The organism is Mitsuokella multacida DSM 20544, from assembly GCF_000155955.1.
Classification (GTDB): domain Bacteria; phylum Bacillota; class Negativicutes; order Selenomonadales; family Selenomonadaceae; genus Mitsuokella; species Mitsuokella multacida.
Genome location: NZ_GG697142.2, coordinates 33,646 through 264,331 on the forward strand (window position 1 = coordinate 33,646; position 230,686 = coordinate 264,331).

Here is a 230,686-nt window from a genome sequence, read left to right on the forward strand (position 1 = left end):
ACGTTTGTGTCAGCTTTTTTGGTGAAGAGGGGAATGCCTCAGTGCATGGTCTTGGCGTTCGTTGCATTCTTAGCCTGGCATTCCGGGCAGACGCCGAAGAAGTAGAGCTGGTGATCCGAGAGGGCGTAGCCCGTCTCATCCTTGACCTGCTCATAGACGCTTTCCGTGTTGAGTGCCGGGACATCATCGACGCGGCCGCAGCAGGTGCAGCGGATGTGCGGATGATGGCTCGTGTCGGCATCGTAGCGAAAGGCTTCCTCACCGACATTGAGTTCCTGGGCGAGGCCGAGGTCGCAGAGGATGGCCAGCGCCTTGTAGACCGTGGCGAGGCTCATCGTCGGGTAGAGCGGCTGCAGCTCCTTGTAGATCGTATCGGCATTGGGATGCGCTTTCGTGTGGGAAAGCATGTTGTAGACGGCAAGGCGCTGCGGTGTTACCTTGAAACCGGCTTCGCGCAGACGACTCGTCAATTCGGTAGAAGTCAGCATATCATCACCTATCTCTTTCTCTTGATATCCACCTGACAGCTTAATCGGGTACAATAATGGATAATAAGTATTTGTAAGATTATTTTACCTGTTGTTTGCTATATTGTCAACTAGTAATCGTTCTTTTCTATGGATAGGTCTTAGAGGAGAAGATGCGCAGGCGAAAAAAATGCTTTACATTTAGGAGAATGTATGATATCATACTTTATGTTCTTCAGCGAACGCGGAGGAACACGGAGAGGTGTCCGAGTGGTCGAAGGTGCTTGACTCGAAATCAAGTGTGGTTAATAGCCACCGTGGGTTCGAATCCCACCCTCTCTGCCATTTGCAAATCAGTCCCTGCAGGCTTGCGGGGACTTTTTTAATGCCCGCATCGCCGCAGCGCATGCAAAAAGAGCCAGGCATCCGATGGGGATGTCTGGCTCTCTTGCCTCATTCTGCTGCCTTGACGACCTCTTTGCCGTCGTAGTAACCGCACTCCGGGCAAACGTGATGCGGCATCTTCGGCTCGTGGCACTGCGGGCAGGCAACGAAACCGGGAGCATTGAGCTTCCAGTTGGCGCGGCGCTGATCGCGGCGTGCCTTGGAAGTCTTGCGCTTTGGTACTGCCATTTGATTTTCACCTCCGAGGTTATGCGTTCCTTCAGTGAAATCCATGCAATGGGTTGATGCTGGATGGATTCATTTCACGTGAATTATGTGATTTGACACATATATCTATGATAGCTGTTTTTGGCGCAGCTGGCAAGTGAAATTTTCTTTTTTCACGATTTTTTCTCGTGCGGGAGGATTTTTGGAAATATATTTGAAATTTTTGTGGAAATAGAGGTGTTTTCTCTTGCGCCGCGAATTATAATAGAAGTAACAGTCCTGTTTTGGCAAAGCCAGGGCAGCAAAAAGAAACGGGTGTGATGAACATGACAGGAAATAGAGAGGTAATCACGGGCAGTGACTTCAAGCGCATGGTATCGGGCGCTTACAGTGAATTCCTGCTGGAATATGAGGAGATCAATGCGCTGAAGGGCGCGGGCCACATGCCGGGCACGCACATCCTGCGCACGATGGGCGCGGCGGTCATGCCGCTTTCGGATACGAAGGACGACAGCATCGGCGGCTTGGCCCGCCGCATCGCGACGGCGGCAGTCTTCGGTGCGCGCGGCAGCGCGGGCGTCGTGCTCGCGCAGATGTTCCGCGGGCTCGGCAAGGGGCTCTCGGGCAAGTACAACGCGACGTCGTCAGAGTTCGGCAAGGCGTTCCAGTACGGCATCCTCTATGCACAGCGCGCGGTGCCGGAGGAGCCGGAGCAGCCGCTGATCATGGTGGCCAAGGCCGTGGCCAAGGGCGCGTACCATGCCGTGCGCGCGAACCTGCCGATCTCGGAGATCCTGCAGGCGGCCATCGAGGCGGGTAAGCAGGCCCTGGCGCAGATCGGGCAGGAGGATGCTGGTGCGCGCATTATGTTCACCTTCCTGACGGGCTGCCTCAAGGGACTCGACGGTAATTTCGTCTCGCCGACGGTCAGCCTCTCGCTCGGACTCGAGGCCGGCCAGCTCGGCCTACCGGATCCGCGCCAGGACCTCGTGCGCCCGTATTGCGTGCGCTTCACGGTCTGCAACACGCGCGTGGATGTGCCGGAGTTTGAGCGTCATCTGCGCGAGTACTCGAGCTTTGCGCTCGTCGAGCGCCACGAGAAGGGCATCGAGGTCCACCTGCACACGGACCACGTCGGCAAGGTCGTGGAGCAGGCGGTCGGCTGGGGGCCCATCAAGAACCTCCACATCACGAACATGAGTGAGGGACATGTGCTCAGTGCGCACGGCGCGCTGATGCGCGTCGCCCTGCTGGCTGTTGCCGAGAACAAGGTGCAGGCGCGCGAGATGCAGGAAGCCGGCGTCCACATCATCGTGAGCGGCGGCGAGAGCAGCTGCCCGTCGGTCGGGGAGCTCGTCAATGCGGCGCACAGCGACCTCGCCTCGTCGTACGTCATGCTGTCGTGGAGCCGCGACTTCCGCCTGGCCTTCCGTCAGGCCAAGCGCCTCCTCGGCGATCGCGTCGAGCTCGTCCTCTGCCAGGACAAGATGCAGCAGGCCAAGGCCATCAAGGCATTCGATCCGGAGAAGGACGCTGCTGAGAACAGCCGCATCATGCAGCAGGCGGCCGGCGTTGCCGAAAGCTGATGGCGTGCAAGTACTGGCATACTGACATACACAGAGAAAGCAAAGACCTGAGACATGAAGTCTCAGGTCTTTTTTCATCTGTATGCTGTTAGATGTGCTGCAACAGGAAGAGCTCGAATTCCTCTTCAGGCATTGGCTTGCCATAGAGGTAGCCCTGCCCCTGATCGCAGCCGCAGCTGCGCAGCATGTCCTCCTGCTCGCGCGTCTCGATGCCCTCGCAGATGACGGTCATGCTGAGTGCGTGGCCGAGGTCGATCATGCGCGCGAGGACGGCCTGCATGCGCTTAGTGCCCTGTGAGGCGAGTAGCAGCGAGCGGTCAATCTTCATGACGTCGAGCGGGATGGCGTTGAGCAGCGTGAGGTCGGAGTAGCCGCTGCCGAAATCGTCGAGGGACAGGCGGAAGCCCATCTCGTGCAGTGCACGCATGACGTGGAGCGCGTGCTGGCGGAGTTCCGGCGTGTTGAGGTCGAAGGCCGTCTCCGTGAGCTCGAGCTCGATGTCCCTGGCCTCGTAGTAAGTCTTGAGCCGCTGCATGTAGGTGAGGTAGTTCTTCTCCTGCATGTGCAGGCGCGACTGGTTGACCGAGATCGTCACGACGGGGACGCCCGTCGCGTGGCGCCGCTTCTGAAACTCCATGACGCGGCTCAGCATGTAGAAGTCGAGCTGTGTGATGAAGCCGTTGCTCTCGAAGCGCGGGATGAATTGGCCCGGCGCAAGGAAGCCGAGCTCGCGGCTGCGCCAGCGCACGAGTACCTCGGCACCGATACATTTCCGCGTCACAAGGTCGTACTTTGGCTGGTACCAAACCTCAAATTCTTTGCGGGCAAGTGCCCTCTGCTGCAGGCTGTCGATGCGGCTCTGGAATTCGGCTTTCTGTTGCAGCTCGGCATTGTAGAAGCAGATGGGATGCGCCTCGTGCAGGGCGAGGTCGGCGTGGTTCATCGCGTCGGCGATGGGAAGGCCTGGCCTCAGCGGGCAGATGCCGACGTGGAAGGTGATGTGCACGACGAGGTGGCCGATGCTGATGTATTCATTCAGGTGCATCAGTTGCGTGAGAGCCTCCTGGACCTGCTCCTGGCTCGCAAAGGCATCCGTGCGCATGAGGAACAGGACCTTGCCCGTGCTGGTGTGTACGGCGGGCAGCTTGGCCCATTCGGTCTGCTGGAGCGTCGCCTCCATGCGGCGCAGCAGTTCGGTGATGACATCCTGACCGTACGTCTCGACGAGGATGTCGCGGCGGCTGATGGCAATCTTGACGATGGCGAGCCGGCTGTCCGTGCTGTGTTCCTTGAGATAGTGGCCAGCCTCATCCCGGAACCAGCTGCGGTTGTGGAGCCCTGTCTGGAGGTCTGTGTCGATGATGCGCTGCATCTCCCTGAGGTGGCTGTTGCGCATCTGGGACTGTCGCCCTACAAGGAGAAGCAGCGTAAAGAACAGGAGCAGCAGGCCCGTGATGAAGTACTGCGGATAGGCGTAGAACAGCGACTGGATGCTCCGGCGCTGGTCGAGCTTCTGCTCGTAGAACGTCGTGTAGTCGAAGATGCCATTGGGACCGATGAAGCGGATCTCCTTGTCGAGGATGGTCAAGAGCTCTGGCTCCATGCGACTCGCGACGCCGATGGCGACATCTTGCGAGAATGTGAGGACACCGCTGGTGACGAGCTCTGGGAAATCACCCTGCCAGATGTTCTGCTATGCCGTCTCCTGCCGCAGGAAGGCGATGTCGGCATCGCCGCTGCTGACGGCGCGCAGGCATTCCTCAGCCGTCGCATAGTGGCGAATCTGGTCTTTGCCGTAGCGCTGCAGCAGGACGTAGTCGGTCGTCTGCTTGGGCAGGCAGGCGATGCGCGGCTTTCTATCGAGCTTGCCGCGCCGCGTGACCGTCGTGTAGTAAGAAGTCAGGTAGACGGCCGAGAGGTCCATATCGTGGGCGGCCGCCCAGCCGACATCCCAGTCGGCATTGAGCAGGATCTGTGCCTCGCCGGTGCCGAGGTCCTTGTAGGCTGACGCGTAATCCTGCTCGATGACGAGGTGCAGCTCGATGCCGAGGTCATGCTCGAGCCGGTCGACGAGCTTCCGCATCGTGCCCTGCAGCTCGCCGTGTTCATCGACGTAGGCAAAGGGCGCCTCGCGCGCGACGACGACTGCCGAGATGACGGGGTGGCGCTTGAGGAAGCGCTGTTCTTTTTCCGTCAGGCGCAGTTCGGAAGCGCCCCTCTGTCCGTAATAGATCTGGTAGAGATGACTGACGAAGTACGGCCGGTTGGCGATGAGCTGATCGGCCGCGAGGTCGAGCTCGCGCATGAGCTCGGGATTGTCCCGTCGCACGGCGAAGTGGAGCTGGTTGACGCGATAGGGCATCAGCTCACCATGGAAGTTGGCCTCATCGCTGGCCCTGCCCATCATCAGGCGCGAGAAGAGCATGGTCTCTGCTCGCTTTTGCGTCTTGATGACGCCGGCCAGGACATCGATATCACCTGCTTCCAGGCGCTGCTGGCATTCCTCCCAAGTGCCCGGCACGAAGATGACCTCGCGGCCCGCATAACTGCCGAGTGCCTGCATGAAATCCGTCTCCATGCCGTGGAAATTGCCGGATGAATCCTCTGTGATATCCGAGCCGAATTGATGGATTCCCACGCGCAGCAGCGGCCTCGCTTCTGCGCGCGCTGCCGCGAGCAAAAGGCTGAGGTTGCAGGCTATGGAAATGAAAACGATGATGATGGAACGAGCGTATCTTCTCTTCAAGAGATCTCTCCACATTGTCCGGTTATCCTCTCTCAAATGGCACCTGGCTTCACGGTGACCGTTTCATCGCGCTTGACCGTGACCATCTGCACGAGGCAGCTGCGCGGTCCGACATTGAAGAGCTCGAAGGACTCCCAGTTGGGCAGCTTCTGGCGAAGCTGCTGCTTGTCGTCGAGCTCGGTGAGATTCTGCGCCGCATCGCGGCCGTAGCTGTCGAGGATAACGAGGAAATACGTCCCCTCGGGGATACCGTGGAATTCGTATTTGCCGGTCTTCTTGTCGGTCATCGTATGGTAGACCGGCGCATTGGCAGGGATCTTCCCGAAGCGGTACCAATCGTCGATTTCCTTGCTGCTGAGTTCATCGTAGGTGAAGTCCTTGCCGATCAGCCAGACATCGGCCTCTTTGTCGTGGAACTTGTTCTTGGGCGCAGCGAGGTCCCAGCTGATGCCACCAGCCGAGGCGTCGGGCGCCGAGGCAATCTTCATGCCTCGCTCGGACCCGTGCGTGTAGACAGAGCCGGTCACCGTGCCGACTGCCGGTGCGGCAGAGGCTACCGGCAAGGATGCAGCTGCGCTCAGCGCGAGGGCGAGGCCGATGACAAGGCACTGATAGAATTGTCTCATGATGAATCCCCTTCTGTTCAAATCAATATGATGTAATGAATCCTATCCTATTCTACAGCAGGGAACCGTTCCTTGGCAATCCTATCCATCACATCTTTAGCAACCCATCGCGAAGGATTTTGTGCATAGACAGGTGCAGAAATGAAAGAAATCCGCTATAATATGAAATAGGATTTTTACTGAGATTCCTGCGGTAATGGGGAGGGGCTCTCATGCAAAACATAACGAAGTGGTTCAATGTCTTGATCCAATCATGGAATACGATATTCTTTGGCTTTCTGGCCTTTGGCGGATTCTATCTCTTGATGCAGGGAAGCTTCCTGGCTGGCGCACTGCTCCTGCTCATCGGCTTTGCCGGTGCGTGGTTCTGTCTGCAGCAGGCGCAGAAGTGGAATGATGTCAAAAAAGAGGATATCCCCGATATCAAGCAGAATCTCTGGAAACGAAAAAAGAAATAATTTTTTCTTGAGCAAAAGTGTGTTTTTGGCGTATAATAAAAAAAGAAATTTTCATTTTTTGAGAAAGGGAGATTCGATTATGGCAAGAAAAGCAAATTATGAGGAAAAGATTGCAACCCTGCAGGCAAAGATCACGAAGAAGCAGGAAGAGCTCAAAACGCTGAAGGCTCAGCTGGATGAAGTCAAGACGAAGAAGGCCCAGCAGGATTACAAAGTGCTCGTCGAGTACATGGAGCAGAACAACCTGACGGCTGAGGACGTCCTCGGCGCAATCAAGGAGTAAGTCTCGGACTCCACTCGGCCCACAGGGAACTGTGGGCCTTTTTGGTTGACGGGGAGAATCTTTTTTACAATCTTTCCCATGTGGACGCGGCGCATAGCATGTTCACTTAGGTCTATGCTATAATGAAAAATAATTGAACACAATTGTACTGAATAAAGAAAAATTTCATTCTACTATAGTGAGGAACTCTTATGACACAACATTCTCTGCGCCCACGCGATGTCAGCGGCATCAAGGAAAAGCGCGATCCCGTCTACCAGATCTCGACGCTCCAGTCGCTGATCCTCGGCAACTACTACGGCTGCCTCTACATCGAAGACCTGCTGAAGCACGGCGATACGGGCATCGGCACATTCCACGCTGTCGCGGGTGAGCTCATCGTCATCGACGGCCACTGCTACCGTATCCTCGCGGACGGCTCGGTCATCGAGGCGCAGCCGCTCGATACGACGCCTTTTGCGAGCATCGCGTACCTCGAGGAAGGCCATACCATAAAGTTCGGTGCGATGGCGACGGCAGAGGCCCTGCGCAATGCGCTCGACGACAGCATCGAACTGCTCGGACCGAACAGCATGTACGTCGTGCGCATCGACGGATACTTCAACCGCGTGGCCGCGCGCACGGAGCTCTACCAGCATGAACCCTACAAGCCGTTTGCCGAGGTGCTCGAGACGGATGAGCGCCGCTTCGCCTTCGAGAATGTCGAGGGCTCGCTCGTCTGCTTCTACTTCCCGCCGTTCATGGACGGCGTCAACACGCCGGGCTGGCACTTCCACTTCATCAATACGGCGCGCACGTTCGGCGGCCACGTCTTTGACGTCGACATGGTGCACGGCACGGCGACACTCAATAAGACGGACCGCTTCATCCTCGACCTACCGAGCAATCAGGCCTTCCAGTATGCGGACCTCGCGAACGCCTCAAAGGATGACATCCACAAGGTCGAGCAGGGCGGTGGTGACTGATGCGCTGGCGCGACTTCTCGCTGCGCAAGCGCCTCTGGCTGGCGAATCTCCTGATGATCGTCGTCCCGCTCTGCGCGCTCCTGGGGCTTGGCTCGCTGCTCATCGGCATCCTGCACCTGGCGGATGCCGACCACCTCGGGCCACTCTCGCTGCTCTGGCCGGAGCGGGGTCCCTCGCTCTCGATCGAGTACCTCGTCAGCGACATGCGCGCGCGGGCCGATGACCACAAGCGCCCCACATCCGGCAAGCAAGAGGCGCTCAAGCAGAAATTCCTGGAAGACTGCCGCCTCCTGGAACAGCAGGGCGTCAGCCTCGCCATGCTGCGCGACGGCCAGCTGCTCTACGTCACGCAGGGCAGTGATGCGGCGCGCCTGCAGGCGGAGACGCAGCGGCTGTTTGGCCAGAGCCGCAGAGCGGAGCTCTGGACGGAGGACGTCTTTGCCATGCGCTACGTCTCGCCGAAGAGTGGCCTGACAATCGTCGCGCTGGGCAAGATTCCGCCGCGCCTGCCAGAGGCCTCGCGGGGCATCCCGTGGAAGACCGTGCTCGAAATCGTACTGGGAATCGTCCTGCTGACTTTGGTCGCCATCATCCTGTGCCTCGGCCGCTATCTGTCGCAGCTGCTCGACAAGCAGGTGCTGGCGCCGCTCGCTGAATTGCGCGCGGCATCGGCGGCCATCCGTCAGGGCAATCTCGAACAGCCCCTGCAGGTGAAGGCCAAAGACGAGATCGGCATGGCCTGTGCGGATTTTGAGCGCATGCGGCAGGAGCTCTCTCATGCGCGCGATGAGCGCATCCGCTACGAGAACAATCGCAAGGAGCTCATTGCGGGCATCTCCCACGACTTGCGCACGCCGCTGACGGCCGTGCGCGGTTACGTCAGTGCGCTGCGCGATGGCATCGCGCGGACGCCGGAAAAGAAGCAGCACTACCTCGACATGCTCTACGACAGCGTCCTGCTGCTCGAGCGTCTCGTCAACAACCTGTTCCTGTTCTCCAAGCTGGACCTCGGCAAAGTGGACTTCCAGATGGAACCCGTCGGCATAAAGGCGTATCTGTCGGAGTACCTGGCTTCGGTTGCCGCGGAGCGCGAGGTAGACTGCCATCTCACTGTGCCAGAAGGGCTGGCAGGCGATGCGGTCTGCATCGACCGGCTGCAGTTCCAGCGCGTCCTCGACAACCTGCTGAGCAACAGCAGGAAGTACAGCCAGCCTCAGCGCGCCGTCATCGACATCGCACTCCGGGAGCAGGGCGGCGGACTGGAGATCGCTTGGCAGGACCACGGCTGCGGCGTCGCGCCGCCGCAGCTGCCGCGCCTCTTTGACAGCTTTTACCGCACGGATGCGGCGCGCTCGCATGTCGCTGACGGCAGCGGCCTCGGGCTCGCAATCGTCAAGGAAATCGTCACAGGCATGAAGGGGCGCTGCTCGGCAGAGACGACGCCGGGCGGCGGCCTGACAATCGTCCTCTGGCTGCCATTGTTTCGTGAAGAAGAGGAGAAATGGAAAGGGTAAGGCCCGATGAAGAAGATATTGATTGTAGAAGATGACGATAAGATCGCGGAGATCGAACAGGACTACCTGCTGGCCAACGGCTTCGAGGTGGAGCGCGCGGCCGACGGGCGCTCCGGCCTCGCCATGGCCCGCCAGGACCAGTACGACCTCATCCTTCTAGACATCATGCTGCCCGGTCTCGACGGCTTTGCCGTCTGCCGGGAACTGCGCCGCTACAAGGAGGTCCCCGTGCTCATGGTGACGGCGCGGCAGGAAGAGGTCGATGTCCTGCGCGGGCTCGGCGTGGGCGCCGACGACTACATCATGAAGCCGTTCAATCCCAATGAACTCGTGGCGCGCGTGCGCTCGCACATCGCGCGCTACGAGCGCATCCTGGCCAGCGTCAAACCGGAGCAGCACGTCGTGAAGAGCGGTGCTCTCGAGATCCAGCTCGACGCGTACCGCGTGTTCCTGGACAAGAAGGAAGTCCCGTTCACGCGGCGCGAGTTTGAGCTGCTCGCCTTCCTTGCGGAGCATCCGAACATCGTCTTCAGCCGGGAGGCGCTCTTCGAGCGGGTCTGGGGCGCAGAGGCACTCGGCGACTCAGCGACGGTCATGGTGCATATCAACCGCATCCGAGAGAAGATCGAAGAGGACCCTGCGCATCCGCGCTACCTCGAGACCATCCGCGGCGCGGGGTACCGCTTCCGCCTCGCGACGCCGGCATGAAAGAAAAGCAAAAAGCCGTGGGATCCATCTCGGGGGATGGAGTCCACGGCTTTTCCTTTTGAGAGGTTCTCGTTAAACCGAAGCGCGGAGAACCTTGCCGGATACGGCATCGATCTCGACGCGATAGCGCACGTCGCCGACATTGCAGTTGACGCGATAGACCGGGCGGAAGTCAGGCGCATGCGTCGCCTGCTGCGGCGCCTGGGCATCCGGTCCCTGCGGTGCACGCGCATCAGCGGGGGCGCTGCCATCTGGCTGCTGGCGCGCTTCAGGTCCTTGTGGCCCCTGCGGCTCCTGCCCACGCTGCTCATCCCTGGGCTGGCCCTTCTCATGCTTGTCGCGGCGCTCGCCGTCCTTCTTGTCTCTCTCCTTGTCCTTCTTGCCGCCATCACGCGCATCTGCAGCGTTCATCAGGGCAATCTGCTTGAAGGTGATGGCCGTCTCATCCTGGCCGATGGCCTCGGCCGTGATGGAGCGGATGGCGCTTTCGTCGAGCAAGGTCAGGGAACGCGACGATGCCTGTGCCGTGACGAGTGCTGTGCGCGCCTGCTGCTGCAGATGTATGGCCTTTTCCTGCGAGTGATGGTACCAGGCTCCGGCCCCGCCGAGCACGGCGATGATGACGGCGGCGATGCCGGCTTTCTTGGCAGCGGCTTTATAGTTGATGTGAAATTCCATGATGATGACCTCCTTGTATGTGTCGGTTATGATTCCTCTTGTGTTTTGATCTGCTTATAGTCTAAGGGATGGAGCTAAACGCCAGCTAAAGCCAGATGGAACCCTCCCTAAAATCGATCCTGCCATGACAATCGCGTGCGAGCCCTTGAGATGGAGCAGAGCACTTGCACGATGGGCTGCCTGTATGATAAAATAATATTGTTGCGGTTGTAGCTCAGTTGGATAGAGCGTCCGCCTCCTAAGCGGCAGGTCGTGAGTTCGACTCTCACCAATCGCACCAGAATGAAAAGACATCCCGTCCCGTTCATCCGAATGGGACGGGATTTTCTATTGTAACAATCGTTACAGAAATCCACCCCGCCTTTCTGCTATGATAAGGTCAATGAAACAAGAGAGTCCAATGTGTGTTTGATATAAGGAGAGTTGATCATGGAAAACAAGATGTTTTGCTTTCAGTGTCAGGAAACGGCCGGCTGCAAGGGCTGCACGCAGGTCGGTGTCTGCGGCAAGAAGCCGGAAGTCGCTGCGATGCAGGACCTGCTCATCTATGTGACGAAGGGCCTGTCCGCTGTCACGACGCGCCTGCGCGCTGAGGGCAAGCCGGTCTCGCGCGAGGTCAACCACCTCGTGACGGAGAACCTCTTCATCACGATCACGAATGCGAACTTCGACCGCGAGGCCATCATCAAGGCCATCGAGACGACGCTCACGGTCAAGGCTGAGTGCCTGGCAAAGCTTGCGAGCCGCGAGAACCTGCCGGAAGCAGCGCTCTACAATGACGGCCGCGATGGCTTCGATGAGAAGGCCAAGAAGGTCGGTGTCCTCGCCACGGAGAATGAGGATGTACGCAGCCTGCGCGAGCTCACGACGTACGGCCTCAAGGGTCTCGCCGCTTATGTCAAGCACGCTAACGCCCTCAATCAGGAGAACGAAGCAGTCGATGCATTCATCCAGTCGGCTCTCGCGCGCCTGCTCGACGACAGCCAGACGGCAGAGCAGCTGACGGCGCTCGCGCTCGAGACGGGCAAGTACGGCGTTGACGGCATGGCCCTGCTCGATACGGCCAACACGCAGGCTTACGGCAATCCGGAAGTCACGACGGTTGACCTCGGCGTTCGCCAGAACCCGGGCATCCTGATCTCGGGCCACGATCTGCGCGACCTCGAGATGCTGCTTGAGCAGACGGAAGGTACGGGCGTCGATGTCTACACGCACGGCGAGATGTTGCCGGCTCACTACTATCCGAAGTTCAAGCACTACAAGCATTTCGCTGGCAACTACGGCAACGCTTGGTGGAAGCAGAAGGAAGAGTTCGAGGCATTCAACGGCCCGGTCCTCCTGACGACGAACTGCCTCGTCCCGCCGAAGGATTCCTATAAAGACCGCATCTTCACGACGGGTGCTGTCGGCTTCCCGGGCTGCACGCACATCGAGGCAAAGGCAGACGGCACGAAGGACTTCAGCGCTGTCATCGAGATGGCCAAGAAGTGCCAGGCTCCGAAGGAGCTCGAGAAGGGCCAGATTGTCGGCGGTTTCGCACACGAGCAGGTCTTCGCTGTGGCCGACAAGGTCGTCGAGGCAGTCAAGAGTGGTGCCATCAAGAAGTTCGTCGTCATGGCTGGCTGCGATGGCCGCATGAAGAGCCGCGAGTACTACGCAGAATTCGCCAAGGCTCTGCCGAAGGACACGGTCATCCTGACGGCTGGCTGCGCGAAGTACAAGTACATCAAGATGAACCTCGGCGATATCGGTGGCATCCCGCGCGTCCTCGATGCCGGCCAGTGCAATGACTCCTACAGCCTCGCCCTCATCGCGCTCAAGCTCAAGGAAGTCTTCGGCCTCGATGATATCAACAAGCTGCCGCTCGTCTTCAACATCGCTTGGTACGAGCAGAAGGCTGTCATCGTCCTCCTCGCCCTGCTGCACCTCGGCGTCAAGAACATCCACCTCGGACCGACGCTGCCGGCATTCCTCTCTCCGAATGTCGCCAAGGTCCTCGTCGAGAACTTCGGCATCGGCGGCATCACGACCGTCGAAGACGACATCAAGACGATGATCGGCTGATCCCATCCACGTATTCTCTCAAATCCATATACACCTGCAAAGAGCTGCCGCATGGCAGCTCTTTTTACATGTTGCTCTTTCTTAGAAAGCTTGTCTATTTTTAATCATCTTGATGTTGCTCCTGCAACATCAAGATGATTTCTTTGTTGCTATAATACAGATAAATGAAATGATTTATACAATTCAAGAGAATGGGGGAGGGGACACGATGGGAATCTATGATCTGGACCTGCAGGAATTGCCTCTCTTTGAAGGGCTCAAGGCCGATGAGGTGGAGCAGTTCATCCAGGCCACGGGAGCCAAGGTCAAGCGCTACGGCAAGGAGGTACGCATCCTCAAGGCGTACGAGACGAACAGCCGGATCGGCATCATCGTCGAGGGAGAGGCACTCGTCCTTGCGGAGGACCGCTTCGGCAATGAGACCATCGGCCACCGCCTGGAGCGCGGCGCACTATTCGGCTCGACGACGGCCATCCTGCCGGGGTATGCGAGTCCGACGGCCATCGAGGCCGTCTCAGATGTCCTCGTGCTCTGGGTGCCCTATACGGCACTTCTCGTGGCCGGCCCGAGACTCGGCCGCATCCACGCATCGTCATGCGCAACCTGCTCGTGGCCTTCTGCCGCAAGAATGTCCTGATGATGCAGAAGCTCGAGGTGCTCTCGCAGAAGACGCTGCGCGAGCGGCTGATCCTCTACCTGCTGCAGCAGGCGGGCCGCCAGAAGACGGATTGCGTCAAAGTGCCGGGGCGCGTGCAGCTCGCCAAGGAACTCGAGTGCAACAGGAGCGCCCTGACCCGCGAGATCGGCCTGATGAAGGAGAAGGGGCTCTTAGAATGCGGCCCGGACTGGATGCGTCTCGACGAGGCGCGCCTTCGCGAGGAGAGGTGATCGTATGGTCAGCCTGACTTTTTCGGATGTGACGAAGCGCTTTGCCGGCCGCACCGTCATCGAACATCTCTCGGCTGAGCTCGCGGGCGGCACGGTCACAGCTGTCACGGGCGAGAATGGCAGCGGCAAATCGACGCTCCTGAAGATGGCAGCGAAGCTGCTGCTGCCGGATGAGGGAAAGATCGTGGCCAGAGATGGCGGGCAGGAGCTCAGCAAGGCGGCCTACCGCGCGCGCATCGGGCTCGTCACGCCGGAGTTCCACGCCTATCCGAAGCTCACGGCGCGGGAGAATCTCGACTTCTTCCTGGGATTCCGCCGCGCGGCGCCGCTCTCGCCTGTGCAGTACGAGCAGCTGCTCGCGCGCGTGGGCCTCGCCTCCGATCAGGTGGCCGGCAAGTTTGTCGAGCACTTTTCGACGGGCATGCGGAAGCGGCTCCATCTCGCAATCCTGCTGGCCTCGGAGGCCGACATCTGGCTGCTCGATGAGCCCGGGGCCAACCTCGATGATGCCGGGCGCAGCATGGTGCGCCGGGAGGCGCGCAGGGCCGCGGATGCGGGGAAGCTCGTGCTGCTCGCGACGAATGACAGAGAAGAGGAGGCGGTGGCAGATGCATGCATCTCTCTATCGGGCCATTGAGTCAGTCTTCCGCAAGGAAGCCCGCATCTCTCTGCGCTCGCGGTCGTCGTGGCTCGTCGTGCTGATGTTCGCGCTGACGACGCTCTCGTGCGTGAGCCTGCTGATGCAGGGCGACATCCTCGCACCGCGGCTCGCGGCCTCGATGCTCTGGATCATCCTGTTCTTCTCGCTGCTCGCGGGCGCCGGACGCGGCTTTGCCGATGAGGAGCAGGCGGGGACCTTGATGGCCCTGCAAGTCTACGGCAGTTCGCAAGCCGTGCTCTTCGGCAAGGGGCTCTTCATGGCAGTCCTGCTGTTTGTGCTCTCGCTGCTCATCGTGCCGATGTACCTCGTGCTCATGGACATTGCGGTCGCTTCGTGGCCGGCATTCCTCCTGACCCTGCTCGGCGGGACGTACGGCATGGCGATGGCAGGCACACTGCTCTCGGCCTTGATGTTCGGCGCGAAAGTGCAGAGCGGACTGCTCTCCATCCTGATGCTGCCCGTGCTGCTGCCCATCCTGCTGCCGGCCATCGTGCTGACCGCCTCGTGCTTTGCGGGCGAGGCGGTACATGGCTCGTATCTCGTCGGCATCGCGCTCTACGATGCCATCATGACACTGGCCGCTTCTCTGCTCTTTGATTTCCTCTGGTATGAGGATTGATGCGATAAGCTGAAACGATAAGGAGATGATTTGATGAGGTCCTATGAGAAGGGACTGTGGCTGCTCATCCTGCTGCTCACAGCCGCTGTCGTCTATGCCGTATTCTTCCTTGTGCCGCCGGCCATGGGGCTTGGCAGCCTCGTGCGCATCGCGTTCTTCCACATCCCGGTGGCCTGGGTCGCGGTGCTCGCGTTCCTCGTTAGCGCCTGGTACGCCGTGCGCTACCTGCGTCGGCCGAGCGCCCGCTTCGATGCCTTCAGCGCAGAATCCGCCCGCCTCGGACTCATCTTCGTCGTGCTCGCGACCCTGAGCGGCGCCGTCTTCTCGAAGCTGACCTGGGGCTCCTATTGGAATTGGGACCCGAGGCAGACGACGATCTTCGTGCTGCTGCTCATTTACGCGGCGTACCTGACCCTGCGCTCGGTCATCCCCGATGCGCACAGGCGGGCGCGCGTCGCGGCCATCTACGCGCTGTTCTCGTTCCTGACCGTGCCGTTCCTCGTCTTCATCATCCCGCGGTTCTACTTCTCGCTGCATCCGGCACCTGTCATCAACGGCAGCGGCTCCATCGACATGGACCCCGTCATGCTCAAGACGCTCCTGGCGTCGTTGCTGGACATGACGCTGATCTACATCGCCGTGCTCTACCATCGCGTGAACTCTGAAAGAGGTGTGCATCATGAAACGTAAGATCCTGCTCATCGTGCTCCTGCTAGCCTTCGTCGGTTATGCCGGCTGGAGCTTTGCCGATTCGGTCACGCCGTACGTCGGCATCAAGGAGGCGAAGGCGGCGACTTCGTCGAATGTCCAGGTCAAGGGACTGCTCGCACAGGATGCGCCGGCGCCGCACATGGAGGGCGACGACTTCGTCTTCACCCTGCAGGACGAGGAGACGGGGGAGCAGCTTCTCGTGCACTATCACGGCACAAAGCCGGACCAGTTCGATGAAGCGCATCACATCGTGGCCATCGGCAGGATGCAGGATGGCGTCTTCTCTTCGGACAAGCTGCTGATCAAGTGCCCGTCGAAGTACGAGCAGCAGAAGTGAGTACAATTCATGGGGGACTCATTATGATTGGAACAATTTCTCTGGCAACATCGCTATTTTTCTCACTGCTGGCTGTGATGGCATACGGCTATGCGATGCAGGTGAAGGCGGAGCAGGAGCGGGCTGAGCGCTGGGGCCGCGTCTCGCTCTTCGGCTCGTGCCTGGCCGCTGTCATCGCCTCGATCTACCTCTGGGTGATGATCCTCGGCGACCACTTCGAGATTGCCTATGTGGCGAGCTATTCCTCGAAGGAACTGCCGCTCATGTACAAGATTTCGGCCTTCTGGGCCGGTCAGCAGGGCTCGCTGCTCTTATGGCTGCTCATTCACGCGCTGGCCTCGCTCTACCTCTGCTGCCGGCAGCACATGAAGGCGGCGGGGCTCCTGGTCTACGCGCTCATTGAGTCGCTGCTCGTCATCCTCGTGCTGGCCAAGAGCCCGTTCGTCGCATCGGTGACGGCCGTGCAGGACGGCGTCGGTCTCAATCCGCTGCTGCAGGATCCATGGATGGCGGTGCATCCGCCCGTCATCTTCATCGGCTACGCCCTGCTCGCCGTGCCGTTCGCCTACGCGATGGGGGCGCTGCTCAAGGATGAGGATCAGAAGAGCTGGCTGGAGCCGACGCGCAGGTGGGCGCTATTTGCCTGGGGCTTCCTCGGCGCGGGCGTCTTCATCGGCGGCTACTGGGCCTATAAGGTGCTCGGCTGGGGCGGCTACTGGGGCTGGGACCCTGTCGAGAACTCCTCGCTCGTGCCGTGGCTGCTCGCTGGCGCTTTCGTCCACATCCTGCACGTCGCCAAGCGGCGGCCGGCGGCGCTCTCCGTGCTGCACCTCTCGGTCATCTTCACGTTCGCGCTCGTCATCTACGGCACGTTCCTGACGCGCAGCGGCATCCTCGGCGACTTCTCAGTGCACTCCTTCAGCGGCACGAGCATCGGCATGACATTGGCCGTCGTCAATGCGATTGTGCTCATCGGCGGCCTGGCGCTGCTTGCCATCAAGGCGGGCAATCTGCCTCAGGGAAAACTCTATGAGGCGCATGCGAGCCGCGAGTTCTGTCTGCTCTTGGGCGCGCTCGTGCTCGTGTTTATCTCTGCCATCATCTTCATCGGCATGTCGATGCCGCTCTTTACGCAGCTCATCGGCAAGCCGGCCGCCGTCGACACGGACTTCTATGTGCGCACGACGCTGCCATTGGCCATCGCTATGTGCCTCATCATGGCGGCGGCGGGCTGCCTGCGCTACGGCCGTCAGGCAGAGAAGCTCGGCAAGATCCTGCCCGCTGCCCTGCTCGCAATCGGCATCGCGCTCGCGTTCGTGGCGGGTGTGCACGCCCCAGGGCTGCTCGTGCTTGCGGCCGTCGCCATCCTGCTGCTCGGCGCGACCTTCGTCGGCTGGCACCGCGGGATGCTGCGCCTCGGCGCCGTGATTGCGCACGGCGGCGTCGCCCTGGCACTCTTTGCGATGGTGCTCTCGGGCGGTGCCAGCCAGTCGCTCTCGCAGGAGTTCAAGCCCGGCGAGAGTGTGACGATCGGCGGCTATGCGGTCACATATGAGGGCCAGCTCTTCGCCGAAGACGGCACGATGAAGTTCTACCGCTACCTCGTCGACGGCAGTGAGGTGCGGGCGATGACGAAGCTCCACAAGAACGGTGAGGATGCTGCGCGCGAGCCGGCCATCGCCCACACGCTCTTCGGCGACATCTACATCGCGCCGACGCCACCGAGGGGCGCGGACCGCATGGAACTCATCCTCAAGCGCGGCCGCATGGAGATGGGCGACCTGTTCGCCTACCGCTACGACGATGTCACGATGGAGGGACAACCAGACGGCACGACGCTCGTGACGGCCTCGATTGCTGTGACGGACGGCGAGAAGGTCGAGCACGTGCAGCCGACCATCATCGCGACGCGCGACGGCGGCACATCTTCGCCAATCCCTGTCTTCGGCGGTCAGAAGCGCATCCGCCTGACGGGCATCTCCGGCAACGACTCGCAGGCGCGCATCGAGCTCCTGCCATCCGCTGAGGAAGAAGCGCAGGCTGCCGTGACTGCCTCCGTCAGCACGAAGCCCTTCATCTACCTGCTCTGGATTGGGGCAGTCGCCGCATCGGTCGGCTGCTTCGTGGCCATGCGCCGCTGAGCCTCGAGAATATCTCTCCATACGAACAGGAGCTGCTGCTCCCATGGAATACCCTTTGGGACATCCGTGAGAGCAGCAGCTCCTGTTTTTTTGATGCGTGTTCAGTGCTCTGGCGGCAGGCTCAGGCGGTGCAGCCGGTCCGTCAGGTAAGTGAGCGTCGCGAAGCGGTCCTCGATGAGCGCGCAGAGATTGCCATCGTCCGTCCCTTCTAGCGGGCAGTCGGAGACCGCGTCTGCATCTGATGCTGTCGTATTGCCAATCTGCTGTTTGATGGCCTCGAGCGAAGCGCGCTGGAGTAGGCACGTGATGCCCTCAATCTTGCGGGCGAGGGCGAGCAGGCGCTTCGGCGTTTGCTCAGCCGTGGTGTGCAGCGCCTGATACTCGTTCTTCAGATGTAGCTGATGATACTCGGCCAGGCCCGTCAGTAACTGGCAGGCAGAGGTGACAGAGGCTGTGCGACGCCCCGGGATGATGGTGAGGTCAGGGCGCAGATGCTCGCGATAGGGCGGTGCTAGCAGAAGGTCTTTGCCGACGAAAGGCTCGACACCGATGAGCCAGCGGGCCTGCTCGAGCTCGTCTAGCAAGGCAGGCAGGGGCATCTCCTCAAATGCCAGTGGGCGGAAGTGCAGCTCATTTATGCCGAGTTCATGGCACTCTTTAATCAACAGCTCTGTATATGGATAGAGGTTGTTGAAGACATAGACCGTTTCGCCTGCGGGAATCTTGGCGATGTCGAGGAAGAACCGCGTCGTCGGGTGCAGGTCGAAGACATAGAGCTGCGCGGCAGGCAATACCCTGCGCAGACGGTCTTCCTGTGTGACGGCGCAAATATAGAACGTATCCGGCGCTGGCGCCTCAATCTCGGTGGTCAGCATGGTCTCAATCGACAGAGATCGTCCCAGCAAGGCCGATGTGATGCCGGCGATTTCGTGGGCCACGAGTGCACTGCTGCCCACAGCAATCAGACGGGGCTTATTCATGGGATGAGCCTCCTTTTTTGAACAGGTTGAGAAATGCCTCAGCGGCATGTGAGAGATGGTGATTTGTCTTCCAGAAGATGCGGTTCGTAAGGCGAAGTGGCGGTTCCAGCGGGATGGAGGCAAGCGCAGTGTCGTCTTCCACGAGGCTTTCCGGCAGGATTGAGACGCCGCAGCCGGCCGCGACGAGGCCCTTGATGGTCTGCACGCTCTGGGATTCAAAGGCAATGCGGGGCAGGCTGCCGGTCTCCTCGAATGCATCGATGAGCTCTTGGCGGTAGAGACAGTCTTTCTTGAGCAGGATCAGCTGTTCGGCGGAGAGCTCCTTGAGCTCCAGCGTATTGCGGCGGTGCAGGGGATGGCTGCGGCTGCAGCAGATGACGAGTTCCTCTGGTGTGAAGCTCAGGCTGGAGAGCGCGGGATTATCTTTGGGGGCTGGCAGGATGGCGAGGTCGAGCTTGTCCTCCAGCAGAGCTTGCTGCAGGCGGCTCGTGTCCTCTTCGCGCAGGGCTATCTGGATGTCGGGGAAAGCCAGGTGGTATTCTCTGAGTTGATGGACAATGGCGCGCATGGCGCCAAGCGGGGTGAGACCGAGCGTCAGTACACCGCTCGTCAGATTCTTGAGCGCGTGGATTTCCTCGACGGTCGTCGTGATGCCGTGCATGATTTTCTCGACGTGGCTGGCAAAGATGCGGCCCTCGGCCGTCAGCGTGACCAGCTTCTGACTGCGGTCAAAGAGTTGGATGCCGAGTTCCTCCTCGAGGCTGCGGACGGCGTTGGTCACAGCAGGCTGAGAGACATAGAGGCGCTCCGCCGCGCGAGTGAAGCTGCCGGCTTCGCGTACCATGAGAAAGTATTCGAGTTGTCGGATTTCCAAAATATACCTCCTTTACGGTCTTTACGGTTCAAATCCACTTGTTGGGAGCTGTTAACACAGGATTCGTCATATCCGCGCGAGACACCTTCTGGCGGGGTATAAGAAATCTGCTGGAAAAGATAAGAAAAACTTATAGGATAATCTGAGATGATGATAGACGAAGAACCTGATAATCTGTACTTATCCAAAATAGCAGAGAAAACGCGGGATGCCATCAATTCAGCTCTGAAGCAGGCCATCTGCCTTATCCTTGGATAAGGGGCCGGTATTTCCCTTGGCAGGGCATCTGATGGTACGATAGAGCCAGATAAGGAAAGGGCAGGTGCGCGAGAGCCTGCCGTCAGAGATAAGAAAGGGGTTTTTCACATGTCAGCAACGGTCATCGACAGCCAGATTCACGGTTTCCTGTTCGGTACGGAGGAAATGAATGAAGTCTTCTCGGAGAAGTCCTGGGTGCAGAAATGGCTGGATACGGAAGCAGCTCTGGCACAGGCTCAGGGTGAGCTCGGCGTCATCCCGAAGGAGAAGGCCGATATCATCGTGAAGTATGCGAAGGCCGACCTCATCGACATTCCGTCCATCGGTGAGGGCTACAAGAGCTCCATCACGATTGTGCCGCTCCTCAATGCCTTCAAGAAAATCCTGCCGGAGCATGCCGGCGAGTACGTGCACTGGGGTGCTACGAGCCAGGACATTGTCGACACGGGCATGGTTCTCCTGGAGCGCGATGCCTATGATATCATCCTGCGCGATGCTAAGGCATGCCTCAAGGCCATCCTCAAGCTCGTCAAGAAATACCGTGATACGCCGGAAGCCGGCCGCACGCATGTCGTCCATGCCATCCCCATCACATTCGGCTACAAGGCAGCCGTCTGGGCCGATGAACTGGGCCGCCAGATCGAGCGCTTCGAGGGCATGAAGAAACGCGTCTTCGTCGGCGAGATGGCCGGCGCCGTCGGCACGCTCGCCTCGCAGCCGGAGAAAGGGCTTGAGACGCAGCAGCGCATGTTCGAGATCCTGGGCCTCGAGGTCCCGACGATTGCCTGGCATGTCGCGCGCGACAATCAGGCGGAATTTGCCAGCATGCTCGCGCTGCTCGCCGGCACGCTCGGCCGCATCGCGCATGAGATCTTCACGCTGCAGCGCACGGAAATCCTGGAGCTCGAGGAACCGTTCTTCATGGGCAAGGTCGGTTCCTCGACGATGCCGCACAAGCGCAATCCAGCCGTGCTCGAGAATGTCCTGGCACTTCTGCGCAATGTCCGCGGCATCGCGCCGACGGTCGTCGAGAGCATGGTCTCGGAGAATGAGCGCGACTGGGGCTGCTTCATCTCTGAGTGGGAAGCCATCCCGCGCGCCTGCGAGCTCATGGCCACGGCTCTGCACAAGACGAAGTACATCCTCGAGAACCTCATCGTCTACGAGAAGCACATGGAGCGCAATCTCTTCGTGCAGAAGGGCCTCATGATGAGTGAGTGCGTCATGATGCACCTGGCACGCAAGCTCGGTCGCCTGACCTCGCATCACATCGTCTACAATGCCTGCATGGAAGCCTATGAGAAGGAAATCCCTCTGAAGGACGTGCTCATGAAGACGAAGGAAGTCGAGGATGCCTTCACGGAAGAAGAGATCGACTACATGCTCAATCCGCACAACTACCTCGGCCTCGCGCCAGTCTTCTGCGACCGCGTGCTCGCCAAGTACGCTGCCTACGCAGAAGCCTGAGCACTCGTAAGAGGTGAATGAAAATGGATGCAAGTCAAAAGAAAAAGCTGGTTGGCGTCATCCTGCTCGGCGCGGTGATCTGGTTCCTGCCGCATCCTGATGCGATCACGCCGATTGCCTGGCACCTGTTTGCTGTCTTTGCGGCGACTATCGCAGGATTTATCCTGCAGCCATTGCCAATCGGCGCTGTCGCCTTCATCGGCGTCTCAGTGGCCGCGCTGCTGGGTGTCGTCAGCGTCAAAGTCGCGATCTCTGGCTACGGCAACAGCACGATCTGGCTCATCGTCTGCGCATTCTTGCTGGCCCGAGCCTTCATCAAGAGTGGCCTCGGCAGCCGCATCGCGTATCTCATTATCAAGGCTATCGGCAAGTCGAGCCTGACACTCGGCTATGCCATCACGCTCTCGGATTTTGTCATCTCGCCGGCCACGCCTTCGAGCACAGCCCGTGCGGGCGGCATCATCTACCCAATCATCCGCAGTCTGTCGTCCGCGCTCCACTCGGAGCCGGATGATGGTACGGCGCGGAAGTTTGGCGCCTACATCATGCAGATTGAATATCAGGCCAATGCCATCACCTGCGCGATGTTCATGACGGCGATGGCCGGCAACCCGATGGCTGTTGAGCTTGCTGCCAAGACCATCGGCGTCGAGATTACCTGGAGCGCCTGGGCCACGGCCGCCATTGTGCCGGGGCTGCTCTCGCTCCTGCTGATGCCGTATCTACTCTACAAGCTCTACCCGCCCGAGATCCACGAGATGCCGCACGCCAAGCAGATGGCGGTGGAGGCACTCGAGAAGATGGGGCCGATGAGCTGGATGGAGAAAGTCGTGCTCGCTGTCTTCGTCGGCTCGCTGGCACTCTGGGCCACGTCGTCGCTGACGCACATGAATGCGACGGGCGTCGGTATGCTGGCCGTCACGGTCCTGCTGCTGACGAATGTGCTGACCTGGCAGGATGTCCTGCAGGAGAAGGGCGCCTGGAACACGATGTTCTGGATGGGCTCCCTGATTGCCTTGGCCGGTGCGCTCTCGAGCTCGGGCTTCATCAAGGTGGTAGCCGATATGGCCGGTGCGGCAATCCAGAGCGCAGGCCTGAGCTGGCTTGCAGCCTTCATCATCCTCGTGCTCATCTACGTCTATTCGCACTATGCGTTTGCGAGTGTCTCGGCTCATATCGGTGCGATGTATGCGGCCTTCCTCGCCGTGGCCGTGGCTGTCGGCACGCCGCCGCTCCTCGCCGCGATCTCCTTCGCTGCGCTATCGAACATCATGATTCCGCTGACGCATTACGGCGGAGGTGCGGCCCCAATCCTCTACGGTGCCGGTTACGTGCCGCAGGGGACCTGGTGGAAACTCGGCTTCATCATCGTCACGGTCAATCTCGTCATCTGGCTCGGCATCGGCTCGCTCTGGTGGCATGTCATTGGCCTCTGGTAAATCGTAAGACTGTTGTTCCATAAATATTAAATATGAAAAGATTCTGAAAGGTGTTGCGTCAGCAACACCTTTTTCTCTTGTTGAATGATATAATGAGAACAAACAAGGCGGAATAAGAGAGGAGGGAGTCCAGAGTGGAGTTCAAGGAATTATTTCAGAAGCATACGCTGGCTTGCCTGGCGGGCGGCTTCGTCATCGGCGTAGCGGTCTGTGGCATCGGCTCAGCGGCAATGGCCTTCTCGGGATCGCCGGCGTTCTGCGGATCGTGCCATGCGATGAAGAGTGAGGCGGCGACCTTCGCGATGTCCTCGCATCGCGCGCTGGAATGCACGGACTGCCACCTGCCGCACGACAATGCCGTGCACTACATGTTTGAGAAGGGCCGCACGGGCATGATTGATACGTATCATGAAGTGCTCCGCGACTATCCGGCGAACATCAAGATATCGGCAGATGGGCGGCAGACGGTCAACGACAACTGCCTGCGCTGCCATCAGACGACGATGGGCAATGTCCACGCCGATGTCGGTGTCAGCATGGATACGGGCGGTGACTGCCTCAAGTGCCACAGCAGTATCGCACATGGTTCGAATCATCTCGAAGGGGGGATAAAAGTTGAGTAAGCTGCAGAAGATATTGACGGGAATCATAGCAGTCTGCGTTGTATTCTTTGGCTTTGTCGTCGTCCGCATCGTCGCGGCACCGAACGACACGAGTGTCAAGCTCGCTAAGATTCCCCAGGAAAAACAGCTCGGCAAGGAAGCGTATAAAGATGCTTACCCGCTGGAGTACAATTCATTCATGAAGAACAACGACACATCACCGTCACCGACGGGGTACGGCGGTGCGCAGGAGGGCAACTCCCACCTGACGGAACAGCCGGAGATGGTTGAGAACTTCAAGGGCTACAAGTTCGCCATCCAGTACGATGACGATCGCGGCCACACCTATGCGGGCGTGGACTTCAAGAACACGAAACGCCTGCCGGGCCAGAAGGGCAACTGCATTACCTGCAAGAGCTCCTACATGTACGATGTCTACTACAAGCAGAGCGGTTGGGATTATGCGTCCAAGCCAATCGAAGAGGCCATGGGCCCGATCGAGGACGACCAGTGGTTTGGCTGCTCGACCTGCCATGATCCGGAGACCATGGAGCTCCGCGTCTACCAGCAGGGCTTCATCGACTCGATGGCCCGCCGCGGCATCGATGTCAACAATGCCTCGCATAACGATAAGCGCGCTTACGTCTGCGCACAGTGCCACAACGAGTACTACTTCATGAAGGAAGACGGCCGCGTCAATCATCCGTTCGACAACGGACTCGATGCGGAATCCGAGTACCAGTTCTATCAGTCCGGTCAGGCCGGCGGCTTCACGCAGGACTGGATCCATGCAGACTCCAAGGCTCCGATGCTCAAGGCGCAGCATCCGGACTTCGAGACCTGGGCAACGAGCGTCCACGCTGACGCTGGCGTCACCTGCGTTGACTGCCATATGCCGTACATGAGAGAGAATGGCCAGAAGTACACGTCGCACTGGATGACGAACCCGCTGAAGACGACGGAAGAGTCCTGCCTTAAGTGCCACGATGAGAGTGCAGAGACGCTCAAGGCACGTGTCCAGACGATTGGCGACAACACCTTCAAGCTCCAGCGCATCGCTGGCCAGACCGTCGCACAGGCTCACAAGACCATCAAGGCCGCCATGGATGCCGGTGCAACGGATGAGCAGCTCGCAGAGTCGCGCCAGCTCGTTCGCGAAGCGCAGTGGTACTGGGATTGGGTCGCTGCTGAGAATGGCATGGGCTTCCACAACCCGGACAAGATCATGCGCACGCTTGGTCTCTCCATCGATAAAGCACATCAGTGCATTGAGAAGACGAACGCTGTCGTGAAAGGCAGCCTCTGATCCTTGATAGCACTTCTACCACATCATGAGAAAGCCAGCTTGATGAAAAACATCGAGCTGGCTTTCTTGTTGCGCCATCTTATGATACAATAAGGTTCAAATATAGAATGTAAGTACGAATATGAGTGTGTTAGAGATGATAGCAAGATGATAGTGAATGGATAAGATCAAATTTGCGGCAATGCCAACAGAACATGAGAACCGGCTTTATCTGACAACGATCGGAGAGGCGGAAATGATGCCGGGCCAGGTCTGCGGCCCCCGGGTGCGCTCGTACTGCCTGCTGCATTACATCACGAAAGGCAAATGTAAGTTCCAGGTCAATGGCATGACGTACCATCTGCAGGCAGGGCAGGGCTTCTTCATCGCGCCCGATTTCGAGACGCGGTATGAGACCGACGGCGACGAGCCCTGGAATTATATCTGGGTCGGTGCGGCCGGTGAGGAGATGAAGCACCTCATGCACGTGCTGGGCCTGAGTCAGGCGAATCCAATCTTCTCCTGCCATCAGGGAGACCGCCTCGTTCACTGCGTCCGCGACATGCTGCAGCATCGCCAGATGACGATGACGGACCACTACTTCCGCATGAGCACCCTCTACCGCTTCATCGCCATCCTCAGCGAGGAGCGGCAGGTCAACCAGCCACTGGCGAGTGTCAACTCCTACATCGCGAATGTCATGACCTACGTGCGCCACCACCTTCACGAGCACATGAGCACGGCAGAGATCGCCGCGACGATGAACCTCAACCGCAGCTACCTCAGCAGCTTGTTCCGCAGCCAGACGGGCATGACGCTGCGCAGCTACATCCAGCTCTGCCGCATGACGCGCGCCAAGTACCTGCTCGAGAGCACGCACCTCTCGATTGCGAGCATCGCCGAGTCCTGCGGCTACGAGAAGAGCGATTCACTCAACCGGACTTTCCGCAAGACGTATGGCATCAGCCCGGCAGACTATCGCAAATCATTCCTCGCGGACCAGACGCAGTCGAGCCGTAAGCCACACGAGTCGTGAGGCTTACGGCTCAAAACGCGCAAAAAAAGAGAGCCTGCACATCGCATGCGGACTCGAATGAGGGAAAAATATAAGGGGAGATGGATGAGGGGGGAGCTGCTTTTGCAACTCATTCAATCCATCTACGCCTTATGATATAGTGTTTCGAATGAAAGGGCAATCCAATCTTGTTGGGAGAATCACTCCGTTTGTTGGGTTGCTCTTTCTTTTTTGTCTGTTTTGCTTGATTCGGGGCGCAGGTAGATGCCGCTCTTGCCGCCGGTCTTCTTGTCGAGATGGATGCACTCAATCTCCATGCCCTTGTCGAGCGCCTTGCACATGTCGTAGATGGTCAAGAGCGCGACGCTGACGGAGTGGAGCGCCTCCATCTCGACGCCCGTCTGCCCTGTGACCTTGACGGTCGCGCGCGCTTCAACGGCGGATTCCTCAGGCAGCATCGTGAAGTCGACGCTGCACTTGGCGATCGGCAGGGGGTGGCAGAGCGGGATGACCGCGCTCGTGTTCTTGGCCGCCATGATGCCGGCGATGCGGGCCGTGCCGAGCACATCGCCCTTCTTGGCCGTGCCCTGCTCGATGGCCTCATAGACCGCGCGGTTCACGCGGATGCGCCCCGAGGCGATGGCCGTGCGGCTCGTCTCTTTCTTCTCACTGACGTCGACCATGATGGCTTGGCCGCTCTTGTCGAAATGTGTGAGTCCGTTCTCGTATGCCATAGGATCAAATCACCTTTCTTTTCGTTTTGCTTCTTTCTTGCATTTTACCACAAAAACAGGGATGAAAATGTGAAAAATAGGCTGTCCATGGATGGACAGCCTGCTTTCTATCTGGGGGTAAAGTGCATCAGCACTTGATGCCGGAGCCTTTTCTCGCGTAGAAGAACCACGTGATGATGATCGTCAGCACCGTGAAGGCGATGAGGATGTAGAAGGCCGGGGCGACATTCTGGAAGTTGGCGTAAGACCAGCCGAAGATCTTCGGGATCAGGAACGCGCCGTAGGCGGCAATCGCTGCCGTGAAGCCCGTGACGAGCGAAGCGTGGAACGGGTTGTCGAAGATGTAGGGAATCATGCGGAACGAAGCGCCGTTGATGAAGCCCGTCGTCAGGAAGAGCAGCAGGAACGAGCCGAAGAACAGGGCGAAGGCATGCGTCTGGATGCCGAAGAGCACGACGATGCTTGCGGCGAGCATGATGAAGAGCGAGACGAGCGTGACCTTCGAGCCGCTGTCGAGGCGGTCAGCGAGCCAGCCGCCGACCGGGCGGATGCCGGCGCCGATGAACGGTCCGAGGAACGCGGCCATCGAGAAGGAGACCTCTGGGAATTCCTTCGAGACGAGCAGGCCGAGTGCAGCGGAGAAGCCGATGAAAGAGCCGAAGCCGCAGGTGTAGATCCAGCACATGAGCCAGGTGTGCTTGTTGCCGAAAATAGAGAGCATGCTCTTTGGGCTCTGCTTCGGCAGCGGCAGGTTGTCCATGAACATCCAGATGAGCACGAGCGTCAGGGCCGTCGGCACAGTCCAGAAGTAGCAGACGTTCTGGACGTACATCATGCCATTCGGCGTCTCGACGCCCGGGCCGAAGAACGAGGAGAGGTTCCAGCCGAGGAGCAGCGGTGCCGTCAGGTAGATCAGCGAGACGCCGAGGTTGCCGACGCCGGCGTTGATGCCGAGCGCGAGGCCTTTGTGCGCCTTCGGGAAGAAGAAGCCGATGTTGGCCATCGAAGCGGAGAAGTTGGCGCCGGCGATGCCGATGAAGGAGACGAGCAGCACAAACGTGTCATACGACGTCGTCGGGTCCTGCAGCGCGCGGCCGAGGCCGAAGAGCGGCAGGAGCAGCAGGGCCGTCGTGATGAAGGCCGAGTTGCGGCCGCCAATCAGGCCCGGCAGGTACGTGTAGAAGAGGCGGCCCGTCGCGCCGACGAGGCCCGGCAGCGCTGCAAGCGTGAAGAGCTGTTCATCGGTGAAGTGGAAGCCCACCATGTTGAGCTTCGCCGCAATCGTTGCCCAGAGCGTCCAGACGACGAAGGACAGCACGAGTGCCCATGTCGAGGTGTAGAGGTTCTGCTTTGCGATCTTCTCGCCGAACTTTTTCCAGAAGACGGGGTCCTCCGGCGTCCAGTTCGCCAGGATCTCTTTGCGCGTGGGGTTCGGCCCCAGCTTTTTTGTCACAGTTGATTCTGCCATACGTTAGACTCTCCTTTGAATTGATATGAATCCTTGTTAAGCAATAAGGAACGATAAACTCTTTGTCACATTATAGAGGAGATACATCAAATAATCTGTAAAAAAATCACGCTTCATGTAACAAATATCACGGCGAATCGAAAAACTTTCCCGTATGCTGAACAGGAATACATAAGTGTGACCGCGAATCTAATTAAAATAAAGAATATCCGGGAATAGAAAAGGGGATTGGGATCATGGAAGAACGGAAGCTGAAGCAGCAGGATCAGATGGAGTCGCTCGTGCGCCACTTTTATGAGATACCGGGCAAGGTCGTCATGCTCCACGACGGTGAGTATCTCTTCCACGAGGGAGATACGGCGCGCTACTTCTACATCGTGCGCTCGGGACAGATCTTCATCACGAAGTACGCGATGTCGGGGCGCGTGCTCTCGCTGCGCCTCGCTTCGCGCGGCAGCCTCATCGGTGAGCTGCCGCTCTACGAGAAGGATCCAGTCTACATCTTCAATGCCGTGGCGCAGAGCGCCGCAGAGGTCTACGCGATCGAGTTCCCCGTCCTGCAGAGTTACCTCGAGAAGAAGCCGTCACTTGCCATCAACCTGCTCAAGATCATGGGCGCGCACATGCGCAAGCAGCATTCGAAATTCCGCGACCTCCTGCTCTACGGCAAGAAGGGCGCGCTCTACTCGACGCTTATCCGCCTGGCCAACAGCTACGGCAAGGAGACAGACGGCGGCATCCTGATTTCCGTGCCGCTGACGAACCAGGAATTAGCTAACTACTCGGCGACGGCGCGCGAGAGCCTCAACCGCATGCTCAGCGAGCTGCGCAAGAACGGCATCATCGAATACCGCGGGCACCTGATCTTCATCAAGGACATCGACTACCTCAAGGAGGCCATCCAGTGTGAGAACTGCGGTCGTGAGATCTGCAACATCGAATGATATAAAATGATAAAGAATAAGACTGCTGAGGCGCGAAAAATCGCTTCGGCAGAATTTTTTTATCTAGATTGAACCGGGCGTGATGTTTGTCACATGAGTGAGAGAATAAATCGGATAGAATGAGATACAACAGGAGGGTGATGACGTGAGCAATATCTTTACAAAATGGAAGCATCTCATCCCGGTCGAGAAATCGGTATCGGGACATCAGCAGCTCTTTGAAGGCGGCCGCGAGTGGGAAGACACCTATCGTGACCGCTGGTCTTTTGATAAGTGCGTGCATTCGACGCATGGCGTCAACTGCACGGGTTCGTGCTGCTGGAATATCTATGTCAAGAACGGGCTCGTGGCCTGGGAGAACCAGGAGCACAATTATCCGGAGACGAGCCCGGACATGCCGGACTTCGAGCCGCGCGGCTGCCCGCGTGGAGCGACGTTCTCGTGGTATCTCTACAGCCCGCACCGCGTCAAGTATCCGTATCTGCGCGGTGAGCTCGCCGCGCTCTGGCGCGAGGCGCGCAAGGAGCACAAGACGGCCCTTGAGGCATGGCAGAGCATTGCCAATGACCCTGCTAAGACGAAGCGCTACAAAGAGGCGCGCGGCAAGGGCGGCTTCGTGCGCTCGAACTGGGACGAGGTATCGGAGCTCGTCGCCTCGTCTCTCTTGCACACGGCGATGAAGTACGGACCGGACCGCAACTTCGCCTTTGCCGTCATCCCGGCAAAGTCCATGCTGTCGTACGCTGCTGGCGCGCGCTTCATGCAGCTCATGGGCGGCGCGTCGCTCTCGTTCTACGACTGGTATGCTGATCTGCCGCCGGCGAGCCCGCAGGTCTGGGGCGACCAGACGGACGTGCCGGAGTCCTCGGACTGGTTCAACTCGGGCTACATCATGACCTGGGGATCGAACATCCCGCTGACGCGCACGCCGGATTCCCACTTTCTCATCGAGGCGCGTTACAAGGGCACGAAGGTCGTCTCGATTGCACCGGATTACGCAGAGTCGACGGCTGTGGCCGACACGTGGATCTCGCTCAAGGTCGGCAGCGATGCCGCCTTTGCCATGGCGATGGGCCACGTCATCCTCAACGAGTATTACTGGGGCGAGCCGGCGGAGTTCTTCACGGATTACACGCGCCATTACACGGATTTCCCGTTCCTCGTCCAGCTCGACAAGCGCGCCGACGGCAGCTACGAGTCGGGCCGCTTCCTCAACGGCAAGGACATGGGCCGCGAGGACAAGCACGCGGAGTTCAAGTACTACGTCATCGATGAGCTCACGGGCAAGCTCGTCGTGCCGAATGGCACGATGGGCGACCGCTGGGACAACGAGAAGAAGTGGAACCTGCACGAAGAGGACCGCGACACGGGCGCGAAGATCCTGCCGCAGCTCTCGGTGCTCGGCCAGTTCGACGAGGTCGTCGAGGTCGAGTTCCCGTACTTCGGCAACGAGCGCAGTGAGCGCGTCATGCGCCGCATGGTCCCGGCCAAACGCGTCAAGACGAAGGATGGCGAAGTCCTCGTCGCGACGGTCTACGACCTGACGCTTGCCAACTACGCGGTCGACCGTGGCCTCGGCGGCGAGTGCGCTTCCTCGTACGACGAGGATGTGCCGTACACGCCGAAATGGCAGGAGAAGTACACGGGTGTACCGGCTGAGACCTGCATCCACACGGCCCGCGAATTCGCTGACAATGCCATCAAGACGAAGGGCCGGACGATGGTCATCATGGGCGGCGGCATCAACCACTGGTACCACGCCGACATCGTCTACCGCACAATCCTCAACCTCCTGCTCTTCACGGGCTCGGAGGGCCGCAACGGCGGCGGCTGGGCGCACTACGTCGGCCAGGAGAAGCTGCGTCCGGCAGAGGGCTGGGCGCGCATCATGACGGCCACGGACTGGCAGGCACCGCCGCGCCTGCAGAACTCGACGTCCTTCTACTACTTCGCGACGGATCAGTGGCGCAGCGACGAGATCGACATGCAGGATCTCGTCTCGCCGATGGCGAACCCGCGCTACCGCCATGCGGCCGACTACAATGTCATGGCCGCGCGCCTCGGCTGGCTGCCGTCCTACCCGACGTTCAACAAGGGTGGCCAGCAGCTCACGGATGAGGCCAAGGCGAAGGGCGAAGACCTCAAGAAGTACGTCGTGAATTCCCTCAAGGACAAGAGCCTGCAGTTTGCTGTAGAAGATCCGGATGCACCGGAGAACTTCCCGCGCAACCTCTTCGTCTGGACGGCAAACCTGCTCGGCTCCTCGGCGAAGGGCAACGATTTCTTCAACAAATACTTGCTCGGCACGGAACACACAGTCTTTGCCGAGGAAGAGGGCCCGACGCGCCCGACGGAGATCAAGTGGCGTGACCAGGAAGAGCTTCATAAGCCGGGCGGCGCCGCTGAGGGCAAGCTCGACCTGCTCATCGACATCGACTTCCGCATGGCGGGCACGGCGCTCTACTCCGACGTCGTGCTGCCGACCGCTACGTGGTACGAGAAGGATGACATCTCCTCGACGGACATGCATCCGTTCGTCCACCCGTTCCAGGCCGCAGTCGACCCGCTCTGGGAGGCCAAGAGCGACTGGGATGTCTTCCGCACGCTCGCGGCAGCCGTCTCGAAGGTCGCGAAAGAAGCCGACCTCAAGCCGTATGAAGACCTTGTCGCCGTACCAATCGGCCACGACAGCGAGAGCGAGACGGCACAGCCAGAGGGCCGCATCTGCGACTGGAGCAAGGGCGAGTGCGAGCCCATCCCGGGCAAGACGATGCCGGGCCTCGTGCCGGTCAAGCGCGACTACACGAAGACGTACGAGAAGTGGATTGCGCTCGGACCGAATGTCTCGAAGAAGATGGGCTCGCTTGCGATGACCTGGGATTCCTCGGACGAGTACGAGGAAATCCGCCAGCGCAACGGCGTCATCGAGAACAAGGACTTTGTCTCGTACGGCATGCCGTCCATCTACGATGCGCGCCAGGCTGTTGAGGCCGTCATGGGCCTCTCGACGACGACGAACGGCAAAGTGGCCGTCAAGGCCTTCAAGAGCCTCAACGAGAAGACGGGCCTCAAGAACCTCGAGCACCTGGCCAAGGACCGCGAAAGCGAGCGCTTCACGTTCGACGAGATTGCGGCACAGCCGAAGGAGACCATCACGTCGCCGACGTTCACGGGCAGCAACCAGGGCCGCCGCTACACGCCGTTCACGACGAACATCGAGGAACTCGTGCCGTTCCGCACGGTGACGGGACGTCAGTCCTTCTACCTCGACCATGAGATGATCCGCGAGTACGGCGAGGCAATGGCGACCTTCAAGCCGATCCTCGACTACCGCCCGATCAAGAACCTCTTGGGCGGCGCGAAGGAGATCACGCTCAAGTACCTGACGCCGCACAACAAGTGGTCCATCCATTCGATGTACTTCGACAGCCAGCAGATGCTGACGCTGTTCCGCGGCGGCCAGACGGTCTGGATGAGCGAGAAGGACGCCCGCGAGATTGGCGTGCGCGACAACGACTGGATCGAGCTCTACAACCACAACGGCGTCGTGACGTCCCGCGTGGCCGTCTCGCCGCGCATCCCGCAGGGTACGGTCTTCATGCACCATGCCCAGGACCGCCACATCAACGTGCCGGCCTCGAAGATCACGGGCACGCGTAGCGGCACGCACAACACGCCGACGCGCATCCACATGAAGCCGACGCATATGATCGGCGGCTATGGCCAGCTCAGCTATGGCTTCAATTACTATGGACCGACGGGCAACCAGCGCGATATGTATGTCGTCGCGCGCAAGATGCAGGGGGAGGTTGACTGGCTTGAAGATTAAAGCACAGATTTCCATGGTCATGAATCTTGACAAGTGCATTGGCTGCCACACGTGCTCCATCACTTGCAAGAATGTCTGGACCAACCGCGAAGGCGCGGAATACATGTATTTCAACAATGTCGAGACGAAGCCGGGCATCGGCTATCCGAAGAACTGGGAAGACCAGGAGAAGTGGAAGGGCGGCTGGAAGCTCGGCAAGGATGGCAAGCTCTCACTGCGCACGGGCTCGAAGCCGGAGCGCCTGCTGAAGCTCTTCTACCATCCGGACCAGCCGGAGATGGACGACTACTACGAGCCGTGGACGTACGACTACGAGACGCTCATCCACTCCAAGCGCCGCAACCACCAGCCGATCGCCCGCCCACGCTCGCTCGTCACGGGTGAACGCATGGAGATCAAGTGGGGCCCGAACTGGGAGGACGACCTCGCCAACGGCGAGTCGGCCCGCCAGGACATCAACCTCAAGAAGATGGCCGCGGATATCACGCTCGAATTCCATGACCTGTTCATGAAGTACCTGCCGCGCATCTGCAACCACTGCCTGAATCCGGCCTGCGTCGCAGCCTGCCCGTCGGGTGCCATCTACAAGCGTGAGGAGGACGGCGTCGTGCTCGTCTCGCAGGATGGCTGCCGTAGCTGGCGCCACTGCGTGCCGGCCTGCCCCTACAAGAAAGTCTTCTTCAACTGGAAGACGAACAAGGCCGAGAAGTGCATCTTCTGCTTCCCGCGCCTCGAGAACGGCCTGCCGACGATCTGCGCCGACACGTGCGTCGGCCGCCTGCGCTACATGGGCGTGCTGCTCTACGACATGGACAAGGTCGTACCGGCTGCCTCGACGCGCGACAAGGGGGAGATCTACCATCAGGTGCTCGACGTCATCGCCGACCCCAATGACCCCGAGGTCATCGAGGCCGCGCGCAAGGAGGGCATCTCCGAGAACTGGATCAAGGCGGCTCAGGACTCCCCGGTCTACAAGATCGTCAAGGACTGGCAGCTCGCGCTGCCGCTCCATCCGGAGTTCCGCACGCTGCCGATGGTCTGGTACGTGCCGCCTCTCTCGCCGATCACGCGCCGCGCAGAGGCCAACTGCTATCTGCCGGATGTCGACGAGATGCGCATCCCCATCGCGTACCTCGCGGAGATCCTCGCAGCCGGCAACACGGCCGTCATGACGCGCACGCTGCAGCGCCTCCTGGACATGCGCGCCGTCATGCGCGCCAAGACGACGGGCGACGATGTGCCTTCGCACCTCGAATTTGCGCCGGAGGTCTACGAGAAGATGTTCCGTCTGCTCGGCATCGCCAAGTACAAGGACCGCTTCAACATCCCGGCCGGCATCCAGGGCAAGACCAATGCCGAGATGCACACGGCACAGGGCGGCGGCCTCTTCACCTGCCCGGGCGGGGGGTGCTGATATGGCTGATGTAGCTGAAATGAAGGACTATCAGAAGGTCCTGCTGCTGACGTCACATCTCTTCGAGTATCCCGACGCTGCCTGGTGGAGGGACCTGCCGGATTGCCGTCAGGCTGTGCGGGAGATCGAGGCCAAGCAGCCCGACGCCGTCTTCGGCGATTTCCTCGACTTCGTTGAAGAGACGGGGGCGAAGGAGTACGAGGATCTCTACGTGCGGTCCTTCGACTTCTCGCAGAACACGAATCTCTATCTGACGACGCAGGAGCGCACGGACTTCGGCAAGCAGTCGGAGGAGATGCACCACTACAAGGAGCTCTTCCTCGCGAATGGCCTCGATGTGCCGAACCAGCTGCCGGATTACCTGCCGGCCCTCTTGGAGCTCGCAGCATCGCTGCCGCCCGAGCGGGCGGGCAAGGTGCTCGGCGCCATCCGGCCGCGCATCGAGCTCTTGCGCAAGCGCTTCATCGATGCAAAGCTGCCGCATGCGTTCTTGCTCGACATCGTCTTGACAGAAACGGCAGGATTGGAGGTTAAGCCATGAATACATTTTTCTACGGCGTCCTGCCGTACATTGCCCTGACCATCTTCATCGGCGGCACGATCATCCGCTACACCTTCTTCGAGAGGGGCTGGACGACGAAGTCCAGCGAGTTCCTCGCGAAGAAGAGTCTCAAGTGGGCCAACCCGATTTTCCACCTCGGCCTCTTGATGGCTTTCGGCGGCCACGTCATCGGCATCCTCGTGCCGAAGTTCGTCACGGAGGCGGCGGGAACGGACGAAGCGACGTATCACATGATCTCGCTCGCGGGCGGCCTGCCGGCTGCTGTCCTGTTCCTCGGCGGCTTCCTCTGGCTCATGAAGCGCCGCTTCTTTGGCAGCGCGCGCATGAAGGCCAATACGAGCTCGATGGACAAGCTGCTCTACCTTGTGCTGCTCCTGACCATCCTCTCGGGCACGGCTGGCACGCTCTCGAACATCACGGCCGGCTTTGACTACCGCGAGAGCATCTCGCCGTGGTTCCGCTCCGTGCTCATGCTCTCACCGGACGTCAGCCTCATGAAGGATGTCCCGGCCATCTTCCAGTTCCACATGTTCATGTGGATGATGACGGCCATCCTCTTCCCGTTCACGCGACTCGTGCACTGCCTGAGCCTGCCGTTCGAGTACCTCATGCGCAGTGATATCGTCTACCGCCGCAAGTAATCCATTGACAAGACACTGTAAAAGCGAAGTCCGTTCGGGCTTCGCTTTTTGCTTTTCTTTGTAAACCTGTGCAGCGGCCTTGGATAATGGTATAATGGAACCATCTTTTTGTTGGGAGATGAAACATATGGAAAATACAGAGATGAAGCGGGGCCTCAAGAACCGCCACCTGCAGATGATCGCGCTTGGCGGCGCGATCGGCACGGGGCTGTTCTACGGCTCGGCTTCGACAATCGCGCTCGCAGGACCGGCGGTGATGCTCTCGTACCTGATCGGCGGCATCGTGATCTTCCTGATCATGCGCATGCTCGGCGAGATGGCCGTCGATGAGCCGGTGTCGGGTTCGTTCAGCCACTACGCGACGAAGTACTGGGGGCGCTTCCCGGGATTCCTCTCGGGCTGGAATTATTGGTTCAATTACGTGCTTGTCTCGATGGCGGAGCTTACGGCTGTCGGCATCTACATGAACTTCTGGTTCCCTGACCTGCCGCAGTGGATCTCGTCGCTCGTCTGCCTCGTGGCCATCACGGCGCTCAACCTCGTCAACGTCAAGGCGTACGGCGAGGCGGAGTTCTGGATGGCGCTCATTAAGATCGCGGCCATCGTCAGCATGATTCTCTTGGGCCTCGGCCTGATTTTCACGAACGGCCAGCCGTTCCCCGAGAACTTCAGCAACATCTGGGAGAACGGCGGCTTCCTGCCGAACGGCCTCTGGGGACTTGCGCTCTCGATTGCCGTTGTCATGTTCTCGTTCGGCGGCATCGAGCTCATCGGCATCACGGCCGGCGAGGCAGAGGACCCGGACCGCACGATTCCGCGGGCCATCAACCAGGTCATCTGGCGCATCCTGATCTTCTACGTCGGCACGATGGTCGTGCTCATGGCACTTTGGCCGTGGAACAAGGTCGGTATGGAGGCGAGCCCGTTCGTCCAGATCTTCAACAACGTCGGCATTCCGGCCGCCGCGCACATCCTGAATTTCGTCGTGCTGACCGCGGCCATCTCGGTCTACAACTCGGCCATCTACAGCAACAGCCGCATGCTCTACGGTCTGGCCGGCACGGGTGAGGCACCGGCGTTCTTCCGCAAGCTCTCGCCGCACGGCGTGCCCGTGCGCGGCATCCTCGTCTCGTCGGGCATCACGCTGATCGTTGTCGCACTCAACTACTTCCTGCAGGGCCATGTCTTCATGTACCTCATGATGATCGCGACGTGCGCCGCCGTCATCAGCTGGGTCGTCATCTGCGTCACCCATCTGAAGTTCCGCGCTTACTGCCGCATGCACAACAAAGAGACGAAGTTCAAGTCCATCCTCTATCCATGGACCAACTATCTCTCGCTGCTATTCCTCGCGGGCGTCATCTTCTTCATGGCGCAGATCCCCGACATGCAGCTTGCCGTGCTGTTCCTGCCCATTTGGCTGCTCGTGCTCTGGCTCGGCTACTGCCAGTACCGCAAGCATCGGAGATGATTTCAGGATTTTAGATAAGAAATGCCGCCTGTCAGGCTTCATCTGCCTGACGGGCGGCTTTTTTGCCCATTTTACCCGTGATGAGAACGAGAACATGACCGTCATGAATGGGCACGTTGTTGTTTCCTCTGCGCGGCCCGCCAGGTGCGGCGGAAGGTGCCGGGCGGCATGCCGATGACTTGGCGGAAGACGCGGCTGAAGTAGTTGGGGTCGTCGAAGCCGACGCGCGAGGCGACTTCGGTCAGGGAAAGGTCGGTGTCGATGAGCAGGGTCTGTGCCTTGCCGATGCGCCAGCGGCGCAGGTACTGGAGCGGCGCGTAGTTGGTCGTGTGCTTGAAGGCGTGGGCGATGTAGTCGCGGCTCGCATGGAACTCCTGGGCGATGTCGCGGATGGAGAGCGCTTCGGCGTAATGCTGTTCGATGTACGAGCGGACGCGCTCCATGAGCATGTTCTCCTGTCCAGCGGCGCGGACGGCCCGTTCGGAGATCTGCTGCCAGACCAGATGAACGATGGTCTGTGCGGCGGCGTTGGCCGCGGGGTAGCCGTGCGGTTTGGCGAGGCTCCGCTCAATGATGTGGTAGAGAGTGCAGAGCTCCTGGGCAATGGATTGGCAAGGAATGCACGGATGGAGGCCGGGCGGCAGCAGTGCATTGGGGCGCGCGCCAGGCCGCTTGAGCCCGGTGACGGCGATGCAGCAGGCATCCGTCAGGGAGTCGAGCATGAGGCTCTCGTCGTGCATGACCTTGCTGTCGTAGATGATGATGTCGCCGGGCTGTGTATGGCAGATCTCGTTGCCGACGATGTGCGTGCCGTTGCCGGAAATCATGAAGTTGAGCTCGATGCAGTTTTCATGCTGGTGCATCGTGCGGATGCTGCGGTTCCAGTGATAGAAGCCGGTGAGCCGGGGCTCCAGCTCGAAGGGGGAGGCTTCCTGCTGGTCGATGTCGATGGAGACAGGCATGGTGGTAGTTCCTTTCTGATAAAAAAAGCTCCCTTGCGTATGGGAAAGTGGCAAGGGAGCGGAGGGGGCGAGTTCACTGCAGGCCGTTGCGCCGCAGGAGCGGCGTGTTGACGTGCTGGTTGAAGAAATTGATCAAGGGGCCCATGCCCAGCGCCATAACGACGGTGCCGATACCAACGAGACTGCCGAGCAGGAAGCCGATGATGACAGCGGTGCTGTCGAGCAGGATGCGCGCGTAGCGGAAGGGCAGGCGCCCATGTGTCATGTCGTTGATGATGCAGCTGGCGGCATCGTACGGGCCCATGCCGAAGTCCAGGCACATGTAGAGCGAAACGCCGAAGCAGGAGACGGCCATACCGCCCAGCAACAGCAGGACGCGGGGGATGAGGTCATCGGCCGGCACTGCGAGGAACGGCGCAAAGAGGCTGTAACTCAGGTCGGAGACTGGCCCCAAGAGTACGAGGTAGATGAAGGTGCCGATGCGCAGGTAGCGGCGGCCACAGGTCATCATCGGGATGAACAACAGGATGTTGAAGATGGAGACGCAGCTGCCGAAGCTCAGCCCTGTCAGCAGGCTGTAGCCGAGGTTCATGCACGAGTACGGGTCATTGCCGAACAGGCTCAGGCGCAGCAGGCTCGTCGAGCAGGCCATGCAGCTGATGGCCGCTGCGAAGAAGAGCGAGCGCTTCCAGAGCGTGCGCGTATACTCTGGATGGATATCTGCCGGCCCAATGATGAGCTTCTGGTAGAGCGCGAATGGGGATGTCATATGGAAACCTCCTTACTTAAGGGAAGAGCTGTTCTCGATACTGACTCCATGATACCCGTTTTTCTGGAGAAATTCCTTCACAATCCCGCCAAATGTAAAATCCGCAAAGCCTTGTCTTATCTGGTTTTATGAATGGATTCGCGCTTGAAACTGGACATTCCTGCTATTGGTCGTTTGCAACAAACAAAAAACGGACCAAAAAACGGACAGGAAAAATCCTGTCCGCTATATCTAAGGGGGCCAGCTGGCTTATTTTGCGCGCAGCTGCGTGTAGAGATTGACGATCTCTACGGCCATGTCCTTCATGGCCATGCCCGTCATGACGTAGTCCTGCGCGTGCGAGATCAGCACGTTGAAGGGACCCTGCAGCTCGCCGCTGGCCTCTTTCTGCAGGAGCTCCTCGGTCTGGAGCTTGTGCGCCTTCAAGAGGTGCTCGTCGGCATCCTTAAGGCATTCCTCTGCCTCGCCGAAATTCCCGCGGCGGGCCTGCTTGAGCGCCTCCGCTACTTTCGCGCGCCCGTCACCGGCCGCCGAGATAATCGCAAATGCGACGTCTTCTGTCTTTGCCATATTATTTCCTCCTTATAGCCTTCCCCCTCTGGGAAAGGTGTCTGCGAAGCATGAGCAGACGGAAGAGGTATGTGACATCATTCCGTCCGGCTTCTAGATTATTTCTTCAAGAGCTCATTCTCGATGCGCTCACGTGCCTCTGGTGCCCACTCGTTCATCTTCTCGGGGAAGCCGAAGATGGAGACGCAGGCGATGTTGTCGCCGCCGACCTTCGGGGCATCCGGCTTGAGCTGCTTGTTGGCGAAGTCCATCTCGCGCAGCGTCTCGAAGATGCCGTCGAAGTCGACGTCGCCCATGCCGAGGTTGAGGTGCTGGTGAACGCTGACGTCCTCGCGGCCGCGCTGATTGAGGGAAGGCGGGTTGAGGATGTAGCGGCAGTCGAGCGTCTGATTGAATGTGTCGGCGAACAGGACGTGCGTGAGCTCATCGCCGGCATACTTGAGCATGTGGCGGACATCGCCCTTGCCCTGGTCATAGAAGAAGCCGTGCGGGGAGGAGTAGACGTAGCCGAGGTTCTTGGAGCGGAAGGACTTGACCATATCGCAAGCCTCATCGTTGAGCTCGCAGAAGTCGTACGGATGCGACTGGATCTCGACGCGCAGGCCCTCGCGCTCGATGATCGGCAGCAGTTCTTCCATCGAGCGGAACCACATGCCGTTGCAGATCTCCTGCTGGTTCGGGTCGCCGGAGAGCTCTGTGTTGATGACGGGGACGCCCATGTTGACGGCAATCTCGATCATCTTCTTCCAGTTGGCGACAGCCATCTTGCGCTGCTCTTCGGTCGGACCGGACCAACGGTAGACGCAGATGAAGGACGAGATCTCGACGCCCGTCTCCTTGAGGGCCTTGCGGTACTCTTCCTCGCACTCCTTGGAGAACAGCGGATGTTTATAGAAGGGGTTGATGCGCGGATGCGGGGACTGCTCGATGTACTTGTAGCCCCAGTCAGCGACCTGATGGACGAGGTCGTTGATGCTCATCTGTTTGGAAAGAACGTCAACATCAAATGCGATTTTCATGGTAAGCCCTCCAGTCACAAAACGAGATAAAACAATATCCATACATAGCGCAACTTATTTCGAGCTGTGCTGTTTTTTTGCTGTGCTTACAAAATACCATGCTCGAAAACGGTTGTCAAGAATGTTCCGAATACGCTGCGAGCCCAGTAACGGCGCGATTTTAGCAGGATTGTACAAGTATCGGAGATGGATGGTTGACGGAAGGGAGTTCTACAGCAGGATTGTGCAAGTTTGTCCGAGAAAAATTTTTTAAAATAATTTTCAAGACGAAACAATAAAAATAAATAATAAGGAAGCAGGACAAGATTGTGCCATTTTGGCGGGCTGCCTGTGCATTTTTGCCCGCAACAAAGGCAACATGGTGGAATTAATCGGCGTCATTTCGCCGTATAATGACAGCACAAGGTCAAACAAGACGACCGCCAGAAGGCAAAGGGAAATGAGAAAAGGAGGATTCATCCATGGCTATCCATATTACAGGCGCACCGTGCTGCTGGGGCGTCGATGATGTCAAGAACCCTTATCTGCCACCTTGGCAGAAGGTGCTCTATGAAGCGGGGCAGGCCGGCTACAAGGCCATTGAGCTCGGACCTTACGGGTATCTGCCGCTCGATATCGATGTCGTGAGCAAGGAGCTCGAGAAGAACCACATCGGCATCGTGGCAGGGACTATCTTCGATGATCTGCTGGCCGAGGACAATTATCCGAACGTCCTCAAGCAGGTCGATGACATCTGCGGCATCATCACGAAGCTGCCGAAGCTGCCGACAGAGCCAGGCCAGCGCTATCCGGCGCCGTACCTGACGGTCATGGACTGGGGCCACGATGAGCGCGACTACAACGCTGGCCATAGCGACAGGGCTCCGCGCCTCAGCGATGAGGACTGGGCCCGCATGATGGGGCACATCAAGGGCATTGCCGAGAAGGCCGCTTCATGGGGTGTCCGGGCTGTCGTCCACCCGCATGCCGGCGGCTACATCGAATTTGCCGATGAGATCGACAAGCTCGCGCGGGATATCCCGAAGGATGTCGCAGGCCTCTGCCTCGATACGGGCCATCTGCGGTATTCGGGCATGGATCCGGTCACCTGGCTGCGCAAGTATGCGGACCGGCTCGACTACATCCACTTCAAGGATATCAACGAGAAGGTCTACAAGGAAGTGCTCTCTGAGCACATCCGCTTCTTCGAGGGCTGCGGCAAGGGATCGATGTGCCCAATCGGCACGGGCATGCTCGACTATCCGGCCATCTACAAGGTGCTGACCGAGGAGATCCACTACAACGGCTACATCACGGTCGAGCAGGAACGCGACCCGCGCAATGTCGCGACGAGCCTGCGCGATGTCAAGGCCAGCTGCGATTACCTGCACAGCCTCGGCTTTGCATGAGCGCATCTTGGATCGCGCATACCGGTCTGCGCAGTCATGGCGTTGCGAAGACACCAGACATATAGATAGAGATTGACCGGAACCATGAATTCATGAGATGGGTTTATCAAGAGTTTGCTTGGACAAAGAGAAAGAGAAAAGGAGAGTTTATCATGATTAACGGTGAAAAAGTACTCGATCATCCGATTCGCTGGGCTATGGTCGGCGGTGGCCGCGGCAGTCAGATTGGCTACATCCATCGCAGTGCAGCGCTGCGCGACCGCTCCTTTGAACTCGTCGCCGGTGCCTTCGACATCAACCCGGAGCGCGGCAAGGACTTCGGCATCCAGCTCGGCGTCAATCCGGACCGCTGCTATCCGGACTACAAGACGATGCTCGCCGAGGAGGCAAAGCGCGGTGATGATAAGATCGAGGCCGTGACGATTGCCGTCCCGAACGGCCTTCACTACGAAGTCTGCAAGGCTGTTCTCGAAGCTGGATTCCACGCTGTCTGCGAGAAGCCGCTTTGCTTCACGACGGAGCAGGCAGAGGAGCTCGTCCACTTGGCTGACAGCAAGGGCCTCGTCGTCGGTGTGACGTACGGCTATTCTGGCCATCAGCTCATCGAGCAGGCGCGCCAGATGGTCCTGCACGGCGATCTCGGCGAGATCCGCCTCGTCAAGATGCAGTTCCCGTTCGGCGCCTACAACACGCCGGTCGAGGAAACGAATTCTGCTGCACGCTGGCGCATGGACCCGACGAAAGCCGGCCCATCGTTTGTGCTCGGCGATGTCGGCACGCATCCGCTCTTCCTCGCTGAGACGATGGTCCCGGATTTTGAGATCGAGAGCCTCATGTGCACGACGAAATCCTTCATCCCGACGCGCAAGCTCGAGGACAATGCCTTCGTCATCATGAACCTCAAGGGTGGCGCACAGGCGACGTGCTGGGCTTCGGCCATCAACTGCGGTGCCCTGCACGGCCAGAAAGTCCGCATTGTCGGCTCGAAGGCTTCGGTCGAGTGGTACGATGAGCGCCCGAATCAGCTGACGTATGAGATCGAGGGCGAGCCGGTCCGCATCCTCGAGCGCGGCGGTGCTTATCTCTATCCGTCGGCACGTGCCGAAGACCGCATCAGCGGCGGCCATACGGAAGGTCTCTTCGATGCGTGGTCGAACCTCTACCGCCGCTTCGCCATCGCCATGGAGAAGGCGAACAAGGGCGAGAAGGTCGACTTCTGGTATCCGGATGTCCATGCCGGTGCGGAAGGCGTCAAGTGGGTCGAGAAATGCGTGGAGTCGGCCAAGAAGGGCGCCGTCTGGGTCAAGTACTGAGCTCTCCTGAGTTCCAGCTTTGACCGCCAATCATCCCCAAAAATCAATTTGCTATGCATTGAAAATGCCGCTCATACGAGCGGCATCTTTTTTGCGTCATATCTTGCGGTATGTCTTGCGGTAATCGCGCGGGGACATGCCGGTAATCTTGTGGAAGGCCTTGTTGAAGTAGCTGGAACTGTTGTAGCCCGTGCGGATGGCAATCTCAGTGATGGGCAGGGCCGTATCGATCAGCAGGGTCTGCGCCTCGCCGATGCGGCGCCGCGTGATGTATTGGAGCGGTGCGTAGCCGTAAGCGGCCTTGAACGCATGCGCGAGGTGGAAGGTGCTGACGTGGAACTCCTGTGCGAGCCCCGCCAGGGTGATGGTCTCGTCGTAGGCCGCATCGAGGCGGCTGCGCACGCCTGCCAGGAGATGATGCTCCTCGGGCGGCAGCACGACGCTGCGGCTCGTCACTTCCATGACCAGGAGCAGCAGAGCACAGAGCAGGTGGTTGATGCTCTCTTCGGGATGGCAGCCCTTACCCTGCGCGCCACGGTACATGAACTCGAGCAGATGGCAGAAATCCGGGAAGAGTCCTTCTGTCTTCAGGACGGGCAGCACGTCTGGTGGCAGGAATTTCCCCGCGGGCAGGTTCGGCAGCTGCAGGCCGCGGATGGCACCGGAGTAGATAGATAGATTGCGGTTTGCCGGAGAGGACTCATCGTGCACGACGTCCTGCCCAATCAGCAGCAGGTCGCCCTTCTGCGTGTAGTAGCGCTGGCCGTCGATAATGTGGATGCCGCTGCCCTCCGTGATCAGGATGAACTCCGCGACATCGCCGTGGCGATGCATCGTGCGCGGCATGGAGGTGTAGGGCGTCTCCGCGCGGTAGAGCGTCACGAGCCGGGGCATGGCCTCGCTCGTGAAGACGGGCTTGTAATTTGATGAGATGAATGCCATAGACAACCCTCCTTCTCGAATCTTCTTTCTTTAGTTTAACAGCAATTCCAAGATTCTGGAAGAACAACTGCAGGGGCATTTGAGATTCTCTTTATTCTGTATCTTGTTGCATTGTCTTGGGGGATATGATGCAGAATAATATAAAAGAAGCTCAAAGATAACGTTTTCAGATAGAAAACGAGACAGAAATCATAAAGTATAATTCTGAAAATTCATCTATAATAAAGCATGTCAAGCAAAAGAGCGATGTTCCTGCGATGCGGGAACGACAAATATGACGAATATAGTGGAATGGTTTGAATTGAGAGGGGAATGTAACATGGCGGAATCATCTCATCAGAAGTATCTCAAGCGTGTCACGGTAGTCTCGACATTCGGCGGACTGCTCTTTGGTTATGACACGGGTGTCATCAATGGCGCGCTCGCCTTCATGGCCCGTCCGGACCAGCTGAATCTGACGCCGGCAGTCGAGGGCTTTGTCGCCAGTGGCCTGCTCTTCGGCGCGGCCATCGGTTCGTTCTTCGGCGGCCGTCTCTCAGATGCCGAGGGGCGCCGCAAGATGCTGCTCTGCCTCGCGGTGATCTTCTTCTTTGCGGCCATCGGCTGCTCCCTGTCGCCGACAGCAGGCATTCTCATCGCCTGCCGCTTCGTGCTCGGCCTGGCCGTCGGTGGTGCTTCGGTCACCGTGCCGGCGTATCTCGCGGAGATGGCGCCAGCTGACCGCCGCGGCCGCATGGTCACGCAGAACGAGCTCATGATCGTCTCGGGCCAGCTGCTCGCCTTCATCCTCAACGCCATCCTCGGCGTCACGTTCGGCGAGGTCGGCCACATCTGGCGCTACATGCTCGCCCTCGCATCGATCCCGGCTGTCGTGCTCTGGTTCGGCATGCTCGTGATGCCGGAGAGCCCGCGCTGGCTCCTGCTGCAGGGCCGCGTCAGCGATGCGATGCAGGTTCTCAAGAAGATCCGCGATGAGCGCATGGCCATTGCGGAGCTCAATGAGATCCAGGACAGCATCGACTCCGAGAGACACCTCGACAAGGCTGGTTACAAGGATCTGGCGACGCCCTGGATCCGCCGCATCGTCTTCATCGGCATGGGCGTCTCCATCTGCCAGCAGATTTCTGGCGTCAACTCCATCATGTATTATGGCACGCAGATCCTGACGCAGGCAGGCTTCTCGACGGAAGCCGCCCTGATCGGCAACATCGCCAACGGCACCATCTCTGTCGCGGCCACGATTTTCGGCATGTGGCTCATGACGCGCCATGGCCGCCGTCCGCTCATCATGACGGGCCAGATCGGCACGATGGCCTGCCTCTGCGCGATCGGCCTGCTCTCGAACCTGCTCGCCGGCACGGAGATCCTGCCGTTTGTTGTCCTCTCGCTGACGGTCACCTTCCTGTTCTTCCAGCAGGGCTTCCTGTCGCCCGTCACCTGGCTGCTGCTCTCGGAGCTCTTCCCACTGCGCATCCGCGGCATGGGCATGGGCTGCGCCGTCCTCTGCCTCTGGCTGACGAACTTCTGCATCGGCTCCGCATTCCCGAGCCTGCTTTACTCGTTCGGTCTCTCGGCCACATTCTTCATCTTCGCGGCCATCGGCCTGCTCGGTCTCGGCTTCGTTTACAAGTTCGTGCCGGAAACGCGTGGCCGCACGCTCGAGCAGATAGAGCGTGACTTCCGCCATCACGGTGAGACGGATGTAGCGCACTGCGAGGAAAAGGCCTGAGCAAGACGAATCCAGAATCCAAAAGCATCTCAAAGAATCTCATAATCTCATAATGCGGAGAGCCGGTCTGTTCCACGATGCTGGAGCAGGCCGGCTCTGTTTTGCAGGATAATTCTTGTAAAGCAAGAGAAAATCCTGTTAAAATAGAGGAAATAAGTGTAATGGGGGCAATGTGCTATGGGCGTCGTTTACTACAAGCAGAACAAGAACATCCTTGAGCCACATCTTTCCTGGGACGAGATGCGGCTCGTCTACGTGAGCTTCAATGACCGCCAGGAGACCTTGACGCCGACGGCCGTCCATTGCCACGAGAAGAATCTCGAGCTGCAGTACATCTGCGGTGGCCGCGGCAACCTGCGGATCGGTAGCCGCCTCTATGAGGTGCAGGAAGGTGACCTGCTCGTCTACAATCAGGGCGAGCTCCACGACGAGAGCGCCGACCCGGAGCAGGGGCTCTGGTTCTACAACTGTGGCGTGACGGGACTGAATCTACCGGGAAGGCCGGAGGGCGAGCTCATTGCCCCTGAGACATCGCCGCGCATCCATGCCGGTGAGACGGCCGGCGTCGTAGAATCGCTCTTCAAGCTGCTCTATGCAGAGGTGGAACGCGACCTGCCAAAGAATGAGCAGATCACGCATGACATCCTGCGCGTGCTCATCAGCATGATCCTCTACCAGCTGCCGAAGGAACGCCAGCTGCCGTCGCGGGAGAAGGACCGCCTGCTCATTGCGTGCAAGGACTACATCGACGGTCATTTCATGGAGGAGCTCACGGTGGAAAAACTGGCGGAGCGCTCGCACATGAGCATCTCGGGTTTTGCGCATCAGTTCAAGAAGCTCAACAAGCTGCTGTTGCATCATCCAATTTGAGCCAGTGGCCAGCGAGCTTCCTGCTTTTGCAGAAACGTGCAAGTCATCGGACTTGCACGTTTTTTTTGTGGGCAAAGCGAGCAGGAACGAGAAAGTAATATTCTGAAAACAGAGCTATACTAAAACCATCAAGTGAGAGCAAATCATCCTGAAGAATAAAGAAAGGGAGCATGAACGCGATGAAACTCAGCATGAATCAGGCAACCTGCCTGGAAAAATCCAGCCTGGAAAAAGATCTCGAACTCTGCGAGAAATACGGCTACGATATGATCGAGCCGCGCACGATGGACGGCATCCCCAACTATCTCAAGAACCACACGATTGATGAGCTGGCAGCCTGGTTCAAGAACCACAAGGTGAAGCCACTGGCCTTCAACACGCTTTGCTTCTTCAATAACCGCACGCCGGAGGATTACCAGAAGGTCCTGCAGGAACTTCGTCAGATGTGCGAATGGGGCAAGAAGATCGGCTGCAAGACGGTCATCACGGTGCCGACGGTCGACCTCAAGAAGGTCACGCGCCAGGAAATCCACAAATCGGCGGTCAAATGCCTCAAGGAGATGGGTGCGATTGCAGCAGAATACGGCATGCGCATCTCGGTAGAGTTCATCGGCCATCCGGCAGCTTCCATCAATACGTTCGGTGAGGCTTGGTCGATCATCGAGGAAGTCGACATGGACAATGTCGGCATCACGCTCGACTGCTTCCACTTCCACGGCATGGGCTCGAAGCTCGAGGACCTCGCCAAGGCCGACGGCAAGAAAATCTTCATCGTGCATCTCAACGACACGGAGGACTTCCCGATTGGCTCGCTGCTCGATGAAGACCGCGTCTGGCCGGGCGATGGCTGCATCGACCTCGATGCGATCTTCCAAACGCTCAAGAAGATCGGCTGGCAGGAAGATGTCGTCTCGCTCGAGCTCTTCCGTCCCGAGTACTACAAGATGGACCCGGACGATGTTTACCGCATCGGCAAGGAGAAGTCGGAAGCCGTCATCAAGCGCAATTTTTAATAGACATATAGATAGGGAGGAATCATCATGTTACATGTAGGTGTCATCGGTTGCGGTGGTATGGGCAGAAGCCATATTGATCGTCTGACGAATCGTACGCAGGGCGCAGAGGTTGTCGCTGTTGCGGATATGGTCGACGCACTCGTCGAGAAGGGGGCCGCTATCGCTGGCCCGAACTGCAAGAAGTACAAGAGCGAAGCCGACCTCATCAACGATCCGGCTGTCGACGCTGTCTTCATCGTCACGCCGGGCTTTGCCCACAAAGAAGCACTGCTCTTGGCCATCAAGGCTGGCAAGCGCATCTTCTGCGAGAAGCCGCTCTGCACGACGGCGGAGGACTGCCTCGAGGTCATCGATGCCGAAGTCAAGTCGGGCAAGCATCTGATCCAGCTCGGTTTCATGCGCCGCTATGATAAGGGGTATAATGAGGTCAAAGCAGCACTGGATTCTGGCGAATACGGCTCACCGCTGCTGCTGCACTGCACGCACCGCAATCCGGAAGTGCCGGACAGCTACACGACGGCGATGGCGGTCCACGATACGGCCATCCATGAGATTGACGTCACGCATTGGCTTGTCAACGATGACTTCGTCTCGGCACAGGTCATCATGCCGAAGGTCACGAAGTACGCGCATGCAGAGCTCGCTGACCCACAGCTCATGATCCTGCAGACGAAGAGCGGCATCGTCGTCGAGGATGAGGTCTTCGTCAACTGCAAGTTCGGTTACGATATCAACTGCCATGTGGTCTGCGAGGACGGCGTCATCGAGATGCCGCAGCCGCTCTACCCGACCTACCGCAAGAACGCTCAGATCACGCAGACGATCGATACGGACTGCTTCGTTCGCTTCCACGATGCGTACGACGATGAGGTCCAGAACTGGGTCAACGATGCGGCAGAAGGCATCATCGGCGGCCCGAATGCCTGGGATGGCTATCTCGCGGCCATCACGGCCGACGCACTGGTCCGCGCTCAGACGAGCGGCAAAGTCGAGACCATCAAGCCGGCTCAGGAGAAACCAGCTTTCTACGACTGAACTGGGATATCACTCATAAAACCCCTTGTTCCTCTTTGACTCGTTGTTCTTGTTTCCTAACTTCCCTTCCAAGGTCCGCTGCCCGCCGTGGCTGCGGATCTTTTTTTGCTCCGCGTCTCGTTCGTCTCAACCTTTCTCGATTTTGCAGGCAGAAGCCAGTAGAATTTTTTAGGCGGTTGTAGTATAGTGTAATTGAATCAAGAAACCGAAAGAACCCCTTTTACGCATGTGCCTTAGGCACGATTCAGGCTTATCTCAAGCTTATCATGGAGGAAATGAAGATGGAAAAACATACGTTGATCACGATTTCGCGTCAGTTCGGCAGCGGCGGCCGTGAGGTCGCGGAGATCCTGGCCAAGAAGCTCGGCGTGCGCCGCTACGACAAGAAGATCGTCGAGATGGCAGCCGACAACATCGAGGAAGGCATGGACCCGAGGGAAGCTGTCGAGCTTTCCTACAACACGCCATCCAACTGCCTCGGCAACCTCGGCGATTATGGCTATGAGCGCGTCGCGCGCCACAACCGCATGTACATCGAGCAGGCCAAGGTCATCCTCGGCGTGGCGGAGAAGGAGAGCGCCGTCTTCCTCGGACGCTGCGCTGACTATATCCTGAAGGACAAGCCGAATTGCTATTCATTCTTTATCTACGCGGATGACGACTTCCGCGCACAGCGCGCTAAGACGGATTACGATGGCGCGACGCTTGAGCAGCTCAACAAGGAAGAGAAGCGCCGTAAGCAGTACTATGAGTTCTACACGGGCCAGACCTGGGGAGCTCCGGAGCACTATGACCTCATGATCAACACGTCGAACATGCCGCTCGAAGATGTGGCGGATTTCATCCTCGACTACATCAAGAAAAATCCGAGAGGCTGATAGATCCTCTTTTGAGACTGCCGCAAGTTGCGGCAGTTTTTTTGTGTAGCAAGGCACGGGGGGCGTTCGCTTTTCTTTCGGATTGATACGGAAACCGGCACGCAGAGGGGCAAACCTAATTAATAAATTTTGATTATGACAATGACTTTTCAGAATAAATTTATTTTAGGAGAATTTGTTGGAAATGGTTTTACTTCTACGTTTAAACAGTGTAGAATAGGGGTAGATGAGGGCTCAGGAGCCCTCTTGAAACAGGCCGAGACATGATGTAGCAGCGAATCGGTGCGCGGCGGCATCTGTCTGAATAGATAGTAGGGTACTAAAAGAATAGGTGGGGATTATCACATGTTAAAGAAGACGAAAATTATCTGCACGCAGGGTCCCGCTACGGAGAGACCGGGCGTAGTTGATGCACTGATCGCAAATGGCATGAACTGTGCACGCTTCAACTTCTCCCATGGTGATCATGCAGAGCACCTGAACCGCATCAACATGGTGCGCGAGGCTGCTAAGAAGGCTGGCAAGGTCATTTCCCTGATCCTCGATACGAAGGGCCCGGAGATGCGTCTTGGCGAGTTCAAGGACGGCAAGGTCATGCTCGAGAAGGGCAACAAGTTCACGCTGACGTATGAGGATATCCCGGGCGATGAGACGCATGTCTCCGTCAACCACAAGGGCCTCTACACGGAAGTGAAGCCGGGCGACACGCTGCTCCTCTCCGATGGCCTCGTCGCTCTGAAGGTTGATGAGATCCGCGGTAAGGACATCATCACGACGATTCAGAACAGCGGCAAGATGAGCACGAAGAAGCGCGTCGCTGCTCCGGGCGTATCCCTTGGCCTGCCGCCAATCTCGGAGCAGGATGCGAAGGATATCGTCTTCGGCTGCGAGCAGGACATGGATTTCGTCGCTGCTTCATTCATCCAGCGTCCGGAGGATGTCCTGGCCATCCGCAAGCTCATCGAGGAGCACAATGGCCACATGGAGATCCTGCCGAAGATCGAGAACCTCGAAGGCGTCAAGAACTTCGATGCAATCCTCGAAGTCTCCGACGGCATCATGGTCGCTCGTGGTGACCTCGGCGTTGAGGTCCCGGCAGAGGATGTCCCGCTGATTCAGAAAGAGATCATCCGTAAGTGCAATAAGGCCGGCAAGCCGGTCATCGTCGCAACGCAGATGCTCGATTCCATGGAGCGCAACCCGCGTCCGACGCGTGCTGAGGTCTCCGATGTCGGCAACGCCATCCTCGATGGTACGGATGCCATCATGCTCTCCGGCGAGACGGCTTCCGGTGACTATCCGATTGAGGCTGTTTCCACGATGAACCGCATCGCAATGCGCATCGAGGAATCCCTCGAGTACAAGAACCTCTTCGTTGAGCGCGGCTTCGAGCACAGCCAGAGCCGTACGCGCGCCGTCGCACATGCTACGGTCCAGATGGCTTACGAGCTCGATGTCCCGGCTATCATCACGCCGACCGACAGCGGCTACACGACGAAGATCGTATCCCGTTACCGTCCGAAAGCAGCTATCATTGCTTACACGCCGCATGAGAAGGTTGTCCGTCAGCTCAACCTCCGTTGGGGCGTATACCCGATCCTCGGCACGCAGTGGAAGGACGTCGATGAGATGATCGCGAACGCGGTTTCCGCAGCTGTCAAGGATGGCTTCGTGAAGCGCGGCGACACGACGATCATCACGTCCGGCATCAAGCTCCAGAGCAAGACGAGCGTCGGCAACAACACGAACATGATCCGCGTCTACAAGATCTGATTGCAGGATACAGCGTATCCTGGTCCATCTTGCTGACCGGCAAGAGACCACTGGGCATGGCCCGGTGGTCTCTTTTTCTTTTTGAATGCAGATGTTCTGTTTTCAGGAGACAAGCTGTACAAAATAAAAAAATTTTCATAACCCGATTGAGAATTCTGTTACAATGTGATATGATAAAGATAGAATTGGAATAAATAAAAGGAGGAGTATCTATGGGTTGGCTGGATACGATGATGCCGAAGCGCGAGAGTAATCCTCGCGGCAGCGATGACTACATGTACATGGTACATGGCTCGTATACCGTAGCTGAAGCAGATGACAAGACCGTTTATTTTTCCGCAAAATATTCTAGCAAGTGCTATAATGGCATCCCACTCTCCCGCCAGAAGAGCGAGACTTCGACCGATTTTCGGGAGAACTGAGCTCTGTTGGTACAGGGGATGAGGCAGACGACGCAGCAGCGAACGCACAACAATAAAAACGGAAGATGGCTGAGACCTTTATATAGAGGGTTTCAGCCATTTTTATTGCGGAAGGAACGCATTGTATGGTATGATAAAGAAGTAATTTATTCCGCATTTTTAAGGGGGCCAATCTTTTGCTTACCATTTTAATGATACTCGATGCGATTGTCTGCATCATCCTGATCGCGTCGATCCTCGGACAGGAAGCCAAGTCTGCCGGCATGGGCGGCATGGGTGGCGGTGCCGATACCGTCTTCTCGAGCAAGGCGCGCGGCATGGACGCGCTGCTCGCGCGCGTGACGGTTGTCTTTGCCATCCTGTTTGCGGTCATCACCATCGTGATTGCACGTATGACGAACTGATATGATGATGATCCTCCCCTGCTCTGCGGCAGGGGAAATTTTCTTGCACAGGGGGTGTCAGGGATGATCATGGAAGGGGCTGAGCCCTTTTTCCTTCCGGGAGGCAGCACGGGAGTCCTGCTCATTCATGGCTTCACTGGACTGCCGGCCGAACTCGTGATGATGGGCCGGTACCTGCAGCAGCGGGGGTGCACGGTCCTCGGCGTGCGGCTGGCCGGTCATGGCACGACGGTCGAGGACATGAGCCACATGACGGCGGAGGACTGGCTCGACTCGGTCCGCGATGGCTATGCCGTGCTGCGCGGCTCATGCGAACACATCTTTGTCGCAGGCCATTCGATGGGCGGCCTGCTCGCCCTGCTGCTGGCGGCGGAGAAGGGACAGGAACAGGCATTGGAGGGCGTCATCTCGATGTCGGCGCCCATCTATATCGCCGAGGAGCGCGGCATCGCGGCGCTGCCGCCGCGCGAGGTATGCCGCGGCAAATTTGTCCCCAAGGCGAGGCGCCGTCTCCGCGATGTGCCGCCGGCCGTCAACCACACGTACCGCTTCATGCCGCTCGAGGGCGTACATGAGATGCTCACGCTGATTGAGCGCGTGAAGGAAGTTCTGCCGGCCATCCAGATCCCGGCGCTCATCCTGCACAGCCTCAACGACAGGACGGCGGACGCAGAGAGTGCCATCTACATCCGCAAGGCACTGGGCAGTGAGAAGAAACGACTGTTTTGGCTCAAGTCATCGGGCCATCTGATTCCCGTCGGTGAGGAGCGGGAAACCGTCTTTGTGCAGACGGCTGCGTTCATTGCGGAAATCATGGGGGATGCTTGGCCCGAGGGCAGAGCCAATGCCATCTGATGCCGTGCGGCCGGCGAGGCGACGGCATAGTGGATTGAGAAGAAACGGATAGACAGATAGTTGGAGAAAAGAGTATGGATTTAAAAGAACGAATTTTAGCGTATATGCACGAGGAGGCATACCGTCCGCTGCTGGCTGAGGACCTGGCGGAAGGGATGCAGCTGACGCAGGAAGAGCTCGTGCAGTTCGATGCGGTGCTCGAGGAATTGGAGAAAGAGGGCGCAATCATCAAGAACCGCAGCGACCTCTACGGCATCCCGAGCCGCATGCACCTCGTCGTTGGCCGCCTCTCGATGACGGCCAAGGGCTTCGGCTTCATCATCCCGGATGTGCGCGAGTCGGAAGAGGAGACGGATGTCTTCGTGCCGGGTGCGGACCTCAATACGGCCATGCATGGCGACCGCGTCGTCGCACGCGTGACGCCGGCACAGGAAGAAGGCCGTTCGCGCGAGGGCGAGATCATCCGCATCCTCGAGCGCGCGAACGAGAAGATTGTCGGCACGTTCGAGAGCAGCAAGACGTTCGGCTTCGTGACGCCGGACAATACGAAGCTCAGCCAGGACATCTTCGTGCCGAAGAAGGCGTTCCACGGCGCGAAGACGGGCAGCAAGGTCGTCGTCGAGATCACGAAGTGGCCGGACCGCCGCCGCAATGCAGAGGGCAAGGTCATCGAGGTACTCGGCAAGGTCGGCGACCCGGGCGTCGACGTCCTCTCCGTCATGCGCCAGTATGACCTCGCGGAGACGTTCCCTGAGGACGTGCAGGAAGCAGCCGATAACGTAGAGCAGGAGCCTGCACCGGAGGAGTACAGAGGGCGCCGCGACCGCCGCGACCTGCCAATCGTCACGGTCGACGGTGAGGACTCGAAGGATCTCGATGACGGCGTCTTTGCGCGCCGCAATCCGGACGGCTCCTTCTTCCTCGGCGTCTACATCGCCGATGTCAGCTGGTACGTGCGCGAAGGCCAGCCGCTCGACCGCGAGGCGCGCGAGCGCGGCACGAGCGTTTACCTCGTGGACCGCGTCATCCCGATGCTGCCGAAGGAGCTCAGCAACGGCATCTGCAGCCTCAACGCCGGCGTTGACCGCCTCTCGATGGCCTGCGAGATGCAGATCTCGCCGGAGGGCGAGGTCACGAGCTACGAGATCATCCCGACGGTCATCCACGTTTACCGCCGCCTGACCTACAACATCGTCAACAAGGTGCTCGTCGACAAGGCGGAGCCGTTCGTCTCGGACAACCAGGACATCCGCGAGATGCTCGAGACGCTCGAAGCGCTGCGCCATGTCCTCAAGGCCAAGCGCCATCGCCGTGGCTCGATTGACTTCGACGTGCCGGAGGTCAAGGTCAAACTCGATGACAAAGGACATCCTGTCGCCCTCATTAAGCGCGAGGGTTCTCTGGCGGAGTCCATCATCGAAGAGTGCATGCTGATTGCGAACGAGACGGTGGCGCGTCACATGGACACGAAGCATCAGCCGTTCATGTACCGCGTGCATGAGCAGCCGTCGGACGAGAAGATCGAGCGCCTCAACAACCTGCTCGGCGCCTTCGGCCTCTTCGTCCACCAGTCGGAGACGGGCGACATCAAGCCGATGGACGTCCAGCAGGTGCTCGAGAAGGTCAAGGGCAAGCCGGAGGAGCGCATCATCAGCACGGTGGCGCTGCGCTCGATGCAGCAGGCGCGCTACAGCGACATGAGCCTTGGCCACTTCGGCCTGGCCGCACGCTACTACACGCACTTCACCTCGCCGATTCGCCGCTATCCGGACCTCATCGTGCACCGCCTGTTGCGCGAGACGTTTGCGACGGGCAGCATCCCGGCAGAGCGCCAGGCGAAGCTGCGCACGATGCTGCCGGAAATCGCGGATCACGCTTCGGAGCGCGAACGCATCGCCATCGAGGCAGAGCGCGAGACGACGGACATGAAGAAGATCGAGTACATGGCGCAGTTCGTCGGCGAGGAATTCTCCGGCATCATCAGCGGCGTCACGGCCTTCGGTATCTTCGTCGAGCTCGACAATGGCGTCGAGGGCCTCGTCCACGTCTCGACAATGGTCGACGATTTCTACGAGTACCGCGAGGAGCAGTTCGCGATGGTCGGCGAGCGCACGAATAAGGCGTACCGCCTCGGCGATGAGGTCGAGATCCTGCTCGTGCGCGCGAACGTCGAGGAGCGCAACCTCGATTTCGTGCTCAAGGACAACGGCGCCTACGACCCGCTGGCCATGAAGAACGCCGTGCGCGGCGGCCGCAATAAGGGACCGAAGCCGGCAAAGAGCGATAAGAACGACAAGAGCGATAAGGCCAAGGGCGGCAAACAGGATGCCAAGAAGCGCCCGGCACGCCGTCCCATCGATGACATCATTGCCGACCTGCCGACGTCTGAGGGCGAGGAGAAGCCAGCGAAGAAGAAACGCAGCCACGGCAAGAAGAACCGCGGTGCCTCGGGTGAGAAGCTTTCCCGTCCAGAGCATAATTCGCGTGCGCCGCATGAGAAGCGCGAGAGGAGAGAGCGTCGCGAGAGTCGGGGCGGCGAGCGCTCCGGCAACCGCCAGGAGCGCCGTGACCGCGAGAATGGCCGCGGCGAGCGCGATTACCACCGCGTCACGGTCACGGGCCTCAACAGCGCCGTCTGGCCGGACCCGCCGGGATACCATGAGCGCAAGCTGCGCGAGGAATCGCGTGCCGAGAAGGCAAAGGCTGCGCCAAAGCATCGCCCGCGCCCGCACCGCAAGACGGAGGGCGGCACGTCTTCGAATAAATAAGACCAATAAGACCACTCAGGTGAGATAAATGGGAAGAAAGAATGCAGGGATCAAGACGGTCTGCGAGAACCGCAAGGCGCGTCACGATTACTTCATACATGAGACATACGAGGCGGGCATCGCGCTGCAGGGTACGGAGGTCAAGTCCCTGCGCGCAGGCCGCGCCAATCTCAAGGACAGCTATGCGAGCATCCAGAACGGCGAGATCTTCGTCGAGAACCTCCATATCAGCCCTTACGACCAGGGCAATATCTTCAACCACGATCCCCTGCGCCGCAGGAAGCTCCTGATGCACAAGGCCGAGATCGTCAAGCTCTTCGCTAAGACGCGCGAGAAGGGCTTCACGCTCGTGCCGCTCAAGATCTACTTCAAGCAGGGTCGTGCCAAGATGGAGATCGCACTGGCCTCTGGCAAGCACAACTACGACAAGCGCCAGGACCTCCACGAGAAGGCCGCCAAGCGCGAGATCGAGCGCGCACTCAAGGATCGCCAGCGCTACTGAAAAAACTCCTGTCACCCCGCATGAGCGGGGCTGGCAGGAGTTTTTTGCATGGAACGCGAATTACCTCAGTGAGAAGATAGGGAAAATATGATCTTGAAAAGAGGTGACTTTGATGAAACATCTTGGGAAAAATCTCGGCCGCACACTGGCCGTCGCCCTGCTCGTCGGCGCGGGCAGCGTGATCTCGGCGGTCAGCGCGCTGCCGGACTATCTGCAGGCCGCAGAAACTGCCTCGGCAGCGGACAAGAGACAGGAGCACATCCAGGAAGTTACCGGGAGTGATCCTGTGACAGTGCGCCAGCATGAGGTGGTGCTCAAGGATCATCAGGGCAGGGAGCTCTACACGGGTAAATACCTTGAACTCGCTGCAAAAAACGGAGCAGGCCATGATGTGCGCCGGGCGCTCGCGCGGTGGAACGATGCGGAGCGCACGCGCTGGGCAGGCGACGAGAAGATGCTCAGCGATGCCGTGCACTTTACCGAGGAGAACGGCCTCCCGATGTATGCGCCTTATTACATGGGCCATGTCATCGCAGATTGGGGGCGTGTCGACGCGGAGGTGCTTAGCTTCTGCACGCGCACGGAGTCCTATACGGGCGGCGCGCATCCGAATCACGCCTACCAGAGCTGGACTCTGGACCTCCGGACAGGCGAGCCCATCGCGCTGCGCGACATCGTCGCGAGCCGCCGGGACTTCCTGACGGCTGTAGCGGCGGCGTTCCGCGCGCAGTACCCGGGGCGCGAGGATGAGACGTTCCGGCGCACGATCGACGCGCAGCTCGAGTCCATCTACCCGTACCTCGACTGGGATAAGTCCACGGTCTGGACCATGCTGCCCGAGGGCGGCATCCGCGTCTACTTCAGCGCCTACGAGCTTGCACCGTACGCTGCCGGCGACTTTATCCTGACGTTGACGCCCGAGGCAAATCCGGGCCTCTTCAAAGTGCGCTGATACTGCGGCATAAAAAAACCATCCATCAGATTACCTGATGGATGGTTTTTTAGCGGGCTCAGGCTTCGACGGTCTCGCCGCGGGAATCTTCGATCTTGCCCTGCAGGTCATGGTCGGTCATCGCGCAGACGGCGGAGTCGGACCAGACGTTCTCAGCTGTCTCGATCATGTCGATGATCGTGTAGATCGGCAGGATGACACCCATGAGGCCGAGCGGTGCGCCGAGGGAGCTCATGAGCGAGAGGGTCAGGAAGTAGCAGCCCATCGGGACACCGGCATTGCCGATGGCGGCGAGGACGGCGACGAAGAGCCAGGTGATCATGGTGCCGAGCGAGAGGTCAAAGCCGGCGTTCTGCATGACGAACAGCGAGGTCACGAGGATGAAGGCCGCGCAGCCGTTCATGTTGATCGTCGTGCAGATCGGCAGGACGAAGCGCGAGACGCGCGGGTTGACCTTGAGGCGTGCCTCAGCAGAGGCGAGCGTGACGGGCAGCGTGCCGGCCGAGCTCTTCGTGAAGAGCGCGACGGCGATGGCCGGTGCCATCTTGCGGAAGACATAGAGCGGGTTGAGGCCGCGCGCGAGCAGGAAGAGCGGGATGACGAGGAAGAACTGGATGAAGTTGCCGCCGAGCACGACGAGCGTGTACTTGCCGAGTGCGCCGACGATGACGCCTGCCTCAATCTGCGAGGAGAGCTGTGCGGCAAAGGCGAGGATGCCGGCCGGCAGAGCCCAGAGCAGGGCGCGGATCAGCGTGAAGAGCAGCTCCTGCAGGCCGTAGATGCCCTTGAGGAGCACGGCGCGGTTTTCCGTCTTCGGCATGAAGGCGAGCGCGAGGCCGACGGCTGCGGCAATCAGCATGACCGACAGGACGTTACCAGCGAGGAACGGCTGCAGCATGTTGTTCGGGATGACGGAGAGGAAGTGATCGTAGTAGGAGAGGGATCCGAGCTTCTGCATCGGGACATCCGAGGCACCGGCCCCGATGAGGTCAGCCGGCAGATTGCCCGGCGCAATCCAGAGGTAGAGGACGAGGCCGATGGCAGCTGCGGAAATCGTCGTCAGCAGCGTGTAGGTGACGGCGTGCGCGAAGATGCGGCCCGTGTCCTTCTTGGCACCGAGCGCCGAGAGCGTCGTGATGACAGCGAGGGCGATGGTTGGCACGGCGATGAACTGGAACAGGCGCGTGAAGACCGTGGCGACGAAGTTGAAGAGCTCGTTGAGGGCGGGGACTTGCATCCAGCCGAGGATGGCGCCGACGATCAGCGCGGCGAACCACAGGATCATTTGCTTCGCCTGGCCGCCCTTGCGCTGGCGCAGGGCCTCGTCCTTGGCGAGGTCGACGGAGTCTTTATTGGGATTGGACATAGTATACCTTCTTTCTTGGAAATGAACCGGATGATGAATGATGGCTTTTGAAAGCATATATGATTAATATGAAATACATTATAGAGGGATTATGGAGGACTGTCAAGAGATAAAATGCACACCTTGGCAGACATTTTTTTGACAGCGGGGAAACGGCGTTGCTATACTACTATAGTAAAACTAGGACAGATGAAAGAGAGAGGCATGATTATGGAACGTCATGATGAACAGCAGCAGGAGAAGCCGCATAAGCGGCGCATCCATTACAGCGGCCGTTACCCGCGCCATTTCGCGGAGAAGTACAAGGAGCTCAATCCGGAGAAGTACGGGGAGGAGATTGCCCATGTGCGCGCCAAGGGCAACACGCCGGCCGGCACGCACATCCCCATCATGGTCAAGGAGATCCTCGAGGTTCTCGCGATAAAGCCGGGCGAGCGCGGCTTCGATGCGACGCTCGGCTACGGCGGCCACACGCTCGCGATGCTCGAGAAGCTCGAGGGCAAAGGTCATCTCTACGGCGGCGACGTCGACCCCATTGAGTCTGAAAAGACGGAGGCGCGCATCCGCGCGAAGGGCTTTGGCCCGGATATCTGGGAGCGCCGCCAGATGAACTTCTGCGAGATCGACAAGCTGGCAGAAGAAGTCGGCCCGTTCGATTTCGTGCTCGCGGACCTCGGCGTCTCGTCCATGCAGATCGACAATCCAGAGCGCGGCTTCACCTACAAGTCGGATGGCCCGCTCGACCTGCGGCTCAATCCGCAGGCGGGCATCTCGGCGGCGGACCGCCTGCGCCAGCTCGACTATGAAGAGCTCGTCGGCATGATGCAGGAGAACGCCGACGAGCCGTACGCCGAGGCCATCGCGCGCCAGATCGTCCGCGCAGAGAAGCACCGGCCCATCCGCACGACGCGCGAGCTCTACGCGGTCATCGAGGCTGCCCTCGAGAAGGTGCACCTGCCGCGCGATGCAGCGGGCAAGATACCGGACCGCCGCGATGTCATCCGCAAGAGCAGTGCACGCGTCTTCCAGGCGCTGCGCATCGACGTCAACCACGAGTACGAGGTCCTCTACGAATTCATGGAGAAGCTGCCGTATGCGCTGGCGCCGGGCGGCCGCGTCGCCATCCTGACGTTCCACTCGGGTGAGGACCGCATCGTCAAGAAGGCGTTCAAGGCGTTCCATCAGCAGGGCATCTACCGCGACATCGCGCGTGAGGTCATCCGCCCGAGCCGCGAGGAGTGCTACGAGAACAGCCGCGCGCACTCGACGAAGCTGCGCTGGGCTATCCGCGCAGACTGAGATGCTTGTGACTGGCTCACGGAAGCTGGGGCTTCTGCCTGCTATACTGAAAAAATACGCAGATTGGCAGTTTGCATCTTGAATGATGATTTTTAGAAAGGAAGTCTCAATATGAAGACGGAGAAGACAGATCTCTTGGTAATCGGCGCGGGCCCGGCTGGCATCTCGGCGGCGCTCTACGCGAGGCGCGGCGGCCTCGCGGTGACGGTCGTGACGAAGGGCATCGAGACGGGCGGCCTCGCTAAGACCGAGAAGATCGAGAATTACTACGGCTTTGCTGAGCCGATTTCCGGCAAGGAGCTGCTGCGCCGCGGCGCAGCGGGGGCCGAGCGGCTCGGCGTGCAGATTGTCGAGGATGAGCTCTTAGCGCTCTCCTTCAATGACACATTCGATGGTTTCAAAGCACAGGCTCAGCAACACGAATGGGAAGCGCCGGCCGTCGTGCTCGCCGCCGGTGCTTCGCGCCGTACGCTGCCGATTCCCGGCGTGGCTGAGTTTGAGGGCAGGGGCGTCAGCTACTGCGCCATCTGTGATGCCTTCTTCTACCGCGGCAAGCAGGTCGCGGTCATCGGCTCGGGCGAGTATGCCCTGCACGAAGCGCAGGTCCTGCAACCGCATGCCGGCAAGGTCATGCTGCTGACAAACGGCGAGCCGCTCCAAGTACCTGTCCCCGATGCCATCGAGGTCCGTACGCAGAAGCTGGCCGCTGTCGAGGGCGGCGACCGCGTCACGGGCGTCCGCTTCGAGGACGGCACAGAGCTGCCGCTCGACGGCATCTTTCTCGCCATCGGCACGGCCGGCAGCTCGGAGCTCGCGCGCAAGATCGGTGCCATGCTCGACGGCACGGACGTCAAGGTGGATGCGCAGCAGGCGACGAATGTGCCGGGACTCTTCGCCGCGGGCGACTGCACAGGCGGCCTGTTGCAGGTCGCAAAGGCCGTCCACGAGGGCGCAGTGGCCGGGCTCTCGGCCCTGCGCTATGTGCGCGCTAAGCGCAGCAGCAAATGACGTGCTCGCCATGGCAGGATTGCGAGAATGCTAGAACGTTAGAAAGAAGGATATTCTCTTGACAACAAAACGATGGCTCGGGGTGCTGGGCTTCACAATCTTTGGCATACTGCTCTTTGCGAGCTGGCTGCTGCCTGGACAGGCAGGCTTTTGGTATGAGATTGACAAATCGGTCTTTTTCTTCTTCAATCACCTGATTGGGCAGAGCCAGGCCCTGCTCTACTTGGTGGCCTTCACGAACTTGCGGCCGTTCGACGCCGTGGCGTTTCTCTTCATGCTTGGCATCTTCTACCACTACTACCGGCTGCAGGACGCTAAGGGGCGGCGCTGGATGCTCTGCATCGGCCTGACCATGCTCGTGACGGCCGTGATCGCCAAGCAGTTCGACATGATGCTCGGCTTTGAGCGGCCGAGCGCGACGAAGTTCTTCACGCTGCAGGGCGTGCCCGTGCTGCGCGTCTCGGAGCTCACGGGCTGGCCGGCCAAGGACTGGTCGAGCACGAGCTTTCCGGGCGACCACGGCATGATGCTGCTGATCTTCACGTTCTACATGTTGCGCTACTTCGGCAAGAGGGCCTTTGCCGCTAGCCTACTCGTCGTCATCGTCTTCTCGATGCCGCGCATCATGTCGGGCGCACACTGGCTGACGGATGTCGTCGTAGGTTCGGGCTCCATCTGCAGCATCGTCCTGAGCTGGATGCTCCTGACGCCGGCCTCGGACCGCGTCATCGCGCTGTTCGACCGCTATCTGCCGCACAGGGACAAGAAAAATTGAATCGTTTTATCCGGGAGTGCAGCCGCAGGGTCTGCACTCCTTTTTGTCGCGGGCTATTCAGTTCGAGGGAATTCCTGTGCTATAATGTAGAGAAAGGTTTTCGAAAAGGGTGAACATACTTTGGATCAAAAGTCATATGAGCTGTTGCAGACGAGTATCGTTCAGGGTGCTGACGGACTCGGCCGCTATTTAAAGAAGATTCTGAGCAAACCAATCCTCCTCGTCGCAGGGAATGGCAGGGAATTCTATCCGGAACGGATTCCCGTGGCAGAGTCCATCCGCAAAATCCTCTGCCATATGCCATCGTTTCAAGACGAACAGTACTACTACATGCATGACCGGCGCCTGCTCGTGCTGCAGACGAGCCTGCCACAGGAAGAATTGCGTCTCTTCCTGTTCATCAGCCGGACGACAGAGGACGAGATCGATGGACTCGTCCAGAAGGTGAAGCCAGTGCGGCTGGCACTCTCGTATTTCCTGCGCAGCCAGATCGACCTCGGTCAGGAGGTCCGGCGCGTGACCGACCAGATCCTCACGAAGGCGTTTGCCAGTACCCAGTACCGCCTCGAGGACCTGCTGCACCAGAACGGCATCGACCTCGATGCAGCCCAGACGTATCGCGTGATGCTGGTGGACTTCGAAGACCAGTCCATCTCGGATATGGAGGTGGACTTCACGGGCAGCCTACTGCAGCTCGCGCATCGCTACGCTGATGCCATCCTATGTCCACTGACGTGGCAGGGCAGGGGCCTCGTGATCATGCCGGACGTGGACAGCAATCTCGAGCCGGCCCTGCGCGATCACACGGCGGGCATGCAGCAGATGCTGCAGGACTGGCAGCAGGACTTCTCCAAGCGCCATCAGGTACAGGTCGACTGCGGCCTCGGCAGCGTGCACAAGCTGCCTGAACTCCAGCGGAGCTATCAGGAGGCGCGCATGACGCTGTCCTACGGCAGGACGAAGCACGAGCGCGGCTTTTTCCGCTATTACGAGGACTGCGGCATCCTCAGCAATATCTTTGCTGGCGGCGTGGAGTCGGCCTTCGCGTTCTGCCGCTCAGCGCTCGGGCGCCTGCTCGAATACGACGGTGAGAACGAAGGCGACCTCCTGGCGACGCTCAAGCTGCTGCTGGAGACGAATTTCAACTACTCGGCGACGGCGGCAGAGCTCTTCGTCCACGCCAATACGGTGCGCTACCGCAGCGATAAGATCGAGCAGCTGCTCATGCGCGACCTCAGTGACCCCGATGTGCGCTTCAACCTCTATGCGGCCGTGCGCGTGCAGGAGATCCTCGTCGACATGCACATCCTGCCGGACGGCTATGTCGGCAAGGTGCACGAGAAGGTGCACGGCAGCGAGGCCGCTGTGAACCATTGAGCCATGTCGGTTGAGACACGCCGGCATGCGGTCTTTTTGCGGGGTGCCATTGCGAAAAAACCGGTACGACGATATAATGAAATGAATACCCTGACGGACTTCATCGGGGGCATGGAAGGGGCAGGCAATCGGGATGGAACTGCGATGGGATACGATTTCAGGTCATGAGAAGCAGAAGGAGGCGCTGCGTACGATGCTGCGCGAGGGCCGTCTGCCGCATGCTCTGCTCTTCACAGGGCCGGATGGCATCGGCAAGCGCATGGTCGGCCGCGTGCTCGCCGCGGCCATCCTCTGCGATGCGGAGGACGGCCCCTGCGGGCACTGCGAGTCGTGCCGCGCGATGCAGCTCGGCTCGCATCCGGACTACCTCGAGGTCGTGCCTGAGCAGAACGGCAAGTCGGCTGCGCAGATCCGCATCGAGGCCATCCGCTCGATGCAGACGCAGGTCTCGCGCTATCCGGTGCTCGCGAAGCGGCGCACCGTGCTCATCGACGATGCCGACCGCATGAATGAGGCGGCGCAGAACAGCCTCTTGAAGACGCTCGAGGAGCCGGAAGGTCCTGTGACCTTCATCCTCGTCACGAGCGCACGCAGCGCCCTGCTCGACACGATCTTGTCGCGCTGCATGCCCGTGGCCTTCGGCATGCTCTCGCCGCAGGAGATGCGCTCTGTGCTGCTCCAGCACGATGTGCCGGAGGCGGAGGCCGCGGAGCTTGCCGCTCTGTCGGACGGCAGCCTCGGCCGGGCGCTCCTGCTCCACGAACACGAGGGCCTGCACCTGCGCGATGAGGCGCTCGACTTTTTGGCGCAGCTGCCGTCGTTTGACATGGAGCGCGTCTGGTCACTCGCCGCGGATATGGGTGCGCGCGACCGCGAATCACTGCGCGAGTATTTCCTGTACCTCAACATGCTGCTGCGCGACCTGCTCGTGCTGGCGGAGGATGGCGGCAGCCCCTTGCTCTACCACGGGGACATCCGCGCGAAGCTCTTAGCACTCCTGCCGACGTATCCGGAGGGCCGCGTCTTCGCGCTCTTAGCCGAGGTCCGTGAGGTGCAGCGCCGCCTGCAGGCCAATGTCAATCTTCGCCTTCTGATGGAAGGCTTCTTGATCCGTGCGCGCGATTGCGTGATAGCGTGAAGCGCGCGTGTTGATATATACTAGGAGGAACAATTTGGAGACAATCATCGGAGTCCGCTTCAAGACAGCGGGCAAGATCTATCATTTCAGCCCGGGGCAGCTCACGATTGCCAGGGGACAGCACGTCATCGTCGAGACCGCCCGCGGCATGGAATGCGGGCGCGTGGTCACGGGACCGGAGGAAGTCGAGCTCGCGCCGGATGCGCAGCCTCTAAAGGTCATCCAGCGCATCGCCAACGAGCACGACATGCAGCGCGTCGAGGACAACCGCAAGCATGAGAAAGAGGCGCGCGTCATCTGCAAGAAGAAGATCCGCGAGCACAAGCTGCCCATGAAGCTCGTCGACGTCGAGTACACCTTTGACCTCAACAAGATCATCTTCTACTTCACTGCAGACGGCCGCATCGACTTCCGCGACCTCGTCAAGGACCTCGCCTCCGTTTTCCGCACGCGCATCGAGCTGCGCCAGATCGGCGTGCGCGATGAGGCCAAGATGATGGGCGGCATCGGCTGCTGTGGCCGGCCGCTCTGCTGTGCGACATTCCTCGGGGACTTCGAGCCCGTGTCGATCCGCATGGCCAAGGAACAGAACCTCTCGCTGAACCCGACAAAGATCTCGGGGATCTGCGGCCGCCTCATGTGCTGCCTCAAGTACGAGAGCGACTGCTACTGCGGCGAGTGCCCGAAGAAGCAGAAGCGGGTCCAGCCGCCGCAGCAGGGCGGCCGCGTCGTCACGGTGGACGGCGAGGGCAAGGTCATCTCGCTCAACCAGCAGCGCCGCACGGCGACCATCCTGCTCGACAACAGCCGCACGGTCGTCGCCGCGTGGGAAGATGTCATCGAGCAGGAGATTGAGGTCGAGGAAGGTGAAGGCAAGGCGCCTGAGAAGCAGGAGCCTGATGCCAAGCCGCGCGAATCGCGCGAGGAGCGCCGTCCGAGACGCGAGCGCAGAGAACGCCGCCCGCACGAGGGCCGCGAGCGCAGTGTCCGCAGCAGCGGGAACGGGAATGGCAACGGGAGCGCAGCGCAGGGCGCAGAGCACGGCACGCGCAGCCGCCGCAGCCGCCGTCCGCGCGATAACCGCAGCGGCGAACGCCAGAGCCGGCCGCATAATGCGCGCCGGCCGAAGGCACCGCGCGAGAAGCGCGAGGGCGGTCAGCCGAAGGATGCGGGCCGCCAGGACCAGCCGTCATGAGAGAAGTCGCGCTCGGCGAGCACGAGCGGCTCGATGACCTTATGAGGAGTGGCCGCAAGATCATCCAGAATACGAGGGAGTTCTGTTTCTCGCTCGATGCGGTCCTTCTGGCCCACTTCCCGCGCTACCGCTCGCGGCAGCGCGTGCTGGAGCTCGGCACGGGCACGGGGGTCATCCCGCTGCTCATAGCGGATGAAGTCGCGCACGTCGAGGCAGTGGAAATAAGTCCCGTCATGGCTGAGCTCGCCGCGCGCAATGTCCATATGAATGAGCTGGAAGAGAAGATCGCCGTCAAAGAGGGCGATTACCGGGCCATCCGCTCGCTCTACCCGGCGGAGTCATTCGACGTCGTGCTGGCCAACCCGCCGTACCGCCCTGTGGCACACGGCCAGGTCAACAAGATGAGCGGCGTCGCGCGCGCACGCCATGAGTTCACAGCAACCCTTACAGACGTCGTCTGCGCGGCGCGCTACGCGCTGAAGTTCGGCGGCCGCTTTGCGATGGTTCACCTGCCGGAACGGCTCGGCGAGATCATCGTCGCGATGCACGAGCACCAGATGGAGCCCAAGCGGCTGCGCATGGTGCAGCCGAAGGCGGACAAGGCGCCGAACATGATGCTCATCGAGGCCGTCGTCGGCGCAGCGCCGGGCGGCCTCAAGGTCATGCCGCCTCTCATCGTGCATCGGGAGGACGGCAGCTACACGGAGGAGATCCTGGCCATCTACGGCATGCAGGATGCAGGAGAAGAGACATGAAGCAACAAGAAGATGAGAAGAGAACGGATGCCGCAGGCACGCTCTACCTCTGCGCGACGCCAATCGGCAATCTCGAGGACATGACGTACCGCGCGGTGCGCATGCTCGGCGAGGTGGAGCTCATTGCGGCGGAGGATACGCGCCACACGCGTCAGCTCCTCACGCACTTCGACATCCACACAAAGCTCACGAGCTACCACGAGCACAATAAATTCACGAAAGGGCCGGAGCTCATCGAATGGCTGCTGCAGGGCCACGACCTCATCTGCGTCAGCGATGCGGGACTGCCGGGCATCTGCGACCCGGGCAGCCACCTCGCCATGCTCGCCATCGAGGCGGGCATCCGCGTCTCGCCGCTGCCGGGCTGCAATGCAGGGCTCTCGGCCCTGATCTGCTCCGGTCTCGACACGACGCGCTTCACCTTTGTCGGCTTCCTGCCCAAGACGGCCAAGAAGCAGAAAGAAGTCCTCGAGGAGGTCAAGGGCCATCGCGAGACCCTGATCTTCTACGAGGCACCGCATCACCTGCGCGCGACTCTGCGCCAGCTCGCTGAGGTACTAGGCGGCGGGCGCCGCGCCGCCTTCGGCCGCGAGCTCACGAAGCGCTATGAGGAGTTCCGCCGTGGCACGCTGCAGGAGCTCTGCTCGTACTATGAGGAGCAGGAGCCGCGCGGCGAGTACGTGCTGATCGTCGAGGGCTTCTCGGGCGAACAGGCGCCGGAAGAGGAGACGGTGAAAGACCCCGTCGTGCTCTGCCATGCACTCATGGAGAGCGGGCTCAGCAAGAAGGACGCGATGCGCGAGGCGGCCAAGCGGCTCGGCATCGCGCGCCGTGATGTCTACAATGCCTTGCTGCAGGCGGACTCATGAGCACAATAGAAATCAGTTATAGAGGACCAGGCTTCTGCCTGGTCTTTTTTATGCCATAGAAACAATTCCAGAAAACGTTTACAATAATACTTGACAATACAAGACGGAAGCGGTAAACTAGAGACAACAAGAAAAAAGAAGGTGCAAATCGGTAAATAATCGGGTTTGCACCCTCTTTTAGGGGCTATAAGAAAACGTTTACCGTGCTGTGTTGACCCGGTAAGCGCTTGTATCCAAAGCAACGAGCCGTCCAATCGGGACGCAAGGCGATGTAGGGTTACAGAAAAGATGGAGGGTTACAAAATGGAAATCTTAGCGACGATGAAACAGGAATTCACGAAACAGTTCGGTGGCCAGGCTGAGCGCAGCTACTTCTCCCCGGGCCGTGTCAACCTGATCGGCGAGCATACGGATTACAACGGCGGCCACGTCTTCCCGTGCGCAATCTCGCTCGGCACGTACGCTGTCGTTGCAGACCGCAAGGACATGACGACGCGCATCTATTCGATGAACCTCGCAGACAAGGGCATCATCGAATTCCCGATGACGGGCCTTTCCTACGACGCTGCCAAGGATTGGGCGAACTATCCGATGGGCGTCGTCGATGTCTTCGAGAAGGCCGGCCATAAGGCCACGCACGGCTTCGACATCCTGATCTACGGCACGCTGCCGGCGGGCGCTGGTCTTTCCTCTTCGGCTTCTCTGGAGGTCCTGACGTCGGTCATCCTCAATGAAGCATTCGGCTTTGGCCTCGACATGATCGAGATGGTCAAGCTCTCGCAGAAAGCCGAGAACCAGTTCGTCGGCGTCAACTGCGGCATCATGGACCAGTTCGCTGTCGGCATGGGCAAGAAGGACTGCGCCATCCTGCTCGACTGCAATACGCTCGCTTATCGCTACAGCAAGATCGCGCTCGAAGATGCGAGCATCGTCATCACGAATACGAACAAGCCGCACAGCCTCGCATCCTCGGCCTACAACGTCCGCCGCGCACAGTGCGAGCATGCGCTCAATGAGCTCAAGGAAGTCAAGCCGGGCCTCAAGGCTCTCGGCGAGCTCGGCAACGATGAGTTCAACCAGATCGCCGGTCATATCGAGGAAGTCCTCGAGCGTCACCGCGCACGCCACGCTGTCTACGAGAACAACCGCACGCTCGACGCTGTCAAGGCTCTCGAGAACAACGATGTGAAGGAGTTCGGCCGCCTGATGAACGAGTCGCACTTCTCGCTGCGCGACGACTACGAAGTGACGGGCAAGGAGCTCGACACGCTCGCAGAGATCGCATGGCAGCAGGACGGTGTCATCGGTTCGCGCATGACGGGCGCGGGCTTCGGCGGCTCCACGGTCAGCCTCGTCAAGAACGACGCAATCGAAGCCTTCAAGAAGAACGTCGGCGAGCAGTACACGAAGAAGATCGGCTATGCACCGAGCTTTGTCGTGGCCAGCATCTCGGACGGCACGCATCGCATTGAAGAGTGATGCAGGCAAGGTTGGTTTAACAAGAAGTTAACATCTCAGTCAGATTTCCAGGTGCAATCTGTTGTATCATGAAAGAAAAAAGGAGAAGATTACATATGTCTATTCTGGTTTGTGGCGGCGCTGGCTATATCGGTTCTCATGCAGTCCATCAGCTCGTGGAGAAGGGCGAAGATGTCGTCATCGTCGACAATCTGCAGACGGGTCACCGCGATGCCCTGAATCCGAAAGCGAAGTTCTATGAGGGCGATATCCGCGATGCGGCCATTCTCGACAAGATTTTCACGGAGAACGACATCGAGGCCGTCATTCACTTTGCGGCGAACTCCCTCGTCGGCGAGAGCGTCCAGAAACCCTTGAAGTATTTCAACAACAACGTCTACGGCATGCAGGTGCTGCTCGAGTCGATGGTGCGCAACCACGTCGACAAGATTGTCTTCTCGTCGACGGCTGCTGTCTATGGCGAGCCGAAGCGCGTGCCGATCATGGAAGACGACCCGACGGAGCCGACGAACCCGTACGGCGAGTCGAAGCGCACGATGGAGAAGATGATGAAGTGGGTCAGCCGCGCTGACGGCATCCGCTACGTCTCGCTGCGCTACTTCAATGCAGCCGGCGCACTCGACGATGGCTCCATCGGCGAGGACCACAACCCGGAGACGCACCTCATTCCGCTGATCCTGCAGGTTCCGCTCGGCAAGCGCGACCACATCACGGTGTTCGGCGATGATTATCCGACGCCGGACGGCACGTGCCTGCGCGACTACATCCACGTCATCGACCTCGCCGACGCTCATGTGCTGGCACTCGAGTACCTGCGCAAGGGCGGCGAGAGCAACATCTTCAACCTCGGCAATGGCAAGGGCTTCTCGGTCAAAGAGATGATCGAGGCAGCTAAGAAGGCGACGGGCAAGGATATCAAGGTCGAGATGGGCGCACGCCGCGCTGGCGACCCGGCCCAGCTCATCGCATCTTCGGAGAAAGCCCGCAAGCTCCTCGGCTGGAAGCCGCGCTACACGAATGTCGAGCAGGTCATCGGCACGGCCTGGACCTGGCATCAGAAGCACCCGAACGGCTACGAGAAATAAGACAGCGGCTCTTCAGGAGCCGAGAGCCGAGAAAATCCGAAAGGAAGGAAAATCATGTCCATCAATACGGAAATCAACCGCTTGTTGAATTTTGCCAAGCAGAACATGCTGATCAATGAGGACGACTACTACTATGCAGCCAACCGCCTGCTCGACGTCCTCAAGGTAGACGCATTCGAGCCGGAGTTCGTCGACGAGAAGCTGCCGACGGCGATGCCAATCCTCGAGAACATGCTCGACTACGCCGCTGAGAAGGGGCTCATCGAGAACACGACGGAAAACCGCGATCTCTTCGACACGCGCATCATGGACTGCGTGATGCCGCGCCCGTCTGAGGTCGTGCGCCGCTTCCGCAGCGACTACGCTCGCAGCCCGAAGGCCGCGACGGACGAGTTCTACAAGATGAGCATCGCGTCGAACTACATCCGCAAGGACCGCATCGACAAGAACATCATCTGGAAGACGGCGACGGAGTACGGTGACCTCGACATCACGATCAACCTCTCGAAGCCGGAGAAGGACCCGCGCGACATCGCCAAGGCAAAGCTCGCGCCGTCGTCTGGATACCCGAAATGCCTGCTCTGCCGCGAGAACGAAGGATATGCCGGCCATCCGGGTCATCCGGCGCGAGAGACGCATCGCCTGATCCCGCTGCGCCTCTCCGCACACCGCTGGTTCTTGCAGTATTCCCCTTACACGTATTATAATGAACATTGCATTGTCCTGAATCGCAAGCACGTGCCGATGAAGGTCTCGCGCAAGAGCTTCGAGAATCTCTTGGACTTCGTGACGATCTTCCCGCACTACTTCCTCGGCTCGAATGCAGACCTGCCGATTGTCGGCGGCTCCATCCTCTCGCACGACCACTACCAGGGCGGCCGCTACACCTTCGCGATGGCCAAGGCTCCAATCGAGAAGACGTACACCTTCCCGGGCTTTGAGAACATCAAGGTCGGCCGCGTCAAATGGCCGATGTCGACGATCCGCCTGCAGGGCGAGGACCGCGAAGAGCTGGCTGATCTCGCCGAGAAGATTCTCGGCGCATGGCGCAAGTACAGCGACCCGAGCGTTGAGATCCTCGCAGAGACGGACGGCACACCGCACAACACGATCACGCCAATCGCGCGCCGCCGCGGCAGCCTCTACGAGCTTGACCTCGTGCTGCGCAACAACCGCACGACGAAAGAGCATCCGCTCGGGCTCTTCCATCCGCATGCCGAAGTGCACCATATCAAGAAGGAGAACATCGGCCTCATCGAGGTCATGGGCCTCGCTGTGCTGCCAGCCCGCCTCAAGAAGGAGATGGCTCTCCTCGGCGCAGAGCTCGTCAAGGGTACGCCTGACATCTCGGGCATGCCGGAGATTGCCAGCCATGCAGACTGGTACAAGATGCTCCGCGAGAAGTATCCAGAGGTCTCGCAGGAGAATGTAGAAGGCATCCTCCAGGAAGAGATCGGTAAGGTATTCGAGATTGTTCTCACCCATGCTGGCGTCTACAAGCGTGACGCAAAGGGCATGGAAGCGTTTGATCGCTTTGTCGCAACTGCTGCTGAGGATTGAGGACGAGTCTCCAGATCCAAAGAAAGCAGGGAACACCAATGGAAATGAAGAAGAAAGCCACGATCGTGGATGTAGCCAAGGAGGCAGGCGTTTCGGTGGCGACGGTATCGCGTGTGGTCAACGGGAACTATCCCGTCAAGCCGGAGACGCGGGAGCGCGTCCAGGCGGCCATCAATGCGCTGCAGTACGTGCCGAATGTGCAGGCCCGCGAGCTCAACACGCGCCATTCCTCGACGATTGGCGTCGTGGTGCCCGGCCTCTACAACATGTTCTTCGCAGAGGTCATCGATGGCATCGAGAAGTCCATGCGCCGCCAGGGGTATTCCTTGCTCCTGAACTGTGCACAGAATGATCCGGAGCTCGAGATGGAGTGCATCAATGCGCTCGTCTCGCGCAGTGTCTCCGGCATCATCGTCATCAGTCCGAACACGCAGGGCCTGCGCGAGGACTTCTACCGCCGCATCGTCAAGCGCGTGCCGCTCGTCTTCATCAATGGCTACCACCGCATCCCGAATGTCTCCTACGTCGCCAACGACGAGGCGCTCGGCACGCGGCAGGCCCTTGAGTACCTGACGGGGCTCGGCCACAAGCGCATCCTCTTCGTCCGCGGTGAGAATTCCGATTCCTATACGGTCAAGGAGAGGGCCTATCGCGCTTTCATGACCGAGCGCGGCCTCTTTGATGAGGACCATATCGTCGACATCGGCGAGGGTAACAACATCGATACGGTGACGTCCGCGCGCATCAAGCTCATGAAGACGATACCGACGCTTGACCCGACGGCAATCTTCTGCTGCAACGACCTCATGGCGACAGGTGCCATCCGCGCCTGCAAGCGCCTCGGCCTCAGCGTGCCGGAGGACATCTCAGTCATCGGCTTCGATAACATCACGCTCTCCAAGCTCGTGGAACCACAGATCACGACGATGGACCAGAACATGTTTCAGCTCGGCAGCAATGCCGCGGCCGTGCTCGTCGAGATGATCCATGGCGGCCAGAGCAAGCGCATCACGCTCGAGAATATCCTGATCACGCGCGAATCGACAGGTCCCTGCAAAATACCAGAATAATGAGATCCTTAATGCTCTCCAAAGCGCAAGCGGCGGAGGGCATTTTTATATGGTATAATGGTCAAAAACGATAAATGACAAATTGGAGGTTTCTATGAAGATTTCGCGTGTGATGCTGGCCACTGCACTCTGCGGGGCCTCGTTCTATTCGCTGCCGTCCATGCTCATGCCGATGACGGCCCAGGCTGCCGCAGCGACCGCCTCGACGGTAGCGACGGCGGCCTCGACGTCTGCTGCTCCGGTCAAGGCGGCAGTCCCTGCATCGGTGCGCACGATACCGGGGCGGCCTTCGTTCCCCGAGAAGATGGCGGGCAAGGTCAACCGTCGGGCGATGGACAGCGTCAAGTGGCGCTTGGCGCCGGCCTACGAGGAACCGATGCTCGAGGCGGAGGCCGCTGCCGACACCATCACGATCATGGGCGCGGCCGAAGCATCAGAAGAGCAGATGGTCCATTACATCGAAAAGCGCAACCCGCAGCCGAAGCTCAACTGCTCGGTCGAGGACATCGTCCGCTACTACTATGAGGAGGCCGGGCGCGAGGGCATCCGGCCGGACATCGCGCTCTGCCAGGCCCTGAAGGAGACGGGCTTCTTCGCCTATGGCGGCGATGTCTCGCCAAAACAGAACAACTTCTGCGGGCTCGGCGCGACGGGCAACCGCGAGCCGGGCGCGAGCTTCGCGACGCCGCAGCTCGGTGTGCGCGCCCACATCCAGCACCTCATGGCCTACGCCACGCAGGAGCGGCCGCACAGCGCGATCGTCGACCCGCGCTACAACCACGTCGTCCGCAACCGCCCCGACATCCACGGCCACATCACGAAGTGGACGGGGCTCAACGGCGTCTGGGCCGTGCCTGGCACGCGCTACGGCCAGGAGATCCTCTATCTCTGGCAGCAGGCACAGGCGCCGGATGGCTCCGACGCATCGCTGGCCGCCGCAGAGAAGAAGGTCCGCCAGATGCCGGATGAGGCCAATTCCTACCTGTACCGCGGCATCGTCTACTTCAACCGCGCTGATTACAAGCAGGCCGAGTCGGACTTCCGGCAGGCAGTCGGGCTCAAGTCCGACTCGATGGCTGCGCATTACAACCTCGCTATAACACAGCAGCGCGAGGGCAGGCACAAGGATGCGCTCAAGACCTACGATGCGCTGCTGAAGCTCAGTCCGGAGTTCATGCAGGCCTGGTACAACCGCGGCCTCATCGCGCTGGACCAGAAGAAGGAGTCGGAGGCACTCGCTGACTTCCAGGAGGCGCTGCGCCTGACGCCGCAGACGGCCGATGCCAAGAACGCGCAGGCCGTCGCCTACATCCGGCAGAAGAAGTACGAGAAGGCATGGCAGGCCCTCGGCGAGGCGGCCGACATCAATTCGGCGAACATGAACGTGCTTGCCAACCAGTTCATCTTCGAAGCCTGCCTCAAGTGAGCCGCGCTTATTTCCATTTGCGGAAAATTGTTTTATAATATAGTGAACACAATCGATTCGCAAGGATCCAGTGAATTTTACGCAGGCGTTCCATTAGCGCCTAACGGGGAGGAACTTTCATGACGGAAAAGAAACCATTCTACATCACGACGCCGATCTACTATCCGAGTGCCAAGCTCCACATCGGACACGCTTACTGCACGACGATCGCGGATTCAATCGCGCGCTTCCATCGCCTCATCGGCGACGATGTCTTCTTCCTGACGGGCTCGGACGAGCACGGCCAGAAGATCCAGCAGAAGGCCGAAGAGGCTGGCGTCACGCCAATCGAGTACGTCGATAAGATCGTGGCGGGCTTCCAGAATCTCTGGAAACGCCTCCACATCAGCAACGATGACTTCATCCGCACGACGCAGAAGCGCCACGAGCGCGTCGTGCAGGAGATCTTCAACCGCATCTACGCGAAGGGTGACATCTACAAGGGTGCCTACAAAGGCCTCTACTGCACGCCGTGCGAGAGCTACTGGACGGAACACCAACTCGACGAGAACGGATGCTGCCCGGACTGCCACCGCCCGGTGCAGGAAGTCTCCGAGGAGGCGTACTTCTTCAAGATGAGCAAGTATGCGGACCGCGTGCTGCAGTACATCGAGGACCATCCGGACTTCATCCAGCCGGTCTCGCGCCGCAACGAGATGATCAACTTCATCAAGCAGGGCCTCGACGACCTCTGCATCTCGCGCACCTCGTTCAACTGGGGCATCCCGGTCCCCATCGATCCGAAGCACGTCATCTACGTCTGGTTCGACGCACTGACGAACTACCTGACGCCGATCGGCTTCCTCGACGCCCCGGAGAAGTTCCACAAGTACTGGCCGGCTGACCTGCACCTCGTCGGCAAGGAGATCGTGCGTTTCCACACGATCATCTGGCCGTGCATCCTCATGGCGCTCGACCTGCCGCTGCCGAAGAAGGTCTATGGCCACGGCTGGCTCATCGTCGACGGCGACAAGATGTCAAAGTCCAAGGGCAATGTCGTCGATCCGAATGGTCTTATCGACGAATTCGGCGCCGATGCCATCCGCTACTTCCTGCTGCGCGAGATCAACCTCGGCCAGGACGGCAACTTCTCGCGCGATGCCCTGATCCAGCGCATCAACAGCGACCTCGCGAACGATCTCGGCAACCTGCTGCACCGCACGCTCAACATGACCATCAAGTTCCAGAATGGCGTCCTGCTCGCACCGCAGGGCGAGAGCGAAGTCGACAAGTCGCTCAAGGCGGACGCCAAGGAGACGGTGGACTTCTTCGAGAAGAACATGAAGGACATGCAGCTCTCTGCCACTATCAAGAAGGTCTGGGCGTTCATCAGCCGCGCGAACAAGTACATCGACGAGACGACGCCATGGGCTCTGGCCAAAGACCCTGCCAAGAAGCAGGAACTTGCCAACGTCATGTACAACTTGGCTGAATCCCTGCGCATCATCAGCGTGCTGATCTCCCCGTTCATGCCGGTCACGGCAGAGCGCATCTGGAAGCAGCTCAACCTGCCACAGGCGTTCAAGGATGTCCAAATCGAGGACATCGAGTCGTGGGGCGGCGTGCCAGCAGGACTCAAGGTCGGTGAGCCGGAGCAGCTCTTCCCGCGCATCGAAGTCGAGAAAGAGGCAGAGGAGAAGCCTGCCAAGAAGGCAAAGCAGGAGAAGGCCGTTAAGCAGAAGAAGGCAGAGCCGAAGGAAGAGGTGCCCGGCGTGATTGGCATCGAGGACTTCGGCAAGGTCAAGCTGCGCGTGGCAGAAGTCGTGGCAGCCGAGCCGGTGCCGAAGGCCGACAAGCTGCTGAAGCTCCAGCTGAGCCTCGGCGAGGGCCAGCCGCAGCGCCAGGTCGTCTCGGGCATCGCGCAGTTCTACCAGCCTGATGAGCTCGTCGGCAAGCACGTCGTGCTCGTCGCCAACCTCAAGCCGGCCAAACTCCGCGGCGTCGTCTCGGAGGGCATGATCCTGGCAGCCAGCGACGGCAAGGGGCTCAAGGTGCTCGAGGTCAACATGCCGGCGGGTACCGAGGTGCGCTGATGGGCATCGAACTCGTCGACACGCACACGCATCTCAATGACGCGAAGTTCCAGGACGATGTCAAAGAGACGGTGGAGCGTGCCAGAGCGGCCGGCGTCACGCGCATGGTCAACATGGGCGATACGCTCGCCTCATCAGAGGTAGCTGTCAACCTAGCCGAGGCCTACGACGGTCTCTACGCCGGCGTCGGCATCCATCCGGAGGAAGCCTTTGAGATGACCTCGCGCGAGGACGACATCCTCGCGGGCTGGACGGACATGCCAAAGGTCGTCGCCATCGGTGAGATTGGCCTCGACTACTACTGGGAAAAGGATGCGGAACGGCGCGAACTCCAGCGTCGCATCTTCATCCGCCAGCTTGACCTTGCGCGTGAGCTGCACATGCCCGTCTGTATCCACGACCGCGACGCCCACGGCGACACGCTCGCCATCCTCAAGAAAGAGGGAAAGGGCATCCGCGGCGTCCTGCATTGCTACTCAGGCAGCTATGAGATGGCCAGAGAGCTCATCAAGATGGGCTGGTACATCGGCGTCGACGGCCCGCTGACCTTCAAGAACGCGGCGAAGCTGCCGGAGATCGTCAAGGCCGTGCCGATGGAACGCCTGCTCGTTGAGACGGATGCCCCATACATGGCGCCAGTGCCGATGCGCGGCAAGCGGAACGAACCTGCGTATGTGCGATTCGTCGCCGAGAAAGTAGCCGAATTGCGCGGCATGACGCTGGAAGAAGTGGCGGCGAGGACCACCGAGAATGCGGTCCGATTATACGGTCTATAAGCATAAAACATAAAAGTGGTGAGTGGCTCGATGAAAGAGCGGCTCACCACTTTTTCATTCCCATTTTTCAGGTTGATTTCAGCTTCAAGTGGGACAATAGAACCATGCAGTTTGACACTGCTCGTTTTGCCATGCTATACTGAAATTGTTCTCCTAAGGTTCCCATCACAAAAAAAGGGGGGATTGAATGAGTATAAGACGACTCATTTCCTTGCACAACAAAGCCGAAAAGAAGATCCTGGTATGCATGACGCTGGTCATCATGCTCATGATGACGGCGGGATTCACGCGCGCTGGCGCACCCGACAATGCACATCAGGTACAGATCCATGTCGATGGACGCACGATTGAACTCAGCACAATACACAGAAATCCAGAAGCAATACTTGAACGAGCTGGCGTGAAACTCAGCGCCAAAGATTCCTACCAGTTACAGAAACTCGACGACAGAAGTACAGACATCACGATTTATCGAGCGGTCCCTATCACGATTGATTACCAGGGACAGAAAAAGGAAGTCCTGACCAGCACTCGGACAGTCAAAGACGCCCTCCTCGAGCAGGGCTACAATCCGGACGATGTGACCGCATCGCCGGGCATGGACGCGAAAATTCACAGCAATATGGACATAGCGGTGACAGACAGCGCAGCAGCGCAGGCCATCACCGAACCAGAACCCGCAAGAGAACAAGTTGAGACCTCATATGGCATGACACCCTACAGCGCAGTCTACACGATGGAAGCGACGGCGTACCTGCCGTGGGATGGCGGCGGTGACGGCATCACGGCCTCAGGCATGCCGGCCCAGTACGGCATCGCAGCCGTCGATACGGACGTGATCCCGCTCGGGACGCGCCTCTACATCCCAGGCTACGGCGAAGCCATCGCGGCTGACACGGGCGGCGCCATCGTCGGCGACCGCATCGACCTCTGCATGGAGGATTACGGCCAGGCAATGGACTTTGGCCGCCGCTATGTGACGGTATATGTACTCGACTGAGGCATAACACACGCATAACGCACATAGGCACATAGAAAGAAAGAGGAAACGACGCACGAGCATGATGCTCGTGGGCCGTCTCCTCTTTCTTTTTGTGTCTGTTTTTTGATGTGGTCAGTCTTTCTCGATGGTCATCTTCGAGTGGTTGGCCTTGGCCTGCTTGATCAGGACCTTGAGACGCTCGATGTTCTCCTTGTGGTGCTGGATCGCGAAGCCGATGCGGATGCGTTCCTCTTCGGTGAACTCCGGCTTCTCGTAGGCAGCCTCGATGCGCTTGAGGCGCGCCTCGACTTCAGCGAGTTCGTCCTGCATGGGCTTGACATGCTGCAGGGCGAGGCCGTAGACCGCGCGGATCTGGTCCTCGACGTATTTGGCGTAACTGGGTTCGCCGGAGAACTCACCGAGCCATTTGACCAGGTGGTAGATAATGGCGAACGGGTCTTCGGCACGGTTGACCATGTCGAGGACGTCCATCTTGATCTGCTGCTCCTGCCCGTGAGCCCTGTGGATGCTGACGGGCGCATTTTTCTCTTTTTTCTCGTTCGAGATTTCTTCTGCCATGGGGAGACACTTCCTTTTCGCTGCGTTTTCTCTATTATACCATATGCGCGGTCAGAGGCGCTCTTTGTGTTCGGATTCCTTTACAAAGAGACACGTGGTCTTGCGCAGATGTACATCCTGTGATACAATTAGTATCGCTGGCTGAAAAGTTAAGTGAAAATAATGAAAAGGAAAAGGAATCAATCCATGAATTCATTCAAGAAGAGCGAACTGCTCACCATCGGCTTCATGATGTTCTCCATCTTCTTCGGCGCGGGCAATCTGATTTTCCCGCCGGCACTAGGACAGGCGGCAGGCACGAGCACGCCGCTGGCGATGCTGGGCTTCCTGACGACGGGCGTCGGCCTGCCGCTCCTGGGCATCACGGCCATCGCGCTGCAGGGCGGCCGCTACATCGAGCTCATCAACAGCAGGACCTACCCGTGGTTCGCAACGGCGCTGCTTGTCGTGCTCTACCTCTGCATCGGCCCGGTCTTTGCCGTGCCGCGAACAGGAGCCGTCTCGTTTGAGATTGGCATCCGCCCGTTCCTGCAGGAGGACTCGCTGATGGTGGGGCAGGCCGTCTACACGGCGCTGTTCTTCGGCGCTTCGTACTACCTCTCGCTGAACCCCAACAAGCTCATCGATCGCGTCGGCAAGCTCCTGACGCCGGTCCTGCTCATCGTGCTGGCCGTATTGTTCATCAAGGCTTTTGCCACGCCGCTCGGCACGATCTTGCCGGCGACGGGCAACTACATCGATGCGCCGTTCACGCAGGGCTTCCAGGACGGCTACCAGACGATGGATCTCTTGGCATCGGTTGCCATCGGTACGCTCGTCGTCAACGCCGTGCGCATGCGCGGCGTCACGGACAACCGCGCGATCGGCCGCATCTGCCTGATTGCCGGCCTCATCACCGTCACGCTTATGGCCTGCGTCTACGGCTCACTCGCGTATCTCGGTGCGACGAGTGCCGCTGTGCTCGGCCATTCGGCTAACGGCGGCCAGCTGCTCGCGAGCGCCGTCAGCATCTTCTTCAGCACGGCCGGCAACGGCCTCCTGGCGGCTATCATTATCCTGGCCTGCCTGACGACGAGCTGCGGCATGCTCTCAGGCGGCGCCTGGTTCTTCAACCAGCTCCTCAAGAAGAAGGTCTCCTACGAGCGATTGCTGCTTCTCTTTACGCTCTTCAGCTTTGCCGTCTCCAATGTCGGCCTCACGCAGATCATCGCCTTGGCCGTGCCGTTCCTCGTGACGATCTACCCGCTCGTCATCGTCTTCGTCATCCTCTCGCTGTTCGACCGCGTCATCGGCTGGCGCAAGAGCATCTATCACTGGGCGCTGAACCTCACGCTCGTCTTCGCCCTGATCGACGGTCTCAATGCGGCCGGCATCCACTTTCATCCGCTCAACCAGCTTTTGACGGCCTACCTGCCGTTCTACAAGCTGACGATGGGCTGGGTCGTGCCGGCCATCTGCGGGACGGTAATCGGCCTTGTGCTGTCATTCTTCCAGAAGAAAGAAGACATATGACCTTGACAAGTCAGCAGTTATCCACACTTTTGGTGGATAACTGCTGTGCAAATTGTGGATAACTTGTGCGGAAGGCTCCGACTTATCCACAGGAGCAGCGCGTAACAAAAGTTAACGCGCTGCTCTTCTTTTTTTGTTACGATAGTAGGTACGATAGAAGATACATGGACTTGGAATACAGGAAAGAGGCGATATCATGGATGTCGAGAAGAAGCGGCAGCGGGAGCAGGAGACGGTGGCCAAGATCATCGAGATCTACTGCCATGACCATCACGGCAAGCGCAGCGGGCTCTGTCCGAAGTGTGAGGAGCTCGCCCACTACGCAGAGGCGCGCATCGCCGCCTGCCCGCGCATGGAGGTCAAGAGCTTCTGCAGCGTCTGCCCGATACACTGCTACGCGCCGGCGCGGCGCCAAGAGATCCAGACGATCATGCGCTACGGCGGCCCGCGCATGCTCCTGCATCACCCGCTCATGACCTTGCACCACATGATGCTGTCGTGGCAGATGCGCTTAGAGCGCTTTGCTTTTTTCCGCCACTCGCGCCAGTCGGACCGCAGCGTGAAGGTGAAGTGAGTGGTGCGGAGACATACATATGGTATAATGAGGACGTCAGGAAATACGTTCATGAATCAGAAGGGGAGAAAGAACTCCATGAAACCATATGAATCCTATACGATCATCAGCGACCTCGACGGCACGATCATCCCGCACGGCGGCTGCGTGTCAGAGGCGAACAAGCGGGCGATTGCCGCCTTTATCGAGGGCGGCGGCCACTTCGGCATCGCGACGGGGCGCACGCCGGAAGCGGCGGCGGGCTACCTCACGGATGTCGCCATCACGGCGCCGAGCATCTTCTTCAACGGCTCGATGCTCTACGACTGGCAGGCTGAGAAAGTGCTCGTGACGAAGCCACTGACAGCAGAGGGCGCGCCGGATCTCTGGCCGCGCTTTGCCGCAAGGTGCCTTGAGCTCTTCTCGGAGGCCTGCATCGAGGTCTACACGCAGGAAGACTGCCACATCATCAGCGACCCGAAGAACGATGACCCGCGCCTGCCGCACGAGCACTACCGCTACTGCCACAGCGACCTCGCGGAGGTGGCCGATGTCAGCAGGACGCCGTGGCTCAAGTTCTTTGCCTGTGCCGATCCTGCGGACTTGCGCGCACTCGAGCAGGAAGCAGAGGTGTTCGGCACGGCAGCTTGCTCGCATCACTTCTACTCGGAGGCGAATTACCATGAGTTCGTCGCCAAGGGCGTCTCGAAGGGCTCAATGCTTGCGGAGGTCCGCAAGCTGCCGGAATTCGCGGGGACCCGCATCATCGCATTAGGCGACTACCTCAACGACCGGGAGCTCTTAGAGGCCGCGGACATCGGCATTGCCTCGGGCAATGCGCACGAAGACCTCAAGGCACTCGCTGACTTCACGGGCTGCCGCGCCGAAGAGGACCTGATTGTCTGGCTGCTCGCGCATTTTGCCGACATCACGGCCATTCATTCCAATCACTGAGGAAAAGAGACAACAAAAATCCGCTACCTGCTAACAGATGCGGATGGAAATAAAGGGTAAAACCTCCTATAATAAGACTAAACGAATGAAAACGAGACAGTCTGATTTTAGGAGGTTTTTTCTATGGGCATCTCTTTTGCGGCGGCGACTCAGCAGTTCCATCTCTACAACGACAGGATCAGCTATGTCATGAAGGTCCTGCGCGACGGCCATCTCGGCCAGCTCTATTTCGGCGCGCGCCTGCCGGAAGACCGCGACTACGGGCACTTTGTCCACACGGATTACTACCGTCCGACGACGGCCTATGTCTTCGACAATGAGTACGGCTTCTCGCGCGAGCACCTGCGTCAGGAGTACCCCTCGTATGGCACGACGGACTTCCGCGAGGGTGCGGTGGAGCTCGCGCAGCCGGACGGCAGCCACATCACGGACTTCTGCTACGTCTCGCATGAGATCGTCGCGGGCAAGCCGAAGCTGCCGGGTCTGCCGGCCACGTATGTGGAGGCGGACGACGAGGCGGATACGCTCCTCGTGCGGCTGCGCGACGAGAAGACGGGCGTCGAGCTCGTGCTCTCGTACACGATCTTCCACGACTTCGACGCGATTGCCCGCAATGCTTATTTTACCAACAAGGGCAGCGAGACCGTGGCGCTCACGCGCGCGATGAGCCTCGCCATCGACCTTCCCGATGCGGACTACGACTTCGTGCAGTTCTCGGGCTGGTGGGGCCGCGAGCGCCAGAAAAGCGTCACGCACCTGCGCCCCGGCATCCAGTCCATCGGCAGCCTGCGCGGCCAGTCGAGCCACGTCCACAATCCGTTCTTCATCCTCAAGCGCCCACAGGCAGACGAGCAGCAGGGCGAGGCCATCGGCTTCTCGCTCGTCTACAGTGGCAACTTCCTCGCGCAGGCAGAGGTCGACACCTTCGATGTCACGCGCGTGACGATGGGCATCCATCCGCAGGAGTTTTGTTGGCAGCTTGCGCCGAACGATTCGTTCCAGACGCCGGAGGCCGTCATGGTCTGGTCGGACCACGGCCTCAACGGCATGAGCCAGAACTTCCACAAGCTCTATCGCACGCGCCTGGCGCGTGGTGTCTGGCGCGACAAGGTGCGCCCCATCCTCATCAACAACTGGGAGGCCACGTACTTCGACTTCGATGAGGAGAAGCTCGTGCGCATCGCCAAGACGGCGCATGATGTCGGTGTCGAGCTCTTCGTCCTCGACGACGGCTGGTTCTCCACGCGCTGCGGCGAGACGAGCGGCCTCGGCGACTGGTGGCCGAACACTGACCGCTTGCCGAACGGCATCACGGGCCTCGCCGAGCGCATCAACGCGCTCGGCATGAAGTTCGGCCTCTGGGTCGAGCTCGAGATGGTCAACAAAGACAGCGAGCTCTACCGCGCGCACCCCGACTGGATCCTGCACACGGAGGGCCGCCATGCTTCGCATGGCCGCAAGCAGTACGTGCTCGACTTCTCGCGCCCGGAAGTCGTCGACTACATCCACGACTCCATCTACAAGGTCCTGAGCACGGCGAAAGTCGACTACATCAAGTGGGACATGAACCGCAGCATCACGGAGTGCGGCTCGGCCGGCTGGGGCCCGGAGCATCAGGGCGAGATCTTCCACCGCTACATCCTCGGTGTCTACAGCCTCTACGAGCGCCTGACGCATGAGTTCCCGAACATCCTGTTCGAGTCCTGCGCATCAGGCGGCGGCCGCTTCGACCCGGGCATGTTCTACTATGCGCCGCAGTGCTGGACGAGTGATGACTCCGACGGCGGCGAGCGCCTGCGCATCCAGTACGGCACGAGCTACGCTTACCCAGTGTCGTTCATGGGCTCGCACGTCTCGATCGCGCCGAACCATCAGATCTTCCGCGAGACGAGCCTCAAGCTGCGCGGCGATGTCGCTTACTTCGGCACGTTCGGCTACGAGCTCGACCTCGGCAAGCTCTCGGCCAAGGAGCTCGAGGAGGTCCGCGAGCAGATCCGCTTCATGAAGAAGTACCGCAAGCTGATCCAGCAGGGGACGTTCTACCGCCTCAAGGACCCGTTCACAGGCAACGTCGCGGCCTGGATGGTCGTCTCGGATGACCGCCGTCAGGCCATCGTCGGCTACTACAAGATGCTCGCGCATCCCTGCACGCCGTACACGTGGATGAAGCTCGCCGGCCTCGATGAGACGGCCGACTACAAGGTCCGCATCGATGACCATGAAGAGATGGGCGTGTTCACGGGCGCCGAGCTCATGCGCGCCGGCCTCGACACGACGGACTTCTCGGCTGGCGAGCAGAGCCACGAAGAAGGCAAGCACTGCTCGGACTTCTGGTCGCGCCTCTTCGTTCTTTCGGCAGAGTGAGGTTTCAACCTGTCAACAAATTTCCGTGAACACCTAACAGATGAGGATGGAAATGCGCCGTCAGAACGACTACAATATCAAATAGTTCGTGGAGAACCCACGGACGAAATGAGATTGAAGATGGATCTGTCCCTCTAAAGATATAGAAGGAAGAGGAGAGAAAACATGAAGCGAGAGATGAGACGTAGGCTTATGGCATTCAGCGGCGTCATGATCTGCGGTGCTAGCGTTGGCATATTCCAGAAGATTGCACTTGGCGTAGACCCGTTCACGTGCTTTGTCACGGGCATTGCCAACGTGTTCGGTTCGACGTACAGCACCTGGTACGTGATCCTGACGGGAATCATGCTCGTGGGCGTCGCTGCGCTCCACCGCCATTACATTGGCTTTGCGACACTCATCAATCTGTTCCTGACGGGCGTGGCGGCCGATGCGATGCACGGCCTGCTGGACCTCTTGTTGCCGGACCCGACCTTTGGCACGCGCTGCCTGCTCATGGCATTCAATGTCTTGCTCATGAGCCTCGGCGCTTCGCTCTACTACGTGGCGAATCTTGGTGTCTCGGCCTATGATGCTGTCGCCCTGATGGCATCGGAGTGCTACCATATCGCATCGTTCCGCGTCTGCCGCGTCACGACCGATGTCTGCTGCGTGGCCGTCGGCTTCTTCCTCGCGGCGGATGTCGGCCTCGGTACGGTCATCACGGCCTTCTTCATGGGGCCTGTCGTGCAGTGGTTCACTGAGCATCTGGCCCTGCCGCTGCTCAATGGCCGCACGCCTCGCAAACAGGTTGTGCCGCGCGAGGCTTGAACTTCCTTGAACTTCTATGATAAAAAAGTCCTGACGACTGTGTCAGGACTTTTTTGCATGCTTTTTGCCAGTTGCTTCAGCTGAGGAAGGCGGTTCTGTCGCTTGCAGGTAGGAGCTCTGCTGTTGACGACGATAGGCGGTGGGGGTCATGCCGGCCTTGCGCAGGAAGGCGCGCTGGAAGGAGTCGCTCTTGGCGTAGCCGCACGAGTAGGCAATCGACTCGACGGAGAAGGTCGTCGTCTCGAGCAGATGCCTGGCCTTGGTGAGGCGGCAGTTCTGGATGTACTCGTGGGGCGAGCAGTGCAGGTAGCGCTTGAAGAGCGTCGTCACATAACTGCGGTTGAGGTTCATGTAGTCGGCCAGTTCCTGCACGGTGAAGGGCTCCTCGAGATGCGTGCGGATGAAGTTCGTCATGTGTGAGATGTAGGCGTTGTTGTCGGCGGGCGGCAGCAGGTCGCGCTGCGCCTCGGCGAGCACGGAGAGGAACTGCATCAGCAGGCCGAGGCGGTAGTAGCGGCCTGAAAGCGTGAAGCTGTTGTGCGCGAGCATGTCCTGCACATAGGCGGCGAGCTTTGCGCCCTGTTCTTTGGTACAGGTGTAGATGGGATCCGCTTGGCTGAGCCTGAGCGAGGCGATGATCTCTGCGGCACGGCTGCCGTTGAAGGCCACCCAGATGTAGGTCCAGGGCTCCTTCGCATCGCTCTCATACGTCGTCTGGTAGTCCGGCTCGATCAGGAAGCCCTGTCCCGCGTGCAGGCAGTACGTGTGCTGATTGGCTTGGAATGTTCCCTTGCCTGCGAGGATGAAGTGGATCAGGTGATAGGAGCGAACGGCCGGTCCGTAGCGATGGCCGGGCCCCGTGACCGAATGGCCGAATGTCGTCAGGAAGAGATCGCTCTCTCCCGCTGGGGGCACGTTGATCGACTGCATATCTTCCATATAGGATATCCTCCTGTTCTCATGATGAGTTTATTATATCATGTTTGTCCCATGTTCTGGCAGAGTGTCTTGGCGAGCCCTCTCATGATGCAGATAAAGCAAGAGGCCATCTGATGAGGACAAACAGAATAAAATTTTTGCAAAATCCATTGACATTTATGGATTACAGTTGTATGATTGTAAACAATCTACCAAGAACTCATAACGGTATACAAAATGCTTGAAAGGGGACGAACTTATGCAGTTTTTAGAGAAACTCAGTAATTTCATATCGAAGTACATGGCGGTCTTCGTCATTCTCGTCGCTGCGATCGCTCTGTTCCAGCCATGGACGTTCAAGTGGGCGGCGCCGAACATTGCGCTGCTGCTCGGTATCGTCATGTTTGGCATGGGCACGACGCTGCGCCTGCGCGATTTCCGCCTGGTCTTCCAGCGCCCGAAGGATGTCTTCGTCGGCGCCCTGGCCCAGTTCACGATCATGCCGGGCCTTGCGTGGCTGCTCGCCAAGGGCTTTGGCCTGCCGCCAGAGCTCGCCGCAGGCGTCATCCTCGTCGGCACCTGCCCGGGCGGCACATCGTCGAACGTCATGACGTATCTGGCGCGCGGCGATGTTGCACTGTCCGTCTCGATGACGATGACGACGACGATCCTCGCACCGGTCGTCACGCCGCTCTTGACCTGGTGGCTCGCGGGTGCCTGGGTTGACATCTCCCTCTCGGCTATGATGATGTCGATCGTCAAGGTCGTCATCGTGCCGATCGTCGGCGGCATCCTCGTCAACTCGCTGTTCGGCAATGTCGTACAAAAGTACGTCAAGCTCCTGCCGCTGATCTCCGTCGTGGCCATCGTCTTGATTGTCGGCGGCGTCGTCGCTGTCAGCTCGCAGCGCATCATGGAGACGGGCGCCCTGATCATGCTCGTCGTCATGCTCCACAACCTGCTCGGCTATGCGCTCGGCTTTGGCATCGCCAAGGCGCTCCGCATGGATATCGCCAAGGTCAAGGCCATCTCCATCGAAGTCGGCATGCAGAACTCCGGCCTCGCTACTTCCCTCGCCATGATGCACTTTGGCGCAGCAGCAGCGATTCCGGGTGCCATCTTCAGCGTATGGCACAACATCTCGGGCTCGCTCGCCGCGAACTACCTCTCCAGCCGCATGACGAAGGAGAAGGAAGAAGAACCGGCAACAGAAGCCTGATCACCATCATTACCCCCTATTATCGTAAAACCCATAAATTCACCGAAGTCAAAAGGAACTCCCATGACGCCGCAACTGCCACGCGCGCATGGGAGCTCTTTTTTTGCGGAAATACATCATGTTATAATGAAAAAAATGTGTTGGAAAGAAGAAAGGGAAGGGAATCACGATGAAGAAACACATCTACATCCTCGCGACAGGCGGCACGATTGCCGGCAAAGCCGCATCAGAGGCGGCGACGACGGGCTACGAGGCGGGGGCCATCGGCATCGCGGACTTGCTCGCTGCCGTGCCGGAGCTCCGCCAGTATGCGGACGTGGAGGGGGAGCAGATTGCCTCAATCGACAGCAAGGACATGACTTCAGCAATCTGGCTGCGGCTCGCCGCGCGCTGCAAGGAACTGCTCGCGCGCGAGGACGTCGACGGCGTCGTCATCACGCACGGCACGGACACGATGGAGGAGACGGCGTATTTCCTGCATCTGACGGTTCACAGCGCGAAGCCAATCGTGCTGACGGGAGCCATGCGCCCCGCGACGGCACTGAGCGCCGACGGCCCGATGAACCTCCTGCAGGCCGTGCGCGTCGCTGCCACTGACGAGGCCGTCGGCCAAGGTGTCCTCATCGTCCTCGATGGCACAATCGAGAGCGCCCGCGATGCCGTCAAAATGCACACGACAGCGCTCGATACCTTCCAGTCGCCCGAGGTTGGCGCGCTCGGCAGCGTGCACGACGGGGAGCCCGTCTTCTACCGGGGTCCCTTGCGGCGCCATACGGCTCAGAGTACTTTTTCTGTCGAGGGCGTCATCGAGCTGCCGCGCGTGGCCATCCTCTACGCCCATGCCGATGACGACGGCTTCCTCGTCGAAGCGGCCGTGCAGTCCGGCTGCCAGGGCATCGTCTACGCGGGCATGGGCAATGGCAGCATCCCCGCGCGCGCGGAGGCGGCACTCGCCAGGGCCGCTGCAGAGGGGGTTGCCGTTGTGCGCAGCACGCGCAGCGCGGCGGGGCGCGTCACGCGCGCCGAGGCATCGTACGAGGCGAATGGCTTCATCGCGAGCGACACACTGAATCCAGCGAAAGCGCGCGTGCTGCTGCAGCTCACCCTGCTGCAGACTGACGACACTGCAGCCATCCGCAAGATGTTCAAGATTTATTGATTGGATTGATACGATAGATAAGATAGATAGGAGCATGCATATGATTGATGAACACGAATGGCGCAGTGTCCTGCAGGTCGCTAAGGACGGGACCTTCTCGGCTGCGGCCAAGCACCTCTACATCTCGCAGCCGTCGCTCTCGCAGTGCATCAAGAAGGTCGAGACGGAGCTCGGCGTGCGTTTGTTCGACCGGAGCCAGACGCCGCTCGCGCTGACGACGGCCGGCGAGATCTACGTGCGCCAGGCCAAGGAGATCCTGCGCATCCGTCAGGCGCTCGTGCAGGAGGTCGCCGATCTCTCCGAATTGCGCACGGGCAGCCTGACGATCGGCAGCTCGCGCACGCGTTCGGCTTGTTTCCTCATCGACCCGCTCGTCGCCTTCCACCGCCAATATCCGGGGATCCAGCTGGCCATCAAAGAGGCGCCCGTGCGGACGCTCGAAGAGTACGCTGCTGCCGGAACCGTTGACTTCGCCCTGCTCTATGACAGCTCGCTGCGCGCGGACTTCGATTCGGTGGAGCTCTGCCGCGAGCGCACGATGCTGGCCCTGCCGAAGTCGCATCCGCTGGCCAGGGCTTATGCCGAGGACGATGTGCAGGGCTTCCCGCGCATCTCATTTGCCGCGATGGACGGCGAGCCCTTCATCCGGCTGCAGCCGCGGCGGCAGATGGCGGAGGTCTACGACAAGCTCTGCAAGATTTCCGGTGCCGAGCCGCATGTGATCTTCGAGGCGAACAGCATCATCGAGGCGTCGGAGCTCTGCGCGGCCGGCCTCGGTGCAACGCTCGTGACCGACATGCTCGTGCAGAGCTGGCGCTGGAAGGAGCAGGCTTTCTTCTTTGAGCTCGAGGAAGAGGTGGAGGAGCGCCATCTGATGGCCGTCTACAGCCGGCAGCGCCAGCTCTCGCTCGCCGCGCAGCGCTTCATCGACTTCCTGCTGCACGACTGATGGACTGATGCCAAGCTGTACCCTGACCTATAGGTTTCTTGAATAGAGATTATAAGCAGAATGTATTTTCTCGATAGCTGTGTTTAATGTTAGAATAGGAATGTCCAATAAATACAAGGAATCATCCATCGTAAATCAGAATGAACAAGAGATATGCTCGTTGAGCATCTGATCATCAACGGAATTGAAATCGGGAGGGGACAGCAATGTCAAGGGAAATTTCGCGTCGTACCTTCATCAAAGGCGCAGCGGCAGCCGGTGTCGTCCTGGCAGCGGGATCGTACTTCACCTGGAATGGCCGGAATATACCAGAAAAAGTCCAGCGCGGCGACGTCACGTACGACGTGCTGATCATCGGCAGCGGCGGTGCCGGCATGCGCGCCGCACTCGCAGCTGCGGAGAACAAGGACCTCAAGGTTGCCGTGCTGACGAAGCTCGTGCCGACGCGCTCGGCATCGACGATGGCGCAAGGCGGCATGAACGGCGTCACGGGCGTCACGGACCCGAACGACAGCTTCGAGTCGCATGCCTTCGATACAATCAAGGGCGGCGACTACCTCTGCGACCAGGACGCTGTCGAGTACTTCGTCGAGCGCGCCGGCAAGAACATCTACGAGATGGACTACATGGGCTACCCTTACAACCGTCAGGCTGACGGCCACTTCCACCAGCGCAAGATGGGCGGCCATGCCCATGCGCGCGCTGCTTACTTCGAGGACCGCGCCGGCCACGCGATGGTCCACACGCTCTTCGAGCAGTGCCTCGCGCACGACATCGACTTCATCTCCGAGTGCCAGATGCTCGAGATCTCGATGGCGGGCGAGAAGAAGGACAAGCTTGCGGGCGTCATCGCCATGGACATGCGCAGCGGCAACATCATCGGCATTCCGGCAAAGACGATTATCATCGCGACGGGCGGCTACGGCCGCGCCTACTGGGTCCGCACGTCGAACCCCTACAGCTCGACGGGCGACGGCATCGTCGCCGGCATGAACGTCGGCATTCCGTTCAAGGACCCCGAGATGGTCCAGTTCCATCCGACGGGACTCGCCGTCAACGGCGTCCTGCTCTCCGAGTCGAGCCGCGCCGAGGGCGCATTGCTCATCAACAAGGACGGCGAGCGCTTCATGCAGAAGTACGCGCCAGAGAAGATGGAGCTCGCGACGCGCGATATCGTCGCCCGCGCCATCGCGACGGAGATCGAGCAGGGCCGCGGCATCGGCGAGGGCATTACCGCGGGCGTCTACCTCGACTTCACGAAGATCCCGCCCGAGCGCATCCACGAGCGTCTCGGCCAGGTGGCCGACCTCTCACTGCGCTTCGCCGGCGTCGACATCACGAAGGAACCTGTCCTCATCAGCCCGACCTGCCACTACTCGATGGGCGGCCTCGAGATGGCGGACTTCCATACGGGCGAGACGCGCGTGCCGGGTATCTACACGGCCGGCGAGTGCAGCTGCGTCTCGGTCCACGGCGCCAATCGCCTCGGTGCGAACTCCCTCTCGGAGGTCCTCGTCTTCGGCCATACGGCCGGTGACGGCGCGGCGGCCTACGCCAAGGCGCACCAGTACGAGGGCAGTCAGGATCAGCTGACGAAAGATAGCAAGAAGTGGCTCGATTCCTTCGAGGAGGTCACTTCGCGCCCGCACGACGGCAACCGTACGGTGCCGGAGATCCGCGACGACATGGTCAAGACGATGTGGTTCAAGGCTGGCGTCTTCCGCAATGGCCCGGACCTCGAGGCGGCTGCCAAGGAGCTCTCGGTCCTTGAGGACCAGTACAAGAATTGCTACGTCGGCGATACGTCGCACGTCTACAACACGGCCTACGAGCAGTATGTCGAGCTCGGCAACCTTCTGCAGATCTCGCAGGCCATCGTCCAGGGCGCCATTGCCCGCAAGGAGAGCCGCGGTGCGCACACGCGCCGCGATTACCCGAAGCGCGATGACCAGAACTTCCTCAAGCACACGCTCGTCTTCAAGGAGGACGGCAAGTACCGCTTCGAATACAAGGATGTCGTCGTCACGAAATATGAGCCGAAGGAAAGGAAGTATTGATCATGGCTACACTGAGAATCCATCGCTTCGTAGAAGGGCGCAAGTGGGTGCAGGACTACAAGGTTGAGGTCACGAAGGGCATGACGGTCCTCGAGGCCTTGATCAGCATCAAGGAGCATCAGGACCCTTCGCTTTCCTTTACGTGCTCCTGCCGCTCGAGCATCTGCGGCGCCTGCGCCGTGCGCGTCAACGGCAACGCTGAGCTCTCGTGCGAGAAGCTCGTCTCTGACCTCATCGCGCGTTACCAGACCGAGATCTTGACGATCGAGCCGCTCGGCAATTTCCGCGTCATACGCGACCTCATCGTCGACTGGGACCCGAAGTACGCGCGCATCAAGAAGGTCAAGCCCGTCGTGCACCCGAAGGACGAGTTCAGCGCGGAGGATGGCTGCCGCCAGTCGCCGGCTGATTTTGACAAATACAAGAAATACGCCGGCTGCATCCTCTGCGGCTCGTGCGTCTCGGAATGCAACAAGAACACGCTAAACCAGAAGGACTTCCTCGATCCGTTCGCCTTCGTCAAGGCAGAGCGCATCACGGCGGACTCGCGCGACAAAGACACTGAAGAGCACCTCAAGGCCGTCCTCGACACCGGCCTCTGGCGCTGCTTCAACTGCCAGGAGTGCACGGCGAAGTGCCCGAAGCACCTAGACCCGGCCGGCGCCATCGAGAAGCTCAAGGCTGCGACCTTCAAGTACCACCTCGACGACAATGTCGGCGCGCGCCATGCGAAGGCCATCTACGATGATATCCAGGAGTCGGGCACACTCGACGAGTCGAAGCTCAACATCAAGTCGGAGGGCTTCTTCCTGGCTGGCCTGCGCGCCCCGATGGCCCTGCGCCTCATGCGCGTCGGCAAGATGAATCCCTTGGAGTCGCACCCGGTCAATCCGGAAGTCAAGACCGTCGCTGCCATCGTCAAAGCGGCAGAGAAAGAGGAGGAGTAAGCGATGAAATTTGCATTTTTCCCGGGCTGTGTCCTCAAGGGGGCCGCAGCCGAAGCCTATACCTCCATGCAGAAGGTATGTGATGCGCTCGGCATCGAGCTCGAGGAGATCCCGAACTGGACGTGCTGCGGCGCCTCGCATGCGCAGGGCGTCAACGACCTCGCGGCGCTCGCCGTCAATGCCCGCAACATCTCAATCGCCGAGAACATGGGCCTGCCAATCTTGACGGTCTGCAACACCTGCACGCTGCAGCTGCGCACGGCCAAGTACCGCCTCGACCACGACAAGGACCTCCGGGACAAGGTCAACGCCATCCTCAAGGAAGCGGGCCATCCGTACGAGTACAAGGGCACGAGCGAGATCACGCATTTCCTCTGGGTCCTCGACGATCATCCGGAGCTCTTCGAGGGCAAGGTCACGGACGCCCTGCAGGGCACGAAGATCGCTGCCTATTATGGCTGCCACATCCTGCGCCCGCAGGACATCATGCACCATGAGGACGGCAAGTACCCTGAGTCGCTCGAGCGCCTCGTCCGCCGCCTTGGCGGCACGCCGGTCTGGTTCGACGCGCACCGCAAGTGCTGCGGCTTCCACGCACAGCTCGCTGCTGAGCACGACGTGCTGACGGTGACGGGCCAGATCGTCGACAGCGCCGGCCGCGCCGGTGCCGACCTCATCGTCACGCCATGTCCGCTCTGCCAGATGCAGCTCGACATGTACGAGCCGGAGGGCCGCGACGCCGTCCAGTCGTCCGTCGAGATCCCCATCCTGCACCTGCAGCAGCTCATCGGCCTCGCGCTCGGCATGAGCAAGAAGGACGTCGGCTTCGACCGCCACATCTCGGCTCAGGAAAAGCTCAAGATCGGCTGAAGCACCATAAGGCAACGTCACACATCATATACATACACAAAAAGGCATGCCCTCATCTCAGGGGCATGCCTTTTTTGTGTCGGTAGGATTATTTCTCGAGCAGCAGGCCGACGCGTTTCTTGACCTTCGTCAGCGTCTTGTTGGCGATGTAGGTGGCGCGCTCTGCGCCCTTGCGCATCTCTTCTTCGAGGTAAGCGCGGTCTTCCATGAGGCGCGCGAAGTTCTCGCGGATCGGGCGCAGCTCGTCGGCCACGCTCTGGCCGACAGCGGCCTTGAAGTCGCCGTAGCCCTTGCCCGCAAACTCGGCTTCGATCTCTTCCATCGTCTTGCCCGTGATGGCCGAGTAGATCGTCATGAGGTTGCTGACGCCCGGCTTTGCCTCCGGGTCAAAGCGCACGCAGGCCTCGCTGTCCGTGACGGCGCTCTTGAACTTCTTGAGGATGGTCTTCTCATCGTCGAGGATGGAGATGGTGGCCTTCGGATTCGTGTCGGACTTGCTCATCTTGCTCGTCGGGTCCTGCAGGCTCATGACGCGCGCGCCGGCCTTCGGGAAGTAGCCTTCCGGCAGCTTGAAGACCTCGCCGTACGTGTGGTTGAAGCGCGTGGCGACGTCGCGCGTGAACTCGAGGTGCTGCGTCTGGTCGGCACCGACCGGCACGTAGTCCGCCTGATAGAGCAGGATGTCGCCGGCCATCAGGGCCGGGTAGGTGAAGAGGCCGGCATTGATGTTGTCCGGATGCTTGGCCGACTTATCCTTGAACTGCGTCATGCGAGAGAGCTCGCCGAACTGCGAGCAGCAGTCCATGATCCAGCCCATCTCGGCATGGCACTTGTTGTGGCTCTGGACGAAGACGAGGCTCTTCTCCGGGTCGATGCCGCAGGCGAGCAGCAGCGCAAATGCCTCGCGCGTCTGCTGGCGGCGCTTCTGCGGGTCGATGTGGATCGTCATGGAGTGCAGGTCGGCGATGAAGTAGTAGCAGTTGTAGTCCTCCTGCATCTGCTTCCAGCTGCGGACGGCGCCGAGGTAGTTGCCGAGCGTGAAGACGCCCGTCGGCTGGATACCGGAGAGGATGATTTTCTTGTTGTTTTCCATGATGAAACTTCCTTTCTGCTGATCTGTCAGGAAAACAAAAATCCCTGACAGTACAAGAGATACTGTCAGGGACGAAATTTCTCGCGGTGCCACCCTGCTTCATGGACGAGCCATGCACTTAGCGGAGCACAGGCATGCTCCCGGCAACTGACGCGTGCCTTACGTCGCATCCTACTGCACTTAGCGTCTTGAAAACGCCAAGAGGTTCAGTGCGCCCTCAGCGACCCATTTGCCAGACTGCATGCCATCCGGATCCCAGCTCCCCGGACTCTCTGCGGGCGCTCATCTGACGTTATCCTCGCTTCAACGGTTTTACATTGCCTATACCATACCACTGCGCGCAGCGTCTGTCAAGCAGGCGCTGCGTGCCTCAGAACGGGTAGGCCTTCGGCACGGCGCGGTAGCCCGTGTGCAGCAGTTCGTGGGCCTTGCCCTCACCTGGCTCACCGAGGAAGTCGCGGTAGAGGACCTGCAATTCAGGATTCTCGTGTGACTTGCGGACGGGCAGGCTGCGGTCAATCTCGTAGAGCGCCTGCATGCGCTTCTTCTTGACGGCATTCGTCGTGCCGATTGGCTGTCCGCCGCCGCCGATACAGCCGCCGGGGCAGGCCATGACCTCGATGAAGTCATAAGGTGAGATGCCCTTGCGCACCTGCTCCATGAGGATCTCGGCGTTCTTGAGCGTGTGTGCGATTGCGATGTGCAGCGTGCGGCCGCCGAGTTCGAGCGTGCATTCCTTGATGCCTTTGAAGCCGCGCGCCTCCTGGAAGTCGAGGCGCTCGAGCGTCTTGCCCGTCAGCTTGTCGCAGACCGTGCGCAGGGCGGCCTCCATGACGCCACCCGTCGTGCCGAAGATGGCACCGGCGCCGGAGGCCGTGCCGAGCGGGCTGTCGAATTCCGTCTCGGGCAGTTGGCCGAAGGAGAGGCCGACGTACTTGATGAGCTTGATGAGCTCGCGCGTCGTCAGCACGATGTCGACGTCTGGCCGTCCGTCGCGGCCGAGCTCCGGGCGGGCCGCCTCGAATTTCTTCGCCGTGCAGGGCATGACGGATACCGTCACGATGTCCTTGACGTCGATGCCGGCCACCTTGGGGTAGTACGTCTTGGCGACGGCGCCGAAGATGCTCATCGGCGACTTCGTCGACGAGAGGTGGGGCAGGCAGTCGCTGTAGTGCTTCTCGACGTAGTAGACCCAGCCCGGGCAGCACGAGGTCATCATCGGCAGCACGCCGCCATGTTGCAGGCGGTCGAGGAACTCCGTGCCCTCCTCCATGATCGTGAGGTCCGCGCCGAAGTTTGTGTCGAAGACTTTGTCGAAGCCGAGGAGATGCAGGGCCGTGACCATCTGTCCCGTGACGATGGCGCCCGGCTCCATGCCGAAGGCATCGCCCAGGGAGACGCGCACGGATGGCGCGACCTGCACGATGACGTGCTTCTTCGGGTCCTGCAGCGCGTCGAGGACCTTCTCCGTGTCGTCCTTCTCGACGAGCGCGCCTGTCGGGCAGACGAGGCTGCACTGGCCGCAGAGGATGCAGTCCGTCGTCTCCATCGGCTTATTGTAGGCCGTCGTGACGACGATGTCGCTGCTGCGCCCCGCGTACGTCAGCGCCGCAATGCCCTGCACGTCCTTGCAGGCGCGGATGCAGCGGCCGCAGCGGATGCACTTCGACGGGTCGCGCACGATGGCGGGATTTGTCACGATGCGCGGCTCCTCCTTGCAGACGGACGGCAGCGAGGAGTGCTGGATGTTGAAGCGGCTGCAGAGGCGCTGCAGGTCGCAGTTCTGGTTGCGCGGGCAGGAGAGGCAGTCCTTGTGGTGGTTGGCGAGCATGAGCTGCAGGATGGCCACCTGCGTGTCGCGGACGATTTGCGTGTCCGTGTGGACCTCCATGCCCTCCCAGACCTCCGTCGAGCAGGCCGCGAGCAGGCGGCGCTTGCCGACGACCTCGACCGAGCAGAGGCGGCAGCGCGCCTTGATGCGCTGGTCCTCATGGTAGCAGAGGTGCGGGATGTCGATGCCGAGCTTCTGCGCCGCCTGCATGATCTTCGTCCCCTTGGGCACGGCCAGCGGGATGTTGTTGATGGTCAGATGGACCATCTCTTGTTCTTGATTTGTCATTTTTGTAGCTTCCGTACTCATGCGCGCGCTCCTCCAATATCAAAGAGATCCGGGAAAACCTTCATGGCGGACAGTAGCGAATTCTGTGCCGTCTCGCCGAGGCCGCAGAGCGAGGACATGCTCATGACGCGGGCAATCTTCATCATGATCGCGATGTCCTCGCGCGTGGCCGTCCCCGTCGCCATCTTGTCGAGGATGATCTTGATGTGGAGGTTGCCCTCGCGGCACGGCGTGCACTGGCCGCAACTCTCCTCCCAGAAGAACTCCTGATTCATGCGCAGGAAGTCGAGCACGCTCGTGCGCTCATCGATGACGAGCATGCCGCCCGAGCCGACCATGACGCCGGCTGCGCGCAGATCCTCGTAGGTGTACGGCGTGTCGAGAATGCTGTCGTCCGCAATCTTTCCCGAGGCGCCGCCAAACTGGATCAGCCGGATCTTGCGGTCGTGCTGGATGCCGCCGGCAAGCTCGTAGAGGATTTCGCGGACCGTCGTGCCGAACGGGATCTCAAAGACGCCGGGATGGTTGACATTGCCCGCCACGCTGACGAGCTTCGTGCCGATCGACTCACCGCTGCCGCACGAGGCGTAGACGCCCTCCTCGTCGAGCAGCAGATGCGGCACGAGCGAGAGCGTCTCGACGTTGTTGAGGCAGGTCGGCCGCGCGAAGACGCCGCTGACCTTGATGAACGGCGGCTTCATGCGCGGGCGCCCCGCCTTGCCCTCGATCGAGCGGATCAGAGCCGTGCCCTCGCCGCAGACATAGGCACCGGCACCCGAGTAGAGGTGGATGTCGAAGTCGAAGCCGCGGCCGAGGATGTTCGTGCCGAGGAAGCCGTAGTTCTTCGCCTGGCGGATGGCATTCAAGAGCAGCGGGCGGAAGCAGGCGTACTCCGCGCGCATGTAGATGAAGCCGTCCGAGGCGCCGACGACGTAAGCCGCGATGATCATGGCCTCGATGAGGTTGAACGGATCGTGACAGATGAGCTCGCGGTCCTTGAACGTCGTCGTCTCGCCCTCATCCGCATTGCAGATGACGACCTTGCGCTCGCCGCGGACCGCGCGGGCCTGCGACCACTTGCGGCCGAGCGGGTACTCCGCACCGCCGCGCCCCTTGATCTTGACGGCCGTCAAGAGGTCCGTGATCTCCTCCGGGTCCATCGTCACCGCCTTGCGCAGCGCCTCGAAGCCGCCGACATTCATATAAGACCCGATCGACGAAGTGTCGTACTTGCCGAAGTTCTTGGTCAGGAAATGTACATGATTCATTTTGCATCCTCCTCCGGCTCAGGGCAAAGAGCGCAGCAGCGTCTCAATCTTTTCCTGCGTGTCGAGATGGTCGTAGACATGGCCGTTGATGCGCACGGCCGGCGCGCGGTCGCAGGCCCCGATGCAGGTGACCTTCTCGAGCGTGAAGCGCCCGTCGTACGTCGTCTCGCCGAGCTTGATGTCGAGTAGGCGCTCGAGCGTCGAGATCAGGCGGTGCGAATCGACGCGGTTGACGCGGCAGGCCGGCGAGCAGCAGACCTGGATCGGGTATTTCGCGCGCGGTACCGGCGAGAGCTCGCTGTAGAATTTCAGGCAGTCGAAGATATTCGTCACGCGCATCTTGAGGCGGTCCGCAATGTAGTAGGCCGTCGGCTCCGGCACATAGTGGCGCTCATTGAGCGCCTGCACCTCGAGCAGGATGCCGACGATCTGCGTCGGGTCGCAATCGTGCGACTCAAGCACGAGGTCGATGCGCTCCTGCAGCTCGCTCGGCAGAGGATATTCCTTCGTCAAGGCAGTCAGCATAGTAACCCTCCTAGAAATAAAGGCAATACACAAATGACAGTATACAATGATAACACCCTTATTATAACGTAATCTTATGCAAAAATAAACGAAAACGTATCTTGGAACAGTAGCATGGCTTACAGTTTTGTGGTATAATGTACTTGCCCGAAGGTGTCTTTGTAAATAAGACCAACATTGTGGGGGGATTAATATGGCAATCAAGAACATTGAAATGGACCGTCGTGACAGTGCGAGTTATCGCAAGATGTTGAAACGAGGAGGTTTCCTTTCTGCAAGTTACTTGTCCGTCAGTGGCTTTGACGTCAACCAGCTCAAGAAACTGGCGAAACGCGGAGAGCTCGATGCCGTGCGCTGCGCAATCGGCAAATCCATCCGCTGGTACTACCGGGAACGGCAGGCCGAATCCGCTCACCTTCGTGGCTTGGCTTGAGCCAGGCCTGTGCCAGGAGGCACGCCCACCTCAGGCCAATTGAGGCAAAGACCGGTCATCCGGTCTATTTTTTTCTGCAAGATTTGCTTTTTCGCTTTAGGAGGAAATCGTTTGACCTGGTTCACACTCATCATGATCGTCATGGTCGTCTCCGTCATCGCCTGCCTGCTCTTCACGACGCGCTATCTTTTCTCTGGCAGAGCGCTGCGATGGGCCCGCATCATCATGCTGTTGTTCAACGTCATCGGCATGGGCTGGTTCCTCGGACGCGCCATCATCTACCATCTCATATCGGGGCCGAGCCTCATCATCGAGACCGTCATCGTCGGCTTCATGACACAGCTTATCTGTACGGGATTTGTCCTTGTTGCCGTCACGATACGCTTTTTCTGGCGCCGCATGATGGCCGTGCCCGTCGATGAGAGCCGCCGTCGCCTGCTGGGCCATGCCACCATCTATCCGGCAGTGGCTGCCGGCCTCAGTATCTACGGCGGTTTCTGGGAGCGTGAGGCGACCGTCGAGCGCTCCTACACGATTCCCGTCAAGGGACTCGGAGCAGGGGCGGGCTACCGCCTCGCGCAGATCAGCGACATCCATCTCGGCAGCTTCTTTTCCGTCGCAGAGCTCGACAAACTGCTGCGTCGCGTTGCCGCCCAGAAGCCCGATATGCTCGCCATCACCGGCGACCTTTTCGACGATGTGACACAGAACGAAAAAGCCGCTCAAATCCTCGAACGCTACGTCGATGCATTTCCCGATGGCATCTGGTTTGCCTTCGGCAATCACGAGCACTTCCGCGGCATCGATACCATCCGCAAATACCTCGCCAAAACGCGTGTCAATGTCCTCTGCAATGAGAATCGCAAAGTACCGGGCAAGAACCTCTATCTGCTCGGCGTCGACTACCCGATGGACCGGCCTCATTTCGAAGCGCAGCGCAAGAATTACATGCAGCAGGCCATGAAGAATCTGCCCGCAGATGTACCTGCCATCCTGCTCGCCCATCACCCCGAATGCATCGACGACGGCGCCGCCAATGATATCGCCTTGACCCTGACCGGCCATACCCATGGCAGCCAATTCGGCTTCCTCGGCCAGCCGCTCTTCCCCGTCTTCAAATACACCCGTGGCATCGTCAAGATCGGCGATTCCTACGGCTATGTCCACAGCGGCAACGGCAGCTGGTTCCCCTTCCGCCTCGGCTGTCCACCGGAGATTGCTTATTTCACCTTGAAAAATGCATAACAGAAAAGGCCAGCCTTTATAGAAGGTTGGCCTTTTCTGTTAGTGCAATAGATTTACGATTTAGGTGCAACAGTTTCTAGATACCTGCATTAAAATAACACATAAATCTGCTATGGCACATTTTTCAGCAGATTTGTCTAATGATATCCAACCGGATTTATGCGATAATAAAGAAAACATTTACTTCTAGAATTTCTGGAAAGGAGTGGTGTTCATGCGCAAGGTTCTTGTCGTAATCGATATGCAGAATGACTTCATTGATGGAGTGCTGGGGACGAAGGAGGCGCAGGCGATGCTGCCGCGGCTGGAGGCGAAGCTGGCGCGGGAGGATGCGCTGCTGGTGTTCACGCAGGACACGCACGGTGCGGACTACCTTGAGACGCAGGAGGGAAAGAATCTTCCGGTGCCTCACTGCATCAAGCCGGAGAAGGGCTGGGAGATTGCGCCTTCGCTGAAGCCCTTTGTGGAGAAGGCGTCGGCTGTGGTGGAGAAGCCGACGTTTGGCTCGCTGGAGCTGCCGAAGGTCATCGCGGGGCTGGAGCCGGACGCGATTGAGCTTGTGGGGCTCTGCACAGATATCTGCGTGATCGCGAATGCGATGATCCTCAAGGCGGCGTTCCCGGAGGTGCCGGTCTCCGTCGATGCTTCGTGCTGTGCGGGAGTGACGCCGGAGAGCCATGAGAATGCGTTGGAGGCAATGAAGATGTGTCAGGTCGCCGTCCGCTGAACCTGCGGACTGACAGCTGAGCAACATGGAAAGGAGTAGTATCATGTTTGATGTCACGAAACAATTCTCTTTGACGGGCAAGGTGGCACTGGTGACGGGCGCGGCCTATGGCATTGGCTATGCAATCGCAAAGGCTTATGCCGATGCGGGTGCGAAGATTGCGTTCAATTGCCGCAACCAGGCACATATGGACAAGGCTCTGGCAGATTACAAGAAGGATGGCATTGAGGCGCATGGCTACATCTGCGATGTCACGGATGAAGAGGCTGTCCGTGCGATGGTCGCGGATATCGAGCAGAAGCTTGGCACCATCGATATCCTCGTGAACAATGCGGGCATCATCAAGCGCATCCCGATGCTCGAGATGACGACGGAGGATTTCCGCAAGGTCATCGATATCGACCTGACGGCTGCGTTCATCGTCTCGAAGGCTGTGCTGCCCGGCATGTTGCGCAAGGGACAAGGCAAGATCATCAATGTCTGCTCGATGCTCAGTGAAGTGGGGCGCGAGACGGTGGCGGCGTATACGGCGGCGAAAGGCGGCCTCAAGATGCTGACGAAGAATATCGCCTCGGAGTACGGCGACCGGAACATCCAGTGCAACGGCATCGGCCCGGGCTACATCGCGACGCCGCAGACTGCACCGCTGCGCACGCCGGGCCATCCATTCAATGACTTCATCCTGTCCAAGACGCCGGCGCATCGCTGGGGCACGCCGGAGGATCTCATGGGGCCGGCTGTGTTCTTGGCGTCGGATGCCTCTGACTTTGTCAACGGCCACATCCTCTACGTGGATGGCGGTATCCTCGCATACTTAGGCCGCAATCCAAGGGGATGAAGTTCACCAGATGGCCAGTATCAGTCCGCCTGCCGCGATCATCGCGATGGCGCAGGCGTGGACGAGGCTGACTTTCTCGCCGAACAGGATGATGGCGAGGATGACGGCGAAGACGACGCTGAGCTTGTCGATCGGTGCAACTTTGGAGACGGGGCCGTACTTGAGTGCGAGGAAGTAGAAGAGCCACGAGGTCGCGCCGGCGATGCCGCTGAGGGCGACGAAGAGCAGGCCCTTCTTGTCCTGCAGGACATCGGCCAGATGCGAGAAGTTACCCTGCACGAAGACGACGCCGATCAGGAACACCGCCATGATGACGGCGCGCACGGCCGTTGCGACGTTGCTGTCGATGCCCTGCAGGCCAACCTTGCCAAAGATCGAGACGAATGCTGCGCTGACAGCTGAGAGCAGCGCGTAGAAAAGCCATGGTTCCATGATGATTCATCCTTTCTGAGTTATGAGACAATTCTTGTCTTCATGATACCTTATCCATCTGGAGATGGCAATGGGAGAATTGTTGTTTGGCAGACGACCTCTGAAAATCCCTCCTGTGTTAGACTGAAGTCAGTCTGATACGGGAGGGATTTTTATGGATTACAGAGAAATGAAGAAAGAGCATGTAGGCGCCGCACCACGATGCCCCGCGTTATCGCGGGAGGATTTCCGCGCTTTGCTCTTCCGTTACCTCAACCGCTCGGGGCGCACGAATCCGGAAATCTACCGCGCGGCGCAGATTGACCGCAAGCTGTTTTCGGCCATCTGCACGAAGCCGCATTATCAGCCGAGCCGCGGGACGGTGATACGGCTGGCACTCGCGCTGCAGCTGACGCTGCCGGAGGCGATGGAATTCATGGAGCGCGCGGGCTATGCGCTCTCCTCCGCGCGGCCGAGTGATCTGGTGGTGACGTACTACATCAGCCGCGGCGTCTACGATCTCATGACGATCGAGGCGGCGCTCTACGAGATTGGTGAGCATTTATGACATCACAAACTTCACAGGTTTTTTGACACGATTCGGGCAATGCTCTCTGCTATGATGGAGATGTGAGCAGAGAGGAGAGGATATTATGACGATCAAGGATTTCTTTTTCCATGGAACGAACAAGGATAATAAGGGGGCTGGCGCTAAGACGCAGAAGAAGAGCATCAAGCCGACGGTTGCAGAGTTCGAGAAGCTCGGGAAGAATCCCTCGCCGCAGGCGGTGATGAAGCTGTTCTCGCGCTCGTACCGCATCCTCAACGACGTGGAGCTGCAGAATGCGGACTATTCGCCGATGCTGTTAGCGCAGTTCGACGACGGCGCGGCGACGCCGGATGAGCTGCCGGGGGCCGCAGGCGAGTTCGGCCGCTGTGCGGACAATCCCATCCCGGTCAACGGGCCGACGGGACAGGTCACGTATCTGTCGCGGCTGCTGACGGATGATACAGGCAGCCGCATGGCGTTCCACCGCCTCGGCTCGACGAGATCGAGTGTCCTCGATGCGATGGTGGACATCTTCGAGCTGGTCAGCGTCGACGGCACGCGCTATGACCGCCTCTACCTCGATATGTACCACCTGGGCCAGTCACAGAAAGCGCCGCAGGGCTATCACCTCATGGACCAGCTCACGGGCATCACCGGCACGAGCATCGGCCTGAGCCGCGACTTCCCGCTGCACATCGAGCAGGACGCCTTCGAGTACGGCTGCTCTGTCTTCGGCGCACCGGTCGTATCGGCCGTGCTCAAGGACATGGATTTTGTGGCGGCGCGGAAATTGGTGGAAGCGCAGCAGAAATGATGATGATTGGCGATTCTGGACATGATAAAAGGAAGTACCCTTTGCGAGTACTTCCTTTTTGATTGGCTTTTGTGATGTGAATCAGTGGGCGCTGCCCAAGAGGATCAGGCGGATGCCGAGGGCGAACATGGCGAGTGAGAGCAGCATGAGGATGACCTTGGACTTCGTCTTCTTCGAGAGTTTGGCGCCAATCTGTGCGCCGATGGCGGCGCCAATCGAGATGCAGATGGCCGGGACCCAAATGATGTGGTCGAGCATGAAGTGGCTGATGACGCCGAAGGCGGAGGAGCAGGCCAGGACGAAGTGGCTCGTGGCCGTAGCGACATGGACCGGGAAGCCGAGCAGGTAAATCATGAGCGGCACGTGAATGACGCCGCCGCCAATGCCGAAGATGCTCGAGAGAAAGCCGACGCCGAGACTCGCGACGATACCGAGCGTGCGGTTGTACTGGAAGTCCTTCGGCAGCTCCATGATGTTGGAGACGGGCTTGTGGGTGGAGTTCCAGTACATGATGATGGACATCAGCAGCAGGAAGATGCCGAAGTAGAGGTCGAGCATCGGGGTGCTGAACTTGTTGACGATCCAGGAGCCGAGCACGGCGCCTGGAAGCGTGGCGATGGCGAACGGGATGGCGGCGCTGAAGAGCACGCGCTTCTGGCGGATGTAGGCCAACGTGCCGCTCATGGCGTTGGCCATAACGACGACGAGCGAGGTGCCTGCAATCTGGGCCGCCGTGTGGAAGTACGGATAGACGCCGCCGTCCGACAGGAACAGGATGAAGATCGGCACGCAGATGAGGCCGCCGCCGATGCCGACGAGCGTGCCGAACGTGCCGACACCGATGCCGAGCAGCAGGAACAGGATGATATCCATGTGGGGAAAAGACCTTCTTTCTCAGTGACTGATAGATGATGAATCGATATTGGGATTATTATAACATAGAATGGAAGGGCACGTCGGACGAAAACGGTATGCAGGCAATAGCAGGACTGTATGCAGCGGAGGTCCATATTTTGTTCGATTTGTTTGTCCACTCAGCAGGGATTCTCTGAGCGGGAGGCGAATACTTCTATCAAGATAACGATATGGGAAAAGGAAAGCGAGGCTGGTTATCATGAAACGTTTTATGGACGAAGATTTCCTCTTGCACTCGGAATTCGCGGAAGACCTGTATCACGAATACGCTGAGAATCTGCCAATCCTCGATTACCACACACACATCCCCGTGCGGGATATCGCAGAAAATCGCGTGTACCACAACTTGACGGAGGTCCTGGTCGACAATCCTGTCGCACGTCGGCTCATGCGGGCCAATGGCGTCGCAGAGCGGTTCATCACGGGCGGCGAGGCGCCGGCGCGCGAGCGCTTCCAGTACTTCGCGGAGGCACTCGCGAAGGCGGCGGGCAACCCTGTCTACACGTGGGTCCACCTCGTGCTCAAGCGTATCTTCGACTGCCACTATGTGCTGAGCGGCGAGACGGCGGACGATGTCTGGTCGGTCTGCTCGGAAAAGTTCGCGGACGGCACGATGACCGTGCGTTCGCTTTTGGAGCAGGGCAATGTCGCGGCGGTCTTCACGGCGGACCGTCCGGAGGACAACCTCAAATGGCATCGCCAGCTCAAGGAGCAGGGCTATCCGGTGCAAGTGCTACCGGTCTTCCATCCGGATGCGGCGCTCGATATCGCCAATCTGGAGTGGGGCAACTACATGCTCTACGACCTCGGTCAGACGGCGGACGTCGAGATCTCGACGATGAATGAAGTGCGCGAGGCGCTCGCAAAGCGCATCGCCTACTTTGACAGCATGGGCTGCCGTACGGCGGACCATGCCTTCCCGCGCATCATCTACCGCGAGGCGGAGGAGTACGAGCTCGACGACATCGTCGGCCGCGTCATCAACAGCAAGGGCGCGCCGACGCAGGAGGAGATCGAGAAGTACCAGACGGCTGTCCTGCGCTTTCTCGGCAAGAAGTACGCGGAGCGCGGCTGGGTCATGCAGCTCCACTACGGCATCCTGCGCGACATGAACAGCAAGATGGCGGCAGGGCTCGGCAGCGGTGCCGGCTTTGACTGCATCAGCTCGAGCAATGACGGCAAAGGTCTTGCCTCTCTGCTCGACCTGCTCTCTCGCGAAGAGGCCCTGCCGAAGATGATCGTGAGTTCGATGAACCCGTCGGACCAGATCGTCATCGGCTCAATCCTCGGCGCCTTCCAGACGGAGGATGCCGGGCATCTGCAGCTCGGCCCGTCGTGGTGGATCAACCAGACACCGCTCGGCATTCGCGCGCAGATCGGCTACATGGCGAGCCTCGGCATCATCGGTACGGCGGTCGGATTCTCGACGGATGCGCGCAGCGCGCTGTTCTGGCCGCGCCACGAGTACTACCGCCGCATCTTCTGCGATGCGCTGGCCTCGCTTGTCGATGAGGGGCTCTACCCGCCCGACAAGGATGCGCTGGGCCGCCTGATCAAGGATGTCTGCTACGAGAATGTCAAGAGCTACTTCCACATCTGACGCATCTGAGCTGATGAGCTGGATTTGTTGCATGCAAAAAGGACTGCCATCCGGCAGTCCTTTGTCTTTTCTTCGTGGCGGAGTGGAGAGGATTCGAACCTCCGCACCGGTTACCCAGTCTAACGATTTAGCAAACCGTCCTCTTCAGCCTCTTGAGTACCACTCCATATGGCGGAGAGGGTGGGATTCGAACCCACGGTGCATTGCTGCATCACCGGTTTTCAAGACCGGCTCCTTAAACCACTCGGACACCTCTCCATATATAGCAAGCCTATTATAGCAAAAACAGGACAAGGCTGTCAAATCGAAGTGGACTGTCCGCCGTTGCAGTACGAAACCAGAACTGTTATAATGGACTGAGACAAAAAAGAACCCGCCTGCTAGCTGGAACCTATGGGCGGGTTTTGTAAATACTTTAAACCTACTATAGAGGGCTGCCGTTAAAGCGGCATCACCTTATGTTCTATTATTATAATCGATTCGGGGGCTGTTGGCAATGAAAATTGCGTTTTTTGATTCGGGTATCGGCGGGCTTTCGGTGCTGCACCATGCGATGCGCGTGCTGCCAAAGGAGCAGTTCGTCTTTTATGCGGACGAGGACAATGTGCCTTACGGGGTCAAAACGACAGATGAGGTCAAGGGCTTTGTGCAGCAGGCGTTCGATTTCCTCGTGGGCTGTGATGTCAAGGCCATCGTCGTCGCCTGCAACACGGCGACGTCGGTAGCGGTCCGCGAGATGCGCCACCGCTACGACATCCCAATCATCGGCATGGAGCCGGCCGCCAAGAAGGCGCTCGACCTCGACGGTGAGCATCGCGTGCTCGTGGCAGCGACGCCGATCACGGTGCATGGCAAGAAGATGCAGATCCTCATCGACCGCTTCGACAAGGACCATCTCGTCGACCTGTTGCCGCTACCGCGCCTCGTCGAGTTCGCCGAGCGTGAGGAGTTTCGCTCGGAAGCAGTCCATGCGTATCTCGCTCAGGAATTAGGGCGTTTCCATCTCGCGGACTACTCAGCGCTCGTGCTCGGCTGTACGCATTTCAACTACTTCAAGGACACGATGCGCGAGATCATGCCGGAGAACATGCATTTCGTCGATGGCAACGAGGGGACGGTGCGCGAGCTCATCCGCCAGCTCGACGCGCGCCATGAGCTCGAGGACCTGCCGCAGACGGTCGACTACTACTACTCCGGCCGCCGCGTCGAGGATCCTGCGGAGCTCGCGCGCATCGCGCGCTACCTGAAGCGGCTCGACTTCGTCTACGATATCCGCTGAGCTCATGCGATGCCTGCCCTTGGGCAATATTCCCTTGAAAATCTTGACTTTCCCCGGCTTTTGTTCTAGGCTATAGAATATGTTTGTAAAGGATATCACATTCTAGGAGGGATTCTCTTGCCCATCATTACAGAGCATCATGTGAATTTTTACGATACGGATGCGATGGCTGTTGTGCATCATTCCAATTATATCCGCTGGTTCGAGACGGGGCGCGTGGAGTATCTGCGCAAGTACGGCATCACGCTCGGGGATATGATGGAGGATGGCTACGTCTTCCCAATCACGGAAGTGCGGGCCAAGTACGTGTCGCCGGGCCGCTTTGACGATGTCATCTGCATCGAGACGCGCCCGAAGGCTCTGACGAAGGCGAAGATGGCCTTCCAGTACCGCGTCTTCAACAAGGCGACGGGCGAGCTCATGGTCACGGGCTTCACGCAGAACGTCTTCACGCATCGCGATAGCGGCAAGATCACGCGCCTGCCGGAGAAGTACTATGCAAAGCTGCAGCGCGCCATGGCCGATGAGGCCGTCTGGCAGGAGCTGCAGGAAAAGGAAGCGGCTGCCCATCGGAAATGAATCGAATCCTATGGATACTATGGATAAATGAATAGTTTGGATAGAAAGAGTCAGGAGGAATCAACGTGACGGTATTATATGTAATCATTGGCCTGATCGTCGCTGCGGTCATCGTAGCAAAGTTGTATCTGTGCATCGCGGGCAAGGAGAAGATCGTCGTCAAGACGGACGCTCCTTTTGTGGTGGAGTCGCAGACGGATGACGCGATCGTCATCTCGAAGAAGCTGACGTTCGTCAACGAGGGCAAGCAGTGTGCCACCATCATGGATGCACTCGTTCGCCCGCAGCTGCCGTACGAGCAGTACGACGGCATCGAGGCGCGTGGCAAGGCGGAGCGCGAGGGTGAGCCGCGTGAGGATGATTACTTTGAGGCTGTGCTGATCCAGAAGCTCGGCGATGCGAACCACGAGGATAAGCTCAACATCTTCGCCAAGGTCAAACTGACGCCGCGCAAGGGCATGACGCTCAAAGAAGCACTCTCGCACATGGTCGACCTGCCGCTCGACGTCATCTGGATGGAGACGGGCCGTACGCCGTGGCATTACACGAAGGTCCGCCTGACGCTCTCCGCTGAGGAAATCGCCAAGCTCGCCGGTGTGGAACTCGTGAAGGATTGAGGACTGAGGGAGGAATTATCATGGCAGAAGCAAAACTCGATTTGATCCCGGTCCCGACGCGCATCCTGACCGAGAAAGACGATATCGTCGACAGCATTGAACGCTATACGAAGGGCAAGATTGGCCCGGATGACCTGCTCTGCACAGCAGAGAGTGTCGTCGCCATTACGCAGGGCCGCTTCGTGCGCCCGGAAGATCTCAAGATTACGCGCGTGGCACAGTTCTGCTGCCGCTTCATCCCGGACTACGGCAGCCTGGCATCGCCGCACGGCATGCAGTCCCTGATGGACGTCGAGGGCAAGTGGCGTGTGGCCTTTGCCCTGTTCGCTGGCTTCCTTGGCAAGCTCGTCGGCCAGAGCGGACTCTTCTATAAGTGGGGCGGTGAGCAGACGGCCCTCATCGATGATGTCACGGGCACGATGCCGCCGTTCGACAAGTGCATCGTCTACGGCCCGAAGGACCCGAATGAGGTCGTCAAGAAGATTCAGCAGCGTCTCGGCTGTTTCGGCGCGATGATTGCCGATGTCAACGACCTCAAGCGCTCCCGCGTCGTCGGCGTGACGGACAAGGTCGATGGCCAGATGGCAGCGAAGCTGCTCATTGACAACCCGTTCGGCAATGCGAGCCAGAAGACGCCAATCTGCATCATCAAGAACTACAGGCAGTATCAGGAGTCGCAGAAATCGCAGAAATAAGGAACCGCTGTTTTGCGAGCGGAAGAGGTGTTGTACCGCGAGGTCTCGAGGTAGGGCACCTCTCTTTTTGTTCGAGTGCAGATAGATAGTTTGGAAGAGAGGTAGTTTACATCATGGCAAGACCGGATCGGCGCACGGCGGACGCCCTGCGCCCGTATGAGATGCATCGTCATTTCCAGAAGTACCCCGCAGGCTCGGTGCTCATCGAGATGGGTAATACGAAGGTCATCTGCGCGGCCTCGATTGAAGACCGCGTTCCGTTTTTCCTGCGTGGCACAGGTGAGGGCTGGATTGCAGCGGAGTACTCCCTGCTGCCGAGTGCGACGGAGACGCGCACGCAGCGCGAGGCCGTGCGCGGCAAACAGTCGGGACGCACGCAGGAAATCGAACGCCTGATTGGCCGGAGCCTGCGCTCGGTCGTCGATACGAAGGCGCTCGGCGAGCGCACAATCATGATCGACTGCGACGTCATCCAGGCCGACGGCGGCACGCGCACGGCGTCTATCACGGGGGCATTTGTCGCTCTCGTAGAGGCATGCGCTTCATTCTACGAGAAGGGTAAGATCTTCCCCGTCAAGGACTTCCTCTCGGCCATCAGCGTCGGCGTCAGCCACGAGGGCGTGCCTATCCTCGACCTCTGCTACGAGGAGGACTCGCGCGCCATTGTCGACATGAATGTCGTCATGACGGGCGTGGGGCGCTTCGTCGAGGTGCAGGGGACGGGCGAGGGACGCCCGTTCACGCATGAGGAGCTCGGCGAGCTCTTAGCGCTCGGCGAGAAGGGCTGCCGGGAGCTCATCTCGTACGAGAAGGATGTGCTCGGCGGTGAGCTCGTATGGCTCGTCGGCCGCGAAGGTTGAAACGCTTGGAGAATTGGAGAGGTGAGAAGATGAAAAAGATCGTGATTGCAACGAAGAACAAGGGAAAGGTCCGCGAGATGCGCGAGGCGCTCTCGCACCTGCCTGTCGAGGTCGTCTCGCTGGCGGAGTTCGGCGCACTGCCCGATGCCGTGGAGGATGGGAAGACGTTTGCCGAGAACGCGCGCATCAAGGCATCGTTCTACCGCGGGAAGACGGGCTGTGCTTGCCTCGCTGATGACTCCGGCCTCGAGGTCGAGGTCCTCGGCGGAAAGCCTGGCATCTTCTCGGCGCGCTTTGCTGGCTTTCATGCTGACGATGCAACGAACAACGAGAAGCTCATGGAAGAGCTCAGGAAGGCCGGCGTCGAGTCGTCGCCGGCCGACTACCGCTGTGCACTCGCCTTTGTCGACGAGGACGGCACGAACCTGTTGACGGAAGGGCGTTGCGACGGCACAGTCCGCATGGTACCAAGGGGGGAGAACGGTTTCGGCTACGATCCGTACTTCTACACGGAAGCTTATCCGGACCGCACGATGGCGGAGCTCAGCCTGGAGGAGAAGGATGCGATCAGCCACCGTGGCAGGGCCCTGCGCGCGATGGTCAAAGAACTGGAGGAGCGCTTGAGATGAAGATCGGTATCGTAAGTGACAGCCATGGCTCGACAAATGCCATCGACCGGATGCTCGCCCATCCGGCAGCGCAGGGCGTGATGCTCTGGCTGCATGCCGGAGACATCACGCCGGATGCAGAGTACCTGGCCATGATGACCGAGGGAAGGGCAGAGGTCCGCTATGTTGCGGGCAACAGTGACTGGCCGGAGCCTGGCGCCCGCTACGACGATGTCGTGGAGGTGGCGGGCCATCGCATCTTCCTGACGCACGGCCACATGTACGGCGTACGCTTCACGACGAAGCCGCTCTGCGATGCAGCTGCACAGTCAGGCTGTGACATCGCCGTCTACGGTCATACGCATGTGGCCGAGATCTCGCCGGGACGCATCACCGTGCTCAATCCTGGCAGTGTCGCGCGCCCGCGCGATGCGATGCAGGGGTCCTTTCTGATTGTAGAGCTTGAGCGCGGCCAGAAGCCTGACTGCCATCTGATCCGTTTCGCATGATTTTTTTGCATAGCTGACTTGCGCGCCTGTCATGCATCATAGCAATTGTTCGATGAATAGACTTGCAGAAAAAATTTTTCTTGGCTGAAAGAAGGATTTTAAAAGCGAATCACTAATATAAAACTTGAGTGACAAGTATCACATTGCGGCTGTTCAAATGGAAGGTGAAAAAACGAATGGAATTCACTTTTTTCAAGGGTTTGCGGGCCTTCAGAAGTGCTTGAAAGCCGCTATAAAATGTGTTATGATGAATCACAGATGTGTGATAAGTTGTATTTATGGGAGGGATCACTTTGCGAGAACTCGACGCAAAACAAATCACGGAAACCGTTGCACAGCTGTGCAAAGAGGCGGCTTACTACCTGCCAAAAGACGTCTATGAAGGCCTCAAAAAAGGCCGCGAGACGGAGAAGTCCCCGGTTGGCCAGGCTGTTCTCGACCAGATCATCAAGAATGCGGAGATTGCGCGTGACGAAGACCGTCCGTACTGCCAGGATACCGGCATGACGATCGTCTTCCTCGAAGTCGGCCAGGATCTCCATATCGTCGGCGGTGACCTCGAAGAGGCTGTCAACGACGGTATTGCCAAGGGCTACACGGAAGGCTATCTGAGAAAGTCGGTCGTAGCTGAACCAATCTTCAACCGCGTCAACACGAAGAACAACACGCCGGGTGTCATCTACACGAAGATTGTTCCGGGCGATAAGCTCAAGATCACGGTTGAGCCGAAAGGTTTCGGTTCAGAGAACAAGGGCGGCATCAAGATGCTCGTGCCGGCTGACGGCCTTGAGGGTGTCAAGAAGGCTGTCATGGAGATCATCCTGCACGCTAGCATGAACCCGTGCCCGCCGATGGTTGTCGGCATCGGCATTGGCGGCACGATGGACCGCGCCGCTGTCATGAGCAAGATTGCCCTGACGCGTTCGATCAACTCGCATAACCCGATGCCAGAGTATGCGAAACTTGAAGACGATCTCCTCGAGCTCATCAATGAAACGGGTATTGGACCGCAGCTCGGTGGCACGACGTCCTGCCTCGGTGTCAACATCGAGTGGGGCCCGACGCACATCGCCGGCCTGCCGGTCGCTGTGACGATCTGCTGCCATGCATGCCGTCATGCAACGCGCGTTCTTTGATCTGTCGAAAGACTGAGCTAAAACTATCAGGAGGAGAGATAATCATGGCAGAACCTATTCGCATTCATACCCCGTTTACGGAAGAAGATTCCCATAAGCTCAAGATCGGCGACAGCGTCCTCATCACGGGTGAGATTTACGCTGCCCGCGATGCTGCGCACAAGAAGATGTGCGAAGCACTCGCAAAGGGCGAGAAGCTGCCGATTGACTGGCACGACAAGATGGTCTATTACCTCGGACCGACGCCGGCAAAACCGGGCGATCCGATTGGCTCCTGCGGCCCGACGACTTCTGGCCGCATGGATGCTTACACGCCGACGATGCTCGACCAGGGCATCAAGGGCATGATCGGCAAGGGCTCCCGCTCGAAGGAAGTCGTCGATTCCATGAAGAAGAACGGCGTCACGTATTTCGCAGCTGTCGGCGGCGCTGCAGCGCTCATTGCGAAATCCGTCAAGAAGTACGAAGTCCTCGCTTATCCGGAACTCGGTCCGGAGGCACTTGCCCGCCTGACCGTTGAGGATTTCCCGGCCATCGTTGTCATCGACTGTGAAGGCAATAACCTTTACGATGTCAACCAGAAGAAGTATCGTACCCTGAAAGGTTACTGATAAAGTGGGAAGAAGGGAAGTTTCTGGGAGGCTCGCTTAGAAGCTTCCTTTCTTTTTCCAAGAATCAACAGGAGGTATAGAATGTTCCATACAACTTTTTATCTGCGCCGTCTGCATTCGTTAGTCGGCCTGCTGGCAATCGGCATTTTCCTCTTCGAGCATATCATCACGAATGCTCGTGCACTCGGCGGTGCCGAGTCCCTTAACGGTGCTCTGGCAATGATGGAGCTCATCCCGCATCCGATCTTCCTCGGCCTGGAAATCTTCGGTGTTGCACTGCCGATCCTCTTCCATGCCATCTACGGTATCTACATCGCCCTGCAGGCCAAGAACAACCCTGGCCGCTACGGCTACGTCCGCAACTGGCAGTTTGCTCTGCAGCGCTGGACGGCATGGTTCCTCGTCGTATTCCTCATCTGGCACGTATTCTATCTGCGCATTTTTACGAAGGCCATCAACGGCACGCCCATCTCGTATGAGCTCCTGCAGACGCTCTTCACGAGCAGCCCCATCACGACGCTGCTCTACACGATTGGCATGTTCGCCGCTATCTTCCATTTCTGCAATGGTATCACGACTTTCTGCATGACCTGGGGCATCGCCAAGGGCCCGCGCATCCAGAACGTCATCAACGTTCTCTCGATGTGCCTTTGCGCATTCCTCTGCCTTGTCACGATCGCGTTCATGGCAAGCTACTTTGTCATGTAAGACCCGATACGCTGTGTAAGAAAAGGAGAATATAAATGGCTAAGAAACCAGAAAATAAGATTATTGTCGTAGGCGGCGGCCTTTCGGGCCTCATGGCTACGCTGAAGATCTGCGAAGGCGGCGGCAAGGTTGACCTCTTCTCTTACTGCCCAGTCAAGCGCTCGCATTCCCTCTGCGCCCAGGGCGGCATCAACGCCTGCATGGATACGAAGGGCGAGCACGACTCGATTTACGAGCATTTCGATGATACGGTCTACGGCGGCGACTTCCTCGCAGACCAGCTCGCAGTCAAGGGCATGGTCGAAGCTGCTCCGAAGCTCATCAAGATGTTTGACCGCATGGGCGTGCCGTTCACGCGCACGGCTGAAGGTGTCCTCGACCTCCGCAACTTCGGTGGTCAGAAGAACAAGCGCACGGTATTTGCCGGCTCCACGACGGGCCAGCAGCTCCTCTACGCTCTCGACGAGCAGGTTCGCCGTTGGGAAGTAAAGGGCGGCGTCAAGAAGTATGAGTTCTGGGAATTCATCAAGATCATCAAGAACAAAGAGGGTATCTGCCGCGGTATCGTCGCACAGAACATGAACTCCAATGAGATTGTCTCGTTCCCGGCGGATGTCGTCATCCTCGCAACGGGCGGCCCGGGCCAGGTTTACGGCCGCTGCACGGCTTCGACGATCTGCAACGGCTCGGCTGTCTCCGCTGTCTACCAGCAGGGTGCTGAGCTCGGCAATCCGGAATTCCTCCAGATCCATCCGACGGCCATCCCGGGTTCCGATAAGAACCGCCTGATGTCCGAGGCTTGCCGCGGTGAAGGCGGCCGCGTCTGGGTTTACCGCAAGAACCCGCAGACGGGCGAGAAAGAGCGCTGGTACTTCCTCGAGGATATGTACCCGGCATACGGCAACCTCGTTCCGCGTGACGTCGCATCGCGCGCCATCTACAAGGTCGTCGTCCACATGGGCCTCGGCATGCACAACCCGAACCGCGTCTACCTCGACCTCTCGCACATCCCGGCTGACTACCTCGAGCGCAAGCTCGGCGGCATCCTCGAGATGTACAGCGACTTCATGGGTCAGGATCCGCGCAAGGTCCCGATGGAGATCTTCCCGTCGATCCACTACTCGATGGGCGGCATCTGGGTCGATCGTGAGCATCATACGAATATCCCGGGCCTGCTGGCTTCGGGCGAGTGCGATTACCAGTACCACGGTGCAAACCGCCTCGGTGCAAACTCGCTGCTGTCGGCAACGTATTCGGGCACGATCTCTGGTCCAGAGTCCCTGCGCCTCGCACGCAGCGGCAAGCTCGGCTCCCCGCTCACGCAGGAAGAGCTCGAGGCTGCTCGCCAGGAGTGCGTTGCAGAGTTCGACAAGATCCGCAACATGAACGGTCCAGAGAATGCGCATAAGCTCCATCATGAGCTCGGCGACATCATGTACAAGTACGTCTCCATCGAGCGTGACAACAACGGCCTCAAGGAGTGCGTCAAGGAGCTCAAGGAAATCCTCAAGCGCTGGGACAACATCGGCGTCACGGACCATGGCACTTGGGCAAACCAGGAAGCGATGTTTGTCCGCCAGCTGCGCAACATGATCATCTATGCGATGGCCATCACGCAGTCTGCTCTGCAGCGTGACGAGAGCCGCGGTGCTCATGCGAAGATCGTCCTGAAGTCCGACTACGATAAGATGGATGATCAGCTCAAGGAAGCCCTCACGAAGAAGTACGGCAAGTTCCACTTCGACGCTGAGACGGGTCGTGGCACGACGGATGACGGCAACGACGACCTCGTGTTCTTCGAGCGCAACGACAAGAAGTTCATGCGCACGACCATCGTCACTTTCGATCAGGAGAAGGAAGAGCCGGTCGTTTCCTACCGCGAATTCGAGCACTCTCTCATCAAGCCGCGTCTGCGTAACTATGCCGTAGCTAAGAAAGAGTAAGAGGGAGGACAAATAGAAATGGCAGAACAGAAAAAAGTCAGAATCATCGTCGAGCGCCAGGACGGCCCGAAAGAGAAGCCGTACAACCAGGAGTTCGAGATCGACTATCGTCCGGGCCTCAACATCGTTGCTGCCCTGATGGAAATCCAGAAGAACCCGGTAACCGTCGACGGCAAGAAAGTCCCGCCAGTGACGTGGGAGTGCAACTGCCTCGAGAAAGTCTGCGGCGCCTGCATGATGGTCATCAACGGCAAGGCCCGCCAGGCTTGCTGCACGCTCGTTGACACGCTCAAGCAGCCGATTCACCTGCAGCCGGCCCGCACGTTCCCGGTCATCCGCGACCTGCTCATCGACCGCTCCGTCATGTTCGAGAGTCTCAAGCGCATCCACGGCTGGGTCGAAGTCGATGGCACGTGGGAAGTCAAGGATGCTCCAATCCAGAATCCGTACACGGCACAGACGGCTTACGAGATCTCGCACTGCATGACCTGCGGCTGCTGCCTCGAGGCTTGCCCGAACGTCGGCCCGCAGTCCGACTTCATCGGACCGGCTCCGACGGTACAGGCCTACCTCTTCAACCTCCATCCGCTCGGAAAGTTCGACGCACCGAAGCGCCTGAACGCCCTGATGGAGAAGGGTGGCATCACGAGCTGCGGCAACAGCCAGAACTGCGTCGAAGCTTGCCCGAAGAACATCAAGCTGACGACGTACCTCGCACAGCTCAACCGCGACGTCAACAAGCAGGCTCTGAAGAATATCTTCAATCATTGATCACGGATTACTGATATTGTTACTGAGCCGGATAAGACTTAGCATAGAAGAACCCCGCATCACGATTCTCGGATCGGATGCGGGGTTTTTGTATGCTTGATTATTCTTTAAGGATTCGCTATGATAGGAGTTATAGATTTAGACGTTATAGATTATATGGATATATGGAGGGACGCTCATTGTCACGCGATAAATCCCAGGAGGACATCACGCTCCTCGGCAAGAAGAATGTCAAGTACCACTACGATTACTGCCCGGAGATCCTCGAGACGTTCGAGAACCGCCATCCGGACAACGACTACTGGGTCAAGTTCAACTGCCCAGAGTTCACGGCGCTCTGCCCCATCACGGGCCAGCCGGACTACGCGACCATCTACATCTCCTACATCCCGGGGCGCCGCATGGTCGAGAGCAAGTCGTTGAAGCTCTATCTCGTGAGCTTCCGCAATCACGGCGACTTCCACGAGGATGTCGTCAACGTTATCATGAAGGACCTCATCCGCCTCATGGACCCGAAGTACATCGAGGTCTGGGGCAAGTTCCTGCCGCGCGGCGGCATCTCGATTGACCCGTACGCCAACTACGGCCGTCCGGACACGAAGTACGAGCGCCTCGCAGAGCATCGCTTCATGGAGCACGACCTCGTCGCCATGGACAAGGTCGACAACCGCTGAGCCGTAAGAGTATTGAGTTGCAGAGAAGTAGAGGATGGAGATAGAGAGATGAAACGTCAGAAGCGAATTGCGCTCGTCAATGACATCACGGGATTTGGGCGCTGTTCCGTCACGGTGGAGCTGCCGCTCATATCCGCCATGAAGATCCAGGCATGCCCCTTGCCGACCGCCATCCTTTCGGTCCACACGGGCTTCCCGAATCATTACCTTGATGATTATACGGCGCGCATGGAGCCGTACATCAAGAGCTGGGAAGTGAATGGCCTGGCATTCGATGGCATCTGTACGGGCTTTTTGGGCTCGGCCGAGCAGATCGCTATCGTGCTCGACTTCATCCATCGCTTCAAGGGGCCTGAGACGCGCGTCATGGTGGACCCTGTCATGGGCGACTACGGCAAGCTCTACCCGTCGTACACGCAGGAGATGTGCGACAAGATGCGCAGCCTGCTCGGCGTGGCGGACCTCGTCACGCCGAACCTCACAGAGGCGTGCCAGCTGCTCGACATCCCGTACCCCGAGGACGGCATCGTCACGGACGGTGCGCTGCAGCAGATGGCGGAGGCACTCGCTGCGCGCGGACCGCATCAGGTCGTCATCACGGGCCTCCACGAGGGGGACTTCATCAAGAACTTCCTCTACGATGCGGGCCATATGGCCATCGTGCGCGCGCCGAAGATCGGCGGGGACCGCAGCGGCAGCGGCGACGCCTTTGCGGCCATCGTCGCGGCCAGCCTGATCAACGGAGAGGGGCTCGAGGCTGCTGTGCAGAAGGCTGCCTCGTTCATCAGCCGTTGCCTTCAGTATGCACTGGAACTCGACCTGCCGTGGAATTACGGCCTGCCTTTTGAGGAGTATCTGACCGAGCTGCACTGATGGCCGATGAGTGTTTTCTGGATTACTTTTAGGAGGGATTTCCATGATTGTCTATGCAACACATGCCGGCGGCAAGTACCTGCCGCTCGATGAATCCTTGCGCGTACAGCCGGAGGGCAAGCGCAATCTCTACGTCAATATCACGAATCACTGTAACTGCGCCTGCACGTTCTGCCTGCGCACGATGAAGCACATGGCTGAGCAGTCTTCGCTGTGGTTCAAGGGGAAGGAGCCGACGGTCGAGGAGGTCAAGGCCGCGCTCGCGACTGTTCCCTGGGACTACATCAAGGAGGTCGTCTTCTGCGGCTTCGGCGAGCCGACGATGCGCCTCGATGTGCTCTTAGAGCTTCTGCGCTATGTCAAGCAGCAGCATCCAGAGCTGACGACGCGCCTCAACACGAATGGCCTCGGCGAGCTGGAGAACGGCCGTGAGTTTGCTGCCGAATTTAAGGGCATCCTCGACACGGTCTCCATCAGCCTCAACGCCTCGAACGCCGAGCGTTACCTTGAGCTCACGCGCTCGAAGTTCGGCATCGGGTCTTACGATGCCATGCTGACCTTCGCGCAGCACTGCAAGCCATACGTGCCGAACGTCGTGCTGACGATCGTCGACCACGTCGAAGGCCCCGAGGAAATCGCAAAATGCCGGAAGATCTGCGAAGAGCGCGGCCTCACGCTGCGCGTGCGCCCTTACGAAGATTCCTGAAGACTCCTGAGTGCTTAAGTGCTTAAGTGCTTAAGTGGGGATATCCAGGTCATACAATCGAATAAGCACAACAAAAGCGGCTTACATTCTCTCGTAATGTAAGCCGCTTTATACGTAGTCAACCATAAATAATGTGATCCTTCTTCTATATTCTGTTGTCACGTAGCAAATTTCCCTCGCGAACAGGAACTTTGCAAATATCTCATCATGCTCAGCTGAAACAGTTGTGATCTCAAAATCACGTTGTGCACATCTGGTTCATCTTGGTCCGTTACCGATAACATAGGAGATACCGACTACTTCTCGATGGATTCTCGATGATTTACCGTTACCCAGGGCTGCGTTCCTTCAATCCAGTTACTGACGTTGCGCTCCAGACTTCCATTGGCATCGAGCACGACTGGCGGCCCCTGGCCATCATTACGTGCATTCCCCGCGCTATGGATATTCTTGTACTTCACCAGTGCGCTTGCTAGTCAGGTTGGAAAGAAGTTCTGCTCATCATAATCTTCAATAACCATCCACATCCTTTCGTGTAAGGTTTTGAAGAGCGCCTTTTTCGGCAGGACATGCACCTGCTACTTTTCGACCTCCAGGACTACTTAGCGGTGGTTTGCTTGTCCATCTCCTCTTTACAGTTATATTATACCATGGGTGTCAGATAATTGCAATGCTTTACACAAGGCTGACAAAAATAAATTATTTCAGGTAGATTATGTCAATTTATAGTATAATAAAAGAGAGACTATAGGGAAAGAAGGTTCCATCTATGAAACATCTGATCATCATCCGCGGTGGCGGCGAACTCGGCAGCGGCATCGCGCATTGCCTGCATCGCGCGGGCTTCCGCGTGCTGATCCTCGAACAGAAGAAACCGACGGCGACGAGGCGCAAGGTCACGTTCTCCGATGCCATGTACTGTGGCGAATCGGAAGTGGAGCGCGTGAGCTGCCATCGAGCCAAGAGCCTGGAAGAGGCGCAGAAGCGCCTCAAGAAGGGGGAGATCATGATGATTGCAGACCCGGAGGCGAAGTGCGTGGCTGAACTCAAGCCGGATGTGCTCATCGACGCCATCGTCGCACACAAGAGCCATGGCAAGGAGAAGGGATTGGCGGAGCACACGATCGCGCTCGGACCAGGCTTCTGCGCGGGACGCGACGTCGATGTCGTCGTGGAGACGGGGCGCGGCCACAACCTCGGCCGCCTGATTTACGAGGGCTATTCCTCGAAGGACATCGACCACGGCAATGGCACGGTCGGCGAAAGCCCGAATATCGAGCACCTCGTCTTTGCGCCGGCTGATGGCCGCGTCGAGATGCTGCGCACGATCTCGCTGATGGTCAAGAAGGGCGAAGTCATCGGCCATCTCCACGTCAAGGAGGGGGAGTCCGTCGATATCAAGGCGACCATTGACGGCGTCCTGCGTGGCGCCATCTACGATGGCAGCAAGGTGGTGGCCGGCCAGAAGATTGCGGACATCCACCCGACGATGGGGCAGGAGGAGTGCTACACGATCTCGGACAAGGCCCGCTGCATCGGCGGCTCCGTCCTCGAAGCGGTTATGGCCTGGGAGAGCAAGAAGCCGAAGCATCGTTTCTTCGGGCGTTGAGAAGCTGAGGACCGGTGCCTTGAAGGAACGTTGCTTTTTGGACGGCAGGGGAAGGGGGAATCGCGATGGGCAGGGGACTCTGGCAGATGCTCGTGGACTTTGTCTTTCCGCCGCATTGCCCCGTCTGCCACGCCTATGTCGAGCACCTCGGCGCGTGGTGTCCGGATTGCATGGCGGCGGCGCAGAAGCCGCATGTCATCCTGCTGCCGGCGGCCATGCAGCCGCTGATCGGGACGGCGTGGGCGCTCGGCCGCTATCACGGCGGCCTGCGCAGCCTGATCCATGCGCTCAAGTACAAGAAGAAGCGCAGTGCGCTGCCGTGCATCGCGACCTTCCTGCGCGAAAGCGATTTCGTGCTGCCCACTGCTATCGACATGGCGGTACCGGTCCCCTTGCATGAAGCGCGCTATCGCGAGCGCGGCTTCAACCAGGTGGAGCTGATCTTCGGAGCATGGCTGGAAGGGCAAGGGCTGCCCCTGGAGCAGGCACTCGTGCGCACGAAGCAGACGGGGCCGCTCTACAGGATGCGGCCGTCGGAGCGGCGGCAGAGCCTCAAGGACGCCTTCTCCATGGCGCGGGATGCCGACGTCAGCGGCAAGCACATCCTGCTGCTTGATGACATCCTGACGACAGGCGCGACGCTCTCTGCCTGTGCTGCTGTGCTGCGGCGCGCCGGGGCAGCGCGCGTCGACGTGCTCGTCTTTGCGAGTGACCATCGCTGAACCGCATGGCGTTCCATTCCGAGAAAACTTGTCTGCATCGGTTGTAATGTTGTATACTTATGCGGTATAATAAGAGAATCCCATTTTCAATTGGTCTTTTTGTTGAATTCAAGATATAAGGGGGCTTTCACTTGTTGATGAATGGTGCAGAGGCTGTGCTCACGAGCCTGAAGAATGAAGGCGTGGACGTCGTATTCGGATATCCCGGCGGCGCGGTGCTCACGCTCTACGATGCTGTCTATAAAATGAAGTTTCCGCACATCCTGACGCGCCATGAGCAGGGAGCTGTCCATGCGGCAGACGGCTATGCGCGCGCGACGGGCAAGGTCGGCGTCGTCTTCGCGACCTCCGGCCCGGGTGCGACGAATCTCGTCACGGGTATCTCGACGGCCTATACGGATTCGGTGCCGCTCGTCTGCATCACGGGACAGGTGGCTAACTCCTACATCGGCAAGGATTCCTTCCAGGAGGCGGATGTTTGTGGTATCACGACGCCAATCACGAAGCACAATTACCTCGTCAAGAAGGTAGAGGACCTGCCGCGCGTGCTCAAAGAGGCGTTCTACATCGCGCGCACGGGCCGCCCGGGGCCTGTCGTCGTCGATGTGGCCAAGGATGTCTTCGATACGAAGCTTGACTATGCATATCCAGAGTCTGTGCATCTGCGCGGCTACAGCGGCGAGAACATCGGCGATGAGAGGGAGATTGACGCGGTGGTTGAGGCCATCCGCGCGGCCAAGAAGCCGCTGGTCTTTGCGGGCGGCGGCGTCATCCTCTCGGAGAAGGCAGATGTGCTCCAGGACATCGTGCGCCGCCTCGGCGCACCGAGCACGGCGACCCTGCTCGGACTCGGCGCCATCCCGGCCGACGAGAAGGGCTTCCTTAGCTTTGCGGGCATGCATGGCTCTTATGGGGCCAACATGGCCATCCAGGAGTGTGACCTGCTGCTCTGCGTCGGCATGCGCTTCAGTGATCGCGTGACGGGCAAGGTCTCGGAATTCGCACCGCATGCGAAGATCGTCCACTTCGAGATCGACCGTGCCGAGCTCAACAAGAATGTTGCGGCAGATTACCGCGTACTCGGCGACCTCAGCTGGTCGCTGCCCATCCTGCGCGACAAGCTCGCCGCCTGCCCGGATGACTTTGCTGCAAAGTTTTCGCCGTGGCTCGCGCATGCGCTGGAACTCGAGGCTAAGCATCCGTTCGGCTATCGCGAGGAAGGCGATGCCATCAAACCGGGCGCACTGATCAGCAAGGTCAGCAGCCTCATGGGCCGCGATGCGATTGGCGTGACGGATGTCGGCCAGCATCAGATGTGGGCGGCGCAGTTCTTCAAGGTCTACAAGCCTCGCCACTTCCTGACATCCGGCGGTCAAGGCACGATGGGCTACGGCCTGCCGGCAGCGCTCGGTGCCAAGGTCGGCTGCCCGGATTCCCCGGTCGTGCTCTTCTCGGGCGACGGCAGTATCATGATGAACTGCCAGGAATTTGCGACGATTGCCGACAACGATATCGACGTCAAGGTCGTCGTCATCCGCAACGAGATTCTCGGCATGGTCGGCCAGTGGCAGCGCCTGTTCTACAACCATCATTACTCACAGTCGGAGCTCAAGGGCAAGACGGACCTCGTCAAGCTCGCAGAGGCCATGGGCGTCAAGGGATACCGCCTGACGAAGAAGGAGGAGCTCGAGACGCGCTTGCCGGAAATCCTGTTGGAGAAGGGCGCCGTCCTCATCGATGTCGTCATCCCGGAAGAGGAAGATGTCCTGCCGATGGTGCCGGGTGGCAAGCGCCTGGACCAGATGGTCCTCGGTTATCTCTGAGATTGGATGTAGATTGGGTGTAGGAGGAATAGAAGATGAAGAAATACCTGCTTGCCGTGCTGGTCGACAATAAGCCGGGCGTCCTGACGCATGTGTCGGGGCTCATCAGCCGGCGCGCCTTCAATATCGAGAGCATCTCCGCTGGCTACACGGAGGAGCCGGAAGTCACGCGCATCAACATTGTCGTCTCGGTGGAGTCGGAGGGCGAACTCGATCAGGTCATCCAGCAGCTCAGTAAGCTCATCGATGTCATCAAGATCGTCAACCTCAGCGAGGAAGACGCAATAGAGCGTGAGCTCGTGCTCATCAAGGTCAAGGCGACGCGCGAGACGCGCAGCGACATCGTCAATGTCGTCAACATCTTCCGCGCCAATATCGTCGATGTGACGCCGGATGACGTCGTCATCGAGCTCACGGGCACGCAGAACAAGATCGACGCACTCTGTGAGGTCATGCGGGAATACGGCATCATCGAGATTGCCCGCACGGGTGCCATCGCGCTCTCGCGCGGACCCGTTCCGGTCAAAGAGATGTAACGCGCAAACGATAATGTATTCTGTTGATAACGCATACTTCAATCGAAGTATGCGTTATTTTTATAGTTTTGACAATGATTCCCATTAGTGATAAGATAAAGGATAAACAGGACGACTGTCTTGTTCCAGCGATGGGCAGTGCCTTGGAACTGCTCGTCAGAAATGAAAAAGGAGGATGGATACGATGTTCCAGAAAACAGACTTTTGGATTGGCCTTGCAGTAGGTGCCGTAGCTGGTATCTTCGGCTACCGCTTCATGCAGGAGCGTGAGCAGCAGATGGCAGCAATGCAGCCGGCTGCACCGGCAGGTGAGATTCCTCTTGCTGAGCTTCAGCGCCAGAAAGAAGAACTCGAAGACCTCATCGCCGCTCAGCAGGCAAAGAAGAACTGATTTCTTGTAGAATGAGGGGGAGAGACTGCCAAACGTCTGGCAGTCTCTTTCTGTAAGGGAGGAACTATCTTGAATCTCATGGGAAGTCTGCAGATCCCCACTACTAAACTGGACTTATTCATCCGTTCCGTCGAGATCGCTTCGTATCTGCCGGGGCGCATCCGCTTGCGCAGCAAGAAGCTCCTGGGCAATCTGGAGCTCGAGCGCCAGGTACAGCAGCAGCTCCGCGCTTTTCCAGAAATTGCGCGCGTGGAGACGAGCATCGTCACGGGCTCGATCCTCATCCACTACGAGCCGGAGAGGCTGCGGCAGAATCCGGATCTGCGCAAGGTAGAAGAATACATCATGACGCATGCAAGGAGGTAAAATATGTCGTACGTATCTGGTTTCATGATGGGGGCAGCGATCGGCAAGAGTATCCGGCAGATGTTCGGGGGCTCTTCCGCAACGCCTTCATCCGGCCGTGCTGCCGTGGGGCGGCGCAGCTGGGCGGCCGCCAAGCCGCAGGCGGCGCCCTTGAGGGCTGTGCCGTCCTTTGCTCTCGTATCGGCCCTGCCAGGGCGCCGCCGCTACCGCGCGGCCCGCATCGCGCCGTCCATCGCAACGCTCTTGGAGGAGCGGTTCGCAGCACTGGACTTTGTCAAGAGCTGTGAAGTCAGCGCCTTGAGCGGCAGCATCCTCATCGAGTTCGATGAGGCGGACAGCCTGCGCGTCGATGCGCTGGCAGCCTGGCTCAAGGAGCATCTGTTCCCCACAGCGCCGGCTGATGGTGCGGAAGCGGAGTGCGCCGGACTCGACGAATCGCATGCTGGCAGAATCACGCGCAGCGTGCGCAACTCGGGCCGGGAATTCTCAGCCTGGATCAACCGCCACACGGCCGGCTGGTTCGACATGAGCTCGCTCGTGTCGCTGCTCTTTGCCCTGCGGGGCATCCGCAAGGTGCTCATGACGTATTCTTCTCCATCGGGAGCGCAGATGCTCTGGTGGGCTCTGTCATTGATGAGAGGATGGCGTACCGTATGATGTATGGGAGTTGTTACCTTCATCTGCAGGCCGCACTGCCGCGTGAAGAACGCGCGCTGCTGGCCGCGCAGATCCGCCGCTATCGCACGGTCAGGGCGGTGACGGTCACAGACAAGCGCGTCCAGATCTGGTATCGGGGCGCCCTGCCGTTCCGTGAGATCCAGAAGCTGGCTATCGCGACCGTGCGCCGCGCGCAGGAAGCGGCTGTGACACCGGCTGAGCGCCTGGCAGAATACCGGCGCGATGCGCTCTTCTCGCTGGCCAGCTTTGCCGGCATGGAGATTCTGAAGCGCACCTCGCCGCAGCTCTTCCTCAGCATGAAAGTCGCGCGCAGCCTGCTCGTGCTCGCAATCGCGCGCAAGTTCATCCAGAACGGCGTCCAGGGCATGATCAAGGATCACCGCCCGAACGCCGATACGCTGACGGCCACGGCCGTCATTGCCTCGGTGCTCGCCGGCAAGCCGGAGTCGAGCCTGACACTGCTGGCCATCTCCAACGGCGCCGAGATGCTCACGAGCTACGCAGCAGAGCGTGCCCGCACGCAGATCTCCGGCCTGCTGTCCCTTGACCAGCGCTACGTCTGGCTGGTTGACGGCGAGGTCGAGCGCAAGGTGCCGATCGAGCAGGTCAAGGCTGGCGACGTCATCGCCGCGCACACCGGCGAGAAGATCGTCATCGATGGCCGCGTCATCCGCGGTGATGCCGCCATCAATCAGGCGTCCATCACGGGCGAGTCGAACCCAGCCATGAAGCACAAGGGGTCGCCGGTCTACGCGGGCTCTGTCGTGGAAGCAGGCGAACTCATCATCTCCGTCGAGAAGGTCGGCAAGGATACGAGCCTCGCGCACATCGTCCACCTCGTCGAAGAGGCGCAGACGCGCAAGGCACCGGTGCAGAACTTCGCCGACCAGATGGCGAATTTCCTCGTCCCGATCTCCTTCCTCGGTGCGGCCATCGTCTACGGTGCGACACGGGACTGGCAGCGCGTCCTCAACCTGCTGTTCATCGACTTCTCCTGCGGCCTGAAGCTCTCGACGGCCACGGCCATCTCGGCGGCCATCGGCGCCGCAGCCAAGCGCGGCATCCTCGTCAAGGGCGGCAACTACATCGAGGCGCTGGCTGAGACGGATACGGTCGTGCTCGACAAGACGGGCACGCTGACGATCGGCGTGCCGCAGATCGCGTTCGTCAAGACGGCGAGCGGCGTGACGGAGAAAGAAGCCGTCCTGCTCGCGGCTTCTGCTGAGATGCACTCCGTCCATCCGCTGGCCGTCGCCATCCAGAAGTACGTCAAAGAGCACGAATGGCAGACGCCGCATCACAAGAGCTCCAAGACCATCGTCGCGCGCGGCATGCAGGCCGAAGTCCCCGACTTCGATGGCTTCAAGGGCGGTGTCGTCCGCGTTGGCAGCAAGAAGTTCCTGCGCGAGAGCGGTGTCAAGGATACCGAGCAGCTCGATGTCGACCTGATCGGCAAGAACCTGCTCTACGTGGCAAGGAATGACGAGCTCATCGGCGTCATCGGCATCGAGGACCCGATCCGCCCGAAGATGAAGAAGACGCTGAACCAGATGCGCCGCTACGGCATCGATGAGATCGTCATGCTGACCGGCGACAGCAAGGCCGTGGCGCAGGAAGTCGCGCGCAGCATGGACATCGATTCGTACCATGCGGAGATCCTGCCCGAGGACAAGTCGAGCTACGTCAACAAGCTCAAGCAGCGCGGCACGGTCATGATGGTCGGCGATGGCATCAACGATGCGCCAGCACTCGCGTTTGCCGATGTCGGCGTATCCCTCGGCGGGCGCCAGACGGATATCGCGGCGGAATCTTCGGCCGTCACGATCCATTCGGAAGACCCGTCCCGCCTCATGGAGGCCCTGCGGCTCGGCCGCCGCACGATGGACCTCGTCCAGCAGAACTTCATGGCGACGATTCTCGTCAACAGTGGCGCCATGCTGCTCGGCGCACTCGGCAAGATCAACCCGCTCTGGGCAGCCGTCATCCACAACACGGCGACACTGGCCGTCGTGCTCAACAGCTGCCGCATCCTGCGCCCGCAGGGCAGGACTTTGATCCGCCGCCGCAGAGCCGTCTGATGCGCTTATACTGCAAAGAAAAAGCTGGGGTTGCCCAGCTTTTTTTCTTTGCAGTATAATATAACAGAAAAATCTTGAAATAAAAATTACTTGCACTTTACGGACTTTGCCTATATACTGGTTTATAGACGTTCTATTTTCTTCGCATATCTGCATTGAGAGAACCGGACATCTAATACGTTATTCTAATTTTTCAGTAAGGGGATTATCTTATGGCTTTCCAGGACAAGACACTCACGTGCAAAGAATGTGGCAAGGAATTCATCTTCACCGCTGGTGAACAGGAATTCTACGCTGAGAAGGGCTTCGAGAACGAACCGGCTCGCTGCCGTGATTGTCGTGACAAGCGCCGCCGCAGCCGCGAAGGTGGCGAGCAGCGCCAGATGTACAAGGTCGTCTGTGCAGATTGCGGTAAAGAAACGGAAGTTCCGTTTGAACCGAAGAACGACCGCCCGGTGTACTGCCGTGACTGCTTCACCAAGAGAAGAGCACAGCACTGAGAGACAGTCGGTTGAAATTTTTTCATGAGACTGGCATGATATCCGCGATTATGTTATAATAGGTCGCGTAAGAGAGCAATGAGGCCCGGATACGTTTCCGGGCCTCATTCTCTGAAAGGATCCATCAATAGCGGCAAGCTATGGAAATCTGAGAGAGAGAGGGATTTTTATGAATTTGAAGAAGTTATTCGTCCTTCTGGCAGCCTGCGTTTTCGCGACGTTGGCGCTGGCTGGCTGCGGCGGCAGTGATTCGGCATCCTCGGGCAGCGGCTCGAGCGCCAAGGTGCTCAAGGTCGGTTCGTCGATCGACTTTGCGCCGTTCGAGTTCCAGGATGAAGGCCAGAAGGAATACCAGGGCTTCGATATGGACCTGATCCGCGCCATTGGCAAGGAGATGGGCTATGAGGTCGAGGTTCAGAACATCGGCTTCGATGGCCTGATCCCGGCTCTGCAGGCTAAGAACATCGATGTCATCATCTCGGGCATGACAATCAACGACGAGCGCAAGCAGAACGTCTCGTTCTCGGACCCGTATTACCAGTCCGGCCTGACGATGGTCGTCCGCTCGGATGAGCAGGCCATCAAGAGCTTCCAGGACCTCAAGGGCCACAAGGTCGCTGTCCAGATCGGCACGACGAGTGTTGAGGCAGTCAAGAAGCTCGGCGGCGTAGAGGTCAAGGAACTCAACACGCCGGCTGACTGCTTCATGGAGCTCAAGGGCCATGGCGTCGATGCTGTCGTCAACGACCGTCCGGTCAACGACTACTACATCACGAAGAGCGGTGAGACGGGCGTCAAGGCTCTCGAGGAGAAGCTGACGGCTGAGGATTACGGCATCGCTCTGGCAAAGGACAACACGGAACTGCAGTCCAAGATCAACGAAGCACTCAAGAAGCTCAAAGAGAACGGCGAGTACGACAAGATCTATGCAAAATGGTTCGGTGGACAGAAATAATCACCTATCCTGCATAAAGAAACACCACGCTTCCGGCGTGGTGTTTTGCTTTTTCCTTTTTCATTGACAGGAGAGAGGGCAGGAAATATAATAATAGACAGGTTTTTCTCTGTGATGAAGATGAATAATTATGAATCCCAATGGTAAGGTGAAAGCAAATGCATTTTAACTTCGATTTGGTCGTGAACTCCTTCCCACTCCTGCTCGTGGGCGCTGGCGTCACGATCAAGATTACGGCTCTCTCAGTTGCCCTCGGTGTGGTCATCGGCCTCTTCGTCGGCATCGCGCGCATCTCGCGCATCAAGCTTCTGCGCGTCCTCGCGGCAATCTACGTCGACTTCTTCCGCGGCACGCCGCTTCTCGTGCAGATCTTCCTGGTCTACTTCGCACTGCCGGTCATCACGGGCCAGCGCGTCGACCCGTTCGTCGCGGCCATCGGCTCCTGCGGCATCAACTCGGGCGCATACGTCGCGGAGATCTTCCGCGCCGGCATCCAGTCCATCGACAAGGGGCAGATGGAAGCCGGCCGCTCGCTCGGCATGACCTGGGTGCAGACGATGCGTTACATCATCGTGCCGCAGGCCTTCAAGCGCGTCATCCCGCCGCTCGGCAATGAGTTCATCGCCCTCTTGAAAGACTCGTCCCTCGTCTCGGTCATCGGTTTCGAGGAACTCACGCGCCGCGGCCAGCTGATCATCGCGAAGACGTATGGTTCGCTGGAAATCTGGCTCAGCGTCGCGGTCATCTACCTGGCCATGACCTTGACGATTTCCCGCTTCGTAGCATATCTGGAGAGGAGATACAAGACGGATGATCGACATTGAGAATCTGAGAAAATCATTTGGTGACGTCGAGGTGCTCAAGGGCATCAACCTCACGATCAAGGAGAAGGAAGTCGTCGTCATCATCGGGCCATCCGGCTCGGGCAAGAGCACGCTGCTGCGCTGCATGAATTACCTCGAAGAGCCGACTTCCGGCGAGGTCAGCGTCGACGGCATCGTGCTCGACGGCGAGGCCAACATCAACAAGGTGCGCGAGGAAGTCGGCATGGTCTTCCAGCGCTTCAACCTGTTCCCGCACATGACGGTGCTCCAGAACATCATGCTGGCCCCAATCAAGGTCCGCCACGTCGCGAAGCAGGAGGCCGAGGAGACGGCGCGCAAGCTGCTCGCACGCGTCGGCCTGGCCGACAAGGCTGACGCCTATCCGAGCCAGCTCTCCGGCGGCCAGCAGCAGCGCGTCGCCATCGCGCGCGCTCTGGCGATGAAGCCGAAGGTCATGCTGTTCGACGAGCCGACTTCCGCACTCGACCCGGAGATGGTCGGCGAAGTCCTCGACGTCATGCGCAAGCTCGCCGAAGAGGGCATGACGATGGTCATCGTCACGCACGAGATGGGCTTTGCGCGCGAGGTGGGCGACCGCCTACTCTTCGTCGACGACGGACGCATCATCGAGCAGGGCGACCCGAAGGAAGTCTTCGAGCACCCGAAAGAAGAGCGCACGCGCCTCTTCCTCTCGAAAGTCCTCTGAGGTCTCTGAGATCGCTGAGAACCATATCGGAGTGACAGATTGCCAGCCCGTCCTACTTGGAGATGAGACAATGGTATTCCTCACATGCAGTCGTGTTGACAGGGAACAATCCCATTGACAACCCCGCAACGACTCAGTATAATCGAAAGTGAATCAGGATGCCCATTATCCTGACGGTTTTTGATTTGTGTAGGAGGAATCATTATGGTTGGCAAAGTAAAATGGTTCAGTCCTGAGAAAGGCTACGGCTTCATCGCTCGCGAAGGTGGCGATGATGTATTCGTCCATTTCTCCGCAATCCAGGACGAAGGCTTCAAGACGCTCAATGAGGGTCAGGATGTCGAGTTCGAGATTGTCGAGGGTGCGCGTGGCCCGCAGGCTGCCAACGTCATCAAGACGGCATAAGAACGAATGAAAAGAGCCGGGTCCCGGAGACGGGACTTGGCTTTTCTTTTTGTCCGGGTTCCAGATTTGCGAGAAAATAATTGGATTTTCCGGATTTGGAAGAAGGGATTCCTGCGGCTTTGGCGAATACTACCAATATAAACAGAAAGCGTTCGGATCTCTCGGATAGGATAGGAAACTGTAACATCCAACAGTGTCCGGCGCATTGCTTTCTTCAATAAATTGTGCCGCTTGGCGGCATAGAAATAAGAAAGGGGATGTGTCTTATGGCAACATTCACTGTAAGAGGCAAGAATATCGAGATCACTCCTTCCCTGCGTGAGTACGTGGAGAAACGCGTTGGCAAAGTCACGAAATACTTTGATTCCGTCGGCGATATCAAGGTGCTGCTGACGGTTTCGAAGGGCCGCCACATCGTCGAGGTCACTGTCCCAATCCCCGGTGGCATCCTGCTGCGTGGCGAGGAATCGACGATGGATATGTACACCTCCATCGACCTTGTCGTAGAGAAACTAGAGCGCCAGATCCATAAACAGAAGACGAAACTCGCGCGCCGCCTGCGTTCTGGCCAGTTCAAGACGGAAGAGCTCAAGTCGAGCCCGATGCCGGACGTTCATGATGAGAGCGACACCTATAAGGTCGTCAAGACGAAACACTTCATCGTCAAGCCGATGGATGTCCAGGAAGCCATCATGGAGATGAATCTTTTGAACCATAACTTCTTCGTCTTCCGCGATGCGGAGACGGAGGCAGTCAATGTTGTCTACCGCCGCGATGATGGCAACTACGGTCTCATCGAGTCGGATAACTGATTGTACACCCACTTTGACACTTTGAAATGAGAGGAGCCTGCTTGCGGGCTCCTTTTTCCATGCCATCTATTTCATGCATCAAGAAAGAAGAGGTACCTGTCTTGCGCTACATCATCATCAATGCCGACGACTTCGGCCGTCATGTGGAAATCAATCGGGCGGTGGAGGAAGGGCTCGTGCACGGCTGCCTGCGCTCGGCGACGGTCATGCCGGGCGGCGCTGCCTTTGCGGGGGCCATCGACATCGCGCGCCGCCACGAGGAGCTCGGGCTCGGCGTCCACTTCACGCTCGTCGACGGCCATCCCATCCTGCCGACGGAGGAGATTCCCTCGCTCGTCGGCGCAGAGGGTGATTTCCTGCCGGACCACACGGCGCTTCTCAAGCGCTATCTGAAGGGCGGCGTCAACCTCGAAGAGGTCCGGCGCGAGCTCGCCGCGCAGCTCCAGAAGGTTGAAGCGACGGGGATTCCCATTTCGCATGTGGACAGCCATCAGCACATGCACACACTGCCGGGGATCATCGACATCGTCCTGGACCTCGCGGCGCACGCGGGCATCCGGGCCGTGCGCACGCCGCGCACGCCGCTCTTTGCCGGTGCGTTTGGCGGGCTCGGGCAGCTCGTCGGGCGCCTGGGCCTCAGCACGCTTGCACGCCTCGCCGCCTGCAAGGCGCACCGCCGAGGCCTCTTGACGCCGGATAATTTTGCCGGCATCGTTGCGGGCGAGGCTGTCAGCGAAGGCGAGCTCCTGCACCTCATTGCGCATCTGCCACAGGGGACGACGGAGGTCATGATGCATCCCGGCACGAAAAACGATGTGCTGCAGGAAGACAGCGGCTGGCAGCATGACTTTGAGGCGGAGCTCGCGGCCATCCTCTCGCCGCGCGTCGGGGAGGCGCTGCGAAAGGCAGAGGTCGAGCCGGTGAACTTCCGCCATCTCTCCTGCACTGCAGAGCAAAGGGAAAATTGACTTATAAAGGTCAGTCTGATAATATTGTAAGGTAGGTTAACTATAGGGGAAGCACATGCAGCCCCACACGCAGTAAGGAGTGATTTGGTTGCTGGGATTCATCAAGAGATTCTTAGGTGACAATAACGATAAAGAGATTGCCCGCTATCGCAAGGTGGTCGAGAAGATCAATGCGCTGGAGCCGCAGATGCAGGCTCTGACAGACGACAAGCTGACGGGATACACGAACAAGTTCCGTGAGCGCCTCGCGAATGGTGAGACGCTTGACGATATCCTGCCCGAAGCCTTTGCTGTCGTCCGCGAGGGCTCGCGCCGCGTGCTCGGCATGCGCCATTTCGATGTGCAGCTCATCGGCGGCATGTGCCTGCATGAGGGCAGGATTGCAGAGATGCGCACGGGCGAAGGCAAGACGCTCGTCGCGACGCTGCCGGTCTACCTCAATGCCCTGACGGGTGAGGGCGTCCACATGGTCACGGTCAACGACTACCTGGCCCGCCGCGACAGCGAGGACATGGGCCGTCTCTACCGCTATCTCGGACTGACGGTCGGCCTCGTCGTGCACGACATGGACTTCCCCGAGCGCAAGTTCGCGTACAGCCGCGACGTCACCTTCGGCACGAACAACGAGTTCGGCTTTGACTACCTGCGCGACAACATGGTCATCTATCCGGAGCAGATGGTCCAGCGCAAGCTCCACTATGCCATCGTCGATGAGGTCGACTCCATCCTCATCGATGAGGCGCGCACGCCGCTCATCATCTCAGGCCCTGGCGCCAAGTCGACGGACATGTATGCCGTCATGGCCAAGGCCGTCTCTGGCCTCAAGGAAGGCATCGACTACACGGTCGACGAGAAGCAGAAGACGGTCGCGCCGGCCGACAACACCATTCCGAAGGTCGAGAAGATCCTCGGCATCAACAACCTCTACGCACCGGAGAACATCGAGCTCTCGCACTGCTTCACGGCTGCTCTGCGCGCCAAGGCGCTGATGAAGCGCGACCGCGACTACGTCGTGCGCAACGGTGAGATCATCATCGTTGATGAGTTCACGGGCCGCCTCATGGAAGGCCGCCGCTACTCGGACGGCCTGCATCAGGCCATCGAGGCAAAGGAAGGCGTGAAGATTCAGCGCGAGAGCCAGACGCTCGCGACCATCACCTTCCAGAACTACTTCCGCATGTACGACAAGCTCGCGGGCATGACGGGCACGGCCAAGACGGAGGAGGACGAGTTCCTCAAGATCTACAACCTGCCGGTCATCGTCGTGCCGACGAACAAGCCGGTCATCCGCAAGGATTACCCGGACCTCATCTTCAAGACGAAGCGCGCGAAGTACAAGGCTGTAGGCCGTGCCGTCACTTCGCTGCACGCGAAGGGGCAGCCGGTCCTCATCGGCACGACCTCCATCACGCAGTCGGAGGAACTCAGCGCCATCCTCCGGAAGAATGGCATCCCGCACAACGTGCTCAACGCCAAGTTCCACGAGAAGGAAGCAGAGATCATCGCGGGCGCCGGCCAGAAGGGTGCCGTGACGATCGCGACGAACATGGCAGGCCGCGGTACGGATATCAAGCTCGGTGAGGGCGTGCCGGAGCTCGGCGGCCTCTTCATCATCGGCACGGAGCGCCATGAGTCACGCCGCATCGACAACCAGCTGCGCGGCCGTGCCGGCCGTCAGGGTGACCCGGGTGCATCGCGCTTCTATCTGTCACTCGAAGACGACCTGCTGCGCCTCTTCGCCTCGGACCGCATCTCGGGCATCATGGACAAGCTCGGCATGGACGAGGATGAGCCAATCGAACACAAGCTCATCACGAATTCCATCGAGCACGCTCAGAAGAAGGTCGAGGCACGCAACTTCGACATCCGCAAGCACGTCCTCGAGTATGACGATGTCATGAACCAGCAGCGTGAAGTCATGTACGGCGAGCGCCGCAAGATCCTCTTCGGCGAGAACCTGCGTGAGAATATCATGGGCATGGTCAAGCACATCATCCGCGCGGAGATGGACCAGTACGCCAACGCGCAGCTCTACCCGGAGGAGTGGCAGCTCGACGGCCTCATCGAGGATGCCGAGAAGATTTACGCGCCGCAGGGCCGCCTCAAGAAGGAAGAGCTCGCTGCGATGAGTCGCGACGAGCTGCAGGAATGCCTCGAGAAACTCGCGGAGGAAGGCTATCACAACCGCGAGCTGCTCTTTGGCGAGGACAACATGCGCGAGCTCGAGAAGGTCGTCATGCTGCGCGTCGTCGACAAGAAGTGGATGGAGCATCTCGACCACATGGATATGCTGCGCGACGGCATCAACCTGCGCGCCTATGGCCAGCGCAACCCGCTCGTCGAGTACAAGATCGAAGCGCTCGACATGTTCGAAGAGATGGAGGCCGACATACAGGACCAGATTGCCTCGCTGATGTACCACGTGAGCATCATCACGCCGGAACAGCAGCAGGAAGCCGCGGCAAAGCAGGCGGATGCCCAGCAGTCGGCTGCACCGGAAGCCGTTTCGGAGCAGGACAAGGCCAAGATGGAAGAGATCATCAAGAAGCAGAAGTCGCAGCTGCAGGATCACCTGCAGAACGCCCAGGCTTCGCATGGTGACGAGGTCAGCGCCGCCGAGGTCAAGAAGAAGCCCGTGACGAAGGACGGCAAGAAGGTCGGGCGCAACGATCCGTGCCCGTGCGGCAGCGGCAAGAAGTACAAGAACTGCTGCGGCAAGAACGAATAAATCATCAATCACAAAGAGGAAAGGATATTATGCTCGAAGATATCAAACCGCAGCTTGGCGAACTCAAGACGAAGCTGGACCAGATGGGCGAATCGCTCGAGGTCCCGGCGAAAGAGGAGAAGATCGCCGAGCTCGAATACAAGATGGGTGAGCCGACGTTCTGGGATGACGCAGAGAAGGCCCAGAAGATCAATCAGGAACTCAACGACGTCAAGATCAGCGTCGACAAGTACAAGAATCTCGTCGCGAAGTTCGAGGATGCGCAGACCCTTTGGGAGATGGGCATGGAAGAGCAGGACGAGAGCATGGAAGAAGACGTCAAGTCGGAACTCGCTGCTGTCGCAGAGGGCCTTGAGTCTCTGCAGCTCGAAGTTCTCCTGTCGGGCCCGTATGATGCCAACAATGCTATCCTGACGCTGCACGCCGGTGCGGGCGGAACGGAGGCGCAGGACTGGACGCAGATGTTGCTGCGCATGTACGGCCGCTGGGCAGAGCGCCACGGCTTCACGGTCGAGACGGCTGACCTGCTGCCGGGCGATGAGGCCGGCGTCAAGAGCGCGACGCTCTTCATCAAGGGCCACAACGCCTACGGCTTCCTTCGCTCCGAGAAGGGCATCCACCGCCTCGTGCGCATCTCGCCGTTCGACGCGCAGGCACGCCGCCACACGTCGTTCGCGGCCTGCGACATCATGCCGGAGATCGACGACAATGTCGAGGTCAACATCAATATGTCGGACGTCCGCGTCGACACGTACCGCGCTTCGGGCGCTGGCGGCCAGCACATCAACAAGACGTCATCCGCCGTGCGCATGACGCACATGCCGACGGGCATCGTCGTGCAGTGCCAGAACGAGCGTTCTCAGCTCCAGAACCGCGAGCAGTGCCTCAAGATGCTGCGCGCCAAGCTCTTTGAGCTCGAGATGGAGAAGAAGGAAGCAGAGCTCGCGAAGCTCGAGGGCGACCAGCAGAAGATCGAATGGGGCAGCCAGATCCGCTCCTACGTCTTCCAGCCGTACACGATGGTCAAGGACCACCGCACGAATGTCGAGACGGGCAATGTCCAGGCCGTCATGGATGGCGATATCGATATGTTCATCCGCGCCTTCCTCGCGGCGAAAGCAAATCATGAAATCTGAGTCTTGTTTTCAGAGGAGTCAGGAGCAGTGCTTCTGACTCCTTGTTCCATTGGCAGGTGATGAAATTGCGAAAAGCCTTGACTATTACGGGCTTGTTCTTCATAATATTAATCGTGCTCGGAGAGCTCTTGCTGCCTCCCGTTGTCGAGAGCGCGCTGGAGAGCCGTCTCTCCCAGAAATTCTCGACGCCGCATGTGGAGGTGGAGCTCTCTGCTTCGCCGCGGCTCAAGCTGCTGCTCGGGCGGACGGACAGCCTCAAGGTCACGGTCCAGGATGGACAGGTCGGCCAGCTGCGCGTCCACGAGATGGCGCTTTCCGGCCGCAATACGGTCTTTGACTTCGGGGCTTTCTCGGAGGGTCGCCTGGCACTCTCGCAGGCCGAGGCACTCTCCCTGACGGCCATGTTCGACGAGAACGGCCTGCGCGAGGCGCTGGCCCGCAAAATCAGCAAGGCGGACAATGTCGAGGTGCACATCACGGATGACAATGTCCTCGTGACGGCCGATACGAATCTCCTCGGGCACAAGGCACAGCTTTCGCTCGTCGGCCACATCGTGGCGGATGACGGGACGCTGTACTTCGACACGGATCAGTTCGACATCCAGAACTCGCCCTTCGGCACGGCGCGGCTCGGCGATACGCTCGGGCGCATCGCGCTCGTGAAGCCGGAGCAGCTGCCGCTCAAGATGCGCATCGTCTCGGTGGATCAGCAGGAGGGCAGTGTCCTCGTCCGTGCGGGTGAAGAATAATGGTTTTTGAGATAAGGTGGATTAGATGAAGGTATTCAAATACAATCGCTGGCTCGTGCTGGTCATCGTCATTGGCCTGCTGGCGGCTCTGGCCATCAGCTTCCAGCGCAATGCGGTAGAGCGCGCCAATCGTCAGGTCGACCTCGCCATCGATTACGAGGGGCTGCAGGAACTCGCGCAGCGCGAGGGCCTGCCGGAGAGCGTCGTGCTCGAGAAAGCAAAGGAAGCGGGCATCTCCTCCCTGGCTGTCTATGAGACGACCTTCAAGAAGCTCAACGACAACGGCAAGGCTGCGGCAATCGACGGCAGCAAGATCCTGGAGAGCTACCATGCGGGAACGCTCGAGGACCCTTCCTGGCGCCAGCTCGTTGCCTCCGGCAAGATCAACGGCAAGGAAGTCTACGTCGTCGGTCACGATCCACAGACCTATAAAGAAGTGAAGGAAGACCTGCTGCGCCGCCTCGGCAGTGACCGCGTGACGGTCCTGCAGGTCGGGAATGAAGAAGTCCTTGCGGTCAAGGCGCATTATGACTCCTTCCTCAAGATGAACCTCGGCATGCCGACGGATGAGATGAAGGCCGTCAACGATGCGGGCTTCCACGTCCTCGCGCGCCCGAGCAACTACGAGAACTGCACACCGGATGACGTCAAGGCCGTCTTTGCGCGCCTCGATGGCTTCGACGTGTCGGAGATCGTCTTCTCCGGCCAGCAGTCGCTCGGTGCGCCGAAGGCCCTGCAGACGACGATTGACGAGATGAAGGAGCGCCAGATCAATCTCGGCCTCATCGAGGCGGTCACGCAGCTGCAGTTCTACAAGCAGGACGGCATGGAGGAGATTGCGAAGGGACTCGGCTACGACCACGTCGCACGCCTTTATTCCATCCCGAAGGATGAGCAGCCGAAGCTCAAGATCGATACGGCCGTCGAGCGCTGGTCCAACACGGACGAGGAGCGCAACATCCGCATCGACCTGCTGCGCATCTACGACAAGCCCTCGCCGAACATGAGCCTCATGGAAACGAACATGAAGTACTTCCAGGAGACGCACGACAAGCTCGTGGCGCATGGCTACACGATCGGCAAGGCTGGCACCTTTGAATCTTACAATGCCTCGAAGGTCCTGCGCGCCATCGTCATGCTCGGCGTCGCGGCAGCAGGCGTCCTCTATCTCTCGCTCGTGATTCCGCGCCTCAATGCGCGCACGCGTTATCAGTACATCTTGTTCGTCGTCTTCGGCCTCTTGGCAGCAGTGCCGGTCCTCATGGGCAATGGCTCGAAGATCCGCGTCGTCGCGGCGCTCGCCAGCGCGAACGTCTTCCCAGCCATCGCGGTCATCTTCCAGCTCGACCGCGTGCGCGCCTACAAGGAGAAGGCCCGCATCGCGCTGCCGCGCCTCATCGTGACGGCGGCCATCGCGCTCTTCGTCACGGGTGCACTCTCGTACATCGGTGCGGCGTACCTCTCGGCCTCGCTGGCTGACACGCAGTACTTCCTCGAGTTCAACATCTTCCGCGGCATCAAGCTGACGTTTGTCCTGCCGCTCATCCTCGTCGGCATCGCCTTCCTGCAGCGCTTCGACATCTTTGACGGGCGCATGGACGATACGGAAGGCGTCGTCGAACAATTGAAGCGCATCCTCGACATGCCGGTCAAGGTCAAGACCTTGCTCGTCATGTTCGTCGTGCTCGTCGCGGGCGTCGTCTTTGTCGCGCGCAGCGGCCATACGTCGGGCATGCCGGTCTCGCAGACAGAGCTGCGCTTCCGCGCCTTCCTCGAGCAGGCCTTCTACGCCCGCCCGCGCACGAAGGAGCTCATGATCGGCCATCCGGCCTTCATGCTCGCCGCGATGGCAGCGCTGCGCAAGTGGCCGACGATGGTGTTCTTTGCGCTCGTCCTCGTGGCGACCATCGGACAGGGATCGATGGTCGAGACGTTCGCGCACATGCGCACGCCGGTGTACATGTCGTTCATGCGCGGCATCGGGGGCATCGTCCTCGGCGCTGGCATCGGCGCTGTCGCGATGATTCTGGTAGAGCTCTGGCAGGCTGTCATGGCCAGAGCCCGCAAAGCTAATGCAGCTGAAAAAAAGGAGAGTAAAGCAGACTGATGGAGAGAAGGATTGTCGTATCGGGATATTACGGCTCCAAGAATGCTGGCGATGAAGCGATGCTGGCCGCGATGCTGGAGGTCCTCGGGGATCTCGACCCAAAACTTCATATCACGGTGATCTCGGCGAGCCCTGCTGATACGAGTGAGCGCCACGGTGTGGAGTCCATTTCCTGGCTTGGCATTCCTTCTATCATCAAAGCGCTCTGGCATGCCGACCTGCTCATCAGCGGTGGCGGCAGCCTGCTCCAGAATGTGACGAGCCGCCGGAGCCTCTACTACTACCTCGCCATCATCTTCCTGGCCGTCGTCATGCGCAAGAAGGTCATGCTCTATGCACAGGGCATCGGCCCCATCATCGGCGGTTTGGCAGAGTTTGCGATGCGCGTGATCGGCAACCGCGTCGATCTCATCACCGTGCGCGATAAGGGCTCCTTGGCGGAGCTTGCCAGGCTCGGCATCACGAAGCCGAAGATCGAGTGCACGGCGGACCCGGTGCTCGCCATCCATCCGGTCGACAAGGCGGCCGGGCGCGCCATCTTCAAGCGTTATCATGCCGATGGCGCAGAGCCGGTCGTCGGCATCTCTGTGCGCAACTGGCAGCACGAGACGCACTTCAAGGACGTCATGGCCGAGGTCTCGGACCGCATCGTGCGGGAGCTCGGGGCCCGCGTCGTCTTCCTGCCCATGCAGTTCCCTGAGGACGTCCATGCGGCGGAGTCGATCGCGGAGCGCACGCATGAGCCCTGTACGGTGCTCAAGGATGAGTACACGACGAGTGAGTTCCTCTCGCTCGTCGGCAACATGGACTTGATGCTCGCCATCCGCCTGCACGCACTGATCTTCGCCGGCGTCATGGGCGTGCCGATGATCGGCGTCTCGTACGACCCGAAGATCGACCGCTTCCTCGCCTCAATCGGGGAGAAGCCGGTCGGCAGCCTTGACGATGTCACGGCGGACGAGCTCATGGCGGAGGTCCGCCGTAAGTGGAACGACAAGGCGGTGTTCCGCAAGCGCAATGCGGAGCTCCTCGCAAAACTGCGCGACCTCGCGGCGCGCAATGCGGAGCTCGCACTGCAGCTCATAGGCAATCAGGAGAAGGGGACTCGTCGCTGAGTCCTCTTTTTTGAATCAAGATATAAGTACTGAGGTGTAAAGGAGAGAACCATGATCCACATGCGCGATGTCTCGAAGATCTATGAGAATGGAGCTGTGGCCCTCGACCATGTGAATGTCGATATCGAAGCGGGAGACTTCGTCTTCATCGTCGGCGCCAGCGGCGCGGGCAAGTCCACCTTCATCAAGATGCTGTTCCGCGAGGAACTGCCGTCGAGCGGCAGCCTCTTCGTCAATGGGCGCGATGTCGTCCACATGAAGCGCAGCGAGGTGCCGTATCTGCGGCGCGGTCTCGGCGTCATCTTCCAGGACTACCGGCTGCTGCCGGACAAGACGGTCTTTGAGAATGTCGCCTTTGCGATGCAGGTCATCGAGGCGCCGCGGCGCCTCATGCAGCGCAATGTCAACGCCGTGCTCGACGTCGTCGGCCTGCGCGATAAGTTCCGCTGCTTCCCCTCGCAGCTCTCGGGCGGCGAGCAGCAGCGCGTGGCGATTGCCCGCGCTATCGTCAACGACCCGGCCATCGTCATTGCCGACGAGCCGACGGGCAACCTCGACCCGGAGACGAGCTGGGACATCATGGACATCTTCAACCGCATCAATCTCGCCGGCACGACCATCGTGATGGCCACGCATGACAAGACCATCGTCGACACGATGCAGCGCCGCGTCATCGCCATCGAGGACGGCCACATCGTGCGCGACGAGGCGAAGGGAGGCTACGGCTATGAAGCTTAAGACGGGCGAGTACTTCATCCAGGAGGTGTTCCACTCGCTGCGCCGCAACAACTGGATGACCTTTGCCTCCATCGGCACGGTCGCTGTCTCGCTCTTCGTGCTCGGCGTCTTCCTGATCCTCGTGCTCAACATGAACCGTCTGGCCGGCATGCTCGAGTCACAGGTGCAGATCAGCGTCTACCTCGAGGACCATCTGACGGACCGCGAGAAGCGTCAGATCGGCTACGACATCGAGTCGTTGCAGGGCATTGACTCGGTCACCTATGTCGACCGCGAGACGGCCAAGGAGCGCCTCAAGGAGAGGCTCGGTGACCAGAAGTACCTGCTCGACGCGCTCTCTGAAGACAACCCGCTGCCCGATGCCTTCGAGGTGACGGTCACGACGCCATCTGTCGTCGAATCAGTGGCCGGCGCCATCGGTTCGATGCAGGGCGTGGAGGAGGCGAAGTACGGCCAGGATGTCGTCGAGCACCTCTTCGACATCACGCGGCTCATGCGCATCTTCGGCTTCGTCCTCATGGGCCTTTTGGGCGGCGCGACGCTCTTCATTATTTCCAACACGATACGCCTGACGGTCTTCGCGCGGCGCAAGGAGATCGCCATCATGAAGTACGTCGGTGCGACGGACTGGTTCATCCGCTGGCCGTTCCTCTTAGAGGGCATCGTGCTCGGCTGCATCGGCGGCTTCATCGCGGCCGTCGCGCTGCGCAGCTTCTACGCGGCGATGGCGGCCAAGATCTACAGCACGCTGGCCTTCTTCCCGCTGATGCCGCAGTATCCGTTCATGAATTACGTGACGCTCGCAATCCTCTTGGCGGGCATTGTCATCGGCGCGATCGGCTCGGTCATCTCGCTCAAGCGCTTCCTGCGCGTGTGAGGAAGGGGGCGTTTGACATGAAGGATAGATGCGGCAGGGCCGCGTCCCTGATGCTCGTATTCTCGCTGCTGCTGGAGCCAGTCAGCCTGGCGGCGGCGCTCTCAGACGACAAGGGCGGCTATGAGAGCCAGGCGGCAGCGAAGCTGCAGCAGAGCAACGAACTGCAGAGCAAGATCGACAACGTCTCGGAGGAGAAGCGCGCGCTCGACGAGGCGGCCGACGCGGCCATCAAGGAACACGAAGCGCGCAAGGCAGAGCTCGATGCGACGGACGCGCGCCTCAAGCAGAACGAAGAAGAGCTCGCCACCCTGCAGAAGGACTATGAAGCCAAGCAGGAGCGGCTCGGTAGGCGCGTGCGCGATATCTACATCAACGGGCAGGTCTCGTACCTCGATGTCCTGTTCGGCGCGCACGATTTTCAGGACTTCCTCACGCGCATGGACCTTTTGAAGCGCATCATCCGCCAGGACTATGCGCTCGTGCGCGGCGTGCAGGAGGAGAAGGACAGCATCGAGCTGCGCCAGGCAAGCCTTGCACAGGACCGCCTGACGCAGGCCGAGCAGGAGGAAAAGGCGCATCTGGCGCGCGCAGACATGGAGGAGAAGGTCAAGCGGCGCGAGGCGCTCATTGAGCGCCTGCGCACGGACAAAGCCCTCATCGACCAGCAGTATGAAGAGCTCATGCGTGCTTCGCGCCAGATCGGCGAGATGATACGGGAGCGCGGCATGGGCAGCGCGGCGCCTTCGGGCAGCGGCGCGATGATCTGGCCGGTCTCCGGCAGCGTGACGAGTGAGTTCGGCTGGCGCGTCCATCCGATCACTGGCACGCAGAAGTTCCACAGCGGCGTCGACATCGGCGCCGACTACGGCGTGCCCATCCATGCGGCGCAGAGCGGCACGGTCGAGTACGCGGGCTGGGTCTCCGGCTACGGCAACACCGTCATCATCAATCACGGCGGCGGCATCACGACGCTCTACGGCCACAACCAGTCGCTGGCGGTCAGCGCGGGGCAGAGCGTGAGCCAGGGCCAGGTCATCTCGTACTGCGGCTCGACGGGCAATTCCACGGGGCCGCACTGCCATTTCGAAGTGCGGCAGAATGGAGAGCCCGTCAGCCCGTATTCCTATCTTTGATTATCTCTATCTCTCTGAAGAGGATGTAAAACATGAGCAAGAAAAAAATTATCATCGGCGTCCTGTTGACGGCTGTGCTCTCGTCCTTCCTGACGATTGCCGGCCTCTGCTTCGCCTTTGGCATCCACAGCAATGAGGTCGCGGATATCGTTCGCTTCCTCGGCGTCAAGCGCTTCATCGAGGCGCGCTACGTGTCAGATGTCAATGAGACGAAGCTCATGGACGGCGCGATATCCGGCATGGTGCAGTCCCTCGGGGACCCGCACTCCCTCTACATGAATGCCGACCGGTTCGAGCAGCTTAAGGAGCATACGGAGGGTGAGTTTGGCGGCATCGGCGTGACGATGGGCTTCAAGGACAGCAAGGTCACGATCATCTCTGTCCTCGACGATACACCGGGGCAGCATGCCGGCCTCGAGGCTGGCGATGAGATCATGGCCGTCGACGGCACGCCGGTCTCGGAGATGCAGCCGGAGGAGGTTGCCATGCACATCCGCGGCGAAGTCGGCACGAAGGTCGTCCTGACGATCGAGCGCGACGGCGAGACGCAGGACTACACGATCGAGCGCGCGACCATCAAGATCGATACGGCCAAGGGCACGATGCTCGAGGACGGCATGGGTTACATCCGCATCGCCTCGTTCTCGGAGAACACGGGCAAGGAGTTCAAGGCCGCCTACGACTCGCTCGAAGAACAGGGCATGAAGGGACTCATCATCGACCTGCGCGAGAACCCAGGCGGTCTCGTCACGAGCTGCGTCGAGATCGCGAATATGGTCGTGCCGAAGGGACCCATCGTCTCGGTCGTCGAGCGCGACGGCTCGAAGGAGGTCCACGAGTCGAATCTCGAAGAGAGTAAGTACCCGATCGTCGTGCTGATCGACGGCAACAGCGCGAGCGCCTCGGAGATCCTCGCAGGTGCGCTGCAGGATACGGGCGCCGCGACGCTCGTCGGCACGAAGTCGTACGGCAAGGGCTCCGTCCAGGTCGTCGTGCCGATGCTCCATAACGACGGCCTCAAGCTGACCATCGCGAAGTACTACACGCCGAACGGCCGCTGCATCGACGGCACGGGCATCGAGCCGGACGTCGAGGTAGAACTGCCTGAGGGCGCGACGACGGACGTGCAGCTCGAGAAGGCCAAGGAAGTCCTGAAAGAGAAGCTCCAGTAACGGCGGATATAGAAAAAGCGCAATGCCTCGTGGCATTGCGCTTTTTTGCTCTTGTCAGTCTTTGGGGCGGTGTTCCGCGATGCAGGCGAGAAACGCCTCGCCGTATTTCTGCAGCTTGTGCTCGCCGATGCCCTTGACGAGCAGCATCTCCTCGCGCGATTTCGGCAGGACGGCGCACATGTCCTTGAGCGTCGCGTCGGAGAAGACGACGTAGGGCGGGATGTGGTCGCGCAGCGCGATTTCCTTGCGCAGTGCGCGCAAGTACTCGAAGAGCTCCGGCATCTCGGCCTGCTTCGTGACCTCCTTCGGCACGGCCTGCAGGACCTTCGCTTGACCGCGCAGGACAGCATAGGCGGAGGGCTGCAGGGTCAGGACGGGGTACTTGCTCTCGGTCAAGGCGAGGTAGTCCGTCGCGACGAAGCGCTGGATGAGCAGCTTGATGTCCGCGAGGCTGCGTTCCTTCATGAGGCCGTAGGTGGAGAGCGTGTCGAGGTGCAGGGCGAGCACGCGCTTGTCCGACGAGCCCTTGAGTACCTGGGCGACGAGCGTCAGGCCGAAGCGCTCGCGCATGCGGTAGACGCAGGAGAAGACCTTCTGGGCGTCAATCGTCACGTCCTGCTCCTCGAGGCCGGCCTTGCAGTTGCCGCAGTTGCCGCACGTCGAAGGCGCATCTTTCTCGCCGAAGTACTGGATGATGAAGTGGCGCAGGCACTCCGGCGTGTGGCAGTAGTCGACCATCTTCTGCAGGCGCCCGAGGTTGTGGCGCTTGCGCGCCTCGTCCTCCGTTGAGACATCGATGAGGTACTTCTGGGTCTGCGTGTCCTGCGGCGAGAACAGCAGGATGCACTCGCCGGGCTCGCCGTCACGTCCCGCGCGGCCCGCTTCCTGATAGTACGCCTCGATGTTCTTGGGCATGTTGTAGTGGATGACGAAGCGCACGTTGCTCTTGTCGATGCCCATGCCGAAGGCATTCGTCGCGACGATGACCTGCACGTTGTCGTAGAGGAAGTCGTCCTGCGCCTGCGCGCGCTCTTCATCACTGAGGCCCGCATGGTAGCGCCCTACGGCGAAGTGCTTGCGCGAGAGCAGGCTGTAGAGCGCGTCGACGTCCTTGCGCGTCGCGGCGTAGATGATGCCGGCGTTGCTCGGGTGGCTCTTGAGGTAGCGCTCGATGAAGGCCTTCTTGTTTTCACCGCGGCGCACCTCAAAGTAGAGGTTGGGCCGGTCGAAGCCCGTGACATGGATGTGCGGCTCTTGCAAGCCGAGCAGACGCACGATGTCCGCTCGGACCTCCGGCGTTGCCGTCGCCGTGAAGGCAGAGACGAGCGGGCGGCGCGGCAGCGCAGCGATGAACGGCGCAATCTGCTGGTAGCTCGGCCGGAAGTCATGGCCCCACTGCGAGAGGCAGTGCGCCTCGTCGACGGCGACCATCGAGATGGACTGCTTGTCGAGGATGTATTGGAAGTAGCTGGTGTCGAGTCGCTCCGGCGCGACGTAGACGAGCTTGTACCTGCCCTGTGCAATGGCCGAAAGGCGCGCGTCGGACTCGGCGAGGGAGAGTGAGCTGTTGATGTAGGTGGCGGGGATGCCCTGCTCGATGAGGGCGTCGACCTGATCCTTCATCAAGGAGATCAGCGGCGAGATGACGAGCGTGAGGCCTGGGAAGATCAGCGCCGGAATCTGGAAGCAGATGGATTTGCCCGCGCCCGTCGGCATGATGGCGAGCGTGTCGTGCCCTGCGAGCAGGCTTTCGATCACGGGCGCCTGTGCGGGCCGGAAATCGCGGTAGCCGTAGAAGCGGCCCAGGAGTTCGCGCGCCTGGTCAAGATACGGGTTCATAGGACAAGTTCCTTTCTTAATAGATATTTAACTTTCATATAGGATAACGATAGCAATTTTATTCTAACATATATTTGTTTGATGACAATAACATAAAATAGGGATCTGTTGCATCATATCGTATAATCGCATATCGTACAGTACATAGGAGAGGATTGAAAATGAAGAGAAGATCGTACGGCAGGGGAGTGGCGCTGCTCGCAGCTGCCATGTTCCTCGGATTGCCGTCTGCATCCTGCGCAGACCTTTCCCTGCAGGACGCCATCAATCTGGCCCTCGCGCAGAACACGAGCCTGCGCATCACGCAGAAGGGCGAGGACACGGCAAGGGCACAGCTGCAGCAGGAAAAGATCGATAACGGTCTGAAAATCACGGGCACTGAATCACTTGATACGACCCTGAAGCGCTCCTCCAGCACGGACTCGAAGAACGAGATTGGCGTCACGGCATCGTATCCGCTCTACACGAGTGGCAAGGCAGAGGCCAACATCGACAGCGGTGTGCTCGGCCTCAAGGCGGCAGAGCTCTCGACGGAGCGCAGTCGCGAGAACCTCAAGCTCGACGTCATCAAGGCGTACTACGATGCGCTCGAGGCGCGCCGCACGGTCGACGTGCGCCAGGAGACGGTCGACAAGTATCAGGACCACTACACGAATGTCAGCCAGCTCTACGCAGCCGGCTCGAAGGCGCGCATCGATGTCATCCGTTCTTCTGTCGAGCTCAGCAATGCGGCGCAGGACCTCATCAAGGCGCAGAACAGCTACGAGGTGGACCTCGCCACGCTGCGCAACTACCTCAACATCGACCGCAGTGAGCCGCTGAACCTGACATCGGATTTCTCTTACGACCAGTTTAACATCGACATGGACTCCTGCATCGATTACGCCTACCGGAACCGCAAGGACCTCATGATCGACCTCTATAAGTACCAGCAGGCAGAGAATGAGGTCAAGGCGGCAAAGGCGGACTTCGGACCGAGTGTGACGCTGAGCGCCGGCCCGAGCTGGTCGCATTCCTTCAAGCCCGCGACGAGCTCCGACTCCGATATCACGGCTGGCGCAACGCTCTCGTGGAACTTCTGGGACAACGGACTGACGCGCGCCAAGGTCCAGGAGGCCGAGACGAGCCGCGACGTCGCAAAGCTCACACTGACGAAGGACCAGGAGGACATCGACCTCTCGCTGCGCCAGGCATACTACAACATGCGCGAGGCGGAGAAGCGCCTGAATTCCACGGGCGATGCCGTCAAGCAGGCGGAGGAAGATTACTTCATCGCGCGCGAGAAGTACCGTGCCGGCGAGGGCCTGATGCTCGACATCATCGACGCGCAGGAAGCCCTCTCGACGGCGCGCCTCAACTACATCAGCGCGGAGTACGACTACGCGCGCTACAAGGCGACGGTCGAGAACGCCATGGGAATTGAGCTCACGGATCAGGAGAAGGAGGCCGCGGCCAAGATGACGGCGACAGCCGCCGATAAGGCAGAGCGCGCCGTCCTGCAGGAACCCATTGTGCCGGAGAACGCCAAGCCAGACAAGGAGACGAAAGGACTCGCAAAGAAAGCGGCAGATGCTGTCGTGAGTGAGGCCAAGGCCGCTGCAAGCGATGCATCCGCTCAGGTCATCCAGGATCTGGCAGAAGGAGAGGTTACGAAGTGAAGATAAACGGGAAAGTCAAGCTCGCCATCGCAGCGCTCGTCCTCGCAGGCTGTGCCTTTGGCGGCTACCGATACTATGAGGGGCAGCAGGCCGCCCAGCAGGCTGCCGCCGTCGAGACGACGAAGGTCGTCCGCATGGACATGAAGTCGACGGTCTCGGCGACGGGCACGATCCAGCCGGTCGACTCGGTCGAGGTCAGCTCCAAGATCACGGCCCGCCTCAAGAGCGTGCTCGTCAAGGAGAACGACAAGGTCACGGCCGGCCAGACGGTCGCAACGCTCGACGCCAAGGATTACGAGGCCAAGCGCGACCAGGCACAGTACAAGGTCACAAACACGCAGGCCGAGTACGAGCGCATCAGCTACCTCTACAGCATCGGCGCCGATACGCAGAAGCAGCTCGAGGACGCGCAGATGAACTATGACACGGCGGTCTCAGAGCTCGCGCAGGCGGAGTCGGACGCATCGGAGACGAGCATCCTCGCGCCGATGGACGGCACAGTTGTCGGCGAGCCCAAGACGGTCGGCACGATGGCCGTCGCGACCTCGGACAACCCGACGGTCATCATGCGCATCGCCGACCTTTCGAGCAAGCAGATCAAGGCCAAGGTCGATGAGACGGATATCGGCAACATCAAGGTCGGCCAGCAGGCGACGTTCACCGTCGACACCTACACCGATAAGACGTTCACGGCCCGTGTCACGAAGATCTCGCAGACGGATACGAGCAATTCCTGGGATACGAGCTCGAGCTCCAGCTCTTCGAGCAGCTCCTCATCATCGTCGGCTAGCGTCATCTACTACTACGTCACACTCGATGTCGACGACCCAGACAGCCAGTTGCTGCCGGCCATGACGGCGCGCGTCGAAATCAATACGGCCGACAAGCCGGATACGCTGGCCGTGCCAATCTCGACGCTCAAGACGGATGCCAACGGCTCCTACGTCATCGTGCGCAATGCCGACGGCTCGCAGGAGAACCGCTATGTGACGACGGGTATCTACAGCGATGAGTACGTGGAGATCCTCTCTGGACTCGAGGAGGGCGAGGATGTCGTCAGCACGTACACGGCGAAGAAGACGTCAAGCTCGTCCTCGAGCAACAGCAGGCGCGGCGGCCCCATGTTCTAAGCGGGGGATAGCAATGGCAGAAGAAAAGAAAGCAGAGGAGCGGTACGCAACGATACAGCTCCAAGGCATCAAGAAGATCTACCACATCGGCGGCGAGGAGCTCGCGGCGCTCAACGGTATCACGACGAACATCTACAAGGGTGAGTTCGCCGCGCTCATGGGGCCGTCCGGCTCCGGCAAGTCGACTCTCATGAACATCCTCGGCTGTCTCGACCGCCCGACGGAGGGCTCCTACAAGCTCGATGGTGAGGAAGTCGCAGGTCTCGACGACGACGCTCTCGCGAGGACGCGCAACAAGAAGATCGGGTTTGTCTTCCAGAACTTCAACCTACTCTCTCGCATCTCGGCGCTCGAGAACGTCGCCCTGCCGCTCATCTACGCGGGCGTCGGGCATAGGGAGCGCATGGAGCGCGCCATGCACTTCCTCGAGGCCGTCGGCCTCAAGGACCGCGCCGACCACCTGCCGAACGAGCTCTCGGGCGGCCAGCGGCAGCGCGTCGCCATCGCGCGCGCACTCGTCAACGACCCGCACATCATCATGGCCGACGAGCCGACCGGCAACCTCGACACGAAGTCGACGAAGGAGATCATGGAGATCTTCGAGGACATGCACGAGAAGGGGCGCACGATCATCCTCGTCACGCATGAACCGGAGATCGCGGCCTGTGCGAGCCGCCAGCTGCTCGTGCGCGACGGCCAGATCACGCGCGACGAAGGAAAGGGTGTGGTCATGGATGTTGTTTAAGGAATGTTTTGTTATGGCAATCAACGCGCTCTTGGCCAATAAGATGCGTTCGCTCCTGACGATGCTCGGCGTCATCATCGGCGTCGCCGCCGTCATCGCGCTCGTCTCGGTCGGCATGGGCGTGCGCACGGGCATCACCTCGAACTTCGAGAGCCTCGGCGCCAACACCATCACCATCATGCCGGGCTCCTCGAACCGCGGCGGCCCGCGCGGTGCGGCCGGCTCGATGCAGACACTTAAATACGATGATGCCAAGGCCATCGAGGCGAAGATCAAGGACATTCAGTACGTCTCGCCGACGGTCAGCTCCTCGTACCAGGTCGTCAACGGCAACCAGAACTGGAACACGTCCGTCACGGGCGTGACGCCGGATCTCATGCAGATCCGCTCGCTGACCGTCGACAATGGCTCGTTCATCAGCAAGGAGGACATGACGAAGCGCAATCGCGTGGCCGTCATCGGCGCGACAGTCGCGGAGAACCTGTTCGGCACGGAGAATCCGGTCGGCAAGAACATCCGCATCAAGAACCAACCGTTCAAGGTCATCGGCATCCTGGCTTCCAAGGGAAGCTCCGGCTTCGGCCAAGACCAGGACGATGTCATCTACATCCCGCTGACCACGGCGCAGGAGCGCATGATGGGCATCACCTACGTCCAGTCCATCAGCCTGCAGGCGACGGATACGCAGAAGATCGACCAGGTGCAGGACGAGATCACGACGCTCCTGCGCCAGCGCCACCGCATCACGGGCGATAAGGAAAATGACTTCCACGTGCAGAACACGGCCAGCATCATCGCCTCGGTCAACCAGTCGACGGCGATGATGACGGTCCTCTTAGGCGCGATCGCGAGCATCTCACTGCTCGTCGGCGGCATCGGCATCATGAACATCATGATGGTGTCGGTGACGGAGCGCACGCGCGAGATCGGCATCCGCAAGGCGCTCGGTGCGACGTTCCAGAACATCATGATGCAATTCATGATCGAGTCGATGGTCCTCGGCATCGTCGGCGGCCTCATCGGCATCGTCGTGGGCTGCGCCGCTTCGTACGTCATCTCGAGCACGGGAGCGGTCCAGACGACGATTACCCTGCTGCCAATTGTCCTGTCGTTCTCGTTCGCCGTGGGCATCGGCCTCTTTTTCGGCATCTACCCCGCGCGCAAGGCCGCGCGGCTCGACCCGATCGAGGCACTGCGCTACGAGTGATGAAGCTGAATCTATCCAGGCATAAAAAAGCCTCGCACATCTGTGCGAGGCTTTTTTGTGCCTTTATGATTTGGGGCCTGGATCAACTGGCTTATTCGATGACGGCCAGCAGGTCGCCCGAGGTGATGCGGCTTCCTGCTGCGACGCAGATTTCCTGGACGATGCCGGCAATCGGTGCGGTGATCGTCGTCTCCATCTTCATGGCCTCCGTGACCATCAGCGGGTCGCCCTTCTTGACGACATCGCCCTTGGCTGCAATCAGGCGCAGGACAGAGCCTGAGAGGGTGGCTGGGACTTCGCCCGGGACGGTTGGATCAGCCTGGCGGATGATCGTCGTGCCCTCCGAGGCGGCCTTATCGCGCACGCGGATCTCGCGCGGCATGCCGTTGACCTCGAACTGGATCTCGCGGAAGCCTTCATCGGACGGCGGCGTGATGTAGTTCATGCGGATCAGGACCATCTTGCCGTTGATGCGCAGCCAGCTCTCTTCGCCCGGCTTCATGCCGAAGAAGTACGTCGGCGTGTCGAGAATCGAGAGGTCGCCGTACTGATGGTAGCGCTGGATGTAGTCCTTGTAGACCTTCGGGTAGATGCAGTAGCTCGAGCGGGCTTCTTCCGTCTCCGGCATGCGCAGGACCTTCATGTCCTGCGTGACCTTCTCCTGGTCAATCGGTGCGGGCGGCGTCTCGAGATGCGGCTTCTCGCCCCTGAGGATGATCTTCTGGAGCTTCTCGGGGAAGCCGCCGTAGGGGACGCCGAGCTTGCCGTCGAAGAAGTCGACGACGGACTTCGGGAAGTCCATGGTCTCACCGCGCTCGTAGATATCTTCTTCGGTCAGCTTGTTCTGCACCATGAAGAGCGTCATATCGCCGACGACCTTCGAGGACGGCGTGACCTTGATGACATCGCCGAACATCGCGTTGACCTTTGCGTACATGCGGCAGACTTCCGGCCACTTGTCGCCGAGGCCGACGCCCTTGGCCTGCTGGCGCAGGTTCGTGTACTGGCCGCCCGGCATCTCGTGCTGGAAGACCGTCGTGTTCGGGCTCGTCATCTTGCCATCGACACCCGCGTAGTACGCGCGGACGACCTGCCAGTAGCGGTCGATCGTCTCGAGCTCTTCGATGTCCATCTTAGGCTGGCGCGGGTTGTTGGAGAGCGCCTGGATGAAGGCCGTCATGGACGGCTGGCTCGTGCCGTTGGAGAGAGCGCTCGTGGCGACATCGACGATGTCGACGCCGGCCTCAGCTGCCTTGGCGTAGGTGTAGAGCGTGCAGCCGCCGCCCTCGTGGCTGTGCAGGTGGATCGGCAGGTCGACGGCATCCTTGAGGGCCGAGATCAGGGTGTAGGCGGCTTCTGGCTTCAAGAGGCCCGCCATGTCCTTGATGGCGATGATGTTGGCGCCGGCCTTCTCCATCTCCTTGGCGAGGTTCGTGTAGTACTTCAGCGTGTATTTCTGGCGGCCGTCATTGAGGATATCGCCCGTGTAGCAGAAGGCTGTCTCAGCGATCTTGCCCTGCTTGCGGACTTCGTCAATCGAGAGCGTCATGTGGTCGAGCTGGTTCAGGCAGTCGAAGATGCGGAAGACATCGACGCCGTTCTTGGCGGCGAGGCGCAGGAACTGGCGCACGACCTCAGGCGGGTAGTTCGTGTAGCCGACGGTGTTGGCACCGCGCGTCAGCATCTGGAACAGGATGTTTGGCGCTGCCTCGCGCATCTTGCGCAGGCGCTCCCATGGGTCCTCGTCGAGGAAGCGGTAGGCGACATCGAAGGTCGCGCCGCCCCAGTCCTCGAAGGCGTAGATTTGCGGGACCCTGCAGGCCGTGTAATGGATGGCCTTCATGATGTCTTGCGTGCGGATGCGCGTCGCGAGCAGGGACTGATGCGCGTCGCGGTACGTCGTATCCATCATCAGGACCTGCTTCTGGTCCTGGATCCACTTGGCAAACTTCTCGGGGCCGAGCTCCTGCAGGAGCTGGCGCGTGCCGGACGGGCATTCCTCATCGGAGGCGTCGAGCTTTACCGGCGTCTCAAAGCGCGGCTTGGGGTTCGCGCCATTGCCGTGGAAACCATTGACCGTGATCTCGCCGATGTAGGCGAGCAGGCCGGCCGCCGGCTCGTCGATGACATGCGGGTCATCGAGGAGCTCCGGATGGTGGTCGATGTAGTTGACGTTGCAGGTGCCTTCCTGGAAGTTCTTATCGAGCAGCATGTTCTTGAGGAAGTAGATGTTCGTCTTGACACCGCCGATGCGGAATTCGTCGAGGCAGCGCAGCATGCGTGAGATGGTCTCCTTGGCATTGTTGGCATGTGCGGTGACCTTGACGAGAAGGGAATCGTAGTACGGCGTGATGACCGCGCCCGTGTAGGCCGTGCCGGCGTCGAGGCGGATGCCCGGGCCGCCGCCGCTGCGGTAGTCGTTGATCTTGCCGGTGTCCGGCATGAAGTTGTTCTGCGGGTCTTCTGTCGTGATGCGGCACTGGATGGCCACGCCGTTGCAGGGGATGTCTGCCTGGCTCTTGATGCCGATCTCTGGATCGGAGAGGGCATAGCCCTCGGCGACGAGAATCTGCGTCTTGACGATATCGACGTCCGTGATGGCCTCGGTGACCGTGTGCTCGACCTGGACGCGCGGGTTGACTTCGATGAAGTAGAAGTGTTCCTCATCCTGGTCCGCGAGAAACTCGACGGTGCCGGCATTGACGTAGCAGACGTTCTTCATGATCTTCAGGGCCGCTGCGCAGATGTTCTGGCGAAGCTTCTTCGGCAGCGACCAGGCCGGTGCCATCTCGATGACCTTCTGGTGGCGGCGCTGGATGGAGCAGTCACGCTCATTGAGGTGGATGACATTGCCGTGTTCATCGCCCATGATCTGCACTTCGATGTGCTTCGGGTTCAGAATGCATTTCTCGACGTAGACATCCTCGTCGCCAAAGGCGCGCTTTGCCTCAGAGCGCGCTTCCTCGTACGACTCCTTGAGGTCTTCCATGCGGTCGACGCGGCGCATGCCGCGGCCGCCGCCGCCGTTGATGGCCTTGATCATGACCGGCAGGCCGACGCGCTCAGCGAATGCCTTGACCTCAGCGAAGTCCTTGACGGCACCGTTCGTGCCCGGAATCATCGGGATCTCTGCCTTCTCGGCCTGGATGCGCGCATTGACCTTATCGCCGAACATCTGCAGGTGCTCGACCTTCGGGCCGATGAAGATGATGCCCTCTTCCTCGCAGCGCTTGGCGAGCTGCGCGTTCTCGGAGAGGAAGCCGTAGCCCGGATGGATGGCATCGACGTCGTGCTCCTTGCAGATGCGGATGATGTCCTCGATGTCGAGGTAGGCATCGACTGGCTTCTTGCCCTTGCCCACGAGATACGCCTCGTCGGCGCGGCTGCGGTGCAGGGACAGGACATCTTCTTTGGAATAGACGGCGACCGTGCGGATGCCCATCTCATGGCAGGCGCGGAAAATGCGGATGGCAATCTCGCCGCGGTTTGGCACCAAGATCTTGTGAATGGTCTTCATATGGATCCCCCTTAGAAAAAACAGGCCACGTGAATGAAATGACAGAATTGCCGCTGTTTTCCTGTTAGCAGGTGGAGCAGTGCAATATCTCTCTATCAACATTGGCTCCTTTTGACAGTTAACGTTATTTTTTTCACAAAGGTGAAGAAAATCAAAACCGGAATGAGTCCGGTCAGCTCCTTTGCTTGCCATTATCATACGTCAGACGCAGAAAATAATCAATAGTTTTCATGTATTTTAACATAAATATAAAGTATCTTGTATCCAAAATCAGTAAATGCTTGACAAGAGGGAGTGGATTCCGTATAATAACATCATGTTAACGCTTTAGCAAGATAAAGAACTGAATGAGGAGAGATGGATATGAAGTGGAAAAAGATTCTCGCACTGGGGATGGCGGCTGTCATGACGGCGGCTTTTGTAACGGGCTGCGGCGGACAGAAGGCAGCCGATAACGGTTCGGGCTCTGGCGACAAGGGCAAGATCATCGTCGGACTCGACGACAACTTCCCGCCGATGGGCTTCAAGGATGAGAACAACGAGATCACGGGCTTCGATGTCGATCTTGCCAAGGAAGCGTCGAAGCGCCTGGGCCGCGAAGTCGAGTTCAAGGCAATCGACTGGTCGAGCAAGGAAGCGGAGCTCAAGAGCGGCCGCGTCAACGTCCTCTGGAACGGCCTCGACATCACGGAGAAGCGCAAGGAGAACATGCTGTTCTCGGATCCGTACATGGACAACCGCCAGATCATCTTCGTCAAGAAGGGACGCACGGACATCACGGACGAGAAGAGCCTCGCTGGCAAAATCGTCGGCACGCAGAGCGCTTCGACCGCTGAAGAATACATGGATAAGACGGACTTCTTCAAGAAGGATGTCAAGGAAGTCAAGAAGTACTCCGACTTCGTCACGGCGTTCATGGATCTGGAGAACGGCCGTGTGGATGCCATCGTCGGTGATGAGATCGTCGGACGCTACTACATGAGCAAGCACCCCGAAGCCATCGATGCTGTCGATGTCGCCGTCGGTCCGGTCAGCCAGTTCGGCATTGCCTTCGCAAAGGATAATAAGGCCCTGCGTGACGATGTCCAGAAGGTCCTCGATGAGATGAAGGCCGACGGCACGACCGCCAAGATCTCTGAGAAGTGGTTCGGCAAGGACATCACGAAATAATCGCTCTATCTGCATCGCTGCAAGTGGTGTGTATGAGAAAGCCGGTTACCGATATCCAACGAGATATCGGTAACCGGCTTTTTTTAAAGGGCATTCTCCTGCAGCTGGCAGGCGGCGGAGAGGAGCTCCTTCGCCGCCATGCTCTGCGGATGGCAGATGATATCGCTGACATCGCCGCTTTCAGCGACGCTGCCGTTGGCGAGGACGACGATGCGGTCAGCGATCTGTGGGAGCAGTGCGAGGTCGTGCGTAACGAAGAGACAGGCCATCTGCTGGTCTGCTATGAGCCGGCGCAGCAGTGCGATGATGTCCTGCTGTACGGTCACGTCGAGCGCGCTCGTCGCCTCATCACAGATGAGCAGGGCAGGTGAGAGGGCGAGGGCACGCGCGATGGAGGCGCGCTGGCATTCACCACCGCTGACTTCGTGCGGGTAACGTCCGGCATGTGCCTTTGGCAGGCCGACCTGTGCGAGCAGCGATAGGACCCTGGCGTGGCAATCAGCTGGCGATAGGCCATGTGCGCGCAGAGGCTCGGCAATGCTCCAGCCGATCGTGTGGCGTGGGTCAAAAGAGGCCTGTGGCAGCTGGAAGATTATCTGCAGGCGGTCGTAGAGATGGCGCAGAGCCGCTCCTTTCGCTTGTGTCACATCTTCGCCGTCAAAGAGAAGCGTGCCGTCATCGGCATCGATGAGACGCGCGATGATCTTTATGAGTGTGCTTTTCCCGCAGCCGCTGCGGCCGACGAGGCCGACGCATTCGCCTGGCGCGATGGTGAGGTTGATGCCATGGAGGACCTGCTGCCGTTCCCCGCGGCGTCTGTATGACTTCTGGATATTCCTGAGCTCTAAGATTGGGGTCATTGCAGGAGACCTCCTTCTGCTGTCCCTTCGAGGGGGAGCTGTGGGATGGCGTGTAGGAGCTCGCGCGTATACGCCTGCTGCGGGTGCTGGAGCACGGTCTCACAGGTGCCGTATTCGATGCACTCGCCACGGCGCATCACGAGCAGCGCATCGGCTAGATGGCGGGCAACGGCGATGTTGTGTGTCACGAGAAGGATTGCCGTCCCTTCTGTGCGCTGCAGTGCCTTCAGGGCATCGAGGACGCAGATCTGTGAGAGGACATCGAGTGCAGAAGTCGGTTCATCGGCGAGCAGCAGCTTGGGCCGCAGCATCATTGCTGCGAGGATACCGACGCGCTGTCCCATGCCGCCGGAAAGCTCGAAAGGATAGGCATCCCAGACCGTTTGGGGAAGATCGAGCACCGCCATGAGTTCTTCGGCGCGCTGCCGGATCTGCTGCTTCGTCCAGTTGGCATGTGCGCGGATGCTCTCTGAGATTTGTGCGCTGATGCGGCGGACAGGGCAGAAGGAAGCGCCGGCGTCCTGGAAGATCATGGCAATGGCTGAGCCGCAGAGGGCGCGCCGCTTCCCTGGCGGGAGTGTGAGCAGAGACTGTCCATCCATGGAGATATCTCCCTGCCACGATCTGCCGCGCTCGGGGAGACCGAGGATGGCGCGCAGGACGGAGCTCTTGCCGCTGCCCGACTCGCCGACGATGGCAAGCGTGCTGTCGGCGTTCAGGGAGAAACTGAGATCGTTGACCGCGGTCAGGCTGCCGTAGGAGATGCTGAGATGCGTTACGTCTAGTAATGGCTTCATGATATTCATTCCTTATCGAGTTCCGGGCGGATTTCATAGTAGTCGGAAGGATGTGCCGTGAAGCCTTCTACGCCCTTGCGCATGACGAATGACATGCGCAGGTGGGCGGCGTAGATATATGCGCAGTCGTCAAGGGCGAGCTGCTCCATCTGGATGGCAATCTTCGCGCGGTTTTCTGCGCCGTAGGTGTTGCGGAGCTGCTCTTCGAGTGCCTCCATCTTGTCGCTTTGATAACAGCCGAAGTTATAGGGCGATGCCTTGAGGAGATGCGTCGTGAAGTAGTATTCAGGATCGCCGGTCGGTGCTGTGACGATGGCATTGGCGTAGAGATCGAATTCGCCGTTCTTGCGGAACGGCTTGTAGTTGTCTGTCGCGTTGATATCGAGCTTGATGCCGATCTTCTTCAGGCTGTCCTGTGCCGATTCTGCGAGCAGTGGGAGCTCCTGCCGCGAGGTGTAAGTGAGATAGCGGAGCTCGAGGTCTTTGCCGTCTTTATCCACGTAGCCATCGCCATCTGTGTCTTCGTAACCGGCTTCCTTGAGCAGGGCTCTTGCCCCATCGAGATCGTAGGGGGCTGCCTTGACGGCTGTACCGCCAAACGGGAGCGCAGCGGGGAAAGGCCCGGCGGCTGGCGTTCCCTGGCCGTGCAGCAGGACCTTGGTGAAGTTTTCCTTGTCGATGGCCATGGCGATGGCCTTGCGCACGCGGAGGTCCTGCAATGCCGGTGTGCGGTAGTTGAATGCAATCTGGTAGACACGGGAGGTATCGGTCTGACTGATCTTATAGGTATCCTTCCCTTGGAAGAGGCTCAGGCTGGCATAGGGGAGTCCCTGCACGGCATCGAACTCGCCATTCTGCATGGCCATCGTGAGCGTATCGCCATCCGGGATGCTCTTGACGATGATCTTGTCCATCTTTGGCTTTACGTCACCCCAGTAGTTCTCGTTCTTCTTGAGTATGATCTCGGTATCGCTGACGGATACCGGCAGATACGGTCCTGTGCCGACGACGATGTGATCGTGTTCCCCTGCTTCCACATCGATGATGCACCCGTAGGGATCGGAAAGGTAATTGAGGAGAGCGGGTACCTTCTCCTTGGATTTGATTGTGATGGAGTCATCATCTGCTGTGATGGAGTCGATCTTGAGGTCTTCCGGAGCACGGTCATTCTTTTCCAGCAAGTCATCGAGACATGCCTTGACGGCCTGTCCCGTTACCTTCTTTCCGTTTGAGAACGTGATGTTGTCCTTGAGCCTGATCTTGACCGTGTAGTCGTCAAGCTGCTCGTAATCTCTGGCGAGCCAGGGTTCGAGCTGCATGTTCTCTGTGAAGCGGAACAGGGTTTCGCCGATGCCATAGCGCAGGGTGCTCCAGCCCACGTAGGTATCGTGCGGGTTCGTGCCGACGTTCTCCATCGCGGGCCCATAGGCCATCGTGCCGTAGGTGAAGGTCTTTTCGCTGCCAGCCTGATCTCTTGTGCTGCCACAGCCTGTGGCGAGGATGGAGGTGCTGAGGGCAAGGGTGAGGAGGATGCGTACCTTCTTGTTCATGATAAAGTCCTTTCTTGAATCGTTTTCCTGTCAGTCCTGCCGGCGTGGCTGCTGGCGTGGATCGAAGATATCGCGCAGCTTGTCACCGAGGAGGTTGAAGGTGGCGACGGTGATGAAGATGGCTGTACCAGGAGCCAGGATGACCCATGGTGAGGTCTGCAGCATGCTGCGGCCGTTGTTCATCATCGCGCCCCACTCTGCCGTCGGCGGCATGGCGCCGAGTCCGAGGAAGGAGAGGCCCGCAAGCTCCATGATGATGGTGCCGACATTGAGAGCCGCCGTCACGAGGATGGGGCCGGCGATGTTGGGGAAGACGTGGTGACAGAGAAGGCCGATTTTTCCTGTGCCGCTCATGCGTGCGGCGGCGAAATACGGCGTGCTGCGGATCGTGAGCACGAGCCCGCGGGCGAGGCGCGCGTACTTCGGCCAGCCGATGAGTGCGAGTGCTATCGCTGCCTGGATGAGGCCGCCGCCCAGGATGCCTGCGACGGCAATCGCGAAGACCATCTCGGGAAATGCGAGGAAGACATCGGCGAGGCGCATGAGGAGGATGTCTGTCCTGCCGCCCTTGAGGCCGCAGAGTGCGCCGATGAGGCTGCCCGTGAGCGCGATGAAAATCAGGAGCAGCAGAGAGGCGCACAGTGTTGCCTGCGAGCCGATGATGATGCGCGAGAGGATATCGCGTCCATAGCGGTCTGTGCCGAGGAGATGATCTGCACTCGGGGGCATGAGCGCCTGCGCAAGATCCTGGGCATAGGGATCCTGCGGTGTGAGCCAGGGAGAAAAGATGGCGATGAGGAGCAGCAGGATGACTGCGGCGAGGTAGGGGAAAAGAGAGCGATGGAACTTCATTTCATATCCTCCTCATAGCGTACGCGCGGGTCGAGCGCATGATAGAGGAGGTCTGCTGCGAGATTCACGCCGACATAGATGACCGACATCCAGACGACGTATGCCTGGATGAGCGGATAGTCGCGCGAGAGGATGGCATCGACCGCCAGTTTGCCTACGCCATCCCACATGAAAATGGTCTCGACGATAGCGGTGCCGCCGAGCAATGAACCGATGGAGAGGGCGAGAAGCGTGATGATGGTGATGAAGGAGGATCGCAACACGCTGTGCGTGAGGATCGTCCATTCGCTGATGCCGCGGGAACGGGCCCCAGCCACATAGGGCTTGCCGAGCTCTTCAAGTACAGCTGCGCGGATTTGCCGCGTGTATTTTGCGCTCATGGAGATGGCGAGCGTCAGCGCTGGCAGAAAGACGCTCGCGGCGTTTTCTTTACTTCCCATGATGGGGAAGAGGTTGAGCTTGAGTGCGAGGAAGTAGATGAGCAGCAGAGCCACGAAGAAATTTGGCAGGGAATTGCCGATAAAGGTCAGGAAGCGCACGCAAAGGTCGAGCATGGTATTTTGCCGGGCTGCAGAGAGGATACCGAAGGGGATGGAGATGAGGAGTGTCATCGCGATGGACACGAGCATGAGCTCGACCGTCATGGGCAGCTTCTCCGAAAAGTTTTCAAAGACGCGCTTGCCAGAGATATAGGATCTTCCCATGTCGCCTGTTGCGGCGCCTTTGAGCCAGTGGCCGTACTGCACGAGGAATGGCTGGTCAAGACCGAGTTCGGCGCGTTTCTGCTCCTTGACCTTTTCAGAGATGGCAGCTCCCGACTGTTCGTAGAGATGATCGACGGCGTCGTCCTGCGTGAACTGCATGAGACTGAAGGTCAGGAACGTGATGCCGAAGAGGATCGGGATGAGCTGGAGGAGGCGCTGAATGATATAACGATGCAACCTGAGGATCTCCTTCCATCATCGTTTTTGGTAAATAATTAAGTAGTGACAATGATATTATACCGAGGGCATGGCAAAAAGATAAGCCCCTCTGGGGGATTCGGGAAGCAAGGAATTTTCATGGATAGAACCCCGGTGGGGGCTTATCTCGTGATGGGAATTCCGGTAGAATAGTAGAGTAAAAGAAAGATGTATCTGGTTCACTTGTATAGAAAGAGGTTTTTATGGATTGCATGGGTGATAATGCGCTTCGCCGTGAGGAGTGCCAGCCGACGTCGCGTGACTTCCGTCTCGAGAAGAGGATTGAAACGTATTGGAATCAACGCAGTGCGGCGTTCAGCCAGCTGCGCCTGCAGGAAGCAGCCGGGCCGAATGGAGAGGCCTGGCGTACGCTGCTGCAGGAACATCTGCCGGATCGGCGGCTCTCTATCCTCGATATCGGCACAGGAGCGGGCTTTTTCCCGCTGCTGCTCGCGCCACTCGGGCACGAAGTCATCGGCGTGGATCTCTCGGAAAAGATGGTGCAGGAAGCGCGGAAGAACTGTCTTGCGGCGGGCGTCCCGGCACGTTTCCGGAAGATGGACGCACAGGCGCTGGATTTCGCGGATGAGAGCTTCGATGTCATCTTGAGCCGCAACCTGACGTGGACGCTGCCGGACGTGATGGAGGCCTATCGGGAATGGCATCGTGTATTGCGCCCGCAGGGAATCATCCTGAACTTCGATTCTGATTATGGCTGCAAGACCTTTACAAAGACGAAGGATGCGGACCATGTCCATGCCAGCCTCTCGCAGGAGACGCTCACTGCCTGCAATGACATCAAGCATCAGCTGCACATCAGCCAGCATCGCCGCCCGTTCTGGGATGCACGCTTCCTGGATTCTCTCGGGATGGAGGTCTCTGTCGATGCGGACATCGCTCCGCGCGTGCAGCGCGACCCGTCCATGCACTATGATGATGTCGCTGTTTTCGGCATCCATGCGAAGAAATCTTCTTGAAATCCTCTTGAATGGGGCAGGATGTTCTAAAAAGGCTTGATTCGTCAAGCCTTTTTCTGTACAATGGAAAGTATGTTAACACTTTGCCAGACTAAAGGAATATCCGCAAGGGAGAATCATAAGAATGGATAATCTGCTCAATACGATATTACAGATGCTGGAGGGCTCCGAGATCACGCTCGAGATCTTCTTCGTCACGCTGGTCATCGCCCTGCCGCTCGGCATGATGGCGGCGCTCGGCAGGCTTTCGAAGTGGAGGCCGCTCAGTGCCTTCATGGAGTTCTATATCTGGCTCATGCGCGGCACGCCGCTGATGCTGCAGCTGCTCTTCGTCTACTTCGCGCTGCCGATGATCGGCATCCGCCTGCCGGACATCGCGGCGGCACTCCTGGCTTTCACGCTCAACTACGCGGCGTACTTCGCGGAGATCTTCCGTGCGGGCATCCAGTCGGTGCCGAAGGGGCAGTACGAGGCCGCCAGGACGCTTGGCATGAACTACACGCAGACGATGCGCCGCATCATCCTGCCGCAGGTCATCCGCATCGTCCTGCCGCCGGTCTCGAATGAGACGATCAACCTCGTCAAGGATACGTCGCTCATCTACATCCTCGCGATGAACGACCTGCTGCGCGTCGCCCGCACGATCGTACAGCGCGAATTCGACATGACGCCGTTTCTCATCGCCGGTGTATTCTACCTCGCGATGACGTTCGTGCTGACCTGGATGTTCAAGAAATTGGAGGCCTACTATGGCAAATACGACAAATAATGATGCGCAGGTCATGCTGCGCATGCACGATATCCACAAGTCATTCGGTGACCTCGCCGTCCTCAAGGGCATCGACGTGGAGGTCCGCCGCGGCGAAGTCCTCGCGATCATCGGACCGTCCGGCTCCGGCAAGAGCACACTATTGCGCTGCATCAACAAGCTCGAGACGATTGACTCGGGCTCCATCGAGATCGAGGGCGAGTTCCTGGCCGACACGGATGAGAACGGCGTGGCAGAGTACGCCGACGTCAAGAAGGCGCGGGAGATCCTCTCGCACACGGGCATGGTCTTCCAGCAGTTCAACCTCTTCCCGCATATGACGGTGCTCGAGAATCTCATCGAGGCGCCCATCCAGGTCAAGGGCATGAAGAAAGCGGAGATCCTGCCGTATGCCAAGGAGCTCTTAGAGAAGGTCGGCCTCGCGGACCGCGCGGACTACTATCCGTCGCAGCTCTCGGGCGGCCAGCAGCAGCGTGTGGCCATCGCGCGCGCCCTCTGCATGAAGCCGGACATCATGCTCTTCGACGAGCCGACCTCGGCGCTCGACCCGGAACTCACGGGCGAGGTCCTCAAGACGATGCGGGAGCTCGCGGAAGAGCGCATGACGATGGTCGTCGTCACGCATGAGATGGCGTTTGCGCGCGAGGCGGCCAGCCAGGTCATCTTCATGGCAGATGGTACGATCGTCGAGCAGGGCGAGCCGGAGGCGTTCTTCGCGCATCCGAAGGAGGAGCGCACGAAGGCCTTCCTGCAGAACATGCTTTGACACTTGATGTTGAACAAAAAAGGAGCGAGTGATCGCTCCTTTTTTGTTCCTGGCGGCAGAACTTTTCTTGATTTTTTCAGGATTACGGTGGATAATAAAACGTAGAATGCCTGCGCGGCGGCCGACGCATGATCTGGATTGACCGCGGGAAGCGTGAGGCACATGGAAATTGGAGGGGTCTTATGAAGCGCATACTGTTCTTGTTATCTGTCATCGCCGTCATGCTATTGCCGATGGCAGGCGTCTCGGCGGCCTCGTCTGATTTCAGCGAGCGCGTGAGCGGCATGGCGGAGATCACGGCGGTCCGCGTCAACAGTGGCTCGGACAAGATCCGCATCGTCGTCGATGCGAGCAAGCCGGTCCGCTATACGACGATGACGCTGAAGAATCCGGACCGCGTCATCGTCGACATCCAGGGGGCCTGGCTTTCTGCCAAGGTCAAGCGCGAGATTGCGGTCAGCAGCCGTTTTGTCAACGACATCCGCATCGGCCAGTTCAACAAGAATACGGTGCGCCTCGTCGTCGAGAACAAGGTCGGCAGCAGCAACTACAAGATTTTCCCGCTGACGGGCGGCACAGTGCCGGGGCGCGTCGTGCTCGACTTCGGCAATCTGAGCGACAGCTCGAAGGCCGTGATCGCTGTGCCGGATGTGCAGCAGAAACCCAGCACTACCGGCAGCAGTTCGGTGAGCACGACAAAGCCCACGACACCTGCCACGAGCCAGACGCAGGAATCAAAGCCTGCGACGAAGCCTGCGGTGAAGCCATCGGATTCCTCGAGCACATCGAGTACACAGACGACAAAGCCCGCGACAACTCCGGTGACGAAGCCTTCGAGCTCTTCGAGCACGGAGGACATCGACGGCCCGGCCAAGGAGGCCGCCGGTACGGCGACGGATACGGGCAAGGATTCGAGCAAGAATACAGGCAGTAATGCCGGCAATACGCCTGCCATCACGGATGACACGGATGCCGACATCGCCGCGCTGACGGGGCTCAAGGGACGCAAGATCACGATCGATGCCGGCCACGGCGGCAATGACTCCGGCGCAATCGGGCCGACGGGCGTCATGGAGAAGAGCGTGACGCTGCGCATCGCCAACGAATTGCGCCGGCTGCTCGTGGCCGATGGTGCGACGGTCTACATGACGCGCACGACGGACACGGAAGTCTCGCCGAAGGGCGCCAACGCTTCGGATATCGAGGAGCTTCAGGCGCGCTGTGATGTCGCGAACAACACGAAGTCCGACATCTTCATCTCGATCCACATGGATTCGTTCTCGAGCGGTGCGGCGAAGGGAACGACGGGCTACTACTACTCGCTCGGCTCGCAGCGCTCGCGCGACCTTGCAGACAAGGTGCGCCAGGGCGTCATCGACCAGATCGGCACGCAGAGCCGCGGCACACAGAGCTGCAACTTCTACGTTGTCAAGCACACGGATATGCCGGCGACGCTCGTCGAGGTGGCCTTCATCTCGAACCCGCAGGAAGAGCAGCTGCTCAACAGCGAGGAAGGCATCGAGAAAGCCGCACAGGGCATTGCCGACGGCATTGCCGATTACTTTGGTTGAGTCTGCTTAGAGAGCAGATGAGCATGGCAGGGCATGGAAACATGCCCTGCCTCGTCTTTCCCGGCAGTCCGGGGAGATTCAGACAGGAAGAGAAGAGAAAGGGAAGGTAAGATTCTTGGAACAGGAAATGAAACAGATGGACATGGCGCCGGAGGAGAGTCTGGAGCAGATGGTGCAGGAAGGCGTGGAGGAGCGCAAGCGGCAGCTGCGCCGCCACAAGCTGCCCGAGAAGGCGACGCTTGCGTCAATGCTCACGGCGATGACGAAGGCAGAGCTCGACGACATCCGCTTCAACCTCAATGTGACGGGCGCGAGCTCCCTCAAAAAGGCGGAGCTCATCGAGCGCCTCTGCCCGGCCATCACGGCCTTTGCGGAGCGCTGGATGATGTCGCTCTTAGAAGAGGAGTATCAGCTCTTCCGGAATCTTGCGGCAAATGGCGGCAAGTCCGAGGCGCTCAGCGATGAGGATGACCGGCTCGACTACCTGCGCGGCCTCGGCTTCCTCTCCTGCGGCATGGCGAATGAGACGCTCATCTGGTTCATGCCGGAAGAGGTGCTTGCCGTATTCAGTCAGATGGATACAGAAGCATTCCACGAGAGGGTGCTGCGCAACACCAAGGTGGCGCGCCTCGCTGCCGGCTTGCTCTACGCTTACGGCTATCTGAACTACGAGCAGCTGTTCGAGAAGGTCTGCGCGCATCTGACGGAAGAGGAGCGTTCCCGCGTGACTTTCGCGGACTTCGTCGGCATCCTGCTCAACGCGTCCTGCTGGAAGAACACGGTCGTCGCTCTGCCGCAGGGCGTCAAGTACTACACGCTGATCGACGAGGAGGAACTGGAGAACGAGCAGCTGCGCCGCTCGGATCTCGACTTTGCTGACCTCACGTATGAGGAAGCATGGGCCGCCGGTGCGGATTCCTACACGCCGGACACGCCACCTTGCCGCGCGCTCATCCAGTTCTTCATGCAGGCGCACGGCTATGGTGTGCTCAAGGCAGCCGATGTGGCCGGTGAGATCATCATCCTGCTCCAGAACGGCGGCTCGCTGCAGGAAGCCGTGGATTACCTCGATGAGATCGGGCTCATGAAGGATGAAGACAAGGCAGATGCGATCATCCCGCTGCTGGCCGCGCTCAACAATGCGACGCGCCTCTGGCCGCTCAAGGGCCATACGCCGGAGGACCTCATGGCCATGACGGGAGAGGGGCGCGTCATCCCGTTCGACAAAGTGCACAAGGCAAGGGTCGGCCGCAATGATCCCTGCCCGTGCGGCAGCGGCAAGAAGTACAAGAACTGCTGCCTGCGCAAGGATGAGCAATGAGCAGTCCGGCAAAGCACATGCAGTATAAGCAGAAGGCCAGGCGCTTCTTCTCCGTCCTGCTGCCGATCTTCGTCACGCAGGTCGCGCTGACGGCGACAGGCTTCTTCGATACCGTCATGTCGGGCCATGTCAGCGAGCAGGACCTCGCCGGTGTCGCGGTCGGCTCGAATCTCTTCATGCCGTTCTTCGGCTCCTTCCTCGGCATCATCTCGGTCCTGACGCCGACCATCGCCCAGCTGCACGGCGCGGGCAGGCAGGAGCGCATCGGCTTCGTGGTCCGCCAGGGGTTCTACTGGTCGCTTGGCCTTGCGGGCGCCTTCCTGCTTCTCGGCATCCTCTTCGTGCCGACCATCCTCGAGTTCCTCGCGCTCGAGCCCAAGGTCGAGCGGGTGGCTGCAGGCTATCTGGCCGCCATCGCCTTCGGCATCGTGCCGATCTTCCTCGCCGGTGTGCTGCGCAATCTCATCGATGCGCACGGCTACACGCGATTGACGATGGTTATCACGCTTGTGACGGTGCCAATCAACGTCATAGCCAACTACATCTTCATGTACGGCACCCTCGGCATCCCCGCCTTCGGCGGCATCGGTGCCGGCATCGGTTCAGCCATTGCCTTCTCGCTGAACCTCCTGTTCAACGCGATCGTGGTCGTCACCGTCGAGCCGTTCCGCAGCTATCACATCTTCCGCAGCCTGCCGCGGCCGGACCTTGCCGAATGGAAGCGGTCGCTTTCGCTCGGCATCCCAATCGGTAGCACGATGTTCTGCGAGCAGAGCATCTTCAGTGCTGTCGGACTCTTCATGACGGTCTACGGCACGACGGTCGTCGCGGCGCATCAGGCGGCGATGAACTTCACGACGCTCGTCTACATGATCCCGCTCTCGGCCAGCATGACGCTGACCATCCTCGTCGGCTTCGAGATCGGCGCGCGGCGCAGCGAGGAGGCGGCGGCCTACATCCGCCTCGGCCGGCTCCTGACCTTCGTATTCGAGGGCAGCCTGGCCATTCTGCTCGTGCAGTTCCGCGAGACGATTGCCGCGCTCTACACCTCGAGCCCCGATGTGCAGGAGCTTTTGGTCGTCTTCCTAGTCTTCGCCGTGTTCCTGCAGCTTGCCGACAGCATCGATGCGCCGCTGCAGGGGGCCCTGCGCGGCTACAAGGACGTGCACGTGACCTTCCTGCTCGCCGTCATCTCCTACTGGGTCATCGGCCTGCCGGCAGGCTGGCTCATCGCCAACTACACGTCGGTCGGACCTTACGGCTATTGGTGCGGCCTGATCATCGGCATCGCCTTCGGCGCCATCTTCCTCTCCCTACGCCTGCGCGCCGTGCAGAAGCGCTATCAGGGAGCATGAACATACGAGCAATAAAAAATCGGCCTGGATTCGGCCGATTTTTTCTATTTTCATATAGTTTTCAGGAGCAACCAGTTGTTTTCAAGTTTCGCCTGCTATGATAAGACTGTAAGCAGAGAACAAGAGACGGTCCATCGTCTGGAGGGAATCGATATGAAAGCAGCACAAGAAATGCCAGAAACCTACATAGAGCCGTTGAAACAGTCGAAGAAGAGTGCACGCCATCTCGCGCGTTCGTTCCGCAAATTCAAGCCGGAGCAGTTCTCCCACCGCATCACGGGGGCGAGCCGGTGGATGCGCAGCCTGACGGCCGCCGTCATGATGATCATGGCCGTACTCGCGCCAATCCACGTACTGCCGACTTATGCAGCACCGGTGGACCCGGAGGAGAGCGTCAGCCCAATCGTGACCGTGGCGAGTGCAGCGGACCTGCGCCAGCTGCGCGGCGACAAGAAGCTCGCGCGCAAGGAGCAGAGCCGCCTTCTGGCACTGGCACTGCGCCGCAAGGCTGCGCTGGCCGAGCCGGAGGTCACGGCGGACATGCGGACGCTTGAGCGCTCGTCGGCCAAGCTTCAGGGGCTGGACTACCGCCTCAAGAGCACAGACAGCCTGGCCCGCAAGATCACGAGCGATGCCGATGAGGATCAGGTGAGCCTCGCTACGGCTGCCGCAGGCATCAGCGACGTCCTGCGCTACACGCTGACCTGCTCCGATGCAGACTACAGCACGATGGTGCCGCAGGCGATGGCCGCACTGACCGAGAAGGGCTACCGCGTCGAGAAGTTCCGCAATGCCTGGGGCGGCAAGTTCTATCAGGGCGTCAACGTCCACCTCATGAGTCCGGCGGGCGTGCGCGTCGAGCTGCAGTTCCACACGCCGCAGTCGTTCGCGGTCAAGCAGGCATCGCATGCCGTCTATGAGATCCGCCGCAATCCGGCTTCCTCGGCTGAGGAAGTAGAGGAGGCGACGCGCCTGAGCATCGCCTACAACGCAGCGGTCGTCGTGCCAGAGGGTGCGCGCGCAATCCACTGGCCAGTAGCGGCCTGATGCGCCTTCATGCGCCTTCGCAAAGCCTCTCCTGATGGTTTACAACGGACAGGAAATCAAGGATAATGGGAGAGTCGAATGATATGATCCTCACATGAGAGGGGAGGCTTTTACATGATAAAACACACGGCTGCCTTAAAGGCACCTGTCACACTAGAAGAGATACTCAATGCGGTCACGCATGGCGTGGGCGCGGCGCTCGCGGTGGCGGCGCTCATCGGCATGTTGGTCTATTATGCGGATGGCGGCGTCTGGCACACGACGAGCTGCCTCGTCTACGGCATCTCGCTGATCCTGCTGTATCTCGCTTCGACGCTTTACCACAGCTTCACGAATCTCAAGGTCAAGTCGGTCTTCAAGGTCATCGACCACGCGGCCATCTTCGTGCTGATCGCGGGCAACTACACGCCGTTTGCACTGATCCCGCTGCACGGCAGCTTCGGCTGGACCATCTTTGGCCTCGTCTGGGGCATGGCGCTCGTCGGCATCGTTTTCCAGTGCTTTGCGGCGAAGCGCTTCCGCATCGTGCGCACGCTCTGCTATCTCGGCATGGGCTGGTTTGCCGTCTTCATGGTCAAGCCGCTCTTGGAGACGCTGCCAATCGAGGCCATCTGGTGGCTCGTCGCTGGCGGCCTCTGCTACTCGGTTGGCGCAATCTTCTACCTGGCGCGCCGCCTGCCCTACAGCCACGTCATCTGGCACCTCTTCGTCATGGGCGGCAGCGCCATCCACTTCTACACGGTATTCCACTTCGTGCTGCCACTGCCAGAAGTCGTGCGCTCAGCCATCGCGATGATCTGAGCTCCTATATTGAGACACGAAAAAGACCCGCTCCGAAGAGCGGGCCTTTTCTATCTTATCTGCAAAGATTATTTAGCCAGTGCGTTGACCTTGCGAGCCAGACGGGACTTTTTGCGGGCAGCAGCGTTCTTGTGATAAACCTTGTTTGCAGCGGCCTGGTCGATCGTCTTGCATGCAACCGTAAGGAGGGATTTCGCTTCATCAGCGTTTCCAGCCTCAACAGCATCGAGGACACGGCGGGAAGCAGTGCGTACACGGGACTTCTCGGCAGCGTTCTTTGCATGGCGCTTAGCGTCGGATTTCACACTCAGGATAGATGCTTTGATATTCGGCAAGTAGTTCACCCCCTTAATTAATGTCGTTACCTAAGTATAATATCATGGGTCAAATGAAAAAGCAACTATTTCTTTCCATTTCTTGCAAGCAGAGCGAGGGCAATGATATAATGAAAGAAATTTTTGGGGAGTGTACAGCAGCTGCCGAAGCGGCAGCGAGCTGATCCTATATGATATTGAGGAGTAGATTATGCAGAATAAGAATATCCGCAATTTCTCGATCATTGCGCACATCGACCATGGTAAGTCGACGATCGCGGACCGCCTGATCGAGTATACGGGCACGCTGTCGAAGCGTGAGATGGAGGCGCAGGTCCTCGACAACATGGACATCGAGCGCGAGCGCGGCATCACCATCAAGTCGCAGACGGTGCGCCTGAACTACAAGGGCAAGGACGGCGAGGAGTATGAGCTCAACCTCATCGATACGCCGGGCCATGTCGACTTCACCTATGAGGTCTCGCGCAGCCTCGCAGCCTGCGAGGGCGCTCTGCTCGTCGTCGATGCGGCGCAGGGTGTCGAGGCGCAGACGCTCGCGAACGTCTACATGGCGCTCGAGCACGACCTCGAGATTATCCCGGTTATCAACAAGATTGACCTGCCGAGCGCTGACCCGGAGCGCGTCAAGAAGGAGATTGAGGATGTCATCGGCCTCGACACGTCGAACGCCGTGCTGGCCTCGGCCAAGGCCGGCATCGGCATCGAGGAGATCCTCGACTCGATCGTCGATTACATCCCCGCGCCGGAGGGTAACGAGAACGCGCCGCTGCAGGCCCTGATCTTCGACTCGTTCTTTGATTCGTACAAGGGCGTCATCGCGCACATTCGCGTCATGCAGGGCCACATCAAGAAGGGCATGAAGCTCAAGCTCATGAACTCCGGCAAGGTATTCGAGGTCACGGATGTCGGCTGCTTCAAGCCGCAGCCCGTCGACCTCGGCTACCTCGATGTCGGCGAAGTCGGCTTTGTCGCGGGCTCTCTCAAGGACGTGCGCGACGTGCGCGTCGGCGATACGATCACCTATGCCGACAATCCGGCAAGCGAGCCTCTGCCGGGCTACCGCGGCGTCAACCCAATGGTATACTGCGGCCTCTATCCGGTCGAGAGCTCCGACTACGACAACCTCAAGGATGCACTCGAGAAGATGCAGATCAACGATGCGGCACTCGTCTTCGAGCCGGAGACGTCTGTCGCCTTGGGCTTCGGCTTCCGCTGCGGCTTCCTCGGCCTGCTGCACATGGATGTCATCCAGGAGCGCCTCGAGCGCGAGTACAACCTCAAGCTCATCACGACGGCGCCGTCCGTCATCTACCACGTCTACAAGACGGATGGCACGATGATCAAGGTCAGCAATCCGGCCGAGCTGCCGCCGCAGACGGAGATCGAGCATATCGAGGAGCCGTACGTCAAGGCGACGGTCATCGTGCCGAACGATTTCGTCGGTGCCGTCATGGAGATCTCGCAGGACAAGCGCGGCGAGTTCAAGGGCATGGACTATCTCGACACGAACCGCGTCATGATCACCTACCACATCCCGCTCAATGAGATCATCTTCGACTACTTCGACCGCCTGAAATCGGCGACGCGCGGCTACGCTTCGCTCGACTACGAGCTCGCGGACTACAAGGAGTCGAAGCTCGTCAAGGTCGACATCCTCTTGAATGGAGACCCTGTCGATGCGCTCTCGACCATCGTGCACAAGGACCGCGCGGCATCGCGCGGCCGCCAGCTCGCAGCCAAGCTCAAGGAGATCATCCCGCAGCAGATGTTCGAGATCCCAATCCAGGCTGCCATCGGGTCGAAGGTCATCGCGCGCGAGAACGTGCGCGCCCGCCGCAAGGACGTGCTCGCCAAGTGCTACGGCGGCGATATCTCGCGCAAGCGCAAGCTGCTCGAGAAGCAGAAGGAAGGCAAGAAGCGCATGAAGGCCGTCGGCAGCGTCGAAGTGCCGCAGGAAGCCTTCATGGCCATCTTGAAGATCGACTGATGGGGGATGCATGATGAGAAAACAGCAATGGGGCCTCTACATCCACATCCCGTTTTGCCGCCAGAAGTGTTTCTACTGCGACTTCCCGTCCTTCGCGGGGCGGGAGCGCTATGAGGCAGACTATACGGACGCCCTGTGCCGCGAGCTCGCGGTGCAGGGCGTCCTTTATCGGGAGAAGTGGGGCAGCCCTCGGACCATCTACATGGGCGGCGGCACGCCGAGCCTGCTGCCGACAGGACTGCTCGAGAAGATCCTGCAGGCCATCGCCGATGTGTTCGGCGATGCGGCGGACCGGGAGTTCACGGTGGAGTGCAACCCGGGGACGGTCGACGCGGCGAAGCTCAGGGCTCTGCGCGCGGGCGGCGTCAACCGACTCTCGTTCGGCGTGCAGACCTTTGACGATACTCTGCTCAAGAAGATCGGACGCATCCACACGGGAGCGCAGGCGCGAGAGGCGATGGCCCTTGCGCGCGCGGCAGGCTTCCAGAATGTCAGCATGGACCTCATCTACGGCCTGCCGGGCGAGAGCCTTGCAGATCTCGAGCGGGACCTTGAAGCGATGGTCGCCTTAGAGCCGGAGCATATCTCCATCTACGGCCTGCAGCTCGAAGAAGGCACGGCTTTCGCGAAGATGCAGGAGATGGGCAGGCTCGCACTGCCCGACGAAGATACCGTCGAGCGCATGTACGACACGATGACCGCGTTCCTGCCGGCGCACGGCTACGCGCGCTACGAGATCTCGAACTTTGCCAAGCCGGGCTTTGAGAGCTGCCACAATCTCTCGTACTGGCAGGATGTGTCCTACCTCGGTGTCGGTGCGGCGGCGCATTCGTACCTCGAGGGACAGCGGTATGAGAACGTGCGGGAGATTCCCGCCTACATCGAGGGCATCCGCACGGGGAAGGGCGTGCGGCGGCAGGAAGAGGCGATGACGCGCGAGATCGCCATGGAGGAATTCGCCTTTCTCGCCCTGCGCACGGCGTGCGGCATCGACAGGGCGCGCTTCGAGCGGCGGTTCGGCATGCCGCTCGAAGCCGTCTACGCCGGTGCCATCGCCAAGCTCAAGCGCCAGGGCCTTCTCGAAGCGGATGAAGCAGGCGTCCATCTGACGCCGCTCGGCATGAAGTACGGCAATATGGCCTTCGAGGAATTCCTGCTCTGACTTTTGTGATGCGGGTCACGGAATCTTTCGCGGGCAGATGGTAAGGTAGAGGCAAAGAAAGGAAGCGCATACTCATGCATGAAATCCATCTTAAGCGCGTCTATGAAGCGGCAGAGCCCAGCGATGGCGTGCGCGTGCTCGTCGACCGCCTCTGGCCGCGCGGCATCCGCAAGGCCGACCTGCCCTACGATGTCTGGGCCAAGGAGGTCACGCCGTCAAGTGAATTGCGGACGCTCTACCACCGCGGCGAGATGCCCTTTGCCGGCTTCCGCGAGGGGTACGCCGAAGAACTGGAAGCGAGCGAAGGCGCAGCGGCCTTTGCCGAGCGCTGCCGGGAATGGCTCAAGACGCAGAACGTGACACTGCTCTATGCTGCGAAGAACCAGCAGGAGAACCACGCACTTGTCCTCGCCGCCTGGCTGCGCCAGAAGATCGGTTGAACAAGACAGAGAAGTTGAGTATAGAAGTAAGATAGAGAGGAAGATTTCTATGAAGAAGATCACCATGATCAAGATGCAGGGCTGCCCGTACTGCGCAAAGGCCGCAGAGGCCATCGAAGAGCTGCGCGCTGAGCAGCCGGCGTATGCAGGTATCGAGGTCGAGATCATCGACGAGAATGAGCAGCCGGAGCTCGCCAAGGCGTATGCCCAGGACTACTACTACGTGCCGAGCCTCTTCATCGAGGGCCGCAAGGTCTACGAGGCGCAGCCGGGTGATACCTACGACACGATCAAGGCTGCTGTCGCGAGCGCCTTTGAAGAGGCGAAGTGACTGCACGCGATGCGGGAGACTGCCGATTGGCAGTCTTTTTTCATTTGCGGGAGAAAAGTCGAAAATAATTTTGACTTTTTGACTTTTAGGTGTTGACTTTTTGTTTTTTTCGGTGTATATTCTTTATAGATTCAAAGTTAGCACTCGATACGATAGAGTGCTAACAGGGATGAAAACAGAAGGAAGGGGGCATGCAGATGAAGGACGAACTCGATGCGCGCAAGAAACGCGTGCTGCAGGCTATCGTCGATGATTACATCGAGTCAGCTGAGCCGGTAGGCTCGCGGACGCTGGCCAGGAAGTATGACCTCGGCGTGAGTCCGGCAACCATCCGCAACGAGATGGCGGACCTCGAGATGCTAGGCTATCTCGAGCAGCTGCATACCTCTTCCGGACGCATCCCATCGTCGAAGGGATATCGCTTCTACGTAGACGGACTGATCCCCCCGAAGCCTGTGAGCGATGAGGAGAAAGAGCTCATCAACCGCTGGTACAGGGCGCGCGTCAAGCGCATCGACGAGGTGTTCCAGGAGACGGCGCGCATCATCTCACAGGTGACGAAGAACGTCTCATTGGTCCTCGCGCCGCAGATGACGCAGGCTGCGTTCCGCTGCCTGCAGTTCCTGCCGCTCGACGACCGGCGCGTCATCACGGTGCTCATGACGGACGCAGGCTTCATCGAGAACAAGATCCTCGAGATGCCGGACGGCGCCCGCTTCGAGGACTTCCAGCGCATGGCCAGCGTCATCAACAAGAATCTCGCCGGCCACACGCTCTCGACCATCGACCATCCGGCACTCGCGAAGATACGCGATGAGATCCAGGATGAGCCGCTCTACGAGTCGGCTCTCGAAGTCATCAACCGCGCGCTCGATTCGGGCAAGCGGGAGCGCCTCTACCTCGGCGGTACGACGCAGATGCTCGAGCAGCCGGAGTTCCACGATGTGGAGAAGGTCAAGGAGACGCTGTTGGTGCTCGAGAAGGAAGAGCTCATGAAGGATGTACTGCACGCCCATATGGGGGACGGCCTCGAGGTCACGATTGGCCAGGAGAACGAGGACAGCCACTTCAAGGACAGCAGCATCATCACCGCGACATACCATCTCGATGGAGAGCTCTTGGGCACGATCGCAGTGCTCGGACCGACGCGCATGGAATACGCGAAGGCCATGAGCCTGCTCGAATACATGAATTCCAATCTGACTGAAGTCATCAAGCGGTTCCACTGGTAGAGCCGCAGGGTTCCCGGAATTGAGTGAAGAGGTGATCATTTTGCCATCATTTATCAAAGATGAAATGAAGAAGAAGGATGAGCAGAAGCTGGAGGAGATGCAGCAGGAAATCGACGAGGCGGAAGCCGCGCAGGAAGATGCTGCCGAGGGCTCCGAGGAGGAAGCGCCGGAGGAAGCCGCCAGCGAGGCAGCTGCCATGCAGGAAGAGATCGAGGCTCTCAAGGGCCAGGTCGAGAAGCTCACGGGTGACCTTCAGGAAAAGAAGGACCGCCTGCTGCGCCTCCAGGCAGATTTTGACAACTTCCGCCGCCGCTCGGCGAAGGAACGCGAAGAGATTTCTGCCGTCGTCACGCAGAATTTCTGCAAGGACATGCTGCCGCTGCTCGACAACTTCGAGCGCGCCATGGCGGCCGAGACAAAGGATGTGGAGGCCTTCCAGAAGGGCGTCGAGATGATCTTCACGCAGTTCCAGGAAGTCCTCAAGAAGAACGGCCTCGAGCAGATCGAAGCCGTCGGCCAGAAGTTCGATCCGAACTTCCATCAGGCCGTCATGCGGGTCGAAGACCCCGAAAAAGAAGACGACACGGTCGCCCAGGAGCTCCAGAAGGGCTACATGGTCAAGGGCCGCGTCATCCGTCCAAGCATGGTCCAGGTCGTCTCCAACTGAGCGGCCTGATCAATAACATAGATGATTCAAGTTTTTACATACAGTTTAGGAGGATGTTACCATGTCTAAAGTAATTGGTATCGATTTAGGTACGACGAACTCCGTCGTATCCGTCATGGAAGGTGGCGAACCGACCGTCATCACGAACCCGGAAGGCAGCCGCATCACGCCGTCTGTCGTCGGCTTCACGAAGGATGGTCAGCGCCTCGTCGGCCAGCTGGCAAAGCGCCAGGCTGTGTCGAACCCGGACCGCACGATCTCGTCCATCAAGCGCCACATGGGCGACCCGAACTACAAGGTCACGATTGATGGCAAGGACTACACGCCGCAGGAAATCTCGGCCATGATCCTGCAGAAGCTCAAGGGCGATGCAGAAGCATACCTCGGTGAGACGGTCACGCAGGCCGTTATCACGGTCCCGGCTTACTTCAACGACAGCCAGCGCCAGGCAACGAAAGACGCCGGCAAGATTGCAGGCCTCGATGTCCTGCGCATCGTCAACGAGCCGACGGCAGCAGCGCTTGCCTACGGCCTCGACAAGGACAAGGATGAGACGATCCTCGTCTTCGACCTCGGCGGTGGCACGTTCGATGTCTCGATTCTCGAGCTCTCGGAAGGCACGTTCGAAGTCCAGGCCACGAATGGCGATACGCACCTCGGCGGCGATGACTTCGACCAGAAGATCATCGACTGGATGGTCGGCGAATTCAAGCAGGAGAACGGCATCGACCTCTCGCAGGACAAGATGGCTGCCCAGCGCCTCAAGGAAGCTGCTGAGAAGGCCAAGATCGAGCTCTCGAGCATGACGCAGACGAACATCAACCTGCCGTTCATCACGGCAGACGCCTCGGGCCCGAAGCACCTCGACCTCACGCTGACGCGCGCAAAGTTCAATGAGCTCACGAGCGACCTCGTCGAGCGCACGATGGGCCCGACGCGCAAGGCCATGGCCGATGCAGACCTCACGGCTGACGACATCGACAAGATCATCCTCGTCGGCGGTTCGTCCCGTATCCCGGCTGTCCAGGATGCTATCCGCAATATCCTGCACAAGGAGCCGTCGAAGGGCGTCAACCCGGATGAGTGCGTATCCGTTGGTGCTGCCATCCAGGGCGGTGTCCTCGTCGGTGAAGTCAAGGACGTCCTGCTCCTCGATGTCACGCCGCTTTCCCTCGGTATCGAGACGCTCGGCGGTGTCTGCACGAAGATCATCGAGCGCAATACGACGATCCCGACGCACAAGAGCCAGATCTTCTCGACGGCTGCCGATAACCAGCCGTCCGTCGATATCCACGTCCTGCAGGGCGAGCGCGAGATGGCTGCCGGCAACAAGACGCTCGGCCGCTTCGAACTCACGGATATCCCGCCGGCTCCGCGTGGAGTACCTAAGATTGAAGTTTCCTTCGATATCGATGCCAACGGCATCGTGCATGTCTCCGCTAAGGACCTCGGCACGGGCAAAGAGCAGAAGATCACGATCCAGTCGGACAGCGGCATGAGCAAGGAAGACATCGACCGCATGGTCAATGAAGCCAAGGCTCATGAGGCAGAAGACAAGAAGCAGAAGGAAGCCATCGACGCGAAGAACAACGCCGACAATCTGGTCTACCAGGCTGAGAAGACGATCAAAGAGCTCGGCGACAAGGCAGATGCCGGCAAGGTATCGGAAGTCAAGGCTGCTTGCGAGAAGGTCAAAGAGGCCATCAAGAGCAACGATACGGAAGCCATCAAGAAGGCAACCGAAGCGCTGCAGAAGCCGCTCTACGAGCTCAGCGCCGCTGCTTATCAGCAGGCACAGGCTTCTGGTGCGCAGGCTGGCGGCGAGAACGCCCAGGGCGCTCAGCAGCAGAAGAAAGACGATGATGATGTCGTCGATGCGGACTACACGGAAGTCAAAGACGACAAGAAATAAGCAGATGATGGATTGAAGGTTGGGAGCTATGGGGGACCGCTTGGCGGCTCCCTCAAGACTCCCAATTTTTCTGTAAGGATGGTGCAACGTGAGCGAAAAACGCGATTATTATGAAGTGCTGGGCGTTGACAAGAGCGCGGATGAAAAGGAGATCAAGCGTGCCTATAAGAAGCTGGCCCGCAAGTATCATCCAGACCTCAATCCGGACAACCCGAAAGAGGCAGAGGAGAAGTTCAAGGAGATCAATGAAGCCTACGATGTCCTGAAGGATCCGAAGAAACGCGCGCAGTACGACCAGTTCGGTGCAGGAGCTTTTGACGGCACGGGCGGCTTTAGTGGCGCCGGTGCTGGCGGCTTCGGTGGTTTCAGTGATTTCGGCGGCTTCGGCGGAGGTGCCGGCGGCGAGGGCTTTGGCGATATCTTCGACATGTTCTTCGGCGGTGCCGGTGCCCGCCATGCGCGTCAGCCGGGCCCGGAGCGCGGCAATGACCTGCGCTACGACCTCTCCATCACCTTTGAGGAGGCTGCTTTCGGCAAGACGGTGGAGCTCGAGGTGCCGCGTACGGTCGAGTGCACGACCTGCCATGGCTCGGGCGCTGCTCCGGGGACGAGCCCAGAGACCTGCCCGCACTGCCACGGCACGGGCCAGCAGCAGGTCGTGCGCAACACGGCCTTTGGCCGCATGATGAGCACGCAGACCTGCCAGCATTGCCACGGCACGGGCAAGATTGTCAAGACGCCGTGCAAGGACTGCCACGGCACGGGCCGCAAGCGCGAGACCTCGAAGGTCACGGTCAAGATCCCGAAGGGCGTCGACCAAGGGTCGCGCGTCCGCCTGTCGGGTGCCGGCGAGGCGGGCCGCAATGGCGGCGGCTACGGCGACCTCTACGTCTACATCTTCGTCAAGCCGCACAAGCTCTACACGCGGCAGGGCAATGATGTCATCGTCGAAGTGCCGATCACCTTCGTACAGGCCGCACTCGGTGGCTCGGTGCAGGTGCCGACACTTGACGGCCCCGTCGATCTCAAGATCCCGGCTGGCATCCAGTCGGGCAAGGTCCTGCGCATCCGTAACCACGGCATCCCATTCCTGCGTGGTTCGGGACGCGGCGACGAGCTCGTCCACATCAAGGTGCTGACGCCGCAAAACCTCTCTGCACGCCAGAAAGAACTCCTGCGCGAGTTTGGCGAGATCAGCGGCGACAAGGTCAATCCGGAGCAGAAGAGCTTTCTCGACGACCTCAAGCGCTTCTTCAAGAAATAAAAATACGGCTTTGCGAAATCCATCGCAAAGCCGTATTTTTTTGCCTGCTGCTCAGCCCCAGACTTCCTCGGCAATCTCCTTGACGAGGGCGAGTTTTGCCCACTGCTGCTCTTCCGTGAGCTTGTTGCCGATCTCGCAGGAGGCGAAGCCGCACTGCGGGCTCAGGTAGAGATTCTCGAGTGGCACGTACTTGGCTGCCTCGTGGATGCGGGCGATGATGGCTGCCTTATCCTCGAGCTCTGGACGCTTCGTCGTGATGAGGCCGAGCACGACCTTCTTGCCCGGTGTGACATCCTTGAGACACGTAAAGCCGCCGGAGCGCTCGTCGTCGAACTCGAGGTAGTAGGCGTTGACGTTCTCGCGCGTGAAGAGCGGGTCGGCAATCGGGTCGTAGGCGCCGCTGGCGAAGTAGACGGAGTGATAGTTGCCGCGGCAAACGTGCGTGTTGATGACGAGGTCGTCGGGGCTTCCCTCGATGGCCAGGTTGTTGACCGTCACGAACTGCTCGGCGAGTTTCTTGAGGTCAGAGCCTTCGACGTAGGCGAATTTGCCGCCCTTCTTGCCGCCGGCGGCAAGCACGCCCCAGGTGCAGTCGTCGAACTGCAGGTTGCGGCAGCCTGCTGCGTAGAGGTCGCGGATGACCGTGCGGTAGCCCGCGGCGATGGCCTCGATGAGCGCCTCGTCCGTCGCGTAGACCTTGCGCGTGCGCTCGATGTTGTCGGGTAGGATCATCTGCTGGAAGAACTGGGCCGGCGCCGGGATCGTCTGCTTGGCGACGGTATTCTCGTCCTCGAGTGCGTGCACGAACTTGAAGTGCTCGACAAACGGATGGTTCTCGGCGGAGAGCGGGCCCGTGAGCCAGGTGTCGTCGATCAGGGCCGGTTCGCCGTGGAAGCAGACGCCTTTGTCGGTCTTCTCATGTGCGATGCCCTGAAAGCCCCACATGAAGTCGAGGTGCCAGGTCGCGCGGCGGAACTCGCCGTCGGTGATGACGTGATAGCCGGCCGCCTTCTGCTTGGCGACGAGCTCGCGGATGCAGTCGTCTTCGACGGCCTTGAGCTCATCAGCGGAGATGGCCTGCTCAGAAAACTTCTGGCGCGCTTCCTTGAGCCTTGCGGGGCGCAGGAAACTGCCGACGTAATCGAAGCGGAACGGTGTGGAAAGATGTTTGCTCATGATGATGACCTCCTGAATGTATACGAGATGAATCCTTGTTTCTGTGGACCGAATCGGTTGATGGCTCTACTTTACCGCAAAAGGCGTCCGTTGAAAAATATTTAAAACGGGCACTTTGTCATAGATTCACTCTATGGCAAAATGAGATGCTCCGTGGTATGATGGAGTAGATGGATAAGATAACAAAGGGGGGCGAGAACAAGATGACACTCAATCAGCTCCGCTATGTCGTGGAAGCCGCTTCATCGGGTTCCATCACAGAGGCGGCGCAGCGGCTCTTCATCACGCAGCCGAGCCTGACGGCCGCCATCCACGCACTGGAGGAAGAGCTCGGTATCACGATTTTTCGGCGCACGAACAAGGGCATCACGCTGACGGTCAAGGGCGAGGAATTCCTCGCCTATGCGCGTCAGATGCTCGAGCAGGAGGCGATGATCCGGGAGCGCTACGGCAAGAAGCGGGCGAAGAAGCAGCTTTTCTGCGTCTCGTCGCAGCACTATTCGTTTGCCGTCGAGGCTTTTGTCGACCTGCTGCGCGAGTACAAGGGTAAGGAGTACGAATTCCACATGCGCGAGACGGAGACCTACAAGATCCTCGAGGATGTTGGCGGCCTGCGCAGTGAGGTCGGCGTGCTCTACCTCAATCCGGCCAACGAGACGATCGTGAGGCGCGCCATCCTCGACCACGGCCTGCGCTTCACGCCGCTCTACCGCGCGGAGCCGCACGTCTTCATCAGCAAGAAGAATCCCTTGGCGAAGAAGGATGCCATCCGCCTCGAAGACCTCGCGGACTACCCGCGCCTCTCGTACGAGCAGGGCTCCCACAATGCCTTCTATTACGCCGAGGAGATCCAGAGCACCTTGCCCGTACGCAAGGACATCATCGTCACGGACCGGGCGACGCTCTTCAACCTGCTCATCGGCCTTGACGGCTACACCATCTCGAGCGGCATCATCAATGAGGAACTCAACGGGGAGGAAATCATCGCGCGGCCGCTGCTCGTCGATGACTTCATGGAAATCGGCTACCTGACGCATGCCCACATCAAGCTCAGCCGCTATGCCGGCCGCTACATCGAGAAGCTCTGCGAGCGCATCGGCAGCGCCGTGCATGCCGATGGGAGGCAGGCACGGTGATGGATTCCCTTGTTTTTTACAGACTTATCCCCTATAATGAAGAGACTTAGAGAAAGAAAGGACGATGCGCTTTGAAATGGGCTGAAGTCAGTATCCGGACATCACACGAGGAGACCGACCTCATTGCGGAGATCTTTCACGACGTCGGTGCGTCTGGTGTCGTCATCGAAGATCCAGAGGAACTCAACAGTTATATCGAGAGTGGGCTTTTTGATTATTCCGACCTGCCGAAGGCTGAGCAGACGAATGTCGTGACAATCAAGGCGTATCTGCCGGTCGACGAAGACCTCGACGACCGCCTGCGCACGTTTGAGCAGCGCGTCCAGGACCTCGCCAAGATCGATGGCTTCGACGCTCAGTCGTGCCGGATTGAATGGCACACGGTGCAGGACGAGGACTGGGCGGACAACTGGAAGGCGTATTTCCACACGGAAAAAGTCGGCGGCCTCATCGTCATCAAGCCGGCCTGGGAGGACTATGAGGCGAGCCCCGACGACATCGTCATCGACCTCGATCCCGGCGCTGCTTTCGGCACGGGCACGCATCCGACGACGGCCATGTGCATCCGCGAGCTCGAGTCGGCCGTCAAGGGCGGCATGCGCGTCTTCGACGTCGGCACGGGCTCCGGTGTGCTGGCCGTGGCGGCGGCGAAACTCGGAGCCGGCGAGGTCGTCGCGATGGACTACGACCGCACGGCGGCTACGGTTGCGCAGGAGAATGTCGAGCGCAACCATGTCGAGGACCGCGTGACGACGGGCGTCTCGGACCTCCTGAAGGCGTTCACGGGCAAGGCGGACCTCATCATCGCCAACATCATCGCAGATATCGTCATTCGTCTGTTCGACGAGCTCGACGAGCACCTGGCCGAGGGCGGTCACCTGCTGGCTTCGGGTATCATCGATGAGCGCGTGGCCGACGTGACCGAGGCGGCGCTCGCGCACGGCTTTGCCATCGACAAGGTAATCGAGGAGAACGGCTGGGCGGCAATGGTCATCAGTCGGGAGGATGCAAAGTGAGACGACTTTTCTACAAGGGCATCCTCGCGGATACCATCGAGATCCGCGGTGCGGATGCGCATCACCTCATGCACGTCATGCGGGCAAAGCCGGGGCAGGAGGTCATCGTCGTCGACGATGAGAACCAGGTCGCGCGCATGGAGATGACAAGATTCACCTCGGACGCGGTGACCATGGAACTCGTGGAGCGGCTCGATGCGGACACCGAGTCGCCCATCCAGCTGGGACTGGCCATGTGCCTCTTGAAGGCCGACAAGATGGACTTTGTCGTGCAGAAGGCCGTCGAGCTCGGCGTCAACTGCATCGTGCCGGTCGCGAGCCACAACTGCGTCGTGCGTTACGATGCGAAGAAGGCAAAGCAGCGTCAGCAGCGCTGGCAGAAGATTGCCGATGAGGCGGCCAAGCAGTGCGGGCGCACGGTGCTCGTCAAGGTATTCCCTATCGAGACGCTGAAAGATTTCCTCAGCCATGCCTGGTACGAGGATGACATGGATTCGGAGTTCCTGTTCTGCTATGAGAATGAAGAGAATGTATCGGTGCGTGACTGCCTGCAGCGCACGACCTCGGAGCGCTACATGCTGCTCATCGGCCCAGAGGGAGGCTTCACGCTCGAAGAGGCCGAAGCTGTCGTCAAGGCTGGCGGGCAGAGCGTCACGCTCGGGCCGCGCATCCTGCGCGCTGAGACGGCGGCGGTCGCGGGCCTCAGCATTGTTCAGTATGAAAAAGGAGATTTGGGAAGTTGAAAGTTGCTCTGACCACACTTGGCTGCAAGGTCAACCAGTTTGAGACGGAGACCATGGAGGGTCTCTTCAAGCAGCGCGGCTATGAGGTCGTGCCGTTCGAGGCGCGCGCCGATGTCTACGTCATCAATACTTGCTCCGTCACGAGCCTCGGCGACCGCAAGAGCCGCCAGATCATCCGCCGCGCGCATCGCGAGAACCCGCAGGCCATCGTGGCCGTCTGCGGCTGCTATGCGCAGGTCGCGCCGGATGAAATCAAGGCCATCGAAGGCGTGCGCGTCGTGCTCGGCACGAAGGAGCGCGCGCACATCGTCGATTACGTCGAGAAGGCCATGCAGGAAGACGGCATCCAGGGCACGATCACCGATATCATGAAGGCGAAGACTTTCGAGGACATCCCGCTCTACGACAGCCCCGAGCGCACGCGCGCCTTCCTCAAGATCGAGGATGGCTGCCAGAATTTCTGCTCGTACTGCATCATCCCGTATGCGCGCGGCCCCGTCAAGTCGCGCCTGCCGGAGCACGTGCACCGCGAGGCGGAGAAGCTCGTCGCCATGGGGTTCAAGGAGATCGTGCTGACGGGCATCCACCTCGGCGCTTACGGCCGCGACCTGCCAGGCGACATCACGCTGGCAGATGCCTGCCGCGAGGTGCTCTCTGTGCCGGGACTCAAGCGCCTGCGCCTCGGCTCGCTCGAGTCGATTGAGCTCTCGCCGGAGCTCTTCGCGCTGATCCGCGAAGACGAGCGCTTCTGCGCCCATCTCCACCTGCCGCTGCAGGCCGGCTCCGACAAGGTCCTCAAGGACATGAACCGCCATTACGATACGCAGGAATTCGCGCGCCTCATCGAGCACATCGAAGAGGAAGTGCCGGGCGTCGCCATCTCGACGGACATCATCGTCGGCTTCCCCGGCGAGACGGAAGAAGACTTCGAGCAGGGACTCTCGTTCGTCGAGAAGATGAACTTTGCCCGCATGCACGTCTTCCCGTATTCGCGCCGCACGGGAACGCCGGCCGCCGCGCGCAAGGATCAGGTGGATGAAGCCGTCAAGAAGGAGCGCGTGCACCGCATGCAGGCTCTGGCCGACCGCAAGGCCGAGGAATTCCACCGGAGTTTCATCGGCCGCGAGATGCGCGTGCTGTTTGAGACCGCGAAGGATGGCATCACGGATGGCCTGACGGACAACTACATCCGCGTCTACACCGACGAGGCAGTCGACTGCGGCGAAATCTACAAGGTTCAGATCGACAAGCTATGGCGCGACGGCGTCTGGGCGCACTGTGTCCACTGACCATTTGACGCGAGAAAAAGCAGATAGATTTTTTTCAGAAGAAGAAGGTTTTCCGCGAATTGCGGCGAATATTGTCTTAATAGATGGGCGTTGAACGCCCGTTTTGTGCCATTTACGTCAAAGGAGGTGAATGAAGATGGCAGATTGTATCTTTTGCAAGATTGCACAGAAGGAGATCCCTTCTACGCTGGTCTATGAAGATGACATGGTCGTGGCCTTCCGCGATCTGGAGCCGCAGGCACCGCAGCACGTCCTCGTGATCCCAAAGAAGCACGTCGAGAGTCTGCTGGCCCTCAAAGAAGAGGACAAGGCGCTCGTCTCGCACATCCTCGTCGATGTCATCCCGGAGCTTGCTCAGAAGCTCGGCATTGCCGAGAAAGGCTTCCGCGTCGTGGCGAACACGGGCGAGGAAGGCGGTCAGACCGTGAAGCATCTGCATTTCCACCTCCTTGGCGGCCGCTCTATGCAATGGCCCCCAGGCTGAGCCTTGACGCAGGTTCTAAAACTTTTGGAGAGTGTTGACAGTGACTTGCGCCCTGCTGTATAATGGTGTGGTGTAATTCTAACGACACAAACTCCCATGTTAAGTGGAGGGGGGGAAAATAGATGGCAAACGAAATCAAAGTTGGTAAAAACGAATCGATCGATAGTGCTCTCCGCCGCTTCAAGCGTATGTCCCAGAAGGCTGGCACGCTTGCTGAAGTGAGAAAACGTGAACATTACGAGAAACCGAGCGTTCGCCGCAAGAAGAAGTCTGAGGCAGCTCGTAAACGCAAGTACAGAGGTTAATCCGTCATTTGCGCAAGGCGCCTGCGAGTTGAGAGATTCGCGGGTGCCTTTTTATATTGAGAAGAGAGGAAGATAATCATGTCGATCAAAGAACAGCTCACAGCTGATATGAAAGAAGCCATGAAGAGCCACGATAAGGACCGCCTGTCGGTCATCCGCTTCGTGCGCGGCGCCATCCGCCAGGCCGAGATCGATGGCGGCCATAAGGAGCTCAGCGATGAGGACGTCATCGGCGTCATCAGCAAGGAAGTCAAGATGCGCAAGGACTCCATCGAGGAGTTCAAGAAGGGCGGCCGCGAAGACCTCGTCGCCAAGACGCAGGCTGAGATCGATGTGCTCATGCCGTATCTGCCGGCGCAGCTCTCGGAAGATGAGATCCGCGCGCTCGTCAAGGAAGCCGTCGAGAAGACGGGCGCTTCGACGCCGAAGGACATGGGCAAGGTCATGGGCATGCTGATGCCGAAGGTCAAGGGACGTGCCGACGGCAAGCTCGTCAACACGATTGTCCGCAGCATGCTGCAGGGCTGAGCGGCTCACGGCAAGTCGTATGCAAAGGCTGTCACGCAAGTGGCAGCCTTTTTTGCGCGCTGATCGGCTTCTTGCCGCATGGAAAAGGTTTTTGGGAATGCCTTGTCGAATCTTAATGAAGAAGGAACAACTACCGTATATTACTGTATCTTTCGTCTTTCTTGCAGATTCCTTGCAGAAGGGAGGATTTCTTATGGATATCACCATGCCTGCCCTGCAGGTCCTGTTGCTCGCCATCATGTTCCTGGCGATACTCGTCGAGGTCAAGACGGGCGGCACAGGCGCCGGCATCATATTCGGACTCGTCGCAGCTGGCGTGTTCTGGGGCAGCCAGTACGTCAAGGGCGCGGCAGATCTCTTCCAGATCGAGCTGTTCCTCGGCGGCATCCTCTGCATCATCGTCGAGATGCTGCTGCCGACAGTGGGCCTCTTGGCCGGCGTCGGCGTGGCGGCCATGCTCTACAGTCTCGTCATGGCGCTCGGCGGCAACTTTGCCGCTGTGACCGTCCTGATCCTCGCACTCGTGGCGGCCATCGGCGTCTTTGCGCTGGTCGTCAATCAGCTGCCCGCGAGCCGCCTCTGGAAGCGGTTCGTGCTCAAGGACCAGTCGACGAGCAAGCGCGGCTATGTCAGCGCGGTGGAGGAGCCGCATCTCGTCGGCGAGCGCGGCAAGGTGCTGACAGAGCTTCGCCCATCGGGCTCGGCGCTGCTCGCCGGCCATCCCGTCGACGTCGTCTCGGAAGGCGCGTTCATCCCGAAGGGCGAACTCGTCCAGGTCGTCGCCGTACAGGGCAGCCGCGTCGTCGTGCGCCGCGTGGAGCAGAGTCCCAAGGCGCCGACGAAGCAGCAGGCCTGATCCAGGTTGATCTACTACAGGAGGTTTTTTTATGGCATCACTGATCACATCCGCATTCATTCTCGTGCTCATCGTCGCAGCCATCATGGTGTTCCTGCACTTCGTGCCGCTCGGTCTCTGGATCTCGGCACTGGCTGCTGATGTGCACGTCAGCATCATCACGCTCGTCGGCATGCGCATGCGCCGTGTGCCGCCAGCCAAGATCATTCTGCCGCTCATCAAGGCCAACAAGGCGGGGCTCAACGTGCAGGTCAACCAGCTCGAGGCGCACTACCTTGCGGGCGGCAATGTCGACAAGGTCGTCGACGCGCTGATCGCGGCACACCGCGCCCAGATCCCTCTGCCGTTCGAGCGCTCGGCCGCCATCGACCTCGCGGGCCGCGATGTGCTGGAAGCCGTGCAGATGAGTGTCAACCCGAAGGTCATCGAGACGCCGGTCGTCTCGGCCGTCGCGCGCAACGGCATCGAGCTCAAGATCAAGGCACGCGTCACCGTACGCGCCAACATCGACCGACTCGTCGGCGGTGCCGGTGAGCCGACCATCATTGCGCGCGTCGGCGAGGGCATCGTCACGACGGTTGGCTCGTCCGAGAGCCACAACGACGTGCTCGCCAACCCGGACGACATCAGTAAGACGGTACTCGGCAAAGGACTCGATGCCGGCACGGCCTTCGAGATCCTCTCCATTGATATCGCCGACGTCGACGTCGGGCGCAACATCGGCGCTGAGCTCCAGACCGATCAGGCTGAGGCCGACAAGCGCATCGCACAGGCCAAGGCAGAGGAGCGCCGCGCGATGGCGGTGGCCAAGGAACAGGAGATGAAGGCCTACACGCAGGAGATGGAGGCGAAGGTCGTCGAAGCACAGGCCGAAGTCCCGCATGCGATGGCGGAGGCACTGCGCGAAGGCCGCCTCGGCGTCATGGACTACTACAACCTCAACAACGTGCAGGCGGACACCGACATGCGCAACGCCATCAGCACGGCCGGTGCGGACGACAAGATGCGCCCGACGCAGCCGGTGAAATGAGCGAAATACGTGCAGAGGGCCGCGCGAAAAGGCGTAGCCCAATAAAGCGAGAAAGGGGGAGCCGGGATGGATTCATCCGTATTGGCCATCATCTTGTTCGCCATCATGGCCATTCTCAGCGATAAGCTTGGCAGGAAGAAGCCGCCCATGAAAATGCCGCGGCCTTTCCCGCCGCGGGATGAAGACGGCAAACTGCCGCCGCCGATGCCCGCGCCCTGGGGCACGGAGAAGAAGGAGGGGAATATTCCTTTCGAGATCCCCGACATCAAGGGGGCCCCGCTGCCGAAGGGGACGATAGATGAAGGCGGTGTCTACCGCGAGCCCGGCACCAAGATGCAGGACATGCTTGAAGCCTACCGCGAAGAGATGGCCGACAAGGCGCGCGCCGCAGCGTACGAAGCGAAGCGCCAGGAAGAAGAAGCCGCCATCCGCGCTGAAGAGGAGGCCGTATATGAACAGCAGGCCGGTCTTAAAAAGAGCGCGCTAAGCGAGAATATCCTGCCGCGTTTCACGAAAGAGCAGGTGCAGCAGTCCATCGTCATGGCCGAGATTCTCGGCAAGCCCAAGGCCTATCAGCATCGCTCCCCGTATTGGCGCCGCTAAGTTGATAAGAAAAAGTCTTCCTGCTATCCAGGAAGGCTTTTCTTGTGAGTTTTTCCGATGACAAATTGAGCATTCTGTAGTAGAATTATAGAATATGTTATGCATTATAAATAAAAGTAAGAATTTTGTAGGTGATTGATTTGTCAAACCAGATGTTTGATGTCATAAAGGGAGATCTTGAAATACTGGAGCAGGGCCTGCAGGAGGCCGTGACTTCTACGAATGAACTGGTGACGGAAGTCGGCATGCATCTCGTGACGTCGGGCGGGAAGCGCATCCGGCCGGCGCTCTGCCTGCTCTCGGCCCGCGGCGGCAAAGCCTTTGACTTACCGCATGTCCTGCCCTTGGCAGAGGCCTTGGAGCTCATCCACACGGCATCCCTGGTTCATGACGATGTCATCGATGAGGCCGACACGCGCCGCGGCGCGGCGACGGCCAATGCGCGCTGGAACAATCAGGTGGCCATTCTCTCGGGCGATTATATCTTCGCGAGGGCGTTTGCGCTGCTCGCGGAGGCGGGCTACGGCGACTACGTCTTGAAGCGCCTCGCCGAGCTCGTCTGCAACCTCAGCGTCGGTGAGATCATCCAGGATCACGCAATCTATCAGGCCTCGCGCGGCATGGCGGATTACTTCGAGCGCATCCAGAAGAAGACGGCGGATTTCCTCGAGATCTGCTGTGAGCTCGGCGGTCTCGTCGGCGGCATGGACAGGGAGGAGGCCGGGAAGCTCGCGGAGTACGGCCACTGCATCGGCATGGCCTTCCAGATCACGGATGACCTCTTGGACATCGAGCAGACGACGGAGAAGATCGGCAAGCCTGCCGGCAACGACATCCGCCAAGGCATCGTGACGCTGCCCGTCATCCGGGCACTCGAGACGAGCCCTGACGCCAAGGAGCTTGAGGCCATCGTCACGGACATGGAGATGACGGATGAGATGGTCGAGCGCGCGCTCGCCATCGTCAAGGCGACAGATGGTGTCGACTTCGCGAAGGCGAAGGCCGATGAGTACCTCGCGCACGCCAAGGCAGTCCTGCCGGACAGCCTGCCAGCGGACATCCGCGAATCGTATGAGATGGTGGCCGACTTCATCGGCGACCGCGATTTTTGACCGCACGGACATTGTGAGAAAGTAGATGGAGGAACAGTATGTTTGGAATTGGTGTACCGGAGCTCGTGCTCATCCTGATCATCGGGCTCATCGTCTTTGGCCCCGGCAAGCTGCCGGAGATGGGACGCACGCTCGGCAAGGGAATCCGTGAATTCCGCAAGGCATCGAATGCATTGTCGCAGGCAATCAACGCGCCGGAGAATCCGCCGCAGCCGCCGGCAGCAGCGCCAAAGCCGCAGGCAGTAGAGCAGAACGCGACGCCGGCCGCAGCCGCGCCGCAGAGTCCAGCTAAGCCGCAACCAGAAACTGTCAAGGCCCCGGAAGCGAAAGCACCGGAGGCACCTGCTTACGAAGCACCGACGCAGGAGAGCGTGCGCCAGCAGATTGCCGAGACGAAGGCGAAGCAGGAATCCGCGGGCAAAGAGAACAAAGCAGTCTGAAAGCAGGGCGCAACTCTTGCGCCCGTTTTTATTGCCCGTTTATGGAAGCATAAGTACATCCTATAGGGACAATCAAGAATCAGAACTGGCCAGCCACAAAGGCAGCATGTATAATAGAAGTATGTGAATTCGTATTGTGTTTAGGAGGAACTATCATGTTTGGATTAGGTGTACCGGAACTCGTCATCATCTTGATCATCGGCCTTGTCATCTTTGGACCGGGCAAGCTGCCGGATGTCGGCAAGGCACTCGGCAAGAGCATCCGCGAGTTCAAGTCGGCCAGCAACGAAGAAGATGCGAAGAAGGACGACAAGATGGTCAACGTGACGGCAGAGACGAAGGAAGTCCCTGCCAAGAAGGATGAACAGAAGTGATCGGGGTAAAAAGGACGCATGGCAGAAATGGCAGAAGAAAGACAATATGAAGAAATAGAGGCTCCGCAGCAGAGAAGCGATGCCGCGGAGAGCGCTGAAGCGGTACAGGCGGACGATGACGGCACGATGTCGCTCGTGGCGCACCTGACGGAACTGCGCAGCCGCCTGATCAAATGCCTCGTTGCCATCGGTCTTGGCAGCTGTGTCGGATATTACTTCATCGACGAGATCATGCATTATCTGACTTTGCCGGCGGGCAAGCTCTACTACATGCAGCCGTCTGAGGCGTTCTTCACCTATCTCAAGGTGGCCGTCGTGGCGGGCTTCCTCTTGGCGCTGCCCATCGTATTCTATCAGGTGTGGCGCTTCTTCCTGCCGGCCCTTACGGCCAAGGAGCGCATGGTGCTCGGCATCATCGTGCCGACGTCGGTCATCCTGTTCTTTTCGGGACTGGCCTTTTCCTTTTTCCTGGTCCTGCCGGCGGGCATCCGCTTCTTCATGGGCTTTGGCAATGCCGAGCTCGAGGCACTCTTTTCCGTCAACAAGTATTTTGATTTCGTCATCACGTTCGTGCTGCCGTTCGGCTTCGTGTTTGAGCTGCCGCTCATCATCACGATCCTCGGCAAGATGGGCATCCTGACTTCGGCCATGCTCAAGAAGTACCAACGCATCGTCGTTTTCCTGGCCTTCGTCGCTGGTGCCATCATCACGCCGACGCCGGATGTCTTCACGCAGTCGATGATTGCGCTGCCGATGATTGTCCTCTATGAGGTCGGCTACTTCATCGTGCGGTTCATTCTGCGCCGCTGATGCACGGTCACAGAGACGGCTGGTATTGATACGATAGAGAAGGAGAGATTTTTTTGGCTTACAAAGATCTGCGCGAATTCATAGAGGCCCTCGAGAGCAAGGGCCTCTTGAAGCGCATCAAGACAGAGGTAGACCCGGAGCTCGAGATCACGGAGATCACGGACCGCGTGTCCAAGATGAAGGGCGAGAAGAATGTCGCCCTGCTCTTTGAGAACGTCAAGGGCTCCAAGATGCCGGTCCTCATGAATGCCTTCGGCAGCTATGAGCGCATGGCCATGGCCCTCGGCGTCGAGAAGCTCGACGATGTCGCGGACGAGCTGCGCGAGATGATGAAGCTGCCGTACGTCTCCCTGCAGAACAAGATGAGCGTCGTCACGATGATCCCGATGATCAAGCGTGCGATCAACTTCCCGAAGTACGTCAAGCACGCACCGTGCCAGGAAGTAGTCGAGACGGAGAACCCGAATCTCGATGAGATCCCAATCCTCAAGTGCTGGCCGGATGACGGCGGCCCGTTCGTCACGCTGCCGCTCGTCTTCACGAAGAACCCGAAGACGGGTAAGCGCAATGTCGGCATGTACCGCCTGCAGAAGTATGACAGCAAGACGACGGGCATGCACTGGCACATCCACAAGAACGGCGCGGAGAACTTCCGCGACATGAAGGCGCAGGGCGGCGAGCGCATCGAGGCGGCCGTGGCCATCGGCACGGACCCCGTCGTGACGTATGCGGCGACGGCTCCTCTGCCGCGCGACATCGATGAGATGGTCTTCGCTGGTTTCCTGCGCCACAAGTCGGTCGAGATGGTCAAGTGCAAGACGGTCGACATCGAGGTGCCGGCCACGGCGGAGATCATCCTCGAGGGTTATGTCCGCACGGATGAGATGCGCCGCGAGGGTCCTTTTGGCGACCACACGGGCTACTACTCCCTGGCTGACGATTACCCGGTCTTCCACATCACGGCCATCACGCACCGCAAGGACGCCATCTACTCGGCGACCGTTGTCGGCAAGCCGCCAATGGAGGACTGCTTCCTCGCCAAGGCGACGGAGCGCATCTTCCTGCCGCTCCTGCAGCAGATGCAGCCGGAGATCATCGACATCAACATGCCGCTCGAGGGCGTCTTCCACGATTGCTGCATCGTCTCCATCAAGAAGTCGTATCCGATGCAGGCGCGCAAGGTCATGCACGCGCTCTGGGGCATGGGCCAGATGATGAACGTCAAGATGATCATCGTCGTCGACGCGCACGTCGACGTCCAGGACCTCGGCGAAGTGGCTTGGCGCGTCTTCAACAACATCGATGCGAAGCACGACCTCGAGATCGTCGAGGGCCCGCTCGATGTGCTCGACCATTCCTCGCCGATGGCGAAGTGGGGTGCGAAGCTCGGCATCGATGCGACGAAGACCTGGCCGGAAGAGGGCCACAGCCGCGAGTGGCCGGATGAGATCGCGATGTCGGAGGACATCAAGGCGAAGGTCGATGCGAAGTGGAAGGAGCTTGGACTCGAGTGATCTCCATCAAAGCACACATCAACAATGTCGCCCTGCACCACACGATCTTTGACCTGCCGTTCGCTTTCATGGGCGCGGTGCTGGCTGCCAATGGCCATCCGCGCCTCATCGACCTCTTCTGGGTCGCGATGGCTATCACGACGGGGCGGGCAGCCGCAATGGCCATCGACAACCTCGCCGACCTCAAGTACGACAAGCAGCAGCCGCGCATGGCCTACCGCGCGATGGTCGCGGGCCGCATCTCGAAGCGCGAGGCACTCGCCTTCATCGTCATCTGCCTCGTGCTCATGGTGCTCTCGGTCCTGCAGCTGCAGCCCATCTGCATCTATCTGCTGCCTGTGGCGGCCATCCCGTTCATCATCTACCCGTTCATGAAGCGCGTGACGGGCTGGGTGCACATGTTCCTGGGACTGGCCATCGCCATGGCACCGGCGGGCGGCTGGGTCGGCGTCAGCGGCACGATCACCGCGCCGCTCATCGTGCTCTGCACGGCCGTCGCGCTCTGGATTGGGGCGTTCGATGCGATGTACGGCGCGCAGGATGAGGCGTTCGACCGCAGCCAGGGGCTCCATTCGCTGGCCGTCAGCTACGGCGCCGCCGGAGCCTTCCGCATCGCCACGGCTGCACACGTCATCTGCATCCTCTGTTTCCTCGCGGTCGGCTTCATGATGCACCTCTCGGCGCTCTACTTCGTCGGCGTCCTGATTGCGGCCGCGACGCTCTGCTACCAGCACCGGATCGTGAGCCCGACGGATTTCTCCCGTGTGACACAGCGGTACTTCATGCGCAATGGCATCGTCTCCGTTGCCATCTTCGCCTGTACCTGGCTGAGTTTCTATATCTGACTGATAGATTATATGTTGTTTTTTCAGAGATAGGAAAGGTGATTCTATGTCAGCTCGTATTTTGGAGGGCAAGGTCTTTGCCCAGGCGTTCCGCGAGGATGCGCAGAAGAAAGCCGCAGCGCTTCGCGAGCAGTACGGCGTGCAGCCGGGCCTTGCCGTCATCATCGTCGGCTCGAACCCTGCCTCGCAGGTCTACGTGCGCAACAAGCACAAGTCGTGCGAGGCGCTCGGCATCTACTCCGAAGTCATCGAGATGCCCGAGACAACGACGAAGGACGAGCTCATCGCGAAGATCGATGCGCTCAATGCCGACTCAAAGATTCACGGCATCCTCGTACAGCTGCCGCTGCCCGAGCAGATTGCCGCGCATGAGTCGGAAATCCTCGAGCGCATCCGCCCGGAGAAGGATGTCGACGGCTTCCATCCCGTCAATGTTGGCCGCCTTGTGACAGGCCAGCCCGGTCTCGTGCCCTGCACGCCTTTTGGCTGCCTGCGCATGCTCGAGCTCGCTGGCATCCCGATTGATGGCCAGCGCGCCGTCATCATCGGCCGCAGCAACATCGTCGGCAAGCCGATGCTCCATCTCTTGCTCGGCAAGAATGCGACCGTCACGATCTGCCACAGCCATACGAAGGACCTGCCCGCCGTCACGCGCGAGGCGGATATTCTCGTCGCGGCCGTCGGCCGTCCGAACTTCGTCACGGCTGACATGGTCAAGCCCGGCGCGACGGTCATCGATGTCGGCATCAACCGCATCGCGCCGAAGAAGCTCGTCGGTGACGTCGACTTCGAGGCCGTCAAAGATGTCGCCGGTGCCATCACGCCGGTCCCCGGCGGCGTCGGTCTCCTGACCGTCGCCATGCTCATGGAAAATGTTGTCCGCGCTGCTGAGATGCAGCTGCAGGACTGACATACATAGTGTTTCTCATAGAATGCAGGAGGTACAGAAATGAAAACCGATGTTGAGATTGCACAGGAAGCCCAGATGCGCCCGATCCAGGAGATCGCGGAGAAGCTCGGTATCAGCGATGATGAGCTCGAGCTCTACGGCAAGTACAAGGCAAAAGTCGCACTTTCCGCTTGGGAGCGCGTCAAGGAGCAGCCGAATGGCAAGCTCATCCTCGTGACGGCCATCAACCCGACGCCGGCCGGCGAGGGCAAGACGACGACGAGCGTCGGCCTCGCTGACGCCTTCCACCGCCAGGGCAAGAAGGTTGCCGTCGCACTGCGCGAGCCGTCGCTCGGCCCGTGCTTTGGCCTCAAGGGCGGTGCTGCCGGCGGCGGCTACGCGCAGGTCGTGCCGATGGAGGACATCAACCTGCACTTCACGGGCGACTTCCACGCCATCACGACGGCGCACAACCTGCTCGCGGCTGTCATCGACAACCACATCCAGCAGGGTAATGCACTCGACATCGACGTGCGCCGCATCACGTGGAAGCGCGTGCTCGACCTCAACGACCGCGCCCTGCGTCACGTCGTCATCGGCCTCGGCGGCAAGGCACACGGCACGCCGCGCGAGACGGGCTTCGACATCACGGTGGCCTCGGAGATGATGGCCATCCTCTGCCTCGCGAAGGACCTCGAGGATATGAAGCAGCGCCTCGGCGAGATTGTCATCGGCTACAGCCGCGAGGGCCGCGCCATCCGCGCGAAAGAACTCAATGTCACGGGTGCTCTGACGCTGCTCTTCAAGGATGCCATCAAGCCGAACCTCGTGCAGACGCTCGAGGGCACGCCGGCCTTCATCCACGGAGGCCCGTTCGCGAACATCGCCCATGGCTGCAACAGCGTCATGGCGACGAAATTCGCGCTGAAGTTCGCCGACTACGTCGTCACGGAGGCAGGCTTCGGTGCCGACCTCGGCGCCGAGAAATTCCTTGACATCAAGTGCCGCTTCGCCGGCCTCAAGCCGGATGCTGTCGTCATCGTCGCGACGGTCCGCGCGCTCAAGATGCACGGCGGCCTCGACAAGAAGGAACTCGGCAAGGTCGACATGGCAGCGCTCGAGAAGGGCCTCGCCAACCTGACGAAGCACATCGAGAACATCCAGAAGTTCGGCTTGCCGGCTGTCGTCGCCATCAATGCCTTCCCGACGGATACGAAGGAAGAGCTCGACTTTGTCGAGAAGAAGTGCAATGAGCTCGGCGCGGAAGTCGCGCTGTCGGAAGTCTGGGCCAAGGGCGGCGAAGGCGGACTCGAGCTCGCCGACAAGGTCGTCGAGGCGACGAAGAAGCCGAATGACTTCCACTTCATCTACGATGTCAACGAGAGCATCCCGGAGAAGATCGAGAAGATCACGAAAGAGATCTACGGCGGCGACGGCGTAGACTTCACGCCGGCAGCCAAGAAGCAGCTCAAGGAGATTGAGGAGCTCGGCTTCGACAAGATGCCGGTCTGCATGGCCAAGACGCAGTATTCGCTGTCGGACGATGCGACGAAGATCGGACGCCCGACCGGTTTCCGCATCACAGTCAAGGAGCTCCGCATCAGCGCCGGCGCCGGCTTCATCGTCGCGCTGACGGGCAACATCCTGACGATGCCGGGCCTGCCGAAGCATCCGGCCGCCGAGAATATGGACATCGACGTCAATGGCAAGATCACGGGCCTGTTCTGAGACTCGCCTCCGATAAGATAAACATGAGCCACTGCATCCCTGCGATGCGGTGGCTTTTCTGTTACACGAATTCTCGTTTAGCATGAGGATTGTTCGCAGGCTGTGATGTTTACAACTTGACAATCGTCTGATCCTGCGGTATGATATCCATACAGATTCATCATAGTACATATGAATATACGATATAAGTGCAATGGCGCACGAGTCGTGACAAGGGCAGTCCTGTCAGAGGTCTGCCTTTTTCTATGCAATCATCTTGCCAGGGGAGGAATCATCATGAAAAAGAATCTGAGTCGCATGGGGCTGCCGGTAGGCTTTCTCGTGCTCATCCTGCTGCTTTTGGTGCCGACGCCGCCGGACCTCTCGACGGCCGGCCATCGCATGCTGGCCATCCTCGTCTTCTCGGTCATCATCTGGATGACCGAGGCCGTCGCCTATCCGGTCTCATCGGGTATCATCATGTCGCTCATGGCCTTCCTGCTCGGCACGGCACCCAACATGGTCAACCCGTCGAAGATGCTCGGTACGTCTGGCGCCCTCAAGATGGCTCTGGGCGGCTTCTCGAGCACAGCGTTGGCCCTCGTCGGCGCGGCCCTGCTGATTGCGGCGGCGATGATGAAGACGGGCCTCGACAAGCGTATCGCGCTCGTCGTCCTTTCGAAGATCGGCGCCAAGACACATCACGTATTGGCTGGCGTCATTTGTGTCGGCTTTGTCCTGAGCTTCTTCGTGCCGAGCACGACGGCCCGCGTCTCGTGCATGGTGCCGATTGTCATGGGCATCATCGCCGTCTTCGGCGTGCCGCGCAAGAGCAAGTTCGCCGCCATCATGCTGATCGCCGTGGCGCAGGCCGACAGCATCTGGAATGTCGGCATCAAGACAGCGGCAGCACAGAACATGGTCGCGCTCGGCTTCATCGAGAAGCAGCTCGGCACGACGATCAGCTGGCTCGACTGGTTCATCGCGGCGGCTCCGTTTGCCGTCATCATGAGCGTGCTGCTCTACTTCGTCCTCTTGAAGCTCATGCCGCCGGAGATGGAGGAGATTCCGGGCGGCCGGGAGAAGATTGCGCAGGAGCTTTCTGCGCTCGGCCCGATGAAGACGGATGAGAAAAAGCTGTTGCTCATCTCAGTCGTGCTGCTCTTCTTCTGGGCAACCGAGAAGATTGTCCATCCGTTTGACACATCCTCGACGACGATTGTTGCTGTCACCTTGATGATGATGCCGGGCATCGGCATCATGACCTGGAAAGAAGTCCAGGAGCGCATCAACTGGGGCACGCTGCTGCTCTTCGGCGTCGGCATCAGCCTCGGCTCGGCTATCCTCTCGACGAAGGCGGGTGAGTGGATTGCGCATGTCATCGTCCAGAACTTTGGTCTCTATGATGCGACGGCGACGTTCATCATCGCCATCCTCGCGCTCTTCCTCATTCTCATCCATCTCGGCTTTGCCAGTGCGACGGCCCTGTCGTCGGCGATGATCCCAATCTGCATCTCCGTCCTGCAGGGTGCGTCGGAGAACATCACGCTCAACGTCGTCGGCATGGTCATGATCCTGCAGTACACCATCTGCTTCGGCTTCATCCTGCCGGTCAATGCGCCGCAGAACATGATTGCCTACAGCACGGATACGTTCGAGGTCAAGGACTTCATCAAGACGGGCATCCCCCTGACGGTGCTGGCCTACTTGACCATCCTGCTGCTGACGAATACGTATTGGAAATGGCTGGGCCTCGTCCTTTGAGACATTCCCGCGCTGATTCTTCAAGGCTGCCGCTTTGCGGCGGCCTTTTTGTGTGAGTGATGTGCTTGCAAAATATGGGGAAAGACTTTACAATATGATTGATATATGGTTCTTTTTTGACAAATACACTCCGGAGGGAATATATGAAACGTATCTCAGTAGAACTTGTTCCGCGTGACGAGGACGCCCTGCGTGGGGAGCTCGCCCTGCTCGGCAAGTTCAAGGAGCAGGTCGATGTCATCAACATCCCGGATCTCCTGCGCTTCCCGACGCGCAGCTGGCAGGGCGCCGCAATCGCCAAGGAATACTTCCCCGAGTCGATGCCGCACATCCGCGCGATGGACATCGACCTCGACAAGGAGCTCGCGATGAAGGACTACCTGCGCGAGCACGATATCCGCGAGGTCCTCGTCATCGAGGGCGACCCGCCGCAGGACATGATGCACGAGGTCTATCCGACGAACAGCGTCGATGTCATCTGGAAGTTCCGCAAGGAGATGCCAGAGGTCAAGGTCTACGCTGGCATTGACCAGTACCGCGGCTCGCTCTCGCAGGAGCTCTACCGCATCAAGCGCAAGCTGCAGGCCGGCGCCGCAGGCTTCTTCACGCAGCCGTTCTTCGACATGCGCTTCCTCTCGGTCTATGCGGACATGCTGCAGGGCCTCGAGGTCTACTGGGGCGTCTCGCCCGTCATGAGCGCACGCTCGCAGAGCTACTGGGAGCGTAAGAACCATGTCGTCTTTCCGCATGCCTTCGAGCCGACGCTCGACTGGAGCGTGGCATTTGCCAAGGAAGTCATGGATTTTGCAGTGCGAGAAGGCAACAATGTCTACCTGATGCCGATCAAGACGAACCTCGAGGCGTATCTCGAGGGTGTTCTTGCCTGATGTATAGATAGGAGAGTTTTTATGTTCAAGATCTTGAGAAAAGAGGAATGGTCGCCGAATGTCTACGCGATGGATATCGAGGCACCGCGCGTGGCGAAGAAGGCACAGGCGGGCCAGTTCATCGTGTTGCGCGTCAACGAGGAAGGGGAGCGCATCCCGTTGACGATCGCGGACTTTGACCGCGAGACGGGCCGCATCCTCATCGTGTTCCAGGCCATCGGCGCGTCGACGATGGAGCTCGCGGCTCTCGAGGCCGGCGACAGCATCCTCGACTTCGTCGGCCCGCTCGGCCGCCCGTCGGAGATCGCGAAACTCGACGGCACGATGGTCGTCGTTGGCGGCGGCATCGGTGTCGCGCCGACGTACCCGATCGCACGCGCCATGAAAGAAGCCGGCAACAAGGTCATCGCGATCATGGGCGCGAAGACGAAGGATATCCTGATCATGGAAGACGAGATGAAGGCCGTGACGGATGAGGTCCTCGTGACGACAGATGACGGTTCGTACGGCATCAAGGGCTTCGTCACGAATGCCGTCCAGGCTCTCGTCGACCGCGGCGAGAAGATCGCGCAGATCACGGCCATCGGCCCGGTCATCATGATGAAGAGCGTCGCTGATGCGACGCGCGACCTCGGCATCCACACGGTCGTCTCGCTCAACCCGATCATGGTCGACGGCACGGGCATGTGCGGCGGATGCCGCGTGACGATCGGCGATGAGACGAAGTTTGCCTGCGTCGACGGTCCGGAGTTCGACGGCCACCTCGTGGACTTCAAGGGCCTCATGAGTCGCCAGCGCATGTACCGCGACAAGGAAGCCGTAGAGAAAGATCACGTCTGCCACATTGGACTCGGAGGGGATAAATAATGGCACTGATTCTCGAGAAACACAAGATGCCGGTACAGGACCCGAAAGTCCGTGCCCATAACTTTGAGGAAGTGGCCCTTGGCTACGATGAGGATACGGCCGTGGCCGAGGCAGAGCGCTGCCTGCACTGCAAGGTCCCGCAGTGCCGCAAGGGCTGCCCGGTCTCAATCGACATCCCGACCTTCATCGGCAAGATTAAGGAGCGTGACTTCGACGGTGCCATCGCGACCATCAAGGAGTCGAATGCGCTGCCGGCCATCTGTGGCCGCGTCTGCCCGCAGGAGAACCAGTGCGAGAAGCATTGCATCCTCACGAAGCGCGGCGAATCCGTCGCCATCGGCCGCCTCGAGCGTTTCGTCGCTGATCGCGAGCTCGCATCGGATAAAGAGGTCAAACCGGTCGAGCGCGCCGCCGATGCGCAGAAAGTCGCCGTCATCGGCGCCGGCCCGTCCGGCCTCTCCTGTGCGGGTGACCTCGCGAAGAAGGGTTACGATGTGACCATCTTCGAGGCGCTGCATAAGGCGGGCGGCGTGCTGTCCTACGGCATCCCTGAGTTCCGTCTGCCAAAGGACACGGTCGTCAAGAAGGAGATCGAGAACATCGAGAAGCTCGGCGTCAAGATTGAAGTCGACTCGGTGGCCGGCCGTCTCTACACGGTCGACGAGCTCCTACAGGAAGAGGGCTTCGATGCCGTCTTCATCGGCACGGGTGCCGGCTTGCCGCGCTTCCAGGGCATCCCGGGTGAGAGCCTCAACGGCGTCTACTCGGCCAACGAGTTCTTGACGCGCTGCAATCTCATGAAGGCCTACAAGTTCCCGGAATACGCGACGCCAATCCAGGTCGGCCGCCATGTCGCCGTCGTCGGCGGCGGCAACGTCGCTATGGATGCGGCGCGCACGGCGCTGCGCCTAGGCGCCGAGAAGGTCTCGATCATCTACCGCCGCAGCGCGGCAGAGATTCCGGCGCGCGCAGAAGAGGTCGAGCATGCCAAGGAAGAGGGTATCGACTTCCAGCTGCTGACGAATCCGGTCGAAGTCCTCGGCGATGAGAACGGCTGGGTCAAGGGTCTGCGCTGCATCCGCATGGAGCTCGGTGAGCCTGATGCCTCGGGCCGCCGTCGCCCAATCCCCATCGAGGGCTCGGAATTCGACATGGAGATGGATACGGTCATCATCGCCATCGGCACGGGTCCGAATCCGATCATCGCACATACGACGCCGGGCCTCAAGACGACGAAGCGCGGCAACATCGAAGCTGATGAGGAGACGTGTGCGACGTCGAAGGAAGGCGTCTTCGCCGGCGGCGATATCGTCACGGGTGCGGCGACCGTCATCCTCGCGATGGGCGCTGGCCGCAAGGCAGCCGCAGCCATCGATACATACCTCAAGAGCAAGAAAAAATGATGAACTTCACGGCAATTGATTTCGAGACGGCTACGGGCGCGCGGGACTCTGCCTGCAGTGTGGCCGTCGTGACCATCCGCGCGGGTGCTCTGGTGGACTCGTACTACACGCTGATCCAGCCGCCTGCGAACCGGTACAGCTACTTCAACACAAAGATTCACGGCCTGACGGAAGCTGATACGGCAAATGCCGCGGATTTTGCCGGCATCTGGCCAGAGCTCGAGGCAAAGCTTGAGGGGCAGCTCGTCGTGGCGCACAATGCGAAGTTCGACATGAGCGTCCTGCGCTCGTGCCTCGCGCGCTATGGCCTGCAGGCACCGGCGTTCTCATACTGCGATACGGTCGCGATTGCGCGCCGGGCCTGGCCAAACCTGGCCAACCACAAGCTCGGCACGGTCGGTGCCTACCTCAACCTGCACTTCCGTCACCACGATGCGCTCGAAGATGCCAAGGCCTGCGCGGCCATCCCTATAAGGGCGGGCCTTGAGCTCGCGGATGCGAGCATGGAGGCGCTCGTGCAGCACCTCGGCGTGCGCGTCGAGGCCTTCGAGTCACATGGCTCTGCCTCGTGCGGGCTCTTTGGCTGACGGCGTCTCACTGTGATAGCCAGTCGAAAACAGGAGGAGGAAGAGCGATGATCCTGGTCAGTGCGTGTCTCTTGGGACACAAGGTCAAGTACAACGGCGGCAGCAACGATGATACGCTGCTGCAGGCCTACAATGCGCAGGGGCGCTTTGTCGCGGTCTGCCCGGAGTGCTTCGCGATGCTGCCGGTGCCGAGAGCTCCGATGGAGATCCAGTACGGCACGGGCCGCAAGCTCATCGAGGGCAGGGCGCAGGCCGTCGACGCAGATGGTCACGACCTGACGGCATCGCTCTTGCTCGGCGCGCAGAAAATCTTGCGCATTGCCGAGGCGTACCATGCTGAAGTGGCAATCTTCAAGGAGGGCAGCCCGTCCTGCGGCGTGCACCGCATCCATGACGGCAGTTTCACTGGCCGGAAGATACAGGGAGCCGGCGCGGCTACAGAGCTCCTGCGTCAGCACGGCCTGACCGTCTACTCTGAGCACGACCTGACCGAGGCGCAGCTCAAGCAACTGATTGAAGAAGATATCCGGCACGATTCCATCAGGGATTGACCGGCAAGAGCATCCGCTCTGCTGTTAGGCAGGGCGGATGTTTTTATATATTGAATCATCAGAAAATAATCTGTTCAAAGAAAATAAATGTAAACGCTTGCAGAAACCGTTACCACATGCTATAATAAAACCAGTTTCAATACGAAACAACAATAGAGTATCGCGGGGGAATATGAGGAAACACGGACACTCATAAAAGAGCGATGCGAAACAATCACTTTTAGGGGGAGTTCACAATGAAAAAGACTCTGGTATCCGCACTCACGACGGCACTCGTTGTCGGCGCTGCAAGCACGACGTTCGCAGCGGCTAATCCGTTCTCCGATGTTCCGGCAGATCACTGGGCATACGACGCAGTATCCCAGCTCGCAGCTGACGGCGTCATCGAAGGCTATGGCGACACGACGTTCCGCGGCAACCAGAACATCACGCGCTACGAGATGGCTCAGATGATTGCCAAGGCCATGGCTAAGAGCGATGTCTCCGCAGCCGACAAGGCCTTGATTGACAAGCTCGCCGCTGAGTTCTCCGATGAGCTGGGCAACCTCGGCGTCCGCGTCAGCAACCTCGAGCGCAACGCCGACATGGTCAAGTGGAACGGCCTCGTCGAGTACACGTATACGAGCACGCGCCACGATGCAGGTACGACAGACAAAGAGCGCAAACTGAATGACAACGATCTTACGTTCCGTCTCGAGCCAAAGGCTGAGGTCAACAAGAACTGGGATGTTCATGCCCGCCTTGATGCAGATACCAAGCTTGATTCCGATAAGGGTGGCCTCTATGATGGTAAGGTTGAGCTCAAACGTGTCTGGGCTGAAGGTCACTATGACAACTTTAATGTCAAACTCGGCAAGCTGCCGAATGCCATCAACCTGCTCTCCACGACGGATGACCCGTACTCCGGCGCTGCTGTGACGTTTGGCAATGACCTCAAGGTCACGCTTGAAGCTGGCCGCCTTGATGCGACGCAGTTCATTGATATGGGGCGCGATATCAAAGGACAGTGGAAAGATAATATCTTTAAAGATGGCGATGATACGGTTAACTTCCAGGCCATCAACATTGGCTATGCCAAGAACAAGTTCTATGGCAACATGGGCTATGAGCATATGGACGGTGCAATGCTCGACGTGGATAAGCTCGTAAAACCGTACACGAATGACAACGACAGTGAGTACAAAGCCAACATCTGGTTCGCGAATGCTGGATACCGCTTCGACCACAACAGCTTCTTCAAGGCAGAGTACGCACAGAACACGGAAGCCGATAACTACGACAATGCTTACAGCTTCGAGTACGACTACAAGGGCGCTCAGCAGCAGAACAAGGGCAGCTGGGGCATGTACCTCGCTTACCGCAACCTCGGCCAGTACGCTGCTCCGTGGTCGACGTACGGCGATGGTGTCGATGGCGGCCAGAAGGGTATCGAAGTCGGCACGGGCTACACGCTGTTCAAGAATGTACAGCTCTTTGCGAAGTACTTCAACGGCAAGGACATCGCAGCAGACAAGGATGCCGAGAAGCTCTTCGGCCGTATCGATGTATTCTTCTGATTGATCTGATGCGATTTGGTGTTGAGGTCATCGATCTCAACCGTGTAAAAAAGACAGTCTCTTCGGAGGCTGTCTTTTTGCTTTGCTCAGTTTGTGATCCTGATTCTATTTGAATACCATCTGTACGAGGACCATGTAGCAGATGGTGCCGCCTGCAATCGAGAGCAGCATCTGGTGGCGTGCCTTGTGCAGCAGGATGGTGACGGCGATGCCGAGCGCTTCGGGCAGACCGTGGCTGCCCGAAAGCAGCGTGACGTCCTTGAGGCAGTAGACGACGAGCATGGCGAAGATGGCGCAGGGCAGGGCGCGGCCGAGGTACTGGATGTAGTCGGGCGTCGGCTTCTTCGAGGAGAAGACGAGGAACGGCAGGAAGCGCGTGAGCATCGTGCCGATTGCGCAGGCCGCGATGGTGAGGACCTGTTCGGTGAGCGTCATTCAGATTCCCTTCCTTTCGAGTGGGCCGCGGATCAGCGTCAGCACGACGAGGATGCAGAGCATGGCGGGGATGATGAAGGACTGGCTGCCGAAGAGCTGCAGACAGAGCGCAGACGCGGCGAGTCCGACCCAGGCCGTGATGTGGGAGTGCTCGCGCTCGTACTGCTCGAGGAAGATGACGGTGAACATCGCCGTCATGACGAAGCTGATGCCCTGCGTGTCAAACGTCAGCAGTGAGCCCATGAGGCCGCCGATTGTCGCGCCGCTGACCCAGTAGAATTCGTTGAGCAGCGTGACGAAGAACATGAACCAGCCGCGGTCGACATCCTGCGGAATCTTGGCCGAGAAGTTGATGGAGAACGTCTCGTCGCACATGCCGTAGATCAGGTAATATTTCTTGAGCCCCGTGCCGCGGAAGCGGCCGAGCATGGCGATGCCGTAGAAGAGATGGCGGGCTTGTATCAGGATGGCCATGAGGAAGGCCTGCAGCGGCGCGAACGGCGAGAGCAGCATCGTGACCGTGACGAACTCGAGCGAGCCGCCGAAGATGACAATGCTCATGACCAGCGGGTAGAGGAACGAGAAGCCGGACACATTGGCGTAGATCCCGTAGGCGAGGCCGAGGAACCAGAAGCCGGCAAAGATGGGAATCGTGTAGGGGAAGGCGGCGCGGAAGGCAGCCCATTTCATGAAGATACTTCCTTTCTGATTATCGGATTGCCGAGTACTGCGTGGTCGAGATGGGATAATCTTTTCCATTATATCATATCAGCTGGTTTCCAAGGTGTATCTTCCTTGCGAAAAACTTCTTCTTCCTCGAAAAAAAGCTTGCAATCTCGCATATCATCCAGTATAATAATACAAGTCGATACGCGAGTATCTGACATTTCCTCATTCCTCGATAGCTCAGCCGGTAGAGCACCTGACTGTTAATCAGGCTGTCGCAGGTTCGAATCCTGCTCGAGGAGCCAATGGCGCCATCGTCAAGCGGTTAAGACACCGCCCTTTCACGGCGGGTTCATGGGTTCGAATCCCATTGGCGTCACCATTCGGGCGATTAGCTCAGCTGGGAGAGCGCTTGCCTTACAAGCAAGATGTCAGCAGTTCGATCCTGTTATCGCCCACCATTTTCGAAGCATAGCTGCCGCAAGGCAGCTTTTTTTGTTAAGCAAAGCAGGGGGAAGACCATGAATACGGAGAAACGGCGCGAAATCCTGATGAAGCGCCTCAGGGAGGCCAATCAGCCGCTGACGGGCACGAAGCTTGCGCGCGAGCTCGGCGTCAGCCGCCAGATCATCGTCGGCGATATCAGCATCCTGCGCGCGGAGGGCACGCAGATCTTTGCGACACCGCGCGGCTACATCATGCCGCAGGAAGCCGGTGGCAAGTCCATCAAAGCGACGATTGTCTGCCGCCATGATGCGGCGGCCATGGAAAAAGAGCTGCAGGCTGTCGTCGACAACGGCGGCTCCGTGCTCGACGTCATTGTCGAGCATCCCGTCTACGGCGCGATACGCGGCGACCTCTTTGTCGAGAGTCGCCGCGACGTCAAGCGCTTCCTGACGAAGATGCAGAAGTGCCAGGCCAATCCCCTGCTCGTCGTGACCGGCGGCATCCACATGCACACCATACGCGTGCCCGACGAAGAGGCACTAGCTGCAATCCGCACAGACCTCAAGCGTCTGGGCATCCTTGTCGATGAATCCTGCGAATGAAGGATGCGGAATGATACAGCGTGTAAACTATAGGCGAACAATTGCCACGCCGGATGGATGTGTAGTATAATAGAAACATTGATTCTATCGGGGAAATCCCTGAGATAAAGGAGATGGGTGGTTGTGAAGGAACTGCTCAAGGAAATGCATGCCTGGATGGATGCATATATGAAATCCTTCCATACCGATGACGAAGAAGTCATGCAGGGCATCAAGATCAAGGAAATCCATACGGGATACGTGACCTCGATCGCGGTGCAGCTTGCAAAGCACCTGCAATTCTCGGAGCACGATGTCGAGCTTGCCGAGATTATGGGGTTGTTCCATGATGTCGGGCGCTTCCGCCAGTACAGTCTGTACAAGACGTTCAACGATGCGGTGTCGGAGGACCATGCGGACCTCGGCCTCAAGGTCCTGTCGGAGCTCGACTTCATGAAGAAGCTCGCGCCGGAGGACGAGGCGCTCGTGCGCTTTGCCATCGGCCGCCACAACAAGAAGGAAATCGGTCCCGCGCCGAATGAGCGCGCACTTGTCTTCGCGAAGCTCTTGCGCGATGCGGACAAGCTCGATATCTACCGCGTGCTCTCGCCGTTCTTGGGGCCTGAGGGCGCGGACAAGGCGCCGAAGTTCATCGCCTCAGATGCCAGCCAGCTCGCGAGCCCTGATTTCATCGAGGCGTTCCGGCTCGGCAAGCAAGCGGATTACCGCAAGCTGCGCACGCATGGCGACCGCAAGCTCGTGCGCCTGCTCTGGGTCTACGACATCAACTTCAGCTGGACGCTCCGCGAGATCGTCAAGCGCGGCTACATTGACCGCATCATCCACTACCTGCCAGACCAGCCGGGCATGGCGGAAGGAATCGCGCGCATGCGCGCGTACGTGGAGAAGCGCTGCCAGCAGCCAGATACCGTGACGATGGGATGACGGCAGAGTAGAGAAGGGTAAAGATAAGGAGAGAATTCAGATGGCAGAAAAGATCACGATGACGCCGAATTTCATTCAGAACATGATCGAAGAAGACCTCAAGAACGGCAAGTACACGGAGGGCATCCACACGCGCTTCCCACCGGAGCCGAATGGCTACCTGCACATCGGTCACGCCAAGTCGATTTGCCTGAACTTCGGCCTGGCCGAGTACAACCACGGCCTCTGTAACTTGCGTTTTGACGACACGAATCCGACGAAAGAGGATACAGAGTACGTCGACTCCATCCAGGAGGACATCCGCTGGCTGGGCTTCAGCTGGGGCAACCGCAAGTTTTATGCGTCGGATTACTTTGACAAGCTCTACGACTTTGCGGTCACGTTGATCAAGAAGGGGCTTGCCTATGTCGATGATCTCTCGGCTGAGGAGATCAAGGCATATCGCGGCACGCTGACGGAGCCGGGCAAGGAGAGCCCGTACCGCAACCGCAGCGTCGAGGCGAACCTTGACCTCTTCGCGCGCATGAAGGCGGGGGAGTTTGCCGACGGCGAGAAGGTGCTGCGTGCGAAGATCGACATGGCGTCGCCGAATCTCGTCATGCGCGACACGGTCATCTACCGCATCGCACATACCAAGCATCACCGCACGGGCGATAAGTGGTGCATCTACCCGATGTACGACTTCGCGCATCCGCTGTCCGATGCCATCGAGGGCATCACGCATTCGGTCTGCACGCTCGAGTTCGAGGAGCACCGCCCGTTCTACGACTGGCTGCTCGACTCGCTTGACTTTGATCCGAATACGCGCCCGCGCCAGATTGAGTTCGCCCGCCTCAACCTCACGAACACGGTCACGAGTAAAAGAAAGCTGCGCCAGCTCGTCGAAGAGGGCTACGTGCGCGGCTGGGACGATCCGCGCATGCCGACCATCTCGGGCCTGCGCCGCCGCGGCTACACGCCGGCTTCCATCCGCAATTTCTGCAGGGAGATCGGTGTCGCGAAGGCAGACAGCATCGTCGACGTCTCCATGCTCGAGCATGAAGTGCGCGCCGACCTCAACGAGAATGCCGACCGCGTCATGGCTGTGCTGCACCCGCTGAAGATCGTCATCACGAACTACCCTGAGGACAAGGAGGAGTGGCTGCTCGCGGACAACAATCCGGTGCATGGCGGCCATCGCTTCGTGCCGTTCTCGCGCACGCTCTACATCGAGCAGGAGGACTTCATGGAAGAGCCGCCCAAGAAGTACTTCCGCCTCAAGCCGGGCGGGGAGGTACGCCTCAAGCACGCCTATATCATCAAGTGCGAGGAAGTCATCAAGGACGAGGCGGGCCATGTCGTCGAACTCCATTGCACGGCAGACCTCGACTCTAAGACGGGCGGCAAGACGGCCGGCCGCAAGGTCAAGGGCACAATCCACTGGGTGGCTGAGAAGACGGCGCTCAAAGCAGAGGTGCGCCTCTACGATTACCTCATCGAGACGGACGAGAGCGGCAATGTGCCGAAGGACTTCATCGCAGCGCTCAACAAGGATTCGCTGGAAGTCATCGACAACGCGCTCGTAGAGCCGTCCGTCAAGCTCACGGCTGCTGGCACGCATTACCAGTTCCTGCGCGTCGGCTACTTCGTCGTCGACCCGGACACGACGCCGGACCACCTCGTGTTCAACCGCGTTGTCGGGCTGCGCGACAGCTGGGCAAAAGTCAACAAGTAATCCTTTATCATCCCATATCCTGTAGAAGGTGAACGTATGTCAAAGATACCGAAGAACCTGTCCGACAAGGACATGTTCAAAGACTATGTAGAAGATACATCGATAGAAGACCGCTTCCGCGCGGCCGAGAAGAAAGCAGAAAAGAAGAAGCAGGAGTCTCTCGAGGCACCTGCTGACTTCCTGCGCTCCGGCTTTACGCCGCAGCTCACGGAGGAGCTCGCCCGAGCTCTGTTGCAGCTCAAGATGGAGCTCTACCGCGAGGATGTCAAGAATTATACCTTCCAGATCAAGCGCGATGGGGAAAAGATCGTGCTGATCCCGAAGTATAAGAAATAAAAGGGAAGTTTTTTAGGGAAAGAAGTGGATTCTATTGGTTAGCACAACGACGATAGCGGTCATCATCTTCGTGGCCGCTTACGCGTTGATCATCACCGAGAAGGTTCACCGCACGATCGTCGGCATCGTCGGTGCCATGCTCATGATTCTGTTTGGTGTGCTCGATCAGGAGACGGCCATCCGTCACATCGATTTCAACACGCTGGGGCTCTTGATGGGCATGATGATCATCGTCAACATTACGAGTGAGACGGGACTCTTTAACTTTCTGGCCATCTGGTCGGCCAAGAAGGTCAAGGCGCGCCCGATTTCCCTGCTCGTCGCGCTCTCAGCGCTGACGATGGTCTGCTCGGCCTTCCTCGACAACGTCACGACGGTCCTGCTGACCGTGCCAATCACGTTCAGCATCACGGCACAGCTCAAGGTCGATGTCAAACCGTATCTGATTTCGCAGATCCTGGCCTCGAACATCGGCGGCACAGCGACGCTGATCGGCGACCCGCCGAACATCATGATCGGCAGTGCTGTCGGCCTGAACTTCATGGATTTCCTCGCCAATCTCTCTGGCATCGCAGTCCTGATCTTCATCCTCGTAGAGCTCGTGCTCATCGCGATTTACGGCAAGGAGCTCCACACGCAGCCGGATCTCCAGGAGAAGGTCATGCGGCTCAATGCCAAGAGCCAGATTGCCAATCCGGCCTTGCTGAAGAAGTGCCTGTTCGTCATCGCTCTGACCATCGGCCTCTTCGTCGTGCACGGCTACCTCGGACTGCAGACGGCAACGGCTGCTCTCTCGGGTGCCGGTCTCTTGCTGCTCATCACCTACACGCGCAATGAGGGCATGATCACGAAAGTCCTCTCGAAGATCGAGTGGACGGCCATCTTCTTCTTCGCCGGCCTCTTCGTCCTCGTCGGTGCACTCGTCGAGACGGGCGTCATCAAGGTGCTCGCGGCTGAGGCCATCAAACTCACGAACGGCAGCGTCAATGCGACGGCCATGCTGATCCTCTGGATGAGCGCCTTCGCTTCGGCCTTCATCGACAACATCCCGTTCGTCGCGACCTTGATCCCGCTGATCCAGGACATGGGCCAGATGGGCCTCTCGAACCTCGACCCGATGTGGTGGTCACTGGCCCTCGGTGCCTGCCTCGGCGGCAACGGCACGCTGATTGGCGCGAGCGCGAACGTCGTCGTCGCTTCGATGGCGGCACAGCGCGGCAAGCAGATATCCTTCCTGGGCTTCATGAAGATTGCGTTCCCGGTCATGATCATGACGATCGCAGTCTCGAGTGTCTACGTCTGGCTCCGCTATCTGCTCTGATTGTTGCTGATATCGGTTGAATGATATACAAAATCCCCATCATCCTTGTGGATGATGGGGATTTTTGTATCTGTACGATGAATCAGATCTTGCTCTGGCCGACCTTGTCGAACGTCTCGAGGATCGAGGCTTCCGGCGCGCGATCGAGCCAGCTGACAATCCAGATGGCGAGAGCGGAGAACACGAAGCCAGGCACGATCTCGTAGAGGCCGAGGAAGGCGTACTGCTTCCAGACGAGGACGGTGACGCCGCCAACGATGATGCCGGCGAGCACGCCGTACTTTGTCGTGTGGCGCCAGAAGAGGCTCATGAGCAGAGCCGGACCGAAGGCAGCGCCGAAGCCTGCCCAGGCGTAGGAGACCATGTCGAGGATGAAGTTGTTCGGGTTGAGCCCGAGGAAGATCGCGAGGCTCGCAATGACGAGGACGCTCGCGCGCGAGATCCAGACGAGCTCCTTCTGCTCGGCGTCCTTGCGCAGCAGCGTGCGGTAGAAGTCCTGCGCAAATGCAGAGGCCGCGACGAGAAGCTGCGAGGAGGCGGTGCTCATGATGGCCGCGAGGACAGCCGAGAGGATGAGGCCTGTGGCAATCGGCGGGAAGAGTTCGTTCGTCATGACGAGGAAGACCGTCTCAGAGGCCGTTCCCTCGAGCGGCGTCGTGAGGTAGACGCGGCCGACCATGCCGACAGCGACGGCTGCGGCAAGCGAGAGGATGACCCAGGTCATCGCGATGTGCGTGGCCTGCTTGACCTCCTTCGACGTGCGGATGGCCATGAAGCGCACGAGGATGTGCGGCTGGCCGAAGTAGCCGATGCCCCAGGCGAGCAGCGAGATGAGCTCGATGGCGTTCATCATGGAGCCGTCCGGCTTCGTCAGCGGCTCGAGCATCGTGCTCTGTACCTGCGAGATGGCGGCGACTGTCGACTCGAAGCCGCCGCACTGCATCGCGCCGCAGATTGGTACGACGAGGATGGCGAAGAACATCATGACGCCCTGGATGAAGTCCGTGCGCGAGACGGCGAGGAAGCCGCCGACGAGCGTGTAGAAGACGACGGAGCCAGCGCCGATGAAGATGGCGTACTGGTAGGGAATGCCGAAGACCGTCTCGAAGAGGCGGCCGGCCGAGACGAAACCCGACGAGGTGTAGATGACGAAGAAGATCAGGATGAAGATGGCCGGCACGATGCGCAGCAGGCCGCTCTTGTCGTGGTAGCGGTTCTGCAGGAATTCCGGCAGCGTCAGCGAGTTGTTGGCGAGCTCCGTGTACTTGCGCAGGCGCGCAGCAACGAAGTGCCAGTTGGCCCAGGTGCCGATGGCGATGCCGACGGCAATCCAGCCGGCGTTGAGGCCGGCGAGGTAGGCGTAGCCCGGCACACCCATGAGCATCCAGCCGCTCATATCCGAAGCTTCGGCGGAGAGCGACGTGACCCAGGCGCCGAGCTTGCGGTTGCCGAGGAAGTAGTCGCTCATATTGCGTGTGCGGCGGTAGTAATACACGCCGATGGCCATCATGAAGCCGATGTAGAGCACAAAGGTATTGATGATGGCAAGATCATGAGTCAAAATGAATCCCCCATTTCTTTCTCTAGCGAAATAAGTGTACACGAATAGTTCAATTATATGGGAAAGAGGCTCTATCGCGCAATACTTATTTATATAGAAGGTATAGAAATCGGGCATTATGTGCATTTTTTGCTGGAAATCGATAAAAAACGCTTGCAATCGCATGGCATATCCCGTATAATACATAAGGTTTGGAACGCAGGGAATTCGCACAAGCAGGACGAAGTCAGCTGCGCTCTTTTGCTGTGCAGAGATATGTATTAGGAGGCTTTTCCATGAAAAAATACGATGTAGCGATTGTCGGCGGCGGTCCGGCCGGCGTCATGGCGGCTTATGAACTGGTCGAGAAGAAACCGGGGTTGCGCGTCATCGTCTTCGAGAGCGGCAAGGACATCTACCATCGCGTCTGCCCAATCTCGGCGGGCAAGGTCAAGAGCTGTATCGGCTGCAAGCCCTGCAGCATCATGCGCGGCTTCGGCGGCGCCGGTGCGTTCTCGGACGGCAAGTACAACTTCACGACGAAGTTCGGCGGCTGGCTCAATGAGTACCTGCCGGATGAGGAGGTCATGGAGCTCATCGATTACGTCGACAAGATCAACATGAAGCACGGTGCGCCGTCGCAGGTCTTCTCGACGAAGAACTCGGATATCGGCCGCCTGGCCCTGCAGCACGACCTGCATCTCTTGAGTGCCAGCGTGCGCCATCTCGGCACGGAGAACAACCTTCGCATGCTCGAGCAGACGTATGAGTACCTGAAGGAGAAGGTGGAGTTCCGCTTTGAGTGCCCCGTCGCCCACATCGAGTCGGACGGCCAGGGCGACAACCAGCTCGAGCTCGCGAACGGCGAGAAGGTCGAGGCGGACTTCCTCGTCATCGCGCCGGGCCGTGCGGGTGCGGAGTGGTTCTCGAATGAGTGCAATCGCCTCGGCATCGAGCAGGAGAACAACCGCGTCGATGTCGGCGTGCGCGTCGAGGTGCCGGATGAGGTCTGGAACGACATCACGAGCCAGGTCTACGAGGCGAAGCTGCTCTACCGCACGAAGCAGTACGGCGACTTCGTGCGCACGTTCTGCATGAATCCGCACGGCCACGTCGTCATGGAGAACACGGACGGCATCGTGACGGTCAACGGCCACTCCTACAGCGACCCGAAGCTCCAGAGCCACAACACGAACTTTGCGCTGCTCGTCTCCAATCACTTCACGGAACCGTTCAAGGCGCCGCATCAGTACGGCAAGCGCATCGCCTCGTTCTCGAACATGCTCGGTGGCGGCATCATCGTCCAGCGCTACGGCGACCTCATCAAGGGACGCCGCACGAACACGCACCGCCTGAGCAAGAGCTTCACGAAGCCGACGCTCGCGGCGACGCCGGGCGACCTCTCGCTCGTACTGCCGAAGCGCCATCTCGACAACATCATCGAGATGATCCAGGCGCTCAACTACGTGGCGCCCGGCATGACGAACGACGATACGCTGCTCTACGGCGTCGAGGTCAAGTTCTACAGCGCCCGCGTTGTCCTGACGAACCAGCTCGAGACGAAGCTGCGCAACGTCTTCGCGACGGGGGACGGCGCCGGCGTCACGCGCGGCCTCTCGCAGGCTGGTGCCAGCGGTGTCTACGTGGCGCGCCAGATCCTCTCGCGCATGTGAGAGCCGCGCGCTCATGTTCATGCGTGGATGATAGGTGGATAATAGAGGGACAGATGCCAGGAAGTCACGCCTCAGGCGGCTTCCTGGCATAAAATTTTAGTTGGCAAGGCTCGACGGTTTGGTCTATAATAATATACAATGTATAGAAAGGGGCAGGCGGATGAGTGAGAAGAAACCGGTCATCGTGAAGGTAAGGGGCTCCTGGCAGGATGCGCAGGGGCAGAAAGACAGCATCCGCACCGTAGCGAAGGGCCATCATTACTTCCATCGCGGCAAGCACTATGTGATCTACGAGGATGAGACCGTGCAGGAAGGGTCGAAGGTATCGACCGTCCTCAAGATTGACGGCGGCATGATGACGCTCTTGCGCAAGGGAATCCTGGAGCAGGAACAGCGCTTCGAGAAGGGGTGCGAGCATACGAGCATCTACCGCACGCCGTACGGCAACATCGACCTCTCCGTCCGCACGGAAGCGCTGACGGTCGACTACGGCGAGGTGGCGGGGCGCATCGACGTCCGCTACGGGCTCTGGGTCAATGGAGCCTTCCAGAGCCAGAACCGCCTGCACATCGAGGTCGAGGAAGACCGCGGCGCGTGAGGCGGGGGAAAATCAGATTGTTTGCGTGCATGACGGCAAAAACATGCACTTAGGATAGGAGGAACACTTTTGGAAATCAAAGACATGTTGACAGAGGCCATTGAACAGGCCGCCAAGGATGCCATCCGCGAAGGAGCACTGCCGGAAGGCGAGCTCCCGCAGGTCATCCTTGAGGTGCCGCCGCAGAAAGAGTTCGGCGACTTTGCGACGAACTTCGCCATGCAGTCAGCCCGCGTCTTCCATCGGAATCCGCGCCAGATCGCTGAGGAACTCGCCAAGCGCATCGAAGGCGACTGGCTCGACCACACGCAGATCGCAGGTCCGGGCTTCCTGAACTTCTACCTCAAGGGCAATGTGCTTTACGATTCGTTCCAGAAGATCCTGGAGGCAGGCGAGGCCTTCGGCAACCTGCCGAAGCTTGACCATCCGAAAATCCAGGTCGAGTACGTCAGCGCCAATCCGACGGGCCTGCTGCACGTCGGCCACGGCCGCGGCGCCGCAGCCGGCTCGGCACTCGTCAACCTGCTGCGCGCAGCGGGCTATCCGGTCGAGAGCGAGTACTACATCAACGATGCCGGCAACCAGATGAACAATCTCGCGCGCTCGGTCAATGCGCGCTACCTCGAGCTGCTCGGCAAGGAGGTCACGTTCCCGGAGGACGGCTACCACGGCCAGGACATCATCGACACGGCGCAGCGCATCATCGACCGCGATGGCGACAAGTACCTCGCGCTCAGTGAAGAAGAGCGCCTTGCCATCTTCAAGGACCTTGCCTACCACGAGAAGCTGGCCATCCTTAAGGAAGACCTCGAGCGCTTCCACGTGACGTTCGACAACTGGTTCAGTGAGCGCACGCTCCATCCGGACGCCGTGCGCAAGGTCGTCGAGATCCTCAAGGAGAAGGGCGATATCTACGAGAAGGAGGGTGCGCTCTGGCTCAAGTCGACGGCCTACGGCGACGACAAGGACCGCGTCGTCATCCGCGACAACGGCGTGCCGACGTATCTCGCAGCCGACATCGCCTACCACCACAACAAGTATGAGCGCGGCTTCGACCGCCTCATCAACATCTGGGGCGCCGACCACCACGGCTACGTCTGCCGCGTCAAGGCTGCCATGCAGGCGCTTGGCCATGATCCGGAGAAGCTCACTGTGCTGCTCTTGCAGATGGTCAGCCTCTACCGCGGCGGCGAGCTCGTCAAGATGAGCAAGCGCACGGGCCAGAGCGTCACGCTCAACGAGCTCATGGAAGAGGTCGGCACGGATGCCGCACGCTACTTCTTCCTCATGCGCTCGCTCGACAGCCAGCTCGACTTTGACCTCGACCTCGCGAAGAAGAAGTCGAACGACAATCCGGTCTACTACATCCAGTACGCGCACGCCCGCATCTGCAGCATCTTCCGCCAGGCGGAGGAGACGAAGCTCGCGCTCGGCGAGGCGCCGCACCTCGAGCTCCTGACGGACGAGAGCGAGGTCGCCCTGATCAAGAAGATCGAGGAGTATCCGGAAGAGGTCGCAAAGGCCGCTGCCGACTATGCACCGCAGCGCATCGCGCGCTACAGCTACGACCTTGCAGCGCTGTTCCACAGCTTCTACAACAAGTGCCGCATCATGGGCGTCGACCACGATCTCGCAGAGGCGCGCCTCGCACTCGTCACGGTCACGGCGCATGTTATCCGCCACAGCCTCGGCATCCTCGGCGTATCGGCACCAGAACACATGTGAGTTTGATTTGATTACGCAATATGCGAAGGGAGATATAGAAATGGATTTTCTGAAAAGCTCGGAAGTTGATGTAGCGTACTACATCTTGTCGCAGGCTGGTGAGAAGATGTACTACAAGGACCTCGTCCTCGATGTCATCGAGAAAACGCACAAGCCGGTCCAGTCGCTCTCGGCTGCCATCTCGGAAGTGTACACGCTCATCAACATGGACAGCCGCTTCCACTACGAAGGCGAGGGCCAGTGGGGCCTGACGGAGTGGAACCCGCCTGAGGTCAAGCGCTCGCATGCCAGCCGCTCGACGTCCGGTTCGAGCAAGGCAGCGGCCAAGGCCAGCAGCAACCGCAAGAAGAAGCTCGAGAGCATCCAGGAATAATCAATGTCTTGACACTCCCGTGCGATTCGGGGTAGAATAGTCAACATGTGTTTCAAAGAATGAGCAGGAGGCAGTTCCATGGCAAAGTATATTTTCGTTACCGGTGGCGTTGTTTCTTCCCTGGGCAAGGGCATCACGGCCGCATCGCTCGGCCGTCTCCTCAAGAGCCGGGGAATCAAGGTCACGATCCAGAAATTCGATCCGTACATCAACATCGATCCGGGTACGATGAGCCCTTACCAGCACGGTGAGGTCTTTGTCACGGATGATGGCGCAGAGACCGACCTCGATCTCGGCCATTACGAGCGCTTCATCGATATCAACCTGACGAAGAACTCCAACATCACGACGGGCAAGGTCTACTGGTCGGTCCTCAACAAAGAGCGCAAGGGCGAGTACCTTGGCTCGACGGTACAGGTCATCCCGCACATCACGAACGAGATCAAGCAGAAGGTCTACGATGTCGCCAAGGCGGACGGCGCTGACGTCGTCATCACGGAAATCGGCGGTACGGTCGGCGATATCGAGAGCCAGCCGTTCCTCGAGGCCATCCGCCAGGTCAAGAAGGAAGTCGGCCCGAACGACACGCTCTACATCCACGTCACGCTGCTGCCGTACATCTCGGCTGCCGGCGAGCTCAAGACGAAGCCGACGCAGCACAGCGTCAAGGAACTGCGCGCCATCGGCATCCAGCCGGACATCCTCGTCTGCCGCACGGAGAAGACCATCTCCAAGGAGATGAAGGACAAGATCGCCATGTTCTGCGATGTGCAGCCGGAGGCTGTCATCGAGAACCGCACGGCTTCGACCATCTACGAAGTCCCGCTCATGATGCAGAAAGAGGGCCTCGACAAGATTGCGCTCAAGAAGCTCAATATGGACTACGGCCCGGCTGACATGAGCGACTGGGAGAAGATGGTCTACAAGATCAATCACCCGCAGAAGCGCATCAAGATCGCGGTCGTCGGCAAGTACGTCGAACTGCCGGATGCCTACATCTCCGTGACGGAGGCCCTGCACCACGGCGGCATCGCCAACGATGCACAGGTCAAGATCAACTGGGTCAACGCCGAGGAAATCGAGGAGAACCCGGACATGGATCTCGATGAGGTCTTCGTGGGCTGCAAGGGCATCCTCGTGCCGGGCGGCTTCGGCAACCGCGGCGTCGAGGGCAAGATCAAGGCCATCCAGTACGCGCGCGAGCACAAGATCCCGTTCCTCGGCCTCTGCCTTGGCATGCAGTGCGCGGTCATCGAGTTTGCCCGCCACATCTGCGGCATGGCTGATGCACATTCGACGGAGTTCGATCCGGAGACGACGCATCCAGTCATCTCGCTGATGGAATCGCAGCAGGGCATCGAGAAGAAGGGCGGCACGATGCGCCTCGGCTCGTATCCGTGCACGCTTGCTAACGGCACGCATGCGAAGGAAGCGTACGGCACGAACCTCATCCACGAGCGCCATCGCCATCGCTTCGAGTTCAACAACGAATTCCGCGGAGCGCTGCAGGAGAAGGGCATGATCATCGCCGGCACGCTGCCGGACGACAGCCTCGTCGAGATGATCGAGGTCAAGGACCATCCGTGGTTCGTCGCGACGCAGGCTCATCCGGAGCTCAAGTCGCGCCCGAACAACCCGCATCCGCTGTTCCGCGACTTCATCAAGGCAGCGCTTGCTCAGTAAAACAGCATGACGATAGAGAAGACCCGCTTTGCCGGGTCTTTTTGACGTGAGATACGAGAGGTATCAAGAGGTATAGAGGTATATGGAATGAATGCATTATTTGCCGCGATGCTGCAGGATGGAGCACTGCAGCGCCTGCGGGATCACACACAGGGGGAGCCGCGCGAATCCCTGATCTACGGGCTTGGGGGCTCGCAGAAGCATGCGGCCGTCGCCGCGTGCTACGCGGCTCTGCCGCAGATGATGGCTATTCTCTGCCATTCGGCAGAATCGCTGGCGGACTGGAAGGAAGATCTCTCGCTGCTCTTGCCGGAAGTCCCCATCGTCGAGCTTCCCGAGGTCGACACGTTTGATGTCAAGGCGGCGGCCAAGAGCCAGGAGCGCGCGGCCAGGCGCATGGAGGTGCTCGGCCGTCTCGTGCGCGGCGAGCACATCATCGTGCTTGCGCGCACGGAAGCGGCGGTGCAGAAGGGCATGGGCCGCAATGAGTTCAAGCGGCTCTCGCTCACGCTGCGCATGGGAGAGGTGCTGCCGCGCGAGGAGCTCTTGGAGCGCCTCGTCGACCTCGGCTACGAGCATGCCGAGGAGGTCGAGCGCGTTGGCCAGTTCAGCGTGCGTGGCGGCATCGTCGATATCTTTGCCATCAATGCGGCCGTGCCGGTGCGTGTCGAGTACTTCGACGATGAGATCGACTCCCTGCGCGAGTTCGACCTCGACACGAAGCGCTCGACCAAGAACGTCGGTGCGGCGACCATCATGCCGCTGGCACAGACCGACGCCTCAGGCAAGCCGGAACTCTTTCTCTCGTACCTCGAGGGGAAGGGCACGGTCCTCTTTGACGAGCCGACGCGCATCCGCGACACGATCCGCACGATGGTCAAGGAGAACCCGGACATCAAGGGCAAGATTTTCAGTTGGGAGGAGCTGCTGCAGGCGGCGCATGGCAACCGCATCGTCTACATGGCGCTGCTCTTGCAGCAGGTGCCGGGCGCCGATGCCGTCGAGAACATCGGCGTGACGGCGACGACGATGACGCCATTCCGCCGCCAGATGGACCTCTTGGAGAATGAGGCGAACCGCTGGCTCGCGCAGAAGCAGCGCGTGCTCGTGCTGCTCAGCGACAAGGAGAAGGCGAACAGCCTGCGCGAGTTCTTCGCGCACCGTCGCATCCCGTCACTCGTCGAGAACGCGGCAGAGCCCTTTCGGGACGATGCCATCAACATCCGCAGGGGATCCCTGCTCACAGGATTCGAGATGGCCTCGGCGCGCCTCGTCGTCGTGACGGAGAAGGACATCTTCGGGCGCCACAAGCGCCATACGGCAGTCCGCAAGCACAGCGACTACGGCGAGAAGATCTCGCATTTCCGCGACATCAAGCCGGGCGACTACGTCGTGCACGAGAGCCATGGTATCGGCAAGTACCTCGGCGTCGAGACGCTCGATGTCGGCGGCATCCACAAGGACTACCTTCACATCCAGTACGCGGGCGACGATAAGCTCTTCGTGCCGACGGACCAGGTCGGCCTCTTGCAGAAGTACATCGGCTCAGAGGGCGATGTGCCGCGCCTGCACCGCATGGGTGGCACGGAGTGGGTCAAGGCCAAGGCGCGCGCCAAGAAGTCGGTCGAGGACATCGCACAGAAGCTCATCGAGATCTACGCGAAGCGCAAGGATGCCAAAGGTCATGCCTTCCCGCCGGACGACGCGAGCCAGCGCGAGTTCGAGGATGCCTTTCCCTATGAGGAGACGGAAGACCAGCTGCGCGCCATCGCGGAAATCAAGGCAGACATGGAGAGGGAGAAGCCCATGGACCGCCTGCTCTGCGGCGACGTCGGCTTCGGCAAGACGGAGGTCGCCATCCGCGCGGCCTACAAGGCGGCGATGGACGGCAAGCAGGTGGCCGTACTCGTGCCGACGACAGTCCTCGCGCAGCAGCATTACCAGACGTTCACGACGCGCTTCAACGGCTTCGCGCCGGTCATCGATGTCATCTGCCGCTTCCGCACACCCAAACAGCAGAAGGAGACCATCGAGAAGGTGCGCCTCGGCCAGGTGGACATCTTGATCGGCACGCACGCTATCCTCAACCAGAATAAGGTCAAGTGGAAGGATCTTGGCCTCTTGATCGTCGACGAGGAGCAGCGCTTCGGCGTCAAGCAGAAGGACAAGATCCGCAAGCTCGCGGCGGGCATCGATGTCCTGACGCTCTCGGCGACGCCGATACCGCGCACGCTGCACATGTCGCTCGTCGGCGCGCGCGATATGAGCATCATCGAGACGCCGCCGGCCGAGCGCTTCCCCGTGCAGACGTACGTCGTCGAGAACAACGATACGATCATCGCGAACGCCATCCGGCGCGAGATGAAGCGCGGCGGCCAGGTCTACTTCATCTACAACCGCGTCGACACGATCGACCGCATGCGCGACCACATCGAGTCGCTCGTGCCAGAGGCGAGGATCCAGACGGCACACGGGCAGATGCCCGAGGAGATGCTCGAGCACGTCATGATGGACTTCTACGAGGGCGATTACGACATCCTGCTCGCGACGAGCATCGTCGAGAACGGCCTCGATGTCGCCAATGCCAATACCATCATCGTCTACAACGCCGACCATTTCGGCCTGTCGCAGCTCTACCAGATGCGCGGGCGCGTCGGCCGCTCGCACCACATGGCCTTCGCGTACTTCGTCTACCAGGCGGACAAGATCCTGACGGAGACGGCGGAGAAGCGCCTGCAGGCCATGAAGGAATTCGCTGAGCTCGGCGCCGGCTTCAAGATCGCCATGCGCGACCTCGAGATCCGCGGCGCGGGTAACCTGCTCGGCGCCCAGCAGCACGGCCACATCGCCAGCGTCGGCTTCGAGATGTACTGCAAGCTCCTCGAAGAGGCCGTGGAGCGCCTGCAAAATGGCAAGGCTCCCGAGGAAGCACCGCCGGAGCCCGTCATCGACCTGCAGACGGAGGCCTACATCGACGGCGGCTTCATCGCGGACGCCATGCACAAGATCGAGATTTACCAGCGCATTGCGGCCATCCGCAGCAACGAGGAGATCCGGAGCCTGCTTGACGAGCTCATCGACCGCTTCGGCGATCCGACTGAGCCTGTCATGCACCTCTTGGAGGTGGCGCGCATCAAGAACTACGCGCGCGACCTCGGCATCCGCGCCATCAAGGAGCTGCCGCTCGCACTCGACATCTACTTCCTGCCCAAGAAGCGCATGCCGGCCAAGGGCATGCTCGCGCTTGCCAATCTCTTCGGCAAGCGCATGCGGAGCCTGCCCGACAAGAACGGGCTGCGCTTCACCCTGAGCGATCGCTACAAGAAGAACATCACGAATTTCGTCACGCGTCTGCTCATGATCGCATCTGGCGATGAGGAAGCGTTGACAGCAAGGGCGAAGGAACAGGCAGAGCGGCTCCAGAAGACCAAGAATGGAGCAGGAAAGAGCAGTTCCGCAAGGAAGGGGAAAGAGTAAGAATGAAACAGCCAAAGATCACCGTCGTCGGCCTCGGACCGGGCCGCTTCGGGCTCATCACCTTGGAGTCGTGGCAGGTCATGCAGCAGGCTGAGCGCCTTGTCCTGCGCACGCGCATCCATCCGACCGTCGCCGACATCGAGAAGCATGGCCTGACGTTTTCCTCGTACGACGGCTTCTACGAAGAAGCGTCCGACTTCGAGACGCTTTACCATCATATCGCTGAGGACCTGCTGCACCGCGCAGCAGAGCAGGGCGACCTCGTCTACGCCGTGCCCGGCAGCCCGCTCGTCGCCGAGCGCACGGTCGTGCTCCTGCGCGAACTCGCGAAGGAGTCAGGCGTCACAGTCGACATCCTGCCCGGCATGAGCTTCGTCGAGGTCATGTACACGCGCCTCGGCCTTGATCCGATCGCGGGCCTGACGATACTCGACGCAGAAGACGTCGGCACGCTCAAGGAGCGCCCTGCACAGTCGTTGATCATCACGCAGGTCTACGACCCCATCATCGCCTCGGATACGAAGCTCATGCTCATGGAGCTCTACCCCGATGAGTACGAAGTCACCTACATCCACAACCTCGCACTGCCGGATGAATCCATCCGCAAGATCCCGCTCTACGAGCTCGACCGCCAGAAAGATGTCGATCACCTGACAAGCCTTTTCGTGCCGGCACGGTGAACAGGCGCTCTCGTTTGCGGTTATTTTTCCGAAAACCCTTGATTTTTCAAGGTTTTTCTGCTAAATTTTGATAAGCGGGCAGGATATTCAGGTTTGGCCGCGAATATCTGCCAACATAAGCAAAACCATTATTTAAGGAGGCTACGATCGTGAATAAAAATGAATTGGTAGCTAGCGTTGCTGAAAAAGCAGGCCTGACGAAGAAAGATGCAGAGAAGGCTGTGGGTGCTATCTTCGAGAGCATCCAGCAGGCATTGGTTGAGGGCGATAAAGTACAGGTGATTGGCTTCGGTACGTTTGAAGTCAAGGAGCGCTCCGCTCGCGCAGGCCGCAACCCGCGCACGAACGAGACGATCCAGATCCCGGCTTCGAAGAATCCGGCATTCAAGGCTGGCAAGGCCCTGAAAGATGCTGTCAACGCATAATCTGGCTTGAGTATGAGAAGCTGGGTTCCTTCGGGAGCCCGGCTTCTTGTTGTATTGGAGGGATATGCTTGGATCTCGGTTTATCATCAAAGGCCGTGCTGATTTCGGGCGGGACTTCGGGCATCGGGCTGGAAGCGGCGCGGGAATTCCTGCAGGAAGGCGCCCGCGTCTGCCTGATGGGGCGCTCGGCAGAGCGCGGCCAAGCGGCAGTCCGGCTCCTGCAGCATGAGGCGCACGGCGCGGATGTCTGCTTTATGGCGGGCGATGTGCGAAGCAAAGCCGACTGCAGCCGCGTGGTCCGGGAGACGGTAGGGCGCTTCGGCGGACTTGACGTGCTGGTCAATTCGGCCGGCATCTACCGCGAGGGAGCGCTCGAGGACCTCCGGGAAGAGGAGCTCGACGATCTGCTCGACTGCAATGTCAAAGGTGTCTTCCACCTGACGCAGGCTGCCCTGCCCGCCCTCAAGGCTTCGCGTGGCTCAGTCGTCAACGTGGCCTCCGATGCGGGCGTCCACGGCAACTACTTCTGCGCGGCGTACTGTGCGAGCAAGGGGGCCGTCGTGCTCTTTACGCGTGCCCTGGCCCTCGAGACAGCTGCCTTCGGCGTGCGCGTCAATGCCATCGCGCCCGGCGATATCCTGACACCGCTGACAGAGGCACAGCTCGGCACGGGGGAGAAGCGCGAGCAGAGCCTGCAGGAGATGGCCTCTGTCTATCCGCTCAGACGCATCGGCACGGCAGAGGAAGCGGCGGCGCTCATCGTCTTCCTCGCCTCCGCGCGCGCTTCATTTGTGACGGGAGCTGTCTACGGTATTGATGGAGGCCTGACTGCCTGATGAACAAGATATTGATTCTCACAGCGTCAATCGGTTCGGGGCACATCAAGGCGGCAGAGGCTGTCGAGACCGAACTTCGCCGACTGCTGCCGGACGCGGAGATCACGACGGTCGACTTTATGGCGCGCCGCATCTCGCGCATCCACTGCTTCATGAAGGACTTCTACCTGATGATGCTGGCCTTCGTACCGAACCTCTACGATGTCTTCTACAAGATCTCGGGCGGTTCCTCAGGCGGCACGCTCGTCCAGAACGCCTTTGCCTGGGTCATGATGCCCGTCATGAAGAAACTCGTGCGCCGCTATGAACCGGACCTCGTGCTCTGCACGCATCCATTCCCTGAGGGCGCCGCGTCGCTCCTGCGCCGCCGCCATGAGGAACACTACCGGCTTGCGACGGTCATGACGGACTACTCGCTGCACCAGATCTGGCTCTATCCGGCCGTCGACCGCTACTACATGGCGACCGAGGAGATGCGCATGGGCATGATCGGCCACGGCTTTGCTGTCAGCACACTCCGCGTGTCCGGCATCCCCGTGGCGGGCACGCTGAAGGAGATGACGGACAAGGCAGCGGTGCGCCACGCCATGGCTATACCCGAGGGGCAGCCGGCCGTCCTCTTGATGGGCGGCGGCCTCGGACTCGGCGGCATCGAGTCGAATCTTCGCGACCTCGAGAAGATTGAGAAGCGCCTGACCATCCTCGTCGTGGCCGGGCGCAACCAGCGCCTGATGGAGCGCGTGCAGGACATGGCCTATGCCTCGCACCATCAGGTGCTGGTCTGGGGCTATACGGATCAGGTGCACTTCCTCATGCGGGCGGCAGACCTCCTGATCACAAAGCCGGGGGCGCTCACGATGAGCGAGGCCTTCGTGCTCGGCCTTCCAATGCTCTTGCACGACCCGATCCCGGGCCCCGAGACGGAGAACGCCATCTATGCGACGCAGCACGGGGCCGCCGTCTGGCTCCACCCGCGCGAAGACCTCGCGCAGTCCGTCGAGACACTCCTTTGCGGCGATGCGCTCAGCGAGATGAGCCGCGCTGCTCGCGGCTGCGCGCGGCCGGATGCCGCCGCAGCCATTGCCGAAGACCTGAAAACATTGCTGTCACGTAGGAGTTGATTTCATGAAGCGTAGGATAAAGCAGAGGAAGGGGCTCCTCAACTGGTTCACGATCCTCTTGGTCATCATCATCGGCTATTTCGCCGTGATCCTCGTCAAGCAGCAGATCTACTTGAACCAGGTCAGTGCCGATCAGGCTGCCGCAGAGGAGCGCCTCGCGACGGCCAAGGCAGAGCACGAGCGCCTCGTCAAAGAGAAAGATGACCTCAACCGCTTGGATTACATCGAGAAGATCGCGCGCGAAGAGCTCGGCATGACGCGCCGTGGAGAGTTGCCGTACAGTTCCGGTAAGTCCGTTGGCTCGCGCTGAGGTGGATGGAAATCGCGTTCTTTCGCGACACTTTCCTTGACACTGCTGAGTGCGCAAGGTTATAATAAAGCGTGTATTTTCCATCACGACTTAAGGAGGAAGAATTAATTTGTCCATTGAAGTTGGCAATGTAGTTGAGGGTGTTGTCACGGGCATCACGAATTTCGGTGCTTTCGTAGAATTGCCGGAAGGCAAGACCGGTCTCATCCATATCTCCGAGGTAGCGGATGTCTATGTCAAGGATGTCCACGATTTCCTCTCCGAAAAAGACAAGGTGAAGGTTAAGGTATTGAGCATCGATGATCGCGGCAAGATTGCCCTTTCCATCAAGCAGCTTCAGGAGAAAAAGCCGGAAGCTCAGGCTCAGACGGGAAATTCTTCCTTCCGACCGCAGCGCCAGAGCCGCGGACCGCGGGATTTCCGCCGCGGCGGCCGCTACAACAATACCACAGCATCGTTTGAGGACAAGCTCTCGAAGTTCCTCAAAGACAGCGATGAGCGTCTGACGGACCTGCGCCGCAAGACGGATTCGAAGCGCGGAGGCCGTGGCTCCCGCCGCTCGGATTGATCATCTGCAATCGGAATGATACAAGCACTCTTGACAGGGTGCTTTTGTTCTTTCTGTTGATTCTGCTGGAGACGGTGTAGATTATGGGACGTATGTTGGAAGAGGCCGTGCGCTACGCAAGGGCGCAGGATCTGCTGCATCCCGGCATGCACGTGCTCGTGGCCTGTTCTGGTGGGCCGGACTCTCTGGCCCTGCTTGATATGCTGCTGCAGCTGCGCAGGCGCTTTCGCCTCGTCTTGACGGTGGCGCATTACGAGCATGGCATCCGAGGAGCGTCATCCGCAGAGGATGCCCGCTTCGTCGATGCATTCTGCCGCGAGCGCGAAGTGCCGTGCTTTATCGGGCACGGCGATGTGCCTGCTTTCGCGAAGGCGCAGGGCAAGTCTGTAGAACTTGCGGCGCGCGAGCTGCGCTACGTATTTCTCTGGCAGACGCTGGAGCGCTGCGGGGCCGATGTGCTCGCGACGGCGCACCATGCCGATGACCAGGCGGAGACTGTGCTCATGCGCATCCTGCGCGGCACGGGCCTTGATGGCCTCGCGGCCATGAAGCCGCGCGAGGGGAAAAAGATTCGCCCGCTTCTGTTTGCGCGGCGCGAGGACATCCTCGACTACTGCCGGGAGCGCGGCCTTACGCCACGCCATGATGCGACGAACGACATCCCCAACTGCACGCGCAACCTGCTGCGCCTCAAGGTCCTGCCGTATTTGCGGCAGTCGTGCAATCCAGAAGTCGCGCATGCGCTCTGCCAGCTCGCAGAGCTCGCGCGCGTCGACTGCGATTACCTTGAGCAGCAGCTCGAGGAGAGTTGGCCGTATCTGACGCGCGAGGAAGATGGCCGATGCAGCATCGTGCTGACCACCTTTCAGCGCCGCCATCCCGCGTTGCAGCGCCGGGCGCTGCGCCGCTTGTACACAGGCATAGCGGGGATGGGCAGGGACCTCAGCTTTTCCCATGTGGAAGAGCTGCGCCTGCTGGCCCTCTCCGGGCAGGCGACGGGCAAGACCGCAAAACTGCCGGGCGGCATCGAGGCGCACTTCACCTACGACAGGCTCATCCTGCGGCCAGCGCTCCCCGGAAGAGAGCGGCACGAGCAGGAGAAGGGCCAGGCGTCAGTCGTCCCGGTCATCGTCCCGGGGCGCACCGACTATGGCGAAGCCGTCCTCGAGGCAGAGCTCCTCGAGGCGCTGCCCGCAGGTGACGGCTCCCGCGGGTTCTACCTAGACGCGGGCGTCCTCAAGGGAGCGCCGCTCGTGCTCCGCCACAGGCAGCCGGGCGACTTCATCGGGCTGCCCACCGGGCGCAAGAAGCTCAAGGAGGTCCTGATTGACGACAAGGTCCCGCGCGAACGGCGGCACGGCTTGTTGCTACTGGCCGCAGGCCACGAAATCTTGTGGATTGTCGGCAGGAGGCGCACGAGCCATTATCCGGTCACAGATCAAACGAAGAGAATCCTGTATTTCCAGATAAAAGAAAAGGGGAACAAAAAATGACTAGAGACATGAATGAGGATATCGAGAAGGTCGTTTTCTCGGAGGAAGAGCTCAAGAAGCGCATTGCAGAGCTCGGCAAAGAGATCACGGAAGACTACAAGGATGCAGAGGAGACGATCTACTGCGTCGGCATCCTCAAGGGTGCTGTCGTTTTCTATACGGACCTCGTGCGCAGCATCAACCTGCCGGTCCACTTCGACTTCATGATCGCCTCGAGCTACGGCAATGGCACGGAGACGAGCGGCACGGTCAAGATCCTCAAGGACCTCGACTACGACGTAGCAGGAAAACACCTGATCATCATCGAAGATATCATCGACTCGGGCACGACGATGAACTACCTCATGAAATACTTCCGTGAGCGCAAGCCGAAGAGTGTCAAGCTCTGCGCGCTGCTCTCGAAGCCGTCGCGCCGCACGGTCGACGTGAACATCGACTACTGCGGCTACACGGTCCCCGACGAATTCCTTGTTGGCTATGGCCTCGATTATGCGGAGAAGTACCGCAACTTGCCGTACATCGGTGTGCTCAAGCCTGAGATCTATGAATAAGGGCCAGCTGCTCCTGGAGCAAAAGCTCTGAGACAAAGGAGGACAATGGATTGAATAAGTTTCTACGCAATGTAGGGTTCTATCTGCTCATCATCCTGGTGGCAATCTCCATCATCGATTACTTCTCGACGAAGAACACGAACCGTCAGGAAGTGGAGTACACCCAGTTCCTGCAGCAGGTGGATAAGGGCGAGGTAGCGAAGGTTGTTCTGATCCAGAACACGATCCACGGCACGCTCTCGGATGGTACGGAATTCACGACCATCACGCCGGACGCCCCGAACAACGACCCGGATCTCTACCAGAAGCTCTCGTCGAAGGGCATCGACATCGCGGCGGAGAACCCGCCGGAGCCGCCTTGGTGGTCGCAGATGTTCTCGTCTGTCATCCCCATCCTGCTCCTCATCGGTGTCTGGTTCTTCATCATGCAGCAGACGCAGGGCGGCGGCGGACGCGTCATGTCGTTTGGCAAGAGCCGCGCGCGCATGAGCGGTGCCGACAAGATCAAGGTCACGTTCCGCGATGTCGCCGGTGCGGATGAGGCGAAGCAGGAGCTCGAGGAAGTCGTCGAGTTCCTCAAGCATCCGAAGAAATTCAACGAGCTCGGTGCCCGCATCCCGAAGGGCGTCCTGCTCTTCGGCCCCCCGGGCACTGGTAAGACGCTGCTCGCGCGCGCCGTTGCCGGTGAGGCCGGCGTGCCGTTCTTCTCAATTTCTGGTTCGGACTTCGTCGAGATGTTCGTCGGTGTCGGCGCCTCGCGTGTCCGCGACCTCTTCGAGCAGGCGAAGAAGAACGCACCGTGCATCGTCTTCATCGACGAGATCGATGCCGTCGGACGCCAGCGCGGTGCCGGCGTTGGCGGCGGCCACGATGAGCGCGAACAGACGCTCAACCAGCTGCTCGTCGAGATGGACGGCTTTGCGGCCAACGAGGGCATCATCATCATTGCGGCGACGAACCGCCCCGATATCCTCGACCCGGCGCTCCTGCGCCCGGGCCGCTTCGACCGCCAGATTGTCGTCGACAAGCCGGATGTGCGCGGCCGCCTGGCCATCCTCAAGGTCCACACGAAGGGCAAGCCGATGGCCGACGACGTCGACCTCGACATCATCGCACGCCGCACGCCGGGCTTCACGGGTGCGGACCTCTCGAACCTCGTCAACGAGGCTGCCCTGCTCGCGGCGCGCCGCAACAAGCACAAGGTCTGCATGACGGAGATGGAAGAAGCCATCGAGCGCGTCATCGCAGGGCCGGAGCGCAAGTCGCACGTCATGAGCGACGAGGAGAAGCGCCTGACGGCCTATCATGAAGGCGGCCATACGCTCGTCGGTATGATGCTCAAGCATGCAGACCCTGTCCACAAGGTCACGATCATCCCGCGTGGCCGCGCCGGCGGCTATACGCTGATGCTGCCGAAGGAAGACCGCAACTACGCGACACGCTCCGAGTTACTCGACCGCCTCAAGGTCGCGATGGGCGGCCGCGTCGCCGAGGAAGTCGTGCTCAAGGAGATTTCCACGGGCGCTTCGCAGGACATACAGCAGGCATCGCGCATCGTGCGCAGCATGATCATGCAGTACGGCATGAGCGATGTGCTCGGTCCTGTCGCTTACGGCGAGAGCCAGAACCATCAGGTCTTCCTCGGACGCGACTTCAATCATCAGCGCAACTACTCGGAAGAAGTGGCCAGCGAGATCGATAAGGAAGTCCGCAAGTACATGGAAGAGGCCTACGAGGCCTGCCGCAAGATCATCACGGAGAACCGCGACAAGCTCGAGCTCATCGCACAGGCGCTCATGGAACGCGAGACGCTGACGGCGAAGGAACTCGAAGAGCTCCTGACGACGGGCCACATCACGGACCCCGACGATACGGACGAGGACGACAAGCCGAATTCGGGCACGCCGGCCGTGACGCCGCTGCCCGTCGAGCAGGAAGAGAAGCCTGAGGAAGCGGCTAAGGAGACGGAGAAGGAAACGGAAGAGGAACACGAGAAGGAAGCCGAACCGAAATTCAACGTCACGCATTACGATAAGTGAGCCAGTAAGGCATGAGGGCGGGGATTCTCAGACGAGAATCCCTGCTTTTTTTATGCCCCGCTACGGTGTATAATGGAATGGTGTTACAATGAGGAGGTGGCGTTTTTGCGCTCAAAAATCTTAGCTCTGCTCAGAGAAGCAGGTGATTCGTATCTTTCTGGTGAGGAGATGGCGAAGCGCTTGGGCGTCTCGCGCACGGCGGTCTGGAAACACATCCAGGAGCTGCGGCGCGATGGCTACGACATCGTCAGTCACTCGCGCAGCGGGTATTCCCTGCAGAGTGCGCCGGACACGCTGCGCCCGGAGGAAATCAAGAATGGCCTCCATACGAAGCGCATCGGCACGGAAATCCGCTTCTACCCGACCATCGATTCGACGAATCTCGAGGCAAAGCGGCTGGCGCAGCAGGGCGCTCCCGATGGCCTTGTCGTCGTCGCCGAGGAGCAGGGCAAGGGGCGCGGACGCCTCGAGCGCTCCTTCTTCTCGCCGGCCGGCAAGGGCATCTGGTTCTCCGTCATCCTGCGCCCGGACTTCCTGCCGCAGGATGCACCGAAGTGCACGCTGCTGTCCGCCGTCGCGGTCGCGAAGGCGGCTGAGGACTTTGGCATGAAGGTCGGCATCAAGTGGCCGAATGACGTGCTCGCGGGCGGCAAGAAGCTCGTGGGCATCCTGACCGAGATGAGTGCCGAGATGGAGCGCATCCACTACGTCATCATCGGCACGGGCATCAATGTCAACATCAAAGCGGAGGAATTCCCGGAAGAGCTGCGCGATAAAGCGGCCTCCTTCTCGGAGATCAAGGGCGAGAAGATTCCGCGCGCTGCCTTTTTCCGTGCGGTGCTGGAGCACATGGATGCGCTCTACGATGCCATCCTGCGCGAGGGCTTCGCGGAGGTCTTCTCGGAGTGGCGCCGCTACAGCATCACGCTCGGGCAGACAGTCCGTATCATCGATGCGCGCGGCGGCGGTCAGGGCGCATTCGTCGGCAAGGCCGTCGACATCGATGAAGATGGCGCGCTGCTCGTCGACACGGCGGCAGGCCGCCGCCGCGTCCTCGCGGGCGATGTCTCCATCCGCCCGCAGCAGGACTGAGACAAGGCAAGTACAACAGGAGGATTATCTTTGTTACTAGTTCTAGATATCGGCAACACGAACATTGCCATGGGCGCCTATGAGGGCAAGGAGCTCTGCAAGCACTGGCGCATCTCGACGGACCGCCAGAAGACGGGCGATGAGTACGGCATGCTCATCAACAGCCTGTTCCACTACCAGGGCATCGAGATGGCGGACATCCATGCCATCATCATCTCGTCCGTCGTGCCGCCGCTCGTCGTGCCGTTCATCAAGATGTGCGAGCGCTACTTCCACCTGCGCCCGCTGATCGTCGGGCCGGGCATCAAGACGGGCATCCGCCTCAACTACGAGAACCCGTGCTCGATCGGCGCGGACCGCATCGTCAATGTCGTCGGCGCCTACGAGCAGTACGGCGGCCCGCTGATCGTCATCGACATCGGCACGGCGACGACGTTCGATGTCGTCGCGAAGAACGGCGACTTCCTCGGCGGGGTCATCGCGCCGGGCATCGGCACGAGCTCGGAGGCACTTTTTCAGCGTGCAGCCCAGCTGCCGCGCATCGAGCTCGTGCCGCCGAAGAACATCATCTGCCGCAATACGATCCAGGGCATGCAGGCGGGCATTATCTTCGGCTACGTCGGCCAGATCGATGAGATCGCGCGCCGCATCAAGCGGGAAATGCGCGAGAACGGTGTGGAGGAGGAAGTCAAGGTCATCGCGACGGGCGGCCTCGCGCGCATGATCGCGAAGGAATCCGCCACGATCGACAAGATCGACCACTTCCTGACGCTCACGGGCCTGCGCGTCCTCTACGAGCGCAACCAGAAAGGACGTCCGCATGAAGATCGGTGAGTTTTCGTTCAAGACGCCGGTGTTCCTCGCGCCGATGGCCGGCGTGACGGACACGGCCTACCGCATCATCGCGCACGACATGGGCTGCCCGCTCTGCTTTGCCGAGATGGTGTCGTCACAGGGCATCCACTTCCGCAACGAGCGCACGCTGGCTATGCTGCAGTCGGAGAAAGAGGAGAGGCCGCTGGCCATGCAGATCTTCGCCAATACACCGGAGATGGCGGCAGAAGCGGCCGCCTTTGTCGAAGCACTCGGCACGGCGGACATCCTCGACTTCAACATGGGCTGCCCCGCGCCGAAGATCGTCAAGAATGGGGAGGGCTCGGCCCTGATGCGTGACCCAGAGCGCGCGTTCGCCATTCTCTCGGCCATCCGCAAGGCGGTCAAGATGCCCGTGACGGTCAAGATGCGCAAGGGCTGGGATGCGGCGTCGGTCAATGTCGTTGAGATGGCGAAGCTGGCGGAGGAAGCCGGCGTGGATGCCATCGCCGTGCACGGCCGCACGCGCGAGCAGTTCTACACGGGCCGTGCGGACTGGGAGATCATCGGCGAAGTGAAGCGCGCGGTCAAGATCCCTGTCATCGCCAACGGTGACGTGCGCACGTTTGACGACCTCGACAAGATCCGCGCGGTCACGGGCTGCGACGGCGTCATGATCGGCCGTGCCGCACAGGGCAATCCCTGGATCTTCCGCCAGTTCACCCATTATCTCGAGACGGGCGAGCGGCTGCCGGGGCCGACGATGAAGGAGCGCGCTGCGGTCATCCTGCGCCACCTAGACCTGCTGCTCAAGTACAAGGGCGACTACGTCGGCCCGCGCGAGATGCGCAAGCACGCGACCTGGTACACGCGCGGCATCGTGCACGGCGCCATCCTGCGCGACCGCTTCAACAAGGCTGTGACACGCGAGGATTTCGTCGAGATCTTAGAAGAATACTTTGAAGGGAAGGATTGAATATGGCAAAAGAAGAGAAGGCGTCCGTCTGGTCCTCGTACACTGAGGCAGATAAAGAGGCGCTCGAGAAACTGGCCGCTGGCTACCGCGATTTCCTCTCCACGTGCAAGACGGAGCGCGAGAGCGTCCGAGAGGCCGTACGCCAGGCAGAGGCTGCCGGCTACCGGGACCTGCAGGATGTCCTGCGTTCCGGCGAGAAGCTCAAGGCCGGCGACAAGGTCTATGCCGTCAACATGAAGAAGAGCATCGTGCTGTTCCAGATCGGCGAGGAGCCGCTGGAAAAGGGCCTGGCCATCCTCGGCGCGCACATCGACACGTGCCGACTCGATGTCAAGCAGAACCCGCTCTACGAGGACGGCGGCCTCGCCTACCTCGACACGCATTACTACGGCGGTATCAAGAAGTACCAGTGGGTCACGCTGCCGCTCGCACTGCACGGCGTCGTCGTCAAGAAGGACGGCACGGTCGTCGAAATCTGCATCGGCGAGGCGGAAGGCGACCCTGTCTTCTGCGTGACGGACCTGCTGATCCACCTCTCGCAGGAGCAGATGAAGAAGAACGCCGCCAAGGTCATCGAGGGCGAAGACCTCGACATCCTCGTCGGCAACTACCCGCTCAAGGACGGCGAGAAGGAATCGGTCAAGGCTGGCGTCCTGAAGCTCATCGAGGAGCAGTACGGCATCGAGGAGGAGGACTTCCTCTCGGCTGAGCTCGTCCTCGTGCCGGCCGGCCGCGCGCGCGACCTCGGCTTTGACCGCAGCATGATCCTAGCCTACGGGCAGGACGACCGCGTCTGCGCCTACACGAGCCTCGTGGCCATGCTCGAGAGTGATGGAGCGCGCAAGCGCACCTCGTGCTGCCTGCTCGTCGACAAGGAAGAGATCGGCAGCGTCGGTGCCACGGGCATGCAGTCACACTTCTTCGAGAACATCCTCGCAGAGCTCATGAACGCCTGTGGCCAGTACAGCGAGCTCGGCCTGCGCCGCTGCCTCGCCAACTC

219 protein-coding genes and 7 tRNA genes (1 of these 226 cut by a window edge) are annotated in these 230,686 nt (G+C 59.6%); 186 read left to right on the forward strand and 40 right to left on the reverse strand.

The annotated features are described in order from the left end of the window. Positions 1–38: 38 nt before the first annotated feature. Positions 39–488: a transcriptional regulator PerR gene (gene perR / locus MITSMUL_RS06955; protein ID WP_005841267.1), complete on the reverse strand. Its 450-nt coding sequence runs from the start codon at positions 486–488 to the stop codon at positions 39–41. A 235-nt stretch (positions 489–723) separates the two neighbouring features. On the opposite strand from perR, the gene MITSMUL_RS06960 reads away from it, so the two are divergent. Then, a tRNA-Ser gene (locus MITSMUL_RS06960) sits at positions 724–812 on the forward strand. Between the two features lie 108 nt (positions 813–920). On the opposite strand, the gene rpmF is transcribed toward MITSMUL_RS06960, so the two are convergent. After that, the gene (gene rpmF / locus MITSMUL_RS06965; RefSeq protein WP_005841269.1) at positions 921–1,100 is read right to left on the reverse strand and encodes a 50S ribosomal protein L32; all 180 of its coding nucleotides are present in this window, start codon (positions 1,098–1,100) and stop codon (positions 921–923) included. Positions 1,101–1,405: 305 nt separating this feature from the next. On the opposite strand from rpmF, the gene MITSMUL_RS06970 reads away from it, so the two are divergent. After that, a complete protein-coding gene (locus MITSMUL_RS06970) occupies positions 1,406–2,665 on the forward strand; it encodes a DAK2 domain-containing protein (RefSeq protein ID WP_040636261.1) in 1,260 nt (419 codons plus the stop codon). An 88-nt stretch (positions 2,666–2,753) separates the two neighbouring features. Here MITSMUL_RS06970 and MITSMUL_RS12135 read toward each other — a convergent pair whose 3' ends face one another. From MITSMUL_RS12135 to MITSMUL_RS12965, 4 genes are all read right to left on the reverse strand, one after another. Next, the gene (locus tag MITSMUL_RS12135) at positions 2,754–4,268 is read right to left on the reverse strand and encodes a GGDEF domain-containing phosphodiesterase (protein ID WP_005841272.1); all 1,515 of its coding nucleotides are present in this window, start codon (positions 4,266–4,268) and stop codon (positions 2,754–2,756) included. 90 nt (positions 4,269–4,358) lie between these two features. Beyond that, on the reverse strand, positions 4,359–5,411 hold the full coding sequence (locus MITSMUL_RS06980; protein WP_040636004.1) for a transporter substrate-binding domain-containing protein: 1,053 nt from the start codon (positions 5,409–5,411) through the stop codon (positions 4,359–4,361). A 32-nt stretch (positions 5,412–5,443) separates the two neighbouring features. Next, positions 5,444–6,037 carry a hypothetical protein gene (locus MITSMUL_RS06985; protein WP_005841274.1) on the reverse strand — a complete coding sequence of 198 codons (594 nt, stop codon included), beginning with the start codon at positions 6,035–6,037 and terminating at the stop codon, positions 5,444–5,446. A 251-nt stretch (positions 6,038–6,288) separates the two neighbouring features. Then, positions 6,289–6,510, reverse strand: coding sequence for a hypothetical protein (locus MITSMUL_RS12965; protein WP_156779536.1), 222 nt, complete (start codon positions 6,508–6,510; stop codon positions 6,289–6,291). Between the two features lie 64 nt (positions 6,511–6,574). Between MITSMUL_RS12965 and MITSMUL_RS06995 the strand changes: the two genes are divergently transcribed. The 4 genes from MITSMUL_RS06995 (at position 6,575) to MITSMUL_RS07010 (ending at position 9,965) form a co-directional block, all read left to right on the forward strand. Further along, a complete protein-coding gene (locus MITSMUL_RS06995) occupies positions 6,575–6,778 on the forward strand; it encodes a hypothetical protein (RefSeq protein ID WP_005841277.1) in 204 nt (67 codons plus the stop codon). 191 nt (positions 6,779–6,969) lie between these two features. Continuing rightward, positions 6,970–7,743 (forward strand): acetolactate decarboxylase, encoded by a 774-nt coding sequence (budA, locus tag MITSMUL_RS07000; protein WP_005841278.1) that lies wholly within the window; start codon positions 6,970–6,972, stop codon positions 7,741–7,743. Further along, positions 7,743–9,257: a sensor histidine kinase gene (locus MITSMUL_RS07005; protein WP_005841279.1), complete on the forward strand. Its 1,515-nt coding sequence runs from the start codon at positions 7,743–7,745 to the stop codon at positions 9,255–9,257. The genes budA and MITSMUL_RS07005 overlap by 1 nt, the downstream gene beginning before the upstream one ends. Positions 9,258–9,263: 6 nt before the next feature. After that, entirely contained in the window at positions 9,264–9,965 is a 702-nt protein-coding gene (locus MITSMUL_RS07010; protein ID WP_005841280.1) for a response regulator transcription factor, read from the forward strand. Positions 9,966–10,037: 72 nt separating this feature from the next. On the opposite strand, the gene MITSMUL_RS07015 is transcribed toward MITSMUL_RS07010, so the two are convergent. Then, entirely contained in the window at positions 10,038–10,643 is a 606-nt protein-coding gene (locus MITSMUL_RS07015) for a PepSY domain-containing protein (RefSeq protein WP_005841282.1), read from the reverse strand. A 203-nt stretch (positions 10,644–10,846) separates the two neighbouring features. Here MITSMUL_RS07015 and MITSMUL_RS07020 point away from each other — a divergent pair. The 9 genes from MITSMUL_RS07020 to MITSMUL_RS07060 all read left to right on the forward strand — a co-directional run bounded on the left by MITSMUL_RS07020 (position 10,847) and on the right by MITSMUL_RS07060 (position 18,064). After that, positions 10,847–10,923, forward strand: a tRNA-Arg gene (locus tag MITSMUL_RS07020). 149 nt (positions 10,924–11,072) lie between these two features. After that, entirely contained in the window at positions 11,073–12,707 is a 1,635-nt protein-coding gene (hcp, locus tag MITSMUL_RS07025) for a hydroxylamine reductase (RefSeq protein WP_005841283.1), read from the forward strand. A gap of 208 nt (positions 12,708–12,915) precedes the next feature. Further along, positions 12,916–13,344 (forward strand): cyclic nucleotide-binding domain-containing protein, encoded by a 429-nt coding sequence (locus MITSMUL_RS07030; RefSeq protein ID WP_040636006.1) that lies wholly within the window; start codon positions 12,916–12,918, stop codon positions 13,342–13,344. Further along, entirely contained in the window at positions 13,302–13,595 is a 294-nt protein-coding gene (locus tag MITSMUL_RS07035) for a cyclic nucleotide-binding domain-containing protein (protein WP_156779537.1), read from the forward strand. The genes MITSMUL_RS07030 and MITSMUL_RS07035 overlap by 43 nt, the downstream gene beginning before the upstream one ends. 4 nt (positions 13,596–13,599) lie before the next feature. Then, positions 13,600–14,232 (forward strand): ABC transporter ATP-binding protein, encoded by a 633-nt coding sequence (locus tag MITSMUL_RS07040; RefSeq protein WP_005841287.1) that lies wholly within the window; start codon positions 13,600–13,602, stop codon positions 14,230–14,232. After that, positions 14,204–14,875, forward strand: coding sequence for a heme exporter protein CcmB (locus MITSMUL_RS07045; protein ID WP_005841288.1), 672 nt, complete (start codon positions 14,204–14,206; stop codon positions 14,873–14,875). Before MITSMUL_RS07040 ends, MITSMUL_RS07045 begins: the two co-directional genes overlap by 29 nt. A gap of 33 nt (positions 14,876–14,908) precedes the next feature. Further along, the gene (locus MITSMUL_RS07050; RefSeq protein ID WP_005841289.1) at positions 14,909–15,565 is read left to right on the forward strand and encodes a cytochrome c biogenesis protein; all 657 of its coding nucleotides are present in this window, start codon (positions 14,909–14,911) and stop codon (positions 15,563–15,565) included. Continuing rightward, positions 15,555–15,923 (forward strand): cytochrome c maturation protein CcmE domain-containing protein, encoded by a 369-nt coding sequence (locus tag MITSMUL_RS07055; RefSeq protein WP_005841290.1) that lies wholly within the window; start codon positions 15,555–15,557, stop codon positions 15,921–15,923. The genes MITSMUL_RS07050 and MITSMUL_RS07055 overlap by 11 nt, the downstream gene beginning before the upstream one ends. A gap of 23 nt (positions 15,924–15,946) precedes the next feature. After that, positions 15,947–18,064 (forward strand): heme lyase CcmF/NrfE family subunit, encoded by a 2,118-nt coding sequence (locus tag MITSMUL_RS07060; RefSeq protein WP_005841292.1) that lies wholly within the window; start codon positions 15,947–15,949, stop codon positions 18,062–18,064. A 101-nt stretch (positions 18,065–18,165) separates the two neighbouring features. Here the strand turns inward: MITSMUL_RS07060 and MITSMUL_RS12140 are convergent, their stop codons facing one another. Then, a complete protein-coding gene (locus MITSMUL_RS12140) occupies positions 18,166–19,044 on the reverse strand; it encodes a hypothetical protein (RefSeq protein WP_005841294.1) in 879 nt (292 codons plus the stop codon). Then, on the reverse strand, positions 19,037–19,918 hold the full coding sequence (locus MITSMUL_RS07070; protein ID WP_040636007.1) for a LysR family transcriptional regulator: 882 nt from the start codon (positions 19,916–19,918) through the stop codon (positions 19,037–19,039). Before MITSMUL_RS07070 ends, MITSMUL_RS12140 begins: the two co-directional genes overlap by 8 nt. A gap of 366 nt (positions 19,919–20,284) precedes the next feature. Here MITSMUL_RS07070 and purB point away from each other — a divergent pair, with 366 nt between their 5' ends. The 5 genes from purB to MITSMUL_RS07095 all read left to right on the forward strand — a co-directional run bounded on the left by purB (position 20,285) and on the right by MITSMUL_RS07095 (position 26,005). Next, a complete protein-coding gene (gene purB / locus MITSMUL_RS07075) occupies positions 20,285–21,643 on the forward strand; it encodes an adenylosuccinate lyase (RefSeq protein WP_005841298.1) in 1,359 nt (452 codons plus the stop codon). Positions 21,644–21,666: 23 nt separating this feature from the next. Beyond that, positions 21,667–23,082: a DASS family sodium-coupled anion symporter gene (locus tag MITSMUL_RS07080; protein WP_040636008.1), complete on the forward strand. Its 1,416-nt coding sequence runs from the start codon at positions 21,667–21,669 to the stop codon at positions 23,080–23,082. Between the two features lie 134 nt (positions 23,083–23,216). Then, positions 23,217–23,705, forward strand: coding sequence for a cytochrome c3 family protein (locus MITSMUL_RS07085; RefSeq protein ID WP_005841302.1), 489 nt, complete (start codon positions 23,217–23,219; stop codon positions 23,703–23,705). Next, a complete protein-coding gene (locus MITSMUL_RS07090; protein WP_005841304.1) occupies positions 23,698–24,990 on the forward strand; it encodes an ammonia-forming cytochrome c nitrite reductase subunit c552 in 1,293 nt (430 codons plus the stop codon). Before MITSMUL_RS07085 ends, MITSMUL_RS07090 begins: the two co-directional genes overlap by 8 nt. 157 nt (positions 24,991–25,147) lie before the next feature. Further along, the gene (locus MITSMUL_RS07095; protein ID WP_005841306.1) at positions 25,148–26,005 is read left to right on the forward strand and encodes an AraC family transcriptional regulator; all 858 of its coding nucleotides are present in this window, start codon (positions 25,148–25,150) and stop codon (positions 26,003–26,005) included. 179 nt (positions 26,006–26,184) lie between these two features. Here MITSMUL_RS07095 and moaC read toward each other — a convergent pair whose 3' ends face one another. Beyond that, complete coding sequence (gene moaC, locus MITSMUL_RS07100) at positions 26,185–26,718, reverse strand: cyclic pyranopterin monophosphate synthase MoaC (RefSeq protein ID WP_005841308.1); 534 nt, start codon at positions 26,716–26,718, stop codon at positions 26,185–26,187. 127 nt (positions 26,719–26,845) lie between these two features. Continuing rightward, positions 26,846–28,186, reverse strand: a complete 1,341-nt coding sequence (locus tag MITSMUL_RS07105; protein ID WP_005841309.1) for an MFS transporter — start codon at positions 28,184–28,186, stop codon at positions 26,846–26,848. A gap of 236 nt (positions 28,187–28,422) precedes the next feature. Here MITSMUL_RS07105 and MITSMUL_RS07110 point away from each other — a divergent pair, with 236 nt between their 5' ends. The 6 genes from MITSMUL_RS07110 (at position 28,423) to MITSMUL_RS07135 (ending at position 37,047) form a co-directional block, all read left to right on the forward strand. After that, complete coding sequence (locus MITSMUL_RS07110) at positions 28,423–29,130, forward strand: Crp/Fnr family transcriptional regulator (RefSeq protein WP_005841310.1); 708 nt, start codon at positions 28,423–28,425, stop codon at positions 29,128–29,130. 145 nt (positions 29,131–29,275) lie between these two features. Continuing rightward, positions 29,276–32,959: a nitrate reductase subunit alpha gene (locus MITSMUL_RS07115; protein WP_005841311.1), complete on the forward strand. Its 3,684-nt coding sequence runs from the start codon at positions 29,276–29,278 to the stop codon at positions 32,957–32,959. Further along, a complete protein-coding gene (narH, locus tag MITSMUL_RS07120) occupies positions 32,949–34,373 on the forward strand; it encodes a nitrate reductase subunit beta (protein ID WP_040636009.1) in 1,425 nt (474 codons plus the stop codon). Before MITSMUL_RS07115 ends, narH begins: the two co-directional genes overlap by 11 nt. Position 34,374: 1 nt before the next feature. After that, entirely contained in the window at positions 34,375–34,914 is a 540-nt protein-coding gene (narJ, locus tag MITSMUL_RS07125) for a nitrate reductase molybdenum cofactor assembly chaperone (protein ID WP_005841313.1), read from the forward strand. Beyond that, a complete protein-coding gene (narI, locus tag MITSMUL_RS07130; protein ID WP_005841314.1) occupies positions 34,911–35,576 on the forward strand; it encodes a respiratory nitrate reductase subunit gamma in 666 nt (221 codons plus the stop codon). Before narJ ends, narI begins: the two co-directional genes overlap by 4 nt. A 118-nt stretch (positions 35,577–35,694) precedes the next feature. After that, positions 35,695–37,047, forward strand: a complete 1,353-nt coding sequence (locus MITSMUL_RS07135; protein ID WP_005841315.1) for an amino acid permease — start codon at positions 35,695–35,697, stop codon at positions 37,045–37,047. A 101-nt stretch (positions 37,048–37,148) separates the two neighbouring features. Here the strand turns inward: MITSMUL_RS07135 and MITSMUL_RS07140 are convergent, their stop codons facing one another. The 4 genes from MITSMUL_RS07140 to MITSMUL_RS07155 form a co-directional block, all read right to left on the reverse strand. Continuing rightward, on the reverse strand, positions 37,149–38,009 hold the full coding sequence (locus MITSMUL_RS07140) for a helix-turn-helix domain-containing protein (protein WP_005841316.1): 861 nt from the start codon (positions 38,007–38,009) through the stop codon (positions 37,149–37,151). Positions 38,010–38,082: 73 nt separating this feature from the next. Beyond that, positions 38,083–38,778 (reverse strand): YczE/YyaS/YitT family protein, encoded by a 696-nt coding sequence (locus MITSMUL_RS07145; RefSeq protein ID WP_005841317.1) that lies wholly within the window; start codon positions 38,776–38,778, stop codon positions 38,083–38,085. A gap of 249 nt (positions 38,779–39,027) precedes the next feature. Continuing rightward, on the reverse strand, positions 39,028–39,348 hold the full coding sequence (locus tag MITSMUL_RS07150) for a PTS sugar transporter subunit IIA (protein ID WP_005841319.1): 321 nt from the start codon (positions 39,346–39,348) through the stop codon (positions 39,028–39,030). 98 nt (positions 39,349–39,446) lie between these two features. Beyond that, entirely contained in the window at positions 39,447–40,367 is a 921-nt protein-coding gene (locus tag MITSMUL_RS07155) for a sugar phosphate isomerase/epimerase family protein (protein ID WP_040636010.1), read from the reverse strand. Positions 40,368–40,828: 461 nt separating this feature from the next. Between MITSMUL_RS07155 and MITSMUL_RS07160 the strand changes: the two genes are divergently transcribed. Next, positions 40,829–41,755 carry a TIM barrel protein gene (locus MITSMUL_RS07160; RefSeq protein WP_005841324.1) on the forward strand — a complete coding sequence of 309 codons (927 nt, stop codon included), beginning with the start codon at positions 40,829–40,831 and terminating at the stop codon, positions 41,753–41,755. 152 nt (positions 41,756–41,907) lie between these two features. After that, positions 41,908–43,068 (forward strand): Gfo/Idh/MocA family protein, encoded by a 1,161-nt coding sequence (locus tag MITSMUL_RS07165; protein ID WP_040636012.1) that lies wholly within the window; start codon positions 41,908–41,910, stop codon positions 43,066–43,068. Between the two features lie 96 nt (positions 43,069–43,164). On the opposite strand, the gene MITSMUL_RS07170 is transcribed toward MITSMUL_RS07165, so the two are convergent. Then, entirely contained in the window at positions 43,165–44,010 is an 846-nt protein-coding gene (locus MITSMUL_RS07170; RefSeq protein WP_005841330.1) for a helix-turn-helix transcriptional regulator, read from the reverse strand. A gap of 319 nt (positions 44,011–44,329) precedes the next feature. Between MITSMUL_RS07170 and MITSMUL_RS07175 the strand changes: the two genes are divergently transcribed. From MITSMUL_RS07175 to MITSMUL_RS12145, 12 genes are all read left to right on the forward strand, one after another. Further along, entirely contained in the window at positions 44,330–45,739 is a 1,410-nt protein-coding gene (locus MITSMUL_RS07175) for a sugar porter family MFS transporter (RefSeq protein ID WP_040636014.1), read from the forward strand. A gap of 177 nt (positions 45,740–45,916) precedes the next feature. Continuing rightward, positions 45,917–46,609 (forward strand): AraC family ligand binding domain-containing protein, encoded by a 693-nt coding sequence (locus MITSMUL_RS07180; RefSeq protein WP_005841335.1) that lies wholly within the window; start codon positions 45,917–45,919, stop codon positions 46,607–46,609. Between the two features lie 179 nt (positions 46,610–46,788). Continuing rightward, positions 46,789–47,622, forward strand: coding sequence for a sugar phosphate isomerase/epimerase family protein (locus MITSMUL_RS07185; RefSeq protein ID WP_040636277.1), 834 nt, complete (start codon positions 46,789–46,791; stop codon positions 47,620–47,622). A gap of 27 nt (positions 47,623–47,649) precedes the next feature. Further along, positions 47,650–48,660, forward strand: a complete 1,011-nt coding sequence (locus MITSMUL_RS07190) for a Gfo/Idh/MocA family protein (RefSeq protein ID WP_040636015.1) — start codon at positions 47,650–47,652, stop codon at positions 48,658–48,660. A gap of 281 nt (positions 48,661–48,941) precedes the next feature. Further along, positions 48,942–49,538, forward strand: a complete 597-nt coding sequence (locus MITSMUL_RS07195; protein ID WP_040636016.1) for a cytidylate kinase-like family protein — start codon at positions 48,942–48,944, stop codon at positions 49,536–49,538. A 345-nt stretch (positions 49,539–49,883) separates the two neighbouring features. Next, entirely contained in the window at positions 49,884–51,311 is a 1,428-nt protein-coding gene (pyk, locus tag MITSMUL_RS07200; protein WP_005841340.1) for a pyruvate kinase, read from the forward strand. Between the two features lie 212 nt (positions 51,312–51,523). Continuing rightward, complete coding sequence (locus MITSMUL_RS07205) at positions 51,524–51,733, forward strand: hypothetical protein (protein ID WP_005841342.1); 210 nt, start codon at positions 51,524–51,526, stop codon at positions 51,731–51,733. A gap of 191 nt (positions 51,734–51,924) precedes the next feature. Then, on the forward strand, positions 51,925–52,137 hold the full coding sequence (secG, locus tag MITSMUL_RS07210) for a preprotein translocase subunit SecG (RefSeq protein ID WP_005841344.1): 213 nt from the start codon (positions 51,925–51,927) through the stop codon (positions 52,135–52,137). Between the two features lie 63 nt (positions 52,138–52,200). After that, positions 52,201–52,992, forward strand: coding sequence for an alpha/beta hydrolase (locus tag MITSMUL_RS07215; protein ID WP_005841345.1), 792 nt, complete (start codon positions 52,201–52,203; stop codon positions 52,990–52,992). Positions 52,993–53,066: 74 nt separating this feature from the next. After that, the gene (rnr, locus tag MITSMUL_RS07220; RefSeq protein WP_005841346.1) at positions 53,067–55,760 is read left to right on the forward strand and encodes a ribonuclease R; all 2,694 of its coding nucleotides are present in this window, start codon (positions 53,067–53,069) and stop codon (positions 55,758–55,760) included. 28 nt (positions 55,761–55,788) lie between these two features. Then, positions 55,789–56,262 carry an SsrA-binding protein SmpB gene (gene smpB, locus MITSMUL_RS07225; RefSeq protein ID WP_005841348.1) on the forward strand — a complete coding sequence of 158 codons (474 nt, stop codon included), beginning with the start codon at positions 55,789–55,791 and terminating at the stop codon, positions 56,260–56,262. A 112-nt stretch (positions 56,263–56,374) separates the two neighbouring features. Next, positions 56,375–57,214, forward strand: a complete 840-nt coding sequence (locus tag MITSMUL_RS12145; protein WP_005841352.1) for an RsiV family protein — start codon at positions 56,375–56,377, stop codon at positions 57,212–57,214. A gap of 58 nt (positions 57,215–57,272) precedes the next feature. Here MITSMUL_RS12145 and MITSMUL_RS07235 read toward each other — a convergent pair whose 3' ends face one another. After that, on the reverse strand, positions 57,273–58,580 hold the full coding sequence (locus MITSMUL_RS07235) for a dicarboxylate/amino acid:cation symporter (protein WP_005841354.1): 1,308 nt from the start codon (positions 58,578–58,580) through the stop codon (positions 57,273–57,275). Positions 58,581–58,790: 210 nt separating this feature from the next. On the opposite strand from MITSMUL_RS07235, the gene rsmH reads away from it, so the two are divergent. From rsmH to MITSMUL_RS07315, 16 genes are all read left to right on the forward strand, one after another. Next, entirely contained in the window at positions 58,791–59,879 is a 1,089-nt protein-coding gene (gene rsmH, locus MITSMUL_RS07240; RefSeq protein WP_040636018.1) for a 16S rRNA (cytosine(1402)-N(4))-methyltransferase RsmH, read from the forward strand. 111 nt (positions 59,880–59,990) lie between these two features. Continuing rightward, complete coding sequence (locus tag MITSMUL_RS07245; protein WP_005841358.1) at positions 59,991–60,887, forward strand: NAD(P)/FAD-dependent oxidoreductase; 897 nt, start codon at positions 59,991–59,993, stop codon at positions 60,885–60,887. A 58-nt stretch (positions 60,888–60,945) separates the two neighbouring features. Further along, positions 60,946–61,662, forward strand: a complete 717-nt coding sequence (locus MITSMUL_RS07250) for a phosphatase PAP2 family protein (protein ID WP_040636019.1) — start codon at positions 60,946–60,948, stop codon at positions 61,660–61,662. A gap of 120 nt (positions 61,663–61,782) precedes the next feature. Further along, a complete protein-coding gene (locus MITSMUL_RS07255; protein ID WP_005841362.1) occupies positions 61,783–63,039 on the forward strand; it encodes a PucR family transcriptional regulator in 1,257 nt (418 codons plus the stop codon). A gap of 133 nt (positions 63,040–63,172) precedes the next feature. Next, positions 63,173–64,177: a DNA polymerase III subunit delta' gene (gene holB / locus MITSMUL_RS07260; RefSeq protein ID WP_005841364.1), complete on the forward strand. Its 1,005-nt coding sequence runs from the start codon at positions 63,173–63,175 to the stop codon at positions 64,175–64,177. Positions 64,178–64,211: 34 nt separating this feature from the next. After that, positions 64,212–65,372, forward strand: coding sequence for a PSP1 domain-containing protein (locus MITSMUL_RS07265; protein ID WP_050751662.1), 1,161 nt, complete (start codon positions 64,212–64,214; stop codon positions 65,370–65,372). After that, positions 65,369–66,127: a tRNA1(Val) (adenine(37)-N6)-methyltransferase gene (locus MITSMUL_RS07270; RefSeq protein WP_005841367.1), complete on the forward strand. Its 759-nt coding sequence runs from the start codon at positions 65,369–65,371 to the stop codon at positions 66,125–66,127. The genes MITSMUL_RS07265 and MITSMUL_RS07270 overlap by 4 nt, the downstream gene beginning before the upstream one ends. Continuing rightward, positions 66,124–66,996: a 16S rRNA (cytidine(1402)-2'-O)-methyltransferase gene (gene rsmI, locus MITSMUL_RS07275; RefSeq protein ID WP_005841368.1), complete on the forward strand. Its 873-nt coding sequence runs from the start codon at positions 66,124–66,126 to the stop codon at positions 66,994–66,996. The genes MITSMUL_RS07270 and rsmI overlap by 4 nt, the downstream gene beginning before the upstream one ends. A 303-nt stretch (positions 66,997–67,299) precedes the next feature. Further along, positions 67,300–68,475: a galactokinase gene (locus MITSMUL_RS07280; protein WP_040636021.1), complete on the forward strand. Its 1,176-nt coding sequence runs from the start codon at positions 67,300–67,302 to the stop codon at positions 68,473–68,475. Positions 68,476–68,570: 95 nt separating this feature from the next. Next, positions 68,571–69,560 (forward strand): UDP-glucose 4-epimerase GalE, encoded by a 990-nt coding sequence (gene galE / locus MITSMUL_RS07285; protein WP_005841370.1) that lies wholly within the window; start codon positions 68,571–68,573, stop codon positions 69,558–69,560. A gap of 54 nt (positions 69,561–69,614) precedes the next feature. Then, positions 69,615–71,120: a UDP-glucose--hexose-1-phosphate uridylyltransferase gene (gene galT / locus MITSMUL_RS07290; RefSeq protein ID WP_005841371.1), complete on the forward strand. Its 1,506-nt coding sequence runs from the start codon at positions 69,615–69,617 to the stop codon at positions 71,118–71,120. Positions 71,121–71,158: 38 nt separating this feature from the next. Continuing rightward, positions 71,159–72,190 (forward strand): LacI family DNA-binding transcriptional regulator, encoded by a 1,032-nt coding sequence (locus MITSMUL_RS07295; RefSeq protein ID WP_005841372.1) that lies wholly within the window; start codon positions 71,159–71,161, stop codon positions 72,188–72,190. A 94-nt stretch (positions 72,191–72,284) separates the two neighbouring features. Then, positions 72,285–73,616, forward strand: coding sequence for a glucosaminidase domain-containing protein (locus MITSMUL_RS07300; protein ID WP_005841373.1), 1,332 nt, complete (start codon positions 72,285–72,287; stop codon positions 73,614–73,616). A gap of 119 nt (positions 73,617–73,735) precedes the next feature. Next, on the forward strand, positions 73,736–75,688 hold the full coding sequence (gene metG / locus MITSMUL_RS07305) for a methionine--tRNA ligase (RefSeq protein ID WP_005841374.1): 1,953 nt from the start codon (positions 73,736–73,738) through the stop codon (positions 75,686–75,688). Continuing rightward, positions 75,688–76,464, forward strand: coding sequence for a TatD family hydrolase (locus MITSMUL_RS07310; protein ID WP_005841375.1), 777 nt, complete (start codon positions 75,688–75,690; stop codon positions 76,462–76,464). The genes metG and MITSMUL_RS07310 overlap by 1 nt, the downstream gene beginning before the upstream one ends. 187 nt (positions 76,465–76,651) lie before the next feature. Further along, positions 76,652–77,464, forward strand: coding sequence for a G5 and 3D domain-containing protein (locus MITSMUL_RS07315; protein ID WP_005841376.1), 813 nt, complete (start codon positions 76,652–76,654; stop codon positions 77,462–77,464). 114 nt (positions 77,465–77,578) lie between these two features. Here the strand turns inward: MITSMUL_RS07315 and MITSMUL_RS07320 are convergent, their stop codons facing one another. Further along, a complete protein-coding gene (locus tag MITSMUL_RS07320) occupies positions 77,579–78,025 on the reverse strand; it encodes a hypothetical protein (RefSeq protein ID WP_005841377.1) in 447 nt (148 codons plus the stop codon). A 186-nt stretch (positions 78,026–78,211) separates the two neighbouring features. Between MITSMUL_RS07320 and brnQ the strand changes: the two genes are divergently transcribed. The 5 genes from brnQ to MITSMUL_RS07345 all read left to right on the forward strand — a co-directional run bounded on the left by brnQ (position 78,212) and on the right by MITSMUL_RS07345 (position 84,218). After that, on the forward strand, positions 78,212–79,537 hold the full coding sequence (brnQ, locus tag MITSMUL_RS07325) for a branched-chain amino acid transport system II carrier protein (RefSeq protein ID WP_040636022.1): 1,326 nt from the start codon (positions 78,212–78,214) through the stop codon (positions 79,535–79,537). 196 nt (positions 79,538–79,733) lie between these two features. Next, the gene (locus tag MITSMUL_RS07330) at positions 79,734–80,111 is read left to right on the forward strand and encodes a nitrous oxide-stimulated promoter family protein (protein ID WP_005841383.1); all 378 of its coding nucleotides are present in this window, start codon (positions 79,734–79,736) and stop codon (positions 80,109–80,111) included. Positions 80,112–80,189: 78 nt separating this feature from the next. Next, on the forward strand, positions 80,190–81,044 hold the full coding sequence (locus MITSMUL_RS07335) for an HAD-IIB family hydrolase (protein ID WP_040636285.1): 855 nt from the start codon (positions 80,190–80,192) through the stop codon (positions 81,042–81,044). 123 nt (positions 81,045–81,167) lie between these two features. Next, positions 81,168–83,408: an alpha-galactosidase gene (locus MITSMUL_RS07340; protein ID WP_005841385.1), complete on the forward strand. Its 2,241-nt coding sequence runs from the start codon at positions 81,168–81,170 to the stop codon at positions 83,406–83,408. A 165-nt stretch (positions 83,409–83,573) separates the two neighbouring features. Beyond that, a complete protein-coding gene (locus MITSMUL_RS07345; RefSeq protein ID WP_005841386.1) occupies positions 83,574–84,218 on the forward strand; it encodes a YczE/YyaS/YitT family protein in 645 nt (214 codons plus the stop codon). Between the two features lie 42 nt (positions 84,219–84,260). On the opposite strand, the gene MITSMUL_RS07350 is transcribed toward MITSMUL_RS07345, so the two are convergent. Beyond that, a complete protein-coding gene (locus MITSMUL_RS07350) occupies positions 84,261–85,157 on the reverse strand; it encodes an AraC family transcriptional regulator (RefSeq protein ID WP_005841387.1) in 897 nt (298 codons plus the stop codon). A gap of 238 nt (positions 85,158–85,395) precedes the next feature. Here MITSMUL_RS07350 and MITSMUL_RS07355 point away from each other — a divergent pair, with 238 nt between their 5' ends. The 6 genes from MITSMUL_RS07355 to MITSMUL_RS07380 all read left to right on the forward strand — a co-directional run bounded on the left by MITSMUL_RS07355 (position 85,396) and on the right by MITSMUL_RS07380 (position 92,337). Next, positions 85,396–86,355: a bile acid:sodium symporter family protein gene (locus MITSMUL_RS07355; RefSeq protein WP_005841388.1), complete on the forward strand. Its 960-nt coding sequence runs from the start codon at positions 85,396–85,398 to the stop codon at positions 86,353–86,355. A gap of 169 nt (positions 86,356–86,524) precedes the next feature. Beyond that, positions 86,525–87,514 (forward strand): asparaginase, encoded by a 990-nt coding sequence (locus MITSMUL_RS07360; RefSeq protein ID WP_005841389.1) that lies wholly within the window; start codon positions 86,525–86,527, stop codon positions 87,512–87,514. 40 nt (positions 87,515–87,554) lie between these two features. Continuing rightward, positions 87,555–88,463, forward strand: coding sequence for a LysR family transcriptional regulator (locus MITSMUL_RS07365; protein WP_005841390.1), 909 nt, complete (start codon positions 87,555–87,557; stop codon positions 88,461–88,463). Positions 88,464–88,669: 206 nt separating this feature from the next. After that, complete coding sequence (locus MITSMUL_RS07370; RefSeq protein ID WP_005841391.1) at positions 88,670–90,520, forward strand: FAD-dependent oxidoreductase; 1,851 nt, start codon at positions 88,670–88,672, stop codon at positions 90,518–90,520. A gap of 2 nt (positions 90,521–90,522) precedes the next feature. After that, on the forward strand, positions 90,523–91,467 hold the full coding sequence (locus MITSMUL_RS07375; RefSeq protein WP_005841392.1) for a succinate dehydrogenase/fumarate reductase iron-sulfur subunit: 945 nt from the start codon (positions 90,523–90,525) through the stop codon (positions 91,465–91,467). Between the two features lie 3 nt (positions 91,468–91,470). After that, positions 91,471–92,337, forward strand: coding sequence for a CoB--CoM heterodisulfide reductase iron-sulfur subunit B family protein (locus MITSMUL_RS07380; protein ID WP_005841393.1), 867 nt, complete (start codon positions 91,471–91,473; stop codon positions 92,335–92,337). A gap of 88 nt (positions 92,338–92,425) precedes the next feature. Here the strand turns inward: MITSMUL_RS07380 and trpS are convergent, their stop codons facing one another. The 4 genes from trpS to MITSMUL_RS07400 form a co-directional block, all read right to left on the reverse strand. Then, on the reverse strand, positions 92,426–93,430 hold the full coding sequence (gene trpS / locus MITSMUL_RS07385) for a tryptophan--tRNA ligase (protein ID WP_005841394.1): 1,005 nt from the start codon (positions 93,428–93,430) through the stop codon (positions 92,426–92,428). Between the two features lie 370 nt (positions 93,431–93,800). Next, complete coding sequence (locus MITSMUL_RS07390; protein ID WP_040636293.1) at positions 93,801–95,549, reverse strand: NADH-dependent [FeFe] hydrogenase, group A6; 1,749 nt, start codon at positions 95,547–95,549, stop codon at positions 93,801–93,803. 17 nt (positions 95,550–95,566) lie between these two features. Continuing rightward, complete coding sequence (locus tag MITSMUL_RS07395; RefSeq protein WP_005841396.1) at positions 95,567–96,817, reverse strand: complex I 51 kDa subunit family protein; 1,251 nt, start codon at positions 96,815–96,817, stop codon at positions 95,567–95,569. A gap of 18 nt (positions 96,818–96,835) precedes the next feature. After that, the gene (locus tag MITSMUL_RS07400; RefSeq protein WP_005841397.1) at positions 96,836–97,342 is read right to left on the reverse strand and encodes an NADH-quinone oxidoreductase subunit NuoE family protein; all 507 of its coding nucleotides are present in this window, start codon (positions 97,340–97,342) and stop codon (positions 96,836–96,838) included. Between the two features lie 193 nt (positions 97,343–97,535). Between MITSMUL_RS07400 and MITSMUL_RS07405 the strand changes: the two genes are divergently transcribed. The 4 genes from MITSMUL_RS07405 to MITSMUL_RS07420 all read left to right on the forward strand — a co-directional run bounded on the left by MITSMUL_RS07405 (position 97,536) and on the right by MITSMUL_RS07420 (position 100,585). Beyond that, positions 97,536–97,775, forward strand: a complete 240-nt coding sequence (locus tag MITSMUL_RS07405) for a hypothetical protein (protein ID WP_005841398.1) — start codon at positions 97,536–97,538, stop codon at positions 97,773–97,775. Between the two features lie 111 nt (positions 97,776–97,886). After that, complete coding sequence (locus MITSMUL_RS07410; protein ID WP_244944581.1) at positions 97,887–99,020, forward strand: metallophosphoesterase; 1,134 nt, start codon at positions 97,887–97,889, stop codon at positions 99,018–99,020. A 214-nt stretch (positions 99,021–99,234) separates the two neighbouring features. After that, positions 99,235–99,747 carry a cysteine hydrolase family protein gene (locus MITSMUL_RS07415; RefSeq protein ID WP_005841401.1) on the forward strand — a complete coding sequence of 171 codons (513 nt, stop codon included), beginning with the start codon at positions 99,235–99,237 and terminating at the stop codon, positions 99,745–99,747. Positions 99,748–99,790: 43 nt separating this feature from the next. Continuing rightward, a complete protein-coding gene (locus MITSMUL_RS07420; protein WP_040636023.1) occupies positions 99,791–100,585 on the forward strand; it encodes a gluconate 5-dehydrogenase in 795 nt (264 codons plus the stop codon). A 3-nt stretch (positions 100,586–100,588) separates the two neighbouring features. On the opposite strand, the gene MITSMUL_RS07425 is transcribed toward MITSMUL_RS07420, so the two are convergent. Beyond that, positions 100,589–101,017: an EamA family transporter gene (locus MITSMUL_RS07425; protein WP_005841405.1), complete on the reverse strand. Its 429-nt coding sequence runs from the start codon at positions 101,015–101,017 to the stop codon at positions 100,589–100,591. A 154-nt stretch (positions 101,018–101,171) separates the two neighbouring features. Between MITSMUL_RS07425 and MITSMUL_RS07430 the strand changes: the two genes are divergently transcribed. After that, positions 101,172–101,564 (forward strand): hypothetical protein, encoded by a 393-nt coding sequence (locus MITSMUL_RS07430; RefSeq protein ID WP_005841407.1) that lies wholly within the window; start codon positions 101,172–101,174, stop codon positions 101,562–101,564. An 85-nt stretch (positions 101,565–101,649) separates the two neighbouring features. Continuing rightward, positions 101,650–102,360: a hypothetical protein gene (locus MITSMUL_RS12150; protein ID WP_005841408.1), complete on the forward strand. Its 711-nt coding sequence runs from the start codon at positions 101,650–101,652 to the stop codon at positions 102,358–102,360. Between the two features lie 81 nt (positions 102,361–102,441). Here the strand turns inward: MITSMUL_RS12150 and MITSMUL_RS07440 are convergent, their stop codons facing one another. Continuing rightward, entirely contained in the window at positions 102,442–103,233 is a 792-nt protein-coding gene (locus MITSMUL_RS07440) for a sulfite exporter TauE/SafE family protein (protein WP_005841410.1), read from the reverse strand. A gap of 241 nt (positions 103,234–103,474) precedes the next feature. Between MITSMUL_RS07440 and uxaC the strand changes: the two genes are divergently transcribed. Next, entirely contained in the window at positions 103,475–104,875 is a 1,401-nt protein-coding gene (gene uxaC / locus MITSMUL_RS07445; RefSeq protein ID WP_005841413.1) for a glucuronate isomerase, read from the forward strand. A 75-nt stretch (positions 104,876–104,950) separates the two neighbouring features. On the opposite strand, the gene MITSMUL_RS07450 is transcribed toward uxaC, so the two are convergent. Both MITSMUL_RS07450 and MITSMUL_RS07455 read right to left on the reverse strand, forming a co-directional pair. Then, a tRNA-Ser gene (locus MITSMUL_RS07450) sits at positions 104,951–105,041 on the reverse strand. 3 nt (positions 105,042–105,044) lie between these two features. After that, positions 105,045–105,133: transfer RNA gene (locus tag MITSMUL_RS07455), tRNA-Ser, on the reverse strand. A gap of 238 nt (positions 105,134–105,371) precedes the next feature. Between MITSMUL_RS07455 and murI the strand changes: the two genes are divergently transcribed. The 15 genes from murI (at position 105,372) to MITSMUL_RS07530 (ending at position 117,444) form a co-directional block, all read left to right on the forward strand. Then, complete coding sequence (murI, locus tag MITSMUL_RS07460; RefSeq protein WP_005841415.1) at positions 105,372–106,154, forward strand: glutamate racemase; 783 nt, start codon at positions 105,372–105,374, stop codon at positions 106,152–106,154. A gap of 117 nt (positions 106,155–106,271) precedes the next feature. Next, positions 106,272–106,733, forward strand: a complete 462-nt coding sequence (locus MITSMUL_RS07465; RefSeq protein ID WP_040636025.1) for an acyl-CoA thioesterase — start codon at positions 106,272–106,274, stop codon at positions 106,731–106,733. A 65-nt stretch (positions 106,734–106,798) separates the two neighbouring features. Next, complete coding sequence (locus MITSMUL_RS07470; protein ID WP_005841417.1) at positions 106,799–107,350, forward strand: hypothetical protein; 552 nt, start codon at positions 106,799–106,801, stop codon at positions 107,348–107,350. 20 nt (positions 107,351–107,370) lie between these two features. Next, positions 107,371–108,045: a hypothetical protein gene (locus tag MITSMUL_RS07475; RefSeq protein WP_005841418.1), complete on the forward strand. Its 675-nt coding sequence runs from the start codon at positions 107,371–107,373 to the stop codon at positions 108,043–108,045. 113 nt (positions 108,046–108,158) lie between these two features. Continuing rightward, entirely contained in the window at positions 108,159–108,905 is a 747-nt protein-coding gene (gene rph, locus MITSMUL_RS07480; protein ID WP_005841419.1) for a ribonuclease PH, read from the forward strand. A gap of 29 nt (positions 108,906–108,934) precedes the next feature. Next, positions 108,935–109,534 (forward strand): RdgB/HAM1 family non-canonical purine NTP pyrophosphatase, encoded by a 600-nt coding sequence (gene rdgB / locus MITSMUL_RS07485; RefSeq protein WP_040636026.1) that lies wholly within the window; start codon positions 108,935–108,937, stop codon positions 109,532–109,534. Further along, positions 109,531–110,022, forward strand: a complete 492-nt coding sequence (locus MITSMUL_RS07490) for a YfcE family phosphodiesterase (protein WP_005841421.1) — start codon at positions 109,531–109,533, stop codon at positions 110,020–110,022. Before rdgB ends, MITSMUL_RS07490 begins: the two co-directional genes overlap by 4 nt. 293 nt (positions 110,023–110,315) lie before the next feature. Continuing rightward, on the forward strand, positions 110,316–111,158 hold the full coding sequence (locus MITSMUL_RS07495) for a fumarate hydratase (protein ID WP_040636027.1): 843 nt from the start codon (positions 110,316–110,318) through the stop codon (positions 111,156–111,158). A gap of 44 nt (positions 111,159–111,202) precedes the next feature. Next, a complete protein-coding gene (locus MITSMUL_RS07500) occupies positions 111,203–111,769 on the forward strand; it encodes a Fe-S-containing hydro-lyase (protein WP_005841424.1) in 567 nt (188 codons plus the stop codon). 81 nt (positions 111,770–111,850) lie between these two features. Continuing rightward, positions 111,851–112,477 (forward strand): succinate dehydrogenase/fumarate reductase transmembrane subunit, encoded by a 627-nt coding sequence (locus tag MITSMUL_RS07505; RefSeq protein WP_005841425.1) that lies wholly within the window; start codon positions 111,851–111,853, stop codon positions 112,475–112,477. Positions 112,478–112,512: 35 nt separating this feature from the next. Next, positions 112,513–114,420 (forward strand): succinate dehydrogenase flavoprotein subunit, encoded by a 1,908-nt coding sequence (gene sdhA, locus MITSMUL_RS07510; protein WP_005841426.1) that lies wholly within the window; start codon positions 112,513–112,515, stop codon positions 114,418–114,420. An 18-nt stretch (positions 114,421–114,438) separates the two neighbouring features. Next, positions 114,439–115,191 (forward strand): succinate dehydrogenase iron-sulfur subunit, encoded by a 753-nt coding sequence (sdhB, locus tag MITSMUL_RS07515; protein WP_005841427.1) that lies wholly within the window; start codon positions 114,439–114,441, stop codon positions 115,189–115,191. 179 nt (positions 115,192–115,370) lie between these two features. Then, positions 115,371–115,865 (forward strand): preQ(1) synthase, encoded by a 495-nt coding sequence (queF, locus tag MITSMUL_RS07520; protein ID WP_036374105.1) that lies wholly within the window; start codon positions 115,371–115,373, stop codon positions 115,863–115,865. A 48-nt stretch (positions 115,866–115,913) separates the two neighbouring features. Beyond that, positions 115,914–116,738 carry a pyridoxamine kinase gene (locus MITSMUL_RS07525; protein ID WP_005841429.1) on the forward strand — a complete coding sequence of 275 codons (825 nt, stop codon included), beginning with the start codon at positions 115,914–115,916 and terminating at the stop codon, positions 116,736–116,738. 43 nt (positions 116,739–116,781) lie between these two features. Further along, positions 116,782–117,444: a TatD family nuclease-associated radical SAM protein gene (locus MITSMUL_RS07530; protein WP_005841430.1), complete on the forward strand. Its 663-nt coding sequence runs from the start codon at positions 116,782–116,784 to the stop codon at positions 117,442–117,444. 296 nt (positions 117,445–117,740) lie between these two features. Here the strand turns inward: MITSMUL_RS07530 and MITSMUL_RS12865 are convergent, their stop codons facing one another. Next, positions 117,741–117,905: a hypothetical protein gene (locus tag MITSMUL_RS12865; RefSeq protein ID WP_005841432.1), complete on the reverse strand. Its 165-nt coding sequence runs from the start codon at positions 117,903–117,905 to the stop codon at positions 117,741–117,743. A gap of 308 nt (positions 117,906–118,213) precedes the next feature. On the opposite strand from MITSMUL_RS12865, the gene yqeB reads away from it, so the two are divergent. From yqeB to MITSMUL_RS07650, 24 genes are all read left to right on the forward strand, one after another. Next, positions 118,214–119,053 carry a selenium-dependent molybdenum cofactor biosynthesis protein YqeB gene (gene yqeB, locus MITSMUL_RS07535; RefSeq protein ID WP_005841433.1) on the forward strand — a complete coding sequence of 280 codons (840 nt, stop codon included), beginning with the start codon at positions 118,214–118,216 and terminating at the stop codon, positions 119,051–119,053. Between the two features lie 65 nt (positions 119,054–119,118). Further along, on the forward strand, positions 119,119–119,775 hold the full coding sequence (locus MITSMUL_RS07540) for a ComF family protein (protein ID WP_005841434.1): 657 nt from the start codon (positions 119,119–119,121) through the stop codon (positions 119,773–119,775). 137 nt (positions 119,776–119,912) lie between these two features. Beyond that, the gene (gene ilvB, locus MITSMUL_RS07545) at positions 119,913–121,598 is read left to right on the forward strand and encodes a biosynthetic-type acetolactate synthase large subunit (protein ID WP_005841435.1); all 1,686 of its coding nucleotides are present in this window, start codon (positions 119,913–119,915) and stop codon (positions 121,596–121,598) included. 35 nt (positions 121,599–121,633) lie between these two features. Continuing rightward, entirely contained in the window at positions 121,634–122,134 is a 501-nt protein-coding gene (gene ilvN, locus MITSMUL_RS07550; protein WP_005841436.1) for an acetolactate synthase small subunit, read from the forward strand. Positions 122,135–122,318: 184 nt separating this feature from the next. Continuing rightward, entirely contained in the window at positions 122,319–122,525 is a 207-nt protein-coding gene (locus MITSMUL_RS07555; RefSeq protein ID WP_036374092.1) for a hypothetical protein, read from the forward strand. 78 nt (positions 122,526–122,603) lie between these two features. After that, the gene (locus MITSMUL_RS07560) at positions 122,604–122,891 is read left to right on the forward strand and encodes an HMA2 domain-containing protein (RefSeq protein ID WP_005841439.1); all 288 of its coding nucleotides are present in this window, start codon (positions 122,604–122,606) and stop codon (positions 122,889–122,891) included. Between the two features lie 3 nt (positions 122,892–122,894). Next, a complete protein-coding gene (locus tag MITSMUL_RS07565) occupies positions 122,895–123,548 on the forward strand; it encodes an HMA2 domain-containing protein (protein ID WP_005841440.1) in 654 nt (217 codons plus the stop codon). Beyond that, entirely contained in the window at positions 123,545–125,647 is a 2,103-nt protein-coding gene (locus tag MITSMUL_RS07570) for a heavy metal translocating P-type ATPase (protein WP_147652972.1), read from the forward strand. Before MITSMUL_RS07565 ends, MITSMUL_RS07570 begins: the two co-directional genes overlap by 4 nt. 212 nt (positions 125,648–125,859) lie before the next feature. Then, positions 125,860–126,147, forward strand: coding sequence for a zinc-ribbon domain containing protein (locus MITSMUL_RS07575; protein WP_005841445.1), 288 nt, complete (start codon positions 125,860–125,862; stop codon positions 126,145–126,147). Positions 126,148–126,316: 169 nt separating this feature from the next. Beyond that, on the forward strand, positions 126,317–127,102 hold the full coding sequence (locus MITSMUL_RS07580) for a basic amino acid ABC transporter substrate-binding protein (RefSeq protein ID WP_005841446.1): 786 nt from the start codon (positions 126,317–126,319) through the stop codon (positions 127,100–127,102). A gap of 158 nt (positions 127,103–127,260) precedes the next feature. Next, entirely contained in the window at positions 127,261–127,926 is a 666-nt protein-coding gene (locus MITSMUL_RS07585; protein WP_005841447.1) for an amino acid ABC transporter permease, read from the forward strand. After that, a complete protein-coding gene (locus tag MITSMUL_RS07590) occupies positions 127,913–128,632 on the forward strand; it encodes an amino acid ABC transporter ATP-binding protein (RefSeq protein ID WP_005841448.1) in 720 nt (239 codons plus the stop codon). The genes MITSMUL_RS07585 and MITSMUL_RS07590 overlap by 14 nt, the downstream gene beginning before the upstream one ends. A gap of 204 nt (positions 128,633–128,836) precedes the next feature. After that, positions 128,837–129,037, forward strand: coding sequence for a cold shock domain-containing protein (locus MITSMUL_RS07595; RefSeq protein WP_005841449.1), 201 nt, complete (start codon positions 128,837–128,839; stop codon positions 129,035–129,037). 266 nt (positions 129,038–129,303) lie between these two features. Next, positions 129,304–129,849 (forward strand): ribosome hibernation-promoting factor, HPF/YfiA family, encoded by a 546-nt coding sequence (gene hpf, locus MITSMUL_RS07600; RefSeq protein WP_005841453.1) that lies wholly within the window; start codon positions 129,304–129,306, stop codon positions 129,847–129,849. A 59-nt stretch (positions 129,850–129,908) separates the two neighbouring features. Then, a complete protein-coding gene (locus tag MITSMUL_RS07605; protein ID WP_005841455.1) occupies positions 129,909–130,817 on the forward strand; it encodes a ChbG/HpnK family deacetylase in 909 nt (302 codons plus the stop codon). A gap of 88 nt (positions 130,818–130,905) precedes the next feature. After that, on the forward strand, positions 130,906–133,545 hold the full coding sequence (secA, locus tag MITSMUL_RS07610) for a preprotein translocase subunit SecA (protein WP_147652974.1): 2,640 nt from the start codon (positions 130,906–130,908) through the stop codon (positions 133,543–133,545). 29 nt (positions 133,546–133,574) lie between these two features. Continuing rightward, positions 133,575–134,681: a peptide chain release factor 2 gene (gene prfB / locus MITSMUL_RS07615; protein WP_005841459.1), complete on the forward strand. Its 1,107-nt coding sequence runs from the start codon at positions 133,575–133,577 to the stop codon at positions 134,679–134,681. A 59-nt stretch (positions 134,682–134,740) separates the two neighbouring features. After that, the gene (locus tag MITSMUL_RS07620) at positions 134,741–135,430 is read left to right on the forward strand and encodes an LmeA family phospholipid-binding protein (protein WP_005841461.1); all 690 of its coding nucleotides are present in this window, start codon (positions 134,741–134,743) and stop codon (positions 135,428–135,430) included. A 25-nt stretch (positions 135,431–135,455) separates the two neighbouring features. Continuing rightward, complete coding sequence (locus MITSMUL_RS07625) at positions 135,456–137,537, forward strand: DUF5693 family protein (RefSeq protein WP_005841463.1); 2,082 nt, start codon at positions 135,456–135,458, stop codon at positions 137,535–137,537. Beyond that, positions 137,537–138,652: a polysaccharide pyruvyl transferase CsaB gene (csaB, locus tag MITSMUL_RS07630; RefSeq protein WP_005841465.1), complete on the forward strand. Its 1,116-nt coding sequence runs from the start codon at positions 137,537–137,539 to the stop codon at positions 138,650–138,652. Before MITSMUL_RS07625 ends, csaB begins: the two co-directional genes overlap by 1 nt. 51 nt (positions 138,653–138,703) lie before the next feature. Continuing rightward, positions 138,704–139,390: a cell division ATP-binding protein FtsE gene (gene ftsE, locus MITSMUL_RS07635; protein WP_005841467.1), complete on the forward strand. Its 687-nt coding sequence runs from the start codon at positions 138,704–138,706 to the stop codon at positions 139,388–139,390. Continuing rightward, a complete protein-coding gene (gene ftsX, locus MITSMUL_RS07640) occupies positions 139,380–140,267 on the forward strand; it encodes a permease-like cell division protein FtsX (protein WP_005841469.1) in 888 nt (295 codons plus the stop codon). Before ftsE ends, ftsX begins: the two co-directional genes overlap by 11 nt. A gap of 17 nt (positions 140,268–140,284) precedes the next feature. Continuing rightward, on the forward strand, positions 140,285–141,400 hold the full coding sequence (locus tag MITSMUL_RS07645) for a murein hydrolase activator EnvC family protein (protein WP_040636034.1): 1,116 nt from the start codon (positions 140,285–140,287) through the stop codon (positions 141,398–141,400). 32 nt (positions 141,401–141,432) lie between these two features. Continuing rightward, positions 141,433–142,572, forward strand: coding sequence for a S41 family peptidase (locus MITSMUL_RS07650; RefSeq protein WP_005841472.1), 1,140 nt, complete (start codon positions 141,433–141,435; stop codon positions 142,570–142,572). A 54-nt stretch (positions 142,573–142,626) separates the two neighbouring features. Here MITSMUL_RS07650 and recQ read toward each other — a convergent pair whose 3' ends face one another. Then, entirely contained in the window at positions 142,627–144,411 is a 1,785-nt protein-coding gene (gene recQ, locus MITSMUL_RS07655) for a DNA helicase RecQ (protein WP_005841474.1), read from the reverse strand. 161 nt (positions 144,412–144,572) lie between these two features. On the opposite strand from recQ, the gene MITSMUL_RS07660 reads away from it, so the two are divergent. The 4 genes from MITSMUL_RS07660 to MITSMUL_RS07675 are packed head-to-tail and all read left to right on the forward strand — an operon-like array spanning position 144,573 to position 149,151. Further along, a complete protein-coding gene (locus tag MITSMUL_RS07660) occupies positions 144,573–146,069 on the forward strand; it encodes a TolC family protein (protein ID WP_005841475.1) in 1,497 nt (498 codons plus the stop codon). 2 nt (positions 146,070–146,071) lie between these two features. Further along, complete coding sequence (locus MITSMUL_RS07665; protein ID WP_419537976.1) at positions 146,072–147,199, forward strand: efflux RND transporter periplasmic adaptor subunit; 1,128 nt, start codon at positions 146,072–146,074, stop codon at positions 147,197–147,199. Positions 147,200–147,212: 13 nt separating this feature from the next. After that, positions 147,213–147,944, forward strand: a complete 732-nt coding sequence (locus MITSMUL_RS07670; RefSeq protein ID WP_005841480.1) for an ABC transporter ATP-binding protein — start codon at positions 147,213–147,215, stop codon at positions 147,942–147,944. Further along, positions 147,934–149,151, forward strand: coding sequence for an ABC transporter permease (locus tag MITSMUL_RS07675; RefSeq protein WP_005841483.1), 1,218 nt, complete (start codon positions 147,934–147,936; stop codon positions 149,149–149,151). The genes MITSMUL_RS07670 and MITSMUL_RS07675 overlap by 11 nt, the downstream gene beginning before the upstream one ends. A 91-nt stretch (positions 149,152–149,242) precedes the next feature. On the opposite strand, the gene MITSMUL_RS07680 is transcribed toward MITSMUL_RS07675, so the two are convergent. After that, positions 149,243–152,668, reverse strand: coding sequence for a pyruvate carboxylase (locus tag MITSMUL_RS07680; protein ID WP_005841485.1), 3,426 nt, complete (start codon positions 152,666–152,668; stop codon positions 149,243–149,245). Positions 152,669–153,031: 363 nt separating this feature from the next. Between MITSMUL_RS07680 and MITSMUL_RS07685 the strand changes: the two genes are divergently transcribed. Next, complete coding sequence (locus tag MITSMUL_RS07685) at positions 153,032–153,838, forward strand: amino acid ABC transporter substrate-binding protein (protein ID WP_040636036.1); 807 nt, start codon at positions 153,032–153,034, stop codon at positions 153,836–153,838. Positions 153,839–153,921: 83 nt separating this feature from the next. Here the strand turns inward: MITSMUL_RS07685 and MITSMUL_RS07690 are convergent, their stop codons facing one another. Genes MITSMUL_RS07690 through nikB form a run of 5 tightly spaced genes read right to left on the reverse strand, consistent with a single transcriptional unit; the run spans position 153,922 to position 158,838 of the window. Further along, a complete protein-coding gene (locus MITSMUL_RS07690; RefSeq protein WP_005841491.1) occupies positions 153,922–154,698 on the reverse strand; it encodes an ABC transporter ATP-binding protein in 777 nt (258 codons plus the stop codon). Next, entirely contained in the window at positions 154,695–155,495 is an 801-nt protein-coding gene (locus tag MITSMUL_RS07695) for an ABC transporter ATP-binding protein (protein ID WP_040636039.1), read from the reverse strand. The genes MITSMUL_RS07690 and MITSMUL_RS07695 overlap by 4 nt, the downstream gene beginning before the upstream one ends. Positions 155,496–155,500: 5 nt before the next feature. Then, entirely contained in the window at positions 155,501–157,045 is a 1,545-nt protein-coding gene (locus tag MITSMUL_RS07700) for an ABC transporter substrate-binding protein (protein WP_005841494.1), read from the reverse strand. A gap of 30 nt (positions 157,046–157,075) precedes the next feature. Continuing rightward, a complete protein-coding gene (nikC, locus tag MITSMUL_RS07705; protein WP_005841496.1) occupies positions 157,076–157,897 on the reverse strand; it encodes a nickel transporter permease in 822 nt (273 codons plus the stop codon). Next, positions 157,894–158,838: a nickel ABC transporter permease gene (nikB, locus tag MITSMUL_RS07710; RefSeq protein WP_005841498.1), complete on the reverse strand. Its 945-nt coding sequence runs from the start codon at positions 158,836–158,838 to the stop codon at positions 157,894–157,896. Before nikB ends, nikC begins: the two co-directional genes overlap by 4 nt. Positions 158,839–159,062: 224 nt before the next feature. Between nikB and MITSMUL_RS07715 the strand changes: the two genes are divergently transcribed. The 8 genes from MITSMUL_RS07715 to trhA all read left to right on the forward strand — a co-directional run bounded on the left by MITSMUL_RS07715 (position 159,063) and on the right by trhA (position 167,466). After that, complete coding sequence (locus MITSMUL_RS07715) at positions 159,063–159,836, forward strand: class I SAM-dependent methyltransferase (protein WP_005841500.1); 774 nt, start codon at positions 159,063–159,065, stop codon at positions 159,834–159,836. A 124-nt stretch (positions 159,837–159,960) separates the two neighbouring features. Continuing rightward, positions 159,961–160,605 (forward strand): amino acid ABC transporter permease, encoded by a 645-nt coding sequence (locus MITSMUL_RS07720; RefSeq protein WP_005841502.1) that lies wholly within the window; start codon positions 159,961–159,963, stop codon positions 160,603–160,605. Continuing rightward, positions 160,586–161,371, forward strand: a complete 786-nt coding sequence (locus MITSMUL_RS07725; protein WP_040636041.1) for an amino acid ABC transporter ATP-binding protein — start codon at positions 160,586–160,588, stop codon at positions 161,369–161,371. Before MITSMUL_RS07720 ends, MITSMUL_RS07725 begins: the two co-directional genes overlap by 20 nt. A gap of 182 nt (positions 161,372–161,553) precedes the next feature. Beyond that, on the forward strand, positions 161,554–162,942 hold the full coding sequence (locus MITSMUL_RS07730; RefSeq protein ID WP_040636043.1) for an N-acetylmuramoyl-L-alanine amidase: 1,389 nt from the start codon (positions 161,554–161,556) through the stop codon (positions 162,940–162,942). Positions 162,943–163,069: 127 nt separating this feature from the next. After that, the gene (locus tag MITSMUL_RS07735) at positions 163,070–164,263 is read left to right on the forward strand and encodes an SEC-C metal-binding domain-containing protein (protein ID WP_005841507.1); all 1,194 of its coding nucleotides are present in this window, start codon (positions 163,070–163,072) and stop codon (positions 164,261–164,263) included. Beyond that, positions 164,260–165,618, forward strand: a complete 1,359-nt coding sequence (locus tag MITSMUL_RS07740) for an MATE family efflux transporter (RefSeq protein WP_005841509.1) — start codon at positions 164,260–164,262, stop codon at positions 165,616–165,618. The genes MITSMUL_RS07735 and MITSMUL_RS07740 overlap by 4 nt, the downstream gene beginning before the upstream one ends. A 153-nt stretch (positions 165,619–165,771) precedes the next feature. Beyond that, positions 165,772–166,665, forward strand: coding sequence for a hypothetical protein (locus MITSMUL_RS07745; protein ID WP_005841510.1), 894 nt, complete (start codon positions 165,772–165,774; stop codon positions 166,663–166,665). 114 nt (positions 166,666–166,779) lie between these two features. Beyond that, positions 166,780–167,466, forward strand: coding sequence for a PAQR family membrane homeostasis protein TrhA (gene trhA, locus MITSMUL_RS07750; RefSeq protein ID WP_005841512.1), 687 nt, complete (start codon positions 166,780–166,782; stop codon positions 167,464–167,466). Positions 167,467–167,534: 68 nt separating this feature from the next. Here trhA and rpsT read toward each other — a convergent pair whose 3' ends face one another. Next, a complete protein-coding gene (gene rpsT / locus MITSMUL_RS07755) occupies positions 167,535–167,801 on the reverse strand; it encodes a 30S ribosomal protein S20 (RefSeq protein ID WP_036374005.1) in 267 nt (88 codons plus the stop codon). 190 nt (positions 167,802–167,991) lie between these two features. Between rpsT and lepA the strand changes: the two genes are divergently transcribed. The 8 genes from lepA (at position 167,992) to dnaJ (ending at position 176,796) form a co-directional block, all read left to right on the forward strand. Next, positions 167,992–169,788, forward strand: coding sequence for a translation elongation factor 4 (lepA, locus tag MITSMUL_RS07760; protein ID WP_005841519.1), 1,797 nt, complete (start codon positions 167,992–167,994; stop codon positions 169,786–169,788). Positions 169,789–169,798: 10 nt separating this feature from the next. Then, on the forward strand, positions 169,799–170,950 hold the full coding sequence (hemW, locus tag MITSMUL_RS07765; RefSeq protein WP_005841525.1) for a radical SAM family heme chaperone HemW: 1,152 nt from the start codon (positions 169,799–169,801) through the stop codon (positions 170,948–170,950). Between the two features lie 74 nt (positions 170,951–171,024). After that, complete coding sequence (locus tag MITSMUL_RS07770) at positions 171,025–171,390, forward strand: DUF488 domain-containing protein (RefSeq protein ID WP_005841528.1); 366 nt, start codon at positions 171,025–171,027, stop codon at positions 171,388–171,390. 49 nt (positions 171,391–171,439) lie between these two features. Then, positions 171,440–171,721 carry a glutaredoxin family protein gene (locus tag MITSMUL_RS07775; protein ID WP_005841529.1) on the forward strand — a complete coding sequence of 94 codons (282 nt, stop codon included), beginning with the start codon at positions 171,440–171,442 and terminating at the stop codon, positions 171,719–171,721. A 197-nt stretch (positions 171,722–171,918) separates the two neighbouring features. Then, positions 171,919–172,953 (forward strand): heat-inducible transcriptional repressor HrcA, encoded by a 1,035-nt coding sequence (gene hrcA, locus MITSMUL_RS07780; protein ID WP_040636305.1) that lies wholly within the window; start codon positions 171,919–171,921, stop codon positions 172,951–172,953. Positions 172,954–173,017: 64 nt separating this feature from the next. After that, entirely contained in the window at positions 173,018–173,620 is a 603-nt protein-coding gene (gene grpE, locus MITSMUL_RS07785) for a nucleotide exchange factor GrpE (protein WP_147653026.1), read from the forward strand. 61 nt (positions 173,621–173,681) lie between these two features. Further along, positions 173,682–175,532 (forward strand): molecular chaperone DnaK, encoded by a 1,851-nt coding sequence (gene dnaK / locus MITSMUL_RS07790; RefSeq protein ID WP_005841535.1) that lies wholly within the window; start codon positions 173,682–173,684, stop codon positions 175,530–175,532. Positions 175,533–175,620: 88 nt separating this feature from the next. Then, positions 175,621–176,796, forward strand: coding sequence for a molecular chaperone DnaJ (gene dnaJ / locus MITSMUL_RS07795; protein WP_005841536.1), 1,176 nt, complete (start codon positions 175,621–175,623; stop codon positions 176,794–176,796). 51 nt (positions 176,797–176,847) lie between these two features. On the opposite strand, the gene MITSMUL_RS07800 is transcribed toward dnaJ, so the two are convergent. Next, positions 176,848–177,972 carry a 5-methyltetrahydropteroyltriglutamate--homocysteine S-methyltransferase gene (locus tag MITSMUL_RS07800; RefSeq protein WP_005841537.1) on the reverse strand — a complete coding sequence of 375 codons (1,125 nt, stop codon included), beginning with the start codon at positions 177,970–177,972 and terminating at the stop codon, positions 176,848–176,850. A 170-nt stretch (positions 177,973–178,142) separates the two neighbouring features. Here MITSMUL_RS07800 and MITSMUL_RS07805 point away from each other — a divergent pair, with 170 nt between their 5' ends. The 25 genes from MITSMUL_RS07805 to MITSMUL_RS07925 all read left to right on the forward strand — a co-directional run bounded on the left by MITSMUL_RS07805 (position 178,143) and on the right by MITSMUL_RS07925 (position 201,268). Continuing rightward, positions 178,143–179,108, forward strand: coding sequence for a LysR family transcriptional regulator (locus MITSMUL_RS07805; RefSeq protein WP_005841539.1), 966 nt, complete (start codon positions 178,143–178,145; stop codon positions 179,106–179,108). A gap of 71 nt (positions 179,109–179,179) precedes the next feature. Next, complete coding sequence (gene prmA, locus MITSMUL_RS07810; RefSeq protein ID WP_005841542.1) at positions 179,180–180,124, forward strand: 50S ribosomal protein L11 methyltransferase; 945 nt, start codon at positions 179,180–179,182, stop codon at positions 180,122–180,124. Further along, on the forward strand, positions 180,121–180,867 hold the full coding sequence (locus tag MITSMUL_RS07815) for a 16S rRNA (uracil(1498)-N(3))-methyltransferase (RefSeq protein ID WP_005841544.1): 747 nt from the start codon (positions 180,121–180,123) through the stop codon (positions 180,865–180,867). The genes prmA and MITSMUL_RS07815 overlap by 4 nt, the downstream gene beginning before the upstream one ends. Beyond that, positions 180,864–182,156, forward strand: a complete 1,293-nt coding sequence (gene mtaB / locus MITSMUL_RS07820) for a tRNA (N(6)-L-threonylcarbamoyladenosine(37)-C(2))-methylthiotransferase MtaB (RefSeq protein WP_005841545.1) — start codon at positions 180,864–180,866, stop codon at positions 182,154–182,156. Before MITSMUL_RS07815 ends, mtaB begins: the two co-directional genes overlap by 4 nt. Positions 182,157–182,292: 136 nt before the next feature. Next, a complete protein-coding gene (locus MITSMUL_RS07825; RefSeq protein ID WP_040636051.1) occupies positions 182,293–182,640 on the forward strand; it encodes a histidine triad nucleotide-binding protein in 348 nt (115 codons plus the stop codon). Between the two features lie 122 nt (positions 182,641–182,762). Further along, on the forward strand, positions 182,763–182,945 hold the full coding sequence (rpsU, locus tag MITSMUL_RS07830; RefSeq protein WP_005841552.1) for a 30S ribosomal protein S21: 183 nt from the start codon (positions 182,763–182,765) through the stop codon (positions 182,943–182,945). A gap of 78 nt (positions 182,946–183,023) precedes the next feature. After that, entirely contained in the window at positions 183,024–183,473 is a 450-nt protein-coding gene (locus MITSMUL_RS07835; protein WP_005841553.1) for a GatB/YqeY domain-containing protein, read from the forward strand. Positions 183,474–183,666: 193 nt separating this feature from the next. Continuing rightward, positions 183,667–184,329, forward strand: coding sequence for an NfeD family protein (locus MITSMUL_RS07840; RefSeq protein ID WP_040636052.1), 663 nt, complete (start codon positions 183,667–183,669; stop codon positions 184,327–184,329). A 31-nt stretch (positions 184,330–184,360) separates the two neighbouring features. Further along, a complete protein-coding gene (gene floA / locus MITSMUL_RS07845) occupies positions 184,361–185,359 on the forward strand; it encodes a flotillin-like protein FloA (protein WP_005841555.1) in 999 nt (332 codons plus the stop codon). Between the two features lie 66 nt (positions 185,360–185,425). Further along, on the forward strand, positions 185,426–185,962 hold the full coding sequence (locus MITSMUL_RS07850; RefSeq protein WP_005841556.1) for a hypothetical protein: 537 nt from the start codon (positions 185,426–185,428) through the stop codon (positions 185,960–185,962). Between the two features lie 152 nt (positions 185,963–186,114). Then, the gene (locus tag MITSMUL_RS07855; protein ID WP_005841557.1) at positions 186,115–187,074 is read left to right on the forward strand and encodes a polyprenyl synthetase family protein; all 960 of its coding nucleotides are present in this window, start codon (positions 186,115–186,117) and stop codon (positions 187,072–187,074) included. Between the two features lie 38 nt (positions 187,075–187,112). Beyond that, entirely contained in the window at positions 187,113–187,514 is a 402-nt protein-coding gene (gene tatA / locus MITSMUL_RS07860; RefSeq protein ID WP_005841558.1) for a twin-arginine translocase TatA/TatE family subunit, read from the forward strand. A 155-nt stretch (positions 187,515–187,669) separates the two neighbouring features. Next, complete coding sequence (gene tatA / locus MITSMUL_RS07865; RefSeq protein WP_005841560.1) at positions 187,670–187,888, forward strand: twin-arginine translocase TatA/TatE family subunit; 219 nt, start codon at positions 187,670–187,672, stop codon at positions 187,886–187,888. A gap of 27 nt (positions 187,889–187,915) precedes the next feature. Continuing rightward, positions 187,916–188,698 (forward strand): twin-arginine translocase subunit TatC, encoded by a 783-nt coding sequence (gene tatC / locus MITSMUL_RS07870; protein ID WP_050751691.1) that lies wholly within the window; start codon positions 187,916–187,918, stop codon positions 188,696–188,698. A 53-nt stretch (positions 188,699–188,751) separates the two neighbouring features. Next, on the forward strand, positions 188,752–190,212 hold the full coding sequence (locus MITSMUL_RS07875; protein ID WP_005841564.1) for a menaquinone biosynthesis decarboxylase: 1,461 nt from the start codon (positions 188,752–188,754) through the stop codon (positions 190,210–190,212). Further along, positions 190,209–191,057 carry a 4-hydroxybenzoate octaprenyltransferase gene (locus MITSMUL_RS07880; RefSeq protein ID WP_005841566.1) on the forward strand — a complete coding sequence of 283 codons (849 nt, stop codon included), beginning with the start codon at positions 190,209–190,211 and terminating at the stop codon, positions 191,055–191,057. The genes MITSMUL_RS07875 and MITSMUL_RS07880 overlap by 4 nt, the downstream gene beginning before the upstream one ends. 46 nt (positions 191,058–191,103) lie before the next feature. Next, a complete protein-coding gene (folD, locus tag MITSMUL_RS07885) occupies positions 191,104–191,967 on the forward strand; it encodes a bifunctional methylenetetrahydrofolate dehydrogenase/methenyltetrahydrofolate cyclohydrolase FolD (protein WP_005841568.1) in 864 nt (287 codons plus the stop codon). 39 nt (positions 191,968–192,006) lie between these two features. Further along, positions 192,007–193,674: a formate--tetrahydrofolate ligase gene (locus MITSMUL_RS07890; protein ID WP_005841570.1), complete on the forward strand. Its 1,668-nt coding sequence runs from the start codon at positions 192,007–192,009 to the stop codon at positions 193,672–193,674. 276 nt (positions 193,675–193,950) lie between these two features. Next, positions 193,951–195,417 (forward strand): SLC13 family permease, encoded by a 1,467-nt coding sequence (locus tag MITSMUL_RS07895; protein ID WP_005841572.1) that lies wholly within the window; start codon positions 193,951–193,953, stop codon positions 195,415–195,417. 143 nt (positions 195,418–195,560) lie between these two features. Continuing rightward, positions 195,561–196,304, forward strand: a complete 744-nt coding sequence (locus MITSMUL_RS07900) for a methylenetetrahydrofolate reductase (RefSeq protein WP_005841574.1) — start codon at positions 195,561–195,563, stop codon at positions 196,302–196,304. Positions 196,305–196,325: 21 nt separating this feature from the next. Further along, positions 196,326–197,171 (forward strand): sulfide/dihydroorotate dehydrogenase-like FAD/NAD-binding protein, encoded by an 846-nt coding sequence (locus MITSMUL_RS07905; protein ID WP_005841576.1) that lies wholly within the window; start codon positions 196,326–196,328, stop codon positions 197,169–197,171. Then, positions 197,171–198,574 carry an NADPH-dependent glutamate synthase gene (gene gltA, locus MITSMUL_RS07910; protein WP_005841578.1) on the forward strand — a complete coding sequence of 468 codons (1,404 nt, stop codon included), beginning with the start codon at positions 197,171–197,173 and terminating at the stop codon, positions 198,572–198,574. The genes MITSMUL_RS07905 and gltA overlap by 1 nt, the downstream gene beginning before the upstream one ends. Continuing rightward, entirely contained in the window at positions 198,571–199,161 is a 591-nt protein-coding gene (locus MITSMUL_RS07915) for a 3'-5' exonuclease (RefSeq protein WP_005841580.1), read from the forward strand. The genes gltA and MITSMUL_RS07915 overlap by 4 nt, the downstream gene beginning before the upstream one ends. A gap of 47 nt (positions 199,162–199,208) precedes the next feature. Continuing rightward, entirely contained in the window at positions 199,209–199,712 is a 504-nt protein-coding gene (locus tag MITSMUL_RS07920) for a 2-thiouracil desulfurase family protein (protein ID WP_005841582.1), read from the forward strand. Between the two features lie 236 nt (positions 199,713–199,948). Next, on the forward strand, positions 199,949–201,268 hold the full coding sequence (locus MITSMUL_RS07925) for an S-layer homology domain-containing protein (protein WP_005841586.1): 1,320 nt from the start codon (positions 199,949–199,951) through the stop codon (positions 201,266–201,268). 105 nt (positions 201,269–201,373) lie between these two features. On the opposite strand, the gene MITSMUL_RS12750 is transcribed toward MITSMUL_RS07925, so the two are convergent. Together MITSMUL_RS12750 and MITSMUL_RS07935 are read right to left on the reverse strand one after the other, a co-directional pair. Beyond that, on the reverse strand, positions 201,374–201,703 hold the full coding sequence (locus MITSMUL_RS12750; protein WP_005841588.1) for a branched-chain amino acid transporter permease: 330 nt from the start codon (positions 201,701–201,703) through the stop codon (positions 201,374–201,376). Beyond that, positions 201,704–202,393, reverse strand: a complete 690-nt coding sequence (locus MITSMUL_RS07935) for an AzlC family ABC transporter permease (protein ID WP_005841590.1) — start codon at positions 202,391–202,393, stop codon at positions 201,704–201,706. Positions 202,394–202,598: 205 nt separating this feature from the next. Here MITSMUL_RS07935 and MITSMUL_RS07940 point away from each other — a divergent pair. From MITSMUL_RS07940 to MITSMUL_RS07975, 8 genes are all read left to right on the forward strand, one after another. Further along, a tRNA-Asn gene (locus MITSMUL_RS07940) sits at positions 202,599–202,674 on the forward strand. A 2-nt stretch (positions 202,675–202,676) separates the two neighbouring features. Then, positions 202,677–202,751, forward strand: a tRNA-Glu gene (locus MITSMUL_RS07945). 3 nt (positions 202,752–202,754) lie between these two features. Next, positions 202,755–202,830 (forward strand) — tRNA-Val (locus MITSMUL_RS07950). 60 nt (positions 202,831–202,890) lie between these two features. Beyond that, entirely contained in the window at positions 202,891–203,418 is a 528-nt protein-coding gene (locus MITSMUL_RS07955) for a transcription repressor NadR (RefSeq protein WP_005841593.1), read from the forward strand. Positions 203,419–203,541: 123 nt separating this feature from the next. Beyond that, positions 203,542–204,342, forward strand: a complete 801-nt coding sequence (locus tag MITSMUL_RS07960) for an HD domain-containing protein (protein ID WP_005841595.1) — start codon at positions 203,542–203,544, stop codon at positions 204,340–204,342. Positions 204,343–204,382: 40 nt separating this feature from the next. Next, a complete protein-coding gene (locus MITSMUL_RS07965; protein ID WP_005841597.1) occupies positions 204,383–206,056 on the forward strand; it encodes a glutamine--tRNA ligase/YqeY domain fusion protein in 1,674 nt (557 codons plus the stop codon). 36 nt (positions 206,057–206,092) lie between these two features. Next, positions 206,093–206,392 carry a hypothetical protein gene (locus tag MITSMUL_RS07970; RefSeq protein WP_005841599.1) on the forward strand — a complete coding sequence of 100 codons (300 nt, stop codon included), beginning with the start codon at positions 206,093–206,095 and terminating at the stop codon, positions 206,390–206,392. A 34-nt stretch (positions 206,393–206,426) separates the two neighbouring features. Beyond that, the gene (locus MITSMUL_RS07975; protein ID WP_005841602.1) at positions 206,427–207,713 is read left to right on the forward strand and encodes an ArsB/NhaD family transporter; all 1,287 of its coding nucleotides are present in this window, start codon (positions 206,427–206,429) and stop codon (positions 207,711–207,713) included. An 82-nt stretch (positions 207,714–207,795) separates the two neighbouring features. Here MITSMUL_RS07975 and putP read toward each other — a convergent pair whose 3' ends face one another. Continuing rightward, positions 207,796–209,274, reverse strand: a complete 1,479-nt coding sequence (gene putP / locus MITSMUL_RS07980; RefSeq protein WP_040636058.1) for a sodium/proline symporter PutP — start codon at positions 209,272–209,274, stop codon at positions 207,796–207,798. 275 nt (positions 209,275–209,549) lie between these two features. Here putP and MITSMUL_RS07985 point away from each other — a divergent pair, with 275 nt between their 5' ends. From MITSMUL_RS07985 to MITSMUL_RS08075, 19 genes are all read left to right on the forward strand, one after another. Next, positions 209,550–210,926: an NAD(P)/FAD-dependent oxidoreductase gene (locus MITSMUL_RS07985; RefSeq protein WP_005841606.1), complete on the forward strand. Its 1,377-nt coding sequence runs from the start codon at positions 209,550–209,552 to the stop codon at positions 210,924–210,926. Between the two features lie 160 nt (positions 210,927–211,086). After that, positions 211,087–211,524: a YwiB family protein gene (locus MITSMUL_RS07990; RefSeq protein WP_005841608.1), complete on the forward strand. Its 438-nt coding sequence runs from the start codon at positions 211,087–211,089 to the stop codon at positions 211,522–211,524. Between the two features lie 69 nt (positions 211,525–211,593). Then, on the forward strand, positions 211,594–213,249 hold the full coding sequence (gene argS, locus MITSMUL_RS07995; protein WP_040636059.1) for an arginine--tRNA ligase: 1,656 nt from the start codon (positions 211,594–211,596) through the stop codon (positions 213,247–213,249). Between the two features lie 40 nt (positions 213,250–213,289). After that, complete coding sequence (gene rpoE, locus MITSMUL_RS08000) at positions 213,290–213,622, forward strand: DNA-directed RNA polymerase subunit delta (RefSeq protein WP_005841612.1); 333 nt, start codon at positions 213,290–213,292, stop codon at positions 213,620–213,622. A gap of 78 nt (positions 213,623–213,700) precedes the next feature. After that, positions 213,701–215,305 (forward strand): CTP synthase, encoded by a 1,605-nt coding sequence (locus tag MITSMUL_RS08005; protein ID WP_005841614.1) that lies wholly within the window; start codon positions 213,701–213,703, stop codon positions 215,303–215,305. A gap of 87 nt (positions 215,306–215,392) precedes the next feature. After that, the gene (gene mfd / locus MITSMUL_RS08010; RefSeq protein ID WP_005841616.1) at positions 215,393–218,782 is read left to right on the forward strand and encodes a transcription-repair coupling factor; all 3,390 of its coding nucleotides are present in this window, start codon (positions 215,393–215,395) and stop codon (positions 218,780–218,782) included. 2 nt (positions 218,783–218,784) lie between these two features. After that, complete coding sequence (locus MITSMUL_RS08015; protein ID WP_005841618.1) at positions 218,785–219,462, forward strand: SAM-dependent methyltransferase; 678 nt, start codon at positions 218,785–218,787, stop codon at positions 219,460–219,462. Between the two features lie 149 nt (positions 219,463–219,611). After that, positions 219,612–219,887: an HU family DNA-binding protein gene (locus MITSMUL_RS08020; protein ID WP_005841620.1), complete on the forward strand. Its 276-nt coding sequence runs from the start codon at positions 219,612–219,614 to the stop codon at positions 219,885–219,887. 68 nt (positions 219,888–219,955) lie between these two features. After that, positions 219,956–220,723 (forward strand): SDR family NAD(P)-dependent oxidoreductase, encoded by a 768-nt coding sequence (locus tag MITSMUL_RS08025; protein ID WP_040636061.1) that lies wholly within the window; start codon positions 219,956–219,958, stop codon positions 220,721–220,723. Further along, a complete protein-coding gene (locus MITSMUL_RS08030; RefSeq protein ID WP_005841623.1) occupies positions 220,723–221,844 on the forward strand; it encodes an MGDG synthase family glycosyltransferase in 1,122 nt (373 codons plus the stop codon). The genes MITSMUL_RS08025 and MITSMUL_RS08030 overlap by 1 nt, the downstream gene beginning before the upstream one ends. Before the next feature lie 4 nt (positions 221,845–221,848). Continuing rightward, positions 221,849–222,154, forward strand: coding sequence for an FtsB family cell division protein (locus MITSMUL_RS08035; protein WP_005841625.1), 306 nt, complete (start codon positions 221,849–221,851; stop codon positions 222,152–222,154). 109 nt (positions 222,155–222,263) lie between these two features. Beyond that, the gene (locus MITSMUL_RS08040; protein ID WP_005841627.1) at positions 222,264–222,722 is read left to right on the forward strand and encodes a S1 domain-containing RNA-binding protein; all 459 of its coding nucleotides are present in this window, start codon (positions 222,264–222,266) and stop codon (positions 222,720–222,722) included. 83 nt (positions 222,723–222,805) lie between these two features. Then, entirely contained in the window at positions 222,806–224,215 is a 1,410-nt protein-coding gene (gene tilS, locus MITSMUL_RS08045) for a tRNA lysidine(34) synthetase TilS (protein WP_040636062.1), read from the forward strand. 8 nt (positions 224,216–224,223) lie between these two features. Next, a complete protein-coding gene (gene hpt / locus MITSMUL_RS08050) occupies positions 224,224–224,766 on the forward strand; it encodes a hypoxanthine phosphoribosyltransferase (protein WP_040636064.1) in 543 nt (180 codons plus the stop codon). Positions 224,767–224,816: 50 nt separating this feature from the next. Beyond that, positions 224,817–226,805 carry an ATP-dependent zinc metalloprotease FtsH gene (ftsH, locus tag MITSMUL_RS08055; RefSeq protein ID WP_005841632.1) on the forward strand — a complete coding sequence of 663 codons (1,989 nt, stop codon included), beginning with the start codon at positions 224,817–224,819 and terminating at the stop codon, positions 226,803–226,805. Between the two features lie 105 nt (positions 226,806–226,910). After that, a complete protein-coding gene (locus MITSMUL_RS08060; protein ID WP_040636065.1) occupies positions 226,911–227,897 on the forward strand; it encodes a biotin--[acetyl-CoA-carboxylase] ligase in 987 nt (328 codons plus the stop codon). 30 nt (positions 227,898–227,927) lie between these two features. Then, positions 227,928–228,731, forward strand: a complete 804-nt coding sequence (locus tag MITSMUL_RS08065) for a type III pantothenate kinase (RefSeq protein ID WP_040636066.1) — start codon at positions 227,928–227,930, stop codon at positions 228,729–228,731. Continuing rightward, positions 228,718–229,686: a tRNA dihydrouridine synthase DusB gene (gene dusB, locus MITSMUL_RS08070; RefSeq protein ID WP_005841635.1), complete on the forward strand. Its 969-nt coding sequence runs from the start codon at positions 228,718–228,720 to the stop codon at positions 229,684–229,686. The genes MITSMUL_RS08065 and dusB overlap by 14 nt, the downstream gene beginning before the upstream one ends. Before the next feature lie 2 nt (positions 229,687–229,688). Beyond that, positions 229,689–230,686 carry the 5' portion of an aminopeptidase gene (locus tag MITSMUL_RS08075; protein WP_005841636.1) on the forward strand. The gene runs 394 nt beyond the window's last position, so 998 of the gene's 1,392 nt are visible here — the first part of the coding sequence; its start codon is at positions 229,689–229,691; its stop codon lies beyond the right edge, outside the window.

Excerpts from the sequence above, each read along its gene's own strand:
- perR (WP_005841267.1), bottom strand. The coding sequence starts at position 488 with ATGCTGACTTCTACCGAATTGACGAGTCGTCTGCGCGAAGCCGGTTTC.
- rpmF (WP_005841269.1), bottom strand. The coding sequence starts at position 1,100 with ATGGCAGTACCAAAGCGCAAGACTTCCAAGGCACGCCGCGATCAGCGC.
- MITSMUL_RS06970 (WP_040636261.1), top strand. The coding sequence starts at position 1,406 with ATGACAGGAAATAGAGAGGTAATCACGGGCAGTGACTTCAAGCGCATG.
- MITSMUL_RS12135 (WP_005841272.1), bottom strand. The coding sequence starts at position 4,268 with ATGGAGCCAGAGCTCTTGACCATCCTCGACAAGGAGATCCGCTTCATC.
- MITSMUL_RS06985 (WP_005841274.1), bottom strand. The coding sequence starts at position 6,037 with ATGAGACAATTCTATCAGTGCCTTGTCATCGGCCTCGCCCTCGCGCTG.
- MITSMUL_RS06995 (WP_005841277.1), top strand. The coding sequence starts at position 6,575 with ATGGCAAGAAAAGCAAATTATGAGGAAAAGATTGCAACCCTGCAGGCA.
- budA (WP_005841278.1), top strand. The coding sequence starts at position 6,970 with ATGACACAACATTCTCTGCGCCCACGCGATGTCAGCGGCATCAAGGAA.
- MITSMUL_RS07005 (WP_005841279.1), top strand. The coding sequence starts at position 7,743 with ATGCGCTGGCGCGACTTCTCGCTGCGCAAGCGCCTCTGGCTGGCGAAT.
- MITSMUL_RS07010 (WP_005841280.1), top strand. The coding sequence starts at position 9,264 with ATGAAGAAGATATTGATTGTAGAAGATGACGATAAGATCGCGGAGATC.
- MITSMUL_RS07015 (WP_005841282.1), bottom strand. The coding sequence starts at position 10,643 with ATGGAATTTCACATCAACTATAAAGCCGCTGCCAAGAAAGCCGGCATC.
- hcp (WP_005841283.1), top strand. The coding sequence starts at position 11,073 with ATGGAAAACAAGATGTTTTGCTTTCAGTGTCAGGAAACGGCCGGCTGC.
- MITSMUL_RS07030 (WP_040636006.1), top strand. The coding sequence starts at position 12,916 with ATGGGAATCTATGATCTGGACCTGCAGGAATTGCCTCTCTTTGAAGGG.
- MITSMUL_RS07035 (WP_156779537.1), top strand. The coding sequence starts at position 13,302 with ATGCGCAACCTGCTCGTGGCCTTCTGCCGCAAGAATGTCCTGATGATG.
- MITSMUL_RS07040 (WP_005841287.1), top strand. The coding sequence starts at position 13,600 with ATGGTCAGCCTGACTTTTTCGGATGTGACGAAGCGCTTTGCCGGCCGC.
- MITSMUL_RS07045 (WP_005841288.1), top strand. The coding sequence starts at position 14,204 with ATGCATGCATCTCTCTATCGGGCCATTGAGTCAGTCTTCCGCAAGGAA.
- MITSMUL_RS07050 (WP_005841289.1), top strand. The coding sequence starts at position 14,909 with ATGAGGTCCTATGAGAAGGGACTGTGGCTGCTCATCCTGCTGCTCACA.
- MITSMUL_RS07055 (WP_005841290.1), top strand. The coding sequence starts at position 15,555 with ATGAAACGTAAGATCCTGCTCATCGTGCTCCTGCTAGCCTTCGTCGGT.
- MITSMUL_RS07060 (WP_005841292.1), top strand. The coding sequence starts at position 15,947 with ATGATTGGAACAATTTCTCTGGCAACATCGCTATTTTTCTCACTGCTG.
- MITSMUL_RS12140 (WP_005841294.1), bottom strand. The coding sequence starts at position 19,044 with ATGAATAAGCCCCGTCTGATTGCTGTGGGCAGCAGTGCACTCGTGGCC.
- purB (WP_005841298.1), top strand. The coding sequence starts at position 20,285 with ATGTCAGCAACGGTCATCGACAGCCAGATTCACGGTTTCCTGTTCGGT.
- MITSMUL_RS07080 (WP_040636008.1), top strand. The coding sequence starts at position 21,667 with ATGGATGCAAGTCAAAAGAAAAAGCTGGTTGGCGTCATCCTGCTCGGC.
- MITSMUL_RS07095 (WP_005841306.1), top strand. The coding sequence starts at position 25,148 with ATGGATAAGATCAAATTTGCGGCAATGCCAACAGAACATGAGAACCGG.
- moaC (WP_005841308.1), bottom strand. The coding sequence starts at position 26,718 with ATGGCATACGAGAACGGACTCACACATTTCGACAAGAGCGGCCAAGCC.
- MITSMUL_RS07105 (WP_005841309.1), bottom strand. The coding sequence starts at position 28,186 with ATGGCAGAATCAACTGTGACAAAAAAGCTGGGGCCGAACCCCACGCGC.
- MITSMUL_RS07110 (WP_005841310.1), top strand. The coding sequence starts at position 28,423 with ATGGAAGAACGGAAGCTGAAGCAGCAGGATCAGATGGAGTCGCTCGTG.
- narJ (WP_005841313.1), top strand. The coding sequence starts at position 34,375 with ATGGCTGATGTAGCTGAAATGAAGGACTATCAGAAGGTCCTGCTGCTG.
- narI (WP_005841314.1), top strand. The coding sequence starts at position 34,911 with ATGAATACATTTTTCTACGGCGTCCTGCCGTACATTGCCCTGACCATC.
- MITSMUL_RS07135 (WP_005841315.1), top strand. The coding sequence starts at position 35,695 with ATGAAACATATGGAAAATACAGAGATGAAGCGGGGCCTCAAGAACCGC.
- MITSMUL_RS07140 (WP_005841316.1), bottom strand. The coding sequence starts at position 38,009 with ATGCCTGTCTCCATCGACATCGACCAGCAGGAAGCCTCCCCCTTCGAG.
- MITSMUL_RS07145 (WP_005841317.1), bottom strand. The coding sequence starts at position 38,778 with ATGACATCCCCATTCGCGCTCTACCAGAAGCTCATCATTGGGCCGGCA.
- MITSMUL_RS07150 (WP_005841319.1), bottom strand. The coding sequence starts at position 39,348 with ATGGCAAAGACAGAAGACGTCGCATTTGCGATTATCTCGGCGGCCGGT.
- MITSMUL_RS07155 (WP_040636010.1), bottom strand. The coding sequence starts at position 40,367 with ATGAAAATCGCATTTGATGTTGACGTTCTTTCCAAACAGATGAGCATC.
- MITSMUL_RS07160 (WP_005841324.1), top strand. The coding sequence starts at position 40,829 with ATGGCTATCCATATTACAGGCGCACCGTGCTGCTGGGGCGTCGATGAT.
- MITSMUL_RS07165 (WP_040636012.1), top strand. The coding sequence starts at position 41,908 with ATGATTAACGGTGAAAAAGTACTCGATCATCCGATTCGCTGGGCTATG.
- MITSMUL_RS07170 (WP_005841330.1), bottom strand. The coding sequence starts at position 44,010 with ATGGCATTCATCTCATCAAATTACAAGCCCGTCTTCACGAGCGAGGCC.
- MITSMUL_RS07175 (WP_040636014.1), top strand. The coding sequence starts at position 44,330 with ATGGCGGAATCATCTCATCAGAAGTATCTCAAGCGTGTCACGGTAGTC.
- MITSMUL_RS07180 (WP_005841335.1), top strand. The coding sequence starts at position 45,917 with ATGGGCGTCGTTTACTACAAGCAGAACAAGAACATCCTTGAGCCACAT.
- MITSMUL_RS07185 (WP_040636277.1), top strand. The coding sequence starts at position 46,789 with ATGAAACTCAGCATGAATCAGGCAACCTGCCTGGAAAAATCCAGCCTG.
- MITSMUL_RS07190 (WP_040636015.1), top strand. The coding sequence starts at position 47,650 with ATGTTACATGTAGGTGTCATCGGTTGCGGTGGTATGGGCAGAAGCCAT.
- MITSMUL_RS07195 (WP_040636016.1), top strand. The coding sequence starts at position 48,942 with ATGGAAAAACATACGTTGATCACGATTTCGCGTCAGTTCGGCAGCGGC.
- pyk (WP_005841340.1), top strand. The coding sequence starts at position 49,884 with ATGTTAAAGAAGACGAAAATTATCTGCACGCAGGGTCCCGCTACGGAG.
- MITSMUL_RS07205 (WP_005841342.1), top strand. The coding sequence starts at position 51,524 with ATGGGTTGGCTGGATACGATGATGCCGAAGCGCGAGAGTAATCCTCGC.
- secG (WP_005841344.1), top strand. The coding sequence starts at position 51,925 with ATGATACTCGATGCGATTGTCTGCATCATCCTGATCGCGTCGATCCTC.
- MITSMUL_RS07215 (WP_005841345.1), top strand. The coding sequence starts at position 52,201 with ATGATCATGGAAGGGGCTGAGCCCTTTTTCCTTCCGGGAGGCAGCACG.
- rnr (WP_005841346.1), top strand. The coding sequence starts at position 53,067 with ATGGATTTAAAAGAACGAATTTTAGCGTATATGCACGAGGAGGCATAC.
- smpB (WP_005841348.1), top strand. The coding sequence starts at position 55,789 with ATGGGAAGAAAGAATGCAGGGATCAAGACGGTCTGCGAGAACCGCAAG.
- MITSMUL_RS12145 (WP_005841352.1), top strand. The coding sequence starts at position 56,375 with ATGAAACATCTTGGGAAAAATCTCGGCCGCACACTGGCCGTCGCCCTG.
- MITSMUL_RS07235 (WP_005841354.1), bottom strand. The coding sequence starts at position 58,580 with ATGTCCAATCCCAATAAAGACTCCGTCGACCTCGCCAAGGACGAGGCC.
- rsmH (WP_040636018.1), top strand. The coding sequence starts at position 58,791 with ATGGAACGTCATGATGAACAGCAGCAGGAGAAGCCGCATAAGCGGCGC.
- MITSMUL_RS07245 (WP_005841358.1), top strand. The coding sequence starts at position 59,991 with ATGAAGACGGAGAAGACAGATCTCTTGGTAATCGGCGCGGGCCCGGCT.
- holB (WP_005841364.1), top strand. The coding sequence starts at position 63,173 with ATGGAACTGCGATGGGATACGATTTCAGGTCATGAGAAGCAGAAGGAG.
- MITSMUL_RS07270 (WP_005841367.1), top strand. The coding sequence starts at position 65,369 with ATGAGAGAAGTCGCGCTCGGCGAGCACGAGCGGCTCGATGACCTTATG.
- rsmI (WP_005841368.1), top strand. The coding sequence starts at position 66,124 with ATGAAGCAACAAGAAGATGAGAAGAGAACGGATGCCGCAGGCACGCTC.
- MITSMUL_RS07280 (WP_040636021.1), top strand. The coding sequence starts at position 67,300 with ATGGAAATCTTAGCGACGATGAAACAGGAATTCACGAAACAGTTCGGT.
- galE (WP_005841370.1), top strand. The coding sequence starts at position 68,571 with ATGTCTATTCTGGTTTGTGGCGGCGCTGGCTATATCGGTTCTCATGCA.
- galT (WP_005841371.1), top strand. The coding sequence starts at position 69,615 with ATGTCCATCAATACGGAAATCAACCGCTTGTTGAATTTTGCCAAGCAG.
- MITSMUL_RS07295 (WP_005841372.1), top strand. The coding sequence starts at position 71,159 with ATGGAAATGAAGAAGAAAGCCACGATCGTGGATGTAGCCAAGGAGGCA.
- MITSMUL_RS07300 (WP_005841373.1), top strand. The coding sequence starts at position 72,285 with ATGAAGATTTCGCGTGTGATGCTGGCCACTGCACTCTGCGGGGCCTCG.
- metG (WP_005841374.1), top strand. The coding sequence starts at position 73,736 with ATGACGGAAAAGAAACCATTCTACATCACGACGCCGATCTACTATCCG.
- MITSMUL_RS07310 (WP_005841375.1), top strand. The coding sequence starts at position 75,688 with ATGGGCATCGAACTCGTCGACACGCACACGCATCTCAATGACGCGAAG.
- MITSMUL_RS07315 (WP_005841376.1), top strand. The coding sequence starts at position 76,652 with ATGAGTATAAGACGACTCATTTCCTTGCACAACAAAGCCGAAAAGAAG.
- MITSMUL_RS07320 (WP_005841377.1), bottom strand. The coding sequence starts at position 78,025 with ATGGCAGAAGAAATCTCGAACGAGAAAAAAGAGAAAAATGCGCCCGTC.
- brnQ (WP_040636022.1), top strand. The coding sequence starts at position 78,212 with ATGAATTCATTCAAGAAGAGCGAACTGCTCACCATCGGCTTCATGATG.
- MITSMUL_RS07330 (WP_005841383.1), top strand. The coding sequence starts at position 79,734 with ATGGATGTCGAGAAGAAGCGGCAGCGGGAGCAGGAGACGGTGGCCAAG.
- MITSMUL_RS07335 (WP_040636285.1), top strand. The coding sequence starts at position 80,190 with ATGAAACCATATGAATCCTATACGATCATCAGCGACCTCGACGGCACG.
- MITSMUL_RS07340 (WP_005841385.1), top strand. The coding sequence starts at position 81,168 with ATGGGCATCTCTTTTGCGGCGGCGACTCAGCAGTTCCATCTCTACAAC.
- MITSMUL_RS07345 (WP_005841386.1), top strand. The coding sequence starts at position 83,574 with ATGAAGCGAGAGATGAGACGTAGGCTTATGGCATTCAGCGGCGTCATG.
- MITSMUL_RS07350 (WP_005841387.1), bottom strand. The coding sequence starts at position 85,157 with ATGGAAGATATGCAGTCGATCAACGTGCCCCCAGCGGGAGAGAGCGAT.
- MITSMUL_RS07355 (WP_005841388.1), top strand. The coding sequence starts at position 85,396 with ATGCAGTTTTTAGAGAAACTCAGTAATTTCATATCGAAGTACATGGCG.
- MITSMUL_RS07360 (WP_005841389.1), top strand. The coding sequence starts at position 86,525 with ATGAAGAAACACATCTACATCCTCGCGACAGGCGGCACGATTGCCGGC.
- MITSMUL_RS07365 (WP_005841390.1), top strand. The coding sequence starts at position 87,555 with ATGATTGATGAACACGAATGGCGCAGTGTCCTGCAGGTCGCTAAGGAC.
- MITSMUL_RS07370 (WP_005841391.1), top strand. The coding sequence starts at position 88,670 with ATGTCAAGGGAAATTTCGCGTCGTACCTTCATCAAAGGCGCAGCGGCA.
- MITSMUL_RS07375 (WP_005841392.1), top strand. The coding sequence starts at position 90,523 with ATGGCTACACTGAGAATCCATCGCTTCGTAGAAGGGCGCAAGTGGGTG.
- MITSMUL_RS07380 (WP_005841393.1), top strand. The coding sequence starts at position 91,471 with ATGAAATTTGCATTTTTCCCGGGCTGTGTCCTCAAGGGGGCCGCAGCC.
- trpS (WP_005841394.1), bottom strand. The coding sequence starts at position 93,430 with ATGGAAAACAACAAGAAAATCATCCTCTCCGGTATCCAGCCGACGGGC.
- MITSMUL_RS07390 (WP_040636293.1), bottom strand. The coding sequence starts at position 95,549 with ATGACAAATCAAGAACAAGAGATGGTCCATCTGACCATCAACAACATC.
- MITSMUL_RS07395 (WP_005841396.1), bottom strand. The coding sequence starts at position 96,817 with ATGAATCATGTACATTTCCTGACCAAGAACTTCGGCAAGTACGACACT.
- MITSMUL_RS07400 (WP_005841397.1), bottom strand. The coding sequence starts at position 97,342 with ATGCTGACTGCCTTGACGAAGGAATATCCTCTGCCGAGCGAGCTGCAG.
- MITSMUL_RS07405 (WP_005841398.1), top strand. The coding sequence starts at position 97,536 with ATGGCAATCAAGAACATTGAAATGGACCGTCGTGACAGTGCGAGTTAT.
- MITSMUL_RS07415 (WP_005841401.1), top strand. The coding sequence starts at position 99,235 with ATGCGCAAGGTTCTTGTCGTAATCGATATGCAGAATGACTTCATTGAT.
- MITSMUL_RS07420 (WP_040636023.1), top strand. The coding sequence starts at position 99,791 with ATGTTTGATGTCACGAAACAATTCTCTTTGACGGGCAAGGTGGCACTG.
- MITSMUL_RS07425 (WP_005841405.1), bottom strand. The coding sequence starts at position 101,017 with ATGGAACCATGGCTTTTCTACGCGCTGCTCTCAGCTGTCAGCGCAGCA.
- MITSMUL_RS07430 (WP_005841407.1), top strand. The coding sequence starts at position 101,172 with ATGGATTACAGAGAAATGAAGAAAGAGCATGTAGGCGCCGCACCACGA.
- MITSMUL_RS12150 (WP_005841408.1), top strand. The coding sequence starts at position 101,650 with ATGACGATCAAGGATTTCTTTTTCCATGGAACGAACAAGGATAATAAG.
- MITSMUL_RS07440 (WP_005841410.1), bottom strand. The coding sequence starts at position 103,233 with ATGGATATCATCCTGTTCCTGCTGCTCGGCATCGGTGTCGGCACGTTC.
- uxaC (WP_005841413.1), top strand. The coding sequence starts at position 103,475 with ATGAAACGTTTTATGGACGAAGATTTCCTCTTGCACTCGGAATTCGCG.
- murI (WP_005841415.1), top strand. The coding sequence starts at position 105,372 with ATGAAAATTGCGTTTTTTGATTCGGGTATCGGCGGGCTTTCGGTGCTG.
- MITSMUL_RS07475 (WP_005841418.1), top strand. The coding sequence starts at position 107,371 with ATGGCAGAAGCAAAACTCGATTTGATCCCGGTCCCGACGCGCATCCTG.
- rph (WP_005841419.1), top strand. The coding sequence starts at position 108,159 with ATGGCAAGACCGGATCGGCGCACGGCGGACGCCCTGCGCCCGTATGAG.
- rdgB (WP_040636026.1), top strand. The coding sequence starts at position 108,935 with ATGAAAAAGATCGTGATTGCAACGAAGAACAAGGGAAAGGTCCGCGAG.
- MITSMUL_RS07490 (WP_005841421.1), top strand. The coding sequence starts at position 109,531 with ATGAAGATCGGTATCGTAAGTGACAGCCATGGCTCGACAAATGCCATC.
- MITSMUL_RS07500 (WP_005841424.1), top strand. The coding sequence starts at position 111,203 with ATGGCAGAACCTATTCGCATTCATACCCCGTTTACGGAAGAAGATTCC.
- MITSMUL_RS07505 (WP_005841425.1), top strand. The coding sequence starts at position 111,851 with ATGTTCCATACAACTTTTTATCTGCGCCGTCTGCATTCGTTAGTCGGC.
- sdhA (WP_005841426.1), top strand. The coding sequence starts at position 112,513 with ATGGCTAAGAAACCAGAAAATAAGATTATTGTCGTAGGCGGCGGCCTT.
- sdhB (WP_005841427.1), top strand. The coding sequence starts at position 114,439 with ATGGCAGAACAGAAAAAAGTCAGAATCATCGTCGAGCGCCAGGACGGC.
- MITSMUL_RS07525 (WP_005841429.1), top strand. The coding sequence starts at position 115,914 with ATGAAACGTCAGAAGCGAATTGCGCTCGTCAATGACATCACGGGATTT.
- MITSMUL_RS07530 (WP_005841430.1), top strand. The coding sequence starts at position 116,782 with ATGATTGTCTATGCAACACATGCCGGCGGCAAGTACCTGCCGCTCGAT.
- yqeB (WP_005841433.1), top strand. The coding sequence starts at position 118,214 with ATGAAACATCTGATCATCATCCGCGGTGGCGGCGAACTCGGCAGCGGC.
- MITSMUL_RS07540 (WP_005841434.1), top strand. The coding sequence starts at position 119,119 with ATGGGCAGGGGACTCTGGCAGATGCTCGTGGACTTTGTCTTTCCGCCG.
- ilvB (WP_005841435.1), top strand. The coding sequence starts at position 119,913 with ATGAATGGTGCAGAGGCTGTGCTCACGAGCCTGAAGAATGAAGGCGTG.
- ilvN (WP_005841436.1), top strand. The coding sequence starts at position 121,634 with ATGAAGAAATACCTGCTTGCCGTGCTGGTCGACAATAAGCCGGGCGTC.
- MITSMUL_RS07555 (WP_036374092.1), top strand. The coding sequence starts at position 122,319 with ATGTTCCAGAAAACAGACTTTTGGATTGGCCTTGCAGTAGGTGCCGTA.
- MITSMUL_RS07560 (WP_005841439.1), top strand. The coding sequence starts at position 122,604 with ATGGGAAGTCTGCAGATCCCCACTACTAAACTGGACTTATTCATCCGT.
- MITSMUL_RS07565 (WP_005841440.1), top strand. The coding sequence starts at position 122,895 with ATGTCGTACGTATCTGGTTTCATGATGGGGGCAGCGATCGGCAAGAGT.
- MITSMUL_RS07570 (WP_147652972.1), top strand. The coding sequence starts at position 123,545 with ATGATGTATGGGAGTTGTTACCTTCATCTGCAGGCCGCACTGCCGCGT.
- MITSMUL_RS07575 (WP_005841445.1), top strand. The coding sequence starts at position 125,860 with ATGGCTTTCCAGGACAAGACACTCACGTGCAAAGAATGTGGCAAGGAA.
- MITSMUL_RS07580 (WP_005841446.1), top strand. The coding sequence starts at position 126,317 with ATGAATTTGAAGAAGTTATTCGTCCTTCTGGCAGCCTGCGTTTTCGCG.
- MITSMUL_RS07585 (WP_005841447.1), top strand. The coding sequence starts at position 127,261 with ATGCATTTTAACTTCGATTTGGTCGTGAACTCCTTCCCACTCCTGCTC.
- MITSMUL_RS07590 (WP_005841448.1), top strand. The coding sequence starts at position 127,913 with ATGATCGACATTGAGAATCTGAGAAAATCATTTGGTGACGTCGAGGTG.
- MITSMUL_RS07595 (WP_005841449.1), top strand. The coding sequence starts at position 128,837 with ATGGTTGGCAAAGTAAAATGGTTCAGTCCTGAGAAAGGCTACGGCTTC.
- hpf (WP_005841453.1), top strand. The coding sequence starts at position 129,304 with ATGGCAACATTCACTGTAAGAGGCAAGAATATCGAGATCACTCCTTCC.
- MITSMUL_RS07605 (WP_005841455.1), top strand. The coding sequence starts at position 129,909 with ATGCCATCTATTTCATGCATCAAGAAAGAAGAGGTACCTGTCTTGCGC.
- prfB (WP_005841459.1), top strand. The coding sequence starts at position 133,575 with ATGCTCGAAGATATCAAACCGCAGCTTGGCGAACTCAAGACGAAGCTG.
- MITSMUL_RS07620 (WP_005841461.1), top strand. The coding sequence starts at position 134,741 with ATGAAATTGCGAAAAGCCTTGACTATTACGGGCTTGTTCTTCATAATA.
- MITSMUL_RS07625 (WP_005841463.1), top strand. The coding sequence starts at position 135,456 with ATGAAGGTATTCAAATACAATCGCTGGCTCGTGCTGGTCATCGTCATT.
- csaB (WP_005841465.1), top strand. The coding sequence starts at position 137,537 with ATGGAGAGAAGGATTGTCGTATCGGGATATTACGGCTCCAAGAATGCT.
- ftsE (WP_005841467.1), top strand. The coding sequence starts at position 138,704 with ATGATCCACATGCGCGATGTCTCGAAGATCTATGAGAATGGAGCTGTG.
- ftsX (WP_005841469.1), top strand. The coding sequence starts at position 139,380 with ATGAAGCTTAAGACGGGCGAGTACTTCATCCAGGAGGTGTTCCACTCG.
- MITSMUL_RS07645 (WP_040636034.1), top strand. The coding sequence starts at position 140,285 with ATGAAGGATAGATGCGGCAGGGCCGCGTCCCTGATGCTCGTATTCTCG.
- MITSMUL_RS07650 (WP_005841472.1), top strand. The coding sequence starts at position 141,433 with ATGAGCAAGAAAAAAATTATCATCGGCGTCCTGTTGACGGCTGTGCTC.
- recQ (WP_005841474.1), bottom strand. The coding sequence starts at position 144,411 with ATGAACCCGTATCTTGACCAGGCGCGCGAACTCCTGGGCCGCTTCTAC.
- MITSMUL_RS07660 (WP_005841475.1), top strand. The coding sequence starts at position 144,573 with ATGAAGAGAAGATCGTACGGCAGGGGAGTGGCGCTGCTCGCAGCTGCC.
- MITSMUL_RS07670 (WP_005841480.1), top strand. The coding sequence starts at position 147,213 with ATGGCAGAAGAAAAGAAAGCAGAGGAGCGGTACGCAACGATACAGCTC.
- MITSMUL_RS07675 (WP_005841483.1), top strand. The coding sequence starts at position 147,934 with ATGTTGTTTAAGGAATGTTTTGTTATGGCAATCAACGCGCTCTTGGCC.
- MITSMUL_RS07680 (WP_005841485.1), bottom strand. The coding sequence starts at position 152,668 with ATGAAGACCATTCACAAGATCTTGGTGCCAAACCGCGGCGAGATTGCC.
- MITSMUL_RS07685 (WP_040636036.1), top strand. The coding sequence starts at position 153,032 with ATGAAGTGGAAAAAGATTCTCGCACTGGGGATGGCGGCTGTCATGACG.
- MITSMUL_RS07690 (WP_005841491.1), bottom strand. The coding sequence starts at position 154,698 with ATGACCCCAATCTTAGAGCTCAGGAATATCCAGAAGTCATACAGACGC.
- MITSMUL_RS07695 (WP_040636039.1), bottom strand. The coding sequence starts at position 155,495 with ATGAAGCCATTACTAGACGTAACGCATCTCAGCATCTCCTACGGCAGC.
- MITSMUL_RS07700 (WP_005841494.1), bottom strand. The coding sequence starts at position 157,045 with ATGAACAAGAAGGTACGCATCCTCCTCACCCTTGCCCTCAGCACCTCC.
- nikC (WP_005841496.1), bottom strand. The coding sequence starts at position 157,897 with ATGAAGTTCCATCGCTCTCTTTTCCCCTACCTCGCCGCAGTCATCCTG.
- MITSMUL_RS07715 (WP_005841500.1), top strand. The coding sequence starts at position 159,063 with ATGGATTGCATGGGTGATAATGCGCTTCGCCGTGAGGAGTGCCAGCCG.
- MITSMUL_RS07720 (WP_005841502.1), top strand. The coding sequence starts at position 159,961 with ATGGATAATCTGCTCAATACGATATTACAGATGCTGGAGGGCTCCGAG.
- MITSMUL_RS07725 (WP_040636041.1), top strand. The coding sequence starts at position 160,586 with ATGGCAAATACGACAAATAATGATGCGCAGGTCATGCTGCGCATGCAC.
- MITSMUL_RS07730 (WP_040636043.1), top strand. The coding sequence starts at position 161,554 with ATGAAGCGCATACTGTTCTTGTTATCTGTCATCGCCGTCATGCTATTG.
- MITSMUL_RS07735 (WP_005841507.1), top strand. The coding sequence starts at position 163,070 with ATGAAACAGATGGACATGGCGCCGGAGGAGAGTCTGGAGCAGATGGTG.
- MITSMUL_RS07740 (WP_005841509.1), top strand. The coding sequence starts at position 164,260 with ATGAGCAGTCCGGCAAAGCACATGCAGTATAAGCAGAAGGCCAGGCGC.
- MITSMUL_RS07745 (WP_005841510.1), top strand. The coding sequence starts at position 165,772 with ATGAAAGCAGCACAAGAAATGCCAGAAACCTACATAGAGCCGTTGAAA.
- trhA (WP_005841512.1), top strand. The coding sequence starts at position 166,780 with ATGATAAAACACACGGCTGCCTTAAAGGCACCTGTCACACTAGAAGAG.
- lepA (WP_005841519.1), top strand. The coding sequence starts at position 167,992 with ATGCAGAATAAGAATATCCGCAATTTCTCGATCATTGCGCACATCGAC.
- hemW (WP_005841525.1), top strand. The coding sequence starts at position 169,799 with ATGATGAGAAAACAGCAATGGGGCCTCTACATCCACATCCCGTTTTGC.
- MITSMUL_RS07770 (WP_005841528.1), top strand. The coding sequence starts at position 171,025 with ATGCATGAAATCCATCTTAAGCGCGTCTATGAAGCGGCAGAGCCCAGC.
- MITSMUL_RS07775 (WP_005841529.1), top strand. The coding sequence starts at position 171,440 with ATGAAGAAGATCACCATGATCAAGATGCAGGGCTGCCCGTACTGCGCA.
- hrcA (WP_040636305.1), top strand. The coding sequence starts at position 171,919 with ATGAAGGACGAACTCGATGCGCGCAAGAAACGCGTGCTGCAGGCTATC.
- grpE (WP_147653026.1), top strand. The coding sequence starts at position 173,018 with ATGAAGAAGAAGGATGAGCAGAAGCTGGAGGAGATGCAGCAGGAAATC.
- dnaK (WP_005841535.1), top strand. The coding sequence starts at position 173,682 with ATGTCTAAAGTAATTGGTATCGATTTAGGTACGACGAACTCCGTCGTA.
- MITSMUL_RS07800 (WP_005841537.1), bottom strand. The coding sequence starts at position 177,972 with ATGAGCAAACATCTTTCCACACCGTTCCGCTTCGATTACGTCGGCAGT.
- MITSMUL_RS07805 (WP_005841539.1), top strand. The coding sequence starts at position 178,143 with ATGGATAAGATAACAAAGGGGGGCGAGAACAAGATGACACTCAATCAG.
- MITSMUL_RS07825 (WP_040636051.1), top strand. The coding sequence starts at position 182,293 with ATGGCAGATTGTATCTTTTGCAAGATTGCACAGAAGGAGATCCCTTCT.
- rpsU (WP_005841552.1), top strand. The coding sequence starts at position 182,763 with ATGGCAAACGAAATCAAAGTTGGTAAAAACGAATCGATCGATAGTGCT.
- MITSMUL_RS07835 (WP_005841553.1), top strand. The coding sequence starts at position 183,024 with ATGTCGATCAAAGAACAGCTCACAGCTGATATGAAAGAAGCCATGAAG.
- MITSMUL_RS07840 (WP_040636052.1), top strand. The coding sequence starts at position 183,667 with ATGGATATCACCATGCCTGCCCTGCAGGTCCTGTTGCTCGCCATCATG.
- floA (WP_005841555.1), top strand. The coding sequence starts at position 184,361 with ATGGCATCACTGATCACATCCGCATTCATTCTCGTGCTCATCGTCGCA.
- MITSMUL_RS07850 (WP_005841556.1), top strand. The coding sequence starts at position 185,426 with ATGGATTCATCCGTATTGGCCATCATCTTGTTCGCCATCATGGCCATT.
- MITSMUL_RS07855 (WP_005841557.1), top strand. The coding sequence starts at position 186,115 with ATGTTTGATGTCATAAAGGGAGATCTTGAAATACTGGAGCAGGGCCTG.
- tatA (WP_005841558.1), top strand. The coding sequence starts at position 187,113 with ATGTTTGGAATTGGTGTACCGGAGCTCGTGCTCATCCTGATCATCGGG.
- tatA (WP_005841560.1), top strand. The coding sequence starts at position 187,670 with ATGTTTGGATTAGGTGTACCGGAACTCGTCATCATCTTGATCATCGGC.
- tatC (WP_050751691.1), top strand. The coding sequence starts at position 187,916 with ATGGCAGAAGAAAGACAATATGAAGAAATAGAGGCTCCGCAGCAGAGA.
- folD (WP_005841568.1), top strand. The coding sequence starts at position 191,104 with ATGTCAGCTCGTATTTTGGAGGGCAAGGTCTTTGCCCAGGCGTTCCGC.
- MITSMUL_RS07890 (WP_005841570.1), top strand. The coding sequence starts at position 192,007 with ATGAAAACCGATGTTGAGATTGCACAGGAAGCCCAGATGCGCCCGATC.
- MITSMUL_RS07895 (WP_005841572.1), top strand. The coding sequence starts at position 193,951 with ATGAAAAAGAATCTGAGTCGCATGGGGCTGCCGGTAGGCTTTCTCGTG.
- MITSMUL_RS07900 (WP_005841574.1), top strand. The coding sequence starts at position 195,561 with ATGAAACGTATCTCAGTAGAACTTGTTCCGCGTGACGAGGACGCCCTG.
- MITSMUL_RS07905 (WP_005841576.1), top strand. The coding sequence starts at position 196,326 with ATGTTCAAGATCTTGAGAAAAGAGGAATGGTCGCCGAATGTCTACGCG.
- gltA (WP_005841578.1), top strand. The coding sequence starts at position 197,171 with ATGGCACTGATTCTCGAGAAACACAAGATGCCGGTACAGGACCCGAAA.
- MITSMUL_RS07915 (WP_005841580.1), top strand. The coding sequence starts at position 198,571 with ATGATGAACTTCACGGCAATTGATTTCGAGACGGCTACGGGCGCGCGG.
- MITSMUL_RS07920 (WP_005841582.1), top strand. The coding sequence starts at position 199,209 with ATGATCCTGGTCAGTGCGTGTCTCTTGGGACACAAGGTCAAGTACAAC.
- MITSMUL_RS07925 (WP_005841586.1), top strand. The coding sequence starts at position 199,949 with ATGAAAAAGACTCTGGTATCCGCACTCACGACGGCACTCGTTGTCGGC.
- MITSMUL_RS12750 (WP_005841588.1), bottom strand. The coding sequence starts at position 201,703 with ATGACGCTCACCGAACAGGTCCTCACCATCGCGGCCTGCGCAATCGGC.
- MITSMUL_RS07935 (WP_005841590.1), bottom strand. The coding sequence starts at position 202,393 with ATGAAATGGGCTGCCTTCCGCGCCGCCTTCCCCTACACGATTCCCATC.
- MITSMUL_RS07955 (WP_005841593.1), top strand. The coding sequence starts at position 202,891 with ATGAATACGGAGAAACGGCGCGAAATCCTGATGAAGCGCCTCAGGGAG.
- MITSMUL_RS07965 (WP_005841597.1), top strand. The coding sequence starts at position 204,383 with ATGGCAGAAAAGATCACGATGACGCCGAATTTCATTCAGAACATGATC.
- MITSMUL_RS07970 (WP_005841599.1), top strand. The coding sequence starts at position 206,093 with ATGTCAAAGATACCGAAGAACCTGTCCGACAAGGACATGTTCAAAGAC.
- MITSMUL_RS07985 (WP_005841606.1), top strand. The coding sequence starts at position 209,550 with ATGAAAAAATACGATGTAGCGATTGTCGGCGGCGGTCCGGCCGGCGTC.
- MITSMUL_RS07990 (WP_005841608.1), top strand. The coding sequence starts at position 211,087 with ATGAGTGAGAAGAAACCGGTCATCGTGAAGGTAAGGGGCTCCTGGCAG.
- rpoE (WP_005841612.1), top strand. The coding sequence starts at position 213,290 with ATGGATTTTCTGAAAAGCTCGGAAGTTGATGTAGCGTACTACATCTTG.
- MITSMUL_RS08005 (WP_005841614.1), top strand. The coding sequence starts at position 213,701 with ATGGCAAAGTATATTTTCGTTACCGGTGGCGTTGTTTCTTCCCTGGGC.
- mfd (WP_005841616.1), top strand. The coding sequence starts at position 215,393 with ATGAATGCATTATTTGCCGCGATGCTGCAGGATGGAGCACTGCAGCGC.
- MITSMUL_RS08015 (WP_005841618.1), top strand. The coding sequence starts at position 218,785 with ATGAAACAGCCAAAGATCACCGTCGTCGGCCTCGGACCGGGCCGCTTC.
- MITSMUL_RS08030 (WP_005841623.1), top strand. The coding sequence starts at position 220,723 with ATGAACAAGATATTGATTCTCACAGCGTCAATCGGTTCGGGGCACATC.
- MITSMUL_RS08035 (WP_005841625.1), top strand. The coding sequence starts at position 221,849 with ATGAAGCGTAGGATAAAGCAGAGGAAGGGGCTCCTCAACTGGTTCACG.
- tilS (WP_040636062.1), top strand. The coding sequence starts at position 222,806 with ATGGGACGTATGTTGGAAGAGGCCGTGCGCTACGCAAGGGCGCAGGAT.
- hpt (WP_040636064.1), top strand. The coding sequence starts at position 224,224 with ATGAATGAGGATATCGAGAAGGTCGTTTTCTCGGAGGAAGAGCTCAAG.
- dusB (WP_005841635.1), top strand. The coding sequence starts at position 228,718 with ATGAAGATCGGTGAGTTTTCGTTCAAGACGCCGGTGTTCCTCGCGCCG.